The 222,823-nt window shown below is 53.8% G+C and carries 231 protein-coding genes, 4 tRNA genes, 1 other RNA gene and 1 pseudogene (2 of these 237 only partly in view); 111 read left to right on the top strand and 126 right to left on the bottom strand.

The features are described 5' to 3' along the window. Together A3L12_RS02980 and A3L12_RS02975 are read right to left on the bottom strand one after the other, a co-directional pair. Positions 1-857: the 5' portion of an NAD-dependent epimerase/dehydratase family protein gene (locus A3L12_RS02980; RefSeq protein ID WP_088882234.1), read on the bottom strand. The gene continues 97 nt to the left of window position 1, outside the view; only the first 857 of its 954 coding nucleotides appear in the window; its start codon is at positions 855-857; its stop codon lies beyond the left edge, outside the window. A 67-nt stretch (positions 858-924) separates the two neighbouring features. After that, a complete protein-coding gene (locus tag A3L12_RS02975; RefSeq protein ID WP_088882233.1) occupies positions 925-2,055 on the bottom strand; it encodes an RNA-guided endonuclease TnpB family protein in 1,131 nt (376 codons plus the stop codon). Positions 2,056-2,187: 132 nt separating this feature from the next. Here A3L12_RS02975 and A3L12_RS02970 point away from each other — a divergent pair, with 132 nt between their 5' ends. Next, positions 2,188-3,183 (top strand): sugar phosphate nucleotidyltransferase, encoded by a 996-nt coding sequence (locus A3L12_RS02970; protein ID WP_088882232.1) that lies wholly within the window; start codon positions 2,188-2,190, stop codon positions 3,181-3,183. Between the two features lie 85 nt (positions 3,184-3,268). Here the strand turns inward: A3L12_RS02970 and A3L12_RS02965 are convergent, their stop codons facing one another. The 5 genes from A3L12_RS02965 to A3L12_RS02945 are packed head-to-tail and all read right to left on the bottom strand — an operon-like array spanning position 3,269 to position 9,147. After that, on the bottom strand, positions 3,269-4,855 hold the full coding sequence (locus A3L12_RS02965; protein ID WP_088882231.1) for an alkaline phosphatase family protein: 1,587 nt from the start codon (positions 4,853-4,855) through the stop codon (positions 3,269-3,271). 6 nt (positions 4,856-4,861) lie between these two features. Then, positions 4,862-6,010: a glycosyltransferase family 4 protein gene (locus A3L12_RS02960; protein ID WP_088882230.1), complete on the bottom strand. Its 1,149-nt coding sequence runs from the start codon at positions 6,008-6,010 to the stop codon at positions 4,862-4,864. Beyond that, complete coding sequence (gene wecB / locus A3L12_RS02955) at positions 6,010-7,086, bottom strand: non-hydrolyzing UDP-N-acetylglucosamine 2-epimerase (protein WP_088882229.1); 1,077 nt, start codon at positions 7,084-7,086, stop codon at positions 6,010-6,012. Before wecB ends, A3L12_RS02960 begins: the two co-directional genes overlap by 1 nt. Next, a complete protein-coding gene (locus A3L12_RS02950) occupies positions 7,083-8,171 on the bottom strand; it encodes a glycosyltransferase family 4 protein (RefSeq protein WP_088882228.1) in 1,089 nt (362 codons plus the stop codon). Before A3L12_RS02950 ends, wecB begins: the two co-directional genes overlap by 4 nt. Positions 8,172-8,175: 4 nt before the next feature. Then, positions 8,176-9,147 carry a glycosyltransferase gene (locus tag A3L12_RS02945; protein WP_088882227.1) on the bottom strand — a complete coding sequence of 324 codons (972 nt, stop codon included), beginning with the start codon at positions 9,145-9,147 and terminating at the stop codon, positions 8,176-8,178. A 58-nt stretch (positions 9,148-9,205) separates the two neighbouring features. Between A3L12_RS02945 and A3L12_RS02940 the strand changes: the two genes are divergently transcribed. The 17 genes from A3L12_RS02940 (at position 9,206) to A3L12_RS02860 (ending at position 24,282) form a co-directional block, all read left to right on the top strand. Next, complete coding sequence (locus A3L12_RS02940; RefSeq protein ID WP_088882226.1) at positions 9,206-9,820, top strand: acyltransferase; 615 nt, start codon at positions 9,206-9,208, stop codon at positions 9,818-9,820. A gap of 22 nt (positions 9,821-9,842) precedes the next feature. After that, the gene (locus A3L12_RS02935; protein WP_088882225.1) at positions 9,843-10,940 is read left to right on the top strand and encodes a DegT/DnrJ/EryC1/StrS aminotransferase family protein; all 1,098 of its coding nucleotides are present in this window, start codon (positions 9,843-9,845) and stop codon (positions 10,938-10,940) included. Positions 10,941-10,954: 14 nt separating this feature from the next. Next, positions 10,955-11,368: a HEPN domain-containing protein gene (locus A3L12_RS02930; protein ID WP_088882224.1), complete on the top strand. Its 414-nt coding sequence runs from the start codon at positions 10,955-10,957 to the stop codon at positions 11,366-11,368. Beyond that, positions 11,349-11,747 carry a nucleotidyltransferase domain-containing protein gene (locus tag A3L12_RS02925; protein ID WP_088882223.1) on the top strand — a complete coding sequence of 133 codons (399 nt, stop codon included), beginning with the start codon at positions 11,349-11,351 and terminating at the stop codon, positions 11,745-11,747. The genes A3L12_RS02930 and A3L12_RS02925 overlap by 20 nt, the downstream gene beginning before the upstream one ends. A gap of 5 nt (positions 11,748-11,752) precedes the next feature. Continuing rightward, positions 11,753-12,697, top strand: coding sequence for a UDP-N-acetylglucosamine 3-dehydrogenase (locus A3L12_RS02920; RefSeq protein ID WP_088882222.1), 945 nt, complete (start codon positions 11,753-11,755; stop codon positions 12,695-12,697). 5 nt (positions 12,698-12,702) lie between these two features. Continuing rightward, complete coding sequence (locus tag A3L12_RS02915; RefSeq protein WP_088882221.1) at positions 12,703-14,055, top strand: nucleotide sugar dehydrogenase; 1,353 nt, start codon at positions 12,703-12,705, stop codon at positions 14,053-14,055. Between the two features lie 286 nt (positions 14,056-14,341). After that, entirely contained in the window at positions 14,342-15,511 is a 1,170-nt protein-coding gene (locus A3L12_RS02910) for a hypothetical protein (RefSeq protein ID WP_088882220.1), read from the top strand. Further along, positions 15,508-16,671 carry a tripartite tricarboxylate transporter permease gene (locus tag A3L12_RS02905; protein ID WP_088882219.1) on the top strand — a complete coding sequence of 388 codons (1,164 nt, stop codon included), beginning with the start codon at positions 15,508-15,510 and terminating at the stop codon, positions 16,669-16,671. The genes A3L12_RS02910 and A3L12_RS02905 overlap by 4 nt, the downstream gene beginning before the upstream one ends. Before the next feature lie 42 nt (positions 16,672-16,713). Further along, positions 16,714-16,941: a ribbon-helix-helix domain-containing protein gene (locus tag A3L12_RS02900; RefSeq protein ID WP_088882218.1), complete on the top strand. Its 228-nt coding sequence runs from the start codon at positions 16,714-16,716 to the stop codon at positions 16,939-16,941. A 16-nt stretch (positions 16,942-16,957) separates the two neighbouring features. After that, a complete protein-coding gene (sat, locus tag A3L12_RS02895; RefSeq protein ID WP_088882217.1) occupies positions 16,958-18,097 on the top strand; it encodes a sulfate adenylyltransferase in 1,140 nt (379 codons plus the stop codon). A gap of 47 nt (positions 18,098-18,144) precedes the next feature. Next, entirely contained in the window at positions 18,145-18,324 is a 180-nt protein-coding gene (locus tag A3L12_RS02890; RefSeq protein WP_088882216.1) for an antitoxin family protein, read from the top strand. After that, positions 18,321-18,755 (top strand): type II toxin-antitoxin system VapC family toxin, encoded by a 435-nt coding sequence (locus A3L12_RS02885; protein WP_088882215.1) that lies wholly within the window; start codon positions 18,321-18,323, stop codon positions 18,753-18,755. Before A3L12_RS02890 ends, A3L12_RS02885 begins: the two co-directional genes overlap by 4 nt. A gap of 10 nt (positions 18,756-18,765) precedes the next feature. Continuing rightward, the gene (locus A3L12_RS02880) at positions 18,766-19,701 is read left to right on the top strand and encodes a DHH family phosphoesterase (protein WP_088882214.1); all 936 of its coding nucleotides are present in this window, start codon (positions 18,766-18,768) and stop codon (positions 19,699-19,701) included. Positions 19,702-19,706: 5 nt separating this feature from the next. Beyond that, the gene (locus A3L12_RS02875) at positions 19,707-21,137 is read left to right on the top strand and encodes an alkaline phosphatase family protein (RefSeq protein ID WP_088882213.1); all 1,431 of its coding nucleotides are present in this window, start codon (positions 19,707-19,709) and stop codon (positions 21,135-21,137) included. A 25-nt stretch (positions 21,138-21,162) separates the two neighbouring features. Next, on the top strand, positions 21,163-21,687 hold the full coding sequence (gene cysC, locus A3L12_RS02870; protein WP_088882212.1) for an adenylyl-sulfate kinase: 525 nt from the start codon (positions 21,163-21,165) through the stop codon (positions 21,685-21,687). 14 nt (positions 21,688-21,701) lie between these two features. Next, positions 21,702-22,445 carry a sulfite exporter TauE/SafE family protein gene (locus A3L12_RS02865; protein WP_088882211.1) on the top strand — a complete coding sequence of 248 codons (744 nt, stop codon included), beginning with the start codon at positions 21,702-21,704 and terminating at the stop codon, positions 22,443-22,445. Positions 22,446-22,785: 340 nt separating this feature from the next. Continuing rightward, positions 22,786-24,282: a flippase gene (locus A3L12_RS02860; protein ID WP_335755180.1), complete on the top strand. Its 1,497-nt coding sequence runs from the start codon at positions 22,786-22,788 to the stop codon at positions 24,280-24,282. Here the strand turns inward: A3L12_RS02860 and A3L12_RS02855 are convergent. The 10 genes from A3L12_RS02855 to A3L12_RS02810 form a co-directional block, all read right to left on the bottom strand. Then, complete coding sequence (locus tag A3L12_RS02855) at positions 24,279-25,703, bottom strand: alkaline phosphatase family protein (protein WP_088882209.1); 1,425 nt, start codon at positions 25,701-25,703, stop codon at positions 24,279-24,281. The genes A3L12_RS02860 and A3L12_RS02855 overlap by 4 nt on opposite strands. Positions 25,704-25,790: 87 nt before the next feature. Beyond that, positions 25,791-27,368 carry a hypothetical protein gene (locus A3L12_RS02850; protein ID WP_088882208.1) on the bottom strand — a complete coding sequence of 526 codons (1,578 nt, stop codon included), beginning with the start codon at positions 27,366-27,368 and terminating at the stop codon, positions 25,791-25,793. Further along, complete coding sequence (locus A3L12_RS02845; protein WP_088882207.1) at positions 27,352-28,500, bottom strand: glycosyltransferase; 1,149 nt, start codon at positions 28,498-28,500, stop codon at positions 27,352-27,354. Before A3L12_RS02845 ends, A3L12_RS02850 begins: the two co-directional genes overlap by 17 nt. Positions 28,501-28,512: 12 nt before the next feature. After that, complete coding sequence (aglJ, locus tag A3L12_RS02840; RefSeq protein ID WP_088882206.1) at positions 28,513-29,424, bottom strand: S-layer glycoprotein N-glycosyltransferase AglJ; 912 nt, start codon at positions 29,422-29,424, stop codon at positions 28,513-28,515. A gap of 289 nt (positions 29,425-29,713) precedes the next feature. Beyond that, the gene (locus tag A3L12_RS02835) at positions 29,714-31,966 is read right to left on the bottom strand and encodes an STT3 domain-containing protein (RefSeq protein WP_088882205.1); all 2,253 of its coding nucleotides are present in this window, start codon (positions 31,964-31,966) and stop codon (positions 29,714-29,716) included. Between the two features lie 113 nt (positions 31,967-32,079). After that, the gene (locus A3L12_RS02830) at positions 32,080-32,532 is read right to left on the bottom strand and encodes a hypothetical protein (RefSeq protein WP_088882204.1); all 453 of its coding nucleotides are present in this window, start codon (positions 32,530-32,532) and stop codon (positions 32,080-32,082) included. Further along, on the bottom strand, positions 32,529-33,818 hold the full coding sequence (locus A3L12_RS02825; protein WP_088882203.1) for a DUF58 domain-containing protein: 1,290 nt from the start codon (positions 33,816-33,818) through the stop codon (positions 32,529-32,531). The genes A3L12_RS02830 and A3L12_RS02825 overlap by 4 nt, the downstream gene beginning before the upstream one ends. Beyond that, the gene (locus tag A3L12_RS02820) at positions 33,815-34,744 is read right to left on the bottom strand and encodes a MoxR family ATPase (RefSeq protein ID WP_088882202.1); all 930 of its coding nucleotides are present in this window, start codon (positions 34,742-34,744) and stop codon (positions 33,815-33,817) included. The genes A3L12_RS02825 and A3L12_RS02820 overlap by 4 nt, the downstream gene beginning before the upstream one ends. Before the next feature lies 1 nt (position 34,745). Then, positions 34,746-35,756, bottom strand: coding sequence for a DUF4350 domain-containing protein (locus A3L12_RS02815; RefSeq protein ID WP_088882201.1), 1,011 nt, complete (start codon positions 35,754-35,756; stop codon positions 34,746-34,748). Then, entirely contained in the window at positions 35,753-37,597 is a 1,845-nt protein-coding gene (locus A3L12_RS02810) for an Ig-like domain-containing protein (RefSeq protein WP_088883202.1), read from the bottom strand. Before A3L12_RS02810 ends, A3L12_RS02815 begins: the two co-directional genes overlap by 4 nt. A 69-nt stretch (positions 37,598-37,666) precedes the next feature. On the opposite strand from A3L12_RS02810, the gene A3L12_RS02805 reads away from it, so the two are divergent. The 16 genes from A3L12_RS02805 (at position 37,667) to cca (ending at position 52,300) form a co-directional block, all read left to right on the top strand. After that, positions 37,667-38,428, top strand: a complete 762-nt coding sequence (locus tag A3L12_RS02805; RefSeq protein WP_088882200.1) for a hypothetical protein — start codon at positions 37,667-37,669, stop codon at positions 38,426-38,428. Then, positions 38,419-38,661, top strand: coding sequence for a hypothetical protein (locus A3L12_RS02800; protein WP_088882199.1), 243 nt, complete (start codon positions 38,419-38,421; stop codon positions 38,659-38,661). The genes A3L12_RS02805 and A3L12_RS02800 overlap by 10 nt, the downstream gene beginning before the upstream one ends. After that, complete coding sequence (locus A3L12_RS02795; RefSeq protein WP_088882198.1) at positions 38,658-38,846, top strand: hypothetical protein; 189 nt, start codon at positions 38,658-38,660, stop codon at positions 38,844-38,846. The genes A3L12_RS02800 and A3L12_RS02795 overlap by 4 nt, the downstream gene beginning before the upstream one ends. 31 nt (positions 38,847-38,877) lie before the next feature. After that, a complete protein-coding gene (locus tag A3L12_RS02790; protein ID WP_088882197.1) occupies positions 38,878-39,861 on the top strand; it encodes a DUF1616 domain-containing protein in 984 nt (327 codons plus the stop codon). A gap of 196 nt (positions 39,862-40,057) precedes the next feature. Then, on the top strand, positions 40,058-40,651 hold the full coding sequence (locus A3L12_RS02785) for a TasA family protein (protein WP_088882196.1): 594 nt from the start codon (positions 40,058-40,060) through the stop codon (positions 40,649-40,651). 30 nt (positions 40,652-40,681) lie between these two features. Then, positions 40,682-41,506, top strand: coding sequence for an HAD-IIA family hydrolase (locus tag A3L12_RS02780; protein ID WP_088882195.1), 825 nt, complete (start codon positions 40,682-40,684; stop codon positions 41,504-41,506). Further along, positions 41,503-41,937 (top strand): rubrerythrin family protein, encoded by a 435-nt coding sequence (locus tag A3L12_RS02775; protein ID WP_088882194.1) that lies wholly within the window; start codon positions 41,503-41,505, stop codon positions 41,935-41,937. Before A3L12_RS02780 ends, A3L12_RS02775 begins: the two co-directional genes overlap by 4 nt. Positions 41,938-42,128: 191 nt before the next feature. Further along, positions 42,129-46,211: an adenosylcobalamin-dependent ribonucleoside-diphosphate reductase gene (locus A3L12_RS02770; protein WP_088882193.1), complete on the top strand. Its 4,083-nt coding sequence runs from the start codon at positions 42,129-42,131 to the stop codon at positions 46,209-46,211. 121 nt (positions 46,212-46,332) lie between these two features. After that, on the top strand, positions 46,333-46,794 hold the full coding sequence (locus tag A3L12_RS02765; protein ID WP_088882192.1) for a phosphoribosyltransferase: 462 nt from the start codon (positions 46,333-46,335) through the stop codon (positions 46,792-46,794). Between the two features lie 164 nt (positions 46,795-46,958). Continuing rightward, a complete protein-coding gene (locus tag A3L12_RS02760) occupies positions 46,959-47,411 on the top strand; it encodes a hypothetical protein (RefSeq protein ID WP_088882191.1) in 453 nt (150 codons plus the stop codon). A 114-nt stretch (positions 47,412-47,525) separates the two neighbouring features. Next, a complete protein-coding gene (locus A3L12_RS02755) occupies positions 47,526-48,497 on the top strand; it encodes a hypothetical protein (RefSeq protein WP_157726690.1) in 972 nt (323 codons plus the stop codon). After that, complete coding sequence (locus A3L12_RS02750) at positions 48,494-48,898, top strand: hypothetical protein (RefSeq protein ID WP_088882189.1); 405 nt, start codon at positions 48,494-48,496, stop codon at positions 48,896-48,898. The genes A3L12_RS02755 and A3L12_RS02750 overlap by 4 nt, the downstream gene beginning before the upstream one ends. Next, the gene (locus A3L12_RS02745; protein WP_088882188.1) at positions 48,891-49,505 is read left to right on the top strand and encodes an ATP-binding cassette domain-containing protein; all 615 of its coding nucleotides are present in this window, start codon (positions 48,891-48,893) and stop codon (positions 49,503-49,505) included. The genes A3L12_RS02750 and A3L12_RS02745 overlap by 8 nt, the downstream gene beginning before the upstream one ends. 165 nt (positions 49,506-49,670) lie before the next feature. Next, a complete protein-coding gene (locus A3L12_RS02740) occupies positions 49,671-50,306 on the top strand; it encodes a hypothetical protein (RefSeq protein ID WP_088882187.1) in 636 nt (211 codons plus the stop codon). 75 nt (positions 50,307-50,381) lie between these two features. Next, the gene (thpR, locus tag A3L12_RS02735) at positions 50,382-50,936 is read left to right on the top strand and encodes an RNA 2',3'-cyclic phosphodiesterase (RefSeq protein WP_088882186.1); all 555 of its coding nucleotides are present in this window, start codon (positions 50,382-50,384) and stop codon (positions 50,934-50,936) included. A 5-nt stretch (positions 50,937-50,941) separates the two neighbouring features. Beyond that, a complete protein-coding gene (cca, locus tag A3L12_RS02730; protein ID WP_088882185.1) occupies positions 50,942-52,300 on the top strand; it encodes a CCA tRNA nucleotidyltransferase in 1,359 nt (452 codons plus the stop codon). 33 nt (positions 52,301-52,333) lie between these two features. Here the strand turns inward: cca and A3L12_RS02725 are convergent, their stop codons facing one another. Beyond that, positions 52,334-54,058, bottom strand: a complete 1,725-nt coding sequence (locus A3L12_RS02725; RefSeq protein WP_088882184.1) for a glycoside hydrolase — start codon at positions 54,056-54,058, stop codon at positions 52,334-52,336. A 124-nt stretch (positions 54,059-54,182) separates the two neighbouring features. On the opposite strand from A3L12_RS02725, the gene A3L12_RS02720 reads away from it, so the two are divergent. After that, a complete protein-coding gene (locus A3L12_RS02720) occupies positions 54,183-54,491 on the top strand; it encodes a hypothetical protein (protein ID WP_088882183.1) in 309 nt (102 codons plus the stop codon). A 1-nt stretch (position 54,492) separates the two neighbouring features. On the opposite strand, the gene A3L12_RS02715 is transcribed toward A3L12_RS02720, so the two are convergent. From A3L12_RS02715 to A3L12_RS02700, 4 genes are all read right to left on the bottom strand, one after another. Further along, complete coding sequence (locus A3L12_RS02715) at positions 54,493-54,714, bottom strand: MoaD/ThiS family protein (RefSeq protein WP_088882182.1); 222 nt, start codon at positions 54,712-54,714, stop codon at positions 54,493-54,495. A gap of 68 nt (positions 54,715-54,782) precedes the next feature. Then, positions 54,783-55,220: an OsmC family protein gene (locus A3L12_RS02710; protein ID WP_088882181.1), complete on the bottom strand. Its 438-nt coding sequence runs from the start codon at positions 55,218-55,220 to the stop codon at positions 54,783-54,785. A 74-nt stretch (positions 55,221-55,294) separates the two neighbouring features. Beyond that, a complete protein-coding gene (locus A3L12_RS02705; protein ID WP_088882180.1) occupies positions 55,295-57,166 on the bottom strand; it encodes an aldehyde ferredoxin oxidoreductase family protein in 1,872 nt (623 codons plus the stop codon). A gap of 5 nt (positions 57,167-57,171) precedes the next feature. Then, positions 57,172-57,696: a 4Fe-4S dicluster domain-containing protein gene (locus tag A3L12_RS02700; protein ID WP_088882179.1), complete on the bottom strand. Its 525-nt coding sequence runs from the start codon at positions 57,694-57,696 to the stop codon at positions 57,172-57,174. A 115-nt stretch (positions 57,697-57,811) separates the two neighbouring features. Between A3L12_RS02700 and A3L12_RS02695 the strand changes: the two genes are divergently transcribed. After that, positions 57,812-58,636: a DMT family transporter gene (locus A3L12_RS02695; protein WP_088882178.1), complete on the top strand. Its 825-nt coding sequence runs from the start codon at positions 57,812-57,814 to the stop codon at positions 58,634-58,636. Positions 58,637-58,654: 18 nt separating this feature from the next. On the opposite strand, the gene A3L12_RS02690 is transcribed toward A3L12_RS02695, so the two are convergent. The 3 genes from A3L12_RS02690 to A3L12_RS02680 all read right to left on the bottom strand — a co-directional run bounded on the left by A3L12_RS02690 (position 58,655) and on the right by A3L12_RS02680 (position 62,130). Next, positions 58,655-59,644 carry a DUF835 domain-containing protein gene (locus tag A3L12_RS02690; protein WP_088883201.1) on the bottom strand — a complete coding sequence of 330 codons (990 nt, stop codon included), beginning with the start codon at positions 59,642-59,644 and terminating at the stop codon, positions 58,655-58,657. A gap of 157 nt (positions 59,645-59,801) precedes the next feature. Next, entirely contained in the window at positions 59,802-60,992 is a 1,191-nt protein-coding gene (locus tag A3L12_RS02685; protein WP_088882177.1) for a TIGR00529 family membrane protein, read from the bottom strand. Positions 60,993-61,131: 139 nt separating this feature from the next. Beyond that, positions 61,132-62,130: an arsenic resistance protein gene (locus A3L12_RS02680; RefSeq protein WP_198300060.1), complete on the bottom strand. Its 999-nt coding sequence runs from the start codon at positions 62,128-62,130 to the stop codon at positions 61,132-61,134. A gap of 508 nt (positions 62,131-62,638) precedes the next feature. On the opposite strand from A3L12_RS02680, the gene ileS reads away from it, so the two are divergent. Further along, entirely contained in the window at positions 62,639-65,839 is a 3,201-nt protein-coding gene (gene ileS, locus A3L12_RS02675) for an isoleucine--tRNA ligase (protein ID WP_088882175.1), read from the top strand. A 41-nt stretch (positions 65,840-65,880) separates the two neighbouring features. On the opposite strand, the gene A3L12_RS02670 is transcribed toward ileS, so the two are convergent. Beyond that, positions 65,881-66,966, bottom strand: coding sequence for a radical SAM protein (locus A3L12_RS02670; RefSeq protein ID WP_088882174.1), 1,086 nt, complete (start codon positions 66,964-66,966; stop codon positions 65,881-65,883). Positions 66,967-67,035: 69 nt separating this feature from the next. Between A3L12_RS02670 and A3L12_RS02665 the strand changes: the two genes are divergently transcribed. Continuing rightward, positions 67,036-67,398 carry a ribonuclease P protein component 2 gene (locus A3L12_RS02665; protein WP_088882173.1) on the top strand — a complete coding sequence of 121 codons (363 nt, stop codon included), beginning with the start codon at positions 67,036-67,038 and terminating at the stop codon, positions 67,396-67,398. On the opposite strand, the gene A3L12_RS02660 is transcribed toward A3L12_RS02665, so the two are convergent. From A3L12_RS02660 to A3L12_RS02650, 3 genes are all read right to left on the bottom strand, one after another. After that, positions 67,395-68,747, bottom strand: a complete 1,353-nt coding sequence (locus tag A3L12_RS02660; RefSeq protein WP_088882172.1) for a glycogen synthase — start codon at positions 68,745-68,747, stop codon at positions 67,395-67,397. The two genes, A3L12_RS02665 and A3L12_RS02660, sit on opposite strands and share 4 nt — an antisense overlap. Positions 68,748-68,770: 23 nt before the next feature. Continuing rightward, the gene (locus tag A3L12_RS02655) at positions 68,771-69,793 is read right to left on the bottom strand and encodes a TrmB family transcriptional regulator (protein WP_088882171.1); all 1,023 of its coding nucleotides are present in this window, start codon (positions 69,791-69,793) and stop codon (positions 68,771-68,773) included. A gap of 171 nt (positions 69,794-69,964) precedes the next feature. After that, a complete protein-coding gene (locus tag A3L12_RS02650; RefSeq protein WP_232462913.1) occupies positions 69,965-71,470 on the bottom strand; it encodes a hypothetical protein in 1,506 nt (501 codons plus the stop codon). Between the two features lie 225 nt (positions 71,471-71,695). On the opposite strand from A3L12_RS02650, the gene A3L12_RS02645 reads away from it, so the two are divergent. Genes A3L12_RS02645 through glmM form a run of 7 tightly spaced genes read left to right on the top strand, consistent with a single transcriptional unit; the run spans position 71,696 to position 82,278 of the window. Next, positions 71,696-73,039, top strand: a complete 1,344-nt coding sequence (locus A3L12_RS02645) for an extracellular solute-binding protein (RefSeq protein WP_088882169.1) — start codon at positions 71,696-71,698, stop codon at positions 73,037-73,039. A gap of 34 nt (positions 73,040-73,073) precedes the next feature. Beyond that, on the top strand, positions 73,074-73,973 hold the full coding sequence (locus tag A3L12_RS02640) for a carbohydrate ABC transporter permease (RefSeq protein ID WP_088882168.1): 900 nt from the start codon (positions 73,074-73,076) through the stop codon (positions 73,971-73,973). Continuing rightward, positions 73,970-75,217, top strand: a complete 1,248-nt coding sequence (locus A3L12_RS02635; protein WP_088882167.1) for an ABC transporter permease subunit — start codon at positions 73,970-73,972, stop codon at positions 75,215-75,217. The genes A3L12_RS02640 and A3L12_RS02635 overlap by 4 nt, the downstream gene beginning before the upstream one ends. A 10-nt stretch (positions 75,218-75,227) precedes the next feature. Then, positions 75,228-79,307, top strand: a complete 4,080-nt coding sequence (locus A3L12_RS02630; RefSeq protein ID WP_088882166.1) for a glucodextranase DOMON-like domain-containing protein — start codon at positions 75,228-75,230, stop codon at positions 79,305-79,307. A 30-nt stretch (positions 79,308-79,337) separates the two neighbouring features. Beyond that, entirely contained in the window at positions 79,338-80,456 is a 1,119-nt protein-coding gene (locus A3L12_RS02625; RefSeq protein WP_088882165.1) for an ABC transporter ATP-binding protein, read from the top strand. 32 nt (positions 80,457-80,488) lie between these two features. Then, positions 80,489-80,893 carry a UPF0146 family protein gene (locus A3L12_RS02620; RefSeq protein ID WP_088882164.1) on the top strand — a complete coding sequence of 135 codons (405 nt, stop codon included), beginning with the start codon at positions 80,489-80,491 and terminating at the stop codon, positions 80,891-80,893. A gap of 29 nt (positions 80,894-80,922) precedes the next feature. Then, positions 80,923-82,278 carry a phosphoglucosamine mutase gene (gene glmM, locus A3L12_RS02615; RefSeq protein ID WP_088882163.1) on the top strand — a complete coding sequence of 452 codons (1,356 nt, stop codon included), beginning with the start codon at positions 80,923-80,925 and terminating at the stop codon, positions 82,276-82,278. On the opposite strand, the gene A3L12_RS02610 is transcribed toward glmM, so the two are convergent. After that, complete coding sequence (locus tag A3L12_RS02610) at positions 82,275-83,090, bottom strand: MBL fold metallo-hydrolase (RefSeq protein WP_088882162.1); 816 nt, start codon at positions 83,088-83,090, stop codon at positions 82,275-82,277. The two genes, glmM and A3L12_RS02610, sit on opposite strands and share 4 nt — an antisense overlap. 127 nt (positions 83,091-83,217) lie before the next feature. Here A3L12_RS02610 and A3L12_RS02605 point away from each other — a divergent pair, with 127 nt between their 5' ends. Then, complete coding sequence (locus tag A3L12_RS02605) at positions 83,218-84,480, top strand: M20 family metallo-hydrolase (RefSeq protein ID WP_088882161.1); 1,263 nt, start codon at positions 83,218-83,220, stop codon at positions 84,478-84,480. Positions 84,481-84,540: 60 nt separating this feature from the next. After that, complete coding sequence (locus A3L12_RS02600; protein WP_088882160.1) at positions 84,541-85,293, top strand: RlmF-related methyltransferase; 753 nt, start codon at positions 84,541-84,543, stop codon at positions 85,291-85,293. Here A3L12_RS02600 and A3L12_RS02595 read toward each other — a convergent pair. Then, on the bottom strand, positions 85,272-86,462 hold the full coding sequence (locus tag A3L12_RS02595) for a class I SAM-dependent rRNA methyltransferase (protein WP_088882159.1): 1,191 nt from the start codon (positions 86,460-86,462) through the stop codon (positions 85,272-85,274). The genes A3L12_RS02600 and A3L12_RS02595 overlap by 22 nt on opposite strands. A 102-nt stretch (positions 86,463-86,564) precedes the next feature. Here A3L12_RS02595 and A3L12_RS02590 point away from each other — a divergent pair, with 102 nt between their 5' ends. Beyond that, positions 86,565-86,873, top strand: a complete 309-nt coding sequence (locus tag A3L12_RS02590; RefSeq protein ID WP_088882158.1) for a DUF5748 family protein — start codon at positions 86,565-86,567, stop codon at positions 86,871-86,873. A 58-nt stretch (positions 86,874-86,931) separates the two neighbouring features. Here the strand turns inward: A3L12_RS02590 and A3L12_RS02585 are convergent, their stop codons facing one another. After that, positions 86,932-87,672: an ATPase domain-containing protein gene (locus tag A3L12_RS02585; protein WP_088882157.1), complete on the bottom strand. Its 741-nt coding sequence runs from the start codon at positions 87,670-87,672 to the stop codon at positions 86,932-86,934. Positions 87,673-87,892: 220 nt separating this feature from the next. Here A3L12_RS02585 and priL point away from each other — a divergent pair, with 220 nt between their 5' ends. Together priL and priS are read left to right on the top strand one after the other, a co-directional pair. After that, positions 87,893-89,092 (top strand): DNA primase large subunit PriL, encoded by a 1,200-nt coding sequence (gene priL, locus A3L12_RS02580; protein ID WP_088882156.1) that lies wholly within the window; start codon positions 87,893-87,895, stop codon positions 89,090-89,092. Further along, entirely contained in the window at positions 89,085-90,140 is a 1,056-nt protein-coding gene (gene priS / locus A3L12_RS02575; RefSeq protein WP_088882155.1) for a DNA primase catalytic subunit PriS, read from the top strand. The genes priL and priS overlap by 8 nt, the downstream gene beginning before the upstream one ends. On the opposite strand, the gene rnpB is transcribed toward priS, so the two are convergent. From rnpB to A3L12_RS02555, 4 genes are all read right to left on the bottom strand, one after another. Then, positions 90,126-90,441: RNase P RNA component (rnpB, locus tag A3L12_RS02570), an RNA gene on the bottom strand. The genes priS and rnpB overlap by 15 nt on opposite strands. A gap of 40 nt (positions 90,442-90,481) precedes the next feature. Continuing rightward, positions 90,482-92,110 carry a hypothetical protein gene (locus A3L12_RS02565; RefSeq protein ID WP_088882154.1) on the bottom strand — a complete coding sequence of 543 codons (1,629 nt, stop codon included), beginning with the start codon at positions 92,108-92,110 and terminating at the stop codon, positions 90,482-90,484. A gap of 40 nt (positions 92,111-92,150) precedes the next feature. Further along, complete coding sequence (locus A3L12_RS02560) at positions 92,151-92,423, bottom strand: hypothetical protein (RefSeq protein WP_232462904.1); 273 nt, start codon at positions 92,421-92,423, stop codon at positions 92,151-92,153. Between the two features lie 19 nt (positions 92,424-92,442). Further along, a complete protein-coding gene (locus A3L12_RS02555; RefSeq protein WP_088882153.1) occupies positions 92,443-92,850 on the bottom strand; it encodes a DUF61 family protein in 408 nt (135 codons plus the stop codon). 220 nt (positions 92,851-93,070) lie between these two features. On the opposite strand from A3L12_RS02555, the gene glnA reads away from it, so the two are divergent. After that, complete coding sequence (glnA, locus tag A3L12_RS02550; protein ID WP_088882152.1) at positions 93,071-94,387, top strand: type I glutamate--ammonia ligase; 1,317 nt, start codon at positions 93,071-93,073, stop codon at positions 94,385-94,387. Here the strand turns inward: glnA and A3L12_RS02545 are convergent. From A3L12_RS02545 to A3L12_RS02510, 8 genes are all read right to left on the bottom strand, one after another. Further along, positions 94,384-95,241, bottom strand: a complete 858-nt coding sequence (locus A3L12_RS02545) for an EamA family transporter (RefSeq protein WP_088882151.1) — start codon at positions 95,239-95,241, stop codon at positions 94,384-94,386. The genes glnA and A3L12_RS02545 overlap by 4 nt on opposite strands. Positions 95,242-95,250: 9 nt before the next feature. After that, positions 95,251-96,012 carry an NAD+ synthase gene (locus tag A3L12_RS02540; RefSeq protein ID WP_088882150.1) on the bottom strand — a complete coding sequence of 254 codons (762 nt, stop codon included), beginning with the start codon at positions 96,010-96,012 and terminating at the stop codon, positions 95,251-95,253. Next, the gene (locus A3L12_RS02535; RefSeq protein ID WP_088882149.1) at positions 96,009-96,485 is read right to left on the bottom strand and encodes a hypothetical protein; all 477 of its coding nucleotides are present in this window, start codon (positions 96,483-96,485) and stop codon (positions 96,009-96,011) included. The genes A3L12_RS02540 and A3L12_RS02535 overlap by 4 nt, the downstream gene beginning before the upstream one ends. 31 nt (positions 96,486-96,516) lie before the next feature. Continuing rightward, positions 96,517-97,524 carry an ABC transporter ATP-binding protein gene (locus A3L12_RS02530; RefSeq protein WP_088882148.1) on the bottom strand — a complete coding sequence of 336 codons (1,008 nt, stop codon included), beginning with the start codon at positions 97,522-97,524 and terminating at the stop codon, positions 96,517-96,519. Positions 97,525-97,534: 10 nt separating this feature from the next. Continuing rightward, positions 97,535-98,494, bottom strand: coding sequence for an ABC transporter ATP-binding protein (locus tag A3L12_RS02525; RefSeq protein WP_088882147.1), 960 nt, complete (start codon positions 98,492-98,494; stop codon positions 97,535-97,537). Positions 98,495-98,507: 13 nt separating this feature from the next. Further along, positions 98,508-99,968: an ABC transporter permease gene (locus A3L12_RS02520; RefSeq protein ID WP_088882146.1), complete on the bottom strand. Its 1,461-nt coding sequence runs from the start codon at positions 99,966-99,968 to the stop codon at positions 98,508-98,510. Between the two features lie 11 nt (positions 99,969-99,979). After that, positions 99,980-101,035, bottom strand: a complete 1,056-nt coding sequence (locus A3L12_RS02515) for an ABC transporter permease (protein ID WP_088882145.1) — start codon at positions 101,033-101,035, stop codon at positions 99,980-99,982. A gap of 147 nt (positions 101,036-101,182) precedes the next feature. Beyond that, positions 101,183-103,714, bottom strand: coding sequence for an ABC transporter substrate-binding protein (locus tag A3L12_RS02510; RefSeq protein WP_088882144.1), 2,532 nt, complete (start codon positions 103,712-103,714; stop codon positions 101,183-101,185). A gap of 346 nt (positions 103,715-104,060) precedes the next feature. On the opposite strand from A3L12_RS02510, the gene A3L12_RS02505 reads away from it, so the two are divergent. The 4 genes from A3L12_RS02505 to A3L12_RS02490 are packed head-to-tail and all read left to right on the top strand — an operon-like array spanning position 104,061 to position 107,637. After that, positions 104,061-105,293 (top strand): dihydroorotase, encoded by a 1,233-nt coding sequence (locus A3L12_RS02505; protein ID WP_088882143.1) that lies wholly within the window; start codon positions 104,061-104,063, stop codon positions 105,291-105,293. Beyond that, complete coding sequence (locus A3L12_RS02500; RefSeq protein WP_088882142.1) at positions 105,271-105,972, top strand: dihydroorotate dehydrogenase electron transfer subunit; 702 nt, start codon at positions 105,271-105,273, stop codon at positions 105,970-105,972. The genes A3L12_RS02505 and A3L12_RS02500 overlap by 23 nt, the downstream gene beginning before the upstream one ends. Before the next feature lie 47 nt (positions 105,973-106,019). Next, positions 106,020-106,937 (top strand): radical SAM protein, encoded by a 918-nt coding sequence (locus tag A3L12_RS02495; protein WP_088882141.1) that lies wholly within the window; start codon positions 106,020-106,022, stop codon positions 106,935-106,937. Positions 106,938-106,971: 34 nt separating this feature from the next. Continuing rightward, positions 106,972-107,637 carry a hypothetical protein gene (locus A3L12_RS02490; RefSeq protein WP_088882140.1) on the top strand — a complete coding sequence of 222 codons (666 nt, stop codon included), beginning with the start codon at positions 106,972-106,974 and terminating at the stop codon, positions 107,635-107,637. Between the two features lie 11 nt (positions 107,638-107,648). Here the strand turns inward: A3L12_RS02490 and A3L12_RS02485 are convergent, their stop codons facing one another. The 13 genes from A3L12_RS02485 to A3L12_RS02425 all read right to left on the bottom strand — a co-directional run bounded on the left by A3L12_RS02485 (position 107,649) and on the right by A3L12_RS02425 (position 120,846). After that, complete coding sequence (locus A3L12_RS02485; RefSeq protein WP_088882139.1) at positions 107,649-108,884, bottom strand: DHHA1 domain-containing protein; 1,236 nt, start codon at positions 108,882-108,884, stop codon at positions 107,649-107,651. 45 nt (positions 108,885-108,929) lie between these two features. Continuing rightward, on the bottom strand, positions 108,930-109,574 hold the full coding sequence (locus A3L12_RS02480; protein WP_088882138.1) for a V-type ATP synthase subunit D: 645 nt from the start codon (positions 109,572-109,574) through the stop codon (positions 108,930-108,932). 24 nt (positions 109,575-109,598) lie between these two features. After that, positions 109,599-110,990 carry an ATP synthase subunit B gene (locus tag A3L12_RS02475; protein ID WP_088882137.1) on the bottom strand — a complete coding sequence of 464 codons (1,392 nt, stop codon included), beginning with the start codon at positions 110,988-110,990 and terminating at the stop codon, positions 109,599-109,601. Positions 110,991-110,995: 5 nt separating this feature from the next. Further along, positions 110,996-112,753 carry an ATP synthase subunit A gene (locus A3L12_RS02470; protein ID WP_088882136.1) on the bottom strand — a complete coding sequence of 586 codons (1,758 nt, stop codon included), beginning with the start codon at positions 112,751-112,753 and terminating at the stop codon, positions 110,996-110,998. Positions 112,754-112,758: 5 nt separating this feature from the next. Further along, positions 112,759-113,067, bottom strand: a complete 309-nt coding sequence (locus A3L12_RS02465; protein ID WP_088882135.1) for a V-type ATP synthase subunit F — start codon at positions 113,065-113,067, stop codon at positions 112,759-112,761. After that, positions 113,064-114,164: a V-type ATP synthase subunit C gene (locus A3L12_RS02460; protein ID WP_088882134.1), complete on the bottom strand. Its 1,101-nt coding sequence runs from the start codon at positions 114,162-114,164 to the stop codon at positions 113,064-113,066. The genes A3L12_RS02465 and A3L12_RS02460 overlap by 4 nt, the downstream gene beginning before the upstream one ends. Before the next feature lie 5 nt (positions 114,165-114,169). Further along, complete coding sequence (locus A3L12_RS02455; protein WP_088882133.1) at positions 114,170-114,781, bottom strand: V-type ATP synthase subunit E; 612 nt, start codon at positions 114,779-114,781, stop codon at positions 114,170-114,172. A 37-nt stretch (positions 114,782-114,818) separates the two neighbouring features. Further along, on the bottom strand, positions 114,819-115,307 hold the full coding sequence (locus tag A3L12_RS02450) for a V-type ATP synthase subunit K (protein ID WP_088882132.1): 489 nt from the start codon (positions 115,305-115,307) through the stop codon (positions 114,819-114,821). Positions 115,308-115,322: 15 nt separating this feature from the next. After that, complete coding sequence (locus A3L12_RS02445; RefSeq protein WP_088882131.1) at positions 115,323-117,299, bottom strand: V-type ATP synthase subunit I; 1,977 nt, start codon at positions 117,297-117,299, stop codon at positions 115,323-115,325. A gap of 1 nt (position 117,300) precedes the next feature. Further along, positions 117,301-117,612: a V-type ATP synthase subunit H gene (locus A3L12_RS02440; protein WP_088882130.1), complete on the bottom strand. Its 312-nt coding sequence runs from the start codon at positions 117,610-117,612 to the stop codon at positions 117,301-117,303. A 125-nt stretch (positions 117,613-117,737) separates the two neighbouring features. Further along, positions 117,738-118,430, bottom strand: coding sequence for a TrkA family potassium uptake protein (locus tag A3L12_RS02435; protein ID WP_088882129.1), 693 nt, complete (start codon positions 118,428-118,430; stop codon positions 117,738-117,740). Next, positions 118,430-119,953, bottom strand: coding sequence for a preprotein translocase subunit SecD (locus A3L12_RS02430; protein ID WP_088882128.1), 1,524 nt, complete (start codon positions 119,951-119,953; stop codon positions 118,430-118,432). Before A3L12_RS02430 ends, A3L12_RS02435 begins: the two co-directional genes overlap by 1 nt. Continuing rightward, a complete protein-coding gene (locus A3L12_RS02425; RefSeq protein ID WP_088882127.1) occupies positions 119,950-120,846 on the bottom strand; it encodes a protein translocase subunit SecF in 897 nt (298 codons plus the stop codon). Before A3L12_RS02425 ends, A3L12_RS02430 begins: the two co-directional genes overlap by 4 nt. A 274-nt stretch (positions 120,847-121,120) precedes the next feature. Between A3L12_RS02425 and speD the strand changes: the two genes are divergently transcribed. Then, positions 121,121-121,525, top strand: coding sequence for an adenosylmethionine decarboxylase (gene speD, locus A3L12_RS02420; protein ID WP_088883199.1), 405 nt, complete (start codon positions 121,121-121,123; stop codon positions 121,523-121,525). Positions 121,526-121,577: 52 nt separating this feature from the next. Here the strand turns inward: speD and A3L12_RS02415 are convergent. From A3L12_RS02415 to A3L12_RS02395, 5 genes and pseudogenes are all read right to left on the bottom strand, one after another. Beyond that, positions 121,578-122,078: pseudogene (locus A3L12_RS02415) on the bottom strand (hypothetical protein); the annotation flags it as partial. Continuing rightward, positions 122,075-122,815, bottom strand: coding sequence for a KaiC domain-containing protein (locus A3L12_RS02410; RefSeq protein WP_088882125.1), 741 nt, complete (start codon positions 122,813-122,815; stop codon positions 122,075-122,077). The pseudogene A3L12_RS02415 and the gene A3L12_RS02410, both read right to left, overlap by 4 nt. Before the next feature lie 119 nt (positions 122,816-122,934). Further along, the gene (locus A3L12_RS02405) at positions 122,935-123,441 is read right to left on the bottom strand and encodes a PUA domain-containing protein (protein ID WP_088882124.1); all 507 of its coding nucleotides are present in this window, start codon (positions 123,439-123,441) and stop codon (positions 122,935-122,937) included. Positions 123,442-123,471: 30 nt separating this feature from the next. Continuing rightward, positions 123,472-124,002, bottom strand: a complete 531-nt coding sequence (locus A3L12_RS02400; protein ID WP_088882123.1) for a YkgJ family cysteine cluster protein — start codon at positions 124,000-124,002, stop codon at positions 123,472-123,474. 4 nt (positions 124,003-124,006) lie between these two features. After that, a complete protein-coding gene (locus A3L12_RS02395; RefSeq protein WP_232462903.1) occupies positions 124,007-124,576 on the bottom strand; it encodes a hypothetical protein in 570 nt (189 codons plus the stop codon). Between the two features lie 179 nt (positions 124,577-124,755). On the opposite strand from A3L12_RS02395, the gene A3L12_RS02390 reads away from it, so the two are divergent. Beyond that, positions 124,756-125,481: a potassium channel family protein gene (locus A3L12_RS02390; protein WP_232462912.1), complete on the top strand. Its 726-nt coding sequence runs from the start codon at positions 124,756-124,758 to the stop codon at positions 125,479-125,481. On the opposite strand, the gene A3L12_RS02385 is transcribed toward A3L12_RS02390, so the two are convergent. Continuing rightward, entirely contained in the window at positions 125,478-127,250 is a 1,773-nt protein-coding gene (locus tag A3L12_RS02385; protein WP_088882122.1) for a tRNA uridine(34) 5-carboxymethylaminomethyl modification radical SAM/GNAT enzyme Elp3, read from the bottom strand. The two genes, A3L12_RS02390 and A3L12_RS02385, sit on opposite strands and share 4 nt — an antisense overlap. A gap of 99 nt (positions 127,251-127,349) precedes the next feature. Between A3L12_RS02385 and A3L12_RS02380 the strand changes: the two genes are divergently transcribed. Continuing rightward, positions 127,350-128,105 (top strand): Nif3-like dinuclear metal center hexameric protein, encoded by a 756-nt coding sequence (locus A3L12_RS02380; RefSeq protein WP_088882121.1) that lies wholly within the window; start codon positions 127,350-127,352, stop codon positions 128,103-128,105. A 29-nt stretch (positions 128,106-128,134) separates the two neighbouring features. Here the strand turns inward: A3L12_RS02380 and A3L12_RS02375 are convergent, their stop codons facing one another. Continuing rightward, positions 128,135-129,574: a hypothetical protein gene (locus A3L12_RS02375; RefSeq protein ID WP_088882120.1), complete on the bottom strand. Its 1,440-nt coding sequence runs from the start codon at positions 129,572-129,574 to the stop codon at positions 128,135-128,137. Between the two features lie 437 nt (positions 129,575-130,011). On the opposite strand from A3L12_RS02375, the gene pyrH reads away from it, so the two are divergent. Together pyrH and A3L12_RS02365 are read left to right on the top strand one after the other, a co-directional pair. Further along, entirely contained in the window at positions 130,012-130,689 is a 678-nt protein-coding gene (gene pyrH / locus A3L12_RS02370; protein WP_088882119.1) for a UMP kinase, read from the top strand. A gap of 59 nt (positions 130,690-130,748) precedes the next feature. Continuing rightward, the gene (locus A3L12_RS02365) at positions 130,749-132,068 is read left to right on the top strand and encodes an NAD(P)/FAD-dependent oxidoreductase (RefSeq protein ID WP_088882118.1); all 1,320 of its coding nucleotides are present in this window, start codon (positions 130,749-130,751) and stop codon (positions 132,066-132,068) included. Positions 132,069-132,179: 111 nt separating this feature from the next. Here the strand turns inward: A3L12_RS02365 and A3L12_RS02360 are convergent, their stop codons facing one another. The 4 genes from A3L12_RS02360 to A3L12_RS02345 all read right to left on the bottom strand — a co-directional run bounded on the left by A3L12_RS02360 (position 132,180) and on the right by A3L12_RS02345 (position 136,715). Then, the gene (locus A3L12_RS02360; RefSeq protein ID WP_088882117.1) at positions 132,180-133,340 is read right to left on the bottom strand and encodes an FAD-binding oxidoreductase; all 1,161 of its coding nucleotides are present in this window, start codon (positions 133,338-133,340) and stop codon (positions 132,180-132,182) included. Then, a complete protein-coding gene (locus A3L12_RS02355) occupies positions 133,330-134,823 on the bottom strand; it encodes an FAD-dependent oxidoreductase (RefSeq protein ID WP_088882116.1) in 1,494 nt (497 codons plus the stop codon). Before A3L12_RS02355 ends, A3L12_RS02360 begins: the two co-directional genes overlap by 11 nt. Positions 134,824-134,922: 99 nt before the next feature. Then, positions 134,923-136,539 (bottom strand): sodium/proline symporter, encoded by a 1,617-nt coding sequence (locus tag A3L12_RS02350; protein WP_088882115.1) that lies wholly within the window; start codon positions 136,537-136,539, stop codon positions 134,923-134,925. Beyond that, the gene (locus A3L12_RS02345) at positions 136,536-136,715 is read right to left on the bottom strand and encodes a hypothetical protein (RefSeq protein ID WP_088883196.1); all 180 of its coding nucleotides are present in this window, start codon (positions 136,713-136,715) and stop codon (positions 136,536-136,538) included. The genes A3L12_RS02350 and A3L12_RS02345 overlap by 4 nt, the downstream gene beginning before the upstream one ends. Before the next feature lie 173 nt (positions 136,716-136,888). On the opposite strand from A3L12_RS02345, the gene A3L12_RS02340 reads away from it, so the two are divergent. Beyond that, positions 136,889-137,338 (top strand): hypothetical protein, encoded by a 450-nt coding sequence (locus tag A3L12_RS02340; protein WP_088882114.1) that lies wholly within the window; start codon positions 136,889-136,891, stop codon positions 137,336-137,338. A gap of 2 nt (positions 137,339-137,340) precedes the next feature. Here the strand turns inward: A3L12_RS02340 and A3L12_RS02335 are convergent, their stop codons facing one another. Further along, positions 137,341-138,504 (bottom strand): GTP-binding protein, encoded by a 1,164-nt coding sequence (locus A3L12_RS02335; protein WP_088882113.1) that lies wholly within the window; start codon positions 138,502-138,504, stop codon positions 137,341-137,343. A gap of 187 nt (positions 138,505-138,691) precedes the next feature. Between A3L12_RS02335 and A3L12_RS02330 the strand changes: the two genes are divergently transcribed. From A3L12_RS02330 to A3L12_RS02315, 4 genes are all read left to right on the top strand, one after another. Beyond that, complete coding sequence (locus tag A3L12_RS02330; protein ID WP_088882112.1) at positions 138,692-139,144, top strand: Lrp/AsnC family transcriptional regulator; 453 nt, start codon at positions 138,692-138,694, stop codon at positions 139,142-139,144. Positions 139,145-139,204: 60 nt separating this feature from the next. Then, complete coding sequence (gene pfpI / locus A3L12_RS02325) at positions 139,205-139,705, top strand: deglycase PfpI (protein WP_088882111.1); 501 nt, start codon at positions 139,205-139,207, stop codon at positions 139,703-139,705. Positions 139,706-139,825: 120 nt separating this feature from the next. Beyond that, positions 139,826-140,056, top strand: coding sequence for a hypothetical protein (locus A3L12_RS02320; protein ID WP_232462901.1), 231 nt, complete (start codon positions 139,826-139,828; stop codon positions 140,054-140,056). Continuing rightward, the gene (locus A3L12_RS02315) at positions 140,057-140,983 is read left to right on the top strand and encodes a triphosphoribosyl-dephospho-CoA synthase (protein ID WP_088882110.1); all 927 of its coding nucleotides are present in this window, start codon (positions 140,057-140,059) and stop codon (positions 140,981-140,983) included. Here A3L12_RS02315 and A3L12_RS02310 read toward each other — a convergent pair. The 3 genes from A3L12_RS02310 to A3L12_RS02300 are packed head-to-tail and all read right to left on the bottom strand — an operon-like array spanning position 140,967 to position 142,365. Then, the gene (locus A3L12_RS02310) at positions 140,967-141,248 is read right to left on the bottom strand and encodes a family 4A encapsulin nanocompartment shell protein (protein ID WP_088882109.1); all 282 of its coding nucleotides are present in this window, start codon (positions 141,246-141,248) and stop codon (positions 140,967-140,969) included. The two genes, A3L12_RS02315 and A3L12_RS02310, sit on opposite strands and share 17 nt — an antisense overlap. Positions 141,249-141,292: 44 nt before the next feature. Next, a complete protein-coding gene (snatA, locus tag A3L12_RS02305) occupies positions 141,293-141,934 on the bottom strand; it encodes a neutral amino acid NAAT transporter SnatA (RefSeq protein ID WP_088882108.1) in 642 nt (213 codons plus the stop codon). Between the two features lie 20 nt (positions 141,935-141,954). Next, positions 141,955-142,365, bottom strand: a complete 411-nt coding sequence (locus tag A3L12_RS02300; RefSeq protein ID WP_088882107.1) for an OsmC family protein — start codon at positions 142,363-142,365, stop codon at positions 141,955-141,957. Positions 142,366-142,423: 58 nt separating this feature from the next. On the opposite strand from A3L12_RS02300, the gene A3L12_RS02295 reads away from it, so the two are divergent. After that, on the top strand, positions 142,424-143,266 hold the full coding sequence (locus tag A3L12_RS02295) for a radical SAM protein (protein ID WP_088882106.1): 843 nt from the start codon (positions 142,424-142,426) through the stop codon (positions 143,264-143,266). Here A3L12_RS02295 and A3L12_RS02290 read toward each other — a convergent pair. Beyond that, positions 143,193-144,038, bottom strand: a complete 846-nt coding sequence (locus A3L12_RS02290) for a gamma-glutamyl-gamma-aminobutyrate hydrolase family protein (protein ID WP_088882105.1) — start codon at positions 144,036-144,038, stop codon at positions 143,193-143,195. The genes A3L12_RS02295 and A3L12_RS02290 overlap by 74 nt on opposite strands. Positions 144,039-144,091: 53 nt before the next feature. After that, positions 144,092-145,348 (bottom strand): PLP-dependent aminotransferase family protein, encoded by a 1,257-nt coding sequence (locus A3L12_RS02285; RefSeq protein ID WP_088883194.1) that lies wholly within the window; start codon positions 145,346-145,348, stop codon positions 144,092-144,094. A 225-nt stretch (positions 145,349-145,573) separates the two neighbouring features. Here A3L12_RS02285 and A3L12_RS02280 point away from each other — a divergent pair, with 225 nt between their 5' ends. The 4 genes from A3L12_RS02280 to A3L12_RS02265 all read left to right on the top strand — a co-directional run bounded on the left by A3L12_RS02280 (position 145,574) and on the right by A3L12_RS02265 (position 149,381). Further along, a complete protein-coding gene (locus A3L12_RS02280; protein WP_088882104.1) occupies positions 145,574-146,542 on the top strand; it encodes a ribose 1,5-bisphosphate isomerase in 969 nt (322 codons plus the stop codon). A gap of 75 nt (positions 146,543-146,617) precedes the next feature. Further along, complete coding sequence (locus A3L12_RS02275; protein WP_088882103.1) at positions 146,618-147,325, top strand: 2,3-bisphosphoglycerate-dependent phosphoglycerate mutase; 708 nt, start codon at positions 146,618-146,620, stop codon at positions 147,323-147,325. A gap of 122 nt (positions 147,326-147,447) precedes the next feature. Then, positions 147,448-148,695 carry a C/D box methylation guide ribonucleoprotein complex aNOP56 subunit gene (locus A3L12_RS02270; protein WP_088882102.1) on the top strand — a complete coding sequence of 416 codons (1,248 nt, stop codon included), beginning with the start codon at positions 147,448-147,450 and terminating at the stop codon, positions 148,693-148,695. A gap of 5 nt (positions 148,696-148,700) precedes the next feature. Continuing rightward, entirely contained in the window at positions 148,701-149,381 is a 681-nt protein-coding gene (locus tag A3L12_RS02265; RefSeq protein ID WP_088882101.1) for a fibrillarin-like rRNA/tRNA 2'-O-methyltransferase, read from the top strand. Between the two features lie 29 nt (positions 149,382-149,410). Here the strand turns inward: A3L12_RS02265 and A3L12_RS02260 are convergent, their stop codons facing one another. Further along, positions 149,411-150,079, bottom strand: a complete 669-nt coding sequence (locus tag A3L12_RS02260) for a TIGR00266 family protein (RefSeq protein WP_088882100.1) — start codon at positions 150,077-150,079, stop codon at positions 149,411-149,413. 147 nt (positions 150,080-150,226) lie between these two features. Between A3L12_RS02260 and A3L12_RS02255 the strand changes: the two genes are divergently transcribed. Genes A3L12_RS02255 through A3L12_RS02245 form a run of 3 tightly spaced genes read left to right on the top strand, consistent with a single transcriptional unit; the run spans position 150,227 to position 152,857 of the window. Continuing rightward, positions 150,227-151,279, top strand: a complete 1,053-nt coding sequence (locus A3L12_RS02255) for a hydroxymethylglutaryl-CoA synthase (RefSeq protein WP_088882099.1) — start codon at positions 150,227-150,229, stop codon at positions 151,277-151,279. A gap of 10 nt (positions 151,280-151,289) precedes the next feature. Further along, complete coding sequence (locus tag A3L12_RS02250) at positions 151,290-152,450, top strand: thiolase domain-containing protein (RefSeq protein ID WP_088882098.1); 1,161 nt, start codon at positions 151,290-151,292, stop codon at positions 152,448-152,450. A 2-nt stretch (positions 152,451-152,452) separates the two neighbouring features. Then, positions 152,453-152,857 (top strand): Zn-ribbon domain-containing OB-fold protein, encoded by a 405-nt coding sequence (locus A3L12_RS02245; RefSeq protein WP_088882097.1) that lies wholly within the window; start codon positions 152,453-152,455, stop codon positions 152,855-152,857. Positions 152,858-152,907: 50 nt separating this feature from the next. Here A3L12_RS02245 and A3L12_RS02240 read toward each other — a convergent pair whose 3' ends face one another. Together A3L12_RS02240 and A3L12_RS02235 are read right to left on the bottom strand one after the other, a co-directional pair. Then, the gene (locus A3L12_RS02240) at positions 152,908-153,201 is read right to left on the bottom strand and encodes a hypothetical protein (protein WP_088882096.1); all 294 of its coding nucleotides are present in this window, start codon (positions 153,199-153,201) and stop codon (positions 152,908-152,910) included. A 9-nt stretch (positions 153,202-153,210) separates the two neighbouring features. Next, entirely contained in the window at positions 153,211-153,687 is a 477-nt protein-coding gene (locus A3L12_RS02235) for a GNAT family N-acetyltransferase (protein WP_088882095.1), read from the bottom strand. Between the two features lie 70 nt (positions 153,688-153,757). Here A3L12_RS02235 and A3L12_RS02230 point away from each other — a divergent pair, with 70 nt between their 5' ends. Beyond that, entirely contained in the window at positions 153,758-154,294 is a 537-nt protein-coding gene (locus A3L12_RS02230) for a multiprotein bridging factor aMBF1 (protein ID WP_088882094.1), read from the top strand. Between the two features lie 25 nt (positions 154,295-154,319). Here A3L12_RS02230 and A3L12_RS02225 read toward each other — a convergent pair whose 3' ends face one another. Further along, on the bottom strand, positions 154,320-154,715 hold the full coding sequence (locus A3L12_RS02225; protein WP_088882093.1) for a DUF356 domain-containing protein: 396 nt from the start codon (positions 154,713-154,715) through the stop codon (positions 154,320-154,322). A gap of 120 nt (positions 154,716-154,835) precedes the next feature. Here A3L12_RS02225 and A3L12_RS02220 point away from each other — a divergent pair, with 120 nt between their 5' ends. Further along, complete coding sequence (locus A3L12_RS02220) at positions 154,836-155,414, top strand: TATA-box-binding protein (RefSeq protein ID WP_088882092.1); 579 nt, start codon at positions 154,836-154,838, stop codon at positions 155,412-155,414. A 64-nt stretch (positions 155,415-155,478) separates the two neighbouring features. Here the strand turns inward: A3L12_RS02220 and A3L12_RS02215 are convergent, their stop codons facing one another. Genes A3L12_RS02215 through A3L12_RS02205 form a run of 3 tightly spaced genes read right to left on the bottom strand, consistent with a single transcriptional unit; the run spans position 155,479 to position 159,439 of the window. Continuing rightward, entirely contained in the window at positions 155,479-156,087 is a 609-nt protein-coding gene (locus tag A3L12_RS02215) for an indolepyruvate oxidoreductase subunit beta (protein ID WP_088882091.1), read from the bottom strand. Next, entirely contained in the window at positions 156,084-158,024 is a 1,941-nt protein-coding gene (iorA, locus tag A3L12_RS02210; RefSeq protein WP_088882090.1) for an indolepyruvate ferredoxin oxidoreductase subunit alpha, read from the bottom strand. The genes A3L12_RS02215 and iorA overlap by 4 nt, the downstream gene beginning before the upstream one ends. A 41-nt stretch (positions 158,025-158,065) precedes the next feature. Then, positions 158,066-159,439 carry an acetate--CoA ligase family protein gene (locus A3L12_RS02205; protein ID WP_088882089.1) on the bottom strand — a complete coding sequence of 458 codons (1,374 nt, stop codon included), beginning with the start codon at positions 159,437-159,439 and terminating at the stop codon, positions 158,066-158,068. A gap of 232 nt (positions 159,440-159,671) precedes the next feature. Between A3L12_RS02205 and A3L12_RS02200 the strand changes: the two genes are divergently transcribed. Then, positions 159,672-160,346, top strand: a complete 675-nt coding sequence (locus tag A3L12_RS02200) for a metal-dependent hydrolase (RefSeq protein WP_088882088.1) — start codon at positions 159,672-159,674, stop codon at positions 160,344-160,346. A gap of 45 nt (positions 160,347-160,391) precedes the next feature. After that, a complete protein-coding gene (locus tag A3L12_RS02195; protein ID WP_088882087.1) occupies positions 160,392-161,390 on the top strand; it encodes a cell wall-binding repeat-containing protein in 999 nt (332 codons plus the stop codon). Positions 161,391-161,402: 12 nt separating this feature from the next. Here A3L12_RS02195 and A3L12_RS02190 read toward each other — a convergent pair whose 3' ends face one another. From A3L12_RS02190 to A3L12_RS02170, 5 genes are all read right to left on the bottom strand, one after another. Beyond that, positions 161,403-162,224: a hypothetical protein gene (locus tag A3L12_RS02190; RefSeq protein WP_335755178.1), complete on the bottom strand. Its 822-nt coding sequence runs from the start codon at positions 162,222-162,224 to the stop codon at positions 161,403-161,405. Positions 162,225-162,255: 31 nt separating this feature from the next. After that, positions 162,256-162,903: a hypothetical protein gene (locus tag A3L12_RS02185; RefSeq protein ID WP_232462900.1), complete on the bottom strand. Its 648-nt coding sequence runs from the start codon at positions 162,901-162,903 to the stop codon at positions 162,256-162,258. Positions 162,904-162,953: 50 nt separating this feature from the next. Continuing rightward, the gene (speE, locus tag A3L12_RS02180; protein WP_088882084.1) at positions 162,954-163,805 is read right to left on the bottom strand and encodes a polyamine aminopropyltransferase; all 852 of its coding nucleotides are present in this window, start codon (positions 163,803-163,805) and stop codon (positions 162,954-162,956) included. 139 nt (positions 163,806-163,944) lie between these two features. After that, a complete protein-coding gene (locus A3L12_RS02175; RefSeq protein WP_088882083.1) occupies positions 163,945-164,418 on the bottom strand; it encodes a pyruvoyl-dependent arginine decarboxylase in 474 nt (157 codons plus the stop codon). 162 nt (positions 164,419-164,580) lie between these two features. Further along, a complete protein-coding gene (locus A3L12_RS02170) occupies positions 164,581-165,705 on the bottom strand; it encodes a cation:proton antiporter (RefSeq protein WP_088882082.1) in 1,125 nt (374 codons plus the stop codon). A 119-nt stretch (positions 165,706-165,824) separates the two neighbouring features. Here A3L12_RS02170 and gcvH point away from each other — a divergent pair, with 119 nt between their 5' ends. Further along, positions 165,825-166,229 carry a glycine cleavage system protein GcvH gene (gcvH, locus tag A3L12_RS02165; RefSeq protein ID WP_088882081.1) on the top strand — a complete coding sequence of 135 codons (405 nt, stop codon included), beginning with the start codon at positions 165,825-165,827 and terminating at the stop codon, positions 166,227-166,229. A gap of 220 nt (positions 166,230-166,449) precedes the next feature. On the opposite strand, the gene A3L12_RS02160 is transcribed toward gcvH, so the two are convergent. Further along, positions 166,450-167,298 (bottom strand): sulfide/dihydroorotate dehydrogenase-like FAD/NAD-binding protein, encoded by an 849-nt coding sequence (locus A3L12_RS02160; RefSeq protein WP_088882080.1) that lies wholly within the window; start codon positions 167,296-167,298, stop codon positions 166,450-166,452. Between the two features lie 138 nt (positions 167,299-167,436). Here A3L12_RS02160 and A3L12_RS02155 point away from each other — a divergent pair, with 138 nt between their 5' ends. Further along, positions 167,437-168,219, top strand: a complete 783-nt coding sequence (locus A3L12_RS02155; protein WP_088882079.1) for a 4-phosphopantoate--beta-alanine ligase — start codon at positions 167,437-167,439, stop codon at positions 168,217-168,219. A gap of 2 nt (positions 168,220-168,221) precedes the next feature. On the opposite strand, the gene A3L12_RS02150 is transcribed toward A3L12_RS02155, so the two are convergent. After that, positions 168,222-168,953, bottom strand: a complete 732-nt coding sequence (locus tag A3L12_RS02150; RefSeq protein ID WP_088882078.1) for a helix-turn-helix domain-containing protein — start codon at positions 168,951-168,953, stop codon at positions 168,222-168,224. A gap of 96 nt (positions 168,954-169,049) precedes the next feature. Here A3L12_RS02150 and dph5 point away from each other — a divergent pair, with 96 nt between their 5' ends. Together dph5 and A3L12_RS02140 are read left to right on the top strand one after the other, a co-directional pair. Further along, complete coding sequence (dph5, locus tag A3L12_RS02145) at positions 169,050-169,844, top strand: diphthine synthase (RefSeq protein WP_088882077.1); 795 nt, start codon at positions 169,050-169,052, stop codon at positions 169,842-169,844. Between the two features lie 40 nt (positions 169,845-169,884). Then, positions 169,885-169,962, top strand: a tRNA-Val gene (locus tag A3L12_RS02140). Positions 169,963-169,983: 21 nt separating this feature from the next. Here A3L12_RS02140 and A3L12_RS02135 read toward each other — a convergent pair. From A3L12_RS02135 to cgi121, 4 genes are all read right to left on the bottom strand, one after another. After that, positions 169,984-170,313 carry a hypothetical protein gene (locus tag A3L12_RS02135; protein ID WP_088882076.1) on the bottom strand — a complete coding sequence of 110 codons (330 nt, stop codon included), beginning with the start codon at positions 170,311-170,313 and terminating at the stop codon, positions 169,984-169,986. After that, positions 170,303-171,508 (bottom strand): MFS transporter, encoded by a 1,206-nt coding sequence (locus tag A3L12_RS02130; RefSeq protein ID WP_088882075.1) that lies wholly within the window; start codon positions 171,506-171,508, stop codon positions 170,303-170,305. The genes A3L12_RS02135 and A3L12_RS02130 overlap by 11 nt, the downstream gene beginning before the upstream one ends. A 45-nt stretch (positions 171,509-171,553) precedes the next feature. After that, the gene (locus A3L12_RS02125) at positions 171,554-172,732 is read right to left on the bottom strand and encodes an aminotransferase class I/II-fold pyridoxal phosphate-dependent enzyme (RefSeq protein WP_088882074.1); all 1,179 of its coding nucleotides are present in this window, start codon (positions 172,730-172,732) and stop codon (positions 171,554-171,556) included. 83 nt (positions 172,733-172,815) lie between these two features. Beyond that, positions 172,816-173,223, bottom strand: a complete 408-nt coding sequence (gene cgi121, locus A3L12_RS02120; protein ID WP_088882073.1) for a KEOPS complex subunit Cgi121 — start codon at positions 173,221-173,223, stop codon at positions 172,816-172,818. Between the two features lie 207 nt (positions 173,224-173,430). Between cgi121 and A3L12_RS02115 the strand changes: the two genes are divergently transcribed. Both A3L12_RS02115 and ftsZ (A3L12_RS02110) read left to right on the top strand, forming a co-directional pair. Next, on the top strand, positions 173,431-173,622 hold the full coding sequence (locus A3L12_RS02115; RefSeq protein WP_088882072.1) for a ribbon-helix-helix domain-containing protein: 192 nt from the start codon (positions 173,431-173,433) through the stop codon (positions 173,620-173,622). Positions 173,623-173,683: 61 nt separating this feature from the next. Then, positions 173,684-174,916 carry a cell division protein FtsZ gene (gene ftsZ, locus A3L12_RS02110; protein WP_088882071.1) on the top strand — a complete coding sequence of 411 codons (1,233 nt, stop codon included), beginning with the start codon at positions 173,684-173,686 and terminating at the stop codon, positions 174,914-174,916. Here ftsZ (A3L12_RS02110) and A3L12_RS02105 read toward each other — a convergent pair whose 3' ends face one another. From A3L12_RS02105 to A3L12_RS02080, 6 genes are all read right to left on the bottom strand, one after another. Further along, entirely contained in the window at positions 174,917-175,357 is a 441-nt protein-coding gene (locus tag A3L12_RS02105) for an adenylyltransferase/cytidyltransferase family protein (protein WP_088882070.1), read from the bottom strand. It abuts the gene before it with no gap. Position 175,358: 1 nt separating this feature from the next. Further along, on the bottom strand, positions 175,359-175,877 hold the full coding sequence (locus tag A3L12_RS02100) for an RNA-binding protein (protein WP_088882069.1): 519 nt from the start codon (positions 175,875-175,877) through the stop codon (positions 175,359-175,361). Continuing rightward, complete coding sequence (gene pyrF / locus A3L12_RS02095) at positions 175,874-176,512, bottom strand: orotidine-5'-phosphate decarboxylase (RefSeq protein ID WP_088882068.1); 639 nt, start codon at positions 176,510-176,512, stop codon at positions 175,874-175,876. The genes A3L12_RS02100 and pyrF overlap by 4 nt, the downstream gene beginning before the upstream one ends. A gap of 4 nt (positions 176,513-176,516) precedes the next feature. Next, positions 176,517-177,119, bottom strand: coding sequence for a DUF4443 domain-containing protein (locus A3L12_RS02090; RefSeq protein WP_088882067.1), 603 nt, complete (start codon positions 177,117-177,119; stop codon positions 176,517-176,519). A gap of 50 nt (positions 177,120-177,169) precedes the next feature. Next, on the bottom strand, positions 177,170-178,318 hold the full coding sequence (locus A3L12_RS02085; protein WP_088882066.1) for an inositol-3-phosphate synthase: 1,149 nt from the start codon (positions 178,316-178,318) through the stop codon (positions 177,170-177,172). 63 nt (positions 178,319-178,381) lie between these two features. Continuing rightward, a complete protein-coding gene (locus tag A3L12_RS02080; RefSeq protein ID WP_088882065.1) occupies positions 178,382-179,662 on the bottom strand; it encodes a bifunctional L-myo-inositol-1-phosphate cytidylyltransferase/CDP-L-myo-inositol myo-inositolphosphotransferase in 1,281 nt (426 codons plus the stop codon). A gap of 78 nt (positions 179,663-179,740) precedes the next feature. Here A3L12_RS02080 and A3L12_RS02075 point away from each other — a divergent pair, with 78 nt between their 5' ends. Beyond that, the gene (locus A3L12_RS02075; protein ID WP_088882064.1) at positions 179,741-180,439 is read left to right on the top strand and encodes a TIGR00289 family protein; all 699 of its coding nucleotides are present in this window, start codon (positions 179,741-179,743) and stop codon (positions 180,437-180,439) included. Between the two features lie 72 nt (positions 180,440-180,511). Here A3L12_RS02075 and A3L12_RS02070 read toward each other — a convergent pair whose 3' ends face one another. Both A3L12_RS02070 and A3L12_RS02065 read right to left on the bottom strand, forming a co-directional pair. Continuing rightward, the gene (locus A3L12_RS02070) at positions 180,512-181,015 is read right to left on the bottom strand and encodes an NUDIX hydrolase (RefSeq protein ID WP_088883193.1); all 504 of its coding nucleotides are present in this window, start codon (positions 181,013-181,015) and stop codon (positions 180,512-180,514) included. Positions 181,016-181,032: 17 nt separating this feature from the next. After that, the gene (locus A3L12_RS02065; protein WP_088882063.1) at positions 181,033-181,878 is read right to left on the bottom strand and encodes a carbohydrate kinase; all 846 of its coding nucleotides are present in this window, start codon (positions 181,876-181,878) and stop codon (positions 181,033-181,035) included. A 122-nt stretch (positions 181,879-182,000) separates the two neighbouring features. On the opposite strand from A3L12_RS02065, the gene A3L12_RS02060 reads away from it, so the two are divergent. From A3L12_RS02060 to A3L12_RS02050, 3 genes are read left to right on the top strand one after another with little or no spacing between them, the layout of a single operon-like run. Further along, entirely contained in the window at positions 182,001-182,309 is a 309-nt protein-coding gene (locus A3L12_RS02060) for a Gar1/Naf1 family protein (protein WP_088882062.1), read from the top strand. A gap of 6 nt (positions 182,310-182,315) precedes the next feature. Continuing rightward, positions 182,316-183,224: a transcription initiation factor IIB gene (locus A3L12_RS02055; RefSeq protein WP_088882061.1), complete on the top strand. Its 909-nt coding sequence runs from the start codon at positions 182,316-182,318 to the stop codon at positions 183,222-183,224. 5 nt (positions 183,225-183,229) lie between these two features. Continuing rightward, positions 183,230-183,724, top strand: a complete 495-nt coding sequence (locus tag A3L12_RS02050; RefSeq protein WP_088882060.1) for a YfcE family phosphodiesterase — start codon at positions 183,230-183,232, stop codon at positions 183,722-183,724. Between the two features lie 24 nt (positions 183,725-183,748). On the opposite strand, the gene hpkA is transcribed toward A3L12_RS02050, so the two are convergent. Both hpkA and dcd read right to left on the bottom strand, forming a co-directional pair. Continuing rightward, positions 183,749-183,952: an archaeal histone HpkA gene (hpkA, locus tag A3L12_RS02045; protein ID WP_088881974.1), complete on the bottom strand. Its 204-nt coding sequence runs from the start codon at positions 183,950-183,952 to the stop codon at positions 183,749-183,751. A 275-nt stretch (positions 183,953-184,227) separates the two neighbouring features. Next, positions 184,228-184,716 carry a dCTP deaminase gene (gene dcd, locus A3L12_RS02040; protein ID WP_088882059.1) on the bottom strand — a complete coding sequence of 163 codons (489 nt, stop codon included), beginning with the start codon at positions 184,714-184,716 and terminating at the stop codon, positions 184,228-184,230. A 48-nt stretch (positions 184,717-184,764) separates the two neighbouring features. On the opposite strand from dcd, the gene A3L12_RS02035 reads away from it, so the two are divergent. After that, positions 184,765-184,840, top strand: a tRNA-Arg gene (locus A3L12_RS02035). Between the two features lie 87 nt (positions 184,841-184,927). On the opposite strand, the gene rpl12p is transcribed toward A3L12_RS02035, so the two are convergent. The 9 genes from rpl12p to A3L12_RS01990 form a co-directional block, all read right to left on the bottom strand. Next, the gene (rpl12p, locus tag A3L12_RS02030) at positions 184,928-185,248 is read right to left on the bottom strand and encodes a 50S ribosomal protein P1 (protein WP_088882058.1); all 321 of its coding nucleotides are present in this window, start codon (positions 185,246-185,248) and stop codon (positions 184,928-184,930) included. A 73-nt stretch (positions 185,249-185,321) separates the two neighbouring features. Further along, positions 185,322-186,341, bottom strand: a complete 1,020-nt coding sequence (locus A3L12_RS02025; protein ID WP_088882057.1) for a 50S ribosomal protein L10 — start codon at positions 186,339-186,341, stop codon at positions 185,322-185,324. A gap of 5 nt (positions 186,342-186,346) precedes the next feature. Then, positions 186,347-186,997, bottom strand: a complete 651-nt coding sequence (locus A3L12_RS02020; protein WP_088882056.1) for a 50S ribosomal protein L1 — start codon at positions 186,995-186,997, stop codon at positions 186,347-186,349. A gap of 77 nt (positions 186,998-187,074) precedes the next feature. After that, positions 187,075-187,563, bottom strand: a complete 489-nt coding sequence (locus tag A3L12_RS02015) for a 50S ribosomal protein L11 (RefSeq protein WP_088882055.1) — start codon at positions 187,561-187,563, stop codon at positions 187,075-187,077. 26 nt (positions 187,564-187,589) lie between these two features. After that, positions 187,590-188,048, bottom strand: a complete 459-nt coding sequence (locus A3L12_RS02010; protein ID WP_088882054.1) for a transcription elongation factor Spt5 — start codon at positions 188,046-188,048, stop codon at positions 187,590-187,592. Between the two features lie 18 nt (positions 188,049-188,066). Next, positions 188,067-188,252, bottom strand: a complete 186-nt coding sequence (locus A3L12_RS02005) for a protein translocase SEC61 complex subunit gamma (RefSeq protein ID WP_088882053.1) — start codon at positions 188,250-188,252, stop codon at positions 188,067-188,069. A 32-nt stretch (positions 188,253-188,284) separates the two neighbouring features. Beyond that, entirely contained in the window at positions 188,285-189,403 is a 1,119-nt protein-coding gene (gene ftsZ, locus A3L12_RS02000) for a cell division protein FtsZ (protein ID WP_088882052.1), read from the bottom strand. 113 nt (positions 189,404-189,516) lie between these two features. Then, positions 189,517-190,335, bottom strand: a complete 819-nt coding sequence (locus tag A3L12_RS01995; RefSeq protein WP_088882051.1) for a D-aminoacyl-tRNA deacylase — start codon at positions 190,333-190,335, stop codon at positions 189,517-189,519. A 51-nt stretch (positions 190,336-190,386) separates the two neighbouring features. Continuing rightward, positions 190,387-191,595: a hypothetical protein gene (locus tag A3L12_RS01990; RefSeq protein ID WP_088882050.1), complete on the bottom strand. Its 1,209-nt coding sequence runs from the start codon at positions 191,593-191,595 to the stop codon at positions 190,387-190,389. Between the two features lie 94 nt (positions 191,596-191,689). Between A3L12_RS01990 and A3L12_RS01985 the strand changes: the two genes are divergently transcribed. The 3 genes from A3L12_RS01985 to topA all read left to right on the top strand — a co-directional run bounded on the left by A3L12_RS01985 (position 191,690) and on the right by topA (position 194,091). Continuing rightward, positions 191,690-191,766: transfer RNA gene (locus A3L12_RS01985), tRNA-Thr, on the top strand. 78 nt (positions 191,767-191,844) lie between these two features. After that, positions 191,845-191,922 (top strand) — tRNA-Pro (locus A3L12_RS01980). A gap of 57 nt (positions 191,923-191,979) precedes the next feature. Continuing rightward, entirely contained in the window at positions 191,980-194,091 is a 2,112-nt protein-coding gene (topA, locus tag A3L12_RS01975; protein WP_088882049.1) for a DNA topoisomerase I, read from the top strand. Here topA and A3L12_RS01970 read toward each other — a convergent pair whose 3' ends face one another. The 3 genes from A3L12_RS01970 to A3L12_RS01960 are packed head-to-tail and all read right to left on the bottom strand — an operon-like array spanning position 194,092 to position 196,170. Next, on the bottom strand, positions 194,092-195,273 hold the full coding sequence (locus A3L12_RS01970) for an NAD(P)/FAD-dependent oxidoreductase (protein WP_088882048.1): 1,182 nt from the start codon (positions 195,271-195,273) through the stop codon (positions 194,092-194,094). After that, complete coding sequence (locus tag A3L12_RS01965; protein ID WP_088882047.1) at positions 195,270-195,473, bottom strand: DUF362 domain-containing protein; 204 nt, start codon at positions 195,471-195,473, stop codon at positions 195,270-195,272. Before A3L12_RS01965 ends, A3L12_RS01970 begins: the two co-directional genes overlap by 4 nt. Next, a complete protein-coding gene (locus A3L12_RS01960; RefSeq protein ID WP_088882046.1) occupies positions 195,445-196,170 on the bottom strand; it encodes a helix-turn-helix domain-containing protein in 726 nt (241 codons plus the stop codon). Before A3L12_RS01960 ends, A3L12_RS01965 begins: the two co-directional genes overlap by 29 nt. 127 nt (positions 196,171-196,297) lie before the next feature. Here A3L12_RS01960 and A3L12_RS01955 point away from each other — a divergent pair, with 127 nt between their 5' ends. Further along, positions 196,298-196,978 carry a thioredoxin family protein gene (locus A3L12_RS01955; protein ID WP_088882045.1) on the top strand — a complete coding sequence of 227 codons (681 nt, stop codon included), beginning with the start codon at positions 196,298-196,300 and terminating at the stop codon, positions 196,976-196,978. Between the two features lie 108 nt (positions 196,979-197,086). Then, positions 197,087-198,007 (top strand): hypothetical protein, encoded by a 921-nt coding sequence (locus A3L12_RS01950; protein WP_088882044.1) that lies wholly within the window; start codon positions 197,087-197,089, stop codon positions 198,005-198,007. A 29-nt stretch (positions 198,008-198,036) separates the two neighbouring features. Here the strand turns inward: A3L12_RS01950 and A3L12_RS01945 are convergent, their stop codons facing one another. Then, the gene (locus A3L12_RS01945; protein ID WP_157726687.1) at positions 198,037-199,089 is read right to left on the bottom strand and encodes a hypothetical protein; all 1,053 of its coding nucleotides are present in this window, start codon (positions 199,087-199,089) and stop codon (positions 198,037-198,039) included. A gap of 254 nt (positions 199,090-199,343) precedes the next feature. Between A3L12_RS01945 and A3L12_RS08410 the strand changes: the two genes are divergently transcribed. The 5 genes from A3L12_RS08410 (at position 199,344) to A3L12_RS01925 (ending at position 202,848) form a co-directional block, all read left to right on the top strand. Further along, positions 199,344-199,556 (top strand): hypothetical protein, encoded by a 213-nt coding sequence (locus tag A3L12_RS08410; RefSeq protein WP_157726686.1) that lies wholly within the window; start codon positions 199,344-199,346, stop codon positions 199,554-199,556. 31 nt (positions 199,557-199,587) lie between these two features. After that, positions 199,588-200,655, top strand: a complete 1,068-nt coding sequence (locus tag A3L12_RS01940; protein ID WP_088882042.1) for a DUF1464 family protein — start codon at positions 199,588-199,590, stop codon at positions 200,653-200,655. Between the two features lie 132 nt (positions 200,656-200,787). Then, positions 200,788-201,192, top strand: a complete 405-nt coding sequence (locus tag A3L12_RS01935; RefSeq protein ID WP_157726685.1) for a hypothetical protein — start codon at positions 200,788-200,790, stop codon at positions 201,190-201,192. A 185-nt stretch (positions 201,193-201,377) separates the two neighbouring features. Then, positions 201,378-201,575 carry a CopG family transcriptional regulator gene (locus A3L12_RS01930; RefSeq protein ID WP_088882040.1) on the top strand — a complete coding sequence of 66 codons (198 nt, stop codon included), beginning with the start codon at positions 201,378-201,380 and terminating at the stop codon, positions 201,573-201,575. Next, the gene (locus A3L12_RS01925; protein ID WP_088882039.1) at positions 201,568-202,848 is read left to right on the top strand and encodes a DNA methyltransferase; all 1,281 of its coding nucleotides are present in this window, start codon (positions 201,568-201,570) and stop codon (positions 202,846-202,848) included. The genes A3L12_RS01930 and A3L12_RS01925 overlap by 8 nt, the downstream gene beginning before the upstream one ends. A 24-nt stretch (positions 202,849-202,872) precedes the next feature. Here the strand turns inward: A3L12_RS01925 and A3L12_RS01920 are convergent, their stop codons facing one another. From A3L12_RS01920 to A3L12_RS01915, 3 genes are read right to left on the bottom strand one after another with little or no spacing between them, the layout of a single operon-like run. Next, on the bottom strand, positions 202,873-203,643 hold the full coding sequence (locus A3L12_RS01920; RefSeq protein ID WP_088882038.1) for an MvaI/BcnI family restriction endonuclease: 771 nt from the start codon (positions 203,641-203,643) through the stop codon (positions 202,873-202,875). Positions 203,644-203,667: 24 nt separating this feature from the next. After that, complete coding sequence (locus tag A3L12_RS08255) at positions 203,668-203,838, bottom strand: hypothetical protein (RefSeq protein WP_157726684.1); 171 nt, start codon at positions 203,836-203,838, stop codon at positions 203,668-203,670. A gap of 34 nt (positions 203,839-203,872) precedes the next feature. Continuing rightward, entirely contained in the window at positions 203,873-204,475 is a 603-nt protein-coding gene (locus A3L12_RS01915; RefSeq protein WP_088882037.1) for a BsaWI family type II restriction enzyme, read from the bottom strand. Positions 204,476-204,620: 145 nt separating this feature from the next. Here A3L12_RS01915 and cdr point away from each other — a divergent pair, with 145 nt between their 5' ends. The 3 genes from cdr to A3L12_RS01900 all read left to right on the top strand — a co-directional run bounded on the left by cdr (position 204,621) and on the right by A3L12_RS01900 (position 208,201). Further along, positions 204,621-205,949 (top strand): CoA-disulfide reductase, encoded by a 1,329-nt coding sequence (gene cdr / locus A3L12_RS01910; protein ID WP_088882036.1) that lies wholly within the window; start codon positions 204,621-204,623, stop codon positions 205,947-205,949. A gap of 162 nt (positions 205,950-206,111) precedes the next feature. Then, the gene (locus A3L12_RS01905; RefSeq protein WP_088882035.1) at positions 206,112-207,248 is read left to right on the top strand and encodes an ATP-NAD kinase family protein; all 1,137 of its coding nucleotides are present in this window, start codon (positions 206,112-206,114) and stop codon (positions 207,246-207,248) included. A gap of 53 nt (positions 207,249-207,301) precedes the next feature. Further along, on the top strand, positions 207,302-208,201 hold the full coding sequence (locus tag A3L12_RS01900) for a hypothetical protein (protein WP_088882034.1): 900 nt from the start codon (positions 207,302-207,304) through the stop codon (positions 208,199-208,201). A gap of 54 nt (positions 208,202-208,255) precedes the next feature. On the opposite strand, the gene hypE is transcribed toward A3L12_RS01900, so the two are convergent. From hypE to A3L12_RS01860, 8 genes are all read right to left on the bottom strand, one after another. Continuing rightward, a complete protein-coding gene (gene hypE / locus A3L12_RS01895) occupies positions 208,256-209,266 on the bottom strand; it encodes a hydrogenase expression/formation protein HypE (RefSeq protein WP_088882033.1) in 1,011 nt (336 codons plus the stop codon). Positions 209,267-209,302: 36 nt separating this feature from the next. Beyond that, a complete protein-coding gene (gene hypF / locus A3L12_RS01890) occupies positions 209,303-211,621 on the bottom strand; it encodes a carbamoyltransferase HypF (protein ID WP_088882032.1) in 2,319 nt (772 codons plus the stop codon). 91 nt (positions 211,622-211,712) lie between these two features. Further along, positions 211,713-212,816 (bottom strand): hydrogenase formation protein HypD, encoded by a 1,104-nt coding sequence (gene hypD, locus A3L12_RS01885; RefSeq protein WP_088882031.1) that lies wholly within the window; start codon positions 212,814-212,816, stop codon positions 211,713-211,715. Further along, complete coding sequence (locus A3L12_RS01880; RefSeq protein WP_088882030.1) at positions 212,817-213,065, bottom strand: HypC/HybG/HupF family hydrogenase formation chaperone; 249 nt, start codon at positions 213,063-213,065, stop codon at positions 212,817-212,819. Between the two features lie 119 nt (positions 213,066-213,184). Next, on the bottom strand, positions 213,185-213,661 hold the full coding sequence (locus tag A3L12_RS01875) for a hydrogenase 3 maturation endopeptidase HyCI (RefSeq protein ID WP_088882029.1): 477 nt from the start codon (positions 213,659-213,661) through the stop codon (positions 213,185-213,187). A 27-nt stretch (positions 213,662-213,688) separates the two neighbouring features. Continuing rightward, positions 213,689-214,414, bottom strand: a complete 726-nt coding sequence (locus A3L12_RS01870; protein WP_088882028.1) for an Mrp/NBP35 family ATP-binding protein — start codon at positions 214,412-214,414, stop codon at positions 213,689-213,691. A 3-nt stretch (positions 214,415-214,417) separates the two neighbouring features. After that, complete coding sequence (gene hypA / locus A3L12_RS01865) at positions 214,418-214,831, bottom strand: hydrogenase nickel incorporation protein HypA (RefSeq protein WP_088882027.1); 414 nt, start codon at positions 214,829-214,831, stop codon at positions 214,418-214,420. A gap of 234 nt (positions 214,832-215,065) precedes the next feature. Beyond that, positions 215,066-216,025 carry a lipopolysaccharide assembly protein LapB gene (locus A3L12_RS01860; protein WP_088882026.1) on the bottom strand — a complete coding sequence of 320 codons (960 nt, stop codon included), beginning with the start codon at positions 216,023-216,025 and terminating at the stop codon, positions 215,066-215,068. Positions 216,026-216,138: 113 nt separating this feature from the next. On the opposite strand from A3L12_RS01860, the gene A3L12_RS01855 reads away from it, so the two are divergent. From A3L12_RS01855 to A3L12_RS01810, 10 genes are all read left to right on the top strand, one after another. Then, positions 216,139-217,077, top strand: a complete 939-nt coding sequence (locus A3L12_RS01855; protein WP_088882025.1) for a ribonuclease Z — start codon at positions 216,139-216,141, stop codon at positions 217,075-217,077. After that, a complete protein-coding gene (locus tag A3L12_RS01850) occupies positions 217,074-217,739 on the top strand; it encodes a TraB domain-containing protein (protein ID WP_088882024.1) in 666 nt (221 codons plus the stop codon). Before A3L12_RS01855 ends, A3L12_RS01850 begins: the two co-directional genes overlap by 4 nt. Before the next feature lie 64 nt (positions 217,740-217,803). Next, positions 217,804-217,983 (top strand): hypothetical protein, encoded by a 180-nt coding sequence (locus A3L12_RS01845; RefSeq protein ID WP_088882023.1) that lies wholly within the window; start codon positions 217,804-217,806, stop codon positions 217,981-217,983. A gap of 53 nt (positions 217,984-218,036) precedes the next feature. Then, complete coding sequence (locus A3L12_RS01840; protein ID WP_088882022.1) at positions 218,037-218,216, top strand: transcription elongation factor NusA; 180 nt, start codon at positions 218,037-218,039, stop codon at positions 218,214-218,216. A gap of 9 nt (positions 218,217-218,225) precedes the next feature. Then, positions 218,226-218,801 carry a metalloprotease gene (locus A3L12_RS01835; protein WP_088882021.1) on the top strand — a complete coding sequence of 192 codons (576 nt, stop codon included), beginning with the start codon at positions 218,226-218,228 and terminating at the stop codon, positions 218,799-218,801. Between the two features lie 65 nt (positions 218,802-218,866). Further along, complete coding sequence (locus A3L12_RS01830) at positions 218,867-219,436, top strand: glucose-6-phosphate isomerase (protein WP_088882020.1); 570 nt, start codon at positions 218,867-218,869, stop codon at positions 219,434-219,436. A 32-nt stretch (positions 219,437-219,468) separates the two neighbouring features. Further along, the gene (locus A3L12_RS01825) at positions 219,469-220,830 is read left to right on the top strand and encodes an ADP-specific glucokinase (protein WP_088883192.1); all 1,362 of its coding nucleotides are present in this window, start codon (positions 219,469-219,471) and stop codon (positions 220,828-220,830) included. A 55-nt stretch (positions 220,831-220,885) separates the two neighbouring features. After that, positions 220,886-222,067, top strand: coding sequence for a mannosyl-3-phosphoglycerate synthase (mpgS, locus tag A3L12_RS01820; protein WP_088882019.1), 1,182 nt, complete (start codon positions 220,886-220,888; stop codon positions 222,065-222,067). A gap of 2 nt (positions 222,068-222,069) precedes the next feature. Then, positions 222,070-222,801 (top strand): mannosyl-3-phosphoglycerate phosphatase, encoded by a 732-nt coding sequence (gene mpgP, locus A3L12_RS01815; protein WP_088882018.1) that lies wholly within the window; start codon positions 222,070-222,072, stop codon positions 222,799-222,801. Then, positions 222,798-222,823, top strand: the 5' portion of a protein-coding gene (locus A3L12_RS01810; RefSeq protein WP_088882017.1) for a mannose-1-phosphate guanylyltransferase/mannose-6-phosphate isomerase. Its footprint extends 1,357 nt past the window's final position; the window shows 26 of its 1,383 coding nt (coding positions 1-26); it begins with the start codon at positions 222,798-222,800; its stop codon lies beyond the right edge, outside the window. The genes mpgP and A3L12_RS01810 overlap by 4 nt, the downstream gene beginning before the upstream one ends.

Raw genomic sequence — 222,823 nt, 5'->3', positions numbered from 1 at the left:
AAGAGCATAATCTTGACGTCACCTTTCCATCCCCTTCCGCCGTCGACGCCACCGGTGAAGCGGAACTTCGGCCTGAGTCCCATCGCCTCGCTCACCAGCTCCGCTATCTCCGTAACCGTTATCCAGTCCTCGTTGCCGAGGTTGTAGACGTCGAAGGTTCTCCCGCCTTTTCTGAAGTGCTCGAAGATGTGGAGCATGCCCTCGACGGTATCGCTCACGTGGAGGTAACTCTTCCTCTGCGTTCCGTCGCCCAGAATCTCAAGCTCCTCAGGGTTTCTGCGGAGCTTGTTGATGAAGTCGTATATAACCCCGTGGTTTGAGCGCTCCCCTATTATGTTGGCAAGGCGGAACACGAGGGCCCTGAAGCCGAAGGTGTGGGCGTAACCGCTTATCAACGCCTCTGCGGCGAGCTTTGCACCGCCGTAGACGCTTATCGGCTCTAGGGGTGCGTAATCCTCTGGAGTGGGGAGTTTCTTGGCGTCGCCATAGACCGTTGATGAGGAAGTGAAGGTTAGTATCTTAACCCCCTCTTTTCTCATCGCCTCGAGCAAATTGTAGGTGATTAATACGTTGGTTTCGTATAAGAGCTGAGGGCTTTGGGACCCGATCCTCACCTCGGGATTTGCCGCGAGGTGGAAAACGGCATCCACCCCTCGGATGCTCTTTCTCACGATTTCAGGATCCCTCATATCCCCCTTAATGAATTCAAAGTTCCCGTTGCCAAGCCATCTTTCAACGTTCTTCATATCTCCCGCACTTAAATCGTCAAGAACCCTGACCTCGTGGCCCTCTTCCATAAGTCTGTCGACGAGGTGAGAACCTATGAAGCCAGCACCGCCCGTTACGAGGATTTTCATTTTATCACCACCGAGGTTACTATGATTTTCATTTTACCACCAAGATTACTATGACAAAGAATGTGAACTACCCCTCGCTTACGCAAGGGGCTTCCTGCTTCATTGAGGAAACTTGCCCCTCAATCACTGCCAGAGCAGTAACGAGGAGTAGAGGTCTCCCCTCCACAGGCTGAAAGGGCCGTCCCAGCCCCCTTGCCAGTATTCTATTAGCTGAAATAAAGTCTCTGCAAGGATCGTCGAATGTTAATCCTTCTGAAGTGTCCCTCGGGTTCACCTTCAGAAGTATCCTACCAGCTCTCTCAGCCTTGTAGGACAGCATCTGAAGGAATTTGCCCCAGGAGGCATCCAGTATCTTAGAGCTTAACCGATGGTTTTTAACCATGTTCCTTATTTTCAGATTCTCAACTACTATGACGTCGTAATTATTCACGTAAAATCTTGAAAGCTTGTGGAGGAAATCATCACGCTGATTTACAAGCTTCTCATAGGTTTTAGCAAGCTTGATTCTGCATTTCTCCCAATTTTTGGAGCCCTTCTTTTTCCTTGATAAGTCTTTCTGGAGTTTTCTTATCCTTTTCAGGGTTTTCTCGTAAAATCGTGGGTTCTCAATTTGTCTCCCGTCAGAATCTGTTGAGAAGTATCTTAAGCCAACGTCAATTCCAATAGCTTTACCGGTTTTCGGTAATGGTTTGGGTTCATCCTCTACCTGGAAAATAGCATACCACTTCCCGGATTTTTCTCTTTTTATTATCACCCCTTTAATCTTACCTTCAATTTTGCGATGAACTTTGATGGGAATTGCTCTTACCTTGGAAAGAATCAATTTATTATTTTCAATTTTAAATCCTGATTGATTGAAGTTAAGAGTCTTGAAGGAATTTCCGGTTTTATAGCGGAGCTTACCGATCTTCTTTCCATTCTTCTTCAATCTGGATAACGCTTTGATGTTCGACCAGAGCTGATAATTCACCATCTGCAGAACCTTGGAATAAACTTTTTTCAGCTCTGGTTTCTCCTCTTTCTTTAATTCCACGATCCGGGATTGGGTGTCCTTCTGGGTAATTTTTCTCCCTTGTTTCCTTGCCTTATTTAGTTCATACAATAATCTGTTGTAGAGCCATCTGCATAGTCCAAGCTGCTCATTCAGCCTTGTCTGGATTGTTTTTGATGGATATAAGCGGTATCTGTAGCTCAGCATTTCACCTGCTCCACGTGTTTTTTAGCAGAGAACCATATAATCTTTTCGGCTCTCATCCCCTCCCTTTTTGGAAGGGACTTCCCGCCGATAGGGTTAAATAGCTTTTCAACAGTCAGAATCCGGGGGAATGCCATGAAAGTTTTGATAATGGCCGGCGGCTATGCCACTCGTTTGTGGCCGATCACAAAGGCCAGGCCAAAGCCGCTTTTACCTGTTGGGGATAGGTATATCATCGATTACATCCTTGAAAAAACGAGGGATCTGGGTCTTGAGGTTTACGTGTCCACCAACAAGTTCTTTGAGAAGCATTTCAGGGACTGGGCTGAAAAGAACAATGCTGAACTCATTGTGGAGGAGACGATGAGTGAAGAAGAAAAGCTGGGCACCATGGGGGCCATTAAATACGCTGTATCGGAGCTTGGTGTTGATGATTACCTAATAGTTGCCGGGGACAACCTGTTCTCCTTTTCCCTGCAGGACTTTTTGAGGCGTTACACCGGAAAGCCTTTGATAGCCGTCTATGACGTCGGCGACTTTGAGCTCGCAAAGCGCTACGGTGTCGTGCTCCTTGAGGGAGATAGGGTCATTGATTTACAGGAGAAACCCCTGCAACCAAAATCCACCTTAATAAGCACGGGAGTTTATGCCTTTCCGGGGGATGTGATGGGGAAAGTTGAGGAGTACCTCGAGAATGGTAACAGGGATTCCCCGGGTTATTTCATAGAGTGGTTGTTGAAGAAGGGTGTTGAGATCCACGCATACAGGTTCGATGATTACTGGTACGACATCGGCTCGGCCGATAGCTACCTCGGGGCCATGAAGACCCTGCTTAAGGAGAGCAAAATTGAGGAGATTCAGATAAGCCCTTACTCCAAGATAATCCCGCCGGTGGTGATTAAAAAGGGTGCTAAGATCCTTGGGCGGTCAATAGTTGGGCCCTATGCTTACATCGGGGAGAACTGTGTAATTGAGAACTCTGACGTGAGTGACTCCATCATATTCAATACCACGGTGATAAAGGGTTCAACCATATGGCGTTCAATAATCGATGAAAAATGTGAAATAAGGAATCTGGAGTTAAAGAAGAGTTTGGTCGGGGGGCATGCGAAGATACAGAGGGGGGATTGAGCTTAGGGGTTGGTATGAAGGTGCTCTTGGCCGGAAGGGAAAAATTAGGGTGATATTAGTATGAAACAGATCTTAGAAAACCTGTCTAAATTTTTCCTTTCAGTTTAAGGCTTTTAATCGCCCTCTTAAGATTTTCATCATCTTTTTTCTCGTAATAGCTCGGATCAACGTATTTTGGTTTCCTTTTCACAAATTCTGAACCCTCTTCAAAAATTTCCACTAAAATCCTCCCATCCATGTCATTTGGAATCGGCAGGCCGAAAATGTGGAGTATAGTTGGGGTAATGTCATAGATTTTTGCGTTTTCTATTTTGTGACCCCTCTTAACTCCCGGACCATAAGCGAGAAAGATACCATCTATATGATGAGTTCCAAACGGGGAATGAATTTCTTCTATCACAGGTGCATTGAGATCAACGGATGTTGAAAGACCATAACCCTTTTTCAGCAGAAACACAATGTCTGGTGCCTCATCCAAATAGGGCCCAGAGTATATATCTTCTTTTTTATAAGCCTCTTCAACAACACGTTCTCCGGTTTTCGGATCTTTTAGGCTTAAAAGCTTTGATATCAATTCATTTCGAAGGTTTAAATATTCCTCTTCATCTTTAACTTTATCACGGTTAATTGAGAGATATTGCGAAGCTCCAGTAAACAAAATACCGGGATAAACAAGACTTTCTTTAAGATCAATTTCTACAGTGGAGGAAGGCAATCTTGATTTAAGGCTTACTGGAATGTATTTACGTATCCATTCCAAATGGAGTTTCCTTAACATACTGAGAATAAATGCTTGGCTGATCCCTAATTTCATCAATATTGAGCTTCTTGAATTCTTCCCTGTTTTTTCTTTTCTTTTGACCTTAACATACCCCGTCTCATAGAGCAATTTGGTTATGTTGAAACACTTTTTGAACTCACAAAATCCATGGTCAGACATCAAAATAACAAATGTGTCTTTTGGAATGCTCTTTAATATGGTGGCTAAGCTTTTATCTATTTCCATGTACACCTTGAGAAGCTTTTCTTTATTCTGAAATTGTTTATGTTGAACCACGTCGGTACCCCTGAACAAAACAAAGAAAAAGTCCCAGGGTCGTGTTTTCATTAAATGAACAACTGCTCTTGTCCTTTTATTTATTGTACTGATAATTTCGTCTATGAATTCTTCAGTATCCCATTTGGTTTTTACAACCTCGGGATTGGGTTCTATGATGTACCCAAGTTTTTCCAGTTCTTTCGAGATCTCAGGAGGAGACGTGTAATCATTGGCCCTGGGAGGAGTCAGCATCCCAGAGACCATTACGCCATTGATTTTTTGGGGAGGGTATGTGACAGGATGGTTAATGATCATTGATTTTTTACCGTAAAAACCAAGGTAATCCCATATCTTCTTGGATTTTACATCTGAGGATTTCACGATCCTGACTTTAGCAGTTTTGGTATCAACGATCAGGAAGTTGTATATCCCAAACTTTGCAGGGTTCTTACCCGTGGCAAACGCCGGCCAGGCAGGCACAGTAACGGGAGGCAAAGTGCTTTTTAAAATTCCCCAAGAACTTCCTTTGAGAAGTTCCTTGAACGTGGGGAGCTTTCCCTCTCTAACAAAGGGCAGAATAACATCCCATGTGGCTCCATCCAGACCAATTGTCACTATCTTTACATTAGCCATGTGCCTTCACCCAATGATTTTTGCATATATTTTTAAAATTTGGTCAACAATGTTCTCCCATGTGAATTTTTCCGCGTATTTTCTTATCTTCCCCCTGTCCCAGTCTTTTTCTAAAGCAATTAAAATCTTTTCTGCTAAACATTTTGAATCCCTTGGAGGACAGAGCAGGCCATAATCCTCGGAAGTTATGATCTCGGGAACCCCACCAACGGTAGTTCCGACGAACGGTAAGCCCACACCAAGGGCTTCGAACATCACCGTGGGGTTACCCTCACTCGAGCTTGGAAGAACGAAAACGTCAGCAGAATTCATCCAGAGGTATAGCTCATCATCGGGAACGAATCCGAGAAGTTTGACGTGGTTTTGAAGACCAAGTTCGTTAATCTGCTTCTGAAGTTTGCCTTTCAAAGGCCCGCTTCCACCTATAAAGCACAGGACATCCTTCCTTTGCTTTAGGACTTCCGACATTGCTTGGATTAAATAGTTGAAACCCTTACGTTCTATTAATACCCCCAAACTGAACAGAATTTTATTGTCTTTAGGCAATCCCAAAGATTCTCTTGCACTTTCTTTTTTAATTGTCTTGAGTCTCTCTGGACTAAACCCATTGGGAACAAAAAACACGTTTGGATTAAACTCCTTTAAAAGAGTAATATCCCTTTTGTTAACCCTTATTAACGCGTCAGCATTCTCCCATGTCCAATGAATTTTTCGATTTTTTGAGTTATACTCTCTTAAGAGCCAGTCCCTATTTTCATGAATTGTTATTACTACTGGAACGTTAAACCTCTCCCCAAGTTTTACCCCAGCATACCCGCTTGGCCACGTAAAATGAGCATGAACAAGATCAAACGTAAGTCCCTCCCGATTGATAACCTTCAGAGCAGCCTTGAAGAAATTATCACCCAACCGTCTTCTAAAGTACTCCACCGGTAAGTGAAAGAACCTCGGGTAATACGCGCGGACGTTGTCATACTCGTAGTCTCGAAGTCCTCTTCTCCCTCCGTAAGGCTGGGGGGAGATAATATAAACCTCTTTAAAATAATCCTTTAAATATTCTACCTGCTCTTTTACAAATATCCCACCGTAATATGTATTATCCTCGTCCGGATACGAGTTTGTGAGTATCAGGAGGGTTTTATCTTTGAACTTCATTAAACACCACCATTCAAAATCTTCGCGATTTTTTCACTTGCTTTTCCGTCTCCGAACTTGTGAGTGTAGGTTCCACCATCCGGCTCGAATTCCTTAATTGCATTAAGTATCTTCTCCTCATCAGCCCCGACCAGAACGTTCCACCCATCCTCAACCGTCTCCACCCATTCCGTCTTCTCCCTTAAAGTAATGCAGGGAACCCTCAAAAAGTAGGCTTCTTTCTGCACGCCACCGGAATCCGTTAAAATCTTCCTTGCATTCTTCTCAAGCATGAGCATGTCCAGATATCCAACAGGCTTAATCAAAAGCACGTTCCCAGCACTCTCAAGCTTCTCATACAAACCATAATTCTTCAGAGCCTTCATGGTCCTCGGATGGGCTGGAAAGACTATTAAATCGTTAGATTTAATGAATGCGTTTATTATGTTCTCCAAATTTCTTCTATTGTCCGTGTTTTCAGCCCGGTGAACGGTCGCAAGGTAATATTTCTTTGGTTTTAACCCTAATTCGTCTAATATTTTCAATTTCCTCTCGGCGATTCTAACGTTGTAAAGCAACGCATCCAGCATGACATCCCCCGTCAGGTAAACTTCCTCCCGTATCCCCTCGTTGTACAGGTTCTTTACTGCGGTTTCCGTGGGAGCGAAGAGGTAATCGCTAACGTGGTCCGTCAAAACCCGGTTGACTTCCTCGGGCATTCTCCTGTCGAAGCTCCTCAAACCGGCTTCAACGTGAGCGACCTTAATGTGGAGTTTTACTCCAGCCAGAGCACCGGCCAGCGTTGAGTTGGTGTCACCATAAACCAGAACCAAGTCAGGTTTTTCTTTGAGCAGGACTTCTTCAATCCTCTTAAGCATTTCTCCTGTCTGGTAACCGTGAGTTCCGGAACCGACTCCAAGATTGTAATCCGGTTCTGGAATGTTTAACTGTTCGAAGAATATCTTGTTCATTTCATAATCGTAATGCTGGCCCGTGTGAATCACAACCTCCTCTATTCCAATTTTTCTGAACTCTCTTGAGACTGGAGCCATTTTAATGAACTGAGGCCGAGCACCAACAACCGTGACAACCTTCATTTTAATCCCCCGTATAATTTTACAAGTTTCCTTTCCATGTTCTCCCAGTTATATTCTTTTAAAACTCCCTTTCTTCCGTTATGACCCATCTTTTTAATCAACTTTGGATTTTCCATGAGGTAAATTACCTTCTCTTTGACGTCCTCTTTGTTGTATTCAACTGTGACTCCACACCGGTATTCCTCCACTATGTTACCCATAACGGCCTCTTTTAATACAATTGTCGGAACTTTCAGGCACATAGCTTCAAACAGTTTGTTTGGTGTTGCAAGGCGATTGTTAAGTAGTTTGGGGCTATAGATGGCAAAGGTTGCATGTGATTTGGACAACTCTTCAAGTGCTTTTCTGTGTGGGAGGTATCCAAGGAACAAACAATTCTCCCGGCACTGCTTTTTTATTTCACTCTCTAATTTTCCAAATCCTGCAATCTTGAGGCGTATCCCCAGTTCTTTTGCAATTTCGATCATTTCAGTGATAAACCTCCCGGCAGATAAGACGCCGCCGTAAAAAATTGTGAACTTGTTGGATTTTTTGCTTTCTATTTCTATTGGTGATATCGTGTTCATAACAACCGAAATCGGTTTGGATCTTCCCTTTTCTCTTATGAGCTTTATGAATGCGTCATTGACAACAATTGCATGATCCGGCATGTTGATGATCCCATTTTCGAGCTTTTGGATAATTTTAGCCATCCTTGGGTTTTCCTGTTCGACTAAACTCTCATAAAGGTCGTGGATATCATAAACCCATTTGGTGCCCTTGAGTTTCTTTATTAAAAGACCTAACAATGCCGTGTCAAAATCATGAGTATGTACAACATCAAAATCTTCCCTTAAAAGGATTCCGAGCACTTTGAGATAGAACAGGGGTACCTTAAGCAGAAAATCCAGAAAATCTCTGTATCTGGAGCTGATGCGGATCCTGATCACTTTTATTCCGTCTAACTCCTCTTCCCTTGGGTATTTTCCCTCCCGGTCCCAGGCGATAACGTAGACCTCATGGCCGTGTTTAACAAGACTTCTGGCTTCTTTGTAAACCCTCGGATCGGGCTTGAACGGGTTCGTTACGATCATTGCCACCCTCATTCAATCACCTGAACGCCTTTTTCCCGAACAACAATCCCGCCACGAATCCAAGACTTATTAAGTTATGGAAAAGGAACATGACAGGAGGTAGGGCCAGTGCATCCGCGTTCTCCCTTTTTAGGGCGAGTCTAAGGGCTTCCACGAGCGTAAGCATCCAGTAACCGAGGAAGACCCATGGTAAGGATTTCACAAAGGGAAGGAGCAGTTCCAGCCCGAGGAAGGCAAGGGGGAACAGCCATAAAAAGGAGAAATGGCCTTTCCTGATTGCCACAGCCTTAACGGCCCCGTAATTGAAAGTCTGCTTTAGGAAACCCTTCCATGTGGAACGTGCGTAATAGTAGCTCTTGATACCCGGATCGAAATACAACCTGTATCCGTTTCTGTTTATCCTTAAATTGAATTCAAAGTCATTGCCTACGATCATATCCTCATCGAAACCGCCGATCTCCTTTGCTACGCCTCTGTCGTAAAGGGCGAAAGCGACGGTTTTTGCAAAATGGGGCTTCTCCTCGTACCAGAAGCTGCTCGCGCCGGAGAGGGGGGAGGAGTATATCAGCGCCACGAACTTGGCCAGACGGTTCTCAAAGAGCTTTATTATCCTCCCCCCAACCCCGGCAAGTTTTGGCTCCCTTTTTCTAACCTCCAGGAACGTCTCAACGCTCTTCCTTAGAAAGTCCCTTTCAGGATAGGCGTGGGCGCCGAAGATCACGAACAGTTCTCCCCGGCCCTCTTCGATCCCCATGTTAAAAGCGTAAACCTGTCTCCTCTTTGGATTAATCCGGTAAGACACCAAGGCCGGGTAGTTTCTCTCGAACTCTTTAACTATCTTTGCGGTCCCATCGGTGCTCATGCCGTCGTAAACGAGTATTTCATACCTGTCCCTGGGGTATTCCTGATTGACCCACTCTTCCAGACACTTTCTGATGTACTTCTCCTCATTGTAAGCCGGAATGATGACTGTGACGAATGGTTCCATGGTTCCACCCTGAGTAACGTTTATATCCTAGGGAATTCTATTGGTATCGGTGTTACCAATGGCCGAGGAACCTAAAAAGTATTTCGTTCATCCCCTTGCGGTCGTGGAGGAAGGTGCCGAAATAGGGGAGGGGACGAGGATTTGGCACTTCGCCCACGTAAGAAAGGGGGCGAGGATAGGAAAGAACTGCAACATCGGCAAGGACGTTTACATAGACGTTGATGTTGAGATCGGCAACAACGTGAAGATTCAGAACGGGGTGAGCGTTTATCACGGTGTTAAGGTTGAGGATGACGTTTTTCTCGGCCCGCACATGACCTTCACGAACGACCTCTATCCAAGAGCATTTAACGAGGAATGGGAAGTGGTTCCGACTCTGGTTAAAAAAGGCGCCTCAATAGGGGCCCATGCGACGATAGTCTGCGGGGTAACGATTGGTGAATATGCCATGGTCGGAGCAGGGGCTGTTGTAACCAGGGACGTTCCACCCTTTGGGCTTGTCTTCGGAAACCCGGCGAGGTTAAAGGGTTTCGTCTGCTACTGCGGAAGGCCACTGAAGGAAAAGGTCGGGGAAGATGAGAATCACGTGATTTTTAGATGTTCCCACTGTGGCCGGGAGGTTAAAGTTGACAAGGAAGACTACGAGAGGTATTTAAAGGAAAAGGATCTGTGAAAATTTAAGGGGAGGGTTGAAGATGATTCCAATAGCCAAACCTCTGATCGGGGATGAAGAAATTAAAGCCGTTGTTGAAGTTTTGAAAAGTGGAATGCTTGCCCATGGAAAGGAAGTTGAGGCATTTGAAAAGGAATTCTCGAGTTATCTGGGGGTGAAGTACGGGATAGCAGTTGCCAACGGAACGGCAGCTCTGGACGTTGCATTGAAGGCCCTTAGGATCAAGGCCGGGGATGAGGTCATAACCACCCCCTTCACGTTCATAGCCTCTGTCAACTCAATACTCTTTCAAGGTGCAAAGCCGGTTTTTGCGGACATCGATCCTAAAACTTACAACCTTGATCCAAACGATGTTCTGGAGAAGATCAATGAGAGGACCAAAGCTATAGTGGTTGTTCACCTCTACGGCCAGCCGGCCGATATGAAGGCTTTTAAGGAGATTGCGGAGGATCACGGACTTTACCTCATTGAGGACTGTGCCCAGGCCCATGGGGCGGAGTTTGAGGGCCAGAAAGTCGGAACCTTCGGTGATATAGCCGCCTTCAGCTTCTATCCAACAAAGAACATAACGACTGGTGAGGGAGGAATGGTGGTTACCAGTGACGAGGAGCTTGCCAACAGGGCCAAACTCATAAGGAACCATGGACAGGCCGAGAAGTACCTCCACGTGGAGCTCGGGTACAACCTCAGGATGACCAACATAGCTGCAGCTATCGGCAGAGTCCAGCTTAAAAAACTGGATAAATGGAACGAGAGGAGAATAGAGAACGCCAGGGCTCTGACGGAAGGAATAAGGGAGATCGATGGCCTAATCCCTCCGTACGTGGATAAGAGGGTTAAGCACGTCTTTCACCAGTACGTTATAAAGGTGGAGGATTTCCCCGTGGGGAGGAATGAACTCATGGAAACGCTGAGGGAAAGGGGAATCGGAACGGCCGTGCACTATCCAATCCCTGTTCACCATCAGCCATTCTACCAGAAGCTTGGCTATCCAAAAGACTGCTGTCCGAACTCAATTGAAGCCGCGAAGAAAGTGCTGAGCCTGCCCGTACATCCGGCCGTTGGAAGGGAAGAGATCGCTTATATAACGCGGACACTTAAAGAGATCGGCTATTCGTAGAAACGGTGACGGTTATGTTCAAGGAAAGCGAATATGAGAGATGGATGAAGGAAGCCAGAAGAACGTTGAAGTCTGCTTATCTGGATCTGCAACAGGGATACTATGAGTGGGCCAGCTTTAAATCCCAGCAAGCGGGGGAATTGGCTGTCAAGGCCATTTTACGGGGTTTAGGCCTTGCCCCAGTGGGACATTCCATAACCCGGCTTTTTCGGGAACTGAAAGACAGGGGGTTTGGCATTCCAAAAACGATTCTATACCGTGCGATGGAACTGGATAGGAACTACATAACTCCTCGTTATCCGGATGCGTATCCCGAGGGCTCCCCCTATGAATACTACTCCGAAGAAATAGCCAGAGAACTCGTTTCCTATGCTGAAACGATCATCAAGTTTGTTGAGGGTCTTAAAGATGAACTTGGAAGAACTTAATGGTTTTGTTCAAAGGCTTGTCGATTATCTGGGGGGTGAAGCTACGGTAATCCTCTTCGGCTCCTACGCCAGAGGAGATTATAATCTGGCGAGTGATTTCGACATAATCGTGGTCTCTGATAGACTAAAGGGGAATCCTCTCAGGAGAACTAGGGAACTTTACAGGCTAAACGAGGAATTTCTTCCCGTGGACATAATAGCGTACACGAGAAAGGAGTTTTTGAGGGCAATGGAAAACCTCTCACCTTCCGCCCTGGATGCGATGAAGTACGGGAAGGTGCTCCATGATGATGGATTTTATAAATTTGCAAAGAGGAAATTTGAAGAACTTAAGAAAAAGGGATTGAGAAAAGAGCGGTACTGGATGATGGCCGGGTGATCAAAATGCTCCGTGTAGGTGTTGTTGGCGTTGGAAACATGGGAAGACATCACGCAAGGATTTACTCTGAGCTGTCAAGGGAAGGAAAGGTAGAGTTTGTTGGTGTTGCTGATGCCAACGTTGAGAGGGCTAAGGAGATGGCTTCCAAATTTAAGACGGATGCTTTCGGTGACTACAGGGATTTAATAGGTACGGTTGACGCGGTCAGCATAGCCGTCCCGACTTCCCTTCACAGGCAGGTTGCCATGGAGTTTATTGAGAACGGCGCCAGTGTTCTGGTGGAAAAGCCCATAGCCGAGAGCATTGAAAGTGCCAAGGAAATTATATCCGCAGCCAAGAGGAACAACGTCACCCTGATGGTCGGGCACGTGGAGAGGTTCAACCCGGGCGTTCTGAAGCTGAAGGAGGTTCTTGAGGATGGGATCCTTGGTAGGGTAGTCACTATGAACGCCAAGAGGGTTGGCCCGATGGTCACGAGAATAGCGGACGTTGGGGTGATAGTTGACCTGGCGGTTCACGACATAGACGTGATGAGCTTCATCTCGAACTCCCGGGTTAAGGAAGTTTACGCAAAAGCAAGGAACGTTAAGCATCCTGCCAAAGTGGAGGACTACGCACTGATCCTGCTCGGCTTTGAGAACGGGGTTGATGGGATTATAGAAACCAACCGTTTAACCCCTCACAAAACCAGAACCCTAACAGTCGTTGGCACCGAGGGGATAGCACAGCTTGATTACATAGAGCAAAGCCTTAAGGTATACAATAGCGAATGGGTCAGAGAGGCCAAGATTCAAAAGAAAGAACCCCTGAGGCTTGAGCTTGAGCATTTTGTTGAGTGCGTTGAAAAAGGAGCGAAACCTCTGGTGTCGGGAGAAGATGGGTTGCATGCGCTTGAAGTTGCCGTGAAAGCCTTGGAAAGCGCTAAAAGAGATGAAGTTGTGAGAGTGTGATCGAAATGAAGCTACTCGGACTGGACAGGGAAAAAGTCAGAAACGCCATTGAAAAGGGAAGGGTAACCGTAGCGGTCTACGGACTGGGCAAGATGGGCCTGCCCCTCGCCGCGGTTTTTGCGGAGCATGGGGCTAAGGTCATTGGGGTTGACATCAATGAGAACGTAGTTGAGATGATCAACAGAGGAGAGAACCATGTTAAGGAAGAGCCCGGGCTGGACGAGCTTTTAAAGAAGAACGTCGAGGAAGGTCGCCTGAGTGCCACCACCGACGGAGTGGAGGCCGCCAGAAAGGCGGACGTGATGGTGATCCTCGTACCGACCCTGACGGATGAGAGGGGGAACTTAAAGCTCGATCCTGTTTACGATGTAGCCCATAAGATTTCTCAGGGGCTGGAGAAAGGGGATGTGGTCATCACGGAGGCCACGATGCCCCCCGGAACGACGGAAAGCATTATTCCAATACTCGAGGAGAGCGGTCTCAAAATAGGAGAATTTGGACTCGGACACGCTCCGGAGAGGACGATGACCGGGACGGCAATCAGGGATATAACCGGCCAGTACCCGAAGATAGTGGGGGCGAGCGATGAAAGAACACTTGAAGCCCTGATCGGGATTTATGAAACCATAAACAGAAAGGGAGTCATCCCGATGAGTTCTATAAAAGCCGCCGAGGCCGTAAAGGTCTTTGAGGGAATTTACAGAGACGTTAACATAGCTCTGGCCAACGAACTTGCCCTCTGGTGTGAGGAGCACGGTTTGGACGCTTTGGAGGTCTTCAAAGCCGCAAACACCCAGCCCTACTGCCATCTGCACATGCCGGGGGCGGGGGTTGGTGGTCACTGCATACCCGTCTATCCATGGTTCGTCATTAACCTCGCCGGAAGAACCAATCCAAGGCTGACAAAGACCGCCAGGGAAATAAACGATTCAATGCCCCATCACATCGTTGAGCTTGTAATAAAAGGCCTGAACGAAGCTGGAAGGCCGGTAAAGGGAAGCAACGTTCTTGTTCTTGGATTGACGTTCAGGGGCGGCGTTAGGGAGTTCATGAAAGCAGCAGCTAAACCTATTATCCAGGAACTTAAGGAATGGGGTGCCAGTGTTTATGCCTACGATCCCCTGTGCACCCCCGAAGATGCGGAGCGCTTTGGTGCCACATGGAAGGAGGATTTCAAAGGCGTGGATGTCGTGGTAATCACCGCGGACCACAGGGAATTCAAAAAACTCGACCTTAACAGGATGTCGGCTGAGATGAGGAGTAAAGTAATAGTGGACGGCAGGAACGTTTTGGATCCAGAAGAGGTCGAAAAACTGGGTTTTGGATATTTCAGAGTTGGTAGGGTCAGAAACCCGTGAAGAGGAAAATTTTGGGTATTGTTTTTGTTTCTTTCCCCAGACCCGGTAGCAGAAGCCTTAATACGCCTTCAAACGCCCACGTCTAAGTTTTTAAAAGACATTTAAGCATCCTTCTTCTTGTGATATTGGTGTCGTTTTCCTGTTTTATCCGCCCTTGTTTTATCCTCAATTAGTTAAATCCAGCATGGATTTACCGGTTGGAAATCTACTATAAAATCATGCTTGTTTTAAACATCTTAAAATCGTAAAATTTATATTGGAGAAAAATTAAACTCTTTCGATCAGCATGAGGGAAAAGGTTCTGATCGTCCTCATGGCCCTGGCTTCCATTTCGGCCCTTTACTACATGGGCAGTCAGACCAACGCCGTTCCCCTTGAAAACGCCGGAAAGGGAGATCTCGTGGAGTTCCAGGGTCTGTGCGTCTATTCCAGCGGGGATTTCTCCGTCCTCTACAACGGAAGCGCGAGCGTGGCGGTCTTCGGAGGCATGGAAGTTGGAAAGGCTTACAGGATACTTGGAAAGGTCGAAGATCCGGAAAAAGATCGCTTGAAGCTTCTTGAGATCAACGAGACATCGCCGGAATTTCTTCCGCTGGAAGCGATCGAGGGAGCGTACTGGAGCGACTGCCGACTTTTAACCCCTGAGAGGGTCTACATGTATCCATGCCTGAACGTCTCGAAGGGGGAATACCTGCGAGCTATGGGCCTCTTCTACAGGGGAAAGCTCTACGTCGTGAACTACACGGTGATTGATTTCAGGAACACCCCTGAAGATGGGATGCCCCTCCGGATAGAGGGTTCCGTCATCTACGGAGGAAACCCGGCCACGATCTGGAACGGCGAGCCCGTAAAGGTCTACCTGCCCTACGGGATGAAATTAAAGCCCGGAGATTACGTGAGGGTTCTCGGCATAGTGAGGCTTTACTCCACCCTCACGGTTTACGTGGAGGACCGACGGGACGTTGAGGTTCTCGGAAAGGCCGTAAAGAGGCCCATCGGAGAGGAGAGCGTGGGAGAGATAGCCTACGGCGAGTGCCTCGTCTCGAAGTCCAACAAAAGGTATCTCAAGCTCAACTGCACTTCCCTTCCCCTGTACGGCTTTTTCGCTCATGTAGGGGATTCGATTAAGTTCCAGGCGATAAGGAGGGAAAATTCCCTCTACTGCCTGAACTGCGAGGTCTCAACTCCGAGGGAAAGACTGAACAACACCATCTGCAGGCCCGTGAAGGGACCCTCGAAAATAGAGGGAAACGTCGAGTGGGTTAAGGTTTACGCAAACGGCTTCGGACTGGCGAACGTGACGGATGGAAGCTGCTGGGTTCTTCTAAAGCTGAGGAAGTCCCTCGGCGTAACCCTGAGGGAAGGGGAGCATGTGGTTGCCTTCGGTTACCACACCACCTACAGGGGAATGGGGGCCTTTGAGGTCTATTCACGTGAAGACGTGGTGGTAAAGTGATAAAGGAGCTCATCCTTGGAGTCCTCGGGGGAACCGTGACGGGTTTGACACCGGCCCTCCATGCGAACACCCTGGCTTCGATACTCGAGGGCGTGGACCTGCCCCTGAGGGGCCTTTCCTTCGTCCTCCTGATCTACGCCATGGGTCTGACCCATACCTTCCTTGATGCATTCCCATCCACCTTTTTCGGGGTTCCGGAGGAGGGGACGGCCCTCGCCATCCTCCCGGCCCACAGGCTGGCGATGGAAGGAAAAGGCCTCGAGGTAGTTAACATCTCCCTGAAGGCGAGCCTGCTGGCCGTGATTTTTTCCACGGCCCTCTTCCCCCTCTATTCCGCCCTGGCCCCGCATTATAATCCCCTCATGGGAAGGATCGCGGTGGTCTTCCTCGCGCTCCTCATAATCCTCACAGAGAGCGGAATAAAAAAACTATACGCCCTGCTGGTCTTTCTGATGGCGGGGGCGCTTGGAATCGTCAGCGAGCTCTTTCCCCTCAGGGAACCTTTCTATCACCTCTTCGTCGGCCTCTTCGGTGTCCCCGTGATTCTGCTATCCCTGAGGAACGAGGGCAGGGTTCGGGCGGGGGATGAGGGGATAAACATGGAAACCCCGGAACTGGTCCGTTTCTCCCTCGCCGGCACGTTCTTCGGGATGCTATCTTCCATGCTTCCGGCCTTTACCCCCTCTCAGGCGGCCCTTGTTGGGACCTTCTTCACGAAGGGGGAGAGGCCCTTTTTAACCATAGTCTTCTCCGTAAACACCGCGAACTTCGTCTTTGGACTGGAGAACTTCTACCTCACGGGGAGAACGAGGAACGGGATACTGGCTTTGATGGGAGAACACTACTTCCCCATAAGCCGGTGGGAGTTTCTAATCCTGCTGGTTTCTTCCTTTGCAGTTGCCGGCCTTGTCAACCTCTACGGCCTGCCCCTTTCCCGGTTCGTGGCAGGGTTGCTCGAGAACTTCAGCTACAGGAAGCTGAACCTCGCGGTTCTGGTGTTGCTCTTCACCGGTTCTTTTCTTCTCGATGGGCTCTTGGGAGTGCTTCTTTTGGGTGTCTCCTCGCTCGTCGGCCTCTCGGCCCCCCTCCTCGGGGTTAAGAGAACCGCCTGCATGGGCGTGCTGATGCTACCCATAATCATAGGCCCGAAAGCTTTATAATTTTAATTAAATATAATTAAACCACATTAAGGAGGTGAGAAGATGGCGGATGAAAAGAAGTACACGACAGTTTCCATACCGAAGCCGCTCTATGAGAAGATAAAGAAGAGAATCGAAGGCACCGGGTTCACTTCAGTTTCGGACTACGTAACCTACGTTCTGAGGGAGGTTCTGGCGAGCCTCGAAGAGGAGGAGAAGGAAGAGGTCTTCAGCGAAGAGGAGGAGGAGAAGGTCAAGGAAAGGCTCCGCGCCCTTGGCTATCTCGACTGATCCTTAAGGTGATACCATGGTCTCAAAGCCACACGGAGGCAGGCTCGTCAGGAGGACGGTGGCGAGGAAAACACGCGAGAGGATCCTGAGCGAGCAGGAGGAATATCCCAGAGTCCAGATCGATCACGGCAGGGCGATAGACCTCGAGAACATAGCCCATGGCGTTTATTCCCCTCTAAAGGGCTTTCTTAACAGGGATGATTTCGAGAGCGTTCTCGAGCATATGCGCCTGAGCGACGACACCCCGTGGACGATCCCGATAGTACTCGACATCAGGGACAGAACCTTTGACGAGGGCGATGCGGTCCTCCTCTACCACGGTGATCTTCTAGTGGCGAGGATGCACGTGGAGGAGATATACACCTACGATAAGAAGGAGTTTGCCCGGCACGTGTTCAAAACCACCGATAGGGCCCATCCCGGCGTGGCCCGCCTTATGGAGATGGGCGATTATCTGATAGGCGGTGAGATCGAACTTTTGGACGAGCTTCCGAATCCCTTTGCGGAGTACACCCTCAGGCCGGTCGAAACGAGGGTTCTCTTTAAGGAACGCGGGTGGAGGAGTGTAGTGGCCTTCCAGACGAGGAACGTGCCCCACATGGGCCATGAATACGTTCAGAAAGCCGCGCTAACCTTCGTTGACGGCCTCTTCATCAACCCGGTCCTTGGAAGGAAGAAGAAGGGCGACTACAGGGATGAGGTCATAATAAAAGCCTACGAGACCCTTTTCAGACATTACTACCCCAAGGACGCGGCAACCTTAGCAACGGTCCGCTACGAGATGCGCTACGCCGGGCCGAGGGAAGCAGTACACCACGCGATAATGAGGAAGAACTTTGGGGCAACGCACTTCATAGTGGGAAGGGACCATGCCGGTGTTGGGGATTACTACGGGCCCTACGAGGCGTGGGATCTCTTTGAGGAGTTCCCGGACCTCGGGATAACGCCCATGTTCATCCGCGAGTCCTTCTACTGCAGGAAATGCGGTGGAATGGTCAACGCAAAGATCTGCCCCCACGATGAGGAGTTCCACGTCCACATAAGCGGCACAAAGCTTAGAAGGATGATAATGAACGGCGAAAAACCTCCGGAATACATGATGCGCCCCGAGGTCTTCGAGGTCGTGAGGAGCTTCGAGAACCCCTTCGTGGGTTAGGAGAAGGGTTATATTTCCTTTTACAAATTTCCAGTTGGTGAGGAAATATGGAGGAGATTGAAGTTGTGTACGAAAGGGGGGTGTTTAAGCCCCTTAAAAAGGTGAAACTCAAGGAGGGCGTTCACGGGAAAGTGGTAATCAAGATGGGGATAGCGGAGATCATAGAAAATTTCAGCAGGAAAGTGAAAAAGGACGCGCTGAAGGAGTTTCTGGAGGAGAGGCGATGATCGTTGTAGACACCTCTGTGTTTATTGATGCAATTTTTGAGTACGAGAAAGCCAGAACATCTCTGGCTAAAACATTTTTTAGGAAAGTTCAAGAGAAGAACATTCCGATCATAGAGCCCGATGTTTTTAAAATAGAACTTATTGGCCAATTGATCAGAAGGATGCCGAGAGAGGAGGCCAGTAGGTTATACGAACTGATTATTGAGAACGTGGAAATCTCTGAGATAAGTAAACTTAGAGAAGTTTCTTTTGAGATCGCCTTTCAGACCGGGTGTCGGGCTATAGATTCGTTTTACATTGCAGTCTCCCATTCCACAAACGGTATTCTGGTATCAAACGATAGATTCCAAGTCGAGAGTGCGAGAAAGTACAATGTCAAGGCATTTTACCTTTTAGAAGAATTTGAAGAGCTGGAGAAGACACTTGGGTGAGGTTGGGCAAATGGATGTATTGATCCACCACTGGGACACTGACGGCGTGACTTCGGCCGCTCTACTCGTTAAGGCCCTTAATCTGGAAGAATTCGAGAATTTAACCCCGCCCATAGGGGAGTTCCGCTTCGATGGGAGGATAAAGAGGGCCATTGAAAGGGCCGAACGGATCTACGTTCTCGATCTGAACCTGCCCCATGAGGTGGAGGGAATCGGGAAGGAAGTTATCTTCATGGATCACCACATCCAGCCAAGGATCAGGAACCCCAAGGTGAGGCAGATAAACCCCTCTCTCGGCGGAAAGTACTACCCCTCCTGCTCTCTCGTCATCTCGGAGCACTTTGGAATATGGAACGTCTGGAGCGCCCTCGGTGCCGTTGGGGATGTCGGAGAAAGGGCCTTTGAGCTGGAAAAGGTCAGGGAGCTCCTTGAAAAGGAAGGAGTGACAGAGGGGGAGGCTTTAAGGATGGTGGAGCTCATCGATTCCAACTACATCTCAATGGACAGGGAGGGCGTTGAGGAAGCCGTTGGGATACTCCTCAGGAAGGAGGCAAAGGAGCTCCTCGACTACGATCCGTGGGTGCAGAAGGCCCGGGCAATAGGGGAAGCCATCGAGGATGCCATCTCAGAGGCCGAAGAGAGAAACGGCTTTGCCATAGTTCACTTCGAGAGTCCCTTTAACATCATCTCGAAGGTGGCTCGTCGGCTCGTCTGGGAGATGAACTACCGGGGGGCCCTTGTGGTTAACGAAAACTTCCATGGGAAGGCTCAGGTCTACTTCAGGATATCGGGGGAAGAAGCCGGAAGGATTGGGATGGGCGAGGTCATTGAGCGCGTTAAGGCCCTCGGTGTCAACGCCGGCGGAAAGGGGGAGGTTCTGGGATGCATCTGCGATAGGGATAGAATCAGCGATGTGCTCTCAATCATCGAGGAATACGTGAGGTGAGGAGGATGGAGTTTGAAAGGAAGGTTCGGGAAGGAATCGAGGGGACGAAGAGGGTTCTCGTCATGGGGCTCGACTCGGCACCTCCGGAGCTGATGTTCAACCGCTTCTACGAAGAAATTCCAAACATGAGAAGGCTCATCGAAAGGTCAGTCCACGGTCCGATGCGGACGGGAATCCCGGCGATAACAATTCCCATGTGGATGGTGATGGTCACGGGCAAAACGCCCGGCGAGCTCGGCCTTTACGGGTTCAGGCACAGGAGGGGAAATTCTTACACCGACTACTGGATAGCCCACAGCAGGAAGGTGAAGGAGAAGACCCTCTGGGACCACCTCGGCGAGCGGGGGAAGGAGTCCATAATCGTGGGCGTGCCACCCACCTACCCGCCGAAGCCCATAAAGGGGCACCTCGTGAGCTGTTTCATAACTCCCGATGCCAGCGTTGACTACACCTACCCAAAGGAGCTGAAGGGCGAGATAGAGAGGCTCGTCGGCGAGTACATCTTCGACGTTCCCTTCAGGAAGGAGGCGAAGGATGAGGTGAAGGAGGGCCTCTGGGAGATGACGGAGAAGAGGTTCGAGGTCATCCGCTACCTCCTGCAGGAAAAGGACTGGGATTACTTCCACTTCGTTGAGATAGGCCTTGACAGGGTTCACCATGCCTTCTGGAGGTACTTCGATGAGAACCACCACCTCTACCCCGGAAAGGGAAATCGATACGAGAACGTCATCAGGGACTACTGGAAGCTCCTCGACAGGGAGATCGGGGAGACGCTGAAGCTCGTGGACCTCGAGGAGACGGCCGTCTTCATAGTCTCGGATCACGGCATCAAGGCCATGCACGGCAACTTCGCGGTGAACCAGTGGCTTGCCGAGGAAGGCCTGCTGAAGGTAAGGAACCCGGAAGTTCTGCACGACGGGAAGGTAAAGCGTTTCGAGAGCCTTGAGGTTGACTGGAAGGACACAACGGCATGGGGATGGGGAGGCTACTACTCGCGCGTCTTCCTGAACGTGCTCGGCAGGGAGAAATCCGGTAAAGTGCCGCTTTCCCGGTTTGAGAAGGTGAGGGACGAGGTGGCAGAGCTTATAAAGTCGATACGCGGCCCGAATGGAGAGAAGTGGGACACGAAGGTCTTCTATCCAGAGGAGATATACCCCGTAACGAGGGGGAACAGGCCGGACATAATGGTCTACTTCGACAACCTCAACTGGAGGGCCGCCGGAACGGTCGGACATCCGGGCAACTACCTTCCCGAGAACGACACGGGGCCGGACGATGCGAACCACTCCGAGTTCGGGGTCTTCTCGATGTACCTGCCGGGCTTCGACGAGAGCAGGGCCACGAGGTTGTCCATCTACGACTTCGCCCCGACGATGCTCAGGCTCTTCGGGATTGAGGAGCCCCTCCCGGAAATGCACGGGAAGAGCATACTCTAACTCCTGAGAAATCAGAGGTGATAGAATGGAGGGTTTCACGGTATGGCTCACGGGCCCGAGTGGTGCCGGGAAGACGACCCTTGCCGTAAAGCTCGCGAGGAAGCTTAGGGAAATGGGTCATCGCGTCGAGATACTCGACGGGGACACCATAAGGAAGACCCTCTACCCGGAGCTGGGCTTTTCAAAGGAAGCGAGGGAGATGCACAACAGGATTGTCATCCACATGGCAAAGCTCCTGAGCAGGAACGGGGTGATAGCGATAGTCTCTCTGATCTCACCCTACAGAGCCGTCCGTGAGTATGCGAGGAAGGAAATAGGGAACTTCATCGAGGTCTACCTCTACGCTCCCCTCGAGGTGAGGATTCAAAGGGATCCAAAGGGGCTCTATGCTAGGGCTTTAAGGGGTGAGATAAAGGGACTTACGGGCTACGATGGGGTCTATGAAGAACCCGAAAATCCGGAAGTGGTTATCGATTCCTCGAAAATGACGCCAGAGGAAGAAGTGGAGGCCGTTTTGAGGAAGGCCAGGGAGCTGGGTTATCTGCCCTGAGGGGGAGAGAATCCATGGAGCTAACCCTCGTGGGGCTGGGCTTTCTCGTAGGTCTCCTCATCGGCCTGACCGGGATCGGCGGCGGGTCCCTGATGACTCCCTCCCTTATTTTCCTCGGCGTTGAGCCCCTCACCGCCGTGGGGACGGACCTGCTCTACGCCACCGTAACCAGAACTTTCGGGCTATTTTTTCGTAAAAAGAGCGGTATAAGGTACGACATAGCCCTCCGCCTGATTGCCGGAAGCCTGCCTGCTATAATCCTCGGGACTTTTCTGCTCAGGGAAATCGATAGAGGGGTTCTCAACGAATACCTCACCTTATTTCTCGGTGTTATCCTCGTTGCCAGTTCGCTTTTAAGCCTCCTGAAGGGCGAGTTAAAAGTTTCACTGAGGCCGAGGTGGGCCCACGTTTATCTCCTTGGCTTCATCGTCGGTCTGGCGGTTCAGTTCACCTCTGTCGGGGCTGGGGTTATAGTGAGCTTCGCCCTTGTGAACGTTGCGAGGATAGATCCAAAGGACGTTGTTGGCGTTGCGATTGTCTACGGCCTCGCACTCTCCTCCATGAGCTTTCTCAACCACTTCCTCCTCGGAAGCGTGGATTACTCCCTGGCGGCCTTCCTTATCCTCGGCACCGTCCCGGGCGTTTATCTGGGAACCCATATCAACAGAAGGGCTGACCGGGATAAGCTGAAGAGAGTTATCAACGTCCTTATCCTCCTGATCGGGATTGTTATACTCCTCCAGTGGGCTGGTTGGTGAGACCTCCAACCGATCGGGCCAGTTCCTGTGATAATACATCGTGTTGGGCTTTTAGTGGAAGAGGCTGGAATCACAAAAGGTTGCCGTTTGAAAGAGACAATCCTGTGAAAGCTGAGCGGAACAAGCAGGGGATAGCGAGATCATTAACAAAAAGTTATTAACCCGGGGCTCAACTAAAGTACCGGGTGAAGCCTGTGGGCATTCAGGGCCTGCTTAGAATTTCAGGGCAGCATAACACGGGATTTGAGTGGGTTAAATCGGGAATTATATTGAAAAGTCGAATGAGTCAAAGTCAAAAGGTGAAACTCCCATGACCGGGACATCTCAAACGTTGCACAGGATGGCAAGGGGGACCGGAATAGTCTTTGCCGGAACTTTGATTTCGATGCTCTTCGGCTTTTTGAGCAGGGCAGTCATAGCGAGGGGTTTTCCAACCTCGGAGTACGGGGTTTTCAATCTGGCGTTAACGGTCCTGAGCATCGCCCTTACCGTGGCCACGCTCGGCTTTCCAAACGCTATTCCAAGGGAGATTGCGTTCTACAGAGAGCGCGAACCTGAGAAGGTTGAGAGGATAATCCCAACGGCCATCTTCATAACGGGGATAACTGCGGTGGTTACAGCTTTCGTTATCTTCCTCTTCGCCGGGAACATATCCGTGCTCTTCCACGAGGATAGACTGGTAAAAGCCCTCCGGGTTATGATTTTAGCCCTCCCCTTCTCTTCCCTGATAGCTATCCTGATCTCGATCTCGAGGGGCTTCGGGAGGGTTAGGGAGAAGGTTTACTTTCAGAACATAGCTTACCCCCTTCTCTGGTTTTCCTTCGTTGGGATTGCTGTCCTCTTAAAACTTGAATTTTACTACGTCTTCATAACATACGTAATGGCCCAGGGATTAACCCTGCTTTTTCTAACCTTCGATACGTTAAGAATCGGGCTTATCAAACCGGCATCCCCTGATTTTAAGCTCGGAAAGAAGCTCGTAAGGTTTTCCATTCCCCTGATGTTCAGCGGGATCCTGTGGACCATCATGAGCTGGACGGATACCCTCATGCTGGGTTATTACAAAACATCGGAGGTTGTAGGGCTCTATAATGCGGCATCCCCCCTTGCGAGACTCTTACCGGTGTTTTTATATTCCGCCGGTTTCATCTATCCTCCTCTGGCCACAGCTCTTTACGCTCATGGGAAGATTGGGGAGCTGAAGAGGGTTTATCAGGTTCTGACCAAGTGGATCTTCCTTCTAACCCTGCCCATTTTCGCCCTGATGTTTTTATTTCCAGAGGCAACGATAGCGTTTCTCTTCGGGGAAAGGTATGTTTCTGCATCTGCAGCGCTTCAGATCCTATCTCTGGGTTTCATGTTCCACACGTTTCTCGGGCTGAACGGGATGAGTCTTGTAGTTGTTGGGGAGAATGATTTTGATATGTATTCAAACGCCCTTTCCGCGCTGGTGAACGTCCTTCTGAACGCTGCTTTAATACCTCCTTACGGTATCGAGGGGGCCGCAACTGCCACTGCAGTATCCTACTTCGTGGCCAACGTTTTGAAATCCTTCAGGCTATATCAGAAGACCAAAATCCATCCCTTCAGCCTGAATTACGTTAAACTGCTGGCTATCAGCTTTGCCCTGCTCGGGATCATCAAGGTGCTTAAATTGCACGTTGCAAACATATTCTATGCCCTCCCTATTCTGGTGGGGTTTCTTGTAGTTTACTTCCTTCTGGTTCTGCTAAGCAGGAGCGTTGACAGGGAGGATGTTGAGCTGCTACTGGCGATAGAGAGGAGAACCGGGGTTGACCTTGGATTGATAAAGAAAATATTGGGAAGATTTGTTTAGATTTTCCCTTTTAGTTTAAGGTTTTTAATCGCTTTTCTGAGCTTTTCATCACCCCCCTTTTTCTCGTAATAGCTGGGATCAACGTATTTTGGCTTTCTTTTTGCAAATTGATTATCTTCCTTAAAAATTTCCATTAATACTCTGCCATCCATGTCATTTGGAATCGGTAGGCCGAAAATGTGGAGTATGGTTGGGGCAATGTCGTAAACTCTTGGAGACTTCTCAAACTCAATTTGATCTTTTATATTTTCACCATATGCCGAAAATACACCGTGTATCTCATGATCCCCTTTGTAAGTCTTCTCAGTTATTCTTCCTTTTAGTTCATGAGAAAACTCGACTCCTTTTTGTGGTATCACTACCAGCTCTGGCATACTACCTAAATAAGGCCCATTATGAATTGTGCTAAACTCAATCACATCCAAAACTTCATCGTACTTTCCTAGGGCATCCTTCACTTCCTCGAGTTTATCTTGATTCCTGACATAAATCCCCCAGTTAGGTGGCTCAACCATAAATGCATCTGCTGTTTGGCTTATATAACTAATAGAACTTGCAGACGCTCCTGTTTTTTCAATAATTTTATTTAACACACTTTGGGGTATTGTTTTCTTGACAAGATCAACGAGTTTGACCTTGGTTTTGCTGTACTTGATCAGTCCATTCTCTGCTAAAGCCTCATTCACGTAAAAAATCCTATCCTTAACTTCAAAACCGTGATCGCTAACGATGAATAGAAAATCGGCAGTTGACTTCACTTCATCTATAAACTTTTTTATCAGCTTGAATACTGGTTTGACAATATGAACGTCCTTGCCTTCAAGAATCTGAGGGAATATGTGGGAGAACCAGTCCGTCTCGCTAAAGACAATGAAGTATAAATCCCATTCCCCCCTTTCTAAGAGATCGTAATATAAACCGAGCTTTGTCTCAGTGTATTTCTTTAAGCGTTTTGGGTACTCTTTTTTATCGTACTTTGCCAACTCGTGTGGAGGTTCTATTAGGTACTCTTTATACTTCTCGTCAAGTTTTTTTGGAAATATGGTCTGCCTGGGCGATGCCCAATCGGAGACAATGATGGTATTCTCCTTCCTTTTAATCCCATCAAAGGGGTAAGTCATTGGAAGGTTTATTAGGACGCTCTTCAAATTAAAACTTTCGAGAATCTCCGAGAGCCGGGGGTATTTTACATCCCTTGAATTTGCTAGTTTGATCTTGTTACTGGTTTTATCCACTTTTTGCCATCCAATTATCCCATGTTTGGCCGGGTTTACCCCGGTTAATATCGACGTCCATGATGGTGGGGTGTAAGGAGGAATCGTTGAGATAAAATCATGTAATCCTGCATCCACCCCAACCAAGCTCGCTGTTTGCTTGTTAGCACCATCAAGGCCTATAACAATTATCTTAGGGGATTTCATAGAGATTCCACCTTATGTAATATCTTTTGTGGGTTTAAAATCTTTCTGTCAAGCTTCTGTGCCTTAGGACTTCCAGCTTGCTTGAATTCATTCTCCATTCCATAACACTACAGATAGATCATTTGAGTAAATCGTCCCTTTATGCCTCCCTTTTTGAAAAATATCATACATAACCCTATTTGCGTCCCATCCAAAGAAGGAACTCATCCCCTTCTTATATATTTTTTGACCAATTGGAAGTATTATATACTTTGATTGATTTAGAGAAGTGCCAACATTGGGGTATAAAAAATAATATGTGTCATCACTATTTGTCTTTGGAAATTTGTGTACATCTATAAACTCGATTGGTGGATAGTAGTTTTCTACATGAACGTTCCACTCCTGAGGACTTACACGGGCAGGAAAAGAAAACAAAACCAAAACAGCAAGGAACAGAACAGAAACACTTTTTTCTATATCTCTCTTGTCTCTCAAGTATTTTGCAGTTAAAATCCCCACGACCAAAGAAACTCCAAAAGCAGGCCTGCCAACAAACTCACTAAATGATGGCCCAAATATGACCAGAAATATTCCCGAAGATATGAAAAAAGAAAACAACAAAGCTCCATACGTAAAAAGCTCTTTTTTATATTTTACCAAAAGATAAATGGTAAATATTAGCAATGCCCCATTATACAAGATATTAACTTTTTCAAACATATAAACGACCTCTGGTTTTATTAAGGATGACGTAACAATTTTCGAATTTTCAGAATTAAGTAGATTTAAAAATAACCTAAAGAAGTACCCAATATGAACTATCGGTGCTTTTAGTATATATGCTGGGCCATGCATAGAGGCAAAAAACACAACATACGTTATCAACATTACGAAGAACGTTAAAACCTGTGTTATGACACTGTTGACACCTCTCAGGTTTCTATTAGCCAGAACTGTGCCCAAAGAGTAGCATAGAAAAGCGGACAGTAGCATCAAAGTGCTTTCAGGATGTGTTAGTAGCAATCCTCCGTAGAGTATAAGCAGAAGAATGAGATACTCTCTCTCTTCAGCTCCCTTAAATTTTATCATTATACTTACTCCTAAGATGAACAATATCTGCCCTAATAATTGAGGGGATAAGTAGTTGAAAGAGTAGATAAATCCTTCTGAGAATACAATCAAAAGGTATATACTTATCCATTTCGAGTTCTTACCTAGTACAATTACTGACAATAGAAGGATGGCAGCTAGGAGAATATATAAAACGGATGCAAACAGTATGTCCAATTTGGCCCCTACAATTATGCTGGCCGTGCCAAAAATGTATGAAAACCCGGGAAATGCACTATAATCAATATTTTTTGCAAGTTCAAAATCTCCATGAGTGATAAGAGCTGTGAGTTTTAACATTTTTATTACGTCGGGATTGTTAACAATAGAAGGATAAAACGCTAAAGGAACGGCAATGAAAAGGGATACCCCAAGAGTACATCCCAGTACCGGGAGGGTTTTGTGGTTACTAACCGATAGGATTAAACTAATCAATAAAAACAAAAGGGAAATAGAATAATATACCCTAAGATGATGGTAAATTATGTAGTATTCCCTAAAGACGTAAGTCCAAGCTGTTAACGCGGCTATCTGAAATAATAATAACCCCAGTATTCTATGACCCTTTCTCATTCTTACTCACCGTATAATACCGTTTCTTGAATAATTTTCTCGTGTTATGTCCAAGTTTCTTACGTATTTTTGGGTTTTCGATTAGATACTCGATGGATCTTATGAACTCATCGTTCACGTCATCAATTATTATGGCATGCTTGCCATTTACAAGATCCAACCCTTCAGCCCCTATTTTAGTTGTCACTATTGGTAAACCAGCAGCCATGTAATCAAGCATTTTAAGTTTAACACCCTCCCCACTGATCAACGGGACAACCGCAATGTCACACTTTTTAAGGATGCCATGAACATCATCAACAAATCCAAGGGTTTCTACATTTCCTTTACTCGTTTTGGGGACGCCTTTCCCAAATATGATAAACTTTAAGGTCTTATACTTCGAGCATTGCGGTGCTATTTTGTTTAGGATGATCTCAATTGCTTCCCTGTTCTGCACAGTTCTGTATATACCATGGAATACTGCCCATATTTGATGCTTATTCTTTTTCAATTTGTTTTTGTCCCCTGTAATTTTCACATTAGTAACTGGGGGGACGACTTTTATCTTCTCAGGATATGCTCTATATTCTTCTACAAACACCTTTTTGTTATCTCGGCTTATGGCCAACGTTAGGTCAGCGTATCTCAGAGCTGTTTTTTCAATCCACTTTATCGTTAGAGCATAGAACAGTTTAATAATTTTGGGAATATGTTTATCTCTCATGATAATTTCCGCATACTTGCTCTCCACATTATGCGAATCGTGAACGAGTGGGGAATTATAATTGAATATTTTCTTAACTGCTATCCACGTAAAGAATAAACCCCATGGTTGACTTATCAGCACAATGGAAGGCTTATATTTCTTGAGAACTTTAAAAAGTGTTAACTGGTAATAGGGATTCAAAGATAAGAAATACGAACCCAGACGCATGTTTTTTATTTTCACAAAATCAAAGGCATAAAAATAGTGCCTCTCACAAGATTGTTCGCCGGTTTCTCTCAGATCAGAAGGTTCGATGATTATAACGTGGCCCTTGTTCAATAGACCCCCCACTATAGCCGATATCCTACCCTCTACACCTTCCGTGGGAGTCGTGTTTAGCTTAACTTTTGTATGCGGGGAGATGATCAGAATGTTTTTTGTCATGTAATCACCAGTTTATTTTCTCCCCTCTCTCAAACTCTTCTTCAGCTCGACCATCACTTTGAACATGTAGCTCATGACGAAGCCGATGGCGAGGAACTGCACGCCACCGAGCACGAGTATTGCGGTGACTATCGCGAGGAGGTCGTGGGGGATGCGGTGAAACCACTCGTAAACAACGTAGGATCCGGTAAGCAGCCCCAAAACCATGAAAACGATCCCAAGAAGGTATAGGTACTTCGCCGGATTGTACCTGACGAGGAGTTCTATTATGGCCCGCCCTATTCCGAGACCATCACCGATGGGGTTTAGCTTCGTGTTTCCATTCCTTCTGTAGTAGTTTATGGGAACCTCGACGATCCTAAAACCGTTCGTCAGCGTTTCCACCGTCAGCTCCGTCTCAACCTCGAACCCGGGCTTTAGAAGGTTCACGCTTTTATAGACCTCCTTCTTAAGGGCCCGGTATCCTGAGAGTATATCGTGGAGCTCAACCCCGTAAAGAAAGCGGAAGAGCCAGTTAAGTACCCTGTTCCCGAACAGGTTCAGTCGCGTGAAAGCTCCTTTTTCATAATTGAGCAACCTGTTCCCTATAACGTGTTCCGCCATGCCCCTCCGTATTGGTTCCAGCATTTTCTCTATGTCCCTTGGATCGTAGGTTCCATCCCCATCTATCAGAACGGCAACATCGCTTTCGATCATGGAAAAGGCCTCGGCGACAGCCTGCCCCTTACCCCTGCCACTCTGTACAACCACCTTTGCACCCTTTTCCCTCGCTATCTCTCTGGTCCTGTCCGTGCTGTTTCCGTCTATAACTAGGATGTTATGATATCCCAGCTCCTTAAAGGCGTCTATAACCCTCCCTATGCCACCCTCTTCGTTTAGGGTTGGGATTATTATGGTAACGTCCAATGGTTCAATCTCCTGCATAGAACCCCACCGTATCTTTTAAAGCGGCGAAACAAATGGTCAACCCCTCGTTGTAGGCCGGGATGAGTATCAGAACGTTGCTCTTCTCCACCGTGGTTCCCCCTCTATTATCTCCATATATGCTGTTGCCATTTTAATTGGTCCTGTTATAAAATTTTTCCTCAAATTTTCCTGATGGATTTTCAAAGATGTTTGGTGTTTCACGGACATAACCCGTTCCATACCTTCTCACCGGCTCACTTTCATGTAACCAATGGCTTCAGCTGAAGATTCAATGGATCGCAAAGACTCAGGGCATTCTGAAGATTCCCCTGTCAAGGACCTTCTTCCCCTGAACGTAGGTATAGCGAACCACGACGCTCCCGTTCATGTTGCCCGGCAGCTCGAACTCTTCGAGGCCTTTAACGGGGTACCATTTTTTGAAGACCTGTGTTCCGTTGTCAAGGTAGCCCCATATCCCCAGCCCGGTTCCGGTTGCGTTCTCGAACTCGAGGAGGACCTTTCCCCCGGTCTTTTTAACTATAACGTTAGGATGCCTGAGCCTGAGTATCTTAACGATCCCACCGTCCGAGTAGGCGAGCTCATAGGGTTCCTCGGGTTTTATGAAAAGCCTCGCAAGGGTTGTGTTGAAGGCTTCCCCGTTCATGAGAACGGCGTACCCATAGTTGAGGTTCATGTAGACGTAGGCATCGAACTTCGAAGGCCCCGTGTTGAGCCTCTCAACCTTTTCCCCGTACTCGATATAGGCCTCCACCGGAGCTAAGGTCTGCCCGTTGACGTTTATCAGGACCTCCCACGTTTCACCGGGCTTCGCCACGATGCTGTAACCCTCCTTCTGGAATATGAATGCCCCGGAGGATGAAAGGAGCGGAAGCACGACCATGCCGTAATCCCCTTTTACATTTGCGGTCTCAACTATCGCCCCGAACTTGAGGAAATCGTAGTAGGAGACGATGACGTAGTCCACCCCAAGCCCCCCTGCCCAGTTTTCGTCGAGCCTACCAATGTAGTATCTGGCAACACCCCTATTCGGGCTCCCCTGGGCTACCGGGCTTCTTCTGGAGTAGTAGGTCACCCAGTGGCCGTAATCCCACCAAGCCATGACTATGTCGTTCCCGTTGGAGTTATTTTCGAGCCATACCAGAGCGTTTTCCCATGCCCCGTTCATGCGAGGCCTCTCCTCCCAGGCCCTCTGGAACCCGAGGGAAGCATCGGTAATGGGCAGGAGAACGAGGAGTACAAGCGTTAGCGCCATCCCCTTCCTCCCTTCCAACTTCGGGAGTTCATAAAGCTCCATCAGTCCGATACCGGCCATCAGAGCAATTCCCATCGAACCTATGAATAGGAACCTCGTCCATGTTTTTATCATGTAAATGCTTGGGATTATGAGGCCGAGGAGGAGGAAGTCGTAAACTTTAACCTTCCGGGGGGTAAACCTCAGGAAGAAGAGGGGAGCCAAGAATAAACCTATCGAAAAGGCCCCCCAGAGGTCGGAAAAGCCTGAAGGCCGGGTCTCCTGGATTGGAGCCTCTTTGAATATCCCGAAACCCGTGGAGAGATCCTTTAGAGCTTCAAACCTTGCGAAGATTATTAAAACTCCGAGAAGGGCTAGAACGGAAAGGATTCCGAGTCTGACCTTCCCGCTTTTGACGAACCTTCCGAGGATCAGGAGCAGGACTATGAAGGCTAAGCCCAGCGGGAGGAGGTACTTCAGGTGAACCAGGAGATAGACGTCCTTTATAAGTCCAAACTCGAGGGAAAGCTTTTCTGCAACCTTTTTACCGAGCCACCGGTTGTAACCGAGCATTCCGTAGCCGAAGCTTCCGGCGAGGTAGTTGGCCATCAGCGCCCCGAGGGCCGTCGATAGTGCTAAACATAGGGAATCGAGCATATACTTATCTTTCTTCAGAAGGAATGCCCCCACCGCTAAGAAGAGAGAATTCGCAAGGAGAAAGATGAATATCGGATAGTAAGCCTGCCAGAAGATCGAAGCGAAACCGCTCGCGAGGGCCGGGACGAGGTAGAAGGCCAGTTTTCTGTATCTCCTGCTGCGACGGGTTTTTAGGGCCAGGGCCGTTCCGAGCAGGGCCAATGAATAGAGGAAAAGCATGTAGTTGTCTCCCCTGTAATAGTTGGCCATCGACCTGAAGACGTGCCCAAAGCTGACCGCGAGGAAAAGGGAGGCAAAAAAGGCCCTCTTTTCATCGTAGAGCTTCAGAAGGGCGAGGTAGAAGAAGATCACAGTTAGAACGCCGAAAATCACCGGAGTTATTCTGAAAGCATCGTAGAGGGAAACCCCGAAGATGCTCAAAAGTTTGTAAACGTAAGCCGGAGTCATCCAGAGACCGAGGGGGTGGAAGTTGTGCACCTGATAACCCCATGGACCGCCGGCTATCGTCAGGAAGTTGAACCACTCGCCCGCTTTGAGCGCCTCCCTGATGTATGCAAGGTGAAAGTAGGGATCATAGCCGAGCATATACTTGAACCTTAGAGGAATCAGCCTGAAGATAAGGGCGATTGTCGCTATCAAGGGAAGGGCCATTTTGGGCCTAAATATACTCTCCGGCTTTAATTTTTCCACCCCGTATACCCCCTTTACTCACATTTTGTATTCTTTGAATAATTTAAGCTTTTATTATACCAACAGGGTCCTTTTCACTTAAACATGTCCACCTTCCTGAGATCTCTCAGCATCAATAAGACAAAAAGCAACGTAAGTCCGGTCATAATGGCCACCTGATTTTCTGCGGTATAGATGTAGCTGTACTCAACCTTCAAAAAGGCCCCCAAACTCAGGAGGATCACCACGAAGGAGATCACTACCGGGTCGAGGGATCTTTTGATTTTGCTTACCGTAACCTTCCCCGTTAGGATCTCCCTCAGAACCATAAGCGCTGGAAAGGCACCCAGTAGAAACGCTTTCAATGCCCCGAGCGAGAGAAGATCCGAAACGGTTACCTCACCTATCAGGGCAACGGTATAGAAGAAGTAGGCGATAAGCCCGAGGTCCTTATCCTTCCGGGCCAGCAGATAGACGAAGGGTATCAAAACGACGGCCTTTGCCCTCAATATTAGGCCGGCTATTATCGCTATTATCCCCCATATCATCTTCCCATCTCCAGCTCCTTCATGATCTCCCTCAAATAGTCACCCGGTCCTAGATCTATCGTGGGCACGATGGTGTTGAACTTCTTAACGGTCTCCTCCCTCTCGAGGTACCTTCTATAAAGGATCCTAAGGGTTTCCTTATCGAGCTCCCCATCGTAGAAGAGCACCGGATTCGGGGAGAGTATAATCATTCTGTGCTTCTTCCTCAGCATTAAGGTCAGGCGGTAGAGGAGTGAAGTGTGCCCCATCAGATCCGTTATGAGTATGAGATAGGAGGGTTCCTTGATACCGAGGAGGGCCTCGCTTGGCCCCCTTCTTTTTCTTGGAAAGATCTTCTCCATGAACCTCCTTCCCTTCCCGGTGAACTCTATGCCCAGGTCACTCTTCAGGCTCTTAAGTCCCCTTTCGGGTTTAAACTTCACCGCGTTTCTTATCCTGTTCAGCTGTTCCCTGCCCTTAGAGGGCCTCACGATTCTGACGTTGTTCTCGGTGTATACGATGAGCCCCACCGTGTAGTTCTTCTTCAAAAGTACGGTGGCGAGATGAAGGACCAAGGTTGAGGCATAATCTATCTTGGCCTTCCTCAGCCCCTTGCGCATCTCCCTCGTTGAGTCCAGAACAAGGTAGACGTTCCCCTCCCATTCCTTCATGAAGACCCTAACTATGAGCTCCCCGATGCGGGAAGTTGCCTTCCAGTCTATCCTTCTGAAGTCATCCCCGGGCAGGTACTCCCTCAGGCCCTCGAGCTCTATCGTTTCCATTCCCAGAAAGATGCTCTTTCTGTAGATCTCACCCAATCTTAAGTTGTAGTCCTCCTTTGCCGCTTCCCTTATAGAGTTCACTGAAGGCACCACGCTGAGCTTTTTCCTTCCAAGATCAATCTCCTCAAAGTAGAGCTCGTTGGGGTCGTAAACCTCCAGCCCAAGTGAAACCTCGTGATCCCCCCTCTTCCTGGGTGTTAAGCTTAGCTCGATGAACTTCTCCTCGCCGGCCTTCAGAATCAGCTTTCCGTCATTTTCTACCTTAATGGCCGGATTGGAACACTTAAATTTAATCTTCACATCGCTTCCGTGATTCTTAACCTTCACAACTGCCTTCGTCCGTTTTCCCTCCTCGGCAGACTCCGGAAAGTCCACCTTAACTTCCAGCTTTGGCTCGAACTTCCTTGCGTTTAAAATGTATAATGCAAGGCCCAGACCAAAAAGGGCGCTGAAAACGTTCGAGGCAAGGTAGCCATGGGCGAAGCTCACCCCGGAAAGCGTCCAGAGAAGGTCCTCCCTTTTCATATTGGCACCTCTACCTCATCGAGGATCTCCCTTACAACGTCCTCGCTTTTGAGCCCCTCAAGCTCGTACTCCGCCCTGATCAAAAGCCTGTGTGATAGAACGCTCACGGCCATCTCCTTCACATCGTCCGGTAGGGTATAATCCCTGCCCCTCAGAAAGGCGAGGGCCTTGGCAGCGTAAAGGAGATGTTCGGCCGCCCTTGGGGACGCTCCAACGAGAAGCCTCTCATCCTTTCTGGTTCTTGTGATTATCTCGTGGAGGTAGCTCAAAACCTCCTCGCTTGTCTTTACCTTCCTCACCTGTGCCATCATGGCCACTATCTGGCTTGGGGTGAAGATCTGCTTCACGTCTCTAAACTCCCCCCTGTCCTTCCTGAGCAACATGGTGAGCTCCTCATCCCTATCCGGATAGCCGACCTTTATGTTCATCATGAACCTGTCTACCTGTGCCTCTGGCAAATTGTAAACCCCTTCGAACTCAAGGGGATTTTTGGTTGCTATAACGAGGAAAGGCTCTGGTAGCGGAAGTGTTCTCCCCTCTATGGTCACCTGCCCTTCCTGCATGGCCTCGAGCAAAGCACTCTGGGTTTTCGGCTGGGCCCTGTTTATCTCATCCGCCAGAACGACGTTGGCGAATATTGGCCCCTTCTTTATCCTGAACTGGCCAGTTCTTTGATCGTAGTAGACCGTTCCAACTATATCCGCCGGAAGAAGGTCCGGAGTGAGCTGGATCCTCGAGAATTCGAGCCCAATAGCCTGTGCAAAGCTCTTCGCTATGGTGGTCTTGGCGACCCCGGGTATACCTTCCAGAATCACATGCCCTCTAGCCAGAAGTGCAACTGCTAAAAGCTCTATAACCTCGTCCTTTCCAACAACGGCGTTGTGAATTTCAGCTTTAAGCTTTTCAAGGAACTCTTTGCCATTCATTTTAACCACCCAGTTTTTTACCGGTTTTCATCTCTTTTACGATCTTCCTGAGGATCTTTTCATCATAACCCTCTTTTTTCAGCTCTTCTACAACCTCATCCAGACTTTTCCCTTCTTCCTTAAGAATCTTGCCCAGCAGGAGGTTTAAAAATCTCTTCGCCCCCTCCAGAGCAAGGCCGCTCTCAACGATTATGGCTAAAACGGCCACCCCCAGTATCACATAGAAGGCCTTCATCCTGTCAAAGCTCCTTCTTATCACGACGGTCCCCATGGCGTAGGGGTTGAAGTTCGAGTGATGGGCCTCATCAACGTAAACCACATCAGATTTTATGTACCCTGCGAAGTTCCTTATGAACGGTTCGTTCCTATCGAACATGTCGTTTATGAAAACGCTCGGGTCTGAGAAGAGGATTATCTTCCCGTTGCCATAGCTGAGCTCGCTCATCACCGGGAGTTGCCTCGGATTGTTTCCCAGAATGGCCACTTTGCTCGTGTATATCGAGCCCTCCGCTCCCACTATCACGGAAGGTACGTTGAGGATCAGCTTATCTACCCCAACGCCAAGCTGAGGATCGGTTATCCTGACGAGCTCCGGGAAGTTGTAGTTCTTCGAGTAGAACACATCCAGAGGTTGAAGGCCGCTAAACCGGGCCGTTACGTTCAGGCCTTTCAAAATATCGTTTCCGGTTCCAAAGTCGTCTATAAGAACGAGGGTTCCCCCGTTATCTAAAAACCTCTTTACCTCCTCGATTTCAGCGGAAGAATACCCAAGATCAGGCCCGAGAATTAAAAGAGTGCCCGTCCTCTCACCTATGCCGAAGGAGTTGAAGGGGGTTATCACGGGTATGACGTCTGCTTCTTCGTAGAGCAATTTCCCGAAGCTGGAAGCCCCGTTCCATCCGGTATTGAAAAGGCTAAAATCCGCACTGGTGTAGAATACCGGAACGCTCAGTGGCATCACGAGGATGAAAATCCCGAATGCAATCATTATCGCATAAACCGCCCTCCTCATAGCTCCTCCCCCACTATGAAAGACACTATGAAACCGGCCACGTGTCTGAGGTACTCCAAGACTTCTCTTCTCCTGAGGATTTTCTTTCCATAGAAGTGCCTCTCGTAAATGGTGGTGATCTTTTCCAGATGGTAGGCGAAGCTCTCCCCCTTCAACCTGCTCACGAGCTCCCTTGGCGTTAAGCTGGTCTTTAGGCCGTAGTGCCTGATGAGCTTGTGGTAAATCTCCCTGTACATCTCCCTTAGGGACCTGAACTTTCTAACGTCTTTATCCTTTTTAGCCTCCTCCATTGCCTTCAGGAGGGCTACGAACTCCTCATCGCTCATCCCTCTATGGGCCCTCCTGTAGAGCCTGTAACCTAAGAACGCTATCCCGAATAGGAGGGCTACGATGAGAATGATTAGGAAGGTCTCAAAAAGGGAAAAGCTTACGATTTTAAGGGTTATCGTATTTGATCTGGCCCTCTCATAGTAATCATCGCCCGGAAAGATGGCATAGACCCCATGGTCCCCGGTTTCGTTGAAGACAACGTCAACCTCAAAGTCCCCCATTGTATGAACTTCTGCGTGGGGTTTGCCATCGACGTAAACTATAACCGGAATCTCCCTTCTGACCCCGCTAACGGTTCCGCGTATCTTAACCTCCTCCCCAACCTTGAAGCTCTCTTTATCGGTCTTTATCTCAATTCTAACGGGATACTTGAGGAAGGTAAGGCTCAGAAAGGCCGAACTTCCGGCATAGACATCACTCCCGGCATAGCTGACGTTCAGAAGTTTTTTCCCGCTTTCACGGGCGGTAACGTTGAAGGAAAAAGCCCCGTTCTCGAGGGTTGAAACCCTGAACTTTCCCTGATCATACTCAACGAAAAGCTCTTCCCCGCCCAATGCGTTTCCATAATGATCCAGCAAAACACCCCTTACATTCACGCTCTGGTTGATGTACGCACTCTCACCTGAGGAAAGGATTATCCGTGTGGGGATCCTCAAAACGCTTATTTTTAAAGTGTTGGACCTCTCAAGGCTCCCGTTCCTAATGCCGGTTGCAAAGACCTCGTAGTTACCAATCCTATCGAAGGAATAGACAAAGGAAAATCGATCGTTCTTAACATTAAGGACAACTGTCAGGTTTCCAATGTGAAGGTTGACGGTGGTGAAGTTGGGTGCATAACCGTAAAAGGTGACGTTTTCTTGGACAAAGGGGTTAAGGTTGGAGGCGTATAGAAGGAAGAAATCAGGAGGCAAAACTTTATAGGTGCTCAAAACCCTCTCATAACCGGAATACATCTTCTTGATCTTCTCCAGCTTTTCCCTGAGGGATGAGGTGTCAAGCCTTAAGGTGCTGTTGTCCTCGTCAACGAACTCAAAATTCTCGATATTAGTGAGGGCCCCCTCGGCTTTGGAAATTCCCTCGCCCATCATTTCCAGACCTAAGCTCGCGTTGATGTAGGCCTGATAATCACCAGTCTCTCTAACTTCCTCTATGTTTTCCAGAAAGAGGTTTTGGCCGAGGGCTATCCTCTTAATTCCCCTCCCGAGATCAAGGAAGGTGGGTAGATAATCTTCAACCTTTGCCCTTATTCCAAACGACCTGTAGAATTCTATCTCCTCCCGGGTTAGGTTGAGCTCTGTTTCAACATTATTGGCATAATAGAGGCTTTGGTTGTCCTCCGCGATTATCCTGTCAAGGGTCATTTCTGAATAGAAGAGAATAACCTGGGAGTAGATGTAGATCCCCCTGTCGTTCTCATAGGCCTTTTCATATTCAAAATGCCTTTCCATGGCTGATCCAAAGCTGCTGAAGGCCAAAAGTATGAGAATGATTGGAACAATACTCCTATTCATTTTCCTCAAGTTCAAAAGACCATGATAAACATTTTAAAGTTAATGGTTTCAAATGACTGGGGGAGAATTATGGAAGTGGAGAAGATAGCAAGCGCTTCTCTGGGTGGCATTGGGGTTTCTCTGCTTATCTACGGGGCGATAAATTCCAACCAGAGTTTGGTTAACCTCGGATTTGCGGGCCTTTTTCTGGGTTTTGTAATACTAACGTTTAAATCAAAGGAATACATAAGGAGAGAGGCCCTTGATAACCTAGTTTTTCCCTATGCTGAAATGCTCCGGGATATGGTAAGGGACCTGGGCCTTGAGGGGAACGCTTTATACATACCACCCTATGAGAACATGCCGGAGGGAGGGACGTTCATCCCACTCCATAGAGAGTTCGACCTCGACCTCGGAAGAATGGATGAGGAGACGGTCTTCCTCACCAATGTGGCCAATGAAAGGCAGATGGGCCTTCGGATAAGACCAGCAGGAGCAGATCTGGTCAAAAAGTTTGAGGAGCACTTCGAGGCTCCACTCGATGGTAGCGGCCACAAAGCGGTTGAAAGCGTTGCCTCATCGGTTTTAAGGGCATTCGATCTCGCCAGAGGAGTGGTTATAGATGAGGAAGAGGGAGGAGGGTTTAGGATAGTTGTAAAGCCTACAAACATGAATGTATGCAGGAAAAACGTGGAGGGCTGTAACCAGACCGCATGCCCCGTGTGTTCCTCCATCCTTCTGGCCCTTGCAAAAGCGACCGGAGAAGTCATAGAGAGCGAGGAGTTTTCTATAAAGGACTACGGCATAGAAATAAAGGCCAGGAAGCTTGGGGGCATTGCGAAATGGATGTAGAGGACTACATATTGCTTTTCCTCTCCTCATGGGTTCTTATCTCTGCTCTGGCTGTGAAAAGCGTCGACGTATTTCTCACGCTAACCCTTATAGGCCTTCTCATGACCCTTGAAGTCGGAAACCTCTTCCTCAGCAGGGAGCAGAAGGAGAACCTGAAGCCCCTCGTGGAGCTCTTGCTGGTCATCTTCGCCATAATAGTCATGAAGAAGGTCTACGAGGTTCTGGGCGGGTGAGCTTTGAATTCATAAAGCTCTACTTGGAGTGGCTCAGGAAAACCCCGAATGAAATCTGGAGCAGACGGCAGGCGGAGTTCATAAATGCCCTCCTTGAAAACGCAGTGAACTTTCCCCTGTCAAAGGAAGAATACCTGAGGATAAAAGAAAGGGCCCGGAAACTGAAAGGGGGCAAAAGAATTTAAAGTCACTCCTCCTTTCAGTGATGGTGGTCACATGGAACTCAGGGATTACTGGGATTTAATAACCATCATCTTGCTCTCAATCATCCTAGATCTTCTCATTCTCCTATACCCTGACAACTTATTTAGAAAAGTCCTCGGACTGGCCTTCGTCCTCTTCTTTCCGGGCTATGCCTTTATAACCGCCCTCTTTCCCGAGAGGAAGGAGCTCGACAACATCGAGAGGCTCGCCCTGAGTTTTGGCCTCAGCATTGCCATAGTTCCCCTCATAGGCCTTGCCCTTAACTACACCCCCTGGGGGATAAGGCTAACGCCCATTCTCGTCAGTTTAACGGCCTTTAACATCCTTTTCTCCATCGCCGGGATTTATAGAAGGGCCAGCGCCGTTAACCCATGGATTCCGGGGATAAGCCTCGAGAGAATAAAAGAGGAGCTCGAATGGGAGAAATCAAGCAGGCTTGACAAAGCTCTAACGGTGGTTCTCATCATAGCCATCCTCTCTTCAATAGCCACGCTTGGGTATGTCATAACCCATCCAAAACCCGGGGAAAAGTTCACCGAATTTTACATCCTCGGCCCGGGAGGAAAGGCCGCCGATTATCCGACGGAGCTCTTCGCCGGGGAGAACGGAACGGTAATCATCGGCATAGTCAACCACGAATATAGAAACGTTACCTACTACGTCCAGATATGGCTCGTCAACCTGACCTATGATTCCAGCACCAATCAAACTCACATCCACAGCATGTACCTGATGGACACGCTCAACGTCACCCTCCCCCCCGTTCCTGTGAATGTTGAGGGCAACTGGACTCCCCAGTGGGAGACCAATTACACCTTCAGCATAGAGAAACCCGGAAGGTGGCAGCTGTGGTTCCTGCTCTTCAAGGATGACCTGCCCGAACTCCCCCCTGCCCCTGCGGACGGCAACTACGCGGAAACCGAGGCGAGGAACCTTATCCTCGAGGCCATAAACGGCACCATACAGAGTCTGAAGCTCAACGTGAACGTCAGATGATTATGAGTGAATTTGGAGATTTTAGCAGTTCTTTTTGTACTTCGCCATTTGAGGGTTTTTATTGATCTACATATTTTATTCTGTAGCTTAGTATTCATTTGCTCCTAATGTTTTGAGCTTGATTATTACTTTCTTTAGAAAAATTTATAAATAAAAAATGGTACTTCTCTTGAATTACTTCCTTGGGTGATGCTATATGAGATACGAGACAGTTGTAGCAGTTGGCATCCTCGCGACTCTGCTGGTGCTCTCAGCCCCGGCGAGATCGATCTTCACGGACGTTGCTAAATCTCAGGGCAACGAGTTCGGCTCCGGGGAGTTCGACATAGGGATAAGCAAGGACGGAAACAGGTTCTACGACGACCTGAAGCTTTTCGAATTTTCGGACCTAAAGCCCGGGGACGAAAGGACGTTCACCTTTTACGTCAAGAACCGCGGTGAGGTGGACGTTTCAAGGCTGGCGATGGTTTTCGACATCGAGGACCTCGAGGACGGCATGAGCTCGGCGGAAGAGGAAGTGGATAACACCCCCAACGTCGGAGAGCTGAGCGGTTATCTGACGATTGAGGAACTTAAGGTCTATCTGGGCAACGATTCGTGGAGCATCGATTCCGTAAAGGGGAAGAGCCTAAGGGAGCTGAACGGAACGGAGGTAGAACTCCTGACGGAGCCCATGAAGGAGGACGAAATTCTCAGGGTCTCGGTGACGGTTAAGTTTTCCCGGGAAGCGGGAAACGAGTGCCAGACCGATAAAGTCATAGTCAACGTGGAATTCAACGCGGAGCAATGAACTTTTAAACCTTCACCCAATTCTTTTCCCATGCTGAAGGATATCGGTATCGTCTTCGACATGGACGGCGTTCTCTACCGCGGAAACGAGCCGGTTGAAGGAGCCAAGGAGCTCGTAAGTTTCCTCAGAGAAAAGGGCATTCCCTTCATCTTTCTCACGAACAACTCCACAAGGGATGCCCGGATGTACAGGGAAAAGCTCGAAAGGATGGGCATAGAGGTCCCCGGGGACATCATAATCACCTCGGGTCTGGCGACGAGGCTGTACATGGAGAGGCACCTACGGCCCGGGAAGGTCTTCGTCATCGGTGGTGAAGGGCTCCACAGGGAGATGGAAAAACTTGGCTGGGGCATCATAAGTCTTGAAGACGCCAGAAATGGCCTCTGGAGGGACGTAAACTACGTCGTGGTGGGTCTCGATCCAGAACTGACCTACGAGAAACTGAAGTACGGCTGTCTGGCGATAAGGAACGGGGCGAAGTTCATAGGGACGAACCCGGACACGACCTATCCTGCCGAAGAAGGCATTCTCCCGGGGGCTGGCTCGATAATAGCCGCCCTGAAGGCCTCAACGGGGGTGGAACCCCTCATAATAGGAAAGCCCAACGAACCGGCATACGAGGTCCTCAGGAGCGTGCTAAACTCGAAGGGGAGGGAAGAGATCTGGATGGTGGGCGACAGGCTCGACACCGACATCCTTTTCGCCAGACGCTTCGGCATGAAGGCGGTGATGGTTCTGACGGGAGTGAACACCCTTGCGGACGTTGAGAAAACCGGGATAAAGCCGGATCTGGTTTTGCCGAGCGTTGGGGAGCTTCTCGACTACCTGAAAACCCTCGCGGAGGAACCCGAATGAAACTCGAAGAGCTCTTGAAAAAACTCATATGGCAGGAAAACGAGCTTTACAACCTTCACAAGCTTGGAGAAACCTTCGCAACCTTTGAAAGACCGGAGCTGGTTGAAACGTTCCAGCTTATGGCCGAGGAGGAGTTAAGGCACCGGAAGACCCTCGAGGGGATGCTCTTCGGAGGGGCCCTGAAGGGAACAACCGTCATAGACTACCTCGAAAGCCTCTCCCTCGAGCCTCTGCTGGGGGATGAGCGGGCGGAACCGGAAGGGCTTGAGGAACTTGTCCTCGAGGCCCTGATCCGGGAGAGGCATGCTTACGAGCTCTACACGAGGCTCGCCGGCATTTTGGACGGTTCTTTGATGCACATCTTCAAAATGATGGCCGGAGAAGAACTAAAGCACGCCTACAGGCTCAAACTCATATACGAAGGCCTTTGAAATCTGGATAAATTATCCGACATCTCCCTTTTCTACACCCTCACCCACCTATCAAAGGTTGCCCCATGAATTCGTCATCCCGGCGAAGATGGGAAGGGTAAGGTATATGTAGGGGATGTACCCGATAGACCTTCGCTGATGCTTTTACCAATGGGGGCAAAGATGAACAACTATATGTCAGAGGTGTTCCTATGGTAGTTGAAAAAGTGATGAAAAGGGATGGAAGAATTGTGCCTTTTGATAAAGAGCGTATAAAGTGGGCTATACAGAGGGCAATGCTCGAAGTGGGGGTCCATGATGAAAAGCTGCTCAACAGGGTTGTCCGGAGGGTCGTCAGGAGGGTTAACGAGCTCTACGAGGGCCAGATTCCCCACATAGAGAACATACAGGATATAGTCGAGCTTGAACTTATGAGGGTCGGCCTTTTTGATGTTGCAAAGGCCTACATCCTCTACCGCAAGAAAAAGGCCGAGATAAGGGAAGAAAAGAAGAAAATCCTCAACAAGGATAAGCTGGATGAAATAGACAAGCGCTTCTCGATCAACGCCCTCAGGGTTTTAGCGAGCAGGTACCTCATAAGGAACAAGGAGGGTAAAATCGTCGAGAGCCCGAAGGAGCTCTTTGAAAGGGTTGCAACTCTCGCCGTTATTCCGGATCTGCTCTACGACGAGAGGGTTTTCTCGAAGGAAGGGGGATACGAAAGGGATCTTAGAAAGGTTGAAGAATACCTCCGGAATCCCGGGAAATTCGACGGGCTCTACAGGGTGGGCAGGTTCGGGCTCAACAAATACCACTTTGAGCGTTTGCTAAACCTCTACCGCGAGCTGGCTGAAAAGGGCCAGATGAAGGTTGACGTCGATGAATTCCTTGAAATGCTCGAGAGGGGAGACTTTGACGAGTACGAGAACGAGATAGAGGAGTACTTCCGCCTCATGACGGAACAGGTCTTCATGCCCAACACGCCGGCGTTGATAAACTCGGGTAGACCGCTCGGTATGCTCTCGGCCTGCTTCGTCGTTCCAATAGAGGACGACATGGAGAGCATAATGAAAGCTGCCCATGATGTTGCCATGATACAAAAAATGGGCGGAGGATGTGTGGATGGAAATGCTAGGATAATATTTGAGAACGAGGGAGAGGAGCACCTAACAACCATGGCTGAAATGTACGGGCGTTACAGGACTCTGGGCGAGTTCTATGATCCGGAGTACAACCGGTGGGGCATCAGGCTTGAAGAAGTCCCCGTTTACGTCCGCTCCTTTGACCCCCGGAACGGAAAGATCGTTAGGGGAAGGGTGAGGGCCATCTGGCGCTACGAACTCGATGAGAATGTTACAAAGTATAGCATAAAAACCAACAAGGGAACGAGGATTTTAACTTCTCCATGGCATCCGTTTTTCCTGCTTACACCCGACTTCAGGATCGTGGAAAAGCGTGCCGATGAGCTCAGGAGTGGAGACATGCTCATTGCGGGCATGCCCGAAGAGGAGGACGTTGAGTTCAACTTCGATTACTGGCTGGCGGGCTTCATAGCTGGAGACGGGAGTATGGGCAAGAATAGAGTTAGGGTGAAAGGGCATGAATACGTTTACGACAGGCTGAGAATATACGACTACACCCTTGAAACGCTCGAAAGGATAAACGGCTATCTCGAAAAACAATACGGAAGGCGTTATTCCTACCAGAAGGACAGGAACATCCACTACATCGACATTAAGGCAAAGGAAATCACTTCCCATTACGTCCACCTGCTTCAGGGCATAGATGAGGGAATCCCACAGGCAATTCTCAAAGGGGGTCCCGGTGCGGTGTTCTCATTCACAGCCGGCCTTTTCGACGCCGAGGGCCACGTAAACGGCAAACCCGGTGTTGAGCTCGGCATGTCAAACAAAAACCTTGTTGAGGCGATAACCCACTATCTGAATGCTCACGGAATTAAGGCCCGAATGAGAGAGAAGCCGAGAAAGGATGGCGTTGATTACGTTATGCACGTTGAAGAGTACTCATCGCTGCTCAGGTTTTACGAACTCATAGGAAAGCACCTCCAGAACGATGAAAAGAGAAACAGGCTTGAGAAAGCTCTTGAACGGTCCAAGGGTGGGACCTTTGGTCTGTCATTAAGCTTTGAGTCGTTCAAAGAATGGGCAAAACAATTTGGCGTCGAATTCAAGACCAACGGAAGCCAGACGGTTGGAATCATCGATGGGGAAAAAGTTTCACTGGGGCAGTGGCACAAAAGGGAAAAAGTTGCCAAGGCTACACTGGTGAGGTTCCTCAGGAAGCTCATCGAACACGTTGATGAAAGAAAAGAAAAAGAAGAGATTAAAAAGATGTTGCACCTTATCGAGGGTCTCGAAGTCGCCAGGGAAATAACTACAACAAACGAGCCCAAAACGTTCTACGACCTTACTGTTGAGAACTACCAGAACTACTTAGCTGGAGAAAATGGAATGGTCTTTGTCCACAATACAGGTCTTAATTTCTCAAAACTCCGTCCAGAGGGTGATTTCGTTGGTTCAACAGCAGGGGCAGCCAGTGGCCCGGTCAGTTTTATGCACCTCATCGATGCGGTAAGCGACGTCATCAAGCAGGGGGGCGTCAGAAGGGGAGCCAATATGGGTATCCTCGAGGTCTGGCATCCCGACATCGAGAAGTTCGTCCACGCCAAGGAGAAGAACGTGGGGACCAACGTCCTGAGCAACTTCAACATAAGCGTCGGCATATGGGAGGACTTCTGGGAAGCCCTCAGGGAGGGTAAACGCTACCCGCTCGTCAACCCCAGAACGGGGGAGAAGGTTAAGGAGATAGATCCCAAGAGCCTCTTTGAGGAGTTAGCTTACATGGCGTGGGCCAAGGCCGATCCCGGCGTGGTCTTCTTCGACGTCATCAACAGGAGAAACGTTCTGGAACCGGCCAAGGGAGAGAAGATCCGCGCAACTAACCCCTGCGGCGAGGAACCGCTCTACGAATACGAATCCTGCAATTTAGCGAGCATAAACCTCGCAAAGTTCGTGAAATACGACGAAAACGGGAAGCCCTACTTCGACTGGGAAGAATACGCCCGCGTGATCCAGAGGGTAGCCAAGTACCTCGATAACGCCATAGACGTCAACCGCTTCCCGCTACCGGAGATAGATAGGAACACAAAACTCACGAGGAGAATAGGCGTCGGTATGATGGGTCTGGCCGATGCTCTCTTCAAGCTCGGCATACCCTACAACAGCGAAGAGGGCTTCGCCTTCATGAGGAAGGCAACGGAGTATCTGACCTTCTACGCCTATAAGCACTCGGTTGAAGCGGCGAAAAAACGCGGAACCTTCCCGCTCTACGAGAGGAGCAGATACAGGGAGGGAGAACTTCCTGTTGAGGGCTTCTACCACAGGGAAACATGGAACCTGCCATGGGACGAGCTCGTAGAGGAGATCAAAAGGCACGGAGTTAGGAACGCGATGGTAACGACGTGCCCGCCAACCGGAAGCGTTTCGATGATAGCGGATACATCCAGCGGAATCGAGCCGATATTCGCCCTCGTCTACAAGAAGAGCGTCACCGTTGGCGAATTTTATTACGTTGATCCCGTCTTCGAGGCCGAGCTGAAGAAGAGGGGTCTCTACAGCGACGAGATCCTTCAAAAGATAAGCGACAACTACGGCTCCGTTCAGGGGCTGGAGGAGATTCCGGAGGATATGCAGCGCGTTTTCGTCACCGCCATGGACGTTCACTGGCTCGATCACCTTCTGGCCCAGGCTAACATCCAGCTCTGGCTCACGGATTCGGCGAGCAAGACGATAAACATGCCCAACGATGCCACCGTTGAGGACGTTAAGGCCGCTTACCTTTTAGCTTACAAGCTCGGCTGTAAGGGCGTAACGGTCTACCGCGACGGCTCGCTCTCGGTTCAGGTCTACAGCGTCGAGGGAGAAAAGAAGCAGCGCGTAAAGGCCAGACCGAGCGACTACGCGGTCGAAAAGCTCAGGGCGGTCGTTGAAGCGGAGCCATGGCTTGGAAGGTTCATAGACGTGGAGGGCATACTGAACGGCACCAACGGAAAGGAGAAAACCCAGAGCATGGGGATAACCTTCTCGGTTAGCAAACCATCCGCTCCGGCACATGGTCCCAAGCCCGAAATTCCGAAGGAGAAAGTTGAGGAGCTCCTCGGGGTTGCCTACTGTCCTGTCTGCTACGAGAAGGACGGTGAACTCGTGGAGCTCAGGATGGAGAGCGGATGCGCCACCTGCCCGCGCTGTGGATGGAGCAAGTGCGTTATAAGTTAACGTTTTTGTTTTTAACATCTTTCTGCCAACGGAGGCTTTTTAAAACCGAAGCTTTAACTTCTCTCCATCATTCAGGAGCCTTTAGGGTATTTCCTTAAACCGGGCTATTGGGGGTGTTGGAATGGACAAGGTTTACCTCACGTGGTGGCAGGTGGACAGGGCAATCTTTTCACTGGCCGATAAGCTGAGGGATTACAGGCCTGATGTAATAGTCGGCATTGCGAGGGGAGGCCTAATACCTGCGGTCAGGTTGAGCCACATACTGGGGGACGTCGAGGTTAAGGTGATAGACGTGAAGTTCTACAGGGACATCGAGGAGAGGATGGAGAAGCCGGTGATAACGATCCCGCTCCACGGCTCGCTGGAGGGAAAAAGGGTCGTTATAGTGGATGACGTGAGCGACACCGGAAAGACGCTGGAGGTCGTGAGGGAGGAGGTCGAGAAGGCTGGAGCAAGCGAGATAAAGATCGCCTGCCTCAGCATGAAGCCGTGGACTTCGGTTGTTCCGGACTTCTACGTATTCAGGACCGACAAGTGGATAGTCTTCCCGTGGGAGGAGTTCCCGGTTGTCGTGAGGGAGTGAGCTTTTTACTCTTTATTTACGTATAAAATTTTATCTTTTTCTATCAACTATCCAATTCTGGATCAGGATTAGGTCATACGTAAGTAAAAAGTAGTATGGATGTTTATGCTCAATGAAGGAAAAAATTTATAGGATCAATCGTCAAACTATCTGGGGGTGCGGGAATGAAGCGGCAGAGTCCGGTGGTAAGAACGGCCTACTACGCTCTAACCGGCCTCCTGAGCTTCGCCGCCTTCAGCGTGGTCAGTGCCTACCTGAGGATGAATGGAATAGGGCTTCCGTGGACCGAGGTGGTTAGCGGTGGTTACAGGGTGAACGGATTGGTGGCGCTCCTCATTGGCGGGACCATCGGGGTTGTCATCGCCTACGCCGGTGAAAGTCTGGCCCGTAAAAGGGGAAATCCAGCTTATTACTACGCTGGACCGGTAGTCATAATAGTGGTTCTGGCGATCACCGTCCTCCTGCTCTACGGAGGAGCCTGCGGCTACTGCAAGAAAGTGGTCTGCTCTCCGAATCCGGTGAAGGAGTGCGGAACTAACGTAAGACTCTCGTGGACGCTCTTTGAAATTAGGTGCGTATGTGCCGCCATCGTCAAAACACTGCTGTCCCTCTTGTGAGGGTTGGATATGCTCCCCTACTTTTATTTTAAGACCCTGATAAGAAGTCGTGCGTACGTTTTTCTCGTAGTTTTAATCTCACTTGTGAAGTTTAAACTCCCGCGGGGAGATGGAATGGATCTCTACGTGCTCCTTGCTGTTATCATAATCTCCCAGGCTGTTATGAACCTCATCGACCCTAAGAGAACTCTAAGAATTCATGCCCATCTCCTGAACCTTCCGGCCTCGATGGAAAGAATGGCCCTGCTCACGGCTCTGGGTCTTATCCCCCTCGTTCTTCCACTCCTTCTCTCACTGAAGGGATTCCTGCCGGTCTTTCTGGCCCTCCTTTCCATAGGGCTCGTCTCCCTCCTCTCCGCAGGTTCGAGACTGGCGTTGGTGACTTTCCCCCTCTCCCTCGTCTTCATACCCGCTGGCTGCGGCGACCTCAGGGCCCAGAGCTTCGTTGCGTTGACCGTTCCGTACCTTATCCATGGATTTAAGTGGTTAATAACGGGCATGCCGGCGAGGATAACATTCAGGGGCTTTGAGATAAACCTGAGGTATGTGGTTCCTTTAATGGGGGTCGTCTACGCCTTCGATACTGCTTATCCCGGGGAGATGAGCGTCTTTATCTCGGATGGTAGTGTAATCTTTCTGAACCCCGACTTCGAGCCCCTCCATTACGTTGGTTTCATGGCATTCACCATAGTTTCCATCTCCCTGCCCTATATGGCTGTTTATGGTATGAGAAACGGTGAATCAAGCGTTGATTATCTGAGGGCTATGGTTGGCTCCCCCATAATCAGGAGGACTGCCGGATTTGCTCTGGCCATGGCGGTTGCGATTCCCGTGTCCTTAAGTCTAACGTTCCTCAACCATCTGTCGATCTCCATGGAAAATGCCATAAAGTTCGGTGTACTCGGAGCATTATCTAACGTTGCGCTTCCATCTGGCTCTGATTCACGCCTGACGGGCTACTCCTACCTTTCCTATCTCGTACTGGTGCATCTACTTCCGGATGTTCCGTTGTATGTCGTGGTTTCTCTGGGGTTCTTTGTCTCGGTTTCACTTTACGATATCGATGCATGGAGGAAGAGGATATGAAAAAATCCGAAGTAATACCCAAAGTCCTGTTCACACGACTGCTCTGGGTTCCGCTCTTGGGGGCCCTTCCATTCCTATTCGTATGGCCAGCTCTGGGTCTCAGACTGGTAGCTTCGGCATCACTCCTGCCCCTAACATTCGCCGTTCATGAGTTTCTGCACGTTGTTCTTCTTCCCGATGATGGGTTCAGCTTTAGAGAAGGGCGGTTTTTTGAGATCACCGTGGAAAAGGAAGTCTCTCCGGGGATGGTGTTCCTCTCCGCCATCCTCCCGGCTGAGGTTCTTGGATCGATCGGATTGCTGGTAGTCTGCTACGATTCCCTCATAGCGTTCCCCTTCCTCCTTCATCTCATAGCTCTGCCAGAGGACGTTGCGGGAGTGGGAGGGATGAGGATTGAGTAATGAGGTACTTGTTATAAGGGAACTAGTCTGCGGGTACGATAGGCCCCTTTTAAAGGCCTCTCTGAGGTTAAGGGAAGGAGAACATGCAATCGTTTACGGAGAAAACGGGACGGGCAAAACAACCTTTCTGAAAACTATTGCAGGACTCAGGGAACCCTTCTCAGGGGAGGTCAGGATACTCAGGAAGAAGCCGGGGAGGGGAAAGCCGGTTATGAGGGAGGTGTTTTTCCTTCCCGAGGAGATATCCCTCCCGATCGAGCTGAGGGTGAAGGACTATGTAAACATGATCTCGGACATCTACGGTGAGAAACCGGACGAAGAGAGGATCTCCAGAGGTCTGGAATTTTTGGGGCTTGAACATCTCTACAACCGCCCGATAAAGGAGCTCTCTCAGGGACAGCGGAGAAAGGTCCAGCTTCTGACGGCCTACGTTCTCGAGAGGAAGCTGACACTCCTCGACGATCCGGTTATAGGAATCGACGAGGGAGGAGAGGACGTTGTTAAGACCATTATCCGAGAGCTCACTAAGGATGGTGCGGTTCTCGTAACCTCCCGGAGACCGGTAGACAGTCTGAACTGCATCCCCGTTGATGACCTGAAGCCGTAGGCAAAAATCCTTTTAACAACCCTCGGAGGAACTATCCCGTGGTGTGAGAGCCTTCATGGCCATAGAAGTGAGCGACGAATCCCGATGATCCCTTCAGGGTCCAGCAGAGGATCGAAACGAAGACCGGGGATAGGGTTCTTTGAGAGGGAAATCTTTAAATGAATAATGACCCTCTATTACGGGGGGCAGGTCATGGATATAATCACGGCGGTTATTCTGGCAGCACTTCCAATCTTGGCCTCAATATATTTTACGAGGTATCTGGGGGAAGAGTATGCGTGGATAAACAGGAAAATAATCCATTTTAGCATCGTTCCTGCAGCAATCCTGTACTATTTTGACCAGATCCCCAGAGAGGTATTTTCTCCCGCAGCGTTTATTTTTGGGTTGGTCCAGCTGATATTTCACATAAAAAAGAACAAACTTGGATGGTATCAAATAAAATCAAACTATGGAGAAGTTTTTTTCGCATTTTCGGCATCTTTAGTGGTTTTTGCCCTCCCTAAGAGCTATGCAACGGCGATTCTGCTGGCCATGGCAATAAGTGACGGTGTTACCGGCGTGATTAGATTCGCTTATTTTAGAAGAAACGGCCATAATGTGAAATTAAAAAAACACTGGAGCGGTAGTCTGGGTTATTTTCTCTCAACCCTTTTGATATCCGCGTTGGTCCTTCCGGAGTTTTCCTGGCCCCTGAAAGTGGTTTGGGGAATCATACTAACGCTGGCGGAATATCAGGCATTTTTAGATGACAACCTTGCGGTCCCCTTGGTAGGAACAATTCTTAAGCTGTTTATTTAACTACCCCGTTGATGAACCGGGGCGTAGGCAGAAAACCCTTTTAACCACTCCCGGGGGAACTATTCCGGTGGTGGTATGAGAGCCTTCATAGCCATAGAAGTGAGTGACGAAGTCAGGGATAACCTTGTCAGGGCCCAGCAGAGGATCGGAACGAAGGCGGCAAAGATAAAGTTCGTCGAGAGGGAGAACTTTCACGTGACCCTTAAGTTCCTCGGTGAGATAGACGACGCACGGGCGAGGGACGTCATGGAAGCCCTTGAGGGGATAGCGAAGAAGCACAAAAAGCACCGCGTCCGGGTTAAGGGGATAGGCGTCTTCCCGAACCCGAATTACGTGAGGGTGATCTGGGCGGGAATAGAGAATGACGGGGGAATAAACGCTATAGCCAGGGACGTGGAGCGGGAGATGAGAAAACTGGGCTTCAAAAGGGAGAAAAACTTCGTGGCCCACGTAACCATCGGCAGGGTGAAGTTCGTGAAGGATAAGCTCGAGCTTGCGATGGCCCTCAGGGATCTCGCGAACGAAGACTTCGGGGAGTTCACCGTTGAGGCGATAGAGCTGAAGAGGAGCACCCTTACGCCGAGGGGACCGATCTACGAGACGATGGCAAGGTTCGAGCTGGCGGAGTGAGGGAAATGGATCCGGAGGAGATCGTCAAGGAAGTTCTCTCGAGAATACGGCCCACCGTGGAGGAGAGGGCCTTCGTAGAGGGAATTATGGGGGAACTGGAATCGATAGCGTGGGAGACCATCGAGGAACTCGGTCTAAACGCAAAGCCCCACTTCGTCGGCTCACTCGCCAAGGACACCTACCTGGCCGGGGACCACGACGTTGATCTTTTTCTCGCCTTTCCACCGGATACGCCCGTGTCGAAGCTCAGGGAGGATGGCTTTGAACTCGTAAAGGCGATAGCCGGAAAACTTGATGATTACGAGGTCTCCTACGCGGAGCATCCCTACGTGAGGGCAAGCTACAGAGGCGTAAGCGTCGACCTCGTCCCCTGCTACGAGGTGAGCAACTGGAAGGAGGTTAGAACTGCTGTTGATCGCTCCATACTCCACACCGGGTGGGTGATCGAAAACCTGAAGGGCAGAAACGACGAGGTTAGGCTCCTGAAGAAGTTCTTAAAGGGGATAAACGCCTACGGTAGCGAGGTCTACGTGAGGGGTTTCTCGGGCTATCTTGCAGAGGTTCTCATCATAGAGTACGGGTCCTTCCTCGAGGTCCTTGAAAAGGCCGATTTCATGTTGCGGAAGAAGGTAATCGACCCCGGGAAATGGCTGGCCCGGGAGTACAGACTGGCCATGGAGACGGTAGAGAGGGAAGCTGACAGACCTCTGGTGGTGATAGACCCCGTTGATCCCCGGAGGAACGTGGCCTCAAACCTTGGATGGGAGCGCTACGGAAGTTTTTACTTCAAAGCTCCACTGTTCCTCGAGAGTCCCTCGGAAAGCTTCTTCTTCCCGCGAGAAAGACCGAAGGGAAGTTACCTCTCCGAGCTCAGAAGGAAGGGAACCCACCTCGTAACCCTGCTCTTCAACGAACCCGGGCTCGTTGATGACGTCCTCTTCCCCCAGCTCCTCAGGAGTGCCCGTGGCCTCGAGAGGGCCCTTTCGAAGGAAGGCTTCAACGTTCTGGGATGGGACTTCGGCAGAAGGGATAGGGCCTTCATAATGCTCGAGATCGACAGGCGAGAAAGGGAGAGGATTAAACTAAAACCCGGGCCGGAGTTCTTCACAGAGCAGGGGTGGGACTTTTACCGGAAGAACGATCGGGTGTGGATCGTCGGAAAGAGGCTCTTCGCGGAAAAGGCCGTGAGGGAGAACGTGGTGGACGTCATCGCCGGGCTTCTGGAGAGGGGACAGGTCGCCCTTGGAAAGAACCTGAGGGAGAGCATCGCGAGGGCTGAGATCCTGCTGGATTACGTCCCGAAGGAACTTGAGGAGGATGCCTACCTCTTCCTCAGCAGGGAGAAGTGGAACCTGAAGGGTTGACCGTCGGCAAAAAAGAACTGGAAGAGAAGGGCCTCACCTGTGCTCGCACCATTCCCTGTTCTCCCACTCGCCGTGCATCTCCCCGGGGATGTGGCCCGTATCAGCCACCGCCCATTCGAGGTTGTAGGACTCGATCAGGCCCCTCAGCTCTCCCTTAAGGGCCCTCCTCCCGGTGTAGAGGGCCGCCCTCGTCACCACGTTGTAACCGTTTCCGGGGACCTCTGGTCTAAGGGCGTCCAGCCAGGCATCTTCTTCCGTTTCCCAGCCCTCAAGCGAGGGCATCCTTCCGAGGTCCCAGAGGTAGTAGAGCCCCTCGAAGTTCAGCAGTCTCAGGTAGGCGTCCACGAAGAGACTCTGAATTTCATGGCCGTCGAAGTAGTCCATCAGCTCTATGAGGGCCTTTGCCATGACCGAGACGTTGCCGAAGGCCACCCTCGTGTCGAGGTTCTCCCAGAAGCGCGGACAGGAGTGGTTGGCGAGCAGCATCAGGTAGTAAACCCTTCCGAGCCTCAGGGCCTTTCTCTCCCCGCGGGCTGGCTCGAGAACGTAATCCTGTGACGTTTCCATGCCGAAGTAATCGTAGTAGTCCCGGAAGAATATCCTCGCGTAGCGCACAAGGAACTCCCGGGCATCGGCGTTAAGCTCCTCGAGTCCCCTCAGAACCCCCAGTCTAACGGTCCTGTTGAGCTCCTCGAAGAGGCGGGTGAAGGCCACCTTCCAGAGCTGGGAAATTTTCCTGCCCTTCACCTCCCGGGAAAAGACCCTTCCATCATCCCTGCGATAGCCGAGCCACCTCATGTCTCCGGTCCTGCCGTCGGTGCTGAGGTCGAAGTAGTCGCTCCAAGAGGAGTAATCCTTTACCCCCATCTCGAAGGAGCACTCGCCCTCAAGGGGCCTGAACTCGCCGGAGAGTTTCTTCTTCACGAACTCCATGGCCGAGATCCTTTCAACGCCCTCCTGCTCAAGCCCCTCCATCCAGCTTACGAAACGGTCGAGCTGGGCCGGGTTCCCGAGGAGGCTCTCCAGATCGCTGGCCGTGAAGATAAGGTAGGGAACTCCAGTGTCCTCCTTGAAATTATCCCGGCGTGAGAGGACAGCAGAGATCAATCCCTCCACGTCGAGGGTGTTGAAGGCGAAAGCGTCGCTTATGCCCCACTCCCGGCCGAAGACGAACGCTCCCCCGTAGCGGTTGCAGGAGTACTTGGCCTGCGGGAGGTCATAGATCAGCTGCCTCTCGTCGAGGAGAAAGACCAGCTTTTTATCGGTTGAGGACTCCACTATGCGGGCGCTATCCCTTGTTATCACCGCCTCCGGGAGCCAGTAGCCGATTACGTCCCTATCCCCGATCAGCGGGGAGTAGAAGTCAAAGGAAACCCGTGCGAGAATTTCCTGCTCGAAACCGTCCAGATGGGGAACTATCGGGTGAAAGGGTGTCGTTGGCACGGGATCGAACCTCTGAAGGAGCTCGACGGCCTCCTCAAAGGCCCTCCGGTGGTGCCTGAGGAGCATGAGAAAGGTGAAGGGCTCGATGTCGAGGCTTATTCCCCTCATCCGGGAGAGGAGGTCCGCTATGTACTCGTAGGAGTGGAGCATCGCCATCGTCCAGTTCCTGCCCTTAACCTCCTCCCCGCGGATCTTTATTGCAACGGGACTTACCCTCTCCTCGTAATCCAGGGGGCTGCTCCCGTCGCCGTCGAGAACGTAGACCACATCCCCCGGCTGGTAGGCGTGGAAATGGTGGGCGTACTTCATGAACATCAGGATTCACCGGCGGTGATATAATCCCCTCCCTTATCAGGCTTTCGCAGGGGAAAGGACATCATTACCCATAAACGTCCGATAGATTAATAAATGTGTGCATTGAAACAACCCCGGTGGGAGGATGGAACCGGAAGTGAGGAGGATACTCGGGAAGGATCTCGCCGCTTACCTCGAGCTCTTGAGGGCCAAGATGGCCTACGCAGAGGAGCTCTATGGGGTAAAGATCAACTACGTGCCGCTCGTCACCGAGGGCGAGATAGTCGTCCTCGACGGGAACGATGGAAAGATAAAGTGGCTCAGAACAAAGCGACCCCTTACCCCCCGGGAGTTCGAAGCCCTGGCGGATAGGATAAGGAAAAATCTCGAGAGCGGTTTCGTCGAGACCCTTCTGTCCATGAACATGAGCTGTGTAAACGTGCCCGGGGAGTGAATCAGCCCCCGTACACAACGGGGAGGACCTTTAAGACGTCTCCGTCATTCAAGGGATGATCTTTTGAAACTTTCCTTTCGTTTATAAGTAAATGGTGGTCATTTTCACTGAGTTTTAACATTGCAAGAACATCACTAACACGAGTTCCCTCTTTGACCTCAATTTCTATTTCGGGACCGTGCTTTAAAGCGGCTTCTCCATAGAGTTTAACTTTTATCTTCATCCCTCAACCCTCCGGGAATCTGACCTCACAAGAAAAGGATGGGGAAAAACTTAAAGATTTTTGGTTTCTCAGCACTTCTCAAACCCGATCTCCACGGGGGTTGGGTTAACCAGGTTGTCGCTAACTGGACAGCGCTCCTCAACCTGCCCGAGCCATTTTTTAAGGGTCTCCTTATCGGCATCGGTCTCCAGCTTAAACCTGACGTTGATCTTTTTGTATCCCGCTCTGTCCCCGTTTTTGCCCATGAACTTGGCCGGATTCAGGTTTCCTGAAACCTCGATTTTCATGGAGTGGATCTTGAATCCCATCTCCTTTGCCACCATGTGCCCCACGACGTTCAAACAGCCCGCCAGAGCCACCAGGATGTATTCCACCGGGTTGGGCCCGTCGTCCGTTCCCCCAAGTGAAGGGGGTTCGTCCACTATCACTTCAAAGTCCCTGACCTTCACCCTGAGTTTCGTGGGGGAAAGGCTTTCTCCCTCGGCCAAAAACTTCAGGTCTGGCATCTGCCGTTCACCGGCTTATTACTTGGTCCCGAGGGTTAAAAGAATTGCCAGAACCTAAGGTTAAGATAAAAAGGTTAAAGATTCAGGCGTTTCCTTATGCGCCTGACCTCGCGCTTTGCTTCGCCAAGACCGAGCTCCTCAAGAACCTCTTCCCTCGGGATTCCGTGCTCATCGTAGCCGATCTCCTCGTAGTATCGCCTCACCTTTGCCCTTAGCTCTTCCCTGTCCGGCGCTTTGCCCTTTACCGGGCCGTTTGGAAGGGGCTCGTAGAATCTCGGGGGATTGTCGTCATCCTCTGGCCCCCAATGGACGTCGGGCCCACCGAGGAGCAGCAGGATCCTCTGGAGGTGTATTATTCTCGGTCCGATTTCGTTCATCCACCGCTCGGGGGTGATGTTGAAACCGGTTACCGCGTTTCCGAATTCAAGGATGTTCTCAAAGCCCGGTTGCGTGACGAAGAAGCATATCACCGCGGAGTCGTAGAAGGCGCTTGTAAGCTCTCCCTCGTAGCCCTTGGCCGGAAGGGCCGCGGTCGATGTGTGGTCCCCGCCCTGAACGGAGACGGCATAGCTAACGCCCCTCGTGTAATCGAGCTCACTCCTTACCCCATGGGCACCTACGCCTATTCCCTTAACCTGAACCGCGTACTTCGTCGCATCCACGCCCTTCATTTCCGATATCCTCTTAGCTGCACGGTAGGTTCCCTCTGCCAGGATCTTCCCTATTCCCTCCCGGTTTATAATCACCTCGAGGAGCCTTGCGAAGGCCTTCTCGTCCCCCCATTTAAGTTCAAAGCCGAGATCTTCCCCCGTGAGGATCCCGCGCTGGTAGAGCTCCGCCGTAAAGCCGAGCACGTTGCCGGCGTTTATGCCATCCAGTCCAAGCTCATCCACGAGGTAAGAGAGGTAGACGATCTTCTCGGGCTCGAAGATGCCAAGGTTGGTTCCCAGATACGCCATAAGCTCATAATCGGGACCATCGGTAACAGAGCCTTTGTAGGGCCCGTTCCTCAGGTAGGAGATCTTCATACAGTTGACCGGGCAGCCGTAGTCCGCCCAGTACTTCTTTATCCAGACTTTGTTCTCAAAGTTGACGACGCTCATCCTCTCGTCATCGTGGTACTCCTTCTGCCAGTTCATGATGGGCTCACTTGAGCGGTCGTGTCCAACGCTGTATCCTCCTTCGGTTGTCCCCCACTCCCTGAACGTCACCGCTGAGAAGGATTTCCTCCAGAATTCCCTGATGAGGGCTTTCATCCTCTCCCTGTCGTAAACTTCAGGGAGTGATTTACTCCCCTTGACGATTATCGCCTTCAGGTTCTTACTGCCCATAACGGCCCCGTAACCTCCGTAACCCGCGGCATGCATGAGCTTCGTCATTATAGCTGCAAAGCGAACTCTGTTCTCTCCGGCTTTGCCTATGTACATCATCGCGGGCTCCTTCGGGATTCCCTTCAGCCTTTCCTTTTTCTTTATCTCCTCGTGGACCTCTTTTAGGAGCGTTCTGTAAAGCTCGGTACCGCCCATTCCCCAGTAATCGCTCGCATCCCTTATCTCAACGTTATCGTTGTGGATGAAGAGATAAACTGGCGTTTTAGCCTTTCCCCGTATGATGATACCATCGTACCCTGAGGCTTTGAGCTCCAAACCAGCTTCGCTGCTCAAAACACTTCCCACCACTCCATTGCTCTCGGGAGATTTTGAGACCACAGATGTCTTCATCCCCGGATAGTAGCCCGTCAGTGGCCCCGTAAGAACGAGCAGGAGGTTCTCCTCGCCGAGGGGATCAACCTTCTCCCATCTGTCCCCAAGCTCCTTCCATAGCAAGTATGTGCCAAGCCCCCTGCCACCGTAGAATTTTTCAAGAACTTCTCTGCTGAGCTCAATCTCCTTAATCTCCTCCCTGCTAAGATCAACATCGAGAAGCTTTCCAGCGTAACCGTACATCCCCATCACCTCAGAAGCTCTTCACCGTAAACTTTCTTCGCGAGATCGAAGCTCTTTTCCACGGGATCCTTTGCAAACGTTCTAAAGATTGATCTGTAGTTCCCTCTAACGATCTTCAGAGCATCGTGTCCCGCCTCATGGCAAACCTCGACACACTTTGGATTTCCGCCGCAGAGGTCACATATGACAACGCTGCCCTTACCCTCCGGAATCCTCGGGACGCTGCCGGGGCAGGCCGTTATACACGCTCCACATTCTATGCACTTATCTTCGTCCACCAAAACGGCTCCCGTTTTTTCATCAACGCTCAGCGCGTTCGTGGGGCAGGAATTTACGCATGGATAGTCCGGGCACTGTACACATGTGTGTGGCATGTTTATCCCTGGTAAGAACTCAAAGACCCTTATGCGGGATGCCTCTGGCCAGATGATTCCTTCATGCTCCAGCGAGCATGCGACCTCGCAGAGCCTGCACCCGCTGCACTTATCGGGGGTTATCAAAATCCAAACTCTTTCCACGTCCCCATCCATTTATAACACCCAACGATTCTGGAACAACATCGTATATATACTTTATGCAGATCAAACCGCTTAGATTTGCCTTTAAAAACAAACGCTTATAAATCGGAGAAACCAAGGGGGTGGCATGAAAAGGGCGGAGCTCATCCTTCTGGGTATAACGGCAATATGGGGCTTCACCTTCCCGGCCATGAAGGTCAGTCTGTCCTATATGCCACCAATCCTCTTTTTAGCGTACCGTTTTGGAATAGCCTCCCTCCTGATGCTCCTCATTTTCAGAGGAAGGGCCCTTAAGAAGGATACTTTACTGGAAGGGGCTCTCCTGGGCATTACCCTATTCTTCGGGCATGGATTTCAAATTGTTGGCCTGAAATACACGAGCGCCTCAAATTCGGCCTTTATAACCTCGCTCTATGTGGTCTTCACGCCTTTCATAGCCTACTTCATGCTTGGAGACAGGTTGAGAAGGAGGGATTTTCTCTCGCTCGGAATAGCAGTGCTGGGGCTCTATCTCATCTCGGGGGCGAGCTTAAACTTTAACTATGGAGACCTGCTCACCGTCCTCTGTGCGCTTTCTTTTGCATTCCAGATAGTGCTTGTCCAGAAGTTCGGTGAAAAGGACCATGTAAGCCTGGCATTCTGGCAGATTTTCTGGAATTTCGTACTCTCCTCCATCTATGCCCTTTCCGTTGAAGGCTTCACCCTTCCAGTGAACCCGTATCCATGGATGGGCATACTCTACACCGGCGTTCTTGCAACCGTCATTGCCTTCACACTCCAGTTGAAATATCAAAAAGAGACTAAGGCACATAAAGCTGCCGTTATATACTCCTCTGAACCCATATTCGGGCATATATCCGCTTTTATAACCATTGGAGAAGTCTTAAGCGGCAGGGGATATCTGGGGGCTCTGCTTATACTCGGGGCGATCTGGAACGAGATAAGAAACTAACCATGCTATTCACAACCATTATGTTATTAAGCTCTCCAGAAGGTGGAGCTCTTTCTCTTCCCATGCACCTTTCTCCAAAACCAGAATCAGAACCCCCTCATAAAGAGTGGCGTAGTCCTTTAAAGAAGCCAGGAATTTCACCAGCGCTTTAAAGCCGTTGTACGTTTTTAAATACTCCGGGCAGTCTATTAGAAGGACGCCTTCAAATCCCTTTTCATGAGCTTCTCTGAAGTATCGGGAAGCCATTTCCGCCATCTTGCCCAGATTGGTTGGAGAAATCGCATTCTGTTCCGTTGCGTTTGTTATAAAAAACTTTTTCCATGTTTCCGGAACCTCGGGGTTTCTCACAAATGCCAGAACCGGAACTTCCCTTAAAGTTTCTTTCAATCCTGGATATTCCTGCGATGTTATTATCATAACCCCGGGCTTTAAGTTGAGCTCGACTGCAGGTTTTTCAAATTTTATAAATTCCTCGGTGAAAACAAACCTCACCATTATGTAAGCCGAGAGAACCGTTAAAAAGGCTCCTAAAGTGAAGCCTATTGGGGCAAACCACGCCACCTGCCTCAGCACTGGATAATCCAGCTCGTGCAACCCCTGAATTGAGAGTACAGCCCCCAGATACAGGGCGTTGCTGTCGTATGTCCCCCTCGCATACAGCAGTAAAACCCCGGAGAAGAATATGAAGAGTGCGGAAAAGGCATATGGAAGACCCAAAATCACGAACCAGTCGGAGGAGTATCCGAAATTTCCGAGGAAGATCGTGTAGATTGACATTATAACCGGTGCTATTGAGACAATCTTGAACCCTTCAGCCAGAATGCCGTTCTCATTTAAAAGTTCAATAACACCATAGAAGAGGAATGTCGCCCAAAAAGCCTCTGCAAGTGAGAGAAGGTATGGATTTTCCAGCATATCCGATAGAATAGAGAAGGATGCAGCCAGCCATGAGAGAGACCAGCAAAGTGCGGGTTTCCTTTGATATTTCAGGTACACGTACGCCAGCATTCCAAAGGCAACCACCTTGATTAAAAAGTTTAAGGATTGTCCCCAAAGGAGCAACGCCGGGTTCACAGCATCACCAGTATTAATGTTAACTTAAAAGTATATAACCACTTCGGTTCATATTAACGTCAGTCCATTAAGGAGGTAACCTGAGTTGCTTCTAAAGGAGGAGGTATATGTAGGCAACTCCAAGGAGGAAGAGAACTAAGGCAGGGAGCAGCATTTTTTTATAGACTCCCCCGAGCTCTGCTTTGTAGTACTCCGCGGAGAAGATCAGGCACAGATGTACCGGGCTGAAGAGCATTCCCATATAGCCGCTCAGGTATGCGAGGGCGATTTTGTCAAAGCCGGTGAAGAAGGGGGCGAGAAGGGGAAACGTCATCCCCACGTATGCAAAGCTGATTCCCGTAATAAGACCCACGATGAATGGCGTAATCGTTATAACAAGCACTATGGGAAGATTGAGCCCAAGGATTGTTTTTGGGAGCGTTTCAACGGCTCCGGTAACATCCAGAAGATCCTTGAAATACATGACCGATAGCAGAAGGAATATTATCCCCGGCTGGAGGGCATGCTTTACGACCTCCTTCTTGTTAACTTTCCCGAAATAGGGCACCAGAGCCGATAGAAACCCTATAAACGCCCCATAGACCATATCATAGCCAAGGATTATGGAGACCGTGATTATCACGAGAATCGGGTACGTGCTCTTCAGGAAGAGCTTTAAACCCTCCTTTCTGTTGCCCTTCTCCTCATCGCGGATTTCTATGGGCTTCAAAAGGAAGAGATAACCCACAACAACCATTATGATCGTGAGGGCAAACATCTTGCTGCTGAACTCTCTAATCGACAGCCCGAGAATGGCCGATGCTATGATTATAGCCTGATACATGGGCCACGAGTGCTCCCATATGTGCCTGAACCAGTAGTTTATGAGGGTCTTCTCTTCGGGAGAAATTCCAAGCCTGTCTGCAACCCCCTCAATCATTGGGGCGGAAACCAGGGCGCCAGCAGGCATTGGCATAAGACCTATTAAAGCCGGAAGGGCAGCCAGAGAATACTTTTCGCTCGGGAATAACTCCTTAGCCGCTTTCTCCATGTATTTTAAGTAGCCTATCTGGGAGAAAACATTTGCAAGGGCCATTATTGAGACTATTATCAAAATCAGCCTTACGGTGCCCCATGATGTTATGGACTCGTAGAGGGTGTTTAAGAGATCAGCTGGTTCTAATCCAAACAGCAGCCCGAGAGTAAGAGAGCCCGTGAAAATCGAGAGCCCGATGTTAACCTTAAGCCTTATCAGGAGTATGATAAAGATAAAGGATGCAATAAGGTAGAGGAGCCCGTTCATGGCTTTCACCGGGGTATTAATGTGTAGACGCCTATCTTATCGTTCTTTATAAGGTTATCCCTCATCCGGAGTTTGCAATGACCGGTAGGTTGGATGGAGCCATATAAAACTGGGGTCGGGTTATTCTTCAGGAACTGGTTTACCGAAAGGATAATTCATTGGGAGTGAAGATTCTTTTAATTATCCCCTCCATCTTCAGGTAGATTATCAGGAAGATTATCTGGAATATGGGAAGCACAGCAGCAGGAATGGCCATAAGTGGCTGGAAGGCGATTGTAGCCAGGGCTATAGCCGTTCCGTTGTTCTTCCCGGTGCTGAGGAAGATTATGCCCATGTGTTCCTCGTAGGAGAGACCGGAAGCCCTGTCTATAACCGTGCCGAGGAACAGCTGAATCGCCATGTAAAGCACGTTTATAACGGCGAGATCGACTATCAGTGTCCACTTCTTCGAAAGGAGCGGCGCCTTCATGAAGAATATCAGGCCAACGAGGAGAAGCATGGTGGTCATCGTCACGGTGGAAAACAGCGGTTTCAGGCTTACGAAGTATCTTTCACCCTTCCTTTTTACTATCAGGCGTCTTGTGAGGTCGCCGAGGATCATCGGGAGTATCAGGACCAGAAAGACCGTCCTGAGGAGCATGGCTAAAGGAACTGGAACTGTAGAGGCACCGAGGATGTGGAGCCAGAGGGGGAGCATGATCGGGATCAGCAGGAAGTTTATTCCCAGCGTTACCGTGGCAAGCTTCAGATCGCCGCCAGCCAGACCCGTGTAGCCAATGCTCATCGACGAACCCGGGACGAGCATCACGAGGAGGAAGCCGAGGGCGAGGTTTGGATCGTGAATGAATCCCTTAACAAGCAGGTAAGCTATTATTGGGGTTAGGAAGAAGTTGTATGCCAAACTCAAGAGGACAGGTTTCGGCCGGGTTACAACTTCGGGCAGCTCTTTAAAGTTCAGGTTTATCATCATTGGATATATCATAAGGAAGACCAGTACCGTGGCTAAATTACTTAGGGAAGGCTTGTGGGCTGATGCAAAGCCGGGAGCAGTCATTCCTAAGGCCCAACCAATCACTATTGCGAGCAGCGAGTACCAGAGCAGGTTCTTCTTCAGGTGACGGGCAATGTTTTCCATCATTCTTAACACCTCCTTTTTGTGCATATGCACAAAGCTTTAAAAAGCTTTTGCTGATGACCGGCGGATCTTAGGAACCGCCTTACTTTCAAACCTACCCTTTAATCTCTCCCAATGTGACGAGCAGCTCTTTCCACGCTTTCAAGGTTCCACATTTCGTATGAAGCTTTTTCCAAACGTTTAAAAGCTTTTCTATTGGTGTTCTTTACTGGACAATTTTGTTACCCCTCTTCGACCAGAAAACCTTCCCGCTTTGAAGCTCTGTAGTTTCCCCACCCGTCTGCGACCCCGTGGAAGTCCCGGAGGTTTACCGGATCCAAGGCAGGCAATAATGCGTCTTCTTAACCCATGAACAACCGAACGTCCGGGAACAAAAACCTTATAAGTGGGCGTCCCAATTTTGACCGATACCCATGAGGGGGGAGTGTTTTATCCTTCGCTTCGCCCGTTTCGTGGCCTGAATCCCCCTTTTCCGGGTTAGCCATGATTACATTTCTGGAGGGGTTCTAAAATGATAAAGGGACCGGAGTTCAGGGAGTACAGTCCCGGGAAGCTCGAGGAAAAGGTGGAGCGTTTTTGGGCTGAAAACAACGTGTATGAAAAGGTGAAGAAGAGCAGGGCAGAGGGACCGAAGTACTACTTCCTCGACGGCCCGCCGTACGTAAGCGGGGCGATACACCTCGGCACCGCCTGGAACAAGATAATCAAGGACATGATAATCCGCTTCAGGACGATGCAGGGCTACAACGTCAGGAGACAGCCGGGCTTCGACATGCACGGCCTCCCGATAGAGGTGAAGGTGGAGCAGGCCCTTGGGCTTAGGATAAAGAAGGACATAGAGAGGACGATAGGCGTTGATAACTTCATAAAGAAGTGCAAGGAGTTCGCCCTCAACAACCTGAAGACGATGACGGAGCAGTTCAGGATGCTCGGCGTCTGGATGGACTGGGACAACCCCTACATGACGATAAAGAACGAGTACGTCGAATCGGGCTGGTTCACCTTGAAGAGGGCATGGGAGAAGGGACTGCTCGAGAAGGACAAGAGGGTTCTCCACTGGTGCCCCAGATGTGAAACGGCTCTGGCAGAACACGAGGTCAGGGGCGAGTACAAGCTGAGGAAAGACCCGAGCGTATACGTGAAGTTCCCGATCGAGGGGAAGGAGAGGGAGTACCTCCTCGTGTGGACCACAACCCCCTGGACGCTTCCGGCCAACCTCGCCATCACGGTTCACCCGGAGTACGACTATGCTAAAGTCAGGGTTAGGGGAGAAGAGGGAGAGGAGTACTGGATAATAGCGAAGGCCCTCGTGGAGAGGGTTCTAAATGAGGTCGGAGTTGAGGGCGAGGTGGTGGAGGAGTTCAGGGGAGAGGAACTCAAAGGAACCCGCTACGTCCACATCCTGATGGACGAGTATCCCGCCCAGAGAGCCTTTCGGGAGGAGTACGAGTGGACTCACCGCGTGATCCTCGGCGAGCACGTAACACTTGAGGACGGTACGGGGCTTGTTCACACGGCCCCGGGCCACGGCGAGGAAGACTTCGAGGTGGGCAGGGAGTACGGCCTTCCCGTTTACAGCCCGGTGGACGACGAGGGACGCTATACCGAGGGCAAATGGAAAGGGGTCTATGTGAAGGACGCCGATCCGGAGATAATAGAGCACCTCCGTGAAAAGGGCTACCTCGTGAAGGCCGGGACGATAGAGCACAAGTACCCCCACTGCTGGCGCTGTAAGACGCCCCTCATATTCCGCGCCACCGATCAGTGGTTCCTCAAGGTGAGCAGGGTCAAAGACAGGATAATAGCGGAGAACGACGAGAAGGTCAGGTGGTACCCGGACTGGGTGAAGGTAAGGTACGACAACGGGGTGCTCAACTCCGGCGACTGGGTCATAAGCAGGCAGCGTTACTGGGGAATACCCCTCCCGATATGGGAGAGCGAGGACGGCGAGATACACGTGGTCGGTTCCTTCAAAGAACTTGTGGAGCTCAGCGTGGCGATAGAGGTCAACGGTGAGCGCATTGAACTTCCAGAGGAATACGACGAGAAGCTCAGGGTCATAGAGGAGAAACTTGGGCCGGAGGACCTGCACAGGCCCTACGTCGATGCCTTCATCATAAGGGTTAACGGCAGGGAGATGCGCCGTGTAAAGGACGTTATCGACGTATGGTTCGACAGTGGGATAGCCAGCTGGGCTTCCCTAAACTACCCGAGGACGGAGGAGGAATTCAGGGAACTCTGGCCGGCCGATTTCATCGTCGAAGGCGAGGATCAGGTTACCAAGTGGTTCTACTCCCAGCAGGCTGCTTCAGTTATAGCCTTCGATACCGTTCCCTACAGGAACGTCGCAATGCACGGCTACGTTCTGGACGAGAAGGGAGACAAGATGAGCAAGAGCCTCGGGAACATCATAAGGCCCGAGGAGGTCATCCAGAAGGAAGGAAGGGACCCCTTCAGGTTCTACATGCTCTGGGCCACGAACCCGTGGGAGAACCTCAGGTTCAGCTGGAAGGGTCTGGAGCAGGTCAAGAGGATGCTCAACATACTGTGGAACGTTTACATCCTCGGCTCGACCTACATGAGTCTCGACGGCTTCAATCCCTCGGAGATAAAGGGAGAGCTCCCCCTCAGGGAGGAGGACAGGTGGATACTGAGCAGGGTCAACAGGCTCATCGAGGAGGTCACGGAGGGCGTGGAAACCTTCAGGCTCACGAAAGCCACGAGGGCGATATACAACTTCGTCGTCGAGGACCTGAGCAGGTGGTACGTCAGGCTCATAAGGAAACGCATGTGGGTTGAGGGCGACGATCCGGACAAGCTCGCGGCCTACATGACCCTCTGGAAGGTCTTCGACGTTCTTATGAGGCTGATGGCCCCCTTCACCCCCTACATAACGGAGGAGATATACCAGAACATGCTGAGGCCCTTCCTCGGCGTTGAGAGCGTCCACATGCTTGACTGGCCGGAAATCGATGAGAACTCGATGGACGAAGAGCTGGAGCGCGAGATGGAGGCTGTCAGGAAGATCGTTGAAGCCGGTTCAAGCGCCAGACAGAGGGCGGGGATAAAGCTCCGCTACCCCGTCAGGAGGATAACGATTGAGACGGAGGACGAAACGGTTGAGAGGGCAGTTGAGAGGCTCAACGGTATCCTAAGGGAGCAGCTAAACGCCAAGGAAGTGACCGTCGGGAAGGTGAAGCTGGAGAGGATCATAAAGCCGAACTTCGCAAAGATAGGACCCGAGTTCAGGGGGGACTCCAGACTCGTAACCGGATGGATAGAGGAGCACGGGGAGGAGCTCTACGAGAAGGGCGAGATGGAAGTAACCGTTGGAGGAAAAACCTTCCGCCTTACGAGGGAGCACCTGAACGTGGAGGAGAAACTGCCCGATTTCCTCGTCGCGGAAGACTTCGAGGGCGGAAGGGTATTCGTGGACAGAACCCTTACGAGGGAGCTCCTCGCCGAGGGCCTTGCGAGGGAGTTCGTCAGGAGGATTCAGGAGATGCGCAAGAGACTCGACCTCGACGTGAACGACAGGATAGCGGTGACCATAGAGACGAGCGAGGAGAACCGGGAACTGCTCGAGGAAAACCTCGATTACATAATGGGAGAAACGAGGGCCGTTGAGCTAACCTTCGGGAAAGCCCGGGGCTACGTCGTGGAATGGCCGGAAGTTAATGCCAGGATAGGCATCGAAAAGGTTCAGGAGTGATCCTTTCTCCTTTTTTATCCCCGGATTTTATCCCGGGAGCATCATGGAAGGGGAGTTCTCTCCACCTCCATTCTGTCCCACGTTGGGTACTCCTCGATTATGAAGAACCTTACGTCACCCTCGATGGCCTCCGCGAGCTCCACGGCAACCTCCTCGGGCATCTCTATCCTGCCCTTCTCCCGGTTAACGTGGAGCCACTCGGCCGGAACCCCAGCTTCCTCAACGAGCAGGGTGTAAAGACCGTCCAGATCCTCGTATTCGGCTATTCCAAAGCGGAGCGTTCCGTCTTCGGTTACCTCCATGTAAGGTCTGGCCACGTTTCTGGCCATTCTCCTGAGCCTGTTCCTGAGCTGGACAGCATCTTTAAGCTTCGCCGTGCAGAGGTGGTAGCTCAGGGAGGTGTTAACCTCGCCCCACTCGAGGAGCCTCAGACCCTCTTCAAGGGAGCCCCTTATGGCGGCACTCTCGTCGCTCACCGGGGAGTATCCCCAATTGAGGATGGCCCTGAGGTTCGTTTCGCTGAACTCGAGCTCGTTCACGTTCAGGAACTTCGCCCCGAGGCCGTCGAGGAACCCGGCGTACCACTTCATCCTCTCGAGCTGACCCGGTACGGCCGGAATCTCCCCGCCGACGTCCCAGTCGAACTCGAAGGCATTCCGGATGTTCCTTATCTCCAGCTCGAACAGTTTCGAGCCGGGGTTGAAGAGATCGGGATGAAAGCGTATCTCGTCCAGCCCGGCATCGTAGAGTCTTTCGAGGTTCCGGATCGTTGCAAGGGCTCCCGTTGTGTAGAGGTGGACGTGAAAGCCCTCTCCAAAGGCCTCCTTCAGGATGCGGATGTACTCAACGGTTCTCTCGAGTCTCGCCAGAGGATCGCCACCCGTAACGCCGGCTCCCCTGGCGTTCTGGAGTCTCGCTTCGACTATGGCATCCTGAGGATTTTTCACGGGCCTCTCGTTGGCATACACGACATCTCCCCGCCTCTTCTCGCTCAGAGGGCAGTAGAAGCAGTTCCTCGGACAGACTCCAGTCGTGAAGAGGACGAGCTTCTCTCCCCTAACGCACAGCCTGCAGCCCTCGGGGAGCTCTCCAACGACGTAGGAAACGTAAGGCGTCTCGCTTACCATCAACGCACCTCCGGTCCCGGAGGGGTGGGAGGACTTAAAAAGGTTGGCGGACAGAGTTGTGTGATGCCTATGGGAGAGAAGCCGAAGTACCTGCCGCCCACCCTGAGGGATAAGCACCGGTACATAGCCTTTCAGGTGATCGGGGAGAGGCCCTTCAGCGGGGATGAGATAAAAAAGGCAATATGGGACGCGAGCCTGCTGGCCCTCGGTTTTCTCGGCTCCGCAAGGGCCAAACCGTGGTTCATAAAGTTCGATAAAAAGAGCCAGACGGGTATCGTCAGGGTCGATAGAAGGCACGTTGAAGAGCTCCGCTTTGCCCTTACCATGGTTACGGAGATAAATGGCTCGCGGGCCATCTTCAGAACCCTTGGAGTTTCCGGAACGATAAAAAGGTTGAAAAAGAAGTTCCTGTCCGAATACGGCTGGGATTAACGTAGGAAGGGAACCGCCCTGTCAACGGCACCCTCGTAGACCTTCAGATACCTCCTGCAGGCCTTCTCCCACGTGAACTCCTCTCTTCCCCGTTTCCTCCCGTTTTTCCTGAGTCTTTCCAGCGTTTCCCCGTCAAGGCCAGCCGCTTCTACCATTGCCCTCGCGAGTGCAAGCGCATCCCCCGGGGGGACCAGCAGTCCGGTTGCGTTCTCAGGGTCGAGGTTAAGGTCCACGATGGTGTCCTTTATGCCCCCCACGGAACTGCCCAGGGGTATCGCCCCGAGGCACATGGCCTCGAGCTGTACCAGACCGAAGGGCTCGAAGTGGGAGGGAATCACCACGAAATCGACCGAACCATAGAGCTCCCTGACGGTCTCCCTGCTCAGGAGTTCCGTGATAACCCTCACGTTCTCCGGGAAGCGATTCTGAAGGGCTCTGGCAAGTTTTTCCAGCTCCGGATCCCCCTTTCCGATTATCAGGAACCTCATCCCCTCGAAGATCGGGTCCGAGGAGAGGATTTCTATCGCATGAAGGAGCGTGTCAACCCCCTTCTGGGACCTGTCGAAACGGCCTATGAACATGAAGGTCGTTCCGTCCCTGAGGCCGAAGCGCTCCAGAACGAGCCTCCGCCTTTCCTCCCTCGGGAGGTCCTTCGTCTCCATGAGCTCCTCGTTCCAGAAGGAGCAGTCTATACCGTTGAAGACGTGCGTAACCTTTCCGTCAAAGTTTTTGAAGAACTCCCACTCTTCCCACAGGTAGCTTCTGCTAACGGTCGTTACAGCATCCGCCACGTAGCCGGCCGTGTGTTCCGGGTCCAGCTCGGGGTAGGGGGCTAACTCGCCGAGGTTGGCCTCGCGGAAGTACTCGCTCGAGATCCTTGCCCTGTTGAGCCTGTGGACTGTGAAAATACTCCTTATCCCAAAGTACTTCTTCAGAAGACCGAGGGCAAAGACGACGTGCCAGTCGTGGGCGTGGATGACGTCCGGTTTAAATTCGCCGATGAGCTCGTTCATGAGCCCGACGCTGGCCTTACCAAAGAGGACGGTCTTCCTGAGAAGAGCCTCCCAGTTGGGGCCGTAAACATCGGGTTCGCTGAGCAAACCCCCTCCGAGCGAGTAGACGGTGACGCCCTGCTCCACCCTCTTCCTCACGGTTATCCCGATTGATTCCCCGAAGGCTGAGACGTTAAAAGACCCCACAACTTCCCCGAGTCCCCTGCCGTGATCGGGCGTGAAAACGACGACCTCGTTTCCGAGCTTCCTTAGCCCGGTGGCTATGCTCGTTATAGCCTCTGCAAGACCCCCCACCTTGACCGGGAGGTATTCGAAGCCTATGATCAGTATTTTCATCTCCCTCACCCCGGAAAGAGGGTTCACTCGAGGAGGATGAACTTCTCCCCCTCAACGTCCTCGAAGTAACTGCCGATGCCACCGACCTTCCAGTCCCTTCCATCCGCCCTAACGCTCACGCTGGCCGTCAGGGGGGTGTACTCATAGGCCGTTATCTCGCCCCTCAGGGTTACCGGTTCCCTGCTCTCCACGAGTCTGCCGACCACCTCAGCCTCTCTCGGGAGACTGGTGAACTTCAGGGTCGTTATCAGGGTTCTGATGTTTACAAGGGACAGGGGCTTCGGCAGGGATTCGTACCTCAGGGGTTTCAGCAGGGTGCTGTTGTCGAAGTAGATCGTGTAGAACCAGTGCATGTAGTTCTGGATTACCCGGGGGCTCTTCGCCCAGAAGGAATAGAACTTCTCACGCCGCCTGTCCCGGGGAAGGGCTCCGAAGAACAGGGCGTAGTCAAGGTCGCCGATTATCCAGCTGGCCATAAGCCATGGGGCGCCTCCACTCCGGGCGAGGATGATGTTATCCCTCTCGAGCCAGTCCGGGATTTCCTCAAAGTTACTTACTATGACGAAGATTACGTCCTTTCTGGCGCGTATTTCGCCTTTAAGGAGCTTGAGGAACCTTAGGGGGGTGTTTATGAGAACCTCGTGTTTGGCCGTCCTGATGACGTATCCCGCGCGTTCGAGGGTGTTATCAAAACCCTGAATCGTCCATATCTCGGGTAAATCTTCGCCGTGCACCTCACGATAGAGCTCGAGAAAAGCCGTCTTCAGATCCTCGATGTCCTTTATGAACTCGTCCTTTATCTTCTCGAGGATCACCTCAGGGTTGACGGGCTTGTACAGCCTCGGCGTCCCCTGCATCACATCCACAAAACCCCTCCTGTGGAGGGAGCTGAGGACGTCGTAAACCCTCGTGTGGGGAATCCCGCTCTCCCGGGTTATCTCGGTGGCCTTGCTCGGACCGAGCTTCAGAAGGGTTATGTATGCCAGAGCCTCATACTTCGTCAGTCCGAGCCTTTGAAGTTTCTCGATTATCTCCTTCTCCATCATGTTGAGACCTCCGTATAGGATTCACGAAAGAGGGTTTATTCATCGATGGTGATACTTAAAAGGGATGTGTATAAAATTTTCGGCTCAGGTTTTTCCTCAGCGGCTCTGAGAACACCGGCCGAAGGGATCACCCGGGAATACCGACGTTGTAAAAGGGAAAGGAGGTTCAGCTTAGGGGTCCCTGCGCATCCTCCTGAGTATCAGGGGTGCCACCGCTATGAGCCCGATGAACCCCGGCCCACAGATTCCTGAACCTTCTGAAGGGGTTTCTCCTGTTGGAGGCTCTGTGGAAGTCACTCCACCGGTTTGGGATCCTGTAGTTTCCCCACCCGTCTGAGACCCCGTGGAAGTCCCGGAGGATTGCCATATCAGTTTCAGCTTAACCCCGGTATCGTGGACCACGCAGCCGGTTTCCCTAACTTTCACCGCCCCTTTCATCACCCGCCCGGGATAGTCCCTGACCTCGGGATCAACATCGCTGACCTCGAGCTTCACACTCCGCCAGCCCTCCTTCGTGGAGTATCCCGGGACGTCCCCGACATCGAACCTCGCAACGAGGAGGCTGTCCCCCTCCAGTCCTATGCCCACGAGTGCGACGGTTCCATCGGGGGCCATTCCCGTATTCACGCCATCCACGCTCTCGTCGTAGGCAAAGTTCCAGTAGCCGGTCCCGGCCCACTTCAGTTTTCCGTCCGGCGAGAGCAGGAAGAGGTAGTTTCCAGCCACCAGAATGTCGCCCTCTTTCGTCGGGGCTATGGAGTCTGCCTCGTTGTTCAGCCCATCACTTACCTTCCCAAAGGTCTTTGCCCATTCAACGCTCCCGTTACCGTCGAGTTTCAGTACCAAAGCCTCGTCTAGACCACCCTCCCTGAAGCTCTCAGTGACTCCTCCGACCAGTATTTCATCGTCGTGGGTTGTGGTGATGGAGAGCCCCTCGTCTATATCGTCTCCCCCGTAGGTCTTCGCCCACCTCAGGTTGCCCTCTGGATCAAGACGGAGAACGAGTAAATCGTGATCGCTTGTATCGGTTTCAACCAGTCCCACCACCACAGCGTCCCCGTTTGGGGCGATGGCAACCGCACTGGCATCCTCCTCGTACTTCCTCCCGTAGGTTATCTGCCACCTGACGTTGCCATCCGGATCGAGGCGGGCCACCCATACGTCTCCGGGTCCACCGTGGGTGGGTGCGTTGGTGTAGCCGGCGATTACGATATCCCCGTCTGGAGCCACCGCAACGGCACTGGCGATGTGAGTGTATTCGTTCCCGTACATCCTCTGCCATCTGACGTTTCCATCGGGGTCAAGGCGGAGGAGCCATGCACGGTACACCTCAACGCCGAAGCTTGCGGTATATCCCGCCACGATTGCATCGCCATTGGGCGCCACCCCAGTAGCTATCGCCTCATCCCATTCGCTGCCACCGTAGGTTTTCTGCCATTTTACGGTGCCGTTCTCGTCGAACCTCAGCACCCAGACGTCTCCGTTGGTCCCCAGTTTTTCGGTGTAGCCCGCAGCTATGATGTCCCCGTTTGGGGCAACCGCAACGCCCCAGGGGGTGTCGTAACTCTCACCGCCGTACGTTTCGGCCCAGTACCCTCTTTCGGCCTTTACATTTGGTAGTGCGAAGAGGGCAAGCGTCAAAAATACCGCCAGAAGGAACGAAGCCGGCCTTCCCATCTCAACCACCATTTTGAACCTTTCAATGAATTAATCCGTCATTCTATAAATCCCTTTGGTTCGCTTCAAACCCCCCTGTAGCGTTCTTTATGGATTCGTAAACCGATGCGAATGTTCATCGGGTACCTCCATGAGCACGCTCTATATACCTGAACATGAAAGCGCAAGGTATATATATCACTCACGATGATACTACACTGCCAAAATTCAGGTAGGTGATAACGAATGAGGAAAGGACTGTTTGCATTACTTCTGGTTGGTGTTTTGGTTTTGGGAGTGGTGGCCAGCGGATGCATAAGCGGTGGGGAAACTACCACAACCAGCACCCCGGCTGGGACCACTTCGTCGACCACCTCCACCATCGAGACCACTACTGAAACCACCACAACCCAAACCACCAGCACCTCCACTGAGACGTCAGCCACGACTTGCGGCAGCGGTAAGGTCGTGATCTGGCACGCCATGCAGCCCAACGAGCTCGAGGTCTTCCAGGGCCTCGCCGAGGAGTACATGGCCGAGTGCCCTGACGTTGAGATAGTCTTCGAGCAGAAGCCCAACCTTGAGGACGCCCTAAAGGCCGCCATCCCCGCGGGCAAGGGACCCGACCTCTTCATCTGGGCCCACGACTGGATAGGAAAGTTTGCGGAGGCTGGCCTCCTCGAGCCCATAGATGACTACGTGACCGATGATGTTCTCAATCAGTTCGCTCCCGCCGCTCAGGAAGCAATCCAGTACAAGGGCCACTTCTACGCCATGCCCTTCGCCGCCGAGACGGTTGCCCTCATATACAACAAGGACATGGTGAACGAACCGCCCAAGACCTTCGACGAGATGAAGGCCATCATGGAGAAGTACACCGATCCTGACAACGAGAAGTACGGAATAGCGTATCCGATTAACGCCTACTTCATCTCGGCATGGGCGCAGGTCTTCGGTGGCTACTACTTCGACGATAAGACCGAACAGCCGGGACTCGACGATCCAAAGACGGTAGAGGGCTTCAAGTTCTTCTTCAGCAGCATATGGCCCTACATGGCCCCGACCGGCGACTACAACACCCAGCAGAGCGTCTTCCTCGAGAAGAGAGCCCCCATGATGGTCAACGGCCCGTGGAGCATAGCGGACGTTAAGAAGGCGGGCATCAACTTCGGCGTCACCCCGCTCCCGCCCGTGACCAAGGACGGAAAGGAGTACTGGCCGAGGCCCTACGGCGGTGTTAAGGACATTTACTTCGTGAAGGGGATCCAGAACAAGGAAGCGGCATGGGGCTTCGTGAAGTGGCTCACCACCAGCCCGGAGGCCATAAAGGAGCTCTCCCTCAAGCTCGGCTACATTCCGGTTCTCAAGCCGGTCCTCGACGATCCGGAGATACAGAAGGATCCGGTTATATACGGTTTCGGACAGGCCGTTCAGCACATGTACCTGATGCCCAAGAGCCCGAAGATGAGCGCGGTCTGGGGCGGTGTTGACGGGGCCATCAACGACATACTTAAGGATCCGGCCAACGCGGACATAGAAGCCATACTCCAGAACCACCAGCAGGAGATCCTTAAGAACATTAACGGATGAACCCTTTCTTTTCTACATTTTTGGAGGGATCGGGATGAAAAAAACCACAACGATCGCCCTGTTCCTAATCCTCCCGGGCATAGCGGCGTTCCTCTTCTTCAACCTGTGGCCGATAGTGTACTCCATCTACCTCGCCTTCACGAACGCCCAGCTCGGGAACTTCCCCGTTCAGGCCCCGCAGGCACCCAAGCTGACCTTCGTGGGGCTGGAGAACTTCAGGTGGATACTAAGCGACGAAAAGTTCAGGAGTGCCTTCGTCTGGACGTGGCTGTTCGTCCTAACGAGCGTTACCCTCAAGGCCCTCGCCGGCATATTCCTCAGCCTTCTCTACAACAGCAGATACGTCAAAGGTAAGAACATCTACAGGTCGCTTCTGATAATTCCCTGGGCGTTGCCCCTGCTCTTTTCTGTTACCGTATGGAAGTTCATGTTCGACCCGATTTTTGGCCCCGTGAATCAGGTTCTCAAGTCCCTGGGGATTCACACGCTCCCGAACTGGATCAACGACCCGGTGTGGGGTTTCGTTGCCCTCAACGTAATCGAGGTGTGGCTCGCGTATCCCTTCATGATGACGGTAATCACCGCCGCCCTCCAGTCGGTTCCGGACACTCTGGTGGAAGCGGCCATAATAGACGGCGCCAACTACTGGCAGAGGATAAGGCACGTTGTCCTTCCGATAATCGGAAAACCGGTAGCGTTCGCCACCATCCTTACCAGCGCCTCCAGTTTCCAGTACTTCATGGTGCCCTACATCTACAACTCCAGCCTCTTCGAAGACAGGTTCCTGCTCCTCTACGGTTTCAGAAAGGCCTTCGGGGCCACACCGCACTACGGAAGGGCCGCGGCGGTCATGGTAATAGCCACCACCGTTCTGGCCGTTTACATGTACGTCAACGTTAGGATAACCAGACTTCAGGAGGGTGCCAGAGGATGAAGAGGAGGAAGGGAGAACTCCTGAAGAGCGCCTCTCTAACCGCACTGGCGGTTTTCGTAATGTTCCTGATACTCTTCCCGGTCTACTACATATTCGTGGTTTCAGTAACCCCCAGCTCCACGCTCGCGACGACGAAGCTTGAATTGTTGCCGCGTAACGCCAGCCTCGACTCCTACAGGGAGGTTCTCTTCGGATTTAGGGGCGGCAAGATAAACGAGAACTTCACCGGAACCATCGAGGGAAACGTCAGGGTGGAAAACGGCATGCTCTACGTAACAGACGGGGTTCTCAGGGGAACCGTAGAGTACGGGCCGTTCACGGGATTGAAGTTCGAGATACCCGTTGAAAAAGCGGTCTTCAAGGTTACTTCCGGAGGGGTTGAGGGGGGAACCTTCAGTGGAGACGTCAGGGGCCTTTTCATCCTCACGAGGATCAACGACGACGGCAGCATAGGCTTTGGAATAGTCAGGAACCTTCAGCTCGAGGATGGTGTTAAGGGAACCCTCGCCCAGGGGCCAACCGGAAGGGACTACATCATCGTCAGAAACTCAGGGAAGGTGGACTTCACCACCATTGGAAAGTTCGTCAACTCGCTGTTCTTCCGCTATTTGAAGAACAGCCTCATAATAGCAACCCTGGCAGTGCTCCTGACACTGCTCTTCGTGGTTCCGGCCGCCTACGCGTTCTCGCGCATGAAGTTCTTCGGAAGGGAGCACATACTGTACTTCTACCTGATGTTCACGCAGGTTGCAGGGGGTCTTGGAATAGCGGGCTTGATAGCCCTCTACGGCATGATAGTGAAGCTCGGCCTCTACGACAAACTGCCCGTTCTGTCCCTCATATACGCCGCCGGTAGCGTTCCCTTCAACACGTGGCTCCTCAAGGGTTACATAGACTCGATAAGCCCCGATTTCGACGAGGCGGCTGTAATCGACGGCGCCAGTTACCTTCAGATAATCAGGCACGTGCTCCTTCCAATGGCCCTGCCGGGAATAGCCACGGTGACGATACTGTCCTTCATAGGCGGCTGGACGGAGTTCATCCTGGCGAGCCTTCTCCTGACGGAGAAGAACCAGCCCATGGCGGTGTGGATATACCTGCTAACGGGCGGTATAGGCAGGGGCATAGACTGGAGCTACTTCGGGGCGGCTGCACTGCTCTTCGCCCTGCCGGTGTTCGTGATGTTTATGCTCGCCCAGAACTACATAAGGAGTGGCCTCACCATGGGAGGCCTGAAGGAATGAGGTGGTTGATATGAGAAGGTTTGTGGCTATACTGCTCGCGGTATTGGTTGCTGGAAGTATCGTTGGAGCCAACGTCAAAACGGTCGGAGCGGCGGAACCGAAGCCACTGAACGTTATAATAGTCTGGCACCAGCACCAGCCCTACTACTACGACCCCGTTCAGGGGGTGTACACGAGGCCGTGGGTCAGGCTTCACGCGGCCAACAACTACTGGAAGATGGCCAACTACCTGAGCCAGTACCCGGATGTTCACGTTACGATAGACCTGTCGGGTTCGCTCATAGCCCAGATAGCCGACTACATGAACGGAAAGAAGGACACCTACCAGATCGTTACGGAGAAGATAGCCGAAGGGGAACCTTTAACCGTTGACGAGAAGTGGTTCATGCTTCAGGCACCGGGAGGGTTCTTCGACCACACCATTCCGTGGAACGGCGAACCGGTGACCGATCCCAGCGGCAACCCGATAAGGGACCCCTGGAACAGGTACACCCAGTTAAAGGACAAGATGCTTCAGGCCAAGGCCAAGTACGCCAGCCTGCCGCTCGAGGAGCAGAAGGTTGCCGTAACGAACGAGTTCACCGAGCAGGACTACATAGACCTCGCAGTCCTCTTCAACCTCGCCTGGATAGACTACAATTACATAATGACCCATCCGGAGCTCAAGGCCCTCTACGACAAGGTGGACGAAGGCGGCTACACGAGGGATGACGTTAAAACCGTCCTTGATGCCCAGATGTGGCTCCTTAACCACACCTTCGAGGAGCACGAGAAGATAAACCTCCTCCTTGGAAATGGCAACGTTGAGGTAACCGTCGTGCCCTACGCGCACCCGATAGGGCCGATACTCAACGACTTCGGCTGGGAGAGCGATTTTGACGCCCACGTCAAAAAAGCGGACGAGCTCTACAAGAAGTACCTTGGAGGAGGAACCGCCACTCCCCGGGGAGGCTGGGCGGCTGAGAGTGCCTTAAACGACAAGACCCTCGAAATACTGGCTGACAATGGCTGGCAGTGGGTTATGACCGACCAGATGGTCCTCAGCAGGCTTGGGATTGAGGGAACGACAGAGAACTATTACAAGCCCTGGGTTGCCGAGTTCAACGGAAAGAAGATATACCTCTTCCCGCGCGACCACGCCCTCAGCGACCGCGTTGGTTTCAACTACGGTGGGATGAACCAGTATCAGGCGGTTGAAGATTTCGTCAACGAACTCCTTAAGCTCCAGAAGCAGAACTACGACGGCAGCCTCGTTTACGTGGTTACGCTCGACGGCGAGAACCCGTGGGAGAACTACCCCTACGATGGAAAGGTCTTTCTCACGGAGCTCTACAAGAAGCTGACCGAGCTCCAGAAGGATGGACTGATAAGGACGGTAACGCCGAGCGAATACATCCAGCTCTACGGCGATAAGGCCAACAAACTTACACCCAAGATGATGGAGCGCCTCGACCTGACGGGCGACAACGTCAACGCCCTTCTCAAGGCGGAGAGCCTTGGAGAGCTCTACGATATGGCCGGCGTTAAAGAGGAGATGCAGTGGCCCGAGTCGAGCTGGATCGACGGGACGCTCTCAACATGGATAGGCGAGCCTCAGGAGAACTACGGCTGGTACTGGCTCTACCTCGCGAGAAAGACGCTCATGGAAAACAGAGGGAAGATGAGCGAGGAGAACTGGGATAAGGCCTTTGAATACCTCCTGAGGGCCGAGGCAAGCGACTGGTTCTGGTGGTACGGAAACGATCAGGACAGCGGACAGGATTACACCTTCGACCGCTACCTCAAGACGTACCTCTACGAGCTCTACAAACTGGCCGGCGAGAAGCCACCAAGCTACCTCTTCGGAAACTACTTCCCGGACGGCGAGCCCTACACCTCGAGGGGCCTCTTCGGGCTCAAGGAGAACGAGGTAAAGAACTTCTCAAGCCAGTCTCCAGTCGCGGAGAAGGTGAGCGTCTACTTCGATGGAGACGGGCTCCACTTCGTCGTTAGTGGCAACCTTTCAGAGTTCGAGGTGAGCATCTGGGAGACGGAGGAGCACGTCGGGAACACCTTCACCCTGCTCCAGAAGGAACCAGACGAGTTGCGCTATTCCATGTTCCCCTTCTCAAAGGACAGCGTTGGCCTGCTCATAACCAAGCACATCGTTTACAGGGACGGCAAGGCGGAGATTTACGAGGCTGAAGACTACGAGGAGAGCGAGAAGATCGGAGAAGCAACCGTCAAAGAGACGGACAACGGAGTGGAGGTAGTGGTTCCCTTCGACTACATCGAGACCCCCAGCGATTTCTACTTTGCGGTCTCAACCGTTAAGGATGGAAACCTTGAGGTGATAAGCGAGCCGGTGGAGCTCAAGCTCCCGACCGAGGTGAAGGGTGCAACCATCGTTGACGTAACGGACCCAGAGGGTGACGACTACGGTCCGGGGACGTACACCTATCCGACAGACGGAGTCTTCAAGCCCGGTGTGTTCGACCTCACCCGCTTCAGAATGCTCGAACAGACCGATGGCTACGTCCTGGAGTTCTACTTCAAGGACCTTGGAGGCAATCCGTGGAACGGGCCGAACGGCTTCAGCCTGCAGATAATAGAAGCCTACCTCGACTTCAAGGAGGGTGGGAACACTTCAGCAATAAAGATGTTCCCGGATGGGCCAGGAGCGAACGTTAACCTCGATCCGGAGCATCCGTGGGACGTTGCTTTGAGAATAGCGGGCTGGGATTACGGAAACATAATAGTCCTTCCGAACGGAACTTCAATACAGGGTGAAATGCAGATTTCGGCAGACCCAACCAAGAACGCCATAATAGTTAAGGTTCCGAAGAAGTACATCCAGATAGACGAAGAGGGCGGCCTCTGGGGAGCCGTGCTTGTGGGTTCTCAGGATGGTTATGGGCCTGATAAGTGGAGGAGTGTTGCTACCGAGGCCGAGCAGTGGAAGCTTGGGGGAGCTGAGCCGGATGCCGTTATAAACGGTGTTGCCCCGAGGGTCGTTGATCTCCTTGCTCCGGAGGGCTTTAAGCCATCTCAGGAGGAGCAGTTGAAGAGCTATGATGCCAGCGGAATGAAGCTCGCCACGGTTAAGGCAATACCACTCCTAAAGCAGGGCATAGTGGTGAAGGATCCCGAGGGTGACGACTACGGTCCGGGAACGTACACCTATCCGACTAACAAAGTCTTCAAGCCCGGTGTGTTCGACCTGTTGAAGTTCAAAATGCTTGAGGGAAGCGACGACTGGACGCTGGAGTTCTACTTCAAGGACCTTGGAGGCAATCCGTGGAACGGGCCGAACGGCTTCAGCCTGCAGATAATAGAAGCCTACCTCGACTTCAAGGAGGGTGGGAACACTTCGGCGATTAAGATGTTCCCGGATGGACCGGGTGCAAACGTTAACCTCGATCCGGAGCACCCGTGGGACGTTGCTTTGAGAATAGCGGGCTGGGATTACGGAAACATAATAGTCCTTCCGAACGGAACTTCAATACAGGGTGAAATGCAGATTTCGGCAGACCCAACCAAGAACGCCATAATAGTTAAGGTTCCGAAGAAGTACCTGAGCGTCTCCGACTACGGGCTCTACGCAGCTGTGCTCGTGGGTTCTCAGGATGGTTACGGGCCTGACAAGTGGAGGAGCGTTGCTACCGAGGCCGAGCAGTGGAAGCTTGGAGGGGCAGAACCGGATGCCGTTATAAACGGTGTTGCCCCGAGGGTCGTTGATCTTCTCGCTCCGGAGGGCTTTAAGCCATCTCAGGAGGAGCAGTTGAAGAGCTACGATGCCAGCGGAATGAAACTCGCCACTGTCAAGGCCGTAACCCTCATCGGGGGAACCGGCGGCGAGCAGCCGGCTCCGACAACAACCACAACAATCACGACCACAACGTCGAGCACCACTGAAGAGACCACAGCTACCACCTCCACGGGTTCATCTTCCCCATCTCCGACCTCGTCCTCTCCATCGCCCACGATGAGCTCATCGAGCGAAACATCGACACCAGCGGAAAGCACCTCCCCGGAGGAAGGCGGTGGCATCTGCGGGCCGGCGATGATGGTCGCCCTTGCCCTGCTGCCCCTCCTCAGGAGGAGGCGCTGACCTTTACATTTCCCTTTATGGGGTGATAAAATGGCCGGTGTGAGGCTCGTTAACGTGTGGAAGCAGTTTGGGGACTTTACGGCTGTAAAGGACATGAACCTTCAGGTTAAAGACGGGGAGTTCATGATACTCCTCGGGCCGAGCGGTTGCGGTAAGACAACTACTTTGAGGATGATCGCGGGTTTAGAAGAGCCGACGAAGGGTCAGATATACATCGGGGACAACCTCGTGGCTGATCCGGAAGAGGGGGGTTTCGTCCCGCCGAAGGACAGGGACATTGCCATGGTCTTCCAGAGCTACGCTCTGTACCCGCACATGACGGTTTACGACAACATAGCCTTCCCGTTAAAATTGAGGAAGGTACCGAAGCAGGAGATCGATCAACGCGTTAGGGAAGTCGCGGAAATGCTCGGCTTAACCGAACTCCTCAAGAGGAAACCTCGCGAACTCTCGGGCGGTCAGAGGCAGCGTGTGGCTCTGGGCAGGGCTATTGTTAGGAAGCCTCAAGCCTTTCTCATGGACGAGCCGTTGAGCAACCTTGACGCTAAGCTTAGGGTCAAAATGCGCGCCGAACTCAAAAGGCTCCAGAAACAGCTTGACGTCACGACGATTTACGTGACTCACGATCAGGTTGAGGCCATGACGATGGGCGACAGGGTTGCGGTGATTAACGCTGGAGTGCTCCAGCAGGTTGGAACGCCCGATGAGGTTTACAATAAACCCGCCAACACCTTCGTGGCCGGGTTCATTGGTTCGCCGCCAATGAACTTCATCGATGCCACCCTAACTCCGGAAGGCTTTGTCGACTTCGGCGACTTCAGGCTTAAACTGCTTCCGGGGCAGTTTGAAGTGCTTGAGGAGGAGAACCTCGTGGGGAGGGAGGTGATCTTCGGGGTTCGCCCGGAGGATATTTACGATGCCATGTTCGCCGAAGTGAAGATTCCGGGGGAGAACATGGTGACCGCTGAAGTGGATATCGTGGAGAACTTGGGGAGTGAGAAGATAGCGCATCTGCGCGTTGGTGGGGTGGTTTTCCTCGCGTCTCTACCGTCGGAGTCGAAGATCAGGGAAGGGCAGGAGATTGACGTGGTTTTTGATTTGAACAAGGCCCACGTCTTCAGAAAAGAAAACGGAAAAGCCATCTTCTGAACCTTTTTAAACCCTTTTTTCCATGTTTTTCCATGCCACTAAGGGACTTCGCGGATTTTCTTAAGGAGGAGATTCCAAGGGGAAGGGTCGTCGAGATCGGTATAGGCTTCCAGTTCGACGTGGCCCTTCGCCTCAGGGACCTTGGCTACGACGTTCTGGCCGTCGACTGGAACCCGGAGTCAGTCCGGAAGGCCGAAGAACTCGGGATAAGGGCCGTCAGGGATGACGTCTTCAACCCGAGGGTGGAGCTGTACGGGAATCCCCGGGGGATCTATTCCATAAGACCCACGCCCGAGACGGTTCCCGCGATCCTGAGGCTTGGGGTGATGCTGGGAGTCCCGGTGTACATCCTCCCGTTGAGCGGGGACACGATGCCCCGGGGAATGAGGCTCGTGAACTACCGTGGACTGGCCGTGTACACCACCAAACCTATTTAAAACGTCTTCCAATCCGTTACGGTGGTGGTATGAGGCTCTTCGGAACGGCTGGCATAAGGGGAAGGCTGTGGGAGAAGGTAACCCCGGAGATGGCCCTCAGGCTGGGGATGGCCATCGGCACCTACAGATCCGGAAGGGCCGTGGTCGGCAGGGACGGGAGGACCTCGAGTATCATGCTAAGGAACGCCCTGATAGCCGGGCTTCTGGCGAGCGGTATGGAGGTTCTTGATGCCGGCCTGATCCCAACGCCCGCCCTCGCATGGGCGACGCGGGAGCACGGCGATGCCGGTGTTATGGTAACGGCCTCCCACAACCCGCCCACCGACAACGGGATAAAGGTGTTCAACGGTGACGGGACCGAGTTCTACGTCGAGCAGGAGGGGGAACTCGAGGAGCTCTACTTCTCAGGGAATTTCAGAAAAGCCGAATGGAACGAGATAAAAAGCCTAAAGCCTCTGGACGTTGTGGAGGACTACATAGGGACGGTTCTGGAGTTCGTTGACCACGAGACGAAGCTGAAGGTCCTCTACGACGGTGCGAACGGGGCCGGTAGCGTTCTGGCACCCTACCTGCTCAGGGAGATGGGGGCGAGGGTGATAAGCGTCAACGCCCATCCCGACGGCCACTTCCCCGGCAGGAAGCCCGAGCCGAGGTACGAGAACATAGCCTACCTCGGAAGGCTGGCGAGGGAGCTCGGAGTGGATCTGGTCATAGCACAGGACGGGGACGCCGATAGGATAGCGGTTTTTGACGAGAGGGGGAACTACGTGCTCGAGGACTCGCTGATAGCCCTCTTTGCGAAGCGCTACGTTGAGGAAGCCGGAGGGGGAACCGTGGTCGTGTCCATAGACACGGGTTCGAGGATCGACGAGGTCGTTGAGAAAGCCGGCGGAAGGGTCGTGAGGATTCCCCTAGGCCAGCCACACGACGGGATAAGGAACCATGGGGCCATATTCGCGGCGGAACCGTGGAAGCTCGTCCACCCCGCCTTCGGTCCGTGGATAGACAGCTTCGTTACGATGGGTCTCCTCATAAAGATGATAGACGAGAGGGGTCCGCTCTCAAGGATAATCGAGGAGGAGATACCCCGCTACTATCTCACAAAGAAGAACGTTGAGTGCCCGGATGAGCTGAAGGAAAAGGTCGTGGAGAGAGCAGGGAAGGAGCTTGCGGAGAAACTTGAAGGGGAGATAAGGGAGGTGCTGACGATTTCAGGCTATCGCTTCAACCTGACGGATCGCTCGTGGGTTCTGGTGAGGCCAAGCGGCACCGAACCGAAGGTGAGAGTGGTGGTGGAGGCACCGGACGAGAGGAGGAGGGACGAGCTGTTCAGCATGTCCTACGGAACGGTTAGGAAGGCCCTTGAAGAGGTGAAAAAAGGTTAAACGAAGCGTGCGGGTCTGAGGGTTCTCACGGATATTCCATCCTTCCCCATCATGACCCTGAAGCCCTCCTTTGCAACGTAGGTCTTAACCCCCGTGAGGTTCTTTATGTAGAGGGCCTCTTTGTAGGGATTGGCGAAGTGCATCTTCATCCCGATGTGGTTGATTACGAGGACCTCGGGTCTGCGGGTCATTTTCCTGAGCATCACAACCGCATCGTCAGTGCTCAGGTGATAGGGAATCCCCATGTCCCTCGGCCTCGTTACCGCGGCTATGAGAACCCTTGAACCCTCGTGCCATTTCAGGAGCTCGTCGAAGTAGGCAGTGTCCGGGATGTAAGAGACGTCACCGTAGCGGGTTTTCATGCGGAAACCTATGGTCGTTGGATCGGAGTGGCGGGAGGGGGTTATCACCATCTCCTCTTCGCCGAGTTTTATCCTGCTTCCGGGTTCGGGTATGTGAACGCTCTCAAGAACGTCGAGGTAGTACCCGCTGACAGCGGGAGTGTGGCTTTCGTCGCCGTGAACGACGCTTCTGGAAGCTATCAGCATCCCCCTCTTTTTGAGGGCACCGCCCGTCATGGCCTCTATCATCACCTCAAGGTCGTTGCAGTGATCAACGTGCCTGTGGGAGACGAATATGGCATCGAGCTTCCGGGGATCGAGCTTGTAACGCCAGGACCTTATCAACGCCCCAGGTCCCGGGTCAACGTACAGGTTCCTGCTGGCCCTGATGTGGAAGCCACCCGTGGAACGGAACTGGGTTATGGTTATGAACCTGCCGCCGCCGCTTCCGAGGAAGGTTATCTCAATCACCCCTACACCCCCTTTTCCTTTACGGATATTGGGGTATAGGTGGTCCGGTATATAAGACATTGCATGGGACCATGGCGGGAACGGTTGAGTTTAAAAGGTACGAAGGGTAGTTTGGGTCGTGATGGACATGGAGGAGACCCTCAGGAAGGTATCCGAAGAGGTGGAAAGACTTCAGGATGAGATGGTCAGAACCCTCGTGGAGCTCATAAAGATACCGGCGATAAGCCCGGACTACGGCTACGAAGGAGAGTACGACAAGGCCCAGAAGTTGCTTGAGATAATCAGGGACTGGCCCTTCGATAGGGTCGAGGTCTACAACGCGCCCGATGAGAGGGCAAAGAACGGGGTAAGGCCGAGCATCCTGGCCTACTACTACGGGCAGGATGGAGATAAAAGCCCGCGCATCTGGATTCTGACGCACCTTGATGTCGTTCCCCCCGGCGATGGCTGGACTGTCACAGAACCATTCAAACCTCTCGTCAGGGACGGTAAGGTTTACGGGCGGGGAAGCGAGGACAACGGGCAGAGTCTGGTGGCTTCCCTGTACGCGGTCAGAGCTCTGATGAACCTCGGGATAAGGCCGAAGAGAAGCGTGATCCTCGCCTTCGTCAGCGACGAGGAAACGGGCAGTAAGTACGGCGTCGAATGGCTCCTAAAGGAGCATCCCGAACTCTTCAGAAAGGATGATCTCGTTCTGGTTCCAGACGGTGGGAACCCGGACGGAACCTTCATAGAGGTCGCGGAGAAGAGCATCCTGTGGCTGAAGGTAAGGGTAAAGGGCAGGCAGGTTCACGCGAGCATGCCCGATAAAGGGCTCAACGCCCACCGCGTCGCCCTCGATCTGGCTTATCACCTCGACAGGCTCTTCCACGAAAGGTACAATGCGAGGGATGACCTCTTTGATCCCCCGGAGAGCACCTTTGAGCCGACGATGGTGAAGAATCCGGCGGGTTCGCCGAATATAGCACCTGGCGAGCACGAGGTGGTTTTTGACTGCAGGATTCTACCCGGGTACAGAATAGACGATGTGCTGGGGGATGCGAAGGCGCTCGTGGATGAAGTAAAGGCCAGATACCTGAAGGAGTTCGACGGGGAGGTACTCCCGGAGGTTGAGTTCGAGGTCCTCCAGCGTCTGGACGCTCCGGAACCCACTCCAAAGGACAGCGAGATCGTGAAGCTCCTCAGGGAAGCCCTCAGGAAGCTCCGCGGAAGGGAGGCCATAGTGGGTGGAATAGGGGGCGGAACGTTCGCGGCCTACTTCAGGAAGCTCGGCATTCCGGCCGTGGTATGGGCCACCCTGGACGAGATGGCCCACCAGCCCGATGAGTACGCCCGGGTAGACAACATGGTGGAGGACGCGAAGGTTATGGCGGCCCTCGCCCTCCTTTGACTTTGATTTTAACAGAGCTGAGGGGATGAACTTTTAAGTCCCTTCCTCTTACCTTTCCCCATGTCACTGTGGAAGGATGGGAGGCTCGGACTGCCGGTTAGAGAGGCCGTCAAAATTTTCCCAGAGCTCAAAGCTTACCTCGACGACCGCGGAAGGCTCGACCTCTCGAAGAGGGAGGCGCGGATACTCTACAACAGGGCCATAGCGAGGGCACTCTTCGGGCTGGATATAGACTACCACCCTCGCGGGCTCGTGACGACGCCGATCTCGCGCTACATCTTTCTGAAAACCTTTCTCCGCGGTGGGGAAAAGGTTCTGGAGATAGGAACGGGGCACACGGCCATGATGGCGCTTATGGCGGAGAAGCTCTTCAACTGCAGGGGCACCGCGACGGAGCTTGGTGGGGAGTTCTTCGAGTACGCGGGGAGGAACATAAGAAAAAACAACGCCCGAATAAGGCTCATCAAAAGCGACGGCGGGATAATCAGGGGTGTGGTTCCCGAAGGGGAAAGGTTCGACGTTATCTTCTCGGCCCCGCCGTACTACGAGAGACCAACCAAAGGCGTGCTAACGGAGAGGGAGGGCGTTGGAGGGGGAGCTTACGGGGAAGAGTTTTCAAACCGTCTCCTCGGTGAAGCCGTGGATTACTTAAAGCCGGGCGGAAAGGTAGCGCTCTTTCTACCCGATAAAGAAGCGCTCCTCAATGCCCTGATTGAGCATGCGAAGGGTCTTGGGTATTCTGTCAGGGACGTAAAATTTAAAGCCGGGACGAGGTGGAGGCACGCTCTGATTTACTTCATGTCCTCCACGTAGAGGAAGAGGGCCTTAAGGTACTCGGTGTCCTTTGACGCCATGAGTATCGGATGATCGGGCGCCTGAGTTCTGTATGGCTCAAGCAGTTTCAGGAACTTTCCGGCCTTTGCCGATGCCGCTATGATCATGTCCTTGAAGGCCTGCATATCGACGTGCTGGGAGCAGGAGGCGGTTACGAGGATACCCCCATCCTTTACGAGCTGAAGACCGGAGTAATTGATGTTGAAGTAGGCCCTCAAACCCCTCTTTAGATCCTTCTCATGCTGAACGAAGGCGGGTGGATCGAGGATAACCACGTCGAACTTCTCCCCTTTCCTTATCATCTCCTCCATTACCCCGAAGGCCGAGCCGACGATGTACCTCATCCTGTCGCTTACCCCGTTGAGCTTTGCGTTCTCCTTTACCATATCGATCGCCCACGGGGATTTGTCGACGGCCACTACCTCCTCCGCACCCGCCACCGCGGCGTGGATTGCGAAGCCGCCCGTGTAAGAGAAAACGTCGAGGACCCTCATCCCAGGCCGGATGTATTTCTCGAGGGCTATCCTGTTCTCCCTTTGATCGAGGAAGAAACCCGTTTTCTGGCCCCTCATATCCACGATGAACCGGGCTTTACCCTCCCGTATTATTGTCCTGTACTTCTCCTTACCGAGGAGAACTCGCTCTACCTCCGGGAGCCCTTCCCTTCTCCTCGATCTGCCTGTGTTCTTTTCGAAGACGGTCTCTATCTCGGGCTCGGCTTCCATTATGGCCTCCGCAACGTCGAGCTTGAACCTTTCCATCCCAACGCTCGAGATTTGAATCGAGGCTATCTCGTTGAAGCGGTCAACTATTAGGCCGGGCAGATAATCCGCTTCCCCGTAAACCATCCGGTAGGCCCTATCGTAGCCGAGAACCTTTTTCCTGTACTCGTTGGCCTTCCTGATCCTCTCTCGGAACAGTTCCTTGTTGATTCTGGTGTCCCTGTCCTTTGTCACGAGCCTGATCATGATGTTGGAGTCGGGATTGACGAAGCCCTTTCCGAGAAACCTGCCCCCGCGGGTGTATACCTCCACCACATCCCCCGGCTTAAAATCGCCCTCGGTCTTCACCACACCCTTCTTAAAGACGATCATCGCGCCCTTTTCTATGGCCCTCGCCGCCTGAGCATCGACCGTAACCCTCGCCATTTTTCATCACCCGGGAGGATTCGGTGGGTAACTTTAAAAGATTCCGGGAGGGTTTCCGATAGGTATATAACCTCCCGTGACCTATATAGGAATGGTGGTTCTATGAACTTCGAGGTAGTGAAGGAATTTCTGGAGGATATAGGGGCGGACTGGGTGGAGATCGATGGGGAAATCCACCTCGAGCCCGAGGTCTTCTACGAGGTGTGGAAGTACCTCGGGGAGCCGGATCTCAAAACGTACACCCTTGAAGAGGAGGTAGTGGAACCCGGTTCTTACGATCCGCCCGAGAGGAAGTACGTCGATGTTAAAAAGGTCAGGATTAAAAAGGCCTACTTCACCACCCTCGACAACAGGAAGGTGGTAACCGACTACAGGGAACTCCAGAGGATAATGAACGAAAAACTCGTCTAAACCTTTTCTTCCCGTTTCGTTAGTATTTTATGGTATGGGATCAGTAGATGGTATGGGATCAGTAGACTTCGCCGCTCGGGTATACAACGATGCCCTCCTCGGTTATCTCGAAGGGATACTTCTTCATTGAATGTTTGGTTTCACGCATCTTTCTGATCATAAGATAACGCTTCAGTTCGACCTCTTTCTCCATGAATCCAAGAATGACAACACCCCTCGAGATGTACTCCTCCACCCCATAGCGGCTTATCCTGCCCCTCTCGGGATCGGGAGCTTCGGTTGTGAGTATCGACGTAACCCCCATCTCGAGGAGTATCGTGTTCAGCTGAAGAAGAACCTTCCTTATATCGCCCTCATTCTGAAGTCTGAAGGCTATGGAGGGTATGGAGTCTATGAAAAGCCTTTTAGCGTCTACAGCCTTGACAACGCGGTAGATATAGCGGAGGAAGTCCTCAGCGTTGAGGTTGCCCTCCAGAACGTACTGCTCCTCTGATGGTAAGCCAACGACTGTACTGACTCCATCGATTATGGCCAGTTTCCGTTCCTTCTCGTACTTCTCGATGTCCCATCCGAAGGTCTGCATCTCCCTTCTGAGGTCCCGGGCTCGTTCTTCGAGGGAGACTATAACCCCCGGTTCGTTGTACTCGGAGACCCCCCTGTATACAAACTGAACCCCAAACGTGGTTTTACCGCTGCCCGTTGGACCCGTAACCAGAACCGTCGTTCCCTCAGGGAAACCTCCCTCGATGAGATCGTCAAAACCCGGAATGCCACTCTTAACCCTTTTAACCGTGACCATCGTTACACCACCCGAGCGTTCTTTGCAGATTCTTTCACGCCTGTGTAACATATGTGGTTGAAGATATAAAGTTTTTGGAGTTCCTTTGGGGATCTAACGTCCAAGGGGGTGTGGGAGATGAAGGATTCAGGGAAGCCACTTTCGTTACGTCGGGAGTATTTAAAAATACCTCCATGGAAACCGTTTTATGCCCCCGGGTGAAGTTGGGGGTGGTGAGTCCATGCTCGACCCCTTTGGTGATAAAGCCAGAAGGCTCGTGGAAGAGGAATTTGGGGGAATAAGCAGGCTGCTGTCGGTGATTCCTTCCTACGTTGAAATGAAAGATGCCCTGAAGAGGGTTTCGTGGGTGGGTTCCGGCAAAATCCCGGAAGATCTGGTTGAAATGGACGACGTTCAGGATCTGCTGACGTTCTATGCTCTCCTCGGCGCACTCGCGTTCGCCCCTTACGGCATCGAAATGGAGCTCGTGAAGGAGGCCAGTCTGAGGCTTTACTCCGAGAGGCTGAGGAGGGCCGGGGAGATAGGTGGAACATCCATGGGGCTGGAAAAAACCGTGAAGGAAGAGATACCACCCCGGGACAGGGCCATAATCGAGAGAACCCATCACCGGGAGATACCCCCTGCCGAGAGAGAGGCTATGAGGCTGAAGTACAGGATGCACCTTGGAAGGTTCCTGGAACTGTGGGAAGGTGGCCTTAAGGAGGTGTACATCCGGCGAGGATACGCCTATCTCACGTGGGATCAGGCCCTGAAACTCTGGAAGCGATCTTTTGAGAGGAACCTTGAAAGGGCGGTTAACCTGCTCTACGAGGTGAGGGAAGAGGTTCCCGACTACTACCGCAGGCTCTACGAAGCGCTCGGAGAGATAGCGAGGGAGTACTTCAAGGATAGGCTCGAGAAAATGGGCTCTGTGGAGGCCCAGCCACTGCGCTTTGAACTCTTTCCTCCCTGTGTAAAGATCGCCCTCGGAGGCGTTCCCTCCGGGCTGAGGAACTACGCCATAACCGTTCTCCTGACGAGCTTCCTCAGCTACGCACGTCTCTGTCCAAACCCTCCCGGAAGGGACGTCAGGGTAAGGGACTGTGTCAGGGACTTGAGCGTTATCGAGAAGGAGATACTCCCCATCATCATAGAGGCCGGAAACCGCTGCTCGCCCCCACTCTTCGAGGACCAACCCCAGGAGATCAAGAACATCTGGTACCACCTTGGGTTCGGACTAACCGATAAACCATCACTCGAGGACAGTGGGAATTCCCCCTGGTACTTTCCACCCAACTGCTCCAAAATACGGGCAAACGCCCCCCAGCTCTGTAAACCTGACGCCCACTGCAGGAACATCAAAAATCCCCTGAGTTACTACATAAGGCGCCTTTACCTCGAGAAGAAAGGTAAGGAAAAGGGAGGCGAAGAGGATGGCTGAACTCTTCAGGGAGGTAACGAAGAGGGAGCGGAAGCTTTACTATTCAAAGGAATGGGACGCCAAGAAGCTTCCTGAATTTATAATCGAGACCCTCAGGGAGAGGGAGTTCGGTTTTGACCACACCGGCGGGGGGCCGAGTGACAGGAAGAACGTTTTCATGGACGTGCGCGATCTCGAGGACTACGTGAAGATGACGGCACCATACGCCGTTTACTCCTCAGTTGCCCTATACAAGGAGCCCGCGGAGATGAGCGGCTGGAGGGGAGCGGAGCTCGTCTTCGACATAGACGCGAAGGACCTGCCCCTGAGGAGATGCTCCCATATACACGAGCACGGTCGGGTATGCCCCCTGTGCCTCGAGGACGCTAAGGAGCTGGCGAAGGATACCCTGATAGTCCTGAAGGAAGATTTCGGCTTTGAGAACGTCCATGTGGTTTACTCCGGAAGGGGTTACCACGTAAGGGTTCTCGACGACTGGGCCCTCGCCCTCGACGGAAAGGCGAGGGAGAAGGTGCTTTCGTACGTAAGCGCCGCTGAGAGGATAACCCGTGAGGACGTGGAGAGCAGGAGGATAATGCTGAGTTCGGGTTACTACAGAACGTTTCGTCTCAGGTTCGGATACTTCATAAGGCGGATAAACGAAAACCACCTCCTTAACGTCGGCCTGAGCGGGACGCAGATCAGGAGGATAATCGAGAACAGGGAAAGTATTTACGAGGGTTTCGTGAGGAAGGGACTCCTCACGGCCTTTCCAAAGGGGATAAAGCCAGAAAAACTGGTGGGACTGTTCTCACTGTCAAGCACCTTTTCAAAGGCCTACTTCGACGGCAGGGTTACCGTCGACGTTAAGAGGATCCTCAGGGTCCCCTCGACCCTGCACTCAAAGGCAGGCTTCGTAGCTACTTACATAGGATCCGACGAGGGCAAACTTGAAAGGTTCGATCCCTTCAGGCACGCTGTTCCGGAGTTCAGGCGGAAGGAAGTCAGAGAAGCCTACGATGAGTGGATCGAGCAACACGGTGGAGATGTGCCGGCGAGGGGGTCATAGCCCGCCTTCTGTATCAAGGGGACATTCGACTGAGCGGCCTACCACGGGGCTCCCACCGGGAACTCATCGCCCCTTCCTCGGCCTTGCACCCCGCGGGACGGCCGTTTCACCGCTCCCCGGCAGGTCGTCTGCGGGTTATCTCGGGAACCCTCGCGGGCCCCTTCGCCGCTTTCATCCCCATCCCTGCCGGGACGTGTCGTTTCTGTGCCGTTGCCCTCCCTCTCGGGAGGTGCCTTGCGGCACCGCGGCCCCGGTGCGGTGGGCGGAACTTCCTCCTCACGGAGGTCCCCGACCCCCTCGCCCGGAGGAAATAACGAAAGGGGGAATATAAAGCTTGGCCTTCATCCCTTTGGAAGTTCCTTCTTCTCCAGGAACTTCGGCTTCTTCGGTCTCTTAAACCTCCCAAGGGGTGACCTTCTTTTGGGCTTCGGCCGGGTGCGCTTCTTTGGTTCTTCGTTACCTTTTGCGTAGTAGAGGGCCACGGCAACGAGAAGGACAAGGATCACAATGAGCGCCGGCCAGTATCCCGATGAGCTCTCTGAGGGGGTAACGATTGTGGAACTGGGCGTTGTGCTGGAGGGGGTTGTCTCCGGGGGAGAAGCGGTCGTCGATGAGGTCGTGGGGATGGGTGGCTTCAGGTACAGCTCGCCCCTGAAAACGCTGACTTCACCAAGGGCGCTTAGCTCGAACTCGTACTCAACGGTCCGATTCACCGGGAGCTCGAACATCACGGAGACCTCGTTCCTCCCGGGTTTCAGGGTGACTTTGAGGTAGCCTTTGTAAAGAATGTTTCCATCAACGGAGATCCTGTAAGAAAGCCGTCCCTCGGTCTTTTGATCCGGGTTATTTATGACCACCCTGAAGAGGGTACCGTTGCCTGAGACCCTCTCGCTGGTAACGTTTTTTATAACAGGGGGTGCGAAGACGGTGTAGGAGACGTTAGCTTTTCCAACGGTCCTTCCATCGAAGGTCAGTTCCATGAGGGACTTCAGACTTCCGGAGGTGTTGGTCGGGAGGCTGACCTCGAGTACGTTCGTGCCGCTCCTGAGGGCTATGGTTTTCGTGGTTTTCCCGACGAGGACCGGGCTCCCGTTGTAGCTGTAGGTTTCCACCGTCAGGTTCAGGCCAATGTCCCTTTCCGAGAGGAGGGTTAAATAGACCTTGTTCTCCTCCCCCAGTTTTACCCTGTCGGCCTGAAGGGAGACTCCGACGAGCTTCACCCCGAACTTAACGGGGAGCTCCTTCGAGTACCTGTAGGTTTCATCCCCGTATTTGAGCACGTAATCCAGTCTGTAGGTGCCCTCGGGTAGATCGTAGCTCACGGGCACCTTGAAACGGATCAGGTTGTCGCCCGGGGACATATTCAGGGTCTTCCTTTCGAGGAAGTAAACCTTTCCATCAGCGGATAGGGACACCGTGGCCTCGAGGGATACCGTCGAATGGCCCACGTTGGTCACGTGCGAGAAGACCACCACGGTTTCCCCGTTGAGAGCGTAGGAAGAACCCGGACGCTCCATGACGTAGGCGTCCGCCACCCCGAAGTCAAGTGCCTTTCCAATCACGTGAAGCGGTACGGCCGCGTAAACGAGATAGAGTGAACCCGTGGTCGTATAGGCAAGGAAGCGTAGGTAGAGCGTGTAGTTCCCTTCGGAAACGTTTGATTCACACGACAGGTTGTAGGAGAGGAGATAGGTCTTACCGGAGGACCAGTCCGTAAAAACGGTTGGTCTTACCGTGAGGTTAAAGCCCGGAACAGCGGTCCCGGTTTCATCTTCCACCCAGAACGTCTGGTAGCTCACGACCTTAAAGCTGAAGCCGCCGGCGTTCGTCAGCGGTACCCTTCCATCCGAGTAATCCCCGCTGAGCACGGATATTTTCTCCTTCGTTGTGAAGGTTAAGAACTCGGCAGATGACCCGGGGAGAATTGCGACCAGTAACAGGAGCATCAACGTTACGGCAAACTTCCGCATGTTCCCCACCGATTATGATTTTCCTTTCTCCATATAAAGGCTACCCCCGATCCAGCAGGAGTACCACCCCGAGGAGCATCAAAAGGGCGAAGAAGACCATCATAACCCTGTACCAGAGCATTCTGGAGAAGTGAGGGGCAACGACCAGTCCGAGGATGAGGAGCATGAACCCGTAGGAAAGTGCGAATATTCCAAGGGCCGTGTTAACCTCCACCCCCAGTACGAGGAGAATCCCGAGGATGGCCCCGGCGAGGGCCGTGATATGCGGAACCGTCAGCATCAGGTAATCCCTGAGAACCCTTAGATCCCCCACGCCTATCACCCCTTTACTCCTATTCCGTTATGAACGCGTAGGTTGTCGTCGTTGGAAGGGTCCTTCTGACCTTCGGAAGCAGGTACCTCGGGTAGAGCTCCTCCGCCTTCTCCTCCAGAAGGTCGTAGGTGTCGAGGATCCTATCGATAACCTTAACCTCCGTTCGGCCCCTTACCCTGAAGTATCCCCTGTGAAGGGAGCTTATTTCAAGCACTATTGGCAATCTGAGTTTTTTCTCCTCACCCGAATCGAGGAGGGAAAGGAGGTACTCCAGCTCGGAGCGCCTGAAGTGGTGATAACTTCCATCGCGCAATCGAACCATGGGGTCCTCGGCCTTCAGGAGAAGCTCCAGCGTGGGCCTAACGGCCGGAAGGTGAAGGTTCACCCGGGCCATCTCCCTAACGATCACCTCTTCATCCATCGGCATGTTTTTGGCTTCCCCCCTTACCTCAATAAACCTTTTCTTGACACTTTTATGTCATAATTTGGAGAGGATACCATAAAAATTAACATTTTTGTTTAAATGTGGGGACACCCTCTCCTCCTCCCGTCATAGTGACAAAAGTTCATTAAAAAAGTTTTTATTGATTTGGCTGTCCATTATCACCGTTTATTAATGAACATAAATGCAATAAACGGTGATCAATATGAACACCGGTTTGAGTGTGTACGGGAAAGATGCCAGAACAATAAAATTCCTGGAACTCGTTTTCGTGGACATGAACGGCTTTCCAAGGGGCATGGAAGTGCCCATGGACAGATACGAAGAGGCAACGGAGGAGGGCATTCCCTTTGACGGCTCATCGATTCCGGGGTTCGAGGGTATAGAGGACAGCGATTTAATCTTCAGGGCGGACCCATCGACCTATGTAGAAGTGCCATGGGAAGGTGTTTCGAGGGTTTACGGGTACATCTACAAGGGTAGAAAACCCTATCCAGCGGATCCGAGGAGCGTGCTCAGGGAGGTTCTGAAAGAGCTTGAGAAAGCGGGATTTCGAGCCTACGTGGGACCCGAGCCAGAGTTCTACCTCTTCAGGAAGAACGGATCGTGGAAACTCGAGATACCTGACGGTGGCGGTTATTTCGACCTGCTAAGCCCCGGTAGAGATGTATGGAGGGAGATAGCCCTTTACATGCCCGCCTTTGGGTTAACACCGGAAGTTCTCCACCACGAGGTTGGAATGGGACAGCACGAGATAGACTTCCGCTACGATGAAGCCCTCAGGACGGCCGACAACATCATCAGCTTCAAGTACATCGTAAAGGCCGTGGCGAGAATGCACGGACTTCACGCTACGTTCATGCCAAAGCCCCTTCGGGATTTCCCGGGTAACGGGATGCACCTCCACCTAAGCCTCTGGAAGGGGGGAGAGAACGCCTTCGCATCGGAAGACGGACTCAGTGAGGTTGCCCTCCACTTTCTGGGGGGCCTACTCGCCCACGCAAGGGCACTGACGGCCATTACCAACCCCACCGTGAACAGTTACAAACGTCTCGTTCCCGGTTACGAGGCCCCTGTGTACGTGAGCTGGGGCTACAGGAACAGGAGCGCACTGGTAAGGATCCCCGCCTTCTGGGGGAACGGGGCGAGGATGGAGTACCGCTGCCCGGATCCGAGTGCCAATCCCTACCTAACTTTTGCAGCCGTCCTGATGGCCGGATTGGACGGGATAAGAAGAAAGCTCGAGCCGGAATCTTACGTGGAGGAAAACGTCTATGAAATGGAGGGCTCCAGACGGAAGGAACTTGGAATCGAAACCCTCCCCGGGAGCCTTGGTGAAGCTCTGGAAGAGCTTAAAAAAGACAAAACCGTGAGGGAAAGTCTGAGAGGTGCTTACAGGAACTTCGTCGAATACAAGGAGCGGGAGTGGGAAGGGTACCTTGAGTACCTGAAGGATCAACGCCTTCCGGAGGATACCCTTGACGTAACGGAATGGGAGCTGAGGAGGTACTTCAATGTCTAACTGGCCCCTTCGGGCGGTTTATACTCTTTGAGGTGCACCAGCGTTGAGCCTCCGATTATGAGCGCCGCCCCGGTAAGCTGTTGGGGGGTAAGGCTCTCCCCGAAGAGAAGGAAGGCGAGCGTTATAGCTACAACCGGTTCAACGGTGGCGACTATGCTGGCCCTGCTGACCTCGATCTCTTTCAGGGCGTGGTTGTAGAGGATGTATCCAAGGAACGTTGGAAACAGGGCAAGGGCGAAGAGGTAGGGAACAGCTCCCGGGGGTACATGGAAGTCCGCGAAGGGAAGGAGGTAGACCATCCCAAAGAGGAGGGTGTAGAAAAGAACCTTTTCCGGCTCTTCTTTCCTGACGGCGAACTTTGCGAGGATGCCGTAGAGGGCGTAGGTTAGACCCGTCAGAAAGCCGAAAAACAGGGCTTTCGTTGAAAAACTCACCCCTCCCTGGTTGACCAGAAAAACGCCCGCAGTAACCATGGCCAGCGCCGTCAACTTCTCCCCCCTCAGCGGTTCGTTGAAGAGCAGCCTTCCGAGGATTATCGAGTATACCGGAGCGGTGTAAAGGAGCAGAACTGCAAAGGAGACCGAGGATATGGTTACGGTATAGAAGTAGAGGGTGTAAAAAAGGAAGATGCTGAAGAAACCGTAGAGTGCGTAGAACTTAAGGCGAGAGCGTTCAATGGAAAAGCCCGTTCCCCTCAGGGGGAGATAGAACATCAAAAGCAACAGGGTGAAAAGGACCCTGTAGAAGACCATCGTGAAGGGTGTCAACCCAAAACCATCGAGGTACCTGGCGAATATTCCCAGCGTTCCCCACATGGACGCTGCTAAAAAAACGAAAAGGTATCCCCTTCTCATTGGCTCACCTCAGAAGGCGGGACCCACGGGCAGGCGGCGCTTGTGTTCGCTCCCCTTTACCAGTCTCTCGATCCTTTCGACCCTTTCCAGTGGTATCCCCAGCTCTTCGGCGATCTCAGTTTTTTCTTTCCCGAGGTCAACCATGCGCCAGAGGACCTCGTCGAGGAGGCGGTAGCCAATCCCTAGTTCATCCTCGTCCGTCTGCCCCTCCCACAGACCGGCCGAAGGCTTCTTCTCAACGATCCTCTCCGGGACTCCAAGGAGCTTCGCTATCTCCCACACTTCGGTTTTGTAGAGGTTTATCAGGGGGGCAAAGTCGCTCGCCCCATCGCCCCATTTGGTGAAGTAGCCGGTCAGAAATTCACTTCTGTTGCTGGTCCCGAGAACGAGGCGATTCATGGCGTTGGCATGGGCGTAGAGAAGCACCATCCTCGTTCTGGCCATCAGATTTCCCCTGCTCCTGACGTCAAGTTCACCGACGGCCCTCTCGAATCCGTCAACGAGGGGTTTTATATCTATCACCCTGTGGTCTATTCCAAGGGATCTGCAAACGAGCAGGGCATCCTCAACGTCCTTGTTGCGGTAGTAGGGCATTATCAGACCGAGGACCCTGTCCTTCCCAAGGGCCCTCGTGGCGAGGTAAGCCACCGTGGCACTGTCCACTCCACCGCTTATTCCAACCACCACCCCATCGCTATTCGCTTCCTTTACGCTTCTTCGAATAAAGGAGACCAGTCTCTCTATGACCAGTGGGTAATCAAGCCGTCTCATTTTCCATCCTCCCTCAGATCCCTCAGGAAGTGACTGTAGCCAATGAACGATAGTGCTATACCAACGAGCATCAGCACGAAAGCCAGAATGGAGTAGATGGCGTAGGGATAGTCAACGGCAGTTGCATTATAAACGTAGTTCACGCTCCCGTTGAAAACGTAAACTCTGGGTCTCTCCACCGGGTGAATCGTTATCCGGCGGTTGATAAGGGTGTAGTTGGTCACCTCCTCACCCTGAATTATCGAGAGGTTCGCGTCGGATGAGTAGAGAACCAGAGTCCTGTTGTAGTAGACGTATCCTTCCTCAAATCCCTCCTCCCCAAGATAGTGCATGCCCTCTCCCAGCGTTCCGCTGGAGGAATAGGACTTATCCACCCTGTAAAGCCCTGCGGCCGAGATTATTAAAGCCACAAAAAGGGCTATCAGACCGGCTTTAAGAAGCGGGTAGTTCAGTGCATCCCTTAAGTCTCCCATCGGCCTCACCCGAAGAAAGAAAAGAAGGGGGTCAGTACCTGCCAACGAGATGGCACTCGGCCCAGTGGTTGTGCTCGTACTCGATAAGCTGGGGGGTTTTGGTGTCGCAGAGTCCCTTTTGGGCGTAGATGCACCTCGGATGGAAGCGGCACCCGGGCGGTATATCAACCGCGTTGGGAACCTCACCCTTTATCGGCAGCTCTTTGATGATGTTCCTCCTCTCCGGCTTCGGCTCTGGAACGGCGGCGAGCAGGGCCCGGGTGTAGGGATGGAGCGGGTTGTCTATAACCCTCTCAACCGGACCCATCTCAACGATCCTCCCGAGGTACATGACGGCCATCCAGTCGGCGAAGTACCTTGCCGTGGACATGTCGTGGGTGATGTAAAGGTAGGTGACCCCGATCTTCTCTTTGAGCTCCTTCATCAGCTCAAGTATCTCCGCACGGATGGACACGTCGAGCATCGATACCGGCTCGTCGGCGACGATGAACGTCGGGTTCAGTATGAGTGCACGGGCTATTGCAACGCGCTGTCTCTGACCGCCGGACAGCATGTGCGGGAACCTGCCGACGTAATCTTCGGGCGGGGTGATCTTGACCATCTCGAGGGCCTTGTAGATTAGCTCTTCACGCTCCGCCTTGGTTTCGCCGATGCCGTGTATGAGGAGAGGCTCCTCAAGAACGTCGAATATCCTGAACCTCGGGTTCATTGAACTGAAGGGGTCCTGAAAGATCATCTGGACGTGCCTTCTGTACTCGAGGATCTCTTCTCTTGTTCTAATCTTCGTGACGTCCTTTCCCTCGAGGAATATCCTGCCGTCGGTGGGTTCGATGAGTTTGGCGAGTAACCTTCCTGTGGTGGACTTACCACAACCGCTCTCGCCGACGAGGGCAAAGACCTGCTGCTTGTGTATCTCAAAGCTGATGCCGTCAACGGCGTGAACTTTCCTCTCAGGTGCGCCCCTGAGGGTGTCTATGAAGCCCCTCTTTATCGGGAAGTACTTCTTAAGGTTCTCAACCCTGACTATTGGCTCCGCCATCTCTCACACCTCACAGCAGCCAGCATGCAGCGTAGTGGTCCTTATCAACTTCCTTAAGCTCCGGCTCATGTTCCTTACAAACTCCCATCGCGTAGGGGCACCTCGGATGGAAGCGGCATCCCTTGGGCGGGTTGATGAGGTTGGGCGGCTGTCCTGGAATGAACTCCAGCTTTTCAACGTCTTCATGGAGCCTCGGTATGGAGGCGAGGAGCTTCTGAGTGTACGGATGGGCCGGCTCGTAGTAGATCTTCTCGCTGTCTCCGATCTCGACTATCTTACCGGCGTACATTACGGCGATCCTGTCGCTGATCTCGGCGAGGATGCTGAGGTCGTGGGTGATGAATATCATTGAAAGTCCAAGTTCCTTCTTGAGCTTTTTCAGGAGGTTGATGATCTGGGCCTGAACAACAACATCCAGCGCGGTCGTGGGTTCGTCCGCTATGACCACGTCCGGTTCGAGTAACAGGGCGGAGGCTATTATAACGCGCTGCTTCATACCTCCCGAAAGTTCGTGCGGATAACGGTGTACTATCTCCGGATCGAGACCAACGAGCTCGAGGTACTTCTGGGCCTTTTCGATGGCCTCTTCCTTGTCCATACCTCTGTGGAGGGTCAGGGGTTCGATCATCTGGTATCCAACGGTATAAACCGGGTTCAGAGCGTTCATTGCACCCTGAAATATCATGGATATCTTCTGCCACCGGATCTCCTTTCTAAGGACGTTCTCGGGAAGGCCGACTATCTCTCTTCCGTCGATCTTTATGCTACCGCTGACGATCTTACCGGGTGGGGACGGCATTCCCATAAGGGTAAAACCCAAAGAGGACTTGCCGCATCCGCTTTCGCCGGCAAGTCCAAGGACCTCTCCCTTTCGGAGGTTGAAGGTTATGTTGTCGACGGCCTTGACCACACCCTTGTTCGTGAAGTAATACATCTTAAGATCCTTAACTTCCAGCACGTTTCTGACCATTCGTATCACCACCTCACGCTTTCCTGAGCTTCGGGTTGAGGATCTTATCAAGGGCCGTACCTATCAGAACGAAGGTAAGGCCGACGATCGCTATCCCGAATCCGGGCGGGAGCACCCACCACCAGTAACCCTTGTTGGTTGCCGATTGCGTCTGGGCGGCGTTGAGTATCTGCCCCCACGTGACGGCGGTTGGATCGCCTATGCCGAGGAAACTCAGCGAGGCCTCAGCTATGACCGCACCGGGGACACTGAGGGCTATGACCGCAAAGGCGTAGGGGAGAAGCTGGGGAAGTATGTGCTTGAGGATTATCCTGCCGTTGCCGGCACCGAGGGCCCTGGCCGCCTCAATGTAGGTCTGCTCCTTGATCTGGAGGGCCATACTCCTCGAAATCCTTGCTATTCCCATCCAGCCGAAGATGACCAGCAACAGGACTATGAACGTAAGGGTTATGTGTCCCGCCGTGGCACCTATGAGGATCAGTATGGGAAGGCTCGGAATGGTGGCGAATATCTCGTTGACACGCATCATGGCCTCGTCTGTTAGTCCCCCGAGGTAGGCGCTCGTGACCCCGTAAACAAGCCCTATGATGGTGCTTATGAGGGAGACGAGGATGCCCACGGTCAGCGAAACCCTGCTACCCCATATAAGACCTGCCCAGAGGTCCCTGCCGAGGTAGTCCGTGCCCATTGTCCCGTAACTCCTTCCGAGGAACGTCACTTTGAGGTTATCGTAGGAGATCTGGTTGTCCTTGGGGGCGGGGTTGTTTATCCTCAGGATGAGTTTGTAGGTCCCGTGTAAAGGTTCTGGGTTCTTGATGATCTTACTCGCGTTCATTCCCGGCTCAACTCTGGCGAACATCGGGGCGACCATATCTTCTATAAGTATCGTTTGGAGGGGCACGTCAAACATGGTTATCTTCCTGCCCTCAGTAACGTTGACGAGCCATATGTAAAAGTTGGTTGAGATCTTGCTGTCCCTTCCGATGGAGATTACCTCCCCGGAGCTGAGCTGACTGCCTATGAGCAGGGGGATCTCCTTTCCATCTGGCCTGAGGAGGTAAACGTCAATGGTGGGGGTGTTGTAGGGGGAGTTGACTGTTACGTTAAAGCCCCTGATGTTGATTCCCTGGGGCCCACCGACGTAGCCTTCCGGGAAGTTATAGTCCGCCTCGATCACCGTTACCGTATCGCTCGGGTGACTTATGCTCAGATCGTTGAGGTGGTATATTTCTTGGGTAACGAGCTTCTGGGAGGTGAACATGTTGTACCACGTTGGTGGAACGCTCTTGGGGTTGTCCTCCCAGTACTGGGAGCTCCTCCATTTGGTCGGGAGATCCTGTATCGTCAGGTAGGGTGCTGAAAGTGCGACTAACACGAGTATGACGAGGAGAATGACACCGAGTATTCCCGTCTTCTCCCTCTTGAACTCCTGAAGGAATTCCTTAAATCCTTCCTTGACGTCTACCCATCTCATTGTGAATCACCTCACATGTTGGCGGAAGCACCAACCTTGACACGCGGGTCGAGGAATCCGTAGACCATGTCCGCAAGGACCACTCCAGCCAGGTAGAGCACGGTGAAGAAGTAAGTCAGCCCTATGAGGAGGTTGGTTTCGTTCTGCTGAAGGGCAACCCAGTAGAGCCTGCCCATTCCAGGGTAGTTGAAGACGAGCTCGCTGATGATGGCACCACCGAGTGAACCGAGCAGTGAAAAGATTATCATGGTGACTATCGGCGGGGAAGCGGCCCTGAGGGCGTGACCGTAGATGATCTTGCGCTCCGGTAGACCCTTTGCCTTGGCTGCCATGATGAAGTCCTCCTGCAGGGTACCTATCATGATGTTCCTCGTCGTCCATGCCCAGCCCCCAAATGCGACGAAGACGTACGTGAGCACCGGGAGGGTTAACTTCCAGAGGACGTCCTTAACGTGGGCCCAGCCGGTGAGTTGGGGGTCAAAGAGTGAACTGATTGGGAACCATCCGAGTTTGTACGAAAATATCAGGAGGAACATCATTCCCGTCCACCACATCGGCAGGCTGTAGGTGAGGAGTGCGAACACTGAAAGTCCCCTGTCAAAGGCACTGCCCGCGTGCCTCGCGGCCCTGACTCCAAGGAATATACCCAGTATGATGGTTATTATTGTGGCCGTTGTGAAGAGAAGAACGCTCCTCGGAACGGCAACCTTGATGATGTCCGAGACGTTGTTGGTACCGAAAATCGGCATGCTCGTCTTACCGAAGTCAAGCTTCAACGTACGCACGGTTTTACGGAAGACTTTCTGCCACAATGGGAGGTTCAGCTCGTATTTTCTTTCAAGGAGCTCCTTCTGTGCTTTTTTGGCCTGTTCAAAGGCTTCAAGACCCTGACTCTTCTTGATTTGAGCACCGGTGGTTCTTTCCCATTGCATCAGTTCCTCTTCCATTCTGGATCTGTTGCTCTTCTCGGCAACCTTAACGAACAGCGCCGAGATAATAAACGTCACTATCAACAGTACCAGAAGAGCGTTTAGAATCCTGAATACAAGATACCTGCCGTACCCCATCTTTCCACCTCCGCGTAGCCGTGTTCAACGTATCTTTTTCAGCGTTGTAAAACTACTTTATATATCTTACTGCATGAATGTGCACATTTTCATAGAAGTACACCGGAGAAAAATTCGGGAAGGAAAGAAGAAAAGAACGAAAGCACTTCACTTCTTGGCGTAGTACCAGGCGGCCGCGATGATTACGATCACCACCAGGCCGATGACAACCCATGTGGTGGTGCTGGTTCCACCGGCCGCGGTTGTTGTCTCCGTTGGGCTTGGGCTTGAGGTTGTAGGTGTGGTGGTCGCTGTCGCGGTTGGGCTTGAAGTTGTGCTTGTAGTTGTGGTGGTTGAGCTTGAAGTTGTGCTCGTAGTTGTGGTGGTTGTGGTTGTAGTTGTTGTCTTCGTCAGGTCCTCCATGGTGAGGCCCGAGATCTTCATCATGACCTTGGCGAGGTCGTCAACGTGCTCCTTGGTGAGGAGGTCGAGCCAGAGAACTCCCTCGGCACCGCTGCTGAAGGAGTAGGTCTTGTCAATGCCGTACTCCTTGCTATTGGCAACGAGTTCGCCCATGGCCCAGTAGAGCTCCCACGGGAGCTGCGGGTAGAACACGTAGAACCCTGCGGTCATGTCGTCGGCAAGCGGGTGCTCGTAGGTACCGTAGGCTACGTAACCGTCGTCTGTCCACTGCAGACCGAGGATGCTGGAAAGGCTTCCGGCGGTTCCACCGAGGCTCTCGTCGTAGTACGGATCGTCGGGTCCGTCCTTGTAGGCCCAGGTGTAGAGGAACGCGATGTAGTACTTGAGGTCATCGAGGTTGCCCTTAACGCCGTTGTGCCACTCACCGAAGTCACAGCTGACCTTAACCTTAACCTTGGCCTCCTTGCCGGCGTTCTCGGCGATCCATCCCTGCGTCTGGTTGTAGATGACGGCATCGTCCGGGACTGTGAAGCTACCGCGCTCGAGGGTCCACTTGCACCTGTACGGGCTAACTATACCGTCGAAGTTCGTGGTGCTTCCGTAGTCCCTGATGAGGTTCCAAACGCGGACACTGTAAACGTCACTGAGACCGCCAATCGGGTTAAAGGCGCTCATGAACATTGCACCGGTCGAGGCGAACTGGGCTATCTTGAGGTGCTTGTCCGGGGTCTCGGCGGTCATAACGCTCCAGCGCTGGCCGATACCGGTGCTGGCTTCAGGTGTGATCTTGGTGACCCTCTCCTTGTTGGCCGGGTAGAACTCCCAAGTCTCGATCAGGAAGACCCTCTCGCTCTCGAGGACACCCACGAGCATGCTTATCTTCTGGAGGTCCCAGTACTGTTCCTTGGTGGTTATCTTTATCGGCTCCTCCGGAACGAGGTCGGCGTTAATGTGGGAGGTACCTTCAACGGCCGACTTGCTTATCTCGAAGTACGTCAGGAGGTACGTGAGCTCCTCCTCGGTCCACTTGAGCATCGGACCGAGCTTGTCGGCGCTGGTGTAGTATTCGGTACCTATCTTCTGGAGACCGGCGTTAACATCGCCGTTGCCGATGTACTTGAGGGCATCCTCGATGGTGACGGTGTTAACGTGCTTCGGCTCAACGGCACCGGGAACGTATCCGTACCAGGCCGCGTAGAACCAGGCGGTGTAATCGTCAATCCAGACGCTTGGGATACCGCTGGTACCCCATCCGCCGGTGTAGATGTTCCACTCATAGTTGCTCGGGGGCTTGGCGAAGACGACCTGACCGGCTTTCTGCCTGTCCCAGAGAAGCCTCTCAACCTTGAACCCGACCTTCTTCTCGAGAAGGTCCGCAACGTAGAGACCGATGTCCTTCCTCTCGTCCTCGATACGGATGATGAACTTAACCGTCACGGGGTTGCCGTCGAAGTACCACATACCATCGCTCTTCTTCTCAAGGGTGTGTCCGTAGTTGGCAACCTGCTGGGCGGCCTTGTTCATGGCGTTCTCTATGATCTGGAGCGCAAAGTCCTCGTTACCGGCTCCGCTGATGCCGAGGGCCTGATAAACCGGCTCGAAGTACTTGTCAGCCGGGTGGCTCGGCCTGATGCAGCCAAGCATCGGGGCACCGCTTCCCTGGTATATGTTCTGGACGATGTAATCCCTGCTTATGAGGTAGTTCATGGCAAACCTGACTTCCCTGATGGCAAAGGGGTTGAAGTAAACGTTGTCACCCACGGTGACGATTGGAGCGTCCTTGTCCGGGTCGTGATAGGTGTTGAAGGTAAGCTCGTTGTAGGAGCTGGCGCTCTTGTAGAGGTTGAGCTTGGCGAGAACGTCGGCACCGAGGCCCTGATACTTGCCGGCGGGGAAGGAGAACATACCGAGGTCGTACTCCCCTTTGGCTATCTGGAGGATAACGGTCTCGGGGTTCTGGACACCCTGGTACTCGATAACATCGGCGTAGCCATCCTTCGGAAGGGTGTCGGTGTAGATCGTCCTCTGACCGTTAAACTTCTCGAGCTTGAGGTAGAGGTTCTCGGGGGAGTACATGACGAGCATGTACGGACCGTTGCTGATGACGAAGTGGCCGTACTGGAGGTACCACTGGAGGTCGGCCTTGAAGCGGGCCTTGGCCTCGTCGCTGTTCAGGGGTATGTCCTTGGGGGTGTAGTCGGTTGCGCTAACCCCACGAACTGCAAAAATACTAAACAACATCAGGCCCATAACAAACAATCCCAGAGCCTTCTTCATTTCACTGCCTCCTTCACTTTCTGGCAACGTTGCCCCATACGGTGTATGATGGCATCGACATATACATCGAAAGCCTATTTAAGGGTTACGTTCGTGTAAAAGTAGCGATGCTAAAAAGGCCCGTTGGATGCCTTAAACATCCCCATGGGAAGACATCTAACCCCTACGGCGTGTTGCGTTTTTCAGGTGGCTTCTATTTCAGTTTATTGTCCTAAAAGAACCCGCAAAGGATTAAGAAGGCACCAAGATGTAGTAGAAAGTTCAGAAAATTATTGGGGGTCTTTTTTGATGCTGGGAAGAAGGCAAAAACTTAAAACCGGCCACCATTAACCCGGTGGCGGGCGTTATGTACGATCTCGTTCTTAAGGGAAGGTTCCTGAAGGATGGGGGGTTAACGGAGGGAAGCGTGGGAGTTCTCGACGGTAGAATCTCCAGAATATCCCGGGGCGGATTGAAGGGAGAAAGGCTGATTGAGATCGGGAATGGACAGGTCCTGCTCCCCGGCCTTATAGACGTTCACGTCCACCTCAGGGATTTCAGGCAGAGCTCCAAGGAGACGATCCGGAGCGGAACGATGGCGGCCGTACACGGCGGGATAACAACGGTTTTCGACATGCCCAACACGGATCCGGCCGTAACCAGTGCGGAAACTTTTGAAAAAAGGATGAAGGCTTTCAGGGGAAGGAGCTACGCCGATTATGCCCTGAGTTTTCTTGTGAACGGGAACTGCGGGGAGGCGGGAAGGGTAAAGGCAGATTTTTACAAGATATTCATGGGAGCCTCAACGGGCGGGTTTTTTTCGATGGACTTCGAGAAAGATTACGGGTGCGCACCCGGGGTGGTGAGCGTTCACGCGGAGGACCCGGAGGTGATAACAAAAAACCCGGATAGACCTCCCGAAGCGGAGGTAAGGGCGATCAAAAGGGCGCTAAGAGCGGCAGAACGCTTAAAAAAGCCCCTGAATATCTGCCACGTCACCACCGAAGGGGGAATTGGTTCAATACTCGGGGCAAACCTCCCATGGGTCAGCTTCGAGGTAACGCCACACCACCTCTTCCTGACGAAGAAGGACTACGAGAAGAACCCCTTTCTAAAGGTGTACCCCCCGCTGAGGGACGAGAGGCACAGGAAAGCCCTCTGGAAAAACTTCGGGAGAATTCCCATAATAGCCAGCGATCACGCACCTCACACCCCAGAGGACAAAGAAAGCGGGGCTGCTGGAATTCCCGGCCTTGAAACAGAGGTTTCCTTGCTCCTCGATGCTGTGAACAGGGGTTTGATAACCCTTTTTGATGTAGTGGAAAAGATGCACGAGAATCCCATCAGGGTTTTCGGGATAAGAAACAAGGGGCTTGAAGCTGGAAGGGATGCCGATTTTACGGTCGTGGATCTTCGAAGGGAGTGGAAGGTTAAACCGGAGGAGTTTTACACGAAGGCAAAATGGAGCCCGTGGGAGGGTAAAAAACTAAAGGGAAAGGTTGTGATGACGATTCTACACGGAAAGGTGGTTATGGAAGGAGATGAAATCGTGGGAAAGCCCGAGGGGGTCAGGATCCATGCTGGAAAGAACAACCCTTGAGGAAACGTGGGAGGTTGCAAAGGACGTTAAGGCCTTCAGGTTCGAAAGGAGGTTCGAATTCGAGGCCGGCCAGTTCGTGATGGTCTGGCTTCCCGGGGTCGGGGAGAAGCCCTTCAGTCTGGCATGGGAGGATCTGATACTCGTCAAACGCGTTGGACCCTTCACCTCCAGACTCTTTGAACTCGGGGAGGGGGACGACCTCTGGATAAGGGGACCCTACGGGAGGGGCTTTGAGCCGAAGGGGAGCAGAGTGGCACTCGTTGCCGGTGGTATCGGGATCCCGCCCCTCTACGCCCTTGCGAGGCAAAGGAGGAAGGATTTTGAGGAGGTCACGCTCATCTACGGGGCACGCTCGAGGGACGAACTGGCGCTTATGGACGCCGAAAATTACGTTGATGACGTTGTTATAACGACGGATGACGGCTCGGCCGGCAGGAGGGGCTTTCCAACGGAAGTCCTGAGTGAGATGAAGGACCGGCTGGACGAGGTGTACGCCTGCGGTCCGGAGCCAATGCTCAGGGCTGTGCTGAGGATAATGGACTACAGGAACGTCCAGATCTCCGCCGAGAGGTACATGAAGTGCGGGATCGGGGTGTGCGGTTCCTGCAGTCTCGGAAAGTACCTCGTCTGCAGGGACGGGCCGGTCTTCGATGGCCCTCAGCTCCGGGGACTCCTCTGACGGGTCACCTTTTTAAACTTCATTCTCCCTTTTGGATCGGTGAGTGGATGAGGTACAGCTGGGAGGAGTTTGCGAGGAGAATGGGGGTGGAACCTCAGATCCTTGAGAACAGGGAGGCGAAGATCCTTAAAAGGTTCGTCATGGAGCTGAAGGTTCCGACCCACTGTGAGGGCTGCGAGGGGCTCGATCTGAGCAACCCGAACCCGGTTCATCATGCGAGCTACGAGCTTACCCCCGCCTGCAACCACGATTGCATATTCTGCTATTCCAACGTTGCCGTAAAGCTCGGGAGGGCTCCAAAGCCCGGTTACTACGGTGGAGACAATCCGCACGCCATAACCGTCTCCCAGTACGGGGAGCCTCTGATGAGCCCGAGGATAGTTGAGGTTAACAGAATGCTTCGCGAGAGGTTTCCGGAGGCGAGGCTCGATCTACAGACCAACGGCTCTCTCCTGACCGAGGAACTGTGGAACAGGCTCGATTTCGACCTCGTGATGATAAGCCTCGACGCTTCGAACAGGGAGAAGCACCTGAAAATCACGGGCGCGGACACTTTTGATGCCGTCGTGAGGGCCCTCGGGATAGTTGGAAGAGACAAAAGCGTCCGCTCCGTCGTTAGGACCATATTCATGCCGGGCATAAACGACGATGATATACCCAGAATAGCTGAGCTTGCAGCATCGCTTGGCGTGGATGAGATGATGCTCCAGCCCCTTACCCTTCACGAGCTTAACGTTGAGAGGCTCAGGAAAGGGGGGCTTGATTTTGAGAGGGCCGAAAGCGTGAGGGAGTACCTTAACGCGGCCATGGAGGCGAAGGGGTACATAGACACGAGAATCAGCGGTTGCCAGTTAGTCATCTATAGGACCATGGATCCCCTGACGCTCTTCAGTGCGAGGCGCGTTGTCAGGGACGTTGCACCCGCCGTAAAGAGGGAACGGAAAAGCCTGGACGGGAAGGTTTAATTGCAGTTTCCATCCCTTATGAAGGGGAGGGGGTATGACACGTGAGCTGCTGGTCCTCACGTTGCTCACCCTCTTTCTGCTCGTCAGGGTTTACCTGACGCTGTGGAGGGTCTTCAGCAACTTGACTGGAAGGACGTGGAGGAAGGTTCTGCGGGTTGACGTTCCCGAAAATGAAAAGAAGGGTCTCGAAAGGATATACAAGTTAACATGGCTCATCATCGGGACGTGGGCCTTTCTCAGGCTCTGGAACTGGAGCCTCTCCGGAGTCACCGCGTCACTCTTCGGTTTTCTGGCCTTCAGGGGAGGGGCGGGCATAACAAAGCTCCTCGTCTACGGCCTCCATGACCACAGGGTAATCCGGGAATACACCAGAGAGGGCAGGGCCCTTGGGGTGATCGGAAGAGCTACAGAAATGGCCCTACTCGTGGAGACCATCTTCGTCGTCGCCTTTGCCCTTGCCTACAGGACCCTCTCGGTAACCCTCGGATCGAGCGGTATGGGTGCGAACAGGTTTATCCTGTACCTCTGGATTGGGGGGCTTGTCTTTGGCGCCGCCTTTGGATGGTTAGTGGCGAGGAACAACCGTGGGATCCTGCTCGGGAACGAGATAGCCGTCGTGGGTTTATTCACAACGAGGAAGGTACAGAAAAAGGCCGGGAAAATTCCCAGAGGGTTAAATCGCGGTCTCTTAAAAAGGTGATGACCGGGAACTCAGGGGATGGCGTCACCGATGTGACTCCTCAATTTTTTCAGGGCGGTTTCTATTACCTCTTCCCCACTGGCCCTGAAGCCGCCGCCCTTTGCGAGGGTTTCGCTCCCCCCTCCCCCTCCTCCAAGCTCCGAAAGGACCTCCCTCAAAAGGTCCCTCATCGAGAGACCCTCGACGTTCCTGTTCTTTGCGAATACTGCGTAGTTTCTGCCTGCAACTAAGACAACGGTCCCGGGGTTCCTTTCCACGAGGTAAACCGCGAAGGCCTGAACATCCTTCATAGGGGCATCCTCAATATACCTGATGACCTTTAAGCCACCGATCTCCTCGGCTTCCTCAAGCAGAGCCCTCGCCTTCCACTTCCAGAGTTCCTTTCTGAGGGCGTCCTTTTCTTCCTGCAGTTTTTTCATCTCCCTCTTGAGCTCATCAACGCGTTCAACCAGCGGGGGATTCTTGTTGGGCATTTCCCCGAGGCCCGCCCAGTAGTCCGATATGAGCCCGTTGAGATACTTCAGAGCCCTGTTTCCGCAGGCGAACTCGATGCGCCAGAGTTTTCTGCTCTTCCTGTAGAAGTTGAGCACCTTTACCATGCCGACCTCCCGCGTGCTCCTCACGTGCGTCCCACCACAGGGCACCCTATCAACGCCCGGGATGGATACTATCCTTATGGGGGGCTTTACCTTCTCGGAGAGATCCTTTCTGAGCTTCCCCTTAAGCTCCCCGGGGAGCTCATCGTAAACCCTGACTTCGACCGGCAGATCCGACCACAGGATCTCGTTGGCCCTCCTCTCGACCTCGAGGATCGCCTCCCACGTGAGCTCCCCCGGATAGTCTATCTCTATTTTGTTGTGGTCCTCGAATATCTGGAAGCCCGTCGTTTTGGCCCCGTAAAGCTCTTCAAAAACCGCCGACAGGATATGCTGGCCCGTGTGCTGGCGCATGTTCTCGTAGCGCCATTCGGCATCGAGGATCATCCTTACCGGCTCCCCGGGCTCCGGGAGACGTCCCTCAAGCTTCCCCTCGTGCCATACGTCCTCTTTCCCCTCCACCCTTTCAACGGTTATTCTGAACCCCTCACCGGATATGGTCCCCCTATCCGAAGGCTGGCCGCCTCCTTCCGGATAGAAGATCGTGTCCTCGAGCAGAATCCTCACTCTGGAACCTTTCTTCTCAACGGCAACGACGCCCGTTTCAGCTTCCCACAGGTAAGCGTCCCTGTAAAACAGCTTCTCCGTCATGAGACCACCGTGAAAAAAATAGGGCACGGGATAAAAGGATTTTCCTCATCCACCTGCCCGGGCCTCAATCAGGGCCTTAACCCTCTTCAGCCTGAAGAAGTTCTCGCGCTCCATCTCGTCCAGTCGCTGTTCGATGAACCTCATTGTAGCCTCCATGCGCGGTATTATGATGTATTCGAGGGCATTGACGCGCCTCTTTGTAACCTCTATCTCCCTCGCGAGCCTCTTCAGGGTCTCCTCCACCTCGGCCAGACGGACCGCAGTTTCGAGGACTTCCTCGAACTTCTCCGAGGCGACGTCAACCTTTACCGAGCTCGAGACGAAGGCGTAGCCCCTTTCATCCGCGCCCCTTCTGAAGGATTCGGCCTCGATGAGGGGAACGGGCACCCCCATGACGTTCCTTTCCTTTATCTCAACCTCCCGGTTGGGCTTCACGGAGAGGGCTATCTCCTTCAGGCGGAGGGTCCCGGCGTCCATTTCCGCGGCCTGAAGGGCCCTGAAAGCCTCGGCCATTTTCTCTCCGAGCTCCCCCCTGAGCCGTAAAGCTTCGTCGTATATCGTGAGGAACTCCATAACGAGGGCATCCTGTTTGTCCTTCAGGAGCTTGTGGCCCTTTCTGGCGAGGGTAATGCGCCTCTTGAGGTTGAGGAGTTCCATGCGGGTTGGCTTTACGTTGAGCAGCTCTGCCATCTCAACCACCTGAAATCCGGGAGGTCAGCCCTCCCTTTTTCTGTACTTCGGGTGGTACTTGAGGATGTACTCCTTCCTGATGCGCTTGAGCTCGCCCTCGGGCAGCTCCGCGAGGAGTTCCCAGCCGAGGTCGAGGGTCTCGAAGATGCCCCTGTCCTCGTCATAGCGCTGCGCTACAAATTCCCTCTCGAACCTGTCCGCGAATTTGAGGTACTTCCTGTCCGTCTCGCTTAGGGCCTCTTCACCGACGACCGCTACGAGGTCCCTCAGAGAGCGTCCTTCTGCGTAAGCAGCGTAGAGCTGCTGGCTGAGCTGCGGATGGTCTTCCCTCGTCATTCCCTTACCGATACCGTCCTTCATCAGCCTGCTAAGGCTCGGAAGGACGTCGATGGGTGGATAGACACCCTTCCGGTGGAGTTCCCTGCTCAGAACTATCTGGCCCTCGGTGATGTAGCCGGTGAGGTCCGGTATCGGGTGGGTTATGTCATCGTCCGGCATCGTCAGGATGGGCACCTGAGTTATGCTACCCTTCCTTCCCCTAACACGACCGGCGCGCTCGTAGATCGTAGCCAGATCGGTGTACATGTAACCCGGATAACCGCGCCTTCCTGGAACCTCTTCCCTCGCCGCTGAGATCTCACGCAGTGCCTCCGCGTAGTTGGTCATGTCCGTCAGTATGACCAGCACCTGCATGTCGTAGTCGTAGGCAAGGTATTCGGCAACCGTGAGCGCCATACGGGGGGTGATGATCCTCTCGATGGCCGGGTCGTCTGCCAGATTGAGGAAGAGAACGGCTCTCTCTATAGCACCCGTCTCCTCCAGGCTCTTCCTGAAGAAGCTGGCCTCCTCGTAGGTGATGCCCATGGCGGCAAAGACCACGGCAAACTTCTCCTCCTCGCCGAGAACCTTCGCCTGTCTGGCTATCTGTGCCGCGAGCATGTTGTGGGGAAGACCGGAACCGCTGAAGATCGGCAGTTTCTGACCGCGGATGAGGGTGTTCATCCCGTCTATCGCGCTGATACCCGTCTGGATGAAGTCCCTCGGGTAGGCCCTCGCGACCGGATTGAGGGGGGCACCGTGAACGTCCCTTCTGTCCTCGGGAATTATCTCGGGACCGCCGTCTATGGGCCTTCCGATACCGTTGAAGACCCTGCCGAGCATGTCCATCGAAACGGGAACCTTGAGGGTCTCACCCGTAAAGCGAACGCTCGTCGTTCTTACGTCAAGATCCCTCGTACCCTCGAAAACCTGAATTACGGCCATGTCCTCTCTGGCCTCGAGAACCTGTCCCTTCCTCTTCTCACCGCTCTGGGTTTCTACCTCAACAACCTCACCGTAGGCGACGCCCTTGACGCCCTGAACGATCATTAGCGGGCCGTAGATCTTGCTAACGGTTGAATACTCCATTCCCGGCATCGACATCACGCCCCATACTCCTTGAAGAGCTTCTCAAACTGCTCGTTCGTTTCGTCGATAAGGGCCCTGATCTTCTCAACGTCGGGCTCGAACTTCATGCGGCCTATCTTCTCCCTGACCGGGAGCTTGGCGATCTCCTCAACGGGAACGCCTTTGTCGATGGCCTCCATAGTTCTCTCGTGGAAGTTGAGGATGACCCTCATCATGGTAACCTGCTTCTTCGGCGGGCAGTAGGTGTCGACCTCGTCGAAGGCGTCCTGCTGGAGGTAGTCCTCACGGATCATCCTCGTGACGAGGAGCGTTGCCTTTTCCCTGTCGGGCAGAGCGTCGGGACCGACTATCCTGACTATCTCCTGAAGTTCGGCCTCCTTCTGGAGGAGCGCCATGGCCTGATCGCGCATCTTCCTCCACTCTGGATCGACGTTTTCATGCCACCAGTCCTGGACCGCGTCGAGGTAGAGCGAGTAACTCCTCAGCCAGTTGATGGCCGGGAAGTGCCTCCTCCTTGCCAGATCGGCATCGAGAGCCCAGAACACCTTGACTACCCTCAGGGTGTTCTGAACCACGGGCTCGCTGAAGTCACCGCCGGGCGGTGAGACTGCCCCTGTGACCGAGACGCTTCCGATCCTTCCGTCGCTCCCGAGTGCTACCACCCTGCCGGCACGCTCGTAGAATTCGGCTATCCTGCTCGCGAGGTAGGCCGGATAACCTTCTTCACCCGGCATCTCCTCAAGCCTACCCGAGATCTCCCTCAAAGCCTCGGCCCATCTTGAGGTTGAGTCGGCCATCAAAGCAACGTCGTAACCCTGATCACGGAAGTACTCGGCTATCGTGATCCCCGTGTAGATGGAGGCCTCACGGGCGGCAACGGGCATGTTCGAGGTGTTCGCTATGAGAACGGTTCTCTCCATGAGCGGCTTTCCGGTCTTCGGGTCCTTGAGCTTGGGGAACTCCTCGAGAACGTCCGTCATCTCGTTTCCGCGCTCACCGCAGCCTATGTAGACAACAACCTGAGCGTCGCTCCACTTGGCCAGCTGGTGCTGGGTTACCGTCTTCCCCGAACCGAAGGGTCCGGGAATGGCCGCGGTTCCGCCCTTTGCCTGACTGAAGAACGTGTCTATGGTTCTCTGGCCGGTGATGAGAGGAACCTCCGGTGGGAGTTTTTTCGCGTAGGGTCTCTTCACACGGACGGGCCAGCGGTGGTACATCTTGAGCTTCTCAACGTTCCCGTCAGGCTTTTTCACCTTCGCTATGACCTCCTCGATGGTGTAATCGCCCTCCTCGGCTATCTCGATTACCTCTCCCTCGATCCCGGGTGGAACAAGGATTCTGTGCTCGATGATGCTCGTCTCCGGAACCACGCCGAGAACGTCACCGGAGGTCACCCTGTCCCCGGCCTTCACCTTCGGGGTGAAGTGCCACTTCTTATCCCTCGGCAGGGCCGGGGCCGTAAGGCCTCTCGCTATGAAGTCCCCGCTGAGGTTTCTGAGGACCTCAAGGGGCCTCTGGATACCGTCGTACATGGCCGTTAAAAGTCCCGGGCCGAGCTCAACGCTCAGGGAAGAGCCTGTTCCCTCGACGGGTTCACCGGGTCTGATCCCCGTGGTTTCTTCGTAGACCTGTATGACGGCTCTGTCACCTTCAAGGCGGATGATTTCTCCTATAAGGCCCATTTCGCCGACGCGGACGACCTCGTACATCTTGCTTCCCTTCATCCCGTCGGCAACCACCAAAGGACCGGTAACTCGAATTATCCTTCCCATTTCTTTCACCTCTTTACCTCAACACCGATTGCCTTCCTAACGATTCTTCTGATGGCTTCCTCACCGAGCCGTGAACCGGACTTGTCCGGCACCTGAATGATGATCGGAACTTTCACATCCGGAAGCTCAATCCTTCCGGCGAATCTCTCGGTTATCAGTATTATCCCAACGTCATCCCTATTGACGAGCTCCTTCAGCTTGTTTTTGAGGCGCTCCATCTCCGTAGGGGTGTCGTTGAAGGAGTAGACCTCGTGGGCACCGGCCAGCTTGAAGCCAAGTGCCGTGTCCCTGTCGCCGAGCACCGCAATCTTCATGCAACATCACCCACGAGTTCCTTTATCCTCTCCGGTTCGACCCCGTCCTCTATCAGCTTGGCTATGGCCCTGAGCTTCCTTATCTCCCTCTCCCTTTTGAGGATGTAACCGAGCGGTGTGGCGACGCTGAGGGGGTAGAACCTCGTGAGCTCACCCATCCTTTCAAGGATGTACTTATCCAACGCCCTCTCAAGGACGCTCAGGTCCTTCTCCACTTCCTCTCTGACGTCCCTGATGACCTTCCCGTACCTCGTGGAATCGAGCTCGGCGAGGGCCATGCTCAGGTCCTCGACGTGGATGAGCGGGTCGAGTTTCACGCTTCCCCCCGGGATTACGAGCGACTTTATCTTCTCGGAGTCCATTCCCGCCGCCTTCGCCCGGAGGACGGTGAGGATGTTGGTTCTGTCGATCCTGAGTCTGACGAACTCCTCAAGGATAACCCTCTCGTCGTTCTTCTTCGAGAGTGCATAGCTGAGAAGCTTCCCGTAGTGCATCCTGTAGAGCTCGGTCTCGAACTCCTGAATTGATATCTCACCCAGAAGCAGCCTCTGGTACGGTCCCTCGTAGGGTGTCCCCTCGAGGATCACGAGCATCTCCTCCGGGCTCTTTGCTTCGGCCATGGCTTTAACCTTGGGGAGCATCGGGCCGATCTCCATGACGTAATCGCTCGCTGGTTCTCCCCTGAACTTAGCTTTCACCACGCTGGTCACGTTCCTGACGTCCCACTCCTCAAGCATGAGCCTGAAGAAGGGACTCACCCTACCGGGAAGGATCTTGATCATGAGCTCGTAGGTTCCGGCGAGGGCCCTCTCGAGGGAACGCTCTATCTCCTCAACGTTGTAGGTCGATATCCCGGTGAGATAGTCCCTGTAGTCGGTGTCCTCGAGGTTAACCACGAAGTTCTGCAGGGTTCTGCTCTCCGCCAGTTCGTTGAAGCGCTGTTCGCTGAGGAGCTTTGCCTCCATGGCGTTTATTCTGGCGTTCGGATAGGAGTAGGGAGTGTACTTCCACACTATTGCGGCGGTCTTGTAGCCCACCCACGTGAAAATAATGGCCAGCGTCGTGTCGAGGATTGCGCTTATGGGTCCGGTTTCCATTGGCCTCACCCGAAGAGAGCCCCGGCTATCTCCGCCCTCAGCTCGCTCTCAAACCTCTCGATCCTCGCCTCGAAGGTGTTGTCAACCCTAACAGATCCATCTGGAGTCTCAACGAGGATTCCGCCCGTGGTGGAGATGGGCTCGCCGAGATGTATCTCAACTTCCCTTCCCAGCTTTGAGGAAACCTCTCCCCTGAATTCCTGAAGCCTTGCCTCGAGCAGCCTGAGGGTTCTCTCGTTGGACCTGAGGACGGCCTTTTCCACACCGAGTTCCTTCAGGGCCTCTGCGGTAAGATCCACGAGCATCGGAAAGTACTCTTCATCCCCAAGTTCCGCGAGTCTGTCCCTGAGGGCGCTTATTACCTCCCTGATGAGGGATTCCTGAACCTCAAGGCGCTTTTTCCTGACCTCGAGGCGGGCGCCGGCTATTATGCGCTGCTTTTCCGTCTCGGCCTGCGTTCTGGCCTTTCTCAGTACCCACTCGGCCCTCGCTTCGGCCCTCTTCCTGGCCTCTTCTCTGATCCTCTCGGCCTCCTTCCGGGCTTCCTCGAGTATGTAACGTATCTTCTCTTCCGCTTCCCTGTTGATCTCCTGAATGATGGTTTCTGCTCCTTCCATCTTCCTTCCTCCCGGGTTATAAAGAAAGTTTACGGAGTCAGAAGCCGACTCCGGTCACTATCATGATCAACGCACCCACGAGACCGAAGATGGCCATGGTCTCCGCCATAGCGGCGAATATGATGCCCTGAGTGAAGGTCTTCGGGTTCTTGGCGACGGCACCGATGCCCGCACCGGCTATGATTCCCTGCGGTATTGCCGAGAGACCGGTAAGGCCCACCGTCAATCCGGCGCCCAGGAGGATGGCGCTCTTGACAATGTTGTCCATGCTGTTCGGGTCGGTGAACTTGAAGCCGCCACCGAGGATTCCGGAAACCATCAGGATGAGGAACAGCGTGATCAGCCCGTATATGCTCTGGGTCATTGGCAGACCCTCGAGGATGAGGGCGTTCTTAAAGTTCCTCTCGTCCTCGGCGACGACTCCGGCTGCGGCAGCACCCGCTATACCCACTCCAAAGGCCGACGCCGCTCCGGCTATTCCTGCGGCGAGGGCCGCACCAAGGGACACGTAAACTATCGGATCCATCTTTCATGCACCTCCTTAACTTTCAAGTTCCAGTTCCGAAACCTCTCTTTTTGCCCTGAAGGGCTCGAAGGGTTTACCATCACCCGAATAGAACGTTCCAAAAAACTCAACGTATTGAAGACGGAGAGAGTGAACGAACGCCCCGAGGGCGTTTATGGCGACCGAAAATATCTGGCCACCGGCAAACAGCAGGATTCCTACGACTACCCCTATCGGCACGGGGCCGATGTTTATTCCCCAGACCATCTGGGTGAGCACGTTGACGACCATGGCGATTCCGGCCGTGGCAAGGGCGAGGGCCATGAGCCTTGCGTAGCTGAGCCAGCTGCCCACGAAACCGAAGAAGTCCGATATGACCAGCAGTAAGGCCAGTGCCCCGTTCTTGAGCTCGCTGAGGACAAACAGCACCAGACCCGCTCCAAAGAGGACCTTTCCGGGCATTTCAAGTGCGGGGTTTCTGCTCGCCAGGAACAGGGCGCTTATTCCGGGTATTATGAGCATCCAGGAGAGCTGGTCGAGTACTGCATCCTTAATCTCGCCGTTTTTGAGCTTGACTATGAATCCGGTGGTGTAGCCTATGAAGAGGTGGGTTATGCCTATCGCAAGGGCCAGCTCAAGCACCACGAGCGCGTCCCTGAAGGTGTCCCAAACGCGCGGGACCCTGAACCCCGCTAAATCGAGGGCGTTTCCAAAGTAGCTGCCGAAGACTACACCCATGGCCATGGTGAAGAACGAACTTACCAGCAGGGTGTATGCGAACTTGTAGGTGCCGTCATTGAACTTTCTGTGCCCGGCGACGAGGAGTGCCGCCACTATCGCTATTATGAGGCCGTACATGAAGTCCGTGAGCATGAACCCGAAGAAGAAGGAGTAGGTGAAGGTTATTATCGGCGTCGGGTCTATCTCGTTGTACTTTGGAACGCCGTACATCTGGGTGAGCATCTCAAAGGGTCTGGCCCATGAGGGGTTCTTCAGCTTTATCGGAATCTCTTCGAGCTCTTCCTCGGTCGGTTCGCGGACGTTGATGTAAGCCTTTCCTCCGGTTATTCGTTTAATGCCCTCGATGACCTCTGGAACATCGCTCCTTGGAAGCCAGCCGGTCAGGGCGAAGGTCATGTTCGTTCTGGCCAGCATCGGGAGGGCGGTTGCCTTGTCACGCTCGTTCTCCACCAGCTCCTGATAAAAGACGACATCATCGTAGTATTTCTCCGCCAGCGCTTCCGCCTCTTTTCTCGCTTCCTCAAGCTCCCTTTCCTTCTCCCTGAGTTTATCCATGTAAACGTCCATGAGCTCCTTAGGGGTTCCCTCCCCTTCCGGAACCTCGATCCTCTCGAAGGAGTACTTCGCCAGAACGGGATTGGCCCTTTCGTAGTCCTTTCGGAGGAAGACAAAAATAGCGACGGTTTTATCCTTTAGCTCCCTGGAGACGGCAACGACCCTTCCTTCAGTGGCCCCTCTGACGTCCTCAAGGAGGCCCTTAAACCTGTTTCTCTCAACCGTTCCAACCGCTATCTCAAGCATGTCCGTTGGTCTCAGGTAGGAGACGTCGATGTTAAAGACCGATAGGAGCTCCAGAGTGGCTATATCTTCCTTTATCCTCTCGATCTCCGTCTGGATGGAGGTTATCCTGCCCTCGGCGGCCTTTATCTCCGGCTCAACTACCGCCAGAAACTCCTCGACGTCTTTTATAAGGGCCTCCACTCCCCGGTACCTGTACCTTCTCCTCTCCCTCTCCCGGGGAAATATGAACTCCCTGATCCCTCCCCCGGAGGATTTCCTGTAGGCTTTGAGGAATTCGGCAAGCCTTGAGATGGTTATCGAGTAGGAAGCGGCCTTCCGGTGGTACTCGTTGGGTGAATCCTTCTGCGCCATGCTGACGTCGAGCTCCCTTACCTCAACCGCACCGCTCTCGTGAAGGTAGGTTAACAGGTCGTCCCTGTACCTGCTGAGCGTGATGGTTTCTATTCTCACCATCTCTTCGGGCCTGAACATCTCAGCTCCCTCTCACGAGCGATATCCCGGCGGAGATTGCCTTCTCGAGGTTGTTGGTTGCCCTGATCTTGAGCTCTTCGATCTCGGACTCCCCGGCTTCCAGTATCTTTCTGGCTTCCTCCTCACCCTCGCGGCGGGCCTGCTCTATAAGTGATCCTCCTTCCCTCTCAGCCTTTTCAATAACTTCCCTTTCGAGGAGTTTGGCCTCTTCGCGGGCTTTGAGGATTATCCTCTTTGCCTCCTCTCTGGCCCCTTCTATCCGCTCTTCCGCCAGTTTTTCTGCCTCAACGATCTGCTTAATGACCTCCTCCATTATCGGCCCCCCTGTCAATGAAAACCCGTGATCTTTATTTCACCTGTACTTTTTTGGACCGCTTTAAATAGTTTTCGAAACCATTCATAGGCCTATGGAAAAGGAAAAGAGGGAGGTAGAACAGGTTAACTTTCATTTTCGGGCTTCTTCTTTTCCAGAAGATTCTTCACCGTGTCGAGGGCGCTGTTTTTTGCGAATATGATGATCTGTCCCCTGTTCGGGAGCTTTGTATCACCGGAGGGAATCGTCAGGTTTCCTTTCTCGTCGTAGATTGCAACCATGAGCGCGTCCTTCGGCAGTTTCAGATCCCTGACCAGTTTGCCGGCTATCTCGCTCTTTTCATCGATGGTAAAGCGGACTATTTCGGCGCCTTCCTTCGGATAGAGAACCCTGTCGAAGCCCGGTGTGACTATGTTCCTGCTGATGTACTCCGCGGCTATCTCCTCGGGACTTATGACGAAGTCGAAGTAGCGCTTGAGGTCGGTTACCTCTTCAAAGATGCGCCTGTTCTGGGGGTTGCTTATCCTGAGGGACGTCTTTATATTTCCGTTCAGGTGCTTCGCCAGTATGCAGGCCAGCAGGTTGGCGTCGTCCTTTCCGGTTAAAGCCGCAAAGGCATCGGCCTGCTTTATGTTGGCCTCTTCGAGGGTTTTTGGATCCGTGGCATCACCCTCTATAACGAGGCCGTTTATGAGGAGCGAGAGCTCCTTGGCGCGCCCCTTGTCCTTCTCTATTATCGTCACGTCGTGTCCCTCGCTTTCGAGCATCTTTGCAACGAGGTAACCAACCCTCCCGGCGCCCATTATCACGACGAACATCAGTCCTCACCGAGCAGGTATTTGGCTATTTCTGCGTACGCGGGCCTCGTTATCAGGATTCCAATGAGCACTCCGAGTATCGTCGTGAAGGCGAAGCCCTTTAGCGTTCCGACGAAGTAAACCAGCAGGAAGCTCATTGCCGCTATGGTGGTTGCCGCGGAGGCGAAGATGACAAAGAAGGCCCTTCCCATTCTCTTGAGCATACTGGAGCGCCTTTTTATTCTGGTCGTCGTTTCCTCACCGAGGAGCTCGTCGGTTATGACCACCTGCTGGTCAACGCCAGTACCTATGGCCGCTATGATGCCCGCTATGCTTGGGAGGTCGAGGTTCCACCTGATCAGGGCCGCAACTCCAAGGATGATCAGGGCCTCGAAGAAGCTCGTGCTCGCAACGGGTATGGCTATCTCCCACCTGCGGTAGTGGAGGTAAACGATCAGGAGAACCGCCACGAGCGCTCCTATCCCGGCGTAGAGGGCCTGAGTTCTGAAGCTCTCACCGAGCCTCGGGGATATGAACTCCGTGCCTATTACGGTTAGCTTCACCGGAAGGGAACCGCTCTTTAGAATCGTGTAGATTGTGTTCGCCTCCGCCTCGGCCGTGAGCCTGTCGGGTGAGCTTCCCGTTATCTGAACGTCCTGCTGGGCCTTTCCAACCGTCAGACCCTCACCGAGGGAATAGGGGCCGTAAAGTCCAAGGATTCTTACTACGAGCGCGTGGTCACTTTCTCCCTCCTTCCTCTGAACGTACCCCACGGTCAGGTTCATCCCCTCGAGTTGCGCCTGAAGTTCCCCGGGAACGTCAACGAGGACCACCCTGTTCTTCCCATCGGCGAGCTTTGCTATCTCCTCCGCACTCTGGTTGGAATAGGCGACGACGCTTATGTTGAAGGCCCTTCCGATCCTCTCGAGCAGGGTTGGAGCCTCGGGTGCCTGCGCGTTGAACTCCGAACTGTTCATCGTCCTGTAAACGCTCTCGGGAACGACCAGCAGGGAGTTGACGGGCGGGTCAAGAAACATGTCAACCGGCCATCCGGTCTTACCGTAGGCGAGTTTGGCGAACTTCTCGGCGGCACTCTTGGAGATCCTGAAAGGAACGCTCCAGCTGTTGTCCGTGTTTATCTTGTAGGTGCCAACGTACTCAATGTCCTTTCCGGTCCCGAAGATGGTTCCGTTGAACTCCATGTAGAAGACACCCTGACTCTCGATGACCTCCTTTATACGGTTCGCCTCCCGGGAACTGCTGACGTTGGCAACCTTAACGAGGACTATCTGATCCCCCTGAGCTTCAACCCTTATGTCCCTCAGACCGAGGGTGTTCAACCTCTTCTGAAGGGAATCGACGACGAGCTCCATCGTCTTCGTATCGACCGGGTGCTCGGTCTGGGCAACGAGCGCAACACCACCGCTTATATCTATACCAAAGGTGAGCGGCCTGAGGATAAGGCCAGCTGTAGATCCTACGAGGACCAGAATGAGTAGGAGTATCCTCGGGTTCAGGAGAAGCTTTTTGGTTCTCCTCTTCATGCTTTACCACCCCTTGTGAGGTACCACTTCAGAACACCGGCGTTGAGGATCCACGTGTTCATAAAATCCGCAAGAAGACCGAACATCAGAACAACGGCTATGTTGTCTATCGTCTGGCTGGTGGAGATTATCCAGAGGACAAACAGAGCCCCAAGGGTTGTCGTGCTCATCGTGAAGCCCGTGGAAACCGCCGACAGATAGGCCTTTTCTATGGAACCCTCCTTCCTTTTGAGGAGTTTCGTTGTGAGGAGTATGTTGCTGTCCACGGTGTAACCTATGAGCATGAGCAGGGCCGCTATGGTGGCCGTGGTCAGCTCGATTCCGGAGACCCCCATGAGCGCCACTGCTATCGTCATGTCCGAGAGGGCGGAGAATATTATCGTGAGCGAGGGCACGAGGTTCCTGAAGAACAGGAAGACCACGACCGCCATGGCAAGGAAGGCAAACACCAGCGCCTTGATTCCCTGCTGCTGCGCTATCTTCCCAAAGGTCGGCTGGACCTCACTCTGGGTGTACTCCGCATCCGGATACCTCTCCTTCATGACGTCGATTATTTTAACCGGATCCGTTCCTGTTGGGGCGTAAACCCTGACGCCACTGCTCTGAATCCCCGTGAACTTCTCAACCCTCACGTCCACGCCGAGTTTATCGCTCAGGTAACCCGCCAGTTCGTCGGGGTTACCGTTGACCCCGTAGGCTGTAACCACGACACCGCCCTTCAGGTCTATTCCCAGCGTTGGAGAGTTGACCGCAAGAAGCACAAGGGCGATCAGGAAGACCGCGAGCGGGTAGGTTATCATCTTTCTGTACTCCATCCGGGCAAGAACGCTCAATCTTCTTTCCTTTGCTCCCACGGTGTCGGTGGGTTTTGCTTTCGATTTGGACTTTGACATACTTCCACCTCTCGAGAGGTTTTGATAAGACCGCCGTTAGTTGGGAACATGGGTTTTAAAGATTAGTGGTTGATCCCGCGGGGCCATCTGGGGATTGAATCAGGGCCCGAAATCCTTTTAAATCAATTTGAAAGACCTTGAAGAGCGTTTAATGAATCTCTGACCGATATGGGTAATTCAAAGTCAAAACAACCCCGTTGAGGCCTTCCCTTCGGGGCTTAACTTTAAAAAGGGTAGGTTTAAAGGTGCAAGGGAGGTGGGAGCCATGAGCGAGATAGAGACGATAGGGTTCCACTACATTGTTGAGGCTGCCGGTTGCGATCCCGAAATTCTCGGTGACGCTAACAGGCTCAGGGAGATATTCCTTGAAGCGGCCAAGGTTGGTAAGATGGAAATTAAGGCGAGTTACTTCTTCAAGTTCTCCCCTACGGGAGTGAGCGGGATGGTCATCGTTGCCGAGAGCCACATCTCCATCCACACGTGGCCCGAGAGGGGTTACGCAGCTCTGGACGTTTACACCTGCGGGACCAGTGCTGATCCTGAAGCGGCCGTTGATTACATCCTTGAAAGGATAAAGGCCAGATACGCCCACGTTTCCGAGGTAAAGCGTGGAATAGAAGAGGACGATGATACCTTCACCCACATGATACTCACGTGGGAAGAAAGCCTGAGAAAATAAGAATCCAAAAAGGCTAATCCAAAAGGGCTTTGGGAGGTTTTCTTCACTCGAGGAGCCTTTCGAGTTCCTCCTTTACTTTCTTCAGCCCGTCCCTGAGCTCCCTCATCTTCGCCTCGAGTTCCTCTTTCTCCTTCCTGACCGTCTCGAGCTCAAGCTTGAGCTTCTCGTACTCCTCCTTTGCCACGAACTCCCCAGAACTGCCTTTTTCTATTATCTCCAGAGTCCTGACGAGCTCCTCAAGTCTTCCGCCCTTGATGAGCTCATAGGTTTCCCTGACCAGCTGTCCCGCCTTGGTCTCCCCTTTGAGGTGCTTCCTGATGGTCTGCTCGGTCCTGCCGAGCTCGTTTGCTATCTCTGACACGCTCATGTTCGCCTTTTCCCTCGCTATTGCCCCCGCAGCAACCGCCAGACTGTCCACCCACGTCAGCCTCTCGGCCGGATCTTTTATCAGTTCAATAACCTCCGGCCTGAAGAGCGTAGCGAACAGAAGTATGCTCTCCAGCCGGTGTATCTCCTGCCTTCCAATCGGGTTAAGGGGTACCTCCACCTTCATAACACCACCTCCTCCTTTTTCTTCAGAACCCTGTCGGAATGGACCCTGATTCCTTTATCCGTTATATCGAAGGGATGCCTTCTCATTGAGTGTGATGTTCCCCTCATCTTCCACACTATGAGGGAGCGTTTAAGCTCGCCGTCTATCTCGTCGAGATCGAGCCTTATTATTCCATCGACGCCGTGTTCAACACCGGGTCCGCCGAAACCTCTCTCGCCGACGCTGATCTGGCTTACGAAGATGCTGGTGCACCCCAGTCCGGCTAAAACCCTCTTGAGCTGGAGAACTATGCTCCTTGCCATCGCCGGTTTGTTTATGTAGAGGGTTGTAACCGAATCGACCACGACCCTCTTTGCTCCGATGTCCGTTACTGCCTGTCTCAAAACGTCTATAAACTCCCTCACGTCCGTTAAATCGTGGACAATGTACTTTTCATACTCCTTTGACTTCCCTATTCCGGAGGTAAACGCGTCCACCATGGCAAATAGCCCTTTCTCCTCGTACTCTCTGACGTCCCATCCGAATCCTGCCATGTTCTGCCTCACCTGAACCGGATGTTCCTCGAAGGCCACGTAAACCCCGGGTTCGCCCATTTTTAAGCCGTTCCATAGAAACTGCTGGCTGAAGATGCTCTTCCCCGTCCCGGGTCCACCGCTGAGAAGTACCACGTTCCTCTCTGGAATCCCCCCGTGAAGAATCTCGTCCATACCCGGAATCCCGGTTTTAATCCTCTTCATCCGCTTCACCTCCATAACGAACTTTTCGTGATGATTTAAGCCCGGTTGAGTAGAATAATCTTTTAGTTACATTTGTTTTTATTATGCTGGGGATATTTAAGCTTTACGCCTAAGGACCCTCACCGGTGCCTTCTTATGAACTCTCCAACGTCCGTAACGTTCAGGATGAACTTCCTTCTGCTACGCGGGTTTATTCTCCCGATGCCGAGAAGGACCCCGTTCTCATCGTAAACAACGAGCTTCTTCGTTCCCTCCCAGTGGTATCTCCTCACCCCGTTCCTTGGCACGTCCTTTCCGGTCGTGAAGAGAAAGCCCGCCTTCGGAGTTAGAACCGCGTAGTTCCTCTCAACCTCAACGAAGTAGAAGAACTCCACGTTCGGGTAGAACTTCTCGACGAGGTTTTCATCCACCTTTATCGTGCCCACGAAGGTTCCGTAGGAGTAGGGTTTGACCCTCATCCTCTCTATTTCCCGCCACAGCCTCTCGTTAACCGCGTAAACGTCTCTGAACGTTCCTTCCACGATCGCGAAAAAATCATGTTTTAGCTCCCCGTACTTCTCAGCTTCCCGCAGGATCAGGTCGTACTCCCACGCCGAGGCCCTTCGGTAGACGAGCTTTTCTTCCATGGTCCAAGCCCCGGTGAAGGCCTTAAAACCTTAACCCGTCGTCGGTTGAAATGGTAGTTCATCAAGAAGCTCTGCAAGGCCCTCAACGTCGGTTTTCTCGAACTCCTCCCTGAACCTGAGATCGAGTTCGGCTATCTCCTCCGGACTCACGATTTTTTCCGGGTTTTCGGCTTTTATTCCGGGGCAGTTCGCGTCGTAGTAGAGCCAGAGTTTTCTACCCCTGTACTCAAAAGCCCTCTCACCCTCCACTCCCAGGGGCTTCTCCGAGACCATGAAGGGGTAGATCCTGCATATCAGGGGCCTTACCCGGTGTATCCTGCACTTTCCGGTTTCAGGGTCGTGGAAGACACAGCCCAGATCCCACTCCCTGATGCTCAGCACGAAGCGGACTTTATTTCCCTCCACCGAGAACGTCACGAATTCCTCCGGGTCGTAACCGGCCTTTGCTATTCTCTCCACGTCTCCCAGCGTCAGATACACATGTCTTCCCCTGCAGCAGTCGAGGCAGAACATGCATCTGAAAGGGAGTGGTTCGGTGAAGGGCTTCGGTTCGAACCTCACGTTATCATCCCCTCCCGAGGGCGACCCTAAAGGCTCCCCAGTCCGTTCTTTCTCCATAGGTAACCGTGAAGTTGACCGTTTCGTAGTTCTTTACGGGGGAGTTTTTGTGGAATATCATCACGTAGCCGCTTTCGAGGTACCAGTAGAATATCTCCCCGGCCTCGTGGACTGGAAGCTTTTTGAACAGATGCTGGCTCAAGGGGATCTCCCTGGCGCAGTCATACTCCCTCTGCCACCCTCTTGACGAACCGCCCCACTCCCACACGTCAATGCACCAGCCGGGTGTGTTCACCCTGAGGATGAGGGTATCGCCCCTATCGTCGTTGCCCTTCAACACGAGGAGGTTGTTCTGGGACGTTACCATAACGGCGTTGGTGTAGTTAACGGAGCCAAACGTGAGGTTCCGGGCCAGAACTATCCGGCCCTTCGGTGCGGCGACCCCCCACGGATTCGTCTGATGGGTTAGCAGGGGGTAGTAAACGATCATGAATATGGCCGTTCCAAAGGCCAGCACCGTCAGGAGGACCTTTAACCGGAAGGACGTCTCGTAGGACAACCGGAACTTTTTTACCACCCTCTCACCCGACCCGGGTTGTTCAGCGATGCTTAAAAGTTTTACCACGCTGAAAAAGTTTGGAGGGCGAAAGGTTTTAGATACCCGACCGTAAAGACCTGAGGGGAAAGGGTCATCTTACATAGGGGGTGAAAGGCACGCTGGCTCTCATTTCCCTGATTCTGGTCATCACGCTCTCAATGTTGATAGTCAGAATCGGTGCGATAGCCCTTGAGATGACGGGACTTTCAAAGGATGTGGCCTCGTTTCAGGCTCAGTCGGCCTTCTCGGGGGCTGGCTTCACGACGAACGAGAGCGAATACGTCGTTTCGAACCCCGTGAGGAGGAGGATAATAAGAACCCTGATATTCCTTGGAAGCGCCGGGATAACCTCCGCCATCGCCACCCTGCTCCTCACCTTCGTTGGAAAAACCGGTGAAGAAACCATAAACTCTTTGATAATCCTTGCCCTGAGCCTGATCGTCCTCTACATCACCTTCACCTCTAAGAGAGTGGAGAGACTCATGAGGAGGTGGATAAAGCGTTTCCTCAACAGGGCCTTCCCGGAACTCAGGGTTTACGACTACCACCAGCTGCTCGGCTTAACAAAGGGTTATTCCATCTCGGAGGTAAAGGTCGGGCCCGGGAGCTGGATGGCCAACAAAACACTAAGAGAACTCGAGCTTAACAAAGAAGGCGTCATCGTCCTCGGCATCTACAGAAAAAGCGATGGGGGAGAGATCTACATAGGGGCACCCCGGGGGGACACCCTCATAAAGCCGGGGGATGTGCTGGTGTGCTACGGCCCGGAGGAAGGCCTGCTCAGGCTCTCAAAGAGGATAAAGGGTCCGAAGGGAGACCTCGAGCACGAGGAGGCCGTAAAGATGGCTCAGATCAGGAGCATGGAAGAGGAGCTCAAGGCTTAGGTGTTCAGGTGGCCATCAAAGCTTTCATCCTTTGAGAAGCTGGCGTATCCCTTTTTATCCAGCCTCTTGCTCACGTAAGGACCGTCCTTCCTGTAGCCGAACTTCCGGTAGTACTCCCTAACGCCAACGCCGCTGATCACGAGCATCTTTTTGACGTCAAATTCTTCCCTCGCTATCCTCTCCGCCTCGGCCAGAAGTTCCCTTCCATAGCCGCGGTGCTGCCACTCGTATCTGGGCTTCCCGCCTATGGGCACAAGGGGTCCGTAGACGTGAAGCTCCCTGACTATTGCGGATGAGCAGCAGTTAATTTCTTTCCTGTGGGCCCTCTCACTCGGTATCCTCAATCTCAAAAAGCCTATCAAAATGTCGTTCTTAACATCCTCAAAGCTCAGGAAGATCTCCTTCCCGCCGGACGCATCGTAATCTTCCCTCAGAAGTTTAACGTGCTCCACCTCGGGCTCCACCCCAAACTTCTCCATCATGTGGCCAACTTCCCTGAAGCGAATCTCCCTCGGCCTGATGCCCCTCCTTACCAGCTCGTTAAAGACCAGCTGGCCGAGGTTTGAGTGCTTTACACCGTCGACTATCAGCTGAACGGGGATGTCCCTCTGAATCCTCATGACGCGAACCCACTTCGGGAAGAGCCTGTAGGCTTCCACGATGAGTTCAACGGCTTCCTCCGTTCTGTAGGGCCGGTATTTACCCTCCTTCCAGAGCCGGTAGAGGGGTGCGTCGGTGGTGACCAGCGTCGGGTATATCTTGAGCATATCGGGCCTGAAGCGTGGGTCCTCGAAGATCTTCCTGAAGGTGTAGAGGTCCCTCTCGAAGTTGCTCCCGGGAAGGCCGGGCATTATGTGGTAGTTGATCTTGAGCCCCGCATCGCGGAGTAGCCGGGTGGCTTTGATCACCTCTTCGATCCCGTGGCCCCTCCGGGTCCTCTCGTGGATGAAGTTGAACACCGTCTGCACCCCTAGTTCGACCCTCGTGGTGCCGAGTTTGAGCATCCTGTCTATCTGCCTCTCGAAGGCCCAGTCCGGACGCGTTTCGATGGTTAAGCCGACCATCCTTACCTTGGCCTTTTCGTTCTTCCTCTGCTCCTCCTCAAGGTAATAATAGCTCTTCCTGTGGGTCCTCTCCCACGCCCGCTTGAAGTTCCTGTCCTCAAAAACGGAGGTGTCCTTCTTCACTATAAGCCTGATGAGTTTCTCCTCGAGGTTCTCCACGTCCTTGAAGTAGGGAAAGTCGTTCATGGCCTTGAAGGCCTCCTTGACGAACCATTCCTGATAGTCCAGATCCACGGCCGGGAAGGTTCCGCCCTGAATTATCACCTCTACCTTGTCAACGTCGTGGCCTATGTCCGTGAGCTGCTTCAACCTGCGCATCATTATGATGTAGGGATGGTAGGCGCTCTGGATGGCCCTTAGAGCCGAGGGTTCCTTCCCTGTGTAGCTCTGGGGAGAGCCCTCGCCCGGCCCGCCGGGGCAGTAGATACACCTACCGTGCGGGCAGGGGAATGGTTTCGTCATCATCGCAACAACGGCCACACCGCTTATCGTCCTCGTAGGTTTCTTCTTCAGCAGGTCCCTGAACTCCTCCCGCCTCTCCTCGGGGATGGCCTTCAACACGTCGGAGTTACCGGGAATCCTGGAGAGGTGGTACTTCCGTGAGACCCTGACCTTCCAGCGGTTGAGCTCCTCTTTATCCCTTATCTCGCCGCTCATCACGAGTCTCGCCAGCTCCTCGACGGCCTTCTGAAAGTTCTCACCCATACCGGCACCTCTTGAAGCAGGTTGGAGGGGCCTTTTAAAAGGTTAGCTGGTGTGGGATAGGGTTAAAAGTTCCCCCGGAGATTGGATTCGGTGGTCTGGATGGTCGGAAGGGATGAGCTGGTGGAGTTTCTCGATGGGTATCTCAGGACAAACGAATTCCCGGACAAGTCGAGCAACGGCCTGCAGGTTGAGGGTAAGGTGGAAATCCAGAAGGTCGCCTTCGCCGTTGACACAACCCTCAGGACGATAGAGAAGGCCGTAAGGGATAAAGCCGACATGCTCGTGGTCCACCACGGCATGATATGGGGCGGTCTGGATTACGTTACCGGGATACACTACAAACGCCTTAAGGCCCTCATAGAGAACGGCCTGAACCTCTACGCGGCCCATCTTCCACTGGACGCCCATCCGGAGGTCGGGAACAACGTCGGCCTTTTGAAACTACTCGGCCTCGAACCCCGGGGAGCGTTCGGGGATTATAAGGGTCTGAGCATCGGGTTCTGGGGCGAGTTTGAGGAGCCTTTGCCTGTGGAGGAGGTGGCCGGAATAGTATCGAAAAAGCTCAACGCGGGGGTTAGAACCTACCCCTTCGGGAAAAGGGATGTAAGGACCGTTGGTGCCGTGAGCGGGGCCGGGGCCTTCGCCCTCGAGGAGGCCCACAGGAAGGGCATTGACCTGCTCATCACGGGAGAGTTCGGCCACGCGGATTACCTGACGGCAGTGGACCTGCCCCAGAGCGTTCTCGTAGCGGGTCATTACGCTACCGAGACCCTTGGAGTGAGGGCCCTGATGGACGTCGTGGCGGAGAGGTTTGGAGTCGAGACGATGTTCATCGACGATCCCACGGGGCTCTAAAGATAAAGAGAGTCTCACCTTTTTACATCTTAAAACCGAGGCTCTGGAGGTCTATCACCTATCGAGGCTATTAAACGCAGAGCGGACCTCAGGTACTCCCTGAAGCCTTCTTCGTCAAGGATTACAAAAGGAGCCCTGTCTTTCTTTGTTATAAGCCTCGAAGTTATTCCTCTCCTGTTCATGTCATTCAGAACTTCAGCAACTATCCTCTCAGGTACCTCAAGGGCTTTCATGAGCTCTTCATATCTTTTCCTGGCAACTGAGGGAGTTGGTAAAGCACTATTGATCAGCACATAATAAGCACTGAAGCGCTGGACATAATAATCGAAGTTCGCTGGCGGACTTGTTCGAGCAAGGAAGAACTCTAAGACCTCCTTGGGGGCGTAGTAATTAAGGTTTATAGGTCTCATACGTGAGTCGTAACTGTATTCCCTGACTGCCAAACCCAAACCCTCGAGTTTTTCAAAAAACCTCAGTGCAAAGTCCCTTAATGAAGTCTTTGCAAGAAATTCACAGAATACAACAACAGAATTTGGAGCATACTTGCTTAGTTCTGATTCGCCTATAAAAGGGTCTCCACAGTACTTAGCGACCTCAAGTATATCCTTTCTTTTCTCATCGCTTTCCGCTGGATATATTGCCCCGGTCCAGTCAACCCTATCCACTACAGAGCCCTGCAAAACTATCCAGATCTCATTTCCATACTTGCGTATCATGTCTTCAAGTTGAGACTTGTTCTCTTTGATACGGCGCATGATGATCTCGCGTGCAATTTCTTTTCCTCTTGAAGTCAGCTTTGCAATTGTTTTTCTATGATACCCTGATCCATTCCTATGAGTACTGACGAGGTTAAGTCTGGTTAAGATCGCAAGGATCTGTGGCTGAATGTTCACAGGTTCATACTCTGGCCTCCCTCTTATCGGCCCTGTAACAGGGTTATAATTTACCCGGATCTCAACGGGTAGGAGTTCTGGGATGTATATCATTACAAGGGAATTCATGATGTCATCAGCGAAATTCTCGAGACCACTTTCTTCGAGTTCCTCCAGTAATTCTTGGGTTTTGCTGGTTCTTGAAAGAACGCTGACATCTGGAATTTTCGTGGAGGAATAATATGGGTGTGTGGGTGGGATCGCCAATGTCATCCTTAGCTCATGCTCAAAGGATAGAGGGCTGGTTAAAACCTTAATCCTCTCATATCCAACCATTACCTCCTCCACCCTCTTTGAAGGCTCAAGGACTACGATGTACTTGTAAGTGTACTTGTTCATCGCAAGCTTTTTTGCATCCCTTGCAACATCACCGCTCTCTACAATCTCAACACCAATAGAAATACCGTCTTTGTATCCAACCACATCGACCCTGCCCATCCCACCCTCGGGGATTCTTGCGGGGGCTTCCTCCTCAGCCTTAAATCCATAGAATCTGAGGATGTCCCTTATTTCCCTCTTAACATATTCATGGTTCACCCGTGATCACCGTTATTAGTTACTGCCATAAAATATAAATCTTTTTGGATTTCACTTGAGAACTTTAAATGAAATGTTTGATATGTACTCCTGAATGGACGCCCGCCATAATCGTCCGGTTAATAGCCTTTTCCCTTATGAATAAATCCCTCCATGGTCTTCGAAATCCGGTGCGTTTTAATGGCTTCTACCGTAAAGAAAAACTTAATCAGTCCTAAGGGATTACGCTAAGGAAGAAGAGAGGAAGGAGATTGACAGGTTGATCAGGGAGCTTGAATACCGGCTGGAGGAGGGCGTGGAGTTCGACGACGAACTCATTGAGAAAATAAAAATACTCTCCTACAGGGTCAGGAATGGCTGACTGCCCTTTTACGTTTACCAGAATCCCGGCAAGAAAAGGTTATAAAGGGGCCTCGATTAGCATCGGGAGGGTTATCATGAGGATAGTGTTTGACGTGGGCGGCTCTGTTCTCGTGCCGGACGAACCGGACGTCGACTTCATCGGAAAAATAGCCTACGAACTCATCAAAATAAGCGAGGACCACGAGGTTGCGGTGGTCGTTGGCGGCGGGAAGGTGGCCCGGGAGTACATCAGGGCCGCGAAGAGCTTCAGCCCCAACGAAACCTTCAAGGACTACATAGGGATCCACATAACGAGAGCAAACGCCATGCTCCTCATAGCAGCCCTTGGCGAGAAGGCCTATCCATTCGTCATTCAGGACTTCCGCAAAGCCTGGGAGGTAATACAGCTCAAGAAGATACCCATAATGGGCGGAACGCACCCGGGCCATACCACCGATGCCGTCTCTGCCCTCCTCGCTGAGTACCTTCAGGCCGATCTGCTCGTGGTGGTGACGAACGTTGATGGGGTTTACGACTCCGACCCGAGGAAGAACCCCAACGCCAGAAAGCTCAGCAGGATCACTGTTGACCAGCTCGTGGGGATAGCTATGGAAGGGGAGAGCAGGGCCGGGGGGAGCAGCGTTGTGGACGCTCTGGCGGCGAAGTTCATCCAGCGCGGCAGGATAAAGACCATCATAGTGGGAAAGGAGGACGCCCGTCATCTCTTCGACGTGATAAAAGGGAAGCACAGTGGCACCGTCGTCGAGCCTTAGGCCGTTGAATCATGGGCAACTTTTTATACTTCTTCTCCTTTGAGTCTCCGGTGACGGCCGTGAGGATTCTGGTGGTGGGTTCCGGAACTGCCGGAAGCAACTTCGCACTGTTCATGCGCAAGCTCGACCGGAAGGCTGAGATCACCGTCATAGGAAAGGAACCAACGATGCAGTACTCGCCCTGCGCCCTTCCCCATGTGCTGAGCGGTAAGATAGAAAGGCCGGAGGACGTTATCGTCTTCCCCAACGGCTTCTACGAGAGGCAGAGGATAAGGCTGATGCTGAACACCGAGGCAAAGGCGATAGACAGGGAAAGGAAGGTCGTGGTGACCGATAAGGGCGAGGTTCCTTACGATAAGCTCGTTCTTGCCACGGGCTCAAAGCCCTTCATTCCGCCTATAAGGGGCATCGGTAACGGGGGAGTCTTCACCCTCAAGAGCCTCGACGACGTTAGGAGGATAAAGTCTTACATGGCCCGGAGGAAGCCGAAGAAGGCCGTCGTCATAGGGGCCGGTCTAATCGGTCTCGAGGGAGCAGAGGCTCTGGCAAGGCTCGGCATGGAGGTCCTTGTGGTTGAGCTCATGGAGCACCTGATGCCCCTGAGTCTGGATAAGGACACGGCAAAGCTCGTCCAGAGGGAAATGGAGGACCATGGTATCTCCTTCCGCTTTGGCGTCGGGGTGAGCGCCTTAATCGGGGACCCGGTTGAGGCCGTTGAGATCGGTGGGGAAAAGATTGAGGCGGATCTCGTTCTCGTGGCCACGGGCGTCAGGGCAAACGTTGACCTCGCCAGAGAGGCCGGCCTTGAGGTCAGCCGTGGGATCGTTGTCAACGAACACCTCCAGACGAGCGATCCCGACGTTTACGCCATAGGCGACTGTGCGGAGGTCGTGGATGCCGTAACGGGAAGGAGAACCCTCAGCCAGCTCGGAACGAGCGCCGTTAGAATGGCCAAGGTGGCCGCGGAGCACATAGCCGGTAGGGAAGTCTCCTTCAGGCCCGTTTTTAACACAGCCATTACCGAGCTCTTTGGTCTGGAGGTGGGAACCTTTGGACTGACCGAGGAAAGGGCCGGGAAGGAAGGGATCGAAGTTGTCGTGGGCAGGTTCAGGGGAAGCACGAGGCCGGAGTACTACCCGGGCGGGAAGCCGATAACCGTCAAGCTCATCTTCCGGAAGGCCGACGGGAAACTCGTGGGAGCCCAGATAGTCGGGGGAGAAAGGGTCTGGGGCAGGATAATGACCCTCTCGGCTCTGGCGCAGAAAGGAGCAACCGCGGAGGACGTTGCCTACCTCGAGACGGCCTACGCTCCCCCGATAAGCCCGACGATAGACCCGATCAGCGTGGCCGGTGAGATGGCACTCAGAAGACTGGGCTGAGGTTCTTTTCGATTTTAAATTCCCCTTTATATTCCGCTATCCATAGAAATTTAACCGGGTTGATCCTATGAAGGTCGGAAAGGTGTTAGGCTTTTAAAAATAAGAGGGGAATCAGCCCATCTGGAGGGCCCTTCCGCGAAGTTCCCCACGCTCGAAGCGGTAGGGATCGTACCACTCCGCCGGGAGGTCTGTCCTGCCCTTGGTTATCAGATCAGCCACCATCTCGGCGACCGCAGGGGCCATCATGAAACCGTGTCCTGAAAAACCTGCCGCAATGTAGTAATCGCTCAGCTCCTCGATCTTTCCTATGGCGGCGTTGCTGTCGGGCGTTTTTGCGTAGTAACCGGCCCACGTCCTCAGTATGAGGAGTTCCCTCAGGGCCGGGATTATCTTCGTGAAGTAGTAGCTCACCTCACGCATGAACTCGTAGGTTGGGTTGAGGTCATAGGTCGGCCCGAGCTCGTATCCAACGCCACCAACGATGCCACCGTGGGCCGTCTGGGTCAGGTAAGCATGGCCGTAACGCATGGAGATCACCATGGGCTTAACGGCTCCCTTCCGTATGGGCTGTGTTATAACCGCCTGATGTTTGTAGGGCTCTATGGGTATGCGGGTCTTTATCCCGGCCATCGCGTTGATGAGCTTGGCCCATGCGTTGGTGGCGTTAACAACGATGCCCGTTTTTATGATTCCCCTGCTGGTTTTGAGGCCCTTTATCTCTCCCTTCTCCCTGAGGAAGCCCTTGACCTCGGTGTACTCCACGAACTTTGCACCGTACTTCTCGGCGTTGATGGCGAAGGACACCGTCGCATGGAAGGGATCGGCCTTCCCGTCAGTCGGGTTCCATGAAGCGGCTATTACCTCGCTTGTATCCAGAAGAGGAACGATTTCTTTTGCCTCTTCGGGGGTTATCAGCCTCGTGGGGACGCCAAAGCGGTTCTGAATCTCTATGTTCCTCTTGAATTCCTCGACTTCACCCTCGTCGTAGAGCAGGAAAAGGTAGCCGGTCTGCTCAAAGGAGAAACCGTACCTCTCGCTGTACTCCTTCCAGAGCTCCACCGAGCGTTTCATAACCCTAACGTTGGCCTCGTCGTTGAACTGCTGCCTTATCCCCGTCCCGCAGCGGAAGGTAGAACCCGAACCGATAAAGCGCTTCTCTATCACGGTGACCTCTTCACCGCGCCTTGCCAGTTCGTGGGCGAGGGTCGTTCCGATTATTCCCCCGCCGATGATGACTATATCGCTCCTCTCCGGAAGCTCTTTACTCGGCATGGACATCCCTCCTCGCCGGGACCTTCATCTTTACGTTCTTCAACGGTGGTCTGGCTCCCGGAAGGTCTATGCGGGCCATATCAGAGCCAGTTATCTGGGAAACAACCACCGCGCCGTTGAAGAGGCAGAACCTGCCCTGACAGAAGCCCATGGCCAGGTGGGTCAGCCTCTTGATCACCTGCAGGTCGGTTATGCCCTTCCTTACAACGTCGTCCACCTTCTTCAGGGAAACGTCGCAACCGCATATCTGGACGTCTTCGAGGTTAAAGCTCTCGAAGGGTATCCTGCGATGGACGAAGGGGATCGGCTCGTAATCCTTTAGTTTGTCCTCGTAGATGCAGGGCGTTGAGTCGAAGCCGAATTCCCGCAGGATGTAGGCCCCCACGAGACGACCCTCGAGGTAGTTCGCGTAATGGGGCTTCACCGAGACGGCGCTTCCAGCAACGTATATCCCGTCCCGTATTCTGTGCTCGGAATCGAGAACCGGCGTGTAGTAGCCCCGCCTAAAGGTGAGCTTTCCTCCCGCCTGGGTTATCGGGTTGATGTCCGGTATCCTGCCCTCGGAGGTTATAACCGCATCAACCTCGTAGGTGTTTCCCTTCATGTCCACGAGCCTTTCAACCTTCTCCCTGCCCTCGGCACGTTTTGGATCGGGCACGATAACGTACTCTATACCCCAGCGCTCCAGTTCAGGGGTTACCTCTTCGGGCCTGCTCCCGACGACGGCCACCCTTCTGCCCGGGGCAACGCCCCACACGTTCATGACCTCGAGGGCGTAGTCCCTTCTGAACACGCCCGGAATATCGTTGTTCTCAAACAGGGATATCCCATCAACGGCACCGGTTGCCAGAACGACCCTCTTGGCCATCAGCTCGATGAGCTCGTCTCCCTTAGCCACCGGAACGAGGAAGTACTCGCCCTTGTCGAACACTCCGAGGGCTACGGTCTCCTTAAAGACCGTCACGTTCTCGTTGAACTTCGAGACCATCTCCCGCACTGCCTCTCTGGGGGCCTTTTCAAACCCCTCCTGGGGGAGGCCCTTAAGCCAGAGGTCCCCCCCGAGCCAGCCCTTCTCTTCGATCAGGGCCACCGTCAGGTGTTCCTGAACCTCAAGCACAGCCCCTATGCCGGCCGGGCCTCCGCCGATAACCACCACGTCGGCTACCATCCTTTCAACCGGCTTTCCCGTGTCTATCTCAACTGTCTCCTGAAAGTCCCCGTAGCTCTGGCGCTCTATCCTCATGCCGTCCCTGACCCTGACCGTCCTTCCGTTCACGTTCTTTACCCCGTTAAGGACAACCGGAAGGGGGCCGAAGGTAAAGGCTCCGCGCTTTCTTCCCTCCGTGCTGCTGGTCAGCCAGTAAACGCCGTTGGCGAGGAGGGCAACCGGGAGCTTCTCCCCCTCGTAGGCCTCCAGAGGTTGACCCTCGAAATATATCGTGACCTTCTTCATGCCCTTCTCCGTAAGGTCGAGCGGTCTCATGTTCCCACCTCGAGAATTCTAATCCACACCCGGAGGTGTACCACGATGTTTATAAACGTTGAGATGATCGGAAATGTCCCCTAAAAATTATGAAGGGACTCATACGAGCCCCGTGGCAAGAACGAACTCGGCAACGTTCTCAACCTGACTCCTAGCACGGGTCTCGGCTATGGTTTTCCTGCCGGCCTCCACCGGAACCTTCCTGAATATCTCCTCGTGTGTTTTAACGATCTCCTCAGGCGGTTTCGTGAGCAGGCTGACGATTACGATGACCAGAAGGGTAACGAAGAAGTTGATGAAGAACACTGGAACGTCTTGGAACCATCCCCCTATGGTTCCAAAGATTCCCGGGGCATCCTTTGTGAACGCCCATCCGTAGATCTTGGCCTCGAGGATTACCTCGCTGATCAGGCCGTAGGCCATTCCCACTATACCGCCTTCCTTTGTCACGCGTTTCCACCAGAGGCTCAGCGTGAGTATCGGACCGAAGCCAACCGCAAGCCCTCCCCATGCGGTTGCAACCATCTGGTAGATTACCTTGGATCCGTTGATGGCGAACCAGAGGGCCACGAGGGCGACACCGAGGACTACCAGCCTCGATATGTTGACCATCTCTCGCTTGCCCACCTCCTTTCCAAGGGCCTTGTGATAGAAGTCCCTCGCTATTGCCGAGGAAGCAACGAGCAGCTGGGAATCAGCCGTGCTCATGACGGCCGAGATTATTCCGGCAATGATGAAGCCCGCCAGCCAGCCCGGCATCAGCTTAACGGCCATCGCCGGGATCACCTTCTCAGGATCGCTGACCTGCAGAATCCCGCTCTGATACATTGCGAAGCCAAGGAACCCCGCGAAAAATGCCCCCCAGAGGACGAGGATAGTCCACGTGCCACTGATGAATATGCCCGGCCTCCTGAGCTTTCTCGGGTCTTCAACGCTCATATAGCGGGTAACTATGTGAGGCTGTCCGAGGTAGCCGACTATCCATGAGGCGTAGCCTATGGCGAAGATTATCGCGGCCAGTCCCGTGGCCCCACCGAAGGGGTGGAGTTTTGCTGGATCGGCCGAGGCTATTATATCCGTTGCCCTCTCAAGCCCGCCGATCCTGGAGAGCGCAAGGAAGGGAACTATAAGGAGCGTGAGCAGCATAAAGGTTGCCTGAACCACGTCCGTCCAGACGACGGCGAAGAATCCCCCTGTGATAACGTAGGCCGTCAGGATTATGACGGTTATCAGTATGCCCGCGTTATCGCTTACTCCGAATCCCTCGGCGAAGGTTTTACCCCCCGCCGCAAACTGAGCCGCAACGTAGGCCGTCATGAAGGTTATGATTATCAATGCGCTCAGGATCCTTATCAGCTTCGTGTTATCCTTCAGACGGGCTTCCAGATAATCGGGAACGGTTATGGCCCTGAACTTACCGGCGTAGATCCTTAGCCTTGGACCTATCAGGACGTAATCGGCGAGGGTACCGAAGAGACAGCCTATACCGGCCCAGAATGCACCGAGCCCTGCGCTGAAGGCTTTTCCCGGGTAGGCCAGCATCAGCCAGCCTGAGAAGTCGCTCGCCTTGTCGGAGAGGGTCGCCGCCAGAACGTGCACCTTTCTGCCTCCAACGAAGTACTGGTCTTCGTTCTTCGTGTAGCGGTTGGCCCACCAGCCTATGTAGGCGAGCAGGCCGAGGTACACCAGAAAGCCCAGGAGTATTCCGGTGTTCATGCCTTACCCCCCTCCTTAAGCTCTTTAACAAGGTCCTCGTCGTAGGCCAGAATCTCGTCATCCACGTAGTACTCCTTTCCGGTTATCCTGTCCCAGTAGCCGTACAACAGCATCGTTAGAATTCCCAAAATGGTGGGTATTATCAGCGTTGCCCAGGCTGCGCCACTAAGACCCATTTCCATCGACCCCCGTGCATCCATGTCACGATAAGATCACCATAGTGTGGTTTTATGGAGCTATAAACCTATCGGTCCAATAATGTCGGTTTTGGAATTCTATGTTCTCACAACCTGACAAACCAATGAAAAGGGTTAATAAGCCCCGTAACCTAAGGACCGGGGGCATTAACATGAGGGTAAAGGTGATGAGACCGATATTCAAGCCCGATGCCGAAGGAACCGGATTCGTCCTTTATCCCTACCACATATTCCATCTGAGGCTCTTCTACAGGCGACTTGGAATGAAGGACAGGGTGTTCGACTACTTCGCCTACGTTGATCTCTACCGGCTGGGGGCAGAGCGCGGGGATGGATTTATGGAACTGGAGGAGTGGGAGGTCGATGAGAAGAACGTCATGGAGCCTCTGGTCGATTACGAGGAGGCCAGAAAAAAGGCCTTTGAGAGCGCAATAACCTGGGGAAATTCGAGGGTCGTCTCGTGGTGGTTGCCGAGGGTAGAGGTCGTCCGCCACGAAAGGGCCTACAGGGTCTTCTGGATCTTTGAGAAGAATGGAAAGAAGTTCATAATGGACAGCCTCGACGGGAAGGAATTCGCCCTTGAGGACCTCATAAGAGGATAACCCTACCGGGCGTGGATCTCCACCACGTCCCCGTCCTCAAGAACGTGATCGGCACCGACCCTCTGGCCCGGGAACTTGACGCTCTTACCCCAGACCCTCGCGTACTTGAAGTTTCTGGCGAAGTCCTTGTGTATCCTTTCGGCCAGATCCATGACCGTCGAGCCCTTCTTCAGGGGCACTGGTGGGTAAGCGGGCTCCTCGCCGGGGCTTTTGGTGAAGACCCTGATGATACCCGCCAGTTCGTAGAGCTCGTCCTTGAGTTTATCCAGCTGGATCTTCTTTCTAGCTGAAACGGGGATTATTCGGAACCTCTCGCCGTAAGCTTTAACCAGCCTCTCGTAGTTCTCCCTGCTGCCGGGAGCGTCGCCCTTATTCGCTATTACTATGGCCTTCCTCCACACGAGGCTCTCATCGAGGGCATCGGAGAAATCCTCAAGGGTTACGGGCTCTTTAACGGTTATCTCGGCGCTGTGTATTCTCTCCTCCCTGAGCATCCTCATGACTTCCCTTACGTCCCCCTTGATGTTCTCCTGACCGTTGATGACTATTCCCCCCGTGACGGTTTTTCTGATCTCTACAGCTGGGCGACGTCTGTTGAGCTTTATACCGGCCCGCTCGAACTCCCTCAGGAGGATTTCCATCTGCTCCACGGGATCCCGGGAGAGGTCAACGACTATGGCTATGGCATCGGCGTTCCTTATGACGCTTAAAAGCTGCGGTCCCATACCCTTTCCAAGGGCGGCACCCTGAACGAGGCCCGGAACTTCCACGAGCTGAATTTGAACGTCCTTGTGGTGCATCATGCCCGGAATCGGCTCCACGGTGGTGAAGGGGTAATCCGCAACGTCCGTGTCAGCGTTGGTGAGGGCCCTCAGGAGTGAGGATTTACCCGCGTTTGGCAATCCTGCAAGGACTATCTGGGCAGCTCCCTCCTTCCTGACGCTGAAAGAATACCCTCCCCCCTTTTTCTGGGCCTGCTGTTTTTCGAGCTCCTTCCTGAGCTCCGAGAGTTTCCGTTTAATATGGAGCCTGAGCTTTTCGGTCCCCTTGTGCTTCGGAACCGTCGCGTACATCTTCTCAAGTGCCCGGATCTTTTCCTGAATGGTTCTGGCCTTTTGATACTCCTCCTCAGCCTTCAGGTACTCTACTGTAACGTTGGTGGGCATCTTCTCACCCCTTCGCTCCGCCGTTTTAAGGGACGGAGGGTTTTATAAAAATGTATTGCTCACAGAACATCGACCCCATTTGGAGGGCTGACCGGCCGGATGCCGAGAGGGAGTTTTTCAGGGATAACGGTGTTAAATGCATCGTCAACTTTATATACTTTCTCGAAAAATTTTAGAAGGTGATATCATGAGGGCAGGCCTTGATGAGGTTGATAGGAAAATACTGGCGATTCTCCAGAAGAACAGTCGAACCCCCCTGAGGGAAATCTCCAAGGAGGTTAACCTCGCCGAATCAACGATCTACGAGAGGATTAAAAGGCTGAAGACGAGGGGGGTAATAAGGAAGTTCACCGTAATACTCGACCCCGATTCCATCGGTTTCAATATCCTCGCCTTTGTTCTGATAAAGGCCAAGGCCGGAAAATACTCAAGCGTGGCGGGTGAACTCAAAAAATACCCGGAGATAGTTGAGATCTACGAGACCACGGGCGACTACGACATGCTCGTGAAGATAAGGAGCCGTGGAAGCGACGAGCTGAACGAGTTCCTCGACAGGATAGGCGAGATCGAGGGAGTCGAGGCCACCCACACGATGGTGGTCCTCAAGGTTCACAGGGAGACCACCGAGCTCCCGCTCTAATTCCAAAAGGGTTATAATCTCCTTTTTCCATTACCCCCTGAACTAAGGGAGGTGTTATGGATGAAGGTGGTGTTTCTCAGTGCAGACGAGTTTGAGGATCTGGAGCTTATCTATCCCCTCCACCGCCTCAGGGAGGAGGGCCATGAGGTCTACGTGGCCAGCTTCGAACGGGGAAGGATAACCGGAAAGCACGGCTATTCCGTGGAAGTCCAGCTTTCCTTCGAGGAGGTTGATCCGGAAGAGTTCGATGCCCTCGTCCTGCCCGGTGGGAGGGCCCCCGAGAGGGTGAGGCTCAACGAGAAGGCTGTGGAGATAACCAGAAGGATGTTCGAGGCCGGAAAACCTGTTGCAAGCATCTGCCACGGTCCGCAGATACTCATCTCCGCTGGAGTGCTCAAGGGCAGGAGGGGAACGAGCACGATAACCATAAGGGATGACCTCGTAAACGCCGGCGTTCAGTGGGTCAACGAGGAGGTTGTGGTGGACGGCAACTGGGTTAGCTCGAGACATCCGGGAGATCTATACGCATGGATGCGGGAGTTCGTGAAGCTCCTTCGCTGACTTCTTTTATTCCAGCCTGCGGGATTTTAACTACCTTCCGGTGAGGCGATAAAACCCATCCAGACGAAAGTCCCGGAATAGCACGTATCCGGAGTTTCGGAGTTGTCCTGAGGAGGGATCATGGTGAGAACCATCGGCTGGGTTCTTGTGCTCTTAGGCTTCCTCCTGTTACTGAGGGAGTTCCACCCTTCGTTCCTTGGGTGGCTTTCCCCCTATAGGAGCTACATAAAAAACGCTTTCTGGGGGGTTACTCTGGTGGCCTTCGGGGCCTACCTCCTCGCGAGAGGGACCTTCAGAAGGGTTGTGAAGGTCCTTTACCTGATTTATCTCATCCTCTATCTGGTGGTGTGAATGGACCGCTGGAGGATCGTGAGAGCGTTCATCCTTGGACCCCTGCTCGAGGTGGTCGTTCCAAAGCCGGGTAACGTGAACCGCTATGCGGACTTCGACGACCTGAGCGTGTACAACTTTCTGTTCGGGGATACCGCCGTTGTGGGCATCTACTACGAGGCGGTGAAGACCGCGGAACTGATACGGAGGGGACTCCTCTCCTTCAGGGAGGCCGGGATGGGGGAGCTCATACGAAGGGCAGTCCAGTCCTCACGTGAGGCTCAGGATGCGAACCCGAACTTCGGTGTCGTGACCCTCTCGATCCCGCTGATCATGGGGATGGCCATCGGAAGGAACATGCTCGAAGCCCGGGAAAAGGCGGGGCTCCTGATTAAAGAATCGACGGTTCGCGACACGATAGAGCTTTACCGCGCGATAAGGATTGCAAACCCGAAGGGCGTTCAGGCCGGGGTTAGGTACGACGTTTACAGCGACGAATCCTTCAGGGAGCTCTTTCAGGACGGAATAAACCTCGCGAGGCTCGCGGAGATAAGCTGTGAGAGGGAGCTGATTTTCTGCGAGTGGCTCAACGGCTACAACCTGAGCTACGCCACCTTTGAAAGGCTCTACGGCCTGATAAAGGTACTTCCGCTGGAGGATGCCGTTGTGAGAGCATTCATCGAGCTTCTGAGCGAGAACCTCGACACCCTGATAATCAGGAAGGCCGGTCCCGGTGAGGCCAAACTCGTTCGGGATAAGGCCCGGAAGGTCCTCAAAGGAGAGATGGGCGTTGAGGAGTTCGATTCGTTCATGAGGGAAAAGGGCGATCTGAGAAACCCGGGCAGTCTTGCGGACGTGATGGCCGTCTCGCTTAGCCTTCTCGTTCTCAGGGGGCTGAGGATTGAGATGAGGGAGGGAAGGGCGTGGGGAGTTATTGAATCACCCTGAACCTCTTCGCCCCACCCGACCCGAGGCCGATGACCCTGCTGTCGATTACAACAGCGTCACCTTCCAGTTCTTCAACCACGCGCACCCTGAACCCGGACAGCTCGAGAACCTCGTCTCCCTCTCCAAACTCTTCGTTGAGCTGCTCCTTCACGAACTCGTAGGCCTTCTTCCCGATTAAAAGAACATCGGGCTCGTAACCTTCAAGCTTCAGCTCGTTGGCCTTCTCCTCCACCGTGCTCAGAACGCGGATCAGATCACCCCTCACTTCCACCACCGTAACCCCTTGGCCTCCATGCTATTAAGCTTTCCCTAAAGCCCGAAGGCCCCCTTTATCCCGTTGATGACCATCTGGACGGCCATCGAGGTGAGTATCAGACCCATCATCCTCGTCAGGACCTTTATGCCTGTCCTTCCGAGTCTCATCTGTATTCCTCTGGAGGACCAGAGGACAAGCCAGACCGTAAGGCCTATCGCGAGAACGCCCGCCATAACGACGGCCTTTTCCGGGACCCCGTGACTGTTCCCCATGTAGAGCATTACGGTGGTTATAGCGCCCGGACCGGAGATGAGGGGTATCGCGAGGGGTGTTATCGCAACTTCTTCCAGTGTAACGACCTCCTCTCCAAGCTCCTCGGTCTCCTCGCTGCTTATCTTTACGGTGGATACCTTCCCCGAGAGCATCTCCATGGCCATCTTGAAGAGCAGTATCCCTCCGGCTATTGCGAAGGCGTTAACGCTCGAACCGAAGAACCGGAATATCCACTCCCCGAGGAGTGCGAAGAGGGTCAGCGTGATCACCACAACCAGAGCGGTCTTCCTCGCTATCTCGTGCCTCTCCTTCCAGCTCAGGTTGTGGGTAACGCTGAGAAAGACCGGAACGGCCCCCACGGGGTTGGTTATCGCAAACAGACCGCCGTACACCATGATGAAATACTTCAGGTACTCGATCAAGTTATCACTTCCCGGCGGGGTTACGAATCACCGGTTATTTCAAAGGAGTAGGTAACCTCGGCACCGCTGAGCTTTACATGGGCGGAGGCCGAGCAGTATTTATCCTGGCTCAGTTTTATGGCACGCTCCGCCTTCTCCTCATCCACATCCCCGTAAATCCTGTAGTGCAGATTAACCCTCTTGTAAATTCTGGGATGCTCATCACGGCGCTCCCCGCTTATTTCAACTTCAAGCCCTTTTATGGGCTCGCGCATCTTCTGGAGTATCATAACAACGTCGTAAGCCGTGCATCCGGCCACGCTTAGAAGCAGGAGCTTCATGGGACTTATTCCACCCTCACCCAGAATTACGGAGCACTTATCGCCTTCGATCCTCCCTATAAACTGCATGTCTTTGAACCACTCAACCGTTCCCCTTACCTCATCGCTCATTCTACCACCCACATGAACTTGCATTATCTTTTTTAAATGCCTTTTGGGAACTTTAGTCATGTACATACGACCCTTCGATCCGTGGAGGTCAAAACTCTGCACCTGTCCCTTTAAATACACGCTGAACGTTTACACGGGTTGCGACCACGCCTGCCTCTACTGTTACATAACCTCCTACATTCCCCGGGCTTTCAGGGTCAGGACCAAGGAAGGCCTCCTGCCGGGGCTGGAGAGGGAACTGCGGCGGTTGGACAGGAGGTACGTGGTGGCCCTCTCCTACTCCTCCGACCCCTATCCGACCGTGGAGAGGGAGCTGGGGATAACCCGCAGGGTTCTGGAACTCTTCAGGAGGTACGACGTGAGGTGCATGATACTCACCAAGTCGGACATCTTCGAGCGGGATCTGGATGTGCTTAGCGAGCTCAGGTGCGCCGTCGGGATAACCGTCACCACCGTGGACGGGAGGAAGGCAAAGATACTGGAACCCAATGCTCCGGCTCCGGAGAAAAGAATAAGGGCCCTCCGGAAGGCCCGGGAGATGGGCATACCCGTTTACGCCCGGATCGACCCGATAATCCCTTTCTACACGTGGGAGGACTTCGAGGAAACCCTCGATGCGCTCGACTTCGTTGAGCACGTGACCGTTTCAACGCTCAAGCTCAGGCCCGACTCAAAAAAGCGCCTCTTCGCCCGGCTTCCTGAACTGATGGAGAGGCTCTGGCCGCTGTACGAGAGGGGTGAGAGGATAGGAGGTTACCGCTACCTGCCACGGGAACTGAGGTTCGAGATACTCCGGCTGGCTGAGAAAAAGATTCTGGAACGGGGCATCACGTTTGGCTCGTGCCGGGAGGGTTATCGGTCGTTTCCGAGCTGTGATGGTTCCCATCTCGTTCCCCTTTGAGGGCCTCCCTTACCTCCGCCTCTATCTCAACCCTCTCCAGCTCGAGCTTTTTCGTGCGGTACTCGAGGGCGGCCTCCACGAAGGCCTCGAAGAGATTCATCATCTCCGGAAGGTACTCCGGTTGCCACTGGACGCCTATTAGGAACCCTTCATCGCCCTCTATGGCCTCCACCAGTCCATCAACGGCGTAGGCAACGGGTTTTATCCCATCACCGACCTTCTTCACGGCCTGATGGTGAAAGCTGTTGACCCTCAGGTAAACCTCGCTGGTTCCCTCGATGTTCAATGCCTCCCTGAGTATCCGGTAGAGTCTCGAGTTTGATTTTATCCTGAGCCCGTGGACCCTCTGGCCGGGGTCCGTCAGGTTGGTACTCCAGTCGTGCTTTATGGTCTTTGGAATATCCTTCAGGTCCTGATAAAGCGTCCCACCCAGGGCCGTGTTTATTACGTGCATTCCCCGGGAAATGCCGAGTACCGGGAGTCCTCTGTCAACGGCCATCTTCACGAGCCTTATCTCGAACTCGTCCCTCTCCACGTCAACGCTCCTTATGGCATCCGAAGGATCCTCCCCGTAGAAGTGGGGGTGGACGTCGGGCCCCTCAACGAGGAGTAAGCCGTCCACGTGCTCGATTACCTCCTCAGGGGATACGTTAACCCCGAAAACCGCCGGAACGCCCCCGGCAGCGGCGATGATATCGAGATGCCTTTGGCCGATGGAGAACCCCCTACCCGATGGATCCCTTTGCCCGACCATGCCTATCAAAGGCTTCATAGAACCACCGGTTGTGGTTCGCACCGGCGGGTAAAAAGTTTATGGAAAAAAGACTACCCCCTGAGGGCCTTCATCTCATCTTCTATGACCTGAGCGAGCCTTTTTACGCCCTCGCGTATCGTCTCCTCTGGCACGTAGGTGAAGTTGAGACGCATCGTGTTCTTCACCTCGCGGTGGGCGAAGAAGGCCTCCCCCGGAACGTAGGCGACGCCCTTTCTTATTGCCTTCTCGGCCATGAGCTTGGTGTCTATGCCCTCGGGCAGGGTGACCCAGATGAACATCCCCCCATCGGGCCTCGTCCACCTGACCCCCTCGGGCATGTACTCCTCCAGAGCCTCCAGCATCGCATCCCTCCTCGGCCTGTAGAACTCTACGATCTCCTCAATGTGCTCGTCCAGATAACCCTCCTCCACGTACTTCCACGCGATGACCTGCCCGAAGGTGTTGGCGCAGAGGTCAACGGCCTGCTTGGCTATCTCTATCTTCCTTATGAAGTGGGGGCTTCCCGTGATCCAGCCCAGCCTGAACCCGGGGGCCAGTATCTTCGAGAAGGTCCCAAGGTAAAGAACCCTCCCCTGATCGTCGAAGTGCTTTATGGGAGGTATCGGCTCCCCGGAGTAACGGAGCTCGCTGTAGGGGTTGTCCTCAACTATGAGGAAATCGTACTCGTCCGCCAGCTCAACGAGCCTTTTCCTCCTCTCAAGGCTCATAGTCACTCCTGCAGGGTTCTGGAAGGTGGAGACGGTGTAGACGAACTTGACCTTCTTCCCCTCCCTGCGGAGTTGCTCCAGCTTCTCCTCGAGCAGTTCAACCTTCATTCCCTCATCGTCCATCGGTATGCTTATGAACCGGGGATCGTAGTACTTGAACGCGTTTAGGGCCGCGAGGTACGTTGGGCCTTCGACCACAACCACATCCCCCGGGTTTATGAAGACCCTGCCTATGAGATCGAGGGCCTGCTGGGAACCTGCGACGATCATTATGTCGACTTTACTGGTTGGAATGGCGTAGCGGTTCTTCATCCACTCGGCAAGGGCAAGGCGGAGCGGTGTAAAGCCTTTGGTGGTTCCGTACTGGAGTGCCTTATCCGCGTGGCTGGTCAAAACCTCGGCGGTTATCTTCCTGATGGTCTCAACGGGAAAGGTTTCGGGAGCTGGAAGGCCTCCGGCGAGGGATATGACGTCTCCACTCTCAACAAGCTTGAGAAGTTCCCTTATCTCCGAGGCTTTCATGGCCTTGGCCTTCTCCGAAAAGTAGGCATCAAAATCCAGTGAACCCGAACCCAGTTTACGCATGAGCTTCTCTTCCATTTCCTTCCCTCCGATGGACATGTTCGAACACGTCACCGCATCTATACATGTTGGAGTAGCGGCGATTGCTTATAAATCTTTCCACAATGGCCGTTAGCAGGGTTTCCATTTGTAAAGGTGGATTGGTGTGTATTTTTAGAAACATCAACGAAGCCAGCGGGACAGTAATGAACAAAAACTTCTAAAACCCGCCCTCCAATCCCCCTCCATAGGGAGGTGGTCAAGATGCCCGTGGTTAAGGAGGTACTGAAGATAGCCGAGGACATCAGGGACATGAGGATAAGGGGTGCGGGCAAGATAGCCCGCTCGGCGGCCTATGCGCTTCAGCTTCAGGCCGAGAAGAGCGAGGCAAAGGACGTCGATGCCTTCTGGGGGGAGATGAAGCAGGCCGCGAGGATACTGTTCAACACAAGACCAACCGCAGTTTCCCTTCCAAACGCGCTCCGCTACGTCATGCACCGGGGTAAACTGGCCTACGAGGGCGGTGCGGATCTGGAAAGGCTGAGGTTCATAATAATAACCGCCTCGAAGGAGTTCATCCACAACTCCGAGAAAGCCATCGAGAAAATAGGCGAAATAGGGGCCAAGCGCATAGAGGATGGCGACGTCATAATGACCCACTGCCACAGCAAGGTGGCCATAAGCGTCATGAAGAGGGCCTTCGAGGAGGGCAAGGACATAAAGGTCATCGTCACGGAGACGAGACCGAAGTGGCAGGGGAAGATCACCGCAAAAGAGCTCGCAGGCTACGGCATACCCGTCATCTACGTCGTCGATTCCGCCGCGAGGCACTACATGAAGATGACGGACAAGGTCGTAATGGGGGCCGATTCGATAACCGTCAACGGAGCCGTCATAAACAAGATAGGAACCGCGCTGATAGCGCTGGCCGCCAAGGAGCACAGGGTATGGACGATGATCGCGGCCGAGACCTACAAGTTCCATCCCGAAACCATGCTCGGCCAGCTGGTGGAGATAGAGATGCGCGATCCCCACGAGGTCATCCCGAAGGAGGAGCTCGAAACGTGGCCAAAGAACATAGAGGTGTGGAACCCGGCCTTTGACGTTACGCCCCCGGAGTACATAGACGTTATCATAACGGAGCGCGGCATAATACCCCCGGCAGCGGCCATCGACATCCTCAGGGAGGAGTTCGGCTGGGCCCTCAAGTACACCGAGCCCTGGGAGGATTAGGAAGGTTTTTCTTTTAACCGCTTCCGGTGGGGTAACCTTTTAAGCTCCTCTCCGGAGGGCTGTTAGGTGAACCTAATGAGTAAGCTGGTTCTCGTCAGGCACGGTGAAAGTCTCTGGAACAGGCTGAACCTGTTCACGGGATGGGTCGATGTGCCCCTGAGCGACCGCGGAATAGAGGAGGCGCTGAGGGCGGGAGAGCTGCTGAAGGACTACAGGTTCGACGTCGTGTTCACGTCGGAACTGATCAGGGCGATCCAGACGGCGATGCTCATCATGAGCCGGAACAACTCCGGGGTTCCCAAAATAATCCACGAGGGCGGGAGAATGAAGGAGTGGGGCAGGGTCTACGGGGAGCACGGGAAGAACTACGTTCCCGTGTATAAGAGCTGGCACCTGAACGAGCGCTACTACGGAAAGCTTCAGGGGTGGAACAAGGACCACGCCCGGCGGGTTTACGGAAAGGAGCAGGTCCACCTGTGGAGGAGGAGCTACGACATAGCGCCACCCGGCGGGGAGAGCCTGAAGGACACCGCGGAGAGGACCGTCCCGTACTTCGAGGAACGAATCATCCCAGAGCTGGAAAGGGGCAGGAACGTCCTCGTGAGCGCCCACGGGAACAGCCTGCGCTCCATAGTTATGCACATCGAGGGACTTACCAGGGAGCAGGTTCTGAGGCTCAACATACCAACTGGGGTTCCGCTGGTCTACGAGTACTCCGGTAACCTCAGGAGAATGGGTTACCTGAGGGAAGAAGGGTTCGACGATGATCTTCACCTGGACTGATTCACCCACCTTTTTGTGTCCCCGCTGTTACTCCGTAGTGGGATGCGACTCCGGAACGGTGGCAAGGGTTTAAAACGCCTAACCCTTTTATACTTAAGAGACGAAAGTGGGAGGGTGATTGTATGAAAGCTTACGTATCTGAAAACGTCGGGGGCGTTTACGCCTTTGACGAAAGCGGTAATCTTATTGATCGGAGGACCTTCTCCGGAAGACCCGAGGAGGTCCTCGACAGGCTTCTGAAGGGAGAACCGGACGAAGAACTCCTGAAGTTCCTCGACGCGCTTAAGGAGAAGGGTTACGACGAATTCGTCGTCGAGGACACGGAACTCGCCAGAAACCTGAGGGAACTCGGATACTCCGCCACCGCGGAGTTCCCGAGCCCTGCCGGGAAGAGACTCCGCTCTAATCCGGAGGAGTTCCTTGGGGAGGGATGGTTCGAACGCTATTACTCCGTCGGCGTTGCACTCACGAGACTCCGCATACAGGAGCAGAGCGGTGCAAGGGACAAGATGATTATACAGGCCATCGAGGCTCTGGACGATATTGACAAGGTTACGAACCTGCTCGTTTCCCGTCTCAGGGAGTGGTACGGCCTGCACTTTCCGGAACTGGACGAACTCCTCCCAAAGCACGGGCAGTACGTAACCTTCGTCAGAGAGATCGGCCCACGGGAGAACGTTAGCGAGGAGAAGCTCAAAGCCCTTGGATTCCCCGAGGAGAAGGCCCGGAAGATCCTAAAGGCCGCTGAGAGCTCTATGGGGGCTCCGCTTGGGAAGTTCGATGCGGATATAATAACGAAGCTCGCCGGTGAGATAGCGGACCTCTACAGGTTGAGGGAAGAGACCGAGGAATACCTCGAGAGGGCCATGGACGAGGTGGCCCCGAACCTGAAGGCCCTCGTTGGTGCAAAGCTGGGGGCGCGTTTGATAAGCCTAGCCGGGGGACTAAGGGAGCTTGCGATGATGCCCGCATCGACGATACAGGTTCTTGGAGCGGAGAAGGCCCTTTTCAGGCACCTGAGGAGCGGGGCAAAACCGCCCAAGCACGGCGTGATCTTCCAGTACCCGGCCATAAACCGCTCACCGTGGTGGCAGCGCGGAAAGATAGCGAGGGCTCTGGCCGGAAAACTGGCCATAGCTGCGAGGGTCGACTACTTCTCAGGCGAGTACATAGCGGAGGAACTGAAGCAGGAACTGGAGCAGCGTATAGAGGAGATAAAGCGGAAGTATCCCAACCCGCCTAAGAGGAAGGAGAAGCCCGGAAAGAAAAGAAAGAAGGCTAAAGCCGGGAAAACCAGGAAAAAGAAAGGAAAGATGCCCGCCGGCAAAAAGAAGGGCAAGAAACGTGGAAGGGAAAAGTCAAGGAGGTGAGGTGAATGAAGATCAGGGAGCATGAATTTCCCGGAGTTTACGTCTTCGTTGATGAGGACGGTAGCGAGAAGATAGCGACGAAGAACCTCGTTCCCGGCCAGAGGGTTTACGGGGAGAGGGTAGTAAACTGGAACAGGGAGGAGTACCGTATCTGGAACCCGAGACGCTCAAAGCTGGCTGCGGCCCTGCTCAACGGGCTCAGGAACTTTCCGATAAAACCCGGTTCAAGGGTCCTCTACCTCGGGGTCGCGAGCGGAACAACGGCTTCGCACGTCAGCGACATCGTGGGTCCTGAGGGAATGGTTTTTGGAGTCGAGTTCTCGCCGAGGGTTCTGAGGGAGCTCGTCCCTCTGGTTGACGAGAGAAGGAACCTGGTCCCGATACTCGGCGATGCAACAAAGCCCGAAGGTTACCGTGCCCTCGTCCCGAAGGTTGACGTCATATTCGAGGACGTGGCCCAGCCGTCGCAGGCGAAGATACTCGTGGACAACGCAAAGGCCTACCTGAAGAGGGGCGGATACGGTATGATATCCGTCAAGAGCAGGAGCATCGACGTCACGAAGTCACCGGAGCAGGTCTTCAACGAGGTGGAGAAGGAGCTGGCAGAGTACTTTGAGATAGTGGAGCGTATATCCCTTGAGCCCTACGAGAAGGACCACGCGCTCTTCGTCGTCAGAAAACCCTGATATCTTTTTCAATTTTGAAAAAGAAGGAATTAATCCTTCTTGGGGAGATAGGGGATAAGCCAGCTCAAAAAGCTGTCCATGCTTCTCGTCTGGATGTAAAGAGTCCCGGTGCCCTCGAACTCGGCCACAAGCCCCTCTCCGCTGAACAGTGTGCTCTTCAGCCCGCCAACGCGTTTGATCCTGAAGTTCAGACCCTCGCTGAAGGCCACCATGTGCCCGGTGTCTATAACGAACCTTTCGTTGTGGAGCTCCTTCCTGTAGATGGCCCCGAAGCTCGAGAGGAAGACGGTTCCCCTCCCGGTCATCTTGAGCAGGAAGAGCCCTTCCCTTCCGAAGAAGCTTCTGGCCCCGCCCCATTTCGTGTCTATGTTTACCCCTTCCGAGCTCGCCAGAAAGGCCCCGCTCTGGGCGTAAAGTGTGCCGTCCAGCTCAAAGGCCTTTATGTCACCCATGTAAGGCGGTGCGAGGCCTATAAGGCCCTTCCCTCCCTCGGCCCTGAAGAGGTTTATGAAGAAGCTTTCTTTCGTGAGTATGCTCCTCTTGAGGGCGCCGAAAACTCCTCCCCTGGCCTTTGTCTCTATCCTAACGTTCGGGCTCATGTGCACCATCGCCCCGGCTTCAGCCTGTACGGCCTCTCCGTTCTCAAGCTCAACCTCGAGGAGGCTGAAGCTCGGTCTGTGCAGAATCTCGTACTTCATAACGTTCACCGATGGGTGTTCGCGCGGGAGGTTATTAACGTTCCTTATCGCTAATCGTCGAATTATACTTTTACTTTTACCGAAAGACTTTTATAACACCCCCTTTTACGTTGGGTGAATTGTTCGGAATCCTGAAGGTGGTGCCCGATGAAAAAGCTCCTGAGGCCAAAACGTGAAATCGGCATCGTGGGCTACGGTGCCTACGTTCCGAGGTATAGAATAAAGAGCGAGGAGATAGGAAGGGTCTGGGGGATCAACAGCTTTCCAATAGAGGAAAAGTCCGTTCCGGGTCTTGACGAGGATGCGCTCACGATAGGAATCGAAGCCGCAAGAAACGCCCTCAAAAGGGCCCGTATAGATCCGGGGCTCATAAGGGCCGTGTGGTTCGGTAGCGAGAGCAAGCCCTACGCGGTCAAGCCAACGGGGACGGTGATAGCCGAGGCGATAGGGGCAACCCCGGACGTTAGCACCGCGGACTTCGAGTTCGCCTGCAAGGCCGGAACCGAGGCGCTCCAGACTGCCATAGGTGCGGTGGGTTCGGAGATGATGGATTACGCCATGGCCATAGGGGCCGACACCTCGCAGGGAAGGCCCGGCGATCACCTCGAGTTCACGGCTTCCGCGGGAGGAGCCGCTTTTGTGCTCGGTCCGAAGGGCCCCGACACGGTGGCTTATTTCGAGGGAAGCTACTCCTACGTTACGGACACGCCCGACTTCTGGAGGAGGCAGCACGAGCACTACCCGAGGCATGGGAACCGCTTCACGGGCGAACCCGCTTACTTCCACCATCTGATCAACGCGGCAAAGACCCTCATGGAGGAGCTTGGCCTTAAACCAGAGGACTTCGATTACGCCGTCTTCCACCAGCCCAACGTCAAGTTCCCGCTTACGGCCGCCAAGATCCTCGGGATTCCGAAGGAGAAGGTCCTTCCCGGACTGCTCTCGGGAGTAATAGGGAACACCTACAGTGGATCCACCCTCGTTGGGGTCAGCGCCGTTCTGGACGTTGCAAAGCCCGGCGACAGGATCCTGTGGGTCAGCTTTGGAAGCGGAGCCGGAAGCGATGCCTTTTCACTGGTCGTTCAGGACGCGATCGAGGAGAAGCGCGATCTGGCACCTAAGACCATGGACTACGTGAACAGGAAGAAGTACATCGACTACGCCCTCTACGCCAAGGCGAGGAGAAAGTACATCGTGTGAGGTGGTTGATATGAGGAAGGCCGTTATAATAGGTGCCGGCATGACGCCGGTTGGCGAGCACTGGAAACTCGGATTGAGGGATATGGCGGTTGAAGCTTTGCTCAACGCCATGGAAGACGCAGGAGTGGATAAGGTTGACTCCCTCTACGTCGGGAACATGCTCTCCGGTTCCTTCGTAGAGCAGGAGAACCTCGGTGCCCTCATAGCGGACTGGGCCGGTCTGGGCAACATCCCGGCCGTAAAGGTCGAAGCGGCCTGCGCCAGCGGTGGGGCAGCGGTTCAGGAGGGCGTTAAAGCCGTTCTCAGCGGGCTTGAGGATACCGTCGCGGTCGTCGGCGTCGAGAAGATGATGGATGCGTGGCCGAGCGATGCTACCCGCTACCTCGGTTACGCTGCGGATGCCGATTGGGAGCTCTTCCACGGTGCGAGTTTCGTGGCTTTGAACGCGCTCGTAATGCGCTACTACATGAAGACCTACGGTTACACCGAAGAGGATCTGGCCTACTTCGCCGTCAACGCCCACGCCAACGGTGCAAAGAACCCCTACGCAATGTTCAAGAGGCCGATCAAAGTTGAGACGGTTCTCAAGAGCCCCTACGTGGCGGATCCGATCAAGCTCTTCGATGCTTCACCCATCTGCGACGGAGCCGCCTCCGTCATAATCACAACCCCTGAGAAGGCAAAGGAACTCGGCGTCCCGAAGGAAAAGTGGGTCGAAGTGGCCGGGATGGGAAGGGCCATAGACACGATAAACCTGGCCAACAGGGAGGACCTGCTGAGCCTGAAGGCCGCGAAGGTGGCTGCCGAGAGGGCGTATAAGATGGCCGGCGTTGAGGCAAACGACATCGACTTCTTCGAGGTCCACGATGCCTTCACGATTATGGCAGCCCTCAGCCTGGAGGCCCTTGGCGTGGCAAAGAAGGGGGAGGGCGCAAAGCTCGCCAGAGAGGGGCAGATAGCCATCGACGCAGACTATCCAATACAAACGATGGGCGGGTTGAAGTCCCGCGGTCACCCGGTGGGTGCCACGGGCGTCTACCAGACCGTCGAGGCCGTTCTCCAGCTTCGCGGTGAGGCCCCGAACCAGGTGCCGGACGCTGAGGTTGGACTGACCCAGAACATAGGTGGAACCGGTTCGAACATAACCGTTAACGTTCTCAGGAGGGTGTGAAGATGGCCCGTCCAATGCAGGTTTCCAGATACTGGAGGCACTTCCGCGAGAAGTACAGGCTCATAGGGGGAAGGTGCGAGAACGGACACGTCCACTTCCCAAAGAGGCCGGTGTGCCCGGTCTGTGGCTCGAAGAACATCGAAGAGGTCGAACTGAGCGGAAGGGGTAAGGTTATCAGCTGGACGATCGTCAGGAACCCGCCGAGCGGTTTCGAGTACTACAAACCCTTCCCGCTGGCGCTCGTGGAACTCGAGGAAGGCCCCGTGGTGCTGGCCCAGCTCACCGACGTCGATCCGGAGGAGATAGACTTCGGCATGGAGGTTGAGGTCGTTACGAGAAAGCTGAGGGAGTTCGAGGAGGACGGCATAATCCTCTACGGCTACAAGTTCAGGCCGCCCGTGAAGTGACCCCTCTTCCCTCTAATTCATTTTTGTTTAAAGAAAAACGATCGAAGGTTCTATGCCTTCTCTATCCTCAGCCTATCCCCGTTCTCGAACTCCATCTCGAGTTTTCCGCCTTCCGCCTTCACCCTGACCCCGTCCACCACTGCATCTATCCTTCCATCCCCGGGCTCTACCCCGAGCATCTCGGCCATCTCGTCGACGCTTTTCAGGGAGCCGTTTATCGTGGTCTCCATCCTTTCGCCCTCGCTCTCCACAACGACCTTCACTTTGCCCTTTCCCTTTCGTATGAAACTCTCCTCCTTCAGTCCCTCTACACCCTCCGGTTCGGCCGGTCTTATGCACGGCATGTTATCACCTCATTTCAGGTCCTTAACCATTCGCACCCATATCCCGCTCTGTCCCCCCCGTCTGAAGCCGTATTCCCTGTAGAACTCCATGGCTTTTCTGTTTTTCTCTCCGACCCACAGCTCCACCCTGTCGTTGTGCTTTCCAAGGTACTCCATGCACTTCTCCATCAGCTTACGGCCTATTCCGTGCCCCTGAAACCCGCTATCGACCACGAACTCGTGGATGGCCCCGACGGTTCCTTTCTCGTACTTGCTGTACCAGTCGGCGTCGCAGACTATAAACCCCGCTATCCGATCGCCGACCTTCGCCACGAAGAAGCCATCCTTCGCTTTGCCCCAGCACCACCTCAGGTAGCGCCTGGCGTAGTCCTCGCCCTCTCCCCCGTACTGGCGCATTCCCTCGTAACCGCGCATGTAGATACCAACGAGTAACTCGAGGGTTTCCCGATCGAGCTTTTTGAGCCGCTCTATCTTCACGTCTTCCATCGGTCCCTCTTCATCGGGAGGTTTAAAAAACCTAACTCAGATCATAACCTGAGAAGCGAAGGTGATCGAAATGGGAAAGGCCAAACCAAGGTACTGCGAGATATGCGGGGCTCCGATAAGGGGAGAGGGTCACAAGATAAGGATCGAGGGGGCCGAGGTCCTTGTCTGCGACAGATGTTACGAGAGGTACGCCCGAAAGAAGCCCGGAACCTTCAGCACCATGCCCACGGGGAGAAGGCCCCTCAGGAGGGTGCAATCGAGGCCCTCGAGGGCAGGGGCTGGCAGAGGGAGGAGGGAAAGGCCTCTCTACACCGAGGAGATAGTTGAGGATTACGCCGAGCGCGTTTACAGGGCCATACAGCGGTCGGGCAAGACCTACAAGGAGCTTTCCCATGAGATAGGCCTGTCCGTGAACGACCTAAGGGCGATAGCCCACGGCCATCGCGAGCCGACGATAAAGGAGGCCCGAAAACTGGAGAGATACTTCGGGATAACGCTGATCGAACAGGCCGAAGGCACCGTGGAGGAGAGGCCCTCGATTCCCCGGGACTACGAGCCGACACTTGGCGACATGGCCAACATCAGGATCAAGAAGAGGAAGAAGTGACTGCAGTTTCCCTTTTTTGGGGAAGCTAAAACTTCTCCGATGCTTCCCCGGATCCTCCAGCCTTCCTCCTCTTCGGTGGGTGGAAACCGCGGAGTTTTTTAAAGGTGCCCCAGAGGCGCATCAATTCCTCCCAGACCTCTGAATCGGGTGGAATGACGAGGACGTGGGCGGGCGGATGTATGTCCGTAAGCCTGCCTATGGCCTTCGCCGGTGGCAGGTTTATCTGGGCTATCACGTGAGCCCTGAAGCGTTTCCTCGGTTTCTCGCCGCTTATTTTTTCGAAGGCCCAGTCGGAGAGTGCCGGGGAGATGATCCTTGGATCACCGCGTATCTCCATCCCGCCGTAGCGGACGAGGTCGGAGAGCGCTATGCTCGCCTTCTGAAAGTCATCGGTTCTCACCAGAACCATCGTGTTTCTCATGGACGTCACCGGGCGTTTCTAACGCGGATGCCTTTTAAGGGTTCCTCCATCCAAAACCTTTAAAAACCGATGGGGTTATTTATAAAGGGTTTTTAAACCCACCATCGGGAGGTGTAAGCCTTGGTTGACATGAGCGGTGTAAAGCTCAGAATCGAGAACATCGTGGCTTCTGTTGATCTTTTTACGCAGCTGAACCTTGAGAAGGTTATAGAGATATGCCCCAACTCCAAGTACAACCCTGAGGAGTTCCCCGGGGTCATATGCCGCCTTGAGGAGCCCAAGGTGGCCCTTCTCGTATTCGGCTCCGGAAAGCTGGTCGTGACGGGTGCCAAGAGCGTTGAGGACATAGAGAAGGCCGTCAACATGCTCATTCAGATGCTCAAAAAGGTCGGGGCAAAGTTCAGCCGCGCACCCCAGATAGACATCCAGAACATGGTCTTCAGCGGTGATCTGGGGAGGGAGTTCAACCTCGATGTCGTCGCCCTGAGCCTCCCCAACTGCGAGTACGAACCCGAGCAGTTCCCGGGTGTAATCTACCGCGTTAAGGACCCAAGGACGGTGATACTGCTCTTCTCGTCGGGAAAGATAGTCTGCTCCGGGGCCAAGAGCGAGCGCCACGCATGGGAAGCCGTCAGGAAGATCATCCACGAGCTGGAGAAATACGACCTCCTCAGGGAAGAAGAGGAAGAGGAGTGGTGAAGTCCCTCGAACCTTAAAGATTTTTCATTCCCTTCACCTTATCGGGAAAAAGAAAAGGGCGACCTTAGAGCTTCAGTATCTCCCGGGCCGCCTTAACGCCGAGCTCAAAGGCCTTCATGTTCATATCCACGGCCTTCGGCGGGACGCTGAGCGCTATCACTTCCCTGACGTGTTCCTCGCCCAGCGGGAACCCCGGTATCTGGGTTAACGCTCCAATGAGAACGGTGTTCGTGGTGATGACGTGCCCCGCTTTTACCGCCAGTTCCTCCGCGTTAAAGCCTATCCACTTCGCCCCCCAGTCCTTTTCAAAGATCGCCCTGATCTCCTCGATTTCCGGGTAGCTGGCCTTTCCCATGGACACCTGAACGGGCACGATGGGTTTGGTGTTCACGACGGCCATGCCGCCGTACTTAAGGTGGTTTACGTAGCGCAGGGCTTCAACGGGCTCAAAGGAGAGTATGACATCTCCCTTTCCTTCCGGGACCATCGAGCCGTAGACGTCCTCACCGAAGCGCACGTAGGAAACGACGCTCCCAAAGCGCTGGCTCATTCCGTGGACCTCTCCCATCCTCACGTTGTAGCCGGCGTTTAAAGCCGCCCAGCCGAGGATGTTCGCCGCGGTGAGAACGCCCTGACCGCCCACACCCGTAATCACGATGCTATACTCCTTCATTCATCTCCCCCCTCCACGGGCTTAAAGGCTCCGAATGGACAGATCTGGGCGCAGCCTCCGCAACCCCAGCACATGCTGGGCTCTATCCTCGCCTGCTTCTTTTCCGCATCCCAGTAGATTGCCGGACAGCCGTAGGCGTTTATACAGATCTTACAGCCCGTACAGGCCTCTTCGTCCACGTAATAAACAGGCCACTTCTCGCCCCTTCTCCTCATCTGGCCGACCCTGTAGAGGGCGCAGACCTGCCTCGAAACGACGACGCTGACACCTTCAACCTCGAGGGCCTTCTTGATGGTTTCGTAGGTTTTCTTGATGTCGTAGGGGTCAACCACCGCCACGAAATCGGCCCCCATGGCCTTTGCGACGTCCTCTATGGGGATCCTCTTACCCACACCGTGCGGTGTCTGGCCGGTGCTCGGGTTGGGCTGGTCGCCCGTCATGGCCGTAACGAGGTTATCGAGAACCACCACGAGCACGTTGGAGCGGTTGTATATCGCGTTCGCCAGTGCCGGAAGGCCCGTGTGGAAGAAGGTGGAGTCACCTATGGTCGCCACGACTATCTTCTTACCTCCCTTCCTCGCCTCCTCGCTCAGGCTTCCGTTCTGGGCTATCTCGAGACCGTGGGCTATGCCTATCGAGGCCCCCATGGCCACCGTCGTGTCAACTGCGTTCAACGGTGGCAACAATCCGAGGGTGTAGCATCCTATGTCGCTCGGGTAGATGCCCCTGCTGTGGGTGGCCTTCTTTATGGCGTAGAAGCTGTTCCTGTGGGGGCACGCGGGACAGAGTGAGGGCGGCCTCGGGGGAACCAGCTTCAGGGCCTTCTCGTATCTGGAGTCGAGCTCCTCGTAATCAACCGGCGTCTCAAGGCCAAGGAACTTCGCTATGGCAGTGACGGCCCTCCTCGTCGTCATCTCGTAGACCCTCGGCACGAGGTCCTTTCCATGGATCGGGATTCTTATCTGCCTGTCGTAGGCCCACGTCTTGACCTGCTCCTCAACGACCGGTTCGAGCTCCTCAACGATGAGGACCTTCTCGAGGCCGTCAAAGAACCTTTCGAGCAGGCCGTAGGGAACCGGGAAGGGTGTTCCAAGCTTCAGGACCTTAACGTTCTCAACGCCGAGCCATGCGAGGGCTTCCTTCACGTAGGCGTAGGAAAGACCGGGGGCTATTATTCCAACCTTCGCTTTCTCGTCCCCCTCGATCCAGTTAAAGGGCATCTCGTTGAACTCCTCGCGGATCTTCTCGATCTTTTCAAGGACTATCGGGTGGAACTTTCTGGCGTTTGAGGGAACGTCAACGAACCTGTTTGGGTCCTTTTTGAACTTCCCGAACTTCCTCTTTCCGGCCTTTATCTCCTCCGGGAGTTCTCCAAGTTCAACGCCACCCCTTGCGTGGGAGCTCCTCGTGGTCGTCCTCAGAATCACGAAGTGCTTGAACTTCTCGCTCAGCTCAAAGGCGTACTTCGTCATCTCCTTGGCTTCCTGAGGGGAGCTCGGTTCGAGAACGGGGACGTTGGCGAACTTCCCGTAAACCCTCGTATCCTGCTCGTTCTGGCTGCTCCACATGCTCGGATCGTCGGCGACCATTATGACGAAGCCACCCTCGACCCCCATCCCAACGGAGCTCAGGAAGGTGTCTGCAGCAACGTTGAGTCCAACGTGCTTCATTGCGGTCATCGCCCTCAGACCGCTCCAGGCCGCCGCCAGAGCCGTCTCAAAGGCCACCTTCTCGTTGGCGGAGTACTCCATGTAGACCCCGGCTTTCTTGGCTACGATGGCCATCGTATCAGTTAGCTCGGAACTCGGCGTTCCGGGGTAGGCGGCGTAAACGGCTATGTTCGCCTCCAAGGCACCCCTTGCTATGGCCTGATTCCCGAGCAGGAGAACCTTCTCCCCCGGCTTGTCCCACAACACCATGTCCGTAACCTTCGCCATCCCCACACCTCCAGACGTTGTATTCCAGTGAATGCCTGATTTTACTCCTTCAGGATTCCTTTAGCTCGTGCAAACTCCACGAGGGCGTAGGCCCCGGCCGCGACATCCTCGGGCCTCTCGTAGCTTGGGATTCCGTTCGCTTCGAGGATCTCCTTGGCCTCCTCGCTCACGTGACCCGCCATGAACAGGCCGAGGACCGGTTTGCCGTTGTTGACCTCCTCAACTGCCCTGACAACTCCCTCCGCGTGCTCCCTTGGCTTCATCCCCGCGAAGGTTGGAACAACGCAGATGCTTATGAGCATGTCAACGTTCGGGTCCTTAAGGAGGGCCTTTGCCGTTTTGTAGTAATCCTCCCCGCGGGCGCTCGCTATCATGTCCACGGGGTTCTTAAGGGCCGCCATCGGGGGCAGGAAGGAGCGCAGTTCCTCCACGGTTCCCTCCTCGAGGTTTGCAAGCTTTAAACCATATTTGTCTATCGCGTCTGCCGTTAAAACCCCGGGGCCACCGGCGTTGGTCATTATCGCAACCCTCTTCCCTTCAGGCAGCGGCTGGGTGAAGGCCCTTGCCATGCTGAGCATTTCATCTATCGTATCCGCAACCATCACGCCGCTCTGCCTGAAGGCCGCCTCGTAGATTCTGTAAGATCCCGCCAGAGAGCCCGTGTGGGACGAAGCGGCCCTCGCCCCGCTCTCGCTCTTTCCGGCCTTGAGAACTATGACGGGTTTCTTCTTCGTGACCCTTTTAGCTGCCTCCATGAAACGCCTCCCGTCCCTGAGGCCTTCGATGTACAGCACTATCGCCCTGTCTTCCTCCGTGTTCGCTAGGTAATCCATGAGCTCGGCGAAATCCACGTCGGCCATGTTGCCTATGCTGACGAACTTCGAGAAGCCTATTCCCTCCTTGAGGGTCTTGTAGATTATGCCCGCCCCGAGGGCACCGCTCTGGCTTATGAAGGCTATGTCCCCCTTCTTAGCGTTCATAATGAAGGTGGCGTTCATGTCGTTGTGGGTGTTCATTATGCCGACGCAGTTCGGTCCCACTATGCGCATGCCGTATTTTCGGGCTATCTCAACGAGCTCTCTCTCTTCTCGCTTTCCTTCCTCGTCGACCTCCCCGAAGCCCGCTGTAATCAGGATTACCCCCTTAACGCCCTTCTCGCCGCAGTCGATCAGCGTCTGCCTGACGAAGCGCTTCGGAACCACTACGACCGCCAGGTCAACCCTGCCCGGGATGTCCTTCACGTTCCTGTAGGCTTTGACCCCCTGAACGAGCTCTTCCCTGACGTTGACAGGATAAACGGTTCCGTCTCTGTAACCCTTAAGGTTCTTGAACACCTCATAGCCGAGCTTAAGCGGATCGTTGGACGCTCCGATAACCGCTATGCCCTCCGGTCTGAAGAAGTAATCGAAGGTCATCGCATCACCGCTTTAAACTCCCGGGGATTCTATATAAGCTTTCCCAAAAGGGACAGTGAGACAGATAGGGACATTGAAGGAAAAATTAAAGCTTTAATGGGTTAAAAAGGGCATCATAGGACGAAACTTTCCCGTGCAAATTGAAGCAGTGCCTCAAACGCCCGGGAATAAGTTTATAGTCCACTCCGAAACGCTTAAGTAAGCTCCGGTTATTATACTCCGGGGTGATGGCATGGTGAGGGTGAGGTTTCTTGGACACGCGGCCTTTCTTATAGAGGGGAGCAAAAAGATCCTGATAGACCCGTTCCTGACCGGAAATCCAAGCGCCGCAGCGAAGCCGGAGGAGCTGGATGCGGACCTTATACTCGTAACCCACGCCCACGGCGACCACATAGGCGATGCGCCAGGAATAGCCAGAAGAACCGGGGCGAAGATAGTGGCAATGTACGACGTGGCCAACTACCTCGTCGAGAAGGAGAGGGGAATCACGACGGTAGGGATGAACTACGGTCCGACGGAAGTGGAGGGCGTTAAGATCGTCCAGGTTCCCGCGTGGCACTCGAGCAGCGACGGCAAGCACAGCATAGGAAACCCCTGCGGTTACATAGTTGAGCTCGATGGCGTCAGGATCTACCACGCGGGCGATACCTACGTCTTCAGCGACATGAAGCTCTTCCCCGAGCTCTACGGACCGATAGACCTCGCCCTGCTTCCGATAGGGGGGCACTTCACGATGGGACCCCTCGAGGCCGCCAAGGCCGTTGAGTTCCTCAGGCCGAGGAAGGTGGTCCCGATGCACTACAACACGTGGCCGCCGATCTCGGCCGACCCGGAGGAGTTCAGGAGGCTGGTCAGGGACAAGGCCGAGGTGGTTATCCTCAAACCCGGTGAGGCACTAGAGCTTTGAAAAACCTTTTAAAGAGCTCTTCTTATCCCCTTTTCAGGTGATGGAATGGTTAAAAGGATTCTGACACTGGCGCTCATCGTGATCAGCATTTCATCCTTCCTTGCTCCCCTCTCATCGGCCCAGCAGGACGAGCCGAATTACGATCTAATAATCGTTAGGAACGATGACCTGATCGATTACATCGTGGCGCTTCCCTACGCCAAGATGCTCGGCGTTCCGATCCTCCCCGTCAATCCCCGGGAACTTGACCCGGGCACCATGGCCCAGCTTCAAAGCTACGCCCAGTTTGGATGGAACCACGTTCTCATAATAGGCGATTCCGAGGCGGTTAGCGGTAGGGTTCAGGACGAGCTTCTCGCCATGGGCTTCATCGTGGAAAGGATAGGCGGTGCCGTCAGAACCGAGACGGCGGCGAAGCTGGCGCTTCATTTCTACCCCAGCGGTCACGATACGGTTGTCGTCGCCAGCTCCAGCGATTACGGTTCTGCACTCGCCGCGGCGAGGTGGGCGATGATATACGGCTATCCGCTGTTACTCACGCAGGAGGACGCGCTCTCCGACTCAACCGCCAGCGCACTGGAGAAACTCAATCCCGATCTCGTTCTCCTGATGGGGGCAGGTATGTCCAAGGATGTGCAGGCTAAAATCGAAGCCCTCGGTTACAAGACCTACTGGGTCAAGGAGACCCTCAAGGTAACCGTGCCCAAGGAACCCGGGCGGACCAACTGGGTGATCACCGCTGCTATAGTTGTCCTTGCCCTCGCCATATCCGTCCCCCTTTCGCTCTACTACGCCAAGAAGAAGTGGTCCTCCAACAGGGTTCCTATAGAGGTGCTCACCGAGAAGGAGCGCATAGTCGTCAGGGCGATCCTCGAAAAAGGCGGAACGGTCAAGCAGGAGGATCTACCGGAGCTTACCGGCTACTCCAGACCAACGATAAGCAGGGTCATTAAGGAGCTTGAGAAAAAGCAGCTCGTGGAGAGGGAAAAGGTTGGAAAGACCTTTACCGTGAGGCTAACCAAGGAGATAATCCTGAAGGATTGAAGACTCGAGAGGTCAGACCCATATCCTGTTGCCCTTCACCTTCAGGTAGCCGAGCGTCTGGAGGTCCCTGAGGAAGTCGAACAGAGCGTCTTCATCAAAGTACACGTTCACCCTTCCGCTCTTCCCCTCGGCCACCAGAGGCTCCATCTCCATCAGGGCCTTGATGAGCTCGTTTTTCCTCCTGTACTTCTCCGCCAGTTTGAGGATCGTGTCGGCCAGAACAGAGCGTGCTATGCCCTCGAACATCGCCTCAACGATGCTCTCCTCCGTGGCGTAGTCACCGGCCACATCGAGGGCCCTCTCTATGAGTTCCCCCTCCACCTCGATTACCTCGACGAAGTACCTCTTCTCCATGTTGTACTCGGTTATCATCTCGGTCTCAAAGCGTTCCTCAAGCTCTTCGAGGTAATCCTCGATCTCGCTCAGGGGAAAGTGGAGTTCCAGCCTGAGGTCGTCCAGAAGGGGGTTTCCGGTGAGCAATAACCCCCCTTCCTCCTCAACCACAAACCCGCTCTCCATCAGGGCCGTTAGAACGGAGATCCTTTCCGGGTCTCCCTCTTCGAGGAGTTCCTCCGGTTCCTTCGCCTCCCCAGGCTTCCAGTTTTCCATCATCCTCTCAAAGGACACCCTCACCCCCTCGAGGCTCCACTGCAGGGGTTCTACGTTGCCAGCTTTTTCAACGAGCTCGTCGTAGGTTCCCCTCACGACAACGTAGTGGAGAACCTCGGACGTTACCTCCTCTCGGGTCCTGTTCATTATACCCGCCCTGCTGAGCTCCCTCGATAGGGCGTTCATATCCTTCCTGCTGAGAACTTCCAGTTTCAAATTCCCCACCCACTTAAGAAACACGCCGGGGATTATAACCTTACCCCTCTATGAGACCGAGCAGGAGGGCCCTCAGGGGCCTGTTGGAGAGTCTGGAGATGGTTTCCCGGACCTCCTCTTCCATTCCCTGCCGGTATTCCGTGTAGAGGTAGAGGGCGTAGGCCATCATCTTCGGGTCCCCTTCCCGGGTCTCCTCTATCGCCCTTCCGAGCAGGGGATCGTTGAGGAGTTCCTCCGCCAGCTTCTCCATGGCACTTCTGTCGTCCTTCTCCAGCGCTTTCCGCAGGGGCCGGTAGAAGCGCGATAAAACAAGCCTCGCCATCCTCTCCCGTTCCTCAAGCTCCTCCATGGGCGTTTTTGGTTCGTTCCTTCTGGAGAGGTAGTAATAGACGAGTGGAAGGAGCATCACGACGAGCATCACAAGGAGGTACGGACTCAGGGGAAAGCCGAACCAGTAGGGAAGGCGCCGGGAGGTAACGATGAAGAGGAGGAACCCGAGGAGAACCCAGACCGCCATCAGGAGGAGGTAGGTATGGGCGGAATCCTTTCTCCTGAGGGCCCTGTACTTTGACGGCACGCCCAGTTCCTCAAGGTAGCGGAGTCTCTCCTCGGCGAGTTCCACCTCCGCCTGCAGGCGCCTCATACGGACCTCGATTTCCTTCAGGGCTTCTTCGCGTCCCATGGGCATCCCGGAGGACGGTTTAACGGTCGATAAACCCTTCGGGGGATGGGAAGGGATTAACGGGCTTTTTCGAGGAGTTCTCTTACGTACCTCGGCATCTGGAAGAGTGTCTCGTGCCTTTCCGGATCGTAGTATTTGAGCTCGAGTTCTCCGGCTCTCTCCGCATCCACCCGGGTGAAGTCCACGTCCCCCTTGACCCCGACGAGGAAACTCCATGGAGAGGCGTAGCCGATTACGGGGAAGCTGAAGTAGTAAACGCGGTCGAACACTTTTTTCATGGAGCGGTAGGCATTGAGAAGCTCCTCAGTGAAGAGGTAAACGCTCCCCGCCTGTGTAACGTACAGTCCCCTCTCCCCGAGCTTCCCGTAGGCCGAGCGGTAGAAGTCTTCGCTGAAAAGGAGCCTCGCGGGACCGACGGGATCCGTTGAATCGACGATGATGACGTCAAAGCGCTCCTCCGTCTTCAGGAGGTACTCCACGCCGTCACCAACCATTACATCCGCCCGCGGATCTTCGAAGGCCCCCCTCGCGACGTTGAGGTAACGCTTCGAGACCTCGATGACCTCCTCGTCTATCTCCACCATCCTGACCCTCTCAACGGTTTTGTGCCTGAGAACCTCCCTGAGGGTTCCGCCGTCGCCCCCACCCACGATGAGAACCCTCCGCGGGTCGGGATGTGCCAGCATTACCGGGTGAACCAGCGGTTCGTGGTAGCTCTCCTCCCCGGCTTCGACGAGTTGAACGGTCCCGTCAAGAACGAGCAGCTTGCCAAATCCTTCCGTCTCGTAAAGCTCGAGTTTCTGGTATTTCGTCCGCCTCTCAAGGATCTTTTTCCTGATTCTAAAGCCAACGCCGTAACCGCGGGGATACCATTCTACGAAAGCCCCCTCCCTTTCGTCGAAACCCATGAACCCCACCACCCTCCCTTACGGTGAGCCGTTTTAAACCTTACCTACCGGGTTTTGAAGGACGCCGTACCGGCGGTAAACAGACGGCCGGGAGAGGCCAGAAAAGGGATTAAGTTTGAAGAAGTAAAAAAGGGCCGTCTCAGTAGGGGAACATCACCACCACTGCCACCGCGGCCGCCGGTTTTTTTTCGACCGTTATGCTCGCGCTCGCCACTTTGAACTCGGCCAGCTTCCATCCACGTACGGCGAAACCTTCCTTCACCATCTTTCTCACCATTTCCTCGGCCTCTTCCCGGCTGCAGTAACCGGAGTACTCGTAGATGAGGCCGCCCTCGTTGTTCTCGCTGATGCCCACCCCGAGGGCCGCGCTGATGGTCATTCCCGGCTCGTCACTCTCTATGTGCGCATAAACGGTCGGCAGTAGCATCCCTATCGGAACGTCGTGAATCCGGTCTATCCACTCGATGTGTGATGGAATCACGCTACTTAGCCTGACGAGGTTAACGTTCCCTATACCCAGCTTGAGGAGGGCATTATCAAAGGCGTTGAGCTTTGTCCCGCCCTCTGCAGCGGCGGCCCCAATAAAGGCCCTTCTGGGTGTTGTCCAGCTCATTCCGGCTTCCCCCTTTATCTCTCCTTTCTTTCTCGATGATTGGAATTTTATTCAGTCGCTAATCAGGGCGGGGCTTAAAAACGTTTCGTCATCACTGAAAAGAGAACCCGTGGCCGATTTTCTGTAAGAACGTCCGGAAACCGGTTTGTTGTTAAAAAAGGCTTATTCGGTGGAATTCAAAGCTCTGCCCAGCGTCGCCGAGGTGAACATCCCAAGGACGCACACAAGGGACGCCATAGCGTACATGTGCCGGCTCAAAACACCTGAAACGAAACCCACCTCCCCGACGAGCAGGCCGAGGACACCGAAACTCGCCACCCCCGTTCCCCGAAGGAGCGACGTTACCGGACTCTCATCCCTCACCAGAATCGTGGAGACGAGCAGTCTCAGGAAATAGGACACCACGAAGAACTCCACAACCACGAAAGAAATCTCCGTCTCGAAGTTCAGGCCCCTCCATGCGAAGAACACCGGTGCGAATACCCCGTAGGTGACGCCACTTATGATGGTGGTTAGCCTGTCGTACTGCTTGGTTCCTACGAGGTCGCTGTGCATGATCAGACCGGCCATGAAACCGCCTATGCTGAAATGCAGGCCTATCTCATCGCTGATGAATGCCAGAGAGGTCGAGAATACCATGAAGAGACCGAAGACCGCCTCGTCGCTTTTGAGCCTGCGAAGGAACCTCACTATCCTGACCCTGTGCTTTATCCCTATGGCGTAGTTTGCGTAGAACAGGATGCCCACGAAGAGGACATCCCCCAGAAGGATCCCCAGCAACGGAACGTAGTTCCCGGGGCTGCTGTGCACCCTGACAGCGGCGTAGACGATCGCAAGGGCCGCCACTTCACTTATGACAGAATAGGATAGGGCCACGTGGAGGAAATCCCCTCCAAAGAAGCGCCTGAGCCTTAGAACTATCGGTGCCGAGGCCGTTGAAGTTATCGCGGCAACGATAACCGCATCGGAGTTGAGCTTCCATCCGTTGAAGGGGAGTACAGCAAGCAGCATGGAGGAGTACGTGACCGCGTACAGGATCAGGGCCTTTCTCCCGGCGTAGTGGAGTTCCTCGGGGGTCGTTTCGAGGCCGGCGGATATCATGAGGAAGAAGAGACCGAACTCGGCTACGAGAAGCATCTGATCCCGTGGCATCCCCACGAGGATGTGACTGAGCAGCATCCCGGCCGTTATCTCCCCCAGAAAACCCGGATAACCGGCCCTCTCAAAGCCCTCCGCAAGAAGCCTCGCGAAGGCTATGATGATGAAAACGTACCCTATAATCTCCATAAAGGATCCTTTCGCCTGAAAGTTAATAATCCTTACGCTGAATTTCCCAGCACTGAAAAGGGCCGTACTTGGGGGGAAAGGTTTAAATTCCCGCCCGCGAAGGAGGAGCGGTGATGTTCATGATCGAGGTAGGGGAATACCTGATCAAGGAGGGGCTTTATTACACCAAAGATCACGAGTGGGCTCAGGTCCTTGAAGACGGCACCGTTCTCGTCGGGATAAGCGACTACGCCCAGAAGGAGCTGGGTGACCTCGCCTACGTCGAGCTCCCGGAGGTCGGGAAGGAAGTGGCCAAAGGCGACGTTCTCTGCGAGCTTGAGAGCGTCAAGGCGGTCAGCGAGGTTTACGCCCCCGTCGGCGGTGAGATCGTTGAGGTCAACGAAGAGCTTGAGGATTCTCCCGAAAAGCTCAACGAGGATCCCTACGGGAGCTGGATCGCGAAGCTTAAGCCGAACAACCTCGAAGAGGATCTTAAGGACCTCATGGATGCCGGGGCTTACGCGGAGTACCTGAAGAACCTGTGATCTCTTCTATTCATTTATGAAAAGTTGATCGGGATGAGCTCGGTCGTATTTTCTCATCATCCGGCCGTCAGATACCCTAGAGCTCGTCATCGCTCGAGGGGTATAAGCGAAAGGGCGTTAAAAGGCTGACGGCCTAAGAATCCCGTAAAGGGCGATCCCTGAAACACCGGAGCCTTCCATGTATGAACACGAACCTTAAGGGGTTTCCTTTGATTGTCCTTTAGATCACTCCCCGGGCCTTAAGCTCGGCCAGATACCTTTCCTTGGCGAGTTTTTCTTCCTCCTTGAAGCGTGCGTCCCTCTTTATAACGTAGTCCCAGTTCACCTTGTGTGCGTCCATCATGGGCCCGTCCATGCAGGCGAACTTCACCTCTCCATCGTAGAGAACCCTGCACGAGCCGCACATCCCCATTCCGCAAACCATTATCTGCCTGACCGTTGCAATGGTCGGAATGCCGTAGGGCCTCGTTAACTCGGCGAGCTTCTTCAAGGAACCGAGCTTTCCGCCACCAAACACAATATCGACCCTGTCCTCCTCTATGAGTTCCTTCAGGATGTCCAGGTAGTGCCCACGGATCCCGACGCTCCCGTCTTCGGTCGTCAGGTAGTGTTCATCCACGATCGACTTTGCGAGGTATTTCTCCGGATAAACGTTGGCGGCATTCTCAAAGCTCTGGATGGCTATCGTGTAGTTGCCCGCTTCCTTCATGGCCTTCAGTGTGGCGCAGGCCTCGGCATGGGCGCAGACGGCGTCCGCTACAAAGACGACGTTGCCGTAGTGTTTAACCTCAATGGGCCTTCCAAGTGGGCCAGCTACGTCGCGGAGCTCGTCACCGACGTCAAACTCGTACCAGAGCTTGAGGCTTGTCTTTCCAAGTCTCCTTATGAACATTCCAACCCTTCCGTTCCGGACGTAGTAAACCGACATCGGAACCCTTTCGCCCTTTTCATCGGGTATCAAAACAACGAACTGGCCCGGCTTCCATGCCCTTGCCACGTGGGGTGCCTCCACTTCCATGAAAAAATCAATTGCACTCAGGTTCACTTTTTTCGTTATGGCATACCCCATAATGGGCCCTCCCGTTCATATCTCCATCTGAGGCTCTAAACTCCGGACTTATAAGGATTTTTTAAACCAAGAGTTAAGAACCTCTCAGGAGGCACGAAGGTTTTTATCCGTTATCGCCCACTCCCTTCGGTGGTTGAAATGGTGGAAATACCCAGAAGCCATCCGAGGTACTGGAGTCTCTACTATCGCGAGAGGATCATCGAGGGCATGGAGAAGGGCATGACGGCAAGGGCAGGTCTAATAGCCCACGGTCGCGGCGAGGCCTTCGACTACCTCCTCGGAGAGAGGACGATAGAACCGGCCGAGCGGGCCATGAGGGTTGCGGTGGCGAAGTTTCTTCTGGCAGAGCACCCGGTCGTGTCCGTAAACGGGAACGTGGCCGCCCTCGTGCCGAAGGAGACGGTCGAGCTGGCGAGGGCTCTTAATGCCAAGCTTGAGGTAAACCTCTTCTACCGGACGGAGGAGCGCGTAAGGGCAATAGCCGAGGAACTGAAGAAGCACGGGGCGGAGGAAATCCTCGGGCTGAACCCAACGAAGCGCATTCCCGGCCTTGAGCACGAGAGGGGCAGGGTTGACGAGGAGGGCATATGGAAGGCGGACGTGGTTCTCGTCCCGCTGGAGGACGGCGACAGGACGGAGGCGCTCGTGAGGATGGGGAAGTTCGTTGTAACGGTTGACCTCAACCCGCTTTCGAGGAGCGCGAGGATGGCGGACGTAACGGTGGTCGACAACGTGGTTCGTGCCTATCCAAGGATGGTCGAGTTGGCCCGGGAGATGGCCGGCTACAGCCGGCGGGAGCTCCTTGAGGTGGTGGGGGACTACGACAACGGAAAGGTGCTCAACGAGGTGCTCCTCCACATAAGGGACAGACTAACCCGGCTCGCGGGGGAGGGGGTGTGGAGAAAGAAAGATCTTGAATAGCATCAGAGCGCGTTTTCTTTCCTTTCTACAAGTTTCCTTAGGCCCGTTATGAGTTCCGCCCTGTTGGGAGCATGGGACACAACGAGGGGCACCATCTCGCGTTCCGCAAGCTTCACGGCGAGCTCGTCGAGCTTCTTAACACCGTGGAGCACCACAACAGCTGGTTTTAACCCCTGAACCCTGACGGCTATCATGGGGCTCCTCCCGGTGGTTACCTGGGTGAATATGAGCGCCCGCTCCGTGGTCCAGCCGTAGAGCTTGAGGAACTCTTCACTGCTCATCTCGAGGATGGCCTTTATGCTGTCAACGACGGTGTAGCCGTAGATCCTCCTGTCCAGAAGGTGGGCGTTCGCCGCGACCTCTCCCTTCACCGCTTCCACAAGCTGAGCGATCGTAACCGGTAGGGCGAACTCTCTGATGTCGAGTATGGCGCTCGTGGGAAGCTCGCTTTCAAGGGTCTTGCTGAACGCCCGGATAACGTTTCCACCACGGCTTTCGTCGATTTTCAACAGGGCCTCCACGAACTTCCTTATCGTTGATGCCCCCGGGCTCTTCCTCCTTCCACCCTCGTAATCGCTTATGACCGATGAGGACACCCCGAGATAATCCGCGAGCTCCGTCTGGCTGATGCCAAATATCTCACGCCATTTGCGCATCGTCTTCCCGGGGTCAGAGGAGAGGGTTATCTCCCCGGCTATCCTCTTGGCCAGGGCTTCCTTCTTCTTTTCAAGCATGTTGGTAAGGTGTTCGTCAATAATTATAAGCTTTTCGGCAATTGCCTAATCGGGTCAACCTTAAAAGCCTTCCCCCCTACGGTCTTCGGTGGTTTCATGGCAATATACTTCATAGGGCTGGGTCTATACGACGAGAAGGACATTACCCTGAAGGGTCTCGAAACGGCGAGAAAGTGCGACCTGCTCTTTGCGGAGTTCTACACCTCACTCATGGCGGGAACGACCCTTGACAGAATCGAGGGGCTGATAGGAAAGCCCATCCGAAGGCTCAGCAGGGAGGAAGTCGAGCTCCACTTCGAGAGCATCGTGTTGAGCGAGGCGAGGGAAAGGGACGTGGCCTTCCTGACGGCCGGCGATCCGATGGTCGCAACGACACATTCGGACCTCAGGTTGCGGGCCAGGGAGCTTGGAATCGAGAGCTACGTTATCCACGCTCCGAGCATCTACTCGGCCATAGCCATAACCGGGCTGCAGGTTTACAAGTTCGGTAAGAGCGCTACGGTTTCCTACCCCGAGAAGAACTGGTTCCCAACGAGTCACTACGATGTCATAAGGGAGAACGGGGAAAGGGGCCTGCACACGATGCTCTTCCTCGATGTGAAGGCAGAGGAGAACCGCTACATGACCGCCAACGAGGCCATGGAGATACTTCTCAGGGTTGAGGACATGAGAAAGGAGAAGGTTTTCACACCCGACACGCTGGTGGTTGTTCTTGCCCGGGCCGGATCGCTCGATCCGACGCTTAAAGCCGGTTACGTCCGGGATATGCTCGGGGAGGACTTCGGGGGACAGCCTCACGTTATGGTCGTTCCCGGCAGGCTTCACGTGGTTGAGGCTGAGTATCTGGTGGCCTTCGCCGGTGCCCCGCGGGAGATACTTGAGGATGTTTAGCGAAAGATTTATATTCCCTCCCCGGTTCAATAACCCGGGCGGGCCCGTGGTCTAGACTGGTTATGACGTCGCCCTCACACGGCGAAGGTCCGGGGTTCGAATCCCCGCGGGCCCACCAGCTTCTTCCAAAAGGAAACTTTCATTCCATCTTCAGCTCCGTTCTGACTTCTTCGTCCATTAGAACGAACAGGATTAGAGCAGAAAGGAGCGTTAGGGTTATTGCGGGTATGGACAGCCCTATCATGATCCAGAGGAGCCCGAAGAGCAGATCGAGCAGGGCTATGTAGGCGGAGAGATCCACCGGGGCATCCCAGCCCTTCCAGATACCGGTGGCGAAGAGCAGGTGCAGGCTCCCGACGATTAGATAGCCCGTGAAGGTGTACTCCTCGGCAAGGCTCATCAGGGCTATCCCGTAGAAGAAGAGCGCAAGAAGGAGAAAGAAGGAAACGATCAGGGTTTTAGGGCGCATCGTTCAGTTCCTCCACTGGAAGCCTCATCCTCGAGACGGTTAGGAGAATCAGAATCCCGAGGAGCGGCATTACCGCCAGCTCGCCGAGGGCAAGCTCCACGCTGCGCCCAGCAAGCAGATCCGTAAGCCCCGGGGCCACCACGTTGGCCGAGTTTGAGATGAGCCCGAGGGCAAAGCTGGCCTTTGGAAAGATGTTCCTTGGATACGTGGCCGGGGCGCTGGTCCAGAACGCCGGCCCGGTTCCCTGAAGGGCTCCGACGAGGGCAACCGAGAGGAGTGCGAGGGTGTAGTCACCGGCGAGCATGGCCTTCCCGTAGATCAAAAGACCGACGAAGGCCACCGCGTAGGAGAACAGCATTACCTGCACTATGGCCCTGAAGAGTCCCCTCGCGCTCGGATTCTTTCGGGAGAGGAGGTAGCCCACGTAGCCCATGCCGATGCTCCAGAGCGCCTTCGAGAGGTTGAGGGCGGTGCTTAGAGTCGTCACCTGTTCCTTTCCCCAGCCGACCTCGTAGCCAAGCGACGCCGAAAAGCCGACTATGGTGAATATAACCCACAGGGCCGGGAAGAAGGTCAGACCGAGAACCCACGTGAAGGGCATTTTCCAGACGCTTGTTCCCCTACCGTCTCCCGTCTCGTGGATTATTTCGAAATCCTCCACGTAGAGCCACCAGAGGGCGAGGACGAGGTACATTATGACCGCCGTAAGCCAGAAGGCACCTTTCCAGCCCAGTGCTTCGACGGCGTAGCCGGCGCTCATGCTCCCAAAAATGCCACCCCAGAAGATGCCGGAGAGGATTATACCCTTGGCCAGGGGCCTCTCGGCAACGAAGAAGCTCGCTATCTGGGTGCTGAAGAGGGGCACGAGCGTGATGACGAAGCCCTGTATAAGCCTCAGGAACACCACAACGTACCAGCCGGGTGCGAGGGGTATGAGGGCCTGCGTTATCGCCGCCCAGCTGAGCGCTATGGCAACGCTTTTCTTGAAGCTCCCCTCGTAGAGTCTGGTGTGGCCAAGAAGGAACGCCACGAACAGTCCAAAGACGTAAGCCACATGCTGCCACTCGTATTCGTCACTGCTTATCCCAAAGTGCGCCATAACGTCGGGCTTTGCGACCGCCATCATGGTCAGGGTCCCAAGACCTGCGGTCATGACGAGTGTGTCCAACAAAACCGAAGTCCACCTTCTATCCATTCATGGTTCCCCCCAAAGCTCTTCATAAATCACCGGTCTCGTCTTTCAGAGCCCCGATAGGGCCTCCTTCATCCTCTCCATCGCCTCGATGAGCTGGCCCCTCTTGGTGGCGTAGCTTATCCTTACCCACCCTTCTCCGGCCTTTCCAAAGGCGGTTCCCGGGATAACGACGACGCGGGCATTCTCCAGCAGCCAGTTGGCGAAATCCTCACTGCTCATGTCAAGCTCCGGATCTATCTTTGCCCATACGTAGAATGCCCCCTTCGGCCTGAAGGGAGTCAGATGCGGCATCTCCTCCAGATATTTGAGGACGACCTTCCTCCTCTCGGCGTAGGTATGCCTCATCCTCTTTACCGCTTCCCAGCTTCTTCTGTCCCTCAGGGCCGTAATCCCGGCTATCTGCACGAAGGAAGTGACGTTTCCAATAACGTAAGCGTGGAGCTTTATCATGTCCCGGATAACCTGCTTCGGGGCTATCGTGAAGCCCAGCCGCCATCCGGTCATGGCAAAGGTCTTGGAGAAGCTGTTGGCCAGAATGGTGTTATCGGGGGCGTACTTTATCATGGGATAATGCTTAGCTCCCTCGTAGAGGAAGTGTTCGTAGGGCTCATCGCTGAGTATGTAGAGGTTGTAGTCCTCGGCTATGTCGGCGATTGCCCTGACGGTCTCCTTGGTGAGAACGGCACCGGTGGGGTTGTTGGGATAGTTGACGACCAGCACCCGCGTGCGTTTTGTTATGGCCTCCAGAAGCTCATCCGGGTTGATCTGAAAATCGTTCTCCTCCCTGAGGGGTAGCCTGATTATGCCGGCCTCCGCGATCTTCGCGTCTTCAGCGTAGCACACGAAAGCCGGATCCGGGATTATGACGTCATCACCCGCCTCAAGAAGGGTCTGGAAAGCGAGATAGGTGGCCTCGTAGGCTCCAGCCGTGACGATTATGTCATCGGATGAAACGTCAATCCTGTAATGGCTCCTGTAGTATTCGGCTATGGCCTCGCGGAACTCGGGAATACCGGCGTTGGGGGTGTAGTGGGTGTATCCTTCATCAATGGCCCTCTTCGCGGCCTCTTTGATGACCTCTGGAGTGTCGAAATCCGGTTCCCCGATGCCGAGAGATATCACGTTCTTCATCTTCCTTGCCTTCTCGAAGAGCTCCCTGATTTTTGAGCGCTGTATGAGATTTATTCTCCCCGCAAGGAAATATTTACGTTTCTTATATCTCACGAGCATCACCCGGCGCTCTGGGAGTGGGAGGGAGGGTTTTATAAACCTATCCTCGATAATGTATAGAAAAGGACACCTGCCATCTACAGAACTTCAACGAGTGCTGCTTTTTCAAAAAAAGTTTTCACTTTTTCTGGGTCGCAATCGTCCATGGGGCGCTCCATAAGGTCGAGCGTTCTCAGGATCTCAAGGGCTCTGTCACGGGTTCCGAAGACCACGAGATAGTTTTCACCGTTTTTTATCCCGTTTCGGGCGATTGCGTCCTTTATCTGAAGCGTCCCGCTCAGACGGATGAGAAGCTCTCCTCTAAGAGTCCTCGCGTGATTGGTGCCCATTTCAAATGAACGGAGCGCCAACAGGGCTGCAAATCCAACTGCTTCCCAGCATTCGGCACTGACAATCTGAAAGTCTCCTCCGATCTTTGGGATAACCTCCTCCCTCCTCTCAACGTAGACCTTAGCGATGTGAAGGTTTTCCCTTATTTCCTTCATCGTCTCCCCGGGGGTTGGTTTGGTTTTGAGCGTTAAAACCCTTTTCCTCTTGGATTTTTGCCCCTTCTAAATTATTTTTAATATTTTTTGAATTTTCCAAATATTTTTTGAGAAGGATAATATCATAATATTATGATTCATCCGCAAAGTATTTAACTACTTAATGCATCCTTATTTTAGCGGCTTGCTGAACCGGGTGGTGCAGGGATGAGCAAGATGCGTATCATCAGTGTACAGCTCCCACGGGGCCTGATAAACGCCATGGACCAGCTCGTCAAAAGGGGGGTTTACCCCAATAGAAGCGAGATCATAAGGGAAGCTATCCGTGAGCTTTTGAAGAAGGAGCTCTACCAGCTTGAGACCGAAGAACGCTCAACACCTGATTACATCCTTAAATAAGCCGTTAAAATCATATTTTAAATCACCGGTTGAATAAGACGTGTTGAGGGGGGTTGGGACGATGGTGTTTAAACTGCTGGAACAGGCCGGAATAAACCTCGATCTGGACGATGAGTCCAAAAACGCGAAGCTTGATGGTTCCATCGATGGGGATCTCGAGGATCTCATAAGGATCGTTATAGTTGGTGTTGGCGGTTCTGGAAACAACACCATAACCAGGCTCTACGAACTCGGCGTTCAGGGTGCCGAGCTCATAGCCATGAACACCGATGCCCAGCACCTTGCCAGAACGAAGGCCCACAAGAAGCTTCTTCTCGGCAGGGAGATAACCCACGGGAAGGGCTCTGGTGGGGAGCCAAGGGTGGGTTATCAGGCGGCCGAGGCCAGCGCCCACGAGATCGCCGAGGTAATCGGTGACGCCGACCTCGTGTTCATAACCGCGGGCATGGGTAACGGAACGGGTACCGGAGCAGCCCCGGTTGTTGCCAAGGTCGTTAAGGAGAGCGCCAGACACAGCGGTCGCTTCAGGGAGCCGCTCGTCGTCAGCGTTGTGACCTATCCCTTCAGGAACGAGGGTACCCTGAGGATAAAGAAGGCTAAGGAGGGCATAAAGGGGCTCATGCACTACTCAGATACGGTCATCATAATCGAAAACGATAAACTGCTCAAACTCGTGCCGAAGCTCCCGATAAACGCGGCATTCCGCTTTGCGGACGAGATAATAGCCCGGATGGTCAAGGGCATAACCGAAACCATAAAGCTCCCGTCCATGGTGAACATCGACTTTGCGGACGTTTACAGCGTCATGCACAACGGTGGGGCAGCCCTGATAGGGATAGGCGAGAGCGATTCGAGTAACAGGGCCGTCGATGCGGTCAAGAACGCCCTCGAGAACAAGATGCTCGAGGTTAAGTACGGAAGCGGTGATAAGGCTCTGGTTCACTTTACAGTTGGACCTGACGTCAGCCTCATCGAGATAAACGAGGCAATGAACCTGGTCTACGAAAAACTCGGTGAGAAAAGCGAGATCAAGTGGGGTGCAAGGATAGACGAGGACATGGGCAAAGTCGTCAGGGCGATGGTCATAATGACGGGCGTGGAATCACCCCACATCATGGGGGGCAGCAACGCCCTGCAGGTCGGTTCACCGAAGGGTAACATCATAGACCCGACACCAAAACCGACCGGTACCTTCGGGGTTAGGGAAGATCTCCTGAGCAGGCTGTTCAACCCTGAAAAGGGGAAGCCCAGACCCGCCAGAGACGTCCTCAAGGGCTTTCTGGACCTATCCTGATCAATCGCAGAAAGCTTCCACAATTCTTTTGATTATCTTGCTCGTCTTTGCCCTGTCCTTTTTGTAGAGGTAGGGCACCCTTATCACCTCCGCCTCTACCCCGTGCTCCCTCAACTCCTTTTTGAGGCGCTCGCAGTTGAATTCCTGATCCGGACCCACGGCCACAACGTCGGGATCTATGCGCTTCACCAGTTCGTAGTCTATCCCCCCCGGGGAGCCGATGTAAACCTCGTCCACGACTTTAAGCGCTCTGAGAAGCTCCGCACGGTCCTCGGCACTGTTGACCGGTTCCCTCCCCTTCCGTCTTCTGACCGTCTCGTCGTGAGCCACTATCACCACCAGCTCGTCCCCGAGGGACCTTGCCTGAGTCAGGAAGTGGACGTGGCCGACGTGAAGAATGTCAAAGACGCCACCGACGAGAACCCGGATTTTTTCTCCCATCTCAGCCCACCGTCAGCTCCCAGATCCTGTCCCCTGCGTGATGGATGTTCTTCACGGCCTTTCCCTTCGGTTTTTCCTTCATGTCCCTTCCGCTCATGAGGGCCGTCCCTATGGCGAGGGGCCTTCCGTACTCCTCCTCCACCACGAAGACAAAATCCCCCTCCCTTACGTTCTCATCAGCGTCGACTATTCCCGCCGCCATGACGTCCGCACCCTTCAGGATGAAGGGCACTGCCCCGGAGTCGACGACGACCCGTCTGGGCCACTTCCTCAGGTCTTCCTCGTTTGAAATCTCGTAAAGTGCCGCAACAAGCGGGAATATGAGGCCTTTCCTTCTGATGAAGAAGGGTTTGCCGTTAACGAGGATTATCTCCGTGCTCCTGTCGAAATCGGCCACCTCAACCCTGTCCTTCCTGCCGAGCATCCCCTCCGCTATCTCCCTGCCGAAGAGGGACTCCATCTCCCGGATTATCTGCCTAATCTCCTTCTTGCTGAGGGGATGTTTCACCTTCAGATTCATGTCTCACACCTCCCTATCTCTTCGTGGAGCTTTCTGGCACTCTCACGCGGGTTCTCACTCCCGTATATCGAACGGCCGACTATGATGTAATCGGCCCCGGCCTTCAGGACGCTCCTCACGTTCCCACCCTGGGCACCCACACCGGGAGTTAGGATATTTATCCCCCCATCAAGTTTCGATCTGATGTAGGCCACCCTCCCGGGTCTCGTTGCCGGCGCTATAACTCCGAAGGGCCTGAGCTCGTTGGCCAGTTCTATCAGTCCGTCGCTCACGGGCTGGATGAACTCTCTCGCCCCCGGATGGCTCATCTCCACGACGATTATGGTCTCCCCGAGCTCCATAACGGCACTGACGCTGTCCCTCCCGGTGAAGCCGTGGACGATAACGTAATCCGCCCCGGCCTCGAAAACCTTCCTCGCTATCAGCCTGTTGGTGTTGGGGATGTCGGCGAGCTTGAGGTCGGCTATAACCGGAAGCCCCGTAACCCGCTTGAGCTCCCCCAGAATATCCAGACCTGAACAGATTATCAGGGGCCAGTTCACCTTCACGCCCCACAGGTAGTCGGCGGTGCGGCGGGCTATCTCGAGGGCCCTTTCTCTATCGTAAACGTCTATGGCCAGAATGAGCCTTTTCATACCTTCACCTCGCCAGGGTCTTTATTTCCTCCGGAATTTCCTCTCCTTTGAGCGTTAGGGCCACGTGGTAGGCGCTCTTCACAGCGTGGGCTTCCTCCCCGGCCCAAGTTACCACGACCAGGTCACCTTCCCCGGGCTTCAAAAGCCTTTTTATGCTCCCGGCCAGTTCGGGCAGGGTTTCGCTCAAGCTCCTTCCGTCCTCGGGGAAAACGGGTTCCCCGTTCCGGACCTCCAGTATCATGGCCCCTCTGGCGAAGAACCTTACGGCCTCGTCCCTGAGATTGATGCTATTGAACTCCCCCGGATTTCGGACGATCAGGCCGTAGGCTGGATAGCCTTCAACGGTCCCGACCTTCTCCACCCCCGAGAAGTTCCGGGAGATCCTCCCGAGGAGCGCCATGCCCCTATCGTTAAGAGAGTGCCCCCGCCGGGTTGAGGTTATGACGCCGAGCCGGGAAAGCTTCTTCAGAAGCGTCCTAACGCTGCCCTCCCCGATGTTCAACGCCTCTGACACGGCCTTTCTCCCCGTTGGATTCCTGAGCATGAAAAGAACCGCAACGGCATCCTCGAGCGTGAACTCGGGATACGCTCCCCTTTTCCAGTCCATCGAGTTTCCCCCTGAAAAAATAGGTGAGGGGATTAAAAAGTTTTAGAGAATCAGAGCCATCTTGGCTTCAGGCCCGCCCAGGATCTTACCTTCTCGTGGGCAATTATGCGCGGTATGTTCCGGGCATCTTTCGGTCCGGGGTTCTTCATGTAGAAGGCGTTGACCTCGTAAACCGTTCCGAAGGCCTTTCTCTCGAGGGCCATCTTCCCGAGTCTGGTTAAATCCACGAGCAGACCGGCCAGTGCGGGGCTGTCGTTTATCCTGCCCGTTATGACGACCTCATCGCGGGCACCGTTGAAGCTTACGTATTCTATGTGCATCGCTATGAACTTCCTGTCTCCGAGGGGTTCGAGGAATCCGGTTGGCTTGATGTAGTGCGGAGCGTCGTAGCCGAGGAGGTCTTTTACGACCGAGCTCTTGGTGAACTCCTTGCTCCTGTTCCTTTCCCTGTCGGTCAGGGCCAGAAAGTCGTTGTTTCCACCGATGTTGAACTGGGCTATGTCGAGGACGTAGCGATTTCTCTGGGCGAGGTGGCTGAGCACGTCCGCCGTGAGGGGAGTTGCTCCGGTGGCTCCGTCGTCGCCGAAGATCACCATGTTGCTCTCCCGGGCAAGTTCAACGAACGCCGGATCGTTGGCTATGAGCGTTGGAATCGCGTTGACGAGAGCCGCTCCCCCGGTTTCTCTCGCGTATCTGGCTATCGCGTAGGCGTAAACCTGGGTGGCGGTTAACCTTTCCCTGTCGTCCCCGGCGATGGCCTTTTCAAGCTCCTCCCTGCTTTCAAAGGGCCTAAAAGCTTCCGTGGTGCAGACGTTGACGAAGACCTCCGCTTTGAGGTCCTTCCACTCCTCCACCAGATGATCCACGGCTTCCTCAAGGGTCATCTCGTCCTCGAGGCCCGTGGCCTTTATCGGCAGGTTCCTGAGGCTTCCCAGATGGATACCCTTCCTTACCGTAATCCCCCGAAGGCTCTCGGGAGCCTCCGGATCGTAGGTTTTAACGATTTCGTGGAGATCCTTTCCTACCTTGGAGGCGTCAACATCGTACGAACCCACTATCTCGATGTCCCGGATCTTAATCGGAAGCTCATCTCCCAGCGGAACCCCGTAAGGCTCCAGCTTCCCTGCCTTTATCTTCTCCAGACCGCTCGCAAATACGCTGGCAACGTAGCCCTGTCCCAGTATGACTACCCTGACCATTTCCTCACCTCCTTTCTGTTTTGTGATATTTTACAGTAGTTAAATAGTTTTTGGTTGGAAAACCTATGGTCGGCTCCCTTTTCCGGCGAGCCAGACCGTCAGGAGGACCCTGAGGTTCGTTATTATGGCCAGAAGGAGGAACAGGGCCCTGACGGAAGTCCCCACCGGATAAAGGAGGAAAAGCATCGTGAGAAACACTCGCTCGTCCCTTTTTCCCGGGAGCACTCTTAACCCCGGGATCCTCTCGTAGGCGCTCTCGCAGTAGGCGGCCTTGAAGCGTTCCGTGGAGTAACTCACCATAACCGAGCCCAGAAGGGCCAGGAGGGCTATTAGATACCAGATCGGCTCTTTAAGTGTCCAGAAGGCGAGCAGGGTAAGGAAGGTCCCGTCAACGTAACGGTCGAGGATCGAATCAACGTATCCCCCGAACCTGCTCTCCCTGAGCTGGGCCCTCGCCAGCTCCCCATCGACGCCATCAAGAATTGAACTCAGCTGGTAGGTGAGACCCGCCAGAGGAAGACTGATGCCCGTCAACAGCGCGGACAGAATTCCAACGCCAAAGGTTACGCCCGTCATCACGTCCGGAGTGGTCCTTTCCACGAGGAGATAGCTTATCCGGGTGGAGATCTTTCTGTTGAGGTGCCTGCTGATAAAGCCGTCTCCGCTCCCCTTCACGGCCGTGAGGACGAGCATCCTTCTGGCCCTCTTCAGATCTTCCGGGGTATCGACGTCCGTCCACGGGAGGCCGTCGACGAAGGTGACCGGGAGCTGGGCCGCTTCCACGACCTCACTCAGGGAATAAACTTCCTCCCTCTCCATCCTTTCGGTCACTTCGAAAATCCCGTCGCTGAGAACGAAGAAGCCCGTGTCAATTCCGTCCCATTCCACGAGATTCTTGCCCGCTTTCGTGACCCTCCCTTCGCGGATCCTGACGCGGGTTCCCTCTTCCGTATCCACCCATTTCGGCCTTCTGTCAACTATGAGACCCTCTCCGTGAACGGCCCGCCCAACGAAGCTTCTGCCGTAAACGTGGTCGCTCATGACGAGGATGAACCTCCCGGAAACGCGGCCTTTGACGAGGTGAAGCGAGTGGCCGTTGCCCCTTTCCGGCTCGGGATTGAGAATCAGCTCGACGTTGAAGTCATTCTCCTCGATGAACCTTTTATAAGCTGGTGCGTATCTATCGTTGGTTACCAGCAGGAACCTTTCGACGCCCTTCTCCTTCAGGAGGACGAGCGTCCTGTAAAGGATCTCCCTGCCGGCCACCTTCAGGAGTCCCTTTGGCCTTTCCCCCATCCTCCTTCCGAGACCGGCCGCCAGAATCACAGCCGTCCCCGGTGTCATCGGCATCACCTTTTTAAAACCCCCTGAACACTCCATCGTGAATTATCCCGGGTAATTTTAAGGTTTCGGGTGAGGCTAATGCGCGTTGTCGTGCTCTATTCCGGTGGAAAGGACTCCAATTATGCCCTTTACTGGGCCCTGCGGAAGGGCTTTGAGGTTAAGTACCTGCTCTCAATGGTGAGCGAGAGGGACGACAGCTACATGTACCACGTTCCCAACATCCATCTCACGGAGCTTCAGGCCCGGGCGGCAGGGATTCCGCTCGTAAAGGGTTTCACCTCGGGCGAGAAGGAAAAAGAAGTTGAGGATATGAAGGCCGTCATTGAAGGGCTCAGGGTGGATGGGATCGTTGCGGGAGCCCTCGCCAGCGAGTACCAGAAGGAGAGGGTCGAGGGGATCGCCGGGGAACTCGGACTGAAAAGCTTCGCCCCCGCGTGGCACCGTGACCCCATCGATTACATGCGCGAGCTGACGGGCATCTTCGATATCGTCGTAGTCGGCGTCTCCGCCTACGGGCTCGATGAGAGATGGCTGGGCAGGAGGGTGGACGAGAGGGCCATCGAGGAGCTCGTGAGGCTCCACGAGAGGTACGGCGTCCATCCCGCGGGTGAGGGCGGTGAGTTTGAGACCTTCGTCAGGGACGCACCCTTCTTCAGGGCGAGGGTGGTCTTCGATGAGGTCGTGAAAAAATGGGATGGGCCAAGCTATTCGGGAGTGCTTGAGGTGACGCGGGCGCACCTTGAGCCGAAGGAGGCCCAGCTTTCGAAGGGCGGTTGACGGGTAGCCCCTCCATCCTCCGTGATGTTAACCCCTGAAGGGGAAAGAGTTCTGGATTCCCGGTTCATCCTCTTACCCGAGTGCGTCCCTCAGGATCTTCCCGTGGTCGAAGGCGAGGGGCAGCTGAAGGGCCCTATCGGGGGGAACCACGTGAACTTCCCGGGCATCGTCGCCGGCCTTCGGTTCACCTTCCCCGGTGGCCAGAAAGGCGACCGTCACCGTGTGCCCCCTCGGATCCCGCTTCGGGTCGGAGTATACCCCTATCAGTCTTACGAGCCTTACATCTAAGCCCGTCTCCTCCTTCGCCTCCCTCAGAGCAGCTTCCTCGACACTTTCGCCGTACTCCACGAAGCCACCGGGTAGCGCGAACCTGTCCTTAAAAGGCTCGTTTCTACGCTTTATGAGGACGACGTTGCCCCTGTAGAGGATCACCAGATCGACGGTGAGACCTATGCACCTGTGGGCCTCGACCCTGAGCTCCGGGTGCCTCTCCCGTATGAAGTCTTTCAGTTCGGTCCTTAAGCGGTCCACATCGTAGCCCTCAGGGGCCTTCACGAGCAGAACGTACCTGTCCATAGGATCCCCTCCGGTTTTCATAACTTCCTCCCTCCTTTAAACCTCTCCACCTCCACATTCATCGCCAGTTCGCTGACCTCCTCCATGGAGAAGGAGAAGTTCCTCCTCTTTAAGAAGAGGGCCGTGAAGGCGCTCGCCTTTTTAAGAGCCTGAACGAAGGGGCATTCCCTGTAAAAGTAGCTGAAGGCCGCGAGGAAGACGTCCCCGGCTCCCGTGGACTCTTCTACGGCCATCCTGATGGGCCTGTAGGTGTAAGCCCTGCCCTGGAGGTAGGCGAAACCGGGCCCGGCGCCGTTCGTCGCGAGCAGAACCTCCACCCGGTCGGTTTGAAGGTTCTTCAGGTGAACCATTTCCTCAAGATCCGAATGGAGAACCTTTAAACCGTGCAGAAAAGATGCGTCCCTTTCCCTCAGCTCAACCTTTCCGGGATTCAGGGATCTTATAAAGCCCTGAACGTCCGCCGCCAGGAACTCCGTTCTTTTCCGGAAAGTCTCAACACTACCGGGAGGCACCTCACCCGCAACTGGATTGAGGGTTATCATATCGTACCTCCCGGCCGGGGCTTCGTTAATCTTCCCCGCCCTGGAGAGAAGCCTGAGCTCCCTTCTGCTGGAGTCAATGTAACGGAGCTCGTAGGAGGTGCTCTCCTTGGAGGGTATCACCCTAAGCCTTATCCCGCGGTCCCTCAGTTCCTCGAGCCACACCTCCGGGAAGTCATCGCCCACGCTCGTTAAAACCTCAACGTCACAGAGGTTAGAGAGTGCCATAGCCGAGTAGTAGGCACCGCCGCCCATTCTGGTTTCCCTTCTCGGATTCCCGATGATCCTGTCTATGACGAGGTGACCGACCAGAAGGCACTTCATTTTACCCGACCAATTTTTGTCTTTAGATGCCTTCTAAATAAAAACCTTTTGGAAACTTACCGAAAACTTTATAAGGTAAAAAGCATAAAGTTTAAGGGTATGTACCCTTTTGGGGTGGGGCTATGAGGCGTCTTGGAAAGGTTTCTCACTACGCAAAACAGGGGTTCCTCATTCTGAGAACCGGATGGGTTCCTTCGCTCAACGACCGCGTGGTTGACAAAGGACTGACGGTAGTTGGGGTTGTAAAGGATGTTTTCGGGCCGGTTAAGATGCCCTACGTGGCGGTGAAGCCGAGGGTGAAGAACCCCGAGGATTACGTCGGGGCAGTTCTCTACGTTGATTCGAGACGCAAGAAGGCAAAACCAGATGGGAGCCGTAAAAAGCGCGGGAATAAAAAAACCCGACGCCCTACCCCCAGAAAGAGGGGGTGAGAGCCTTTGGCTGATAGGATGGTATGTCCGAGGTGTGGCTCCAAGCTGATTTATGACCGACAGCATGGGGAGTATTATTGCAGTAGCTGTGGTTACGTCGTTCGGCAGAACATTGTTGATAACGGTCCGGAGTGGCGCGCGTTCGACCCAAACCAGAGGGCAAGGCGTGCCAGAACCGGTGCACCCATGACGCTGATGATCCACGATAAGGGTCTCTCCACGGACATAGACTGGCGCGATAGGGACGTAAACGGCAACCAGATAAAGGGGATGTACAGGATGAAGATGAGACGGCTGAGAATGTGGCAGCGCAGGATGAGGATAAACGATGCCGCCGAGAGGAACCTCGCCTTTGCCCTTAGCGAACTTGACAGGATGGCCGCCCAGATGATGCTGCCGAGACACCTTAAGGAGGCCGCCGCCTCCATCTACAGAAAGGCCGTCGCGAAGAAGCTCATACGCGGAAGATCAATAGAGGGGATGGTATCCGCAGCCCTTTACGCAGCATGCAGGATGGAGAGAATGCCCAGAACCCTCGATGAGATAGCCGAAGTTTCCAAGGTCAAAAAGAAGGAGATAGGGCGGAGTTACCGCTTCCTTGTAAAGGGTCTTAACCTGAACCTCAGGCCCACCAGTCCTGTGGATTACGTTGACCGCTTTGGAGATGCGCTCTCCGTTAGTTACAGGACGAAGAAGCGCGCCAAGGAGATACTCCAGAAGGCCATCAAAAGGGGTATAACGAGCGGCAAAGGCCCCACGGGTCTTGCGGCGGCTGCCCTCTACGTGGCCTCGATCCTTGAGGGGGAGAAGAAAACCCAGCGTGAAGTTGCGGAAGTGGCGCACGTTACGGAAGTGACCGTCAGGAACAGGTACAAGGAACTCGTGGAGAGGCTCAACATAAACGTCCCGGTGTGAGAACTTTGCTGATAGCCGTAACCGGGGACACGCATTACGGCGACAAAACGAAAAACCTTCCTTTACCTCTTTTTGAGAGCCTTGAGAGGAAGGGGCCGGATATGATACTCCATACCGGAGACGTTACCTCCGGGGAGTTGCTTGAAAGACTCGAAGGGTTCGCCCCCGTGGTGGCGGTTCGCGGGAACGCCGATCATCTGGATCTACCCGGGGAACGGGTCATCGACGCTGAGGATATTAGAATCGGCCTCCTCCACGGCCATGAATTCTTCTCGCTGAATTCAGACTTTCTGGCCCTAAAGGCGCTCGACATGGGCGTGGACGTTCTGGTGTTTGGCCACACCCATCGCTTTTACCACGATGTCGTTTCCGTGCACGGGAGAAGGGTCGTCCTCCTGAACCCGGGCTCGCCCACCTTTCCGAGAATGGATTCGCCGGGCCTCGCGTTCCTCGAGGTCAGGGGTGAAAGCGTCAGGATAAAGAGGGTGCGCTTCTGGTGAAATCAAAAAGGAGAAGAAGGGCTTTCAGGCTTTGAGGGCGAGTTTTATGTCCTCGGCCTTGACGGTCTTCCTGCCAGCGTGGTGGGCAAAGTCCACAGCCTTCCTGGCTATCTCAATAGCATGCTCCTCAAGGTGCTCGGCAAGAACCCTGGCAGCATCCTCACTAACCCGAGCAGCACCAGCCTTCCTAATCAACCTGTCTACCGGAGCAATCGGCAACTCAGCCATCCACAACACCTCCATGAAGGTTTTTTTCAGTGTTATTTTTGGGATTAGGGATATATAAACCTTTTGGTAAAAAAGCCTTCTGGGGAGATCAAACGTCCCCTTCGCCCGTGGAAGTGACCCACCCGCTGGCAGTTCCGCTTCCACGGGCATTAACCGGAAAAGGTAACCCCTTGGGGGGCCACTGCTCCGGAGAAGACCTCATCCGGGTGGCGCCTCCCATAAGCCCGGATCCGGTGGTAAGGGGCACTACCAGAGGAAGGATACCTGAAAGGCCGTCATCCACGGATAGGGCTCCATTTTCCTCCCCTTTTCGACAGTGCCAGATGCTGGCTCCCCTGATAGCTGCCCCTGTAAGGGCTCTTTGCCGGTGCCTCCAGCCTGATGAAGGCTATCTGAACGAAACGCTCCCCGTAAGTTAGCTTTACGGGAGTGGTCGAGGCGTTGTAGATGCCGAGGGTGAGGTTACCGTCCCATCCGGGATCAACCCACGCGAATGATCCGATGAGACCCTCTCTGGCGAGGCTGCTCCTGAGTTTCATATCGCCCGCGATGTCCCCGGGAAGCCCTATCCTTTCAAGGGTCAGAACCAGTGCGTAGGACCCGGGGGGTATCTGAAACTCTCCCCGGCTTTTCACCTCCAGAAGTTTTCCATCTAAGTAAGCTTCCGCGCCGACGCGAAGGTCGTAACCGGCCGGCTGAAGGGACTCCTCACTGAAGGGCTCTATCAGGATCTCCTCCTTTATTTTCCAGTCGGGAAGCATCATGACAACCACCGCAAAGTTTATTTTACGCCCCTTTAAAACTTCTCCGGGGGGCCCGTGGCCTAGGGGACATGGCGCCGGCCTTCGGAGCCGGTAGTCGCGGGTTCGAATCCCGCCGGGCCCGCCAGAAGAGACTTCTCCGGTGAAACCTTCCGGGTGAGGCCTCAAGAAAAGTTGTTGACGTCCGCCCGAAGGCGGACAAAAGGTAAAGAACTCAACCGAAGAGGGCGCCGAGACCTGCGAGGGCCTCCTCTTCGGAAGCTTCCTCTTCTTCCTCTTCTTCCTCCTCTTCTCCCTCTTCCGCGGGTGCTGCTTCCTGAGCCGGGGCAGCGGCGACCGCTACGGGAGCGGCGACCGGCATGGCTGCCTTCTCGATGACCTCGTCGATGTTGACGCCCTCCAGAGCGGCAACGAGGGCCTTAAGCCTGGCCTCATCGGCGTTGACACCAGCGGCCTCAAGGACCGCCTTAAGGTTCTCCTCCGTTATTTCCTTACCAGCGGCGTGGAGCAGCAGAGCGGCATACACGTACTCCATTTTTCACACCTCCGATCAGCCTTATTCTTCAATTTCACATGGATCCGTCAGGGATACGAGGGAAACGGAAAGTTCAGCCGAAGAGAGCGCCCAGTCCGGCGAGCGCCTCCTCTTCGGAAGCTTCCTCTTCCTCTTCTTCTTCCTCCTCAGCCTCCTCAACCTTCTCCTCCTGAGGCTGGGTGGCAACGGCTATTTGTGCCCCCCTCTTTAAAAGCTCTTTGGTCTTCTCGTCAAGCAGTTCCTCTGGCAGTTGCTGGGCTATGAGCAGGACAACCCTGAGTGCCCTGCCGAAGATGTCCTCGACCGTTTCGGGCGTGATGTAACCTGCTTCCACGGCGACGTTCTTGGCCCCGAGGAACGCCTTCTGAATTATGGCTTCAATGGTCTGCTTCGTCGGGTAGGCGGTGTTAACCGACAGGTTGAAGGCATGCATGTAGGCCTGCTGGAGCATGTTAATGTACTCTTCCTCATCTATCGCCAGCACGTCCGGGGTGTAAACGACCCCGTCCTCGTAAGCCGCGAGCAGGTTGAGACCTACCTCGAGCGGCTCTATCCCGAGGGCGTTGAGTATTCTGGCGAGCTGTTCGGTTATGACCTCTCCCGCCTTGAGGACGGTGTAGTCCTTCTGGATGCTGACCTTACCCTTCTCAATCCTCGCGGGTATGCCGAGGGCCTGCATCTCACCGACGAGGGGACCGGGTGAGATCGGGGTCGGACCCGCGGGAATAACGACATCCCTGGGAACCGGCACCCCCGGTTTCGCAGCTGCGGGGGTTTTGCTCTCCTCGAGGAGCTTGTAGAGCTTGAAGGGGTTCATCTCGGTGGCGAGGATTCCGGCCCCACCCTCAATGTGGTCGATGAGTTTTTCAAGATCGGGATCGTTGAGCTCCTGAGCTGCCCTCTTTATGGCGAGCTCTATCAGAGTGTTCCTGCTGACCCTGAGGAGCGCCTTTCCGCGGAGGTTCTCACGCATCTTGCTCAGGGGATAGGCCGGAACGCCGGCAACATCAACCAGAGCTATCACTGGGTATCTCTTGATGATGTCTGCAAGCTCCTCAACTTCCTTCTTCTTCCACTCGGCTACGTGGGCCATCTCCCTCACCTCTCGATCTTAACCGCCGGCCCCATCGTGGTCTTGACGTACACTGACTTCACCTGGTTCTCGCCGCGCTCCAGCTTGCTGAGGACGGCGTTTAAAACCGCCTCCGCGTTCTCTGCGAGCTTCTCATCCTCCATGTTCTCGGTCCCTATGGGAGCATGCACCACGGGGTTGTTCTTGAGCTGTATCCTGACCGTCCTTTTAAGCCTCTCGACTATGGGCTCGATGTTGGTCATAGTCGGTGGAACCACCTGGGGCATCTTGTTCCTCGGACCCAGATAGCGACCGAGGTATTTACCGATCTTTGGCATCAGCGGTGCGGCAGCTATGAAGAAGTCGTAGTTTTTCGCCAGCTTCCTTGCCTGCCTTGGGTTCTTGGCCAGCTCCTCAAGTTCCTCTCCACTAATCACATCAAGCCCGAGCCGTTTAGCCGCCTCGGCAACGGCCCCATCAGCGATGACCGCGATCTTCGGCTCCTTCCCACGACCGTTCGGCAGAACAACCTCAAGCTTAAACCTGTTCTCAGGTCTCTTCAAATCGATATCCCTGAGGTTGACTGCCATCTCGACGGTCTGTGTGAAGTTGCGCGGCTTGGCCCGGGTCTTCGCCTCCTTCACCGCTTCCACGATTTTTTGCCTGTCAAAGGCCATTTATAGCCCTCCTTTCCCTTTTGATTTAAGCGTTAAAAGTCAAAATGCGTAAAGGAGGGTATTTTTAAACTTTTCCCTCACTCTTCTTTTGCAAAAATCTCGTCGTAAAGGCCTTCGTCGATCTCCCTCTGGACTTCTCTGGGGTCTTTGCCTTCGACGGTAACGCCCATGCTCAGGGCTGTGCCTATGACTTCCTTGGCCGCGGCCTTGAGATCCGATGCGAGCATCTGCTCCGCCTTGGCCTTCGCTATCCTGACAACCCCTTCCATTGTCAGGTTCCCCACGATGGTGTGAACCGGCTCGTTGGAACCCTTTGGAACGCCCAGTTCTTTCTTGATGAGCTGGCTGACCGGTGGAACACCCACCTCTATCTCAAAGGTCTTCTTCTTGGGATCCGTGACGATGATCTTGACCGGGACCTGCATTCCTGCGAAGTTCTTGGTGGCCTTGTTTATCTCGTCTACGACCTGTTTAACGTTGAGTCCAAGCGGACCGATGGCCGGACCGAGTGGGGGTCCGGGCGAAGCCTTTCCTCCCTCAACGAGCACCTCAACGATCTGCGGCATGTTTCTCACCTCTCTCTTTTGAGCGTTCACTCCTTCCGGCGTTTGCTTATAAGTCTAACGTATTCCCCCCTCACCGTGACCGGGATGGGGACGATGGAACTGACGAGTTCGACCACTATCTCGTCCTTGCCCTCGTCAACCCTGACCACCTTTGCCTTCTCGCCCTTGAAGGGCCCCGCGATTAGCTCCACTATGTCCCCGGGCTCAAAGCCGGTGACGGCGGGTTTCTCCTCGAGAAAGTGCTCTATCTCCTCGAACCTGATAACGCCCGGAAGGATGCCTTTTGCGTGCCTTATGCCCTTGATGGCCTCGTTAACTGCGCCCTTGCTTGGGGCCTCAACGAAGATGTAACCCTTCACCTTTGAGGGGGCGAGTATGGCGTATATGGGCAGGTTGTGGGTCTCGGCCTTGCCGTATATCAACCGGGCGGTCGTTTCTTCCTGACCAACGGTGACGCGTACTGTGAACACCTTGCCCTCGCTCATCTTTTATCCCTCTCTCCTTTATGAGCCGGTGAGGAAGTGGCCTATAAGCCGTATCACGAGGCCGATGGTTCCGATGAGTGTCATTCCGATACCTGTAATCTTCGCCGCCAGTTTAAACTCCTTCATGCCCGGCTTTTTGGTTACCATCAAAACCCTCTTGGATTCGGTGAGGAACCCTTTAAGCTTTTCAACGGTCGTTGCCATCCGCTTCACCTCGATGGATTCCTGAAATGGGCTTAAATTTCCTCAAGGTCGAGCTTGATGATCTTCCTCTCACCCTCCTCGGGATAAGGGGCTTCCTCCTCGGCAACCGCGTAGGGCGAGCTGACGCCGGTCACAACTATAAGGACCCTTATCGTCTTACCGAGGTCCTCGTCGAGCTGGATGCCCCATATCACCTGAGCCTCCGGGTCCAGCTTGCTCGTGACGAGCTCTATGACCTGCTGGGCCTCTTCAAGCTTCACGTCACTTCCGCTGATGCTTATGAGGGCACCCCTGGCACCGCTTATGTCAACGTCCAGCAACGGACTGTTCAGGGCCTGCTGGGCGGCCTCCGTTGCCCTCTTCTCGCTGTCGCTCTCACCGATGCCTATCATTGCCACGCCGCCGTCCTTCATGACGGCCCTTACGTCGTTGAAGTCGAGGTTCACCAGTCCGGGCTTCGTGATGAGCTCGGTGATGCCCTTAACTGCCTGCACGAGTATCTCATCGGCAACCTTGAAGGCCATGTGTATGGGCAGGTTTGGGGCCACTTCCATGAGCTTGTCGTTGGGGATGACTATGACGGTGTCGCTGTTCTTCCTGAGCCTCTCAAGGCCGTATTCTGCGTTCTTTATGCGTCTTATGCCTTCGACGGTGAAGGGAAGTGTCACGACGGAAACAGTTAGGACCCCCATCTTTTTGGCCGTCTCGGCAACTATTGGGGCAGCACCAGTTCCGGTACCACCACCGAGACCGCAGGTTATGAAGACCATGTCGGCGCCTTCCAGGGCGTCCCTTATCTCCCTCTCGCTTTCCTTTGCAGCTTCCTCCCCCATCTTGGGGTTGTTTCCTGCTCCAAGGCCCCTCGTCAGTTCCTTGCCTATGAGTATCTTCTTGTTTGCACGGATCTTCAGGAGGTCCTGGGCATCGGTGTTGACGGCTATTATCTTCGCACCCTGTATGCCAACCTGCATCATCCTGTTAACGGTGTTACAACCGGCACCGCCGACACCAACGACGTATATCTTTGCCTGTATCTGCTCAAGGATCTTCTTGAGCTCTTCATCGATGTCCGTCTGGGGCGCCTCGACCTCGGGAACCCTCTCAGGGGCGGCGGAGGTCCTTTCGATAGCGTCTTCAATCAGTTTCAGCATCTTCCACCCTCCGGCAATTTAACATCCCCTCAACCTTGCGGGTTGGGGTATATAAACCTGAGGCAAATGCTGATTTTAGAATTTCGCTCAACATCTTTAAAGATTTCGATTCCTCAGTCACGCATGAACTCCAGACCGAGTTCTTCGGCCAGCGTTCTGGCCATCCTTCTGGTCTCGGCCTTGCTTCCCTTCCAGTCAACGTATATCGCATCCACATCCCCGGCCGTTCTCTCGATGGCCTTGAGGAGGAGCTCCCTCCCGATGGGATGGACGTACTTCGGGGCTATATGGCCGAAGGCTATATCGCTTTCAAGTGCCCTTCTGGTCTGCTTCGGTGCGTAGTGGCCACCACCAACCCCAACGGCCACCGGGAACCGGGCATCGTCGTAGTTCTCCAGCACGTAGATTATCGTCTCCGCTATTATCTCCCCGGCTCTGTCGTTCGCCCATTCCTCTTCGGTGGAGCCTATCTCAATGAAGAAGCTCGGAACCTCGAGCTCGCTCGGGCCGTGGTGGGTTGCCTCGTAGCAAACCGTCCAGCCGAGGTCGTTGAGCTCGTTCATCTTCAACAGCGCGAGCTTCATCGCAACGGGCTGGGCGATGGCGAGGCTCCCGTCCTTTCCGCCGTAGAGGGCCTCACCCCAGTTCCCCGTCACGTGAACGGTCAGGGCGGGTAGCTTTTTCCTGCTCGAGTGTCTTGAGGCGAAGGCTATGATCTCGGGCGTTAAACCGAGCTGTTTCTCAATTGCCACATCCAAGTGGTCGTAGTATATCATCTCCCCGTTGGTCGTCAGTATGAGCGTATCGCCCTTCGAGTAAACAGGATTGCCGTCGAAGGATTTCTCCGTCTCCTTGAAGCCGAAGTTCTCCGTTAGCTTCTCCATTATGTTCATCGAGGCCCTGTCGACGCGGGTTGTCATTATCACCTTCATCTTTGAACCCCTACCGTGTTCGATCGCCGGTTAAAAGGTTTTGCCGTGGTTTCAGTAGAGCATCACCTCGAAGCCCAGATCGCTCAAAAGCTCCGCCAGCTCCTCAGCCTCCACGTAGGCGAGCAGGTGATGGTTTCCGAGGGTCCCCTCCACGAACTCCCCGGCGTCCTCCATGCGGAGCCTCACCTGCGTCCTGCAACGGAAATCGTTGTGCTCCAGACCCGAAACCTCAACGTGGGCCACGACGGCCTTTCTTCCGCGTATCTTCAGGAGGCTGGCCCTGCCCTTCGGGAGGGACACCTCAACGCCCACTCCTATTCCGCTCTCGAAGTGCGATCTGAGGGCGTAGTCCCCGACAAGAGGTGCGGTACAGTGGGCGAGGATCAGGTGGTTTTCACCGTAATCCGCCACGTTGCCCATGAAGGCCGATTCATCGAAGAAACGTCTCACGATCATCATCCCGAGGAGGGCGTTCAGCTCCCCCTCGCATGCGGCCGGAACCCCTTCGGCGTTGAACATGGCCAGAGCCAGACAGGGCGTTGCCCTGAGCTTGCCTATCAGGTCGAAGCAGCCTATTGTAAACCCGTCGAGGCGGTAGTGGCGGAGTATTCTCTTTATCGCAAGGTAAATCCTCCCCGCCTTCACGAGGTCCTCCCTTCCGGGTTCCCCTATTTTAACGGCCCTTCCGACGATTTCCTCAACGGCGTTCCATCCTTCATCCTCGCCGACTTTTTCGTAGTAATCGTAGAACTTCCTGAGGCTTATCCTCGTGTAGGGGAGCTCGAACCTCTCGTTTATGAGCCACGGCGAGACCCGGCCGATGAGTCCGAGGCGCATACTAAGGAAATCGTTCAGCAGTTCCATCTCTTCGGCATAGCCGAGGAGGACTGCCTTCAGTTCGTCGGGGTTCTTCACGAGCCTCGCAGGTATCAGCCTGTCCCTGAAGTACTCCCTGAGCTCTATCCCCGCGGCCAGAGAGTTGTTGAAGGGATCACCGTAGATCACCACCGGCCTTCTGTAGATCGAGAACTCCCTCAGTGCCCCCTCCGTTCCACCCGTGAGGGGGTACAGTATCAGGGCGTCCACCTCGTTGAAGTTGACCTCCCCCTTTGCCTCCCTGAAATCCTCCCGGGTTGAGATGAAGAAGCCACCCGAGACGTCGAACTCCCCCGCGAGGTTCGTCAGAAACTCCGAGGCCTTCCTTTCAAAGGCCTTTGGGTTTGCGAGCTCGCTGACCCCGAAAACGACTCCGACCTTCATGCTTTCACCGGAGGGATCTTGGATCCGGCCCTTAAATAGGCTTTGGGCTGGAAGAGAAAAATTTATAAACGCCGGCCTTTAGGGTATCATCGACGCCCCGGTGGCTCAGCCTGGTGGAGCGGCCGCTTGGTAAGCGGCAGGTCGCGGGTTCAAACCCCGCCCGGGGCTCCATTCAGAGATGCCTTCTCCGTTTCTGTCCACTTCCGGGCGAAAAGCTTAATAAGGGATCCTTCAATCCACACCGCTGGAGGGGCCGTGGGGTAGCTTGGTCCATCCTGCGGGCTTTGGGAGCCCGTGACCCGAGTTCGAATCTCGGCGGCCCCACCACTTCAACCCGGGAAAGGATTTTTATACGGGAGTTCCGACCCTTCTGAAGGTGTCCCCATGGTCACTCTCATCATAGCGGAGAAGCCAAACGTTGCGAGAAAAATCGCCTACGCCCTTGCCGAGGGTAAGCCCGTTAGAAAAACGATCGGCAAGGTGTCCTACTACGAGTTCACCCGGGACGGGAAAAGGTTGGTAGTCGCTCCTGCGGTTGGCCACCTCTTCTCCCTCGCACCCAAATCAAGGACCTACGGTTATCCCGTCTTTGACGTCGAATGGGTGCCGGTTTACGTGGCCGAGAGGGGAAAGGGCTACGCGAGGGATTACATAAAGGCTCTGGCACACCTTGCAAAGGGGGCCGATGAGTTCGTGGTGGCGTGCGACTACGATACTGAAGGAGAGGTCATAGGCTACACGGCCCTGAAATACGCCTGCGGCGTCGATCCCGCGAGGGCAAAACGCATGAGGTTCTCGGCCCTGACAAAGAAGGATCTCCTCAGAGCGTGGTATAACCTGGAGCCGACGATAAACTTTGGAATGGCGGACGCAGGCATAGCGCGCCACGTGCTTGACTGGTACTGGGGCGTTAACCTCTCGAGGGCCCTGACGTCGTCCATAAAGCGGGCCAGCGGAAAGTGGATGGTCCTCTCAACCGGGAGGGTTCAGGGGCCGACCCTGAAGTTTCTGGTCGACAGGGAGAGGGAGATCGCGAACTTCAGGCCCACCCCCTACTGGGTAGTAAAGATGCTCCTCGAAAAGAACGGGGAGAACTACACCGCCACCTACGAGAGGGAGCGTATACTCGACGAGGCCGAGGCAAAGCGCATAGTCGAGGAATCAAAGAAGGGACCTGCCTTCGTGGAGAGGGTCGAGGTCAGGCGGGGAAAGAGGCATCCGCCCGTGCCCTTTGACCTTGGAACCCTTCAGAGGGAAGCCTACTCTGCCTTCAAGTACAGCCCCAAGAAGACGCTCGATCTCGCCCAGAAGCTGTACGAGAAGGGTTTATCCTCCTACCCGAGAACCTCGTCCCAGAAACTCCCCTCAAGCCTGAACTTCCGGTCGATTCTCAAGGGGCTCGCCGGGCTGACTGAATACAGGCCCTTCGCCCACGAGCTCCTCGGCAGGGAGGTTCTCAAACCGGTGCAGGGTAAGAAGGACGATCCGGCCCACCCTGCCATTTACCCGACCGGCGAGCTCCCGAAGGAGGGCGAGCTCACAAAGGACGAGAGAAACCTCTACGACCTCATAGTCAGGCGCTTTCTGGCGCTTTTCATGGAGCCTGCCATCAGGGAGAACGTCAGGGTTGTCATAAATTCCAACTCCCACCGCTTCATCCTCAGTGGGGCGAGGACGGTGAGCGAGGGCTGGCTGAAGGTTTACGGGAAGTACGTCAGGTTCGACGAGGTGATCCTGCCGGCTTTTAAGGAAGGCGAGCCCGTGAAGGTCCTCGGGATAAGGCGCGAGAAGAAGAAGACCAAACCCCCCTCGAGGTACTCCCCCGCGGCAGTCATCAAGAGGATGGAGGACCTCGGGATAGGCACCAAAGCCACCCGCGCTCAGATACTCGAAACGCTCTACAGCAGGGGCTACATCGAGGGGAAAAGGAAGATAAAGGTTACCCCCCTCGGAATGCGGGTCGTTGAGGCGCTCGAAAAGAACGTGCCCGATATAGTGAGCGTGGAACTCACGAGGGCCTTCGAGGAGAAGATGGAAGATGTAACGGTCGGAAAGGAGAGGAAGGAAAAGGTCATCGAGGAGAGCAGGAACCGGCTGATAAAAATCCTGAGCGTCTTCAGGGAGAGGGAGCTTGAGATAGGAAGGATGCTGATGGAGGCGGCGCCCACCAGAAAGGACGGTGCCGTTGGAGACTCCGAAAACGATGGCAAAGGGAAGACTTCCGGCAAGAAAAAACCCCTCGTGGTCGGCAGATGTCCCAGATGCGGTGGCGATCTGGTCGTTCGCTACAACAGAAAGACGGGAAAGCGTTTCGTGGGCTGTTCCAACTGGCCAAAGTGCAACGTCACCTATCCCCTCCTCCAGCGCGGTGAGATAATCCCAACGGACAAAACCTGCTGTGGCGGTGCACCGGTGGTAAGGATACGGGAGAAGGGCAGGGAGTACGAGGTATGCCTCGATATGAACTGCAGGGACTGGAAGAAGGATAAAAAATGATCAGAGGAGCTGCCTGAGGAGGCTCACCCTCCTCCGGCTCAGCAGAACCTTCGGGTGCTTCAGGAGGGCCTTTATGACCTCCCCGTAGTCTCCGCCGGCTATCTTCTCGGCATCGGCACCACTCAGCACCCGGATGAACAGGTCGAGGTCCTCATCCGTGAGCTTCTCGGTCACCCTCCTGACCCTGAGAACCTTCTCGAGCCTCCTGCCGTCCGTTTCCCACCATTCCTTCGTGTAGTTCTGGAGCAGGGATAGATCCTCCTCTTCGAGGGCTTTGACTATCCACTTAGCTGCCATGCTCCCGGCGTTCATGGCCTCGGCCATGCCACCACCGTGCATCGGGTTGACCTGCCTCGCAGCGTCCCCCACAACCACCACGTTGTCCTTTGCAAGCTCCCTGACGAAGCCCCCAACGGGAACGACGCCGACGTTTATCTCGAGGATCTTCCGGGCGGGTACGTTGTTCTCCTTCAGCCACCTGTCGAGGTAGTACTTGGCCGTTTGGGGGTTGTCGGAGTTTATCCCTATTCCAACGTTGGCCCTGTCCTCGTCCTTCGGGAAGACCCAGACGTAGCCCCTTGGCGCCACTTCGTTCCCGAACCACAGGTGAATCAGATCCGGGTCGTAACCTTCGATGAGCATCTCGTACTCATAGGAAGAATCGAACTCGTGGGGCGGGGCGTAGGTGTTTATGCCGGCCTTTCTGGCTATCACGCTCTCAACGCCGTCGGCCGCAACCACAACCTCCGCTTCTATCTCGAGGGGTTCATCTTCATGCTTGGCTTTTATTCCAGCTATCCTGCCGTTCCGCCGTATAACGTCCAGAGCCTCGGTCCGCGCCAGAACGTCCGCACCGGCCTTCGCGGCGTAGTAGGCGAGCATCTTGTCGAAGACCTTCCTTTCGAGGATAACCCCGCTGGCTTCCTTATAGCGGAGCTCGAGCTCGTATCCGCTCGGGGAATAGAGCTTCGCACCGTATATCTCGCGGTTGATGTAGCGCCTGTCGTATGGTATGTCATGCTTTTTGAAGACGCTCATGCTTATGCCTTCGGCACACTGTTTTGGAGTGCCTATGGCGGGTTTCTTATCGATGAGCAGAACCGAGAACCCCTCTCTGGCGACGTTCCTCGCGACGATCGGCCCGGCGATCCCGGCTCCCACCACGACGACATCGTACTTCATTCTTCCACCTCCAGAGGTTCGGCACTGAGGGCGCCCACCGGGCAGGCGTTGATGCATATCCTGCAGGAGATGCACTTCTCCTCAAAGAACTCCCATCCCGAGGCGCTCACCCTTATCGCGAGCGTTGGGCAGACCCCGGCACAGCCACCGCAGAGGTAGCACCTGTCCTCGTTAACCACTACCCTTATCCTTTCCGGCATTATCATCACCGTGGATCTTCCTCTTCAGCCTTTCCCGGTCGATTTGAATCCTCCCGTCTTTTATCCTTAACGGTACGAACTTGTCCAGTTCCCCGGCTTTAACGAGAACCTCCCTCTCCTTGAGGTTGAGCCTGTCGCTCAGCTCATCAACCGTGGCCTCTCCCTCAAGGAGGACGTAGTGGAGTATCGCCAGCTGGGTCATGTCGCCTATCTCCCGGAGGTAGAGCTCCTTGATCTCCTTCATCGTCCCGTCGCGCCTGCGTTCCACCGCCTGAAGCGCTTTAAGTAACTTCTCAAGCTCCCCCGTTAACTCAAGGAAAGAACTCACCGCCCGGAGAATGTCCCCGTGCTCCTCCGGAACGTGCGTCAGGTCGATCTCGACCCTATCAATGCCGGGGTCTTTCCCGATGTCGAGCCCCCTGTACCAGAAGATGTTCGGTGTCACGGTCGCGACGTAGCTTCTGGAGATGGCTATGTCATAATACTTTCTTGCAGGCCCTATGAAGGGCCCCTCCCTTTCGTAGGACTTCAGTATTCCCTCACGTTCCATGATTTTCAGGTGCTTTGCCACAGCCGTCGAGGAGACGCTAACCTTACTGCTAAGGAAACTGAAGTAACACTCGGTGCAGGTGAGGTGACCCAAGAGGTCACGCCTCACCCGGTTTCCGAGTATGTAGAATATGTCGGGTTCATCCATGGCCTACACCACCCAAATCTGTGACGTAAAGCTTATATAGTGAACATTTAACCCTCATGTGATCCGAGGCCGGATCCTGCAAAAGGATTATAATCCAATCGTTATAAACCTTGTGGAGGTGTTTGGGATGGGACTGATAAGTGATGCGGACAAGAAGGTTATCAAGGAGGAGTTCTTCTCCAAGATGACCGAGCCGGTTAAGATAATCGGCTTCATCGGAAGGGAACACTGCCAGTACTGCGACCAGCTCAAGCAGTTGCTTCAGGAGCTCAGCGAGCTTACGGAGAAGCTTACCTACGAGCTGCACGACTTCGAGAGCCCCGAAGGTAAGGAGCTTGCCGGGAAATACCGGATAGACAACGCCCCGGCCGTTACCATAACCCGGGATGGAAAGGACATGGGAGTGAGGTACTTCGGCCTTCCCGCGGGCCATGAGTTCGGGGCATTCCTCGAGGACATAGTTGACGTCAGCAACGCCCGGACGGATCTCATGGAGGAGAGCAAGCGGGAGCTCGCCGGAATCGACAGGGACGTCAGGATACTCGTCTTTGTGACGCCCACCTGTCCGTACTGCCCGCTCGCGGTCAGGATGGCCCACAAGTTCGCCATCGAGAACACAAACGCAGGAAAGGGCAAGATACTCGGCGACATGGTCGAGGCCATAGAGTACCCCGAATGGGCCGACAGGTACAGTGTCATGGCCGTGCCCAAGATCGTCATTCAGGTGAACGGCGAGGACAGGGTCCAGTTCGAGGGTGCCTACCCCGAGAAGATGTTCATGGAGAAGCTTCTCGCGGCACTGGGATGAGGGTTATAACCCTCTCTTTTTAGTTCATGCCCGGAAGCGTTGGGGTTCTTCCTTCCGTCCCGCGGAAAGATTATAAATCTCCCGGCTCAGGCCATGATGGGTGGGTGGATGCTCAGCGTTGGTGGTGTTAACGTTCGTTTTACCGGTGAGCTGGACGATGGCTTCAGGGAGGCCTTCAAGGGGCTTTTTGCGAGGAGGTATCTTCCCGACGTTACCGTGGCTTCCGGTGATCCCGATGTCCTGATAGAACGGTTCAGGGGGGACGACTTCAGGGTCTTTGGGGCCATCTACGATGTTCTCGGCGTTGACAGGTACAAGCTGGAAGCGGGGGTTCCATCGGCCTACGGCAACGAGGCGCCGGTTTTCTTCCTCCTTCAGGCCGTTGCAAGGGCCGGAATGAAAAAGAGCCTTGTATTCCTGACGGATTCGGTTTCTATAGTAAGGCCCGACGGAAAGGCGGTTCTCTTCGTTGGTTACCCCCACACGGGGAAGAGCACGATCTCCGCCCTCGCCCTTGCAAAAGGTCTCACGGTTCTCAGCACGGAAAACACGGTAATAGAGGCCCGTGATGGCAAACTGAACGTCGTCGGGGGAACCGACGTTCTCGTTTACGATCCAAGTGTCGAGAGGTTCCATCACCTCCGTATCCCCCACGACACCCAGACGAGAAGCGGCTACAGGATAAAGGACCTTTCGGGGGACTCGGAGCGCAGGAACCTTCTCAGGGAGGGAGTTGAGGTCGATAAAATAGTGGTGTTGCACGCCGCCTTCCACTGCACGGGTGCAAGTTTCTCGGCGATAAAGGGCAGGAAAGTCAGGAAAACGCTCTGGTACTTCTCCACGGCCCTCATGAAGGGCCTTGACTACTACGAGCCGATGCCCCTTCACGTTCCGATGACGGATGAGATAAGGGCCAACCTGAGGGACTTCCTCCACGTGGCCTCCTCGGCCTATTCGAAAAGGATGTTCGAGGCCTTCGGTGGACACGGGGAGATCTTCGAACGCACCTTCGGGATGTCCCTCAGGTAAAAAATGGGAGCTGGCCCTCTGGCCCGTGCTCAGTAGACGTCCTTTTCTATGACCAGAAACGCCTCTTCAACCCTGAAGGCAACTCCCCTGACTCGCCCGTCCTTCTCGGCCATTTTTATGGCCTCCCCGACCAGTCTGGAAAGCTCGGTGTCGCTCGTTGACCTCGACGTTCTTGAAGCTCCAACGGCCACCTGAAACCCGTCATCTCCAAGCGGGGAGACCCTCACCCAGTTGACCTTCATGCCCCTTACTCCCGAGAGTCTCTCCAGAAGGAGTCTCTCGATTTCCCGGATGGAAACCCTTCCCTTCTTTCCCCCACCGAGTTTCTCCGAAAGCTCCTCCACGCCAGCCTCCCTGAGGAGCCTTTCGACCTCAGCCTCCACCCTTTTCCTGTCTATGCCGGGGGACTTCCCCCTTCCAAGGGGCACCTCGATTATCCTTCCGCCGCGGAAGTTGATCTGACGGCTCGGGAGCTTTAGAAGGGGCTTTCTGGGGACCTTCTCGAGCTCGAGTTCCTCTACGATTGCCCTCGTGTAGAAGCCAGTTTCCCTCGATATTTCCTCCGACAGGACCCTTTCCAGTTCCCTTTTTCCCACCTCTCCCGCGGAGAACGCCTTCAGGCGGGCGCGGATAAACAGGATGTCCCTTCCCGTTGCCCCGTAGATCACCGAGGCCTTTATCCGGGCATCCCCGATGGCCACGTCAAGGTCCCTGTAGGCCTTTGAGACGCCCTTCAAAAGCCCCGCTTCGATGCTGAGGTAGAGCCCCTTTGGGGCTTCGAGCGAGTAGGAGAAGGTTACCGGCCCGGTTTTTGTATCTTCTGAAGGTTCCTCAGCCTTTTCCTCTTCCCCTTCCGTCAGTAGGTCGAGGAACTCGAACTTCTCCAGCTCGACTATCTCGACATCCCTGAGCTCGCCCTCGGGTTCCCGATACTTCCTCACCACCCTGCCGCTTCCGTAAAGGAGGACCTTTTTGCCGGATGCCTTTACGAGTACGAGTCTGTTGCCCATGCCTTCAAGGAGCCTAACGAGGCCGTCAAAATCCGTGGAGTCGATTGATTGAAGCACCCTCACGGGTATCACCGCGGGTGTTATAGCGTTGGAGTATAAAAAATTACCCATGATCAAAAACGTACCTTATAGTTCGGCATGTATGACGGTTCAGAACCCCGTATCCGGTCGTGTGGACGTGCGTTAAAGCCTCCGGGAGAATGGCCTGCTGGAGGGGATGCCGGCCCACTTCCCCCTTAAAGTCCTCCCCTTCTCCTGGAGTCTTATTGGAAGATTCCCGATTAAGTTTTTGGATTTCTTTTCCCTTTACCGTTGAGGCGGCTTAAATGAAAATTTACGTTAGGGTTTATCAAGCTCGGGGAGAGGTTCTTTTGGCTGTATGCGACGAGGAGCTCCTCGGGAAAGTCCAGTTCATGGACATGGAAACCTACGAGACCTTTGAGATCGAGAGGCCGGAAATGGAACTGGAGGAAGGAGTAATCTACCGCCTGATAAAGGTCGGGAAAAGGTACTACCCGGGGAAGAGGAGAGATTTATAAGCCCCTCATTCCTTCTCCATCCGGTGATGGGATGAGGGTCGTGGGCGTGGATCCCGGAACGAGGAGCTTCGATGTTATAGGGCTCGAAGACGGAAAGATAAAGCTTGATCTGAGCTTTTCAAGTGAGGTTGTGGCGGAGGAGCCGGAGAGAATCGTTAAGGCCATAGAGGAATTCAACGCGGATCTTATCATAGGCCCCTCGGGGTACGGCCTTCCGCTCAAACACATAACCGAACTTACGGACAGGGATCGCTTTGAGATGACGCTGGTAAGGGAAGATGAGATGAGGGAGATTCCCGTCCTCATCGGCCTCCAGAGGATGGTAAGCGAAATGGCCGAGAAGGGGATGAACGTCTGGTTCATTCCCGGCGTGATACACCTCCCGACGGTTCCTGAATTCAGGAAGTACAACAAAGTTGACATGGGGACCGCCGACAAGATGGCCATAACCGTTCTGGCGATTTACGATCAGGCAAAAAGGCTCGGGATGGAGTACGGTGACGTGTCCTTCGCGCTCCTCGAGGTGGGCTTCGGCTACAACTACGCCGGAGCCGTAAGCGAGGGAAAGATAGTCGACGGCATAGGGGGGACGATCTTCCCCGGGCCGGCCTACGTGAACAGCGGGGCCCTCGACGGGGAGCTCGCCTACCTCCTCGGGGAGATTAAAAAATGGCACCTCTTCTGGGGCGGAGCAACCGTAATAGCGGCCGGCGAGATACTCCCTCCCGAGGAGTTTGCGAAAAGGCTCGACGAGGAGCCGTTTAGGAAAGCCTGGGAGGCCATGAAGGACGGTTTCCTGAAGGCGATGGCGGGTGAACTTGCCGTGATCGAGAAACCGAAGGAGATAATCCTTTCCGGCAGGCTGATGCGCATCGATGAGCTTAGAAAGGACGTTAAAGACCTTTTCGAGGAACACTTCGACCTTCCGGTCGTCAGACAGAGGGGCCTTGGAGGGAAGGCGAAGGAAGCAGCTCAGGGGAGCGCCATAATAGCCGACGGCCTCGCCGGCGGAGAATTTAAGGAACTCATGGAGCACGTCGAGATAAGGAAGAGCCGTGGAAGCGTTCTCGAGTACGTCAGGTTTCCCCTGAGCCTTTGAATCTTCCTTGAGCTTTCCCCGGGTCTTTTTTACCCCTAAGGGTTGTCTTTACCTCAGGAGATCATGACCTCCAGCCATAAGCCCGGACGCAAAAACTATTTAATATCCGAAAACGAATAGAAGAGAAACCCCATGGAGGTGGTGGAGATGGATGAAGACAAAAACTCAGCTGGGGATGAGAATACGGGTATTCTGCTTCAGGAGTATGCGGTTGATGGGGCGTTGGACTGGTTGAGGACGGCAAGGAGAATTAGATGGTCAGATAATGGCAAGGACGTTCCGGAGGAGGAAAGGCTGTATGTAAGGTCGCAAAGTCTTGTATCAGTGATGCCGGTGGATATGCCGTTGTATCACGATGAAGAGGGCAGGATATTTGTAAGGGAGGATGATATCAAGCGGTGGGAAAGGTTTGAACGTTTTAGGGGCATGCTTACGAAACGTAAGAAATGGGCGATTAATTATCCAGAGAGAGTATTTATCAAGGATCAGAAAAGGATGAAGGAGAAGCTTAAGAAGATTAAAGAGACGTCAGATTGAGGAGTGGCTTTAGAATTCGATATGCAGGTAAAAGAAGATGGTCCCAGCTTTTCGCTTCAGTAATCAAACTAGGAATATAACACCCTTTTAAAAATTCAGAAAACTTTTAAGTTTCCAGAATGCTGAACCAAAACATTTATTAATACATCTATTTAACTATTGTATGTGTATTGGGGGTGTGCTAAATGAGTACCAAGAAAGAGACAAAGAGAATTCAGGTTATATTTACCCAAGAACAGTATGAGCTACTCCAAGCACTAAAAGGAGAAATGGGTCTAAGTGATTCGGAGGTTATCCGGAATATAGTACTGAGCTGGTTGATGGAGAAATCGTTCATTTCAACTAGGGTGAAAAGCAAAATTGAGGGGAAGAAAAATGAGTGAGTTGCAACAAAACAAGAGAGTTAGAGACCCAAAGTGGGATTTTTCTGGGGAGGATACTAAAATTTTAGTCCACGGCATTCACACTTATCCAGCAATGATGATACCACAAATTGCAAAAAGATTGATAGAAAAATTCGGAAAAGAGTCAAAAACCAATTTAGATCCATTTTGCGGCTCTGGAACAGTACTTGTTGAGTCTATGCTCCACAATATTAATTCATATGGTATTGACATAAACCCACTTGCTATACTATTGAGCAAGGTAAAAACAACTCCAATTGACCCCAATATATTAAAAAAGGAATTTATAAGAATAGACAACAAAATACGTGAGGCTAGATGGAAGCCTGAGATAATAACAAACATAGAAACTTCTAAGTTCTTTAACATAGACTATTGGTTTAAACCAAAGGTCATACAAGAACTCTCCTTTATAAAACAGGTGATAGATGATATTAAAGAAGAGGATGTTAGGAATTTCTTTTATGTTGCATTCTCAGAAACTGTTAGGAAAGTTAGCAACACTAGGAATGGTGAGTATAAGCTATTTAGAATCCCAGAGGACAAGTTGAAAAAATGGAATCCTGATGCTTTAGCCACCTTTTTAGAGATCTCTAAAAGAAATATAAAAAAGATGCATGAGTTTTATTATTCAGTAAACATACAAAAAATCAAAAGCGGGGAATTGTGGTCTAAAGTATTAATGGAAGATATAAGAGAAAAAACACCTATTCCCGAAAACTCAATAGATTTTGTTGCAACTTCTCCACCATATGGTGATTCACGGACTACAGTTGCATATGGGCAGTTTTCGAGACTTGCTCTACAATGGCTAGGTTACGACTACGATATAATTAAAAGAATAGATAAAATATCTTTGGGTGGTATTAGACAGAAGAAAATAAAGAATGATATTCCTTCTGACACCCTCTATGATATACTTGAAAGAATATCCAAAAAAGATGTTAAAAGAGCTTTAGACGTTTACTCATTTTTCTCAGATTTTAATAAGGCAGTGGACGAAATTGATAGAGTTACCAAAGAGAACGCGGTTGTGTGTATGGTAGTAGGCAATAGGACTGTGAAAAAGGTAAATATTCCTACAGATATCATAATCTCTGAGCTTTTTGAGTATAGGGGATACAAACACCTTAAAACAATAGTTAGGCAAATCCCCTCTAAAAGATTGCCCAAAAAGAGTAGTCCATCCAACATAAAGGGAGATGCAGTTAGTACGATGAATTTTGAGTATATTGTTGTTTTAAAGAAATAGTCAGTCAGGCAAAATTAGTTTCATTTAAAAATCAGTTAATCTTTTTTGTCTTATCTTCGCTCTATTGTTACTTTCTACAGTCTTTTCGGTTTTTTCAAGATTAGATTCCAAAAGATTAATCCTCGAAGAGAATAGTTCATGTAAGTACTTTTCTTCAATTCTAAAGGCAGTACCATGATTCCTAACGGTGTTATTTTCCCTAAGATGCATTCTCAGGTCTACCGTTATCACACCGCTCTGGAGAAATTCAATGAATTTATCTCTGTCAACACCTTCCAGATAGTAGGCTTCGTTATACCAAAATTCTTCCCTTCCATTAGAATCTAGCTTGCGATCCGCAACGACTAAAATTAGATTAGGCATCTTTTTGCTAAAGGCATTTATCAAATCTTCAACTCTCCATTCCGCTATTAACTCTCCATCAGTGTGGAATAAACAAAATTTATCCGCTATACAAACAGTGTAAAAGCCTTGCGGGTTGGGTTTATTAGAGACCGTACAATAAAGACTTCTCCTGCCCTTGCTATCAATAGATCCATATTTTAAAATCAAATTTCTTTGATTTATCTTCCATGCATTCCTATCGAGTGTAAATAACGTTATTCTGCTCGATGAATTTCTTCTATGAGCTTTTAGCTCAATATCTCCCAGATCTGGTTTAGATACATTATTTTCAGTGAGGCCTATTTCCTGCTCTAAAGTATAACCTATCCCTGTGTCTCCTCTCCTTCTGGCTTTGATATATCCTCGCGCCTTTAACTCCCTTATCTTTCTTACAAACTCTGCTAAATCCATTCAATCACCACACTTCATATTTACCTACCTAAAAATTTTGTTTAGATCTTCAATTATGTTACTTAGGTTCTTAACCTTTTCAAGTTCAATATTTGGTTTAGAAACATAACTGAAATCAAAGAATGAAAGCATACCCTGGATTTGGGGAGAATAAATTTCATCATAGAAATCAGCAGTAATAAACCCCATCAACACTTCTCTTTCACCACTGAAATGTATCTTATACTTTTTAATAGGACAACTTGTCACTATACTCAATATACTTACACTTCGAGGTCGCCATCTCATAAAGAAGTTTCCACTTATAAGTCTGACCTGCCCTTTCTCGAAGGGAGGTCTTACAAGAGTATATAACGAAAGGAGTACTCTCACTGTTGGGATCAAACACCAGTATATCTACATCCGGTTTTTGAATCTCATTGCCTACAGTTATTTTCATGTATTTTTCTACAATTTTCTTGTACTTGGACTGCTTCGGTCTAAGTGCAACTATAACTTTAGGAAGATTGCCCACCAAGACATTTTGGATTAGTGCGTAAGTAATTATACGTTGAAAATTAAGCCCCGCAACCGCAACACGAGTCTGGGAAGCGCTACTGATTTTCCCTTCTCGTATTTTTCTTTGAATTATTTTTTCAACATTTTCTTGAGACTCTTTCATTATTTCCGTTAAATAATCCAGAACCATAATGTACGCCTCTGATCTTGAAAGGCCTTCAGAAATAAGTTCATCTAATTTTTCATTAAATTTGGCAATTGTAGGTTTTAAGTACTCAGTCCTTTCTAAGTCATTCAGAGTAGTTGTTAATTCTTTTAAAATGTGGTCTACCATTATCCATCACTTCCTTGCCTGAGTGTTGATTAGGCATTTTATTAAACTATAAGTTACTCAGGTCTTATAAGTCATGCTCTTTACTCGCACCTTTCCAGATCCCTCACTAACTTTTTAACCTCAGGTTTGCAACCTTCCTCCGGTGATGAAAATGAAGCGCGTGGTTATCATAGGCGGCGGTGCGGCGGGAATGAGTGCCGCTTCAAGGGTGAAGCGATTGAGGCCGGACTGGGACGTAAAGGTCTTTGAAAGGACCGAATGGGTCAGCCACGCTCCCTGTGGCATTCCCTACGTTGTTGAAGGCATTTCACCGAAGGAAAAGCTCATGCACTATCCACCCGAGGTCTTCATCAAAAAGAGGGGAATAGACCTCCACCTAAATGCCGAGGTTCTGGAGGTCGATCAGGGGAGCGTACGCGTCAGGGAAGGGGATAGGGAGAAGGGCTACGAGTGGGATTATCTGGTCTTTGCAAACGGCGCCTCTCCAAAGCTCCCGCCCATCGAGGGAGTCGATCTTGAAGGAGTTTTCACGGCCGACCTTCCACCGGACGCGGTTGCAATAACGGAGTACATGGAAAAGCACGATGTTAAGAATGTCGTCGTCATTGGAACGGGTTACATAGCGCTTGAGATGGCGGAGGCCTTCGTGACGAGGGGCAAAAACGTCACGCTTATAGGAAGAAGCGAACGGATTTTAAGGAAGACCTTCGACAGGGAGATAACGGAGGTAGTGGAAGAGAAATTGAGAGAGCACCTTAATCTGAGACTGGAGGAGCTCACGCTGCGCCTCGAGGGCAACGGACGGGTTGAGAAGGTGATCACCGACGCCGGTGAGTACGAGGCGGACCTCGTCGTACTGGCAACCGGGATAAGGCCGAACGTGGAGCTCGCAAGGGAACTCGGCGTTAGGATAGGCGAAACCGGAGCGATATGGACGGACGGGAGGATGCAGACGAGTGTAGAAAACGTTTACGCGGCCGGAGACGTTGCCGAGACGAGGCACGTGATAACTCGGAAGAGGGTGTGGATACCCCTTGCCCCGGCGGGAAATAAAATGGGCTACGTGGCGGGAAGCAACATAGCCGGCAAAGAAATCCACTTCCCGGGGGTTCTTGGAACGAGCGTGACGAAGTTCCTCGATCTGGAGATCGGAAAGACGGGCCTCACCGAGTCCGAGGCCATCGAAGAGGGTTATGACGTCAGAACGGCATTCATAAAGGCCGGAACGAGGCCCCACTACTACCCCGGAGGAAAGGAGATCCGGCTTAAGGGCGTCGTCGACAACGAGACCGGCAGGCTCCTTGGAGTGCAGGCGGTCGGGGGGGAAGTTCTCCCGAGGATAGACACCGCCGCCGCCATGCTGACCGCAGGGTTCACGACGAAAGACGTCTTCTTCACGGATCTGGCGTACGCTCCACCCTTTGCCCCCGTCTGGGATCCTCTGGTGGTCCTCGCGAGGGTCCTCAAATTCTGATTTTTTACCCTTTCAAAACGATTCTTCATCACGATGGCCATTCTGACCCGTTTCTCACCGAAGCATAGGGAACGGGGATCCCTTTAAAAAGGCGTTAAGCCTTTACCCCCCCGGCAAAAACCCTTAATTACCCGGGCGGTTAGCCTCTCAGGAGGTGATTACATGCGCGCCGGGCTCATAATCAACCCCATAGCCGGGATGGGTGGCAGGGTGGCCCTCAAGGGTACGGACGGTGTGGTTGAGGAAGCCGTCAGGAGGGGTGCCCGTCCCGTTGCCCCGGATCTCGTGAGGCTTTTTCTCTCGGAGCTCTCGCACTATCCGGAAGCGGAGAAGATAACCTTCCTGACCGGCCCCGGTCCGATGGGCGAGGCAATCCTGAGGGAGTTCGACTTCCCCTTTGAGGTAATACGCCACAGAACCATATCATACAGAGAAATAGAGGGCGTAAAGATCCCGGATACGACTCCGGATGACACCAAAAAGCTCGCCCGGGAAATGGCGGGAAAGGTGGAGCTCCTCATATTTGCAGGTGGCGACGGTACGTCGAGGGACGTTATAGAGAGCGTTGACATGAAGCTTCCCGTACTCGGGATTCCGACGGGGGTAAAGATGTACTCCGGGGTTTTTGCATACTCACCGGAGGACGCCGCGAGGGTTCTAATCGAGTTTTTGAGGGGAAAGGCGAGGATAGAGGAGAGGGAAGTGAGGGACATAGATGAAGAAGCGTACAGGCGCGACGAGGTGAGGGCAAGGACCTACGGAAAGGCCCTCGTTCCGGTCGTTGAATCCCTCGTTCAGGGGAGTAAAGAGAGGGTTCCCCTAAGCGAGGAGGAGGAAGTCGATGCCATTGCGGAGGCCCTGACGGAGGAGATCCTCGAGAGGAATGGAATCTACTTCCTCGGCTCCGGCTCCACGATAAAGAGGATAAAGGACAGGCTCGGCATAGACGGGACCCTCCTCGGGGTCGACGTCGTCAGAGTGAGAAACAGAAAAGCCAACCTTCTCGTTAAAGACGCCACGGAAGGAGACCTGCTCCGCTTCCTCGATGAAAACCCCCGGATAATCGTGACCGTCATAGGGGGTCTCGGGTTCCTCTTCGGGCGGGGCAACCAGCAGTTTTCGGCGAGGGTCCTGAGGAGGATCCCGAAGGAGGACATAATCGTGGTCGCAACACGCTCCAAGCTTGAAAAGGGCCCCCTCAGGGTTTACACTGGGGATAGGGAGGTGGACGAGAAGCTCAGGGGTTACGTCCGCGTTCGCGTCGGTCCGTGGATGGAGCGGCTCGTCAGGGTCGTCTGAGCACCACCGGAAGGCGTTTATACAACCATCTCCTATCCTCACCGGTGGATCCCATGAAGTACAGTCGCATAGCCGTCAGGCTCTTTGAGAGGGAGGGGGAGGACGTTTTTTACGACCCTGTTTACCACGGAAGGACCCTCAAGGTGTTCGGCATGGATCAGTGGCCGGGCAGGGCCCTAAGCTATTTCTCCGAGAGGTACCGGGAGATCGACTACGGGAGGGTTATATTCGACACCACCGGGGACTTCCCGGAGAAGGGCTTTGACACGGTTATCCGGGTGAAGGACTCCAGAGAAGCGGGCCTCGATCCGCTGGTCCTCGCCGGAAAGGGTCTCATCGATGGTTACACGGCATCCACGATAATCCAGACGGTTTACGGACTCGACAGAACTTTAACCGAGAGGCTCTACGCCGATTTCCTCGCCGGAAAGGTGAGAAGCGTCTCCGGGGCGCTGAAGTCGGATCAAAAATACGCCGAGGTTATAGAGGAGAGTTACACCCCCCTCGATGAGGCCTTCTATTCAGGTAATCCCCCGGAGTTCGGAAGGAACATCCTGGTGGACCTCGGTGAGACCCACAGCGTAAACCTCGCGGGCATCGCCTTCCTGATCGTGAGCGCCGTGATCAGGCACAGGAGGAACACCATGATCGGGGTCAACGATGCCGCGGTTCTGGCCTACACAACGGCGGGAGGTGCGGCGATCCCCCTCGTAACGAAGCCCCTCCGGGCGAGGGTAACCGTCCTGGCAACGGAATACGCGGTGGACTCGATAATGAACCTGCCGGGACCGGCCCTCCTCCTTTACCACGACCCCGACACGCAGAGCGCAATCTACGAGGCAAACGGCGTTCCCTCAGGGCCGATGAGGAAGCACGTCCACAAAGGGGAAGGGGCGTTCGTTTACCGCACCCCCGAAACCATAAACGTCGAGTGGGGCAAGCTGCCCTTCTGATTTATCCTTTTGAGAGTTTCCCGACGAGTTCTTCCATAACGCCGAGGAAGGTCATCAGCAGACCCTCGGGACGGGATCGCCCGTGGGGGGTTCAAGGAAGCGCCTCCCCCCTATTCCCGTCTCAACCAGAACCCTCCCCCTGTAGTCCCCTATGACCTCGCCTATTATCGCCGAATCCCTTCCCTTTTCGGTGCCCCTCATGGCCTTCAGAGCCGCCTCAGCTTGCTCCTTCGGAACGATCATGATAACCTTGCCCTCGTTGGCAACGTCGAAGGGGCTTATGCCCAGCATGTCGCTTGCCGCCCGGACCTCTGGCCTTACCGGAACGTCGGCTTCTCTTATCAGTATCCCAACGTTCGCCTTACGGGCCATCTCGTTGAGGGCGTTGCTCAGGCCCCCCCTCGTTGGATCCTTCATGGCGTGTACGTTCTCCCATCCTATGGCGTCCGCTACTCTCCTGACGAGCTCCCAGACGGGCCCCACATCGCTTTTCAGTTCGGTTTCAAAGGCAATCCCCTCACGGTGGCTCATCAATGCTATCCCATGGTCGCCGATCGTGCCGCTGACGATGACGGCATCGCCGATTCTTGCTCCGGCGTCGCTTACGGGCCTTTCGGCCATTCCCAGCCCGGCAGTGATTACGAAGATCCCTATATCCTCTTCCACCACCTTGGTGTCTCCAGTGACTATCGGAACCGGGACCTCTCTGGCGGTCTCGTCCATCGAGCGGAGTATCCTCTCCAGATCCTCGCCCTCGAACCCCTCTCCGATTATCATAGCGCTGGCCAGCGCGAGGGGTCTCGCCCCCATGACGGCCAGATCGTTTACGGTCCCGCTGACGGCCAGACGGCCGATGTCACCTCCCGGGAAGAAGAGGGGTTTGACCGTGTGCCCGTCTATTGTAAAAACGAGGTGTCCCTCGCCCAGCGGTATGGTCGCCCCGTCGTCTAGGGCGTCGAGCCCTATCCCACCGGCGGACCTCAGGCTCAGGTTCTTCAGTATCACATCCCTGAGGAGCTCTTCCATTATCTCCCCACCGGCACCGTGCTCCAGTTTTATCTTCATGTTTCTCCCTCCGGAAGTTCTTTCCATCACCTTAAATTACATCATCAGGTCCTCTTCGGCGAGGTGGCCCTCGAGGTAGAGCCCGCCGAGGAAGGCCTGCCCGACGTTTATCCCGTTGTCACCCCGGGGAACCTCCCGGGTTGTGTAGAACCTCAACCCGCTGGCCTCGACTATCTTCCTTACGGTTTTGACCAGAAGCTCGTTGAAGGCCACGCCACCGCTCATTCCAACGTTCTTCACCCCGAACTCCCGGGCTTTCTCCACAGCAACCCCCGCAAAGGCCCTTGCGAGTGCCAGATGTGCCGAGTAGGCGATGTCCGCAGGATTGGCCCCGTTGATGGCCTCCAGAGCCTCCCTAAAGAGCTCTTCTACCTTTATGCGTCCATCCTCAACAGGAACCTCGAACCTGAGGTCGTTCTTTCCGTGAACCGCAAGGGCCTCCAGTTTCATCGCCGGCTCACCCTCGTAGTGCCTCCTGTGGGCAACGTTGAGGAGAACGGAAAGGGCATCGAGAACCCTTCCGGTTGAGGAGGCGTGGGTGATGTTAACACCCCTCTCCAGCTGGGTCAGGATGACGTTGAACTCCACCTCTCCGTAGGGAAGGCTTTCCACGGCCCTCGGGCAGCACTCCCTGATTACGCTCCTCAGCTCATCAGGGCCGTAGAGCTTTCTGAGTATGCCCATAAGCGCCCGGAGGGGGTAGTAAGCGGCAAGATCGCCCCCCGGTAGGGGGTAGTAATCCACGTGGGCCACCCTCTCCACGTCCTCGTAACTCATGTAGATTACCTCGCCACCCCATATCCGCCCGTCCGTTCCGTAGCCCACGCCGTCGACAGCTATGCCTATTACCTCCTCGAGACCGTTCTCGGCCATAACGCTCGCCGTATGGGCGTAGTGGTGCTGAACCTGAAGGAGCCCGACACCGAGTTCGCTGGCCATCTCCATAGCCAGCTTCGTGGTGTTGTAGGCGGGATGCAGGTCCGCCACGATGAGATCGAGGTCCCCGACGCGGAGTATTCTCCTGAAGTGCTCTATCGCTTCCCTCATAAACTCGAGCACCTCCACCTTCGAGGTGTTGCCTATGTACTGGCTCGGGTAGACCTTCCCGTTCTTCGCCACTCCGAAGGCGTTCATTAGCTCGGCCCCAACGGCCAGACCCCGGTACTCGAAGGGTATCTCCACGGGTAGGGGCACGAACCCCCTGCTCCTCCTTATCACCGCCCGTCTTCCGTCCACGAAGCGCACGACGCTGTCGTCTGTCCTGTTGAGTATCCTCCTGTTGTGCAGCAGGAGGTAGTCGGCAACCTCCCTCAGTTCCCTGAAGGCCTCCTCGTTGTCCTTCACCATGGGCATTCCCGGGTAGTTGGCCGACGTCATAACGTAAACCCTGCTCCTGCTCCAGTGGAACAGGATGTAGTGCGTTCCGGCGTAGGGGAGCATCGTTCCGATGGTGTGCAGTCCCGGTGCGAGGTTATCCGGTAGGGGGAAGGGTTCCCTCTTTCGAAGGGCCACTATGGGCCGCCTGTAGGACGTAAGTTCCGCGAGTTCATCTTCACCGAGGAAGGCGAACTCCCTTACCGTTTCCACGTCCCTGGCCATTATCGCAAAGGGCTTCTGCGGTCTACGGGTCCGCCTCCTGAGCTCTTCAACGGCCTCCCGGTTTGTGGCATCGCAGGCGAGGTGTATCCCGCCGATTCCCTTTATGGCCACGATGTAGCCGCGATCTATGAGCTCTGCGGCTTTCTTCAACGGATCCCCTGTGAGCTCATCGCCATCGTTCGTGTAAAGCCTGTAGGAGGGTCCGCATACGGGACAGCAGACCGGTTCCGCATGGTAGCGCCTGTTGAGGGGGTCCTCGTATTCGCTCCGGCAGAAATCGCACATCGGAAAGTCCCTCATGGTGGTGTTGACCCTGTCGTAGGGCAGGTCCTCAATTATCGTAAACCTCGGGCCACAGTTGGTGCACACGATGAAGGGGTACATGTACCTCTTGTTCCCCGGATCGAAGAGCTCCCTGAGGCAGTCGTCGCATATCGCTATGTCCGGAGGTATTATCGAGTCCCCCCCTCTCCCGCCCTTTGAACTTTTCTCGATGTAGAAGCGGTCAAAACCCTGCGGGGGAACCTCCCTTTTATCTATCCTCTCTATCCTCGCCAGAGGGGGGAGCTTCTCCATCAGGTCTCGCAGGAAGGAATCTATGTTCTCCTCCCTCCCCTCAACGAGGATTTCGACCCCGGCGTCACCGAGGTTCTTAACGTAGCCACTGAGACCGTTCTCGTGGGCAATCCTGTAGACGAAGGGCCTGAAGCCGACGGCCTGAACGACCCCCTGAACGTGAAGCCGGTAAGCCTTCATTCATTCCACCACTTCTATCTGGTAATCCGGGCCCTTATACCTTTCTAAAACCAAAAGTTAAAAACATACGGGGAGTTTTGAACCTTTGGTGTCATATAAGGCCCCCGTATTTGTAGAAGATCGAGCACGTTCCCTCGTAGGATACCATGCACGGACCCACTGGGTGCCTTGGGGTACAGGTCTTCCCGAAGTGCGGGCAATCGGTGGGCAGAGCCAGACCGCGCAGTACAGCACCGCAGAGGCATCCCTTCTCAAGATCGGGCAGTTCTGGAACCTCCGGGTTGTAGTACGTCCGTATCTCCAGCTCCCTCCACTCCCTCCTGAGTTCAAGACCGCTCCGGGGTATGACGCCAAGCGCACGCCACCGGGCGTCTCTGACCTCGAAGAACTTATCGATGAGCCTCTGAGCGGTGACGTTACCCTCGTACCTGACGGCCCTCGTGTACTCGTTGATTATCTCCGGCTCATCGTTTTTTACCATCCTGATGAGCATGAGTATGGCGAGCAACACATCAACGGGCTCGAAGCCCGTTATAACCTGCGGCATGCCGTACTCGGTCGTTATGTACTCCCACCCCTTCACACCGATTATCGTGGAGACGTGACCGGGGGTTATCAACCCCTGGAACCTCTTCCTGCCCTTTATGAGAACCTCAACGGCCGGGGGGGTGAGGCGGTGGACGGAGTATATCCTGAAGTTATCGAGTCCCTCCTCCACAACCGCGTTCAGCATTCCGGCCGCTGGTGCCACCGTCGTCTCGAAACCCGGCGAGAAGTGAACGACCGTTCTATCGGGGTTGGCTTTGGCCATGTTGTAAGCATCAAAGATCGAGTAGACGATCCTGACGTCGTAGCCCTCGCTTTTCAGGTCCGCGAAGCTCCCCCTCGGGGTCGGGATCTTGTACATGTCCCCAAAGGTCGTGAGGATAATATTCTCTCCATCCGCGTAGGCTTCCCTTACTATCTCCTGCATCCTCACTATGTCCTCCACGGGCGTTATGCAGACCGGACACCCGGGGCCGCTCATTATACTGACGTTTTCGGGAAGGAGGGACCGTATGCCCGATCTCGTCACGGTGTCCTCGTGGGTTCCGCAGACGTGCATGAAGTGGAATTCATCGAATCCCTCCGCCTCCCTGCGTATCTCATCGAGGATTCTCCGGGCCAGCTCCCTGTCCCTGAACTCCTCAAGCATTCACTTCCCCCCGGAGGTATGAGTTCGGTCCTGGATCACTTGGAATACCTCTTCCCAGGCCTTTAGTGCCTCCAGCGCCCTCTCCCTTTCGAGCTTCTCTATCGCGAAGCCCGTGTGAACTATGACGTAATCACCCACCCTGACGTCCGGAAGAAGATCCAAACGGGCCTCCCTCTTCACACCGCCAAAGTCCACAACGGCAACCTTTCCGTTTATTTCAACCACCTTCGCCGGAACGGCCAGACACATTTTGTTTCACCTGTGGATAATTCGAGGGGTGCTTTTTAGGGATTTCCGGAACCATAGGTTTTAAACCCACAAAGCGGGGGTGAGACTAAAGCCCGGAGAAACGTCAGAGAAAAAAAGGCTCAGGGCCCCTCGTTGAGGAGCCGAGCGAGGGTTCGCGCGAGGTTTTTGGCCCTCTCGAGCACCAGATCCGTCGGCTCCTGAAAGAGACCCGTAACCTTCGGCTGGCATCCGATGAGAACAAAGGTGGCGCTGGTCTTCAGCCTGAGGTAGTCAACGAGAACCCTCAACGGCAGGCTGTGGGTCGAGACGGCATCCCCAACCGTTCCTCCGGGATCGGCCACGACGATCTCGCCCGGCTCCCCGGAGAAATCAACCGCATCGATGAAAAGGACGAGGTCCGGTTCGAAGGCGGTTATCTTCCCGGTGTAGCTCTCGGGAACCTCGCCGCAGTTCAACACGAGAACGTCCGGATTTTTTACGAGTTTTCCGAGTTCCTCCGCAACCAGAACGCCGAAGGCGTCGTCCCCCCTGATCCGATTCCCTATCCCGCAGACCACGATCCTTTTCGTCCCACCCAGCAACTCCCGAAGTTCCACGGCGCTCCCTCCCGAGGGAAAAGAAGGCTAAAGCCTTCCGGCAACCTCCCTTATCCTCTCTGCGAAGTCCGTCCCGAGCAACTCCTCCGGCTTCCCGATGACCCTCTCCAGATCCCTGTAGAGCGGGATCCCGGTGAGGTAGGGCACGTTGAACCTCTTTGCGAGCATTTCTATGTCCTTCTCATCGTCGAGCTTCATGTTCTCGACCACCCCGATTACCCTGTGGTTCCCCTCCTTAAGAAGGGTCAGGAGTTTCTCAACCACGTTCATCGAGAGCCTGGAGGGGGTTGCCACCACCAGAAACTCGCCCCCCTCGAGGAAGCGGATGACATCGAGGAACTGGTCACCGAGGCCGGGTGGCATGTCTATGATCAGGTAGTCCAGCTCGTCCCACCGGGTTATGGCAAGGAGCTCTATGAGGGCGTCGCTTATCTCCCTCCCTCTCATCGGCGTGGGCCTGTCCTCGGAGTAGTAAACTATGCTCATGAACTTTACCCCGTGGACCGTCGGGGGAACCACACCGTACTCCTCCTCGGGAAAGTCCTCCGGCTGGAAGCCGAGGATGACGTGATCGCTCGCCCCGTGAAAGTCGAGGTCGAGGAGTCCGGTTCTGTGGCCCTTCTCAGCCAGAACGAGGGCCAGTGTTGTGGACACGAGGGACTTTCCGACGCCACCCTTTCCGCTGACGACGGGGATTACGCGCTTCACCCCCTCGAGCCTTCCCTCTATTCCCTTAACGCGGGGATCGATCATTTTTCATCCCTCCCTTTCGATCTTTATCCCGCTTATGTAAACTCCCCTTCCGCTGACCACCTCGAAGTCCCTGCTGCCACACTTCGGACAGGTGAGAAAGGCGTGGACGACCTCGGGGATGAAGTGTATGTCCTCTTTTATGCTCTCGTCGAATCCGTCCCTCACGTCCTTTAGCTTCCACTCGTGGTTACAGTTCCTGCACCTGAAGACGGCCTCTTCCTCCTCAAAGATAATCCCTGCACCTTCTCCGATGGTCCCCCTGAGGAGTTCCTTCATGGCGAACTCGACTATTTCGGCGTCCACATCCTGAAGCTCACCGAGAACGACCTTAATGGCGAGTATCCGCGATGCTCCCTCCCTTTTGGCGTAGTCAAGAGCTGTTCTAACTATTCCATCGGCAAGTGCCCATTCGTGCATGCATATCCCTCCGGGATAAGTTAGGGGTTCGCGTTTAAAAATAAAACGATGATCAAGCTACTTCCCGTGGTTTTTCGTTACTCGTTGTGGGGGACTTTCATTGGGTCTGGGGTTTTGAAGGGCTCAGGGGTTCCGAAAAATTACAGGACGGCCCGAATCGGGGGGGCTTTTCGAGGGTTTACAGGACAAAATCCCCCCCAAGGAGACCCCGGGAGAATTAAAAGTGGAAAACCCTCAGAGCTCCGCCTCGCCGAGGATCTCGAGGAGGTCCAGCAGGCGCTTTTCTTTGACCTTCTCAACCAGCTTCTCCATCTCTTCAGCCTCGATCTTCCCGTCCTTGTAGAGGGCGAGTCCCTTCACGGCCTCGAAGAAATCCGCCATTTCGGGCAGGGCTTCCGAGAACATGCCCATGTTGAGGTAAACGGTCTCGAAGTTGTCCTCGAGGAAAAGCTGCCAGAGAACGTCCATTAACGAACCGAAGGCAACGTCCTCGTAATCCGTGCCCTTGGCGTGGATGAGTGCATAGAGACACTCCTGAAGGGCCACATCGTAGTTCTCGTACTCCTCGAATATCTCCTCGAAGCTAAGGTGCACCTCCACGAGGAGATCCTTCCTATCGAGGACCTTTGGAAGGAGCCCGGCCAGCATGGCCTTTGCCCCGTAGGTTTCCCCGGATTCGAAGAGCACGTAGGCCCTGTGGACGGCCACCTTCAGTGCCTCCTCCTCGTTTCCAAGCTCGCGGTGTATCTTCTCGGCCTTCTCCATCAATTCGAGGGCCTTCTCGTACTCCTGCAGTTCCTCGTGCACGAGGGCCATGGCGTAGTAGACTTTCGCTATGTTCTCCTTCCTGCCCTTCTCGGTTTCCTCCTCGAGAAGCTCGCGGTAGATCTCAAGGCTCTTCTCCAGCTCTCCAGTGAGGTAGTAGAGGTCGGCCAGCTCGAACTTCACCTCGAAGGAGTCCCTTTCCCTGGCGATCTCCTCGAACTTTTCCAGCCTGTCGACACCGAGGAGCTCGCGGAAGTAGTAAACTACGAGCTTGTAGAGTTCGAAATCGTCACACTCAAGGGCGAGCTTTTCGGCCCTCTCGAGCACTTCCTTCAGCTCTTCGTCGCCCAGCTCGTCCACCTTATGGTAGAGCAGGGTCGCAACCTTTCTGCAGTCCCTCTCCTCAATGGCCTTCAGGATCTCCTCCATACCGCAGCACCATGCCTCCTTAGGCCTTCGAGGTATTTAACACTTTAGGAATCACCCCATCAGCACCGCTCCGGAACGGAAGAGCTTTTTAAGTCTCCCCCCTATGGTGTAACATGCTTGAGGTGATCTTCCTCGGGACGGGCGGCATAATGCCGACCCGCGAGAGAAACGTTCCGGCCATAGCCCTGCGCTATAATGGGGAGATCCTGCTCTTCGATGCCGGCGAGGGGACCGTAAGGCAGATGAACACGGCCGGCCTCAGTCCAATGAAGGTTGATAAGATATTCATCACCCACTTCCACGGCGACCACTACCTCGGTCTGGCGGCGCTAATACAGACGATGAACCTCTGGAACAGGGAAAGGCCCCTCCACATCTACGGTCCAAAGTACACCTTCGAGTTCGTCCAGAACTTTCTGAAAACCGGCTTCTTCAGGCCCGGTTTTGACATCCACATCCACGAGCTCGGCGAGAGCAGGTTGAAGTTCAACGGCTACGAAGTGTGGAGCTTCGGGGTGGAGCACGGGGTTCCCGCGCTGGGCTACGTTTTCAAGGAGAGGGACAAACGGGGGAAGTTCCTGCCGGAGAAACTCGCCCGGTACGGGCTCAGCGGGGGGCCTGTACTCGGAAAGCTCGAGAGAGAGGGCCGGATCGAGTGGAAAGGAAGGATAATCCACCTCGAGGACGTTACGGGGCCGAGGAGGAGGGGAGTTAAGGTGGCCTACACCGGCGACACGCGGCCCACCGAGAGGGTCAGGCTCTTCTCCGAGGGGGCGGACCTCCTTATACACGACGCCACCTACCTAAGTCCCGAGCACAGGGGGGACAGCTACCACTCCACGGTCGGGGAAGCCTGCGAGGTGGCCAGAAGGTGCAGTGCCAAACTTCTGGCGCTTTTCCACAGGGCCTTCCGCTACTCCTACGAAGAATACCTTGAGGGGGCCCGTTTCCACTGCGGGGATGTGAACTTCCTCGTTCCAAGGGACTTCGACGTTTTGACCCACAGGGCCGGTAAGTTCGACGTGAGAAACCTGCTGGAGGATGGAGGATGAGCTACCTCAGGTACGTCAGGATCGTAGGCACGATGCACGTCTCACCGAAGAGCCGGGAGGAGGTTGTAAAAACGATACTGACCGAGAGGCCCCATGCCGTTGCCGTGGAGCTCGACAGGGCCCGGTTTCTGGCGATGAGCGAGAGCCGGCGGTTGAGCCTTGAGGAATCCCTGCGCTTCGGCAGAAGAGGGCTGGTCAATTACGTTCTGGCGAAGCTGGAGGAAAGGCTCGGTGAGGAGTTCGGCATGAAACCCGGCGAGGAGATGAAGGCGGCAGTGCAGGCCGCTCAAACCCTCGGCGTTCCGCTCTACCTCATAGACGAGGACATAACCGTTGTCCTCTCGAAGATCCTCGCGGCGCCCGTGAGGGAAAAGCTCCTCATGGCCCTGGAAACGTTGAGCGTTTTCCTGCCTGTAAAATCGGGCCAGTTCTCCGATCCGATGGAGGAATACAGGGTTATGATGATGCAGTTCAGGAGGCGATACCCCTACCTCTACCACGTCCTCGTTGAGGAGCGCAACGAGATCATGGCGAGGAACCTGATGGCCATCGTCGAGAACCTGAAGGAAAGGGGAATCAGAAAGCCCAGAGTCGTGGCAGTGGTAGGCCTCGGCCACAAGCCCGGGATAGAGCACCTCCTCGATCATCAGACCGTCGAGTAGGCCATGAGAAGATGGGTCGTTAAGTTTATATTCCAAAGGGTAGGAGTAATAAATCGGTGATCATATGGAGGAAAAGAGGAGGCTCGTCTGCCCGCTCTGCGGCGGAACGGATTTTCGGGTTGAGGAGGGCAAGCTCGACAGCAAGTGGGGTTTCACCGCCCACAAGGTGAAGATAGTCATCTGCAAGAACTGCGGTTACGTGATGATGTTCTACAAGGGAAGAACGATCTGGGATTTTGACTGATCTTTTTTCGTTACTTTTATATTGGGATGGGGGAAGTATCCAAGGGGGTAACCATGAGGGAGAAACTCGAGAGGATGCTGAACGTCAGGATACTTAAAATCGAGGAGCTCGACGACAGGATAGTCGTTTACGTTCCAAAGGATCAGGTCCGGATAGCCGTTGGGAGCGGTGGTGCGGCCGTCAAAGCGGCGGAACTCGTGATCGGCAGGAAGATCGAAGTTAAGGGCGCCTGAGGGCTTCCCATGGCGGTCCGTAACGTCGGAAGGAAGGAGCTCGAGGACCTGCTGGTTTCATTTCTGGTCCTGGTTCTTCTGTTCTCCAATTTTGAACTTTCCATGCTACCCTACGCATCACTCGCGGTCCTTACGGCGTTCATCTTCCACGAGCTGGCTCACCGTCAGGTTGCCCGGCGGTACGGCTACAGGGCCTACTACGAACGCTGGGACACCGGCATATTTCTGGCCCTCCTCCTCGGGCTGGCCAGTCGCATCCTGACGGGCACGACGTGGGTATTCGCCGCCATCGGTGCCGTCCGGATCCACGCTCCCTACGCAATCGATCCGGGAGAAACCTTTGGAAGGATAGCCTTCGCCGGGCCTCTGGTCAATCTGATCATCGGGATCACGGCGTTTCTGGTATCCCTCTGGTCTCCATCCCTGAGCTTAGCGGCAAGGACCATCGCCGAAGTCAACGTCTGGCTGGCCCTCTTCAACCTGATACCCTTTCCACCCCTCGACGGCTTTAAGGTGTTCAGGTGGAACACAGGCCTATGGGCCGTTAGCTTCGGGCTCGCCTACCTCCTCTTGAGGGTTGTATAACACCCCCGGTGATACAAAGAGATAAGGTTAAATACTTAAAGAATTAAGGGATAACGGTGATCGTGATGACCTACAAGAACCCGATAGGCGTGGATATAGACCTCGAAACGGGAATCATTCCGGGGAGCAAGAAACTCGTCAGAAGGCTCAGCGATCTTAAGGGCTACTTTCAGGATGAGGAAGCCTACGAGAAGCTCCTCGAGGAGAATCCTATCGTCTACGAGGTTTACGCGATCGAGCAGGAGGAGAGAGAGGGGGACCTGAACTTCGCGACCACGGTCCTTTACTCGGGCAGGGTCGGAAGGGAGTTCTTCTTCACCAAGGGTCACTACCACTCTAAGGCCGACAGGGCCGAGATCTATTACGGCATCAGGGGCAGAGGAGGGATGCTCCTCCAGACCCCCGAGGGAAAGGCGGAATGGATCGAGATGAAACCGGGAACGGTGGTTTACGTCCCGCCCTACTGGGCCCACAGGACCGTGAACACGGGCGACGAGCCCTTCATATTCCTCGCGGTGTACCCTGCCGACGCGGGACACGACTACGGCAGCATAGCCGAGAAGGGCTTTTCAAAGCTCGTCATCGAGGAAGATGGCAGGGTAAAGCTCGTGGACAACCCGAAGTGGAAGGAATGACCTCACCCCTCTATTACCCCGGGAGTGATAGGATGTCGTGGGATGCCCTCTATTCATCCGCCTTCAGGGAAGTTCGCGGGAGAATCGGAAGGGTGGGGAGGGTTCTCCTCGCCTACAACACCAACATAGACGCGGTTAAATACCTGAACTCCGACGATCTGGAAGGCCGAATAAGGGAAACCGGGGTGGAGGAGGTCCTCAGGTATTCGGACGAACTCCCCGGGAGGATAACCTCCCTCGAACACCTCTTTGGAGGGATCCTCTGGAGCGTTAAGCGTGGCAAGGCGGCCGAGCTCTTCGTGGAGAGCTGTAGCGTTCGCTTTTACATGAAGCGCTGGGGGTGGGACGAGCTTCGGATGGGCGGTCAGGCCGGCATAATGGCCAACCTCCTCGGCGGGGTTTACGGCGTTCCGGTTGTGGTCCACGCCCCGCAGATTTCGAAACTTCAGGGAGAACTTTTCAAGGACGGCCCGATTTACGTTCCAAAGGTTGAGGGAGGAAAACTGACCTTCGTCCATCCCCGGGAGTTCGCCGGTGATGAGGAGAACTGCATCCACTACATCTACGAGTTCCCGAGGGGTTTCAGGGTTCTTGGCTTTGAAGCACCGAGGGAAAACCGCTTCATAGGCTCGGCCGACGACTACAACCCGCACCTCTACATAAGGCCTGAGTTCAGGGAGCACTTCGAGGAGATAGGGGAAAAGGTCGAACTCGGGATCATCAGCGGGCTTCAGGCCCTCACGAGGGAGAACTACCGCGAGGCGATAGAGGAAGTGAAGCGACACCTTGAGATCCTGTCTGAAAGGAACGTCCCGGTCCACCTCGAGTTCGCCTTCACCCCGGACGAGACCGTTAGAAAGGCGCTCGTTGACATGCTGGGGTCTTTCCACAGCGTCGGCCTCAACGAGGTTGAACTGGCCTCGGTAATGGACGTGATGGGCGAAAGGGCCCTGTCGGAGAAGCTCCTTGCGGAGGACCCCGTCGATCCCATAGCGGTGACGGAGGCGATGTTAAAGCTGGCTGAGAAAACGGGCATCAGGAGGATACATTTCCACACCTACGGCTACTACCTCGCCCTAACAGATTACGGGGGTGAATTCGTCAGGGACGCCCTGCTTTTCGCTTCCCTGGCGGCAGCCGCTAAGGCGAAACTCGGCGACGTCCGTTCCATAGAGGACGTCGTTAAGGCCATGGACGTGCCCGTGAACCCGAAGGCCAGGGGCGTGGAGGAAAAACTCAGGGAAGAGTACGGTATGGAGGAGGGAACCGCCCTCGTTAACAACCACCATCTCTCCTTCGTTCCAACAAAAATAGTGACGAGGCCGAAGAGCACCGTTGGAATAGGCGACACTATCTCGAGTTCAGCCTTCGTCGGCGAGTTCGCACTCTCCTAAGCCTTTGGATTTTTACGGGATTTCCTTTTTGTCTCAAAACCTTGGAGGTGGTGTTATGCTTTTGGAGGCTCCTGTGTATAAGGAACTGTTCGGGGCGGTTGAGGTCCATGAGGTCCAGAAGGTCATCAAGCTGGACACCCAGACGAAGGACGTGGGAAGTTTCACCGTCCTGAACGTTCCGAGGGAGGATATCTACAGAACCCTCGAGGATATCGCCATAGTCGTTCCGATGAGGAACGAGAAGCTTCAACTTGTTGACGGTGTTTTGAAGGCCATACCCCACCAGTGCCCGATAATAATAGTATCCAACAGCAAAAGGGAGGGACCAAACCTCTTTAAGCAGGAGGTGGATCTGGTAAGGCACTTCTACAACCTGACCAGATCCCGGATAGTAATGGTCCACCAGAAGGACAGGGGACTCGCTCAGGCCTTTCAGGAAGCCGGCTACACCGAAATTCTGGACGAAAATGGACTCGTGAGGGACGGCAAGGGTGAGGGGATGCTCATAGGTGTGCTCCTTGCAAAGGCCATAGGGGCAAGGTACGTGGGCTTCGTCGATGCCGACAACTACATCCCCGGTTCGGTTAACGAGTACGTGAAGGATTACGCCGCCGGCTTCCTGCTGAGCGAGAGCGAATATTCGATGGTACGGCTGAGCTGGAGGCACAAACCAAAGGTCAGCACCAGAGGACTCTACTTCAAAAAGTGGGGGCGCGTGAGTGAGATAACCAACAGGTATATGAACGCCCTGTTCGGGCTGGCCACGAACTTCGAGACGAACATCATATCAACGGGAAACGCCGGGGAACATGCGATGAGTTTGAAACTGGCCGAGATAATGCCCTTCTCAACCGGTTACTCTGTGGAGCCCTTTGAACTGGTGTACCTTCTTGAGACCTTTGGAAGCTGGGGCAAAGACTCTCACGAGGAGGTCTATGATAGCGGGATTGAGATCTTCCAGATAGAGACCCTTAACCCCCACTTCCACGAGGACAAGGGAAGGGAGCACGTCAGGAGTATGATCGTGAGCTCTCTGGGAACGATATACCACTCCAAACTCGCCACGGAGGACCTCAGGAGGAGAATACTGGAAGAGCTACGCATTCATTCCCTCATAGGCGAGGACGAAGAACCCCCAAAACCCCGGGTAATGCCCCCCGTTGAGACGATAGAGGTGAAAAAGTGGATGAAGACCCTCGAGGAGAACGGGGAGACGCTCACGCGGTTCGAGGTGTGAGCATGAGGGTGATCTTCCTCGACCTCGATGGAACCCTGCTGGGCGATGACTACTCACCCCAACCGGCCGGGCGTGTAATCAAAACCCTGAAGAACGCTGGATTCGAGGTCGTCCTCAACTCCTCGAAGACACTGGCGGAACAGGAGTACTACAGAAAAGCCTGGGGGCTTGAAGAACCCTTTATAGTCGAAAACGGAAGCGCCATCGTAATTCCGGAGAGCTACTTCCCCTTTAAGGTTCCCGGAAGAAAAGCCGGAGGATACGTCTTTATAGAACTGGGTGTCGATTACGGGAAGGTAAAAGCGACACTCGATGAAATCGCCGGAGCTTACGGACTTAAATACTACGGCAACTGCACGCTGGAGGAGGTGATGGACTTCACGGGACTCCCGGAAAGTCTTGCGAGGCTCGCAATGAAACGGGACTACAGCGAAACGGTGTTCAGATGGAAGAGTCCGGTGTTCATTGAAGAGCTTTCCAGACGGGGCTTCAGAGTATCGAAGGGAAGCAGGTTCGTGGGGGTAACGGGGGATACCGACAAGGGCCGTGCGGCGGCGGTATTGCTCCGGCTCTACTCCCGGCTTGGAAGGGTGGAGAGCTACGCCATGGGCGACGGGGAGAACGACCTTCCACTCCTCGATGTGGTGGACCACCCCTTCCTAATCGGAAACCTGCGGCATCCGGGGACTAAAAATATAAGCTCGGTCGACGAACTTCTGGAGGTGATACTATGAAGACGCTCATCCTTGCGGGGGG

It is taken from the genome of Thermococcus sp. P6 (assembly GCF_002214525.1).
GTDB lineage: Archaea > Methanobacteriota_B > Thermococci > Thermococcales > Thermococcaceae > Thermococcus.
The sequence above is the reverse complement of the archived record's forward strand: the minus strand, read 5'-3'. Positions and strand labels throughout refer to the sequence as shown.

Bases quoted from the DNA above. Each gene is read 5' to 3' on its own strand.
- A3L12_RS02975 (WP_088882233.1), bottom strand. From the start codon at position 2,055: ATGCTGAGCTACAGATACCGCTTATATCCATCAAAAACAATCCAGACA.
- A3L12_RS02970 (WP_088882232.1), top strand. From the start codon at position 2,188: ATGAAAGTTTTGATAATGGCCGGCGGCTATGCCACTCGTTTGTGGCCG.
- A3L12_RS02965 (WP_088882231.1), bottom strand. From the start codon at position 4,855: ATGGCTAATGTAAAGATAGTGACAATTGGTCTGGATGGAGCCACATGG.
- A3L12_RS02960 (WP_088882230.1), bottom strand. From the start codon at position 6,010: ATGAAGTTCAAAGATAAAACCCTCCTGATACTCACAAACTCGTATCCG.
- wecB (WP_088882229.1), bottom strand. From the start codon at position 7,086: ATGAAGGTTGTCACGGTTGTTGGTGCTCGGCCTCAGTTCATTAAAATG.
- A3L12_RS02950 (WP_088882228.1), bottom strand. From the start codon at position 8,171: ATGAGGGTGGCAATGATCGTAACGAACCCGTTCAAGCCCGATCCGAGG.
- A3L12_RS02945 (WP_088882227.1), bottom strand. From the start codon at position 9,147: ATGGAACCATTCGTCACAGTCATCATTCCGGCTTACAATGAGGAGAAG.
- A3L12_RS02940 (WP_088882226.1), top strand. From the start codon at position 9,206: ATGGCCGAGGAACCTAAAAAGTATTTCGTTCATCCCCTTGCGGTCGTG.
- A3L12_RS02935 (WP_088882225.1), top strand. From the start codon at position 9,843: ATGATTCCAATAGCCAAACCTCTGATCGGGGATGAAGAAATTAAAGCC.
- A3L12_RS02930 (WP_088882224.1), top strand. From the start codon at position 10,955: ATGTTCAAGGAAAGCGAATATGAGAGATGGATGAAGGAAGCCAGAAGA.
- A3L12_RS02925 (WP_088882223.1), top strand. From the start codon at position 11,349: ATGAACTTGGAAGAACTTAATGGTTTTGTTCAAAGGCTTGTCGATTAT.
- A3L12_RS02920 (WP_088882222.1), top strand. From the start codon at position 11,753: ATGCTCCGTGTAGGTGTTGTTGGCGTTGGAAACATGGGAAGACATCAC.
- A3L12_RS02915 (WP_088882221.1), top strand. From the start codon at position 12,703: ATGAAGCTACTCGGACTGGACAGGGAAAAAGTCAGAAACGCCATTGAA.
- A3L12_RS02910 (WP_088882220.1), top strand. From the start codon at position 14,342: ATGAGGGAAAAGGTTCTGATCGTCCTCATGGCCCTGGCTTCCATTTCG.
- A3L12_RS02900 (WP_088882218.1), top strand. From the start codon at position 16,714: ATGGCGGATGAAAAGAAGTACACGACAGTTTCCATACCGAAGCCGCTC.
- sat (WP_088882217.1), top strand. From the start codon at position 16,958: ATGGTCTCAAAGCCACACGGAGGCAGGCTCGTCAGGAGGACGGTGGCG.
- A3L12_RS02890 (WP_088882216.1), top strand. From the start codon at position 18,145: ATGGAGGAGATTGAAGTTGTGTACGAAAGGGGGGTGTTTAAGCCCCTT.
- A3L12_RS02885 (WP_088882215.1), top strand. From the start codon at position 18,321: ATGATCGTTGTAGACACCTCTGTGTTTATTGATGCAATTTTTGAGTAC.
- A3L12_RS02880 (WP_088882214.1), top strand. From the start codon at position 18,766: ATGGATGTATTGATCCACCACTGGGACACTGACGGCGTGACTTCGGCC.
- A3L12_RS02875 (WP_088882213.1), top strand. From the start codon at position 19,707: ATGGAGTTTGAAAGGAAGGTTCGGGAAGGAATCGAGGGGACGAAGAGG.
- cysC (WP_088882212.1), top strand. From the start codon at position 21,163: ATGGAGGGTTTCACGGTATGGCTCACGGGCCCGAGTGGTGCCGGGAAG.
- A3L12_RS02865 (WP_088882211.1), top strand. From the start codon at position 21,702: ATGGAGCTAACCCTCGTGGGGCTGGGCTTTCTCGTAGGTCTCCTCATC.
- A3L12_RS02860 (WP_335755180.1), top strand. From the start codon at position 22,786: ATGGCAAGGGGGACCGGAATAGTCTTTGCCGGAACTTTGATTTCGATG.
- A3L12_RS02855 (WP_088882209.1), bottom strand. From the start codon at position 25,703: ATGAAATCCCCTAAGATAATTGTTATAGGCCTTGATGGTGCTAACAAG.
- A3L12_RS02850 (WP_088882208.1), bottom strand. From the start codon at position 27,368: ATGAGAAAGGGTCATAGAATACTGGGGTTATTATTATTTCAGATAGCC.
- A3L12_RS02845 (WP_088882207.1), bottom strand. From the start codon at position 28,500: ATGACAAAAAACATTCTGATCATCTCCCCGCATACAAAAGTTAAGCTA.
- aglJ (WP_088882206.1), bottom strand. From the start codon at position 29,424: ATGCAGGAGATTGAACCATTGGACGTTACCATAATAATCCCAACCCTA.
- A3L12_RS02835 (WP_088882205.1), bottom strand. From the start codon at position 31,966: ATGGCCCTTCCCTTGATAGCGACAATCGCCCTTATCTTCAGGCTGATT.
- A3L12_RS02830 (WP_088882204.1), bottom strand. From the start codon at position 32,532: ATGATATGGGGGATAATAGCGATAATAGCCGGCCTAATATTGAGGGCA.
- A3L12_RS02825 (WP_088882203.1), bottom strand. From the start codon at position 33,818: ATGAAAAGGGAGGACCTTCTCTGGACGCTTTCCGGGGTGAGCTTCGCC.
- A3L12_RS02820 (WP_088882202.1), bottom strand. From the start codon at position 34,744: ATGAATGGCAAAGAGTTCCTTGAAAAGCTTAAAGCTGAAATTCACAAC.
- A3L12_RS02815 (WP_088882201.1), bottom strand. From the start codon at position 35,756: ATGAGGAGGGCGGTTTATGCGATAATGATTGCATTCGGGATTTTCATC.
- A3L12_RS02810 (WP_088883202.1), bottom strand. From the start codon at position 37,597: ATGAATAGGAGTATTGTTCCAATCATTCTCATACTTTTGGCCTTCAGC.
- A3L12_RS02805 (WP_088882200.1), top strand. From the start codon at position 37,667: ATGGAAGTGGAGAAGATAGCAAGCGCTTCTCTGGGTGGCATTGGGGTT.
- A3L12_RS02800 (WP_088882199.1), top strand. From the start codon at position 38,419: ATGGATGTAGAGGACTACATATTGCTTTTCCTCTCCTCATGGGTTCTT.
- A3L12_RS02790 (WP_088882197.1), top strand. From the start codon at position 38,878: ATGGAACTCAGGGATTACTGGGATTTAATAACCATCATCTTGCTCTCA.
- A3L12_RS02785 (WP_088882196.1), top strand. From the start codon at position 40,058: ATGAGATACGAGACAGTTGTAGCAGTTGGCATCCTCGCGACTCTGCTG.
- A3L12_RS02780 (WP_088882195.1), top strand. From the start codon at position 40,682: ATGCTGAAGGATATCGGTATCGTCTTCGACATGGACGGCGTTCTCTAC.
- A3L12_RS02775 (WP_088882194.1), top strand. From the start codon at position 41,503: ATGAAACTCGAAGAGCTCTTGAAAAAACTCATATGGCAGGAAAACGAG.
- A3L12_RS02770 (WP_088882193.1), top strand. From the start codon at position 42,129: ATGGTAGTTGAAAAAGTGATGAAAAGGGATGGAAGAATTGTGCCTTTT.
- A3L12_RS02765 (WP_088882192.1), top strand. From the start codon at position 46,333: ATGGACAAGGTTTACCTCACGTGGTGGCAGGTGGACAGGGCAATCTTT.
- A3L12_RS02760 (WP_088882191.1), top strand. From the start codon at position 46,959: ATGAAGCGGCAGAGTCCGGTGGTAAGAACGGCCTACTACGCTCTAACC.
- A3L12_RS02755 (WP_157726690.1), top strand. From the start codon at position 47,526: ATGGATCTCTACGTGCTCCTTGCTGTTATCATAATCTCCCAGGCTGTT.
- A3L12_RS02750 (WP_088882189.1), top strand. From the start codon at position 48,494: ATGAAAAAATCCGAAGTAATACCCAAAGTCCTGTTCACACGACTGCTC.
- A3L12_RS02740 (WP_088882187.1), top strand. From the start codon at position 49,671: ATGACCCTCTATTACGGGGGGCAGGTCATGGATATAATCACGGCGGTT.
- thpR (WP_088882186.1), top strand. From the start codon at position 50,382: ATGAGAGCCTTCATAGCCATAGAAGTGAGTGACGAAGTCAGGGATAAC.
- cca (WP_088882185.1), top strand. From the start codon at position 50,942: ATGGATCCGGAGGAGATCGTCAAGGAAGTTCTCTCGAGAATACGGCCC.
- A3L12_RS02725 (WP_088882184.1), bottom strand. From the start codon at position 54,058: ATGTTCATGAAGTACGCCCACCATTTCCACGCCTACCAGCCGGGGGAT.
- A3L12_RS02720 (WP_088882183.1), top strand. From the start codon at position 54,183: ATGGAACCGGAAGTGAGGAGGATACTCGGGAAGGATCTCGCCGCTTAC.
- A3L12_RS02715 (WP_088882182.1), bottom strand. From the start codon at position 54,714: ATGAAGATAAAAGTTAAACTCTATGGAGAAGCCGCTTTAAAGCACGGT.
- A3L12_RS02710 (WP_088882181.1), bottom strand. From the start codon at position 55,220: ATGCCAGACCTGAAGTTTTTGGCCGAGGGAGAAAGCCTTTCCCCCACG.
- A3L12_RS02705 (WP_088882180.1), bottom strand. From the start codon at position 57,166: ATGTACGGTTACGCTGGAAAGCTTCTCGATGTTGATCTTAGCAGGGAG.
- A3L12_RS02700 (WP_088882179.1), bottom strand. From the start codon at position 57,696: ATGGATGGGGACGTGGAAAGAGTTTGGATTTTGATAACCCCCGATAAG.
- A3L12_RS02695 (WP_088882178.1), top strand. From the start codon at position 57,812: ATGAAAAGGGCGGAGCTCATCCTTCTGGGTATAACGGCAATATGGGGC.
- A3L12_RS02690 (WP_088883201.1), bottom strand. From the start codon at position 59,644: ATGCTGGCGTACGTGTACCTGAAATATCAAAGGAAACCCGCACTTTGC.
- A3L12_RS02685 (WP_088882177.1), bottom strand. From the start codon at position 60,992: ATGAACGGGCTCCTCTACCTTATTGCATCCTTTATCTTTATCATACTC.
- A3L12_RS02680 (WP_198300060.1), bottom strand. From the start codon at position 62,130: ATGATGGAAAACATTGCCCGTCACCTGAAGAAGAACCTGCTCTGGTAC.
- ileS (WP_088882175.1), top strand. From the start codon at position 62,639: ATGATAAAGGGACCGGAGTTCAGGGAGTACAGTCCCGGGAAGCTCGAG.
- A3L12_RS02670 (WP_088882174.1), bottom strand. From the start codon at position 66,966: ATGGTAAGCGAGACGCCTTACGTTTCCTACGTCGTTGGAGAGCTCCCC.
- A3L12_RS02665 (WP_088882173.1), top strand. From the start codon at position 67,036: ATGGGAGAGAAGCCGAAGTACCTGCCGCCCACCCTGAGGGATAAGCAC.
- A3L12_RS02660 (WP_088882172.1), bottom strand. From the start codon at position 68,747: ATGAAAATACTGATCATAGGCTTCGAATACCTCCCGGTCAAGGTGGGG.
- A3L12_RS02655 (WP_088882171.1), bottom strand. From the start codon at position 69,793: ATGATGGAGAAGGAGATAATCGAGAAACTTCAAAGGCTCGGACTGACG.
- A3L12_RS02650 (WP_232462913.1), bottom strand. From the start codon at position 71,470: ATGGGAAGGCCGGCTTCGTTCCTTCTGGCGGTATTTTTGACGCTTGCC.
- A3L12_RS02645 (WP_088882169.1), top strand. From the start codon at position 71,696: ATGAGGAAAGGACTGTTTGCATTACTTCTGGTTGGTGTTTTGGTTTTG.
- A3L12_RS02640 (WP_088882168.1), top strand. From the start codon at position 73,074: ATGAAAAAAACCACAACGATCGCCCTGTTCCTAATCCTCCCGGGCATA.
- A3L12_RS02635 (WP_088882167.1), top strand. From the start codon at position 73,970: ATGAAGAGGAGGAAGGGAGAACTCCTGAAGAGCGCCTCTCTAACCGCA.
- A3L12_RS02630 (WP_088882166.1), top strand. From the start codon at position 75,228: ATGAGAAGGTTTGTGGCTATACTGCTCGCGGTATTGGTTGCTGGAAGT.
- A3L12_RS02625 (WP_088882165.1), top strand. From the start codon at position 79,338: ATGGCCGGTGTGAGGCTCGTTAACGTGTGGAAGCAGTTTGGGGACTTT.
- A3L12_RS02620 (WP_088882164.1), top strand. From the start codon at position 80,489: ATGCCACTAAGGGACTTCGCGGATTTTCTTAAGGAGGAGATTCCAAGG.
- glmM (WP_088882163.1), top strand. From the start codon at position 80,923: ATGAGGCTCTTCGGAACGGCTGGCATAAGGGGAAGGCTGTGGGAGAAG.
- A3L12_RS02605 (WP_088882161.1), top strand. From the start codon at position 83,218: ATGGAGGAGACCCTCAGGAAGGTATCCGAAGAGGTGGAAAGACTTCAG.
- A3L12_RS02600 (WP_088882160.1), top strand. From the start codon at position 84,541: ATGTCACTGTGGAAGGATGGGAGGCTCGGACTGCCGGTTAGAGAGGCC.
- A3L12_RS02595 (WP_088882159.1), bottom strand. From the start codon at position 86,462: ATGGCGAGGGTTACGGTCGATGCTCAGGCGGCGAGGGCCATAGAAAAG.
- A3L12_RS02590 (WP_088882158.1), top strand. From the start codon at position 86,565: ATGAACTTCGAGGTAGTGAAGGAATTTCTGGAGGATATAGGGGCGGAC.
- A3L12_RS02585 (WP_088882157.1), bottom strand. From the start codon at position 87,672: ATGGTCACGGTTAAAAGGGTTAAGAGTGGCATTCCGGGTTTTGACGAT.
- priL (WP_088882156.1), top strand. From the start codon at position 87,893: ATGCTCGACCCCTTTGGTGATAAAGCCAGAAGGCTCGTGGAAGAGGAA.
- priS (WP_088882155.1), top strand. From the start codon at position 89,085: ATGGCTGAACTCTTCAGGGAGGTAACGAAGAGGGAGCGGAAGCTTTAC.
- A3L12_RS02565 (WP_088882154.1), bottom strand. From the start codon at position 92,110: ATGCGGAAGTTTGCCGTAACGTTGATGCTCCTGTTACTGGTCGCAATT.
- A3L12_RS02555 (WP_088882153.1), bottom strand. From the start codon at position 92,850: ATGCCGATGGATGAAGAGGTGATCGTTAGGGAGATGGCCCGGGTGAAC.
- glnA (WP_088882152.1), top strand. From the start codon at position 93,071: ATGAACACCGGTTTGAGTGTGTACGGGAAAGATGCCAGAACAATAAAA.
- A3L12_RS02545 (WP_088882151.1), bottom strand. From the start codon at position 95,241: ATGAGAAGGGGATACCTTTTCGTTTTTTTAGCAGCGTCCATGTGGGGA.
- A3L12_RS02540 (WP_088882150.1), bottom strand. From the start codon at position 96,012: ATGAGACGGCTTGATTACCCACTGGTCATAGAGAGACTGGTCTCCTTT.
- A3L12_RS02535 (WP_088882149.1), bottom strand. From the start codon at position 96,485: ATGGGAGACTTAAGGGATGCACTGAACTACCCGCTTCTTAAAGCCGGT.
- A3L12_RS02530 (WP_088882148.1), bottom strand. From the start codon at position 97,524: ATGGCGGAGCCAATAGTCAGGGTTGAGAACCTTAAGAAGTACTTCCCG.
- A3L12_RS02525 (WP_088882147.1), bottom strand. From the start codon at position 98,494: ATGGTCAGAAACGTGCTGGAAGTTAAGGATCTTAAGATGTATTACTTC.
- A3L12_RS02520 (WP_088882146.1), bottom strand. From the start codon at position 99,968: ATGAGATGGGTAGACGTCAAGGAAGGATTTAAGGAATTCCTTCAGGAG.
- A3L12_RS02515 (WP_088882145.1), bottom strand. From the start codon at position 101,035: ATGGGGTACGGCAGGTATCTTGTATTCAGGATTCTAAACGCTCTTCTG.
- A3L12_RS02510 (WP_088882144.1), bottom strand. From the start codon at position 103,714: ATGAAGAAGGCTCTGGGATTGTTTGTTATGGGCCTGATGTTGTTTAGT.
- A3L12_RS02505 (WP_088882143.1), top strand. From the start codon at position 104,061: ATGTACGATCTCGTTCTTAAGGGAAGGTTCCTGAAGGATGGGGGGTTA.
- A3L12_RS02500 (WP_088882142.1), top strand. From the start codon at position 105,271: ATGCTGGAAAGAACAACCCTTGAGGAAACGTGGGAGGTTGCAAAGGAC.
- A3L12_RS02495 (WP_088882141.1), top strand. From the start codon at position 106,020: ATGAGGTACAGCTGGGAGGAGTTTGCGAGGAGAATGGGGGTGGAACCT.
- A3L12_RS02490 (WP_088882140.1), top strand. From the start codon at position 106,972: ATGACACGTGAGCTGCTGGTCCTCACGTTGCTCACCCTCTTTCTGCTC.
- A3L12_RS02485 (WP_088882139.1), bottom strand. From the start codon at position 108,884: ATGACGGAGAAGCTGTTTTACAGGGACGCTTACCTGTGGGAAGCTGAA.
- A3L12_RS02480 (WP_088882138.1), bottom strand. From the start codon at position 109,574: ATGGCAGAGCTGCTCAACGTAAAGCCAACCCGCATGGAACTCCTCAAC.
- A3L12_RS02475 (WP_088882137.1), bottom strand. From the start codon at position 110,990: ATGCCGGGAATGGAGTATTCAACCGTTAGCAAGATCTACGGCCCGCTA.
- A3L12_RS02470 (WP_088882136.1), bottom strand. From the start codon at position 112,753: ATGGGAAGGATAATTCGAGTTACCGGTCCTTTGGTGGTTGCCGACGGG.
- A3L12_RS02465 (WP_088882135.1), bottom strand. From the start codon at position 113,067: ATGAAGATTGCGGTGCTCGGCGACAGGGACACGGCACTTGGCTTCAAG.
- A3L12_RS02460 (WP_088882134.1), bottom strand. From the start codon at position 114,164: ATGGAAACCGGACCCATAAGCGCAATCCTCGACACGACGCTGGCCATT.
- A3L12_RS02455 (WP_088882133.1), bottom strand. From the start codon at position 114,781: ATGGAAGGAGCAGAAACCATCATTCAGGAGATCAACAGGGAAGCGGAA.
- A3L12_RS02450 (WP_088882132.1), bottom strand. From the start codon at position 115,307: ATGGATCCGATAGTTTACGTGTCCCTTGGTGCGGCCCTCGCCGCAGGA.
- A3L12_RS02445 (WP_088882131.1), bottom strand. From the start codon at position 117,299: ATGTTCAGGCCCGAAGAGATGGTGAGAATAGAAACCATCACGCTCAGC.
- A3L12_RS02440 (WP_088882130.1), bottom strand. From the start codon at position 117,612: ATGGAGGAGGTCATTAAGCAGATCGTTGAGGCAGAAAAACTGGCGGAA.
- A3L12_RS02435 (WP_088882129.1), bottom strand. From the start codon at position 118,430: ATGTTCGTCGTGATAATGGGCGCCGGGAGGGTTGGTTACCTCGTTGCA.
- A3L12_RS02430 (WP_088882128.1), bottom strand. From the start codon at position 119,953: ATGAAGAGGAGAACCAAAAAGCTTCTCCTGAACCCGAGGATACTCCTA.
- A3L12_RS02425 (WP_088882127.1), bottom strand. From the start codon at position 120,846: ATGTCAAAGTCCAAATCGAAAGCAAAACCCACCGACACCGTGGGAGCA.
- A3L12_RS02410 (WP_088882125.1), bottom strand. From the start codon at position 122,815: ATGAAGAGGATTAAAACCGGGATTCCGGGTATGGACGAGATTCTTCAC.
- A3L12_RS02405 (WP_088882124.1), bottom strand. From the start codon at position 123,441: ATGGAAGAAAAGCTCGTCTACCGAAGGGCCTCGGCGTGGGAGTACGAC.
- A3L12_RS02390 (WP_232462912.1), top strand. From the start codon at position 124,756: ATGTTGATAGTCAGAATCGGTGCGATAGCCCTTGAGATGACGGGACTT.
- A3L12_RS02385 (WP_088882122.1), bottom strand. From the start codon at position 127,250: ATGGGTGAGAACTTTCAGAAGGCCGTCGAGGAGCTGGCGAGACTCGTG.
- A3L12_RS02380 (WP_088882121.1), top strand. From the start codon at position 127,350: ATGGTCGGAAGGGATGAGCTGGTGGAGTTTCTCGATGGGTATCTCAGG.
- pyrH (WP_088882119.1), top strand. From the start codon at position 130,012: ATGAGGATAGTGTTTGACGTGGGCGGCTCTGTTCTCGTGCCGGACGAA.
- A3L12_RS02360 (WP_088882117.1), bottom strand. From the start codon at position 133,340: ATGCCGAGTAAAGAGCTTCCGGAGAGGAGCGATATAGTCATCATCGGC.
- A3L12_RS02355 (WP_088882116.1), bottom strand. From the start codon at position 134,823: ATGAGACCGCTCGACCTTACGGAGAAGGGCATGAAGAAGGTCACGATA.
- A3L12_RS02350 (WP_088882115.1), bottom strand. From the start codon at position 136,539: ATGAACACCGGAATACTCCTGGGCTTTCTGGTGTACCTCGGCCTGCTC.
- A3L12_RS02345 (WP_088883196.1), bottom strand. From the start codon at position 136,715: ATGGGTCTTAGTGGCGCAGCCTGGGCAACGCTGATAATACCCACCATT.
- A3L12_RS02340 (WP_088882114.1), top strand. From the start codon at position 136,889: ATGAGGGTAAAGGTGATGAGACCGATATTCAAGCCCGATGCCGAAGGA.
- A3L12_RS02335 (WP_088882113.1), bottom strand. From the start codon at position 138,504: ATGCCCACCAACGTTACAGTAGAGTACCTGAAGGCTGAGGAGGAGTAT.
- A3L12_RS02330 (WP_088882112.1), top strand. From the start codon at position 138,692: ATGAGGGCAGGCCTTGATGAGGTTGATAGGAAAATACTGGCGATTCTC.
- pfpI (WP_088882111.1), top strand. From the start codon at position 139,205: ATGAAGGTGGTGTTTCTCAGTGCAGACGAGTTTGAGGATCTGGAGCTT.
- A3L12_RS02320 (WP_232462901.1), top strand. From the start codon at position 139,826: ATGGTGAGAACCATCGGCTGGGTTCTTGTGCTCTTAGGCTTCCTCCTG.
- A3L12_RS02315 (WP_088882110.1), top strand. From the start codon at position 140,057: ATGGACCGCTGGAGGATCGTGAGAGCGTTCATCCTTGGACCCCTGCTC.
- A3L12_RS02300 (WP_088882107.1), bottom strand. From the start codon at position 142,365: ATGAGCGATGAGGTAAGGGGAACGGTTGAGTGGTTCAAAGACATGCAG.
- A3L12_RS02295 (WP_088882106.1), top strand. From the start codon at position 142,424: ATGTACATACGACCCTTCGATCCGTGGAGGTCAAAACTCTGCACCTGT.
- A3L12_RS02290 (WP_088882105.1), bottom strand. From the start codon at position 144,038: ATGAAGCCTTTGATAGGCATGGTCGGGCAAAGGGATCCATCGGGTAGG.
- A3L12_RS02285 (WP_088883194.1), bottom strand. From the start codon at position 145,348: ATGGAAGAGAAGCTCATGCGTAAACTGGGTTCGGGTTCACTGGATTTT.
- A3L12_RS02280 (WP_088882104.1), top strand. From the start codon at position 145,574: ATGCCCGTGGTTAAGGAGGTACTGAAGATAGCCGAGGACATCAGGGAC.
- A3L12_RS02275 (WP_088882103.1), top strand. From the start codon at position 146,618: ATGAGTAAGCTGGTTCTCGTCAGGCACGGTGAAAGTCTCTGGAACAGG.
- A3L12_RS02270 (WP_088882102.1), top strand. From the start codon at position 147,448: ATGAAAGCTTACGTATCTGAAAACGTCGGGGGCGTTTACGCCTTTGAC.
- A3L12_RS02265 (WP_088882101.1), top strand. From the start codon at position 148,701: ATGAAGATCAGGGAGCATGAATTTCCCGGAGTTTACGTCTTCGTTGAT.
- A3L12_RS02260 (WP_088882100.1), bottom strand. From the start codon at position 150,079: ATGAAGTACGAGATTCTGCACAGACCGAGCTTCAGCCTCCTCGAGGTT.
- A3L12_RS02255 (WP_088882099.1), top strand. From the start codon at position 150,227: ATGAAAAAGCTCCTGAGGCCAAAACGTGAAATCGGCATCGTGGGCTAC.
- A3L12_RS02250 (WP_088882098.1), top strand. From the start codon at position 151,290: ATGAGGAAGGCCGTTATAATAGGTGCCGGCATGACGCCGGTTGGCGAG.
- A3L12_RS02245 (WP_088882097.1), top strand. From the start codon at position 152,453: ATGGCCCGTCCAATGCAGGTTTCCAGATACTGGAGGCACTTCCGCGAG.
- A3L12_RS02240 (WP_088882096.1), bottom strand. From the start codon at position 153,201: ATGCCGTGCATAAGACCGGCCGAACCGGAGGGTGTAGAGGGACTGAAG.
- A3L12_RS02235 (WP_088882095.1), bottom strand. From the start codon at position 153,687: ATGGAAGACGTGAAGATAGAGCGGCTCAAAAAGCTCGATCGGGAAACC.
- A3L12_RS02230 (WP_088882094.1), top strand. From the start codon at position 153,758: ATGGGAAAGGCCAAACCAAGGTACTGCGAGATATGCGGGGCTCCGATA.
- A3L12_RS02225 (WP_088882093.1), bottom strand. From the start codon at position 154,715: ATGAGAAACACGATGGTTCTGGTGAGAACCGATGACTTTCAGAAGGCG.
- A3L12_RS02215 (WP_088882091.1), bottom strand. From the start codon at position 156,087: ATGAAGGAGTATAGCATCGTGATTACGGGTGTGGGCGGTCAGGGCGTT.
- iorA (WP_088882090.1), bottom strand. From the start codon at position 158,024: ATGGCGAAGGTTACGGACATGGTGTTGTGGGACAAGCCGGGGGAGAAG.
- A3L12_RS02205 (WP_088882089.1), bottom strand. From the start codon at position 159,439: ATGACCTTCGATTACTTCTTCAGACCGGAGGGCATAGCGGTTATCGGA.
- A3L12_RS02200 (WP_088882088.1), top strand. From the start codon at position 159,672: ATGGTGAGGGTGAGGTTTCTTGGACACGCGGCCTTTCTTATAGAGGGG.
- A3L12_RS02195 (WP_088882087.1), top strand. From the start codon at position 160,392: ATGGTTAAAAGGATTCTGACACTGGCGCTCATCGTGATCAGCATTTCA.
- A3L12_RS02185 (WP_232462900.1), bottom strand. From the start codon at position 162,903: ATGCCCATGGGACGCGAAGAAGCCCTGAAGGAAATCGAGGTCCGTATG.
- speE (WP_088882084.1), bottom strand. From the start codon at position 163,805: ATGGGTTTCGACGAAAGGGAGGGGGCTTTCGTAGAATGGTATCCCCGC.
- A3L12_RS02175 (WP_088882083.1), bottom strand. From the start codon at position 164,418: ATGAGCTGGACAACACCCAGAAGGGCCTTTATTGGGGCCGCCGCTGCA.
- A3L12_RS02170 (WP_088882082.1), bottom strand. From the start codon at position 165,705: ATGGAGATTATAGGGTACGTTTTCATCATCATAGCCTTCGCGAGGCTT.
- gcvH (WP_088882081.1), top strand. From the start codon at position 165,825: ATGATCGAGGTAGGGGAATACCTGATCAAGGAGGGGCTTTATTACACC.
- A3L12_RS02160 (WP_088882080.1), bottom strand. From the start codon at position 167,298: ATGGGGTATGCCATAACGAAAAAAGTGAACCTGAGTGCAATTGATTTT.
- A3L12_RS02155 (WP_088882079.1), top strand. From the start codon at position 167,437: ATGGTGGAAATACCCAGAAGCCATCCGAGGTACTGGAGTCTCTACTAT.
- A3L12_RS02150 (WP_088882078.1), bottom strand. From the start codon at position 168,953: ATGCTTGAAAAGAAGAAGGAAGCCCTGGCCAAGAGGATAGCCGGGGAG.
- dph5 (WP_088882077.1), top strand. From the start codon at position 169,050: ATGGCAATATACTTCATAGGGCTGGGTCTATACGACGAGAAGGACATT.
- A3L12_RS02135 (WP_088882076.1), bottom strand. From the start codon at position 170,313: ATGCGCCCTAAAACCCTGATCGTTTCCTTCTTTCTCCTTCTTGCGCTC.
- A3L12_RS02130 (WP_088882075.1), bottom strand. From the start codon at position 171,508: ATGGATAGAAGGTGGACTTCGGTTTTGTTGGACACACTCGTCATGACC.
- cgi121 (WP_088882073.1), bottom strand. From the start codon at position 173,223: ATGAAGGAAATAAGGGAAAACCTTCACATCGCTAAGGTCTACGTTGAG.
- A3L12_RS02115 (WP_088882072.1), top strand. From the start codon at position 173,431: ATGAGCAAGATGCGTATCATCAGTGTACAGCTCCCACGGGGCCTGATA.
- ftsZ (WP_088882071.1), top strand. From the start codon at position 173,684: ATGGTGTTTAAACTGCTGGAACAGGCCGGAATAAACCTCGATCTGGAC.
- A3L12_RS02105 (WP_088882070.1), bottom strand. From the start codon at position 175,357: ATGGGAGAAAAAATCCGGGTTCTCGTCGGTGGCGTCTTTGACATTCTT.
- A3L12_RS02100 (WP_088882069.1), bottom strand. From the start codon at position 175,877: ATGAATCTGAAGGTGAAACATCCCCTCAGCAAGAAGGAGATTAGGCAG.
- pyrF (WP_088882068.1), bottom strand. From the start codon at position 176,512: ATGAAAAGGCTCATTCTGGCCATAGACGTTTACGATAGAGAAAGGGCC.
- A3L12_RS02090 (WP_088882067.1), bottom strand. From the start codon at position 177,119: ATGGACTGGAAAAGGGGAGCGTATCCCGAGTTCACGCTCGAGGATGCC.
- A3L12_RS02085 (WP_088882066.1), bottom strand. From the start codon at position 178,318: ATGGTCAGGGTAGTCATACTGGGACAGGGCTACGTTGCCAGCGTATTT.
- A3L12_RS02080 (WP_088882065.1), bottom strand. From the start codon at position 179,662: ATGACACCGGGGACGGCTGTGATTCTGGCGGCCGGTCTCGGAAGGAGG.
- A3L12_RS02075 (WP_088882064.1), top strand. From the start codon at position 179,741: ATGCGCGTTGTCGTGCTCTATTCCGGTGGAAAGGACTCCAATTATGCC.
- A3L12_RS02070 (WP_088883193.1), bottom strand. From the start codon at position 181,015: ATGGACAGGTACGTTCTGCTCGTGAAGGCCCCTGAGGGCTACGATGTG.
- A3L12_RS02065 (WP_088882063.1), bottom strand. From the start codon at position 181,878: ATGAAGTGCCTTCTGGTCGGTCACCTCGTCATAGACAGGATCATCGGG.
- A3L12_RS02060 (WP_088882062.1), top strand. From the start codon at position 182,001: ATGAGGCGTCTTGGAAAGGTTTCTCACTACGCAAAACAGGGGTTCCTC.
- hpkA (WP_088881974.1), bottom strand. From the start codon at position 183,952: ATGGCTGAGTTGCCGATTGCTCCGGTAGACAGGTTGATTAGGAAGGCT.
- dcd (WP_088882059.1), bottom strand. From the start codon at position 184,716: ATGATGCTTCCCGACTGGAAAATAAAGGAGGAGATCCTGATAGAGCCC.
- rpl12p (WP_088882058.1), bottom strand. From the start codon at position 185,248: ATGGAGTACGTGTATGCCGCTCTGCTGCTCCACGCCGCTGGTAAGGAA.
- A3L12_RS02025 (WP_088882057.1), bottom strand. From the start codon at position 186,341: ATGGCCCACGTAGCCGAGTGGAAGAAGAAGGAAGTTGAGGAGCTTGCA.
- A3L12_RS02020 (WP_088882056.1), bottom strand. From the start codon at position 186,997: ATGGCCTTTGACAGGCAAAAAATCGTGGAAGCGGTGAAGGAGGCGAAG.
- A3L12_RS02015 (WP_088882055.1), bottom strand. From the start codon at position 187,563: ATGCCGCAGATCGTTGAGGTGCTCGTTGAGGGAGGAAAGGCTTCGCCC.
- A3L12_RS02010 (WP_088882054.1), bottom strand. From the start codon at position 188,048: ATGAGCGAGGGCAAGGTGTTCACAGTACGCGTCACCGTTGGTCAGGAA.
- A3L12_RS02005 (WP_088882053.1), bottom strand. From the start codon at position 188,252: ATGGCAACGACCGTTGAAAAGCTTAAAGGGTTCCTCACCGAATCCAAG.
- ftsZ (WP_088882052.1), bottom strand. From the start codon at position 189,403: ATGCTGAAACTGATTGAAGACGCTATCGAAAGGACCTCCGCCGCCCCT.
- A3L12_RS01995 (WP_088882051.1), bottom strand. From the start codon at position 190,335: ATGAAGGTGATAATGACAACCCGCGTCGACAGGGCCTCGATGAACATA.
- A3L12_RS01990 (WP_088882050.1), bottom strand. From the start codon at position 191,595: ATGAAGGTCGGAGTCGTTTTCGGGGTCAGCGAGCTCGCAAACCCAAAG.
- topA (WP_088882049.1), top strand. From the start codon at position 191,980: ATGGTCACTCTCATCATAGCGGAGAAGCCAAACGTTGCGAGAAAAATC.
- A3L12_RS01970 (WP_088882048.1), bottom strand. From the start codon at position 195,273: ATGAAGTACGATGTCGTCGTGGTGGGAGCCGGGATCGCCGGGCCGATC.
- A3L12_RS01965 (WP_088882047.1), bottom strand. From the start codon at position 195,473: ATGCCGGAAAGGATAAGGGTAGTGGTTAACGAGGACAGGTGCTACCTC.
- A3L12_RS01960 (WP_088882046.1), bottom strand. From the start codon at position 196,170: ATGGATGAACCCGACATATTCTACATACTCGGAAACCGGGTGAGGCGT.
- A3L12_RS01955 (WP_088882045.1), top strand. From the start codon at position 196,298: ATGGGACTGATAAGTGATGCGGACAAGAAGGTTATCAAGGAGGAGTTC.
- A3L12_RS01950 (WP_088882044.1), top strand. From the start codon at position 197,087: ATGCTCAGCGTTGGTGGTGTTAACGTTCGTTTTACCGGTGAGCTGGAC.
- A3L12_RS08410 (WP_157726686.1), top strand. From the start codon at position 199,344: ATGAAAATTTACGTTAGGGTTTATCAAGCTCGGGGAGAGGTTCTTTTG.
- A3L12_RS01940 (WP_088882042.1), top strand. From the start codon at position 199,588: ATGAGGGTCGTGGGCGTGGATCCCGGAACGAGGAGCTTCGATGTTATA.
- A3L12_RS01935 (WP_157726685.1), top strand. From the start codon at position 200,788: ATGGAGGTGGTGGAGATGGATGAAGACAAAAACTCAGCTGGGGATGAG.
- A3L12_RS01930 (WP_088882040.1), top strand. From the start codon at position 201,378: ATGAGTACCAAGAAAGAGACAAAGAGAATTCAGGTTATATTTACCCAA.
- A3L12_RS01925 (WP_088882039.1), top strand. From the start codon at position 201,568: ATGAGTGAGTTGCAACAAAACAAGAGAGTTAGAGACCCAAAGTGGGAT.
- A3L12_RS01920 (WP_088882038.1), bottom strand. From the start codon at position 203,643: ATGGATTTAGCAGAGTTTGTAAGAAAGATAAGGGAGTTAAAGGCGCGA.
- A3L12_RS01915 (WP_088882037.1), bottom strand. From the start codon at position 204,475: ATGGTAGACCACATTTTAAAAGAATTAACAACTACTCTGAATGACTTA.
- cdr (WP_088882036.1), top strand. From the start codon at position 204,621: ATGAAAATGAAGCGCGTGGTTATCATAGGCGGCGGTGCGGCGGGAATG.
- A3L12_RS01905 (WP_088882035.1), top strand. From the start codon at position 206,112: ATGCGCGCCGGGCTCATAATCAACCCCATAGCCGGGATGGGTGGCAGG.
- A3L12_RS01900 (WP_088882034.1), top strand. From the start codon at position 207,302: ATGAAGTACAGTCGCATAGCCGTCAGGCTCTTTGAGAGGGAGGGGGAG.
- hypE (WP_088882033.1), bottom strand. From the start codon at position 209,266: ATGAAGATAAAACTGGAGCACGGTGCCGGTGGGGAGATAATGGAAGAG.
- hypF (WP_088882032.1), bottom strand. From the start codon at position 211,621: ATGAAGGCTTACCGGCTTCACGTTCAGGGGGTCGTTCAGGCCGTCGGC.
- hypD (WP_088882031.1), bottom strand. From the start codon at position 212,816: ATGCTTGAGGAGTTCAGGGACAGGGAGCTGGCCCGGAGAATCCTCGAT.
- A3L12_RS01880 (WP_088882030.1), bottom strand. From the start codon at position 213,065: ATGTGTCTGGCCGTTCCGGCGAAGGTGGTTGAAATAAACGGAAAGGTT.
- A3L12_RS01870 (WP_088882028.1), bottom strand. From the start codon at position 214,414: ATGATCGATCCCCGCGTTAAGGGAATAGAGGGAAGGCTCGAGGGGGTG.
- hypA (WP_088882027.1), bottom strand. From the start codon at position 214,831: ATGCACGAATGGGCACTTGCCGATGGAATAGTTAGAACAGCTCTTGAC.
- A3L12_RS01860 (WP_088882026.1), bottom strand. From the start codon at position 216,025: ATGGAGGAGATCCTGAAGGCCATTGAGGAGAGGGACTGCAGAAAGGTT.
- A3L12_RS01855 (WP_088882025.1), top strand. From the start codon at position 216,139: ATGCTTGAGGTGATCTTCCTCGGGACGGGCGGCATAATGCCGACCCGC.
- A3L12_RS01850 (WP_088882024.1), top strand. From the start codon at position 217,074: ATGAGCTACCTCAGGTACGTCAGGATCGTAGGCACGATGCACGTCTCA.
- A3L12_RS01845 (WP_088882023.1), top strand. From the start codon at position 217,804: ATGGAGGAAAAGAGGAGGCTCGTCTGCCCGCTCTGCGGCGGAACGGAT.
- A3L12_RS01840 (WP_088882022.1), top strand. From the start codon at position 218,037: ATGAGGGAGAAACTCGAGAGGATGCTGAACGTCAGGATACTTAAAATC.
- A3L12_RS01835 (WP_088882021.1), top strand. From the start codon at position 218,226: ATGGCGGTCCGTAACGTCGGAAGGAAGGAGCTCGAGGACCTGCTGGTT.
- A3L12_RS01830 (WP_088882020.1), top strand. From the start codon at position 218,867: ATGACCTACAAGAACCCGATAGGCGTGGATATAGACCTCGAAACGGGA.
- A3L12_RS01825 (WP_088883192.1), top strand. From the start codon at position 219,469: ATGTCGTGGGATGCCCTCTATTCATCCGCCTTCAGGGAAGTTCGCGGG.
- mpgS (WP_088882019.1), top strand. From the start codon at position 220,886: ATGCTTTTGGAGGCTCCTGTGTATAAGGAACTGTTCGGGGCGGTTGAG.
- mpgP (WP_088882018.1), top strand. From the start codon at position 222,070: ATGAGGGTGATCTTCCTCGACCTCGATGGAACCCTGCTGGGCGATGAC.